This window comes from Streptomyces ferrugineus, assembly GCF_015160855.1.
Lineage (GTDB): Bacteria > Actinomycetota > Actinomycetes > Streptomycetales > Streptomycetaceae > Streptomyces > Streptomyces ferrugineus.
In genome coordinates, this window is the sequence record NZ_CP063373.1 from 3,125,423 (window position 1) to 3,356,108 (window position 230,686).

At 70.8% G+C, this 230,686-nt stretch carries 207 protein-coding genes, 7 tRNA genes and 2 pseudogenes (2 of these 216 cut by a window edge); 162 read left to right on the forward strand and 54 right to left on the reverse strand.

Annotated features, from left to right (window positions below; translation table 11 throughout):
* From metH to IM697_RS14300, 4 genes are all read left to right on the forward strand, one after another.
* Positions 1 to 3,082 carry the 3' portion of a methionine synthase gene (gene metH, locus IM697_RS14285; protein WP_194048065.1) on the forward strand. 434 nt of this gene lie to the left of the window's left edge, so only the last 3,082 of its 3,516 coding nucleotides appear in the window; its start codon lies off the left edge, out of view; the stop codon is at positions 3,080 to 3,082.
* A gap of 166 nt (positions 3,083 to 3,248) precedes the next feature.
* Complete coding sequence (locus tag IM697_RS14290; RefSeq protein ID WP_194048066.1) at positions 3,249 to 3,944, forward strand: HAD family hydrolase; 696 nt, start codon at positions 3,249 to 3,251, stop codon at positions 3,942 to 3,944.
* Positions 3,945 to 4,368: 424 nt separating this feature from the next.
* Positions 4,369 to 5,973 (forward strand): ABC transporter substrate-binding protein, encoded by a 1,605-nt coding sequence (locus tag IM697_RS14295; RefSeq protein WP_194048067.1) that lies wholly within the window; start codon positions 4,369 to 4,371, stop codon positions 5,971 to 5,973.
* Between the two features lie 99 nt (positions 5,974 to 6,072).
* Positions 6,073 to 7,653 (forward strand): ABC transporter substrate-binding protein, encoded by a 1,581-nt coding sequence (locus IM697_RS14300; RefSeq protein ID WP_194048068.1) that lies wholly within the window; start codon positions 6,073 to 6,075, stop codon positions 7,651 to 7,653.
* 87 nt (positions 7,654 to 7,740) lie between these two features.
* Here IM697_RS14300 and IM697_RS14305 read toward each other — a convergent pair whose 3' ends face one another.
* Positions 7,741 to 8,412 (reverse strand): response regulator, encoded by a 672-nt coding sequence (locus tag IM697_RS14305; protein WP_030946450.1) that lies wholly within the window; start codon positions 8,410 to 8,412, stop codon positions 7,741 to 7,743.
* A gap of 14 nt (positions 8,413 to 8,426) precedes the next feature.
* Positions 8,427 to 9,476, reverse strand: a complete 1,050-nt coding sequence (locus tag IM697_RS14310; protein WP_194048069.1) for a RecB family exonuclease — start codon at positions 9,474 to 9,476, stop codon at positions 8,427 to 8,429.
* A 175-nt stretch (positions 9,477 to 9,651) separates the two neighbouring features.
* Between IM697_RS14310 and IM697_RS14315 the strand changes: the two genes are divergently transcribed.
* The 3 genes from IM697_RS14315 to IM697_RS14325 all read left to right on the forward strand — a co-directional run bounded on the left by IM697_RS14315 (position 9,652) and on the right by IM697_RS14325 (position 12,984).
* Complete coding sequence (locus IM697_RS14315) at positions 9,652 to 11,193, forward strand: site-2 protease family protein (protein WP_194048070.1); 1,542 nt, start codon at positions 9,652 to 9,654, stop codon at positions 11,191 to 11,193.
* Between the two features lie 50 nt (positions 11,194 to 11,243).
* Positions 11,244 to 12,146: a tRNA (adenine-N1)-methyltransferase gene (locus IM697_RS14320; protein ID WP_194048071.1), complete on the forward strand. Its 903-nt coding sequence runs from the start codon at positions 11,244 to 11,246 to the stop codon at positions 12,144 to 12,146.
* Between the two features lie 259 nt (positions 12,147 to 12,405).
* Positions 12,406 to 12,984, forward strand: coding sequence for a hypothetical protein (locus tag IM697_RS14325; RefSeq protein ID WP_194048072.1), 579 nt, complete (start codon positions 12,406 to 12,408; stop codon positions 12,982 to 12,984).
* A 58-nt stretch (positions 12,985 to 13,042) separates the two neighbouring features.
* Here the strand turns inward: IM697_RS14325 and IM697_RS14330 are convergent, their stop codons facing one another.
* On the reverse strand, positions 13,043 to 13,348 hold the full coding sequence (locus tag IM697_RS14330) for a ferredoxin (protein ID WP_194048073.1): 306 nt from the start codon (positions 13,346 to 13,348) through the stop codon (positions 13,043 to 13,045).
* Positions 13,349 to 13,593: 245 nt separating this feature from the next.
* Between IM697_RS14330 and arc the strand changes: the two genes are divergently transcribed.
* The 6 genes from arc (at position 13,594) to prcA (ending at position 19,797) form a co-directional block, all read left to right on the forward strand.
* Positions 13,594 to 15,360, forward strand: coding sequence for a proteasome ATPase (arc, locus tag IM697_RS14335; RefSeq protein ID WP_194048074.1), 1,767 nt, complete (start codon positions 13,594 to 13,596; stop codon positions 15,358 to 15,360).
* Positions 15,361 to 15,596: 236 nt separating this feature from the next.
* Positions 15,597 to 17,108, forward strand: coding sequence for a depupylase/deamidase Dop (dop, locus tag IM697_RS14340; protein WP_407699628.1), 1,512 nt, complete (start codon positions 15,597 to 15,599; stop codon positions 17,106 to 17,108).
* A gap of 199 nt (positions 17,109 to 17,307) precedes the next feature.
* Entirely contained in the window at positions 17,308 to 17,526 is a 219-nt protein-coding gene (locus IM697_RS14345; protein WP_019757212.1) for a ubiquitin-like protein Pup, read from the forward strand.
* A 129-nt stretch (positions 17,527 to 17,655) separates the two neighbouring features.
* Positions 17,656 to 18,168: an endonuclease VII domain-containing protein gene (locus IM697_RS14350; protein ID WP_228044664.1), complete on the forward strand. Its 513-nt coding sequence runs from the start codon at positions 17,656 to 17,658 to the stop codon at positions 18,166 to 18,168.
* Complete coding sequence (prcB, locus tag IM697_RS14355; RefSeq protein ID WP_194048076.1) at positions 18,120 to 18,965, forward strand: proteasome subunit beta; 846 nt, start codon at positions 18,120 to 18,122, stop codon at positions 18,963 to 18,965. The genes IM697_RS14350 and prcB overlap by 49 nt, the downstream gene beginning before the upstream one ends.
* 61 nt (positions 18,966 to 19,026) lie before the next feature.
* Positions 19,027 to 19,797, forward strand: coding sequence for a proteasome subunit alpha (gene prcA / locus IM697_RS14360; RefSeq protein ID WP_194048077.1), 771 nt, complete (start codon positions 19,027 to 19,029; stop codon positions 19,795 to 19,797).
* A gap of 65 nt (positions 19,798 to 19,862) precedes the next feature.
* On the opposite strand, the gene IM697_RS14365 is transcribed toward prcA, so the two are convergent.
* Positions 19,863 to 20,879 carry a LacI family DNA-binding transcriptional regulator gene (locus IM697_RS14365; RefSeq protein ID WP_194048078.1) on the reverse strand — a complete coding sequence of 339 codons (1,017 nt, stop codon included), beginning with the start codon at positions 20,877 to 20,879 and terminating at the stop codon, positions 19,863 to 19,865.
* Between the two features lie 97 nt (positions 20,880 to 20,976).
* On the opposite strand from IM697_RS14365, the gene IM697_RS14370 reads away from it, so the two are divergent.
* From IM697_RS14370 to IM697_RS14420, 11 genes are all read left to right on the forward strand, one after another.
* Entirely contained in the window at positions 20,977 to 22,236 is a 1,260-nt protein-coding gene (locus tag IM697_RS14370) for an MFS transporter (protein WP_194048079.1), read from the forward strand.
* A gap of 9 nt (positions 22,237 to 22,245) precedes the next feature.
* On the forward strand, positions 22,246 to 23,607 hold the full coding sequence (gene pafA, locus IM697_RS14375; protein WP_194048080.1) for a Pup--protein ligase: 1,362 nt from the start codon (positions 22,246 to 22,248) through the stop codon (positions 23,605 to 23,607).
* Between the two features lie 109 nt (positions 23,608 to 23,716).
* The gene (locus IM697_RS14380) at positions 23,717 to 24,658 is read left to right on the forward strand and encodes an FKBP-type peptidyl-prolyl cis-trans isomerase (protein ID WP_194048081.1); all 942 of its coding nucleotides are present in this window, start codon (positions 23,717 to 23,719) and stop codon (positions 24,656 to 24,658) included.
* Positions 24,659 to 24,719: 61 nt separating this feature from the next.
* On the forward strand, positions 24,720 to 25,091 hold the full coding sequence (locus IM697_RS14385) for an FKBP-type peptidyl-prolyl cis-trans isomerase (protein WP_194048082.1): 372 nt from the start codon (positions 24,720 to 24,722) through the stop codon (positions 25,089 to 25,091).
* 158 nt (positions 25,092 to 25,249) lie between these two features.
* Entirely contained in the window at positions 25,250 to 26,203 is a 954-nt protein-coding gene (locus IM697_RS14390; RefSeq protein ID WP_194048083.1) for a helix-turn-helix transcriptional regulator, read from the forward strand.
* Positions 26,204 to 26,222: 19 nt separating this feature from the next.
* On the forward strand, positions 26,223 to 27,263 hold the full coding sequence (locus IM697_RS14395; protein WP_194048084.1) for a helix-turn-helix transcriptional regulator: 1,041 nt from the start codon (positions 26,223 to 26,225) through the stop codon (positions 27,261 to 27,263).
* Entirely contained in the window at positions 27,260 to 27,550 is a 291-nt protein-coding gene (locus IM697_RS14400; RefSeq protein WP_194048085.1) for a hypothetical protein, read from the forward strand. The genes IM697_RS14395 and IM697_RS14400 overlap by 4 nt, the downstream gene beginning before the upstream one ends.
* A gap of 20 nt (positions 27,551 to 27,570) precedes the next feature.
* Positions 27,571 to 27,765 carry a hypothetical protein gene (locus tag IM697_RS14405; RefSeq protein WP_194048086.1) on the forward strand — a complete coding sequence of 65 codons (195 nt, stop codon included), beginning with the start codon at positions 27,571 to 27,573 and terminating at the stop codon, positions 27,763 to 27,765.
* A 259-nt stretch (positions 27,766 to 28,024) separates the two neighbouring features.
* Positions 28,025 to 28,312, forward strand: coding sequence for a Sec-independent protein translocase subunit TatA (gene tatA / locus IM697_RS14410; RefSeq protein WP_194048087.1), 288 nt, complete (start codon positions 28,025 to 28,027; stop codon positions 28,310 to 28,312).
* Between the two features lie 47 nt (positions 28,313 to 28,359).
* Positions 28,360 to 29,295, forward strand: coding sequence for a twin-arginine translocase subunit TatC (tatC, locus tag IM697_RS14415; protein ID WP_228044666.1), 936 nt, complete (start codon positions 28,360 to 28,362; stop codon positions 29,293 to 29,295).
* 113 nt (positions 29,296 to 29,408) lie between these two features.
* Positions 29,409 to 32,261, forward strand: coding sequence for a DEAD/DEAH box helicase (locus IM697_RS14420; RefSeq protein ID WP_194048088.1), 2,853 nt, complete (start codon positions 29,409 to 29,411; stop codon positions 32,259 to 32,261).
* Positions 32,262 to 32,291: 30 nt separating this feature from the next.
* Here the strand turns inward: IM697_RS14420 and helR are convergent, their stop codons facing one another.
* Positions 32,292 to 34,475, reverse strand: a complete 2,184-nt coding sequence (gene helR, locus IM697_RS14425) for an RNA polymerase recycling motor ATPase HelR (RefSeq protein ID WP_194048089.1) — start codon at positions 34,473 to 34,475, stop codon at positions 32,292 to 32,294.
* Positions 34,476 to 34,697: 222 nt separating this feature from the next.
* Positions 34,698 to 34,781: pseudogene (locus IM697_RS45885) on the reverse strand (nucleotide disphospho-sugar-binding domain-containing protein); the annotation flags it as partial.
* Between the two features lie 590 nt (positions 34,782 to 35,371).
* Between IM697_RS45885 and IM697_RS14435 the strand changes: the two are divergent.
* The 5 genes from IM697_RS14435 (at position 35,372) to IM697_RS14455 (ending at position 39,903) form a co-directional block, all read left to right on the forward strand.
* On the forward strand, positions 35,372 to 36,964 hold the full coding sequence (locus IM697_RS14435) for a sensor histidine kinase (RefSeq protein WP_194048091.1): 1,593 nt from the start codon (positions 35,372 to 35,374) through the stop codon (positions 36,962 to 36,964).
* Positions 36,961 to 37,368 carry a roadblock/LC7 domain-containing protein gene (locus IM697_RS14440; RefSeq protein WP_062722698.1) on the forward strand — a complete coding sequence of 136 codons (408 nt, stop codon included), beginning with the start codon at positions 36,961 to 36,963 and terminating at the stop codon, positions 37,366 to 37,368. The genes IM697_RS14435 and IM697_RS14440 overlap by 4 nt, the downstream gene beginning before the upstream one ends.
* Complete coding sequence (locus IM697_RS14445; protein WP_194048092.1) at positions 37,365 to 37,766, forward strand: DUF742 domain-containing protein; 402 nt, start codon at positions 37,365 to 37,367, stop codon at positions 37,764 to 37,766. Before IM697_RS14440 ends, IM697_RS14445 begins: the two co-directional genes overlap by 4 nt.
* Positions 37,747 to 38,367 (forward strand): GTP-binding protein, encoded by a 621-nt coding sequence (locus IM697_RS14450; protein ID WP_194048093.1) that lies wholly within the window; start codon positions 37,747 to 37,749, stop codon positions 38,365 to 38,367. The genes IM697_RS14445 and IM697_RS14450 overlap by 20 nt, the downstream gene beginning before the upstream one ends.
* Positions 38,368 to 38,433: 66 nt before the next feature.
* On the forward strand, positions 38,434 to 39,903 hold the full coding sequence (locus IM697_RS14455) for a cytochrome P450 (RefSeq protein WP_194048094.1): 1,470 nt from the start codon (positions 38,434 to 38,436) through the stop codon (positions 39,901 to 39,903).
* Here the strand turns inward: IM697_RS14455 and IM697_RS14460 are convergent.
* Complete coding sequence (locus IM697_RS14460; protein WP_194048095.1) at positions 39,860 to 40,864, reverse strand: RluA family pseudouridine synthase; 1,005 nt, start codon at positions 40,862 to 40,864, stop codon at positions 39,860 to 39,862. The two genes, IM697_RS14455 and IM697_RS14460, sit on opposite strands and share 44 nt — an antisense overlap.
* A 741-nt stretch (positions 40,865 to 41,605) precedes the next feature.
* Between IM697_RS14460 and IM697_RS14465 the strand changes: the two genes are divergently transcribed.
* Together IM697_RS14465 and IM697_RS14470 are read left to right on the forward strand one after the other, a co-directional pair.
* The gene (locus IM697_RS14465) at positions 41,606 to 42,652 is read left to right on the forward strand and encodes a terpene synthase family protein (RefSeq protein WP_228044945.1); all 1,047 of its coding nucleotides are present in this window, start codon (positions 41,606 to 41,608) and stop codon (positions 42,650 to 42,652) included.
* A 44-nt stretch (positions 42,653 to 42,696) separates the two neighbouring features.
* Positions 42,697 to 44,040 carry a cytochrome P450 gene (locus IM697_RS14470; protein ID WP_194048097.1) on the forward strand — a complete coding sequence of 448 codons (1,344 nt, stop codon included), beginning with the start codon at positions 42,697 to 42,699 and terminating at the stop codon, positions 44,038 to 44,040.
* A gap of 114 nt (positions 44,041 to 44,154) precedes the next feature.
* On the opposite strand, the gene IM697_RS14475 is transcribed toward IM697_RS14470, so the two are convergent.
* A complete protein-coding gene (locus tag IM697_RS14475; RefSeq protein WP_194048098.1) occupies positions 44,155 to 45,000 on the reverse strand; it encodes a siderophore-interacting protein in 846 nt (281 codons plus the stop codon).
* A gap of 170 nt (positions 45,001 to 45,170) precedes the next feature.
* Positions 45,171 to 46,100 (reverse strand): 5'-3' exonuclease, encoded by a 930-nt coding sequence (locus IM697_RS14480; protein ID WP_228044948.1) that lies wholly within the window; start codon positions 46,098 to 46,100, stop codon positions 45,171 to 45,173.
* A gap of 187 nt (positions 46,101 to 46,287) precedes the next feature.
* Between IM697_RS14480 and IM697_RS14485 the strand changes: the two genes are divergently transcribed.
* The 4 genes from IM697_RS14485 (at position 46,288) to IM697_RS14500 (ending at position 50,997) form a co-directional block, all read left to right on the forward strand.
* Positions 46,288 to 47,364: a quaternary amine ABC transporter ATP-binding protein gene (locus tag IM697_RS14485; protein WP_194048100.1), complete on the forward strand. Its 1,077-nt coding sequence runs from the start codon at positions 46,288 to 46,290 to the stop codon at positions 47,362 to 47,364.
* Positions 47,357 to 49,180, forward strand: coding sequence for an ABC transporter permease/substrate binding protein (locus tag IM697_RS14490; protein ID WP_194048101.1), 1,824 nt, complete (start codon positions 47,357 to 47,359; stop codon positions 49,178 to 49,180). The genes IM697_RS14485 and IM697_RS14490 overlap by 8 nt, the downstream gene beginning before the upstream one ends.
* A gap of 528 nt (positions 49,181 to 49,708) precedes the next feature.
* Entirely contained in the window at positions 49,709 to 50,278 is a 570-nt protein-coding gene (locus tag IM697_RS14495; RefSeq protein ID WP_194048102.1) for a helix-turn-helix domain-containing protein, read from the forward strand.
* A complete protein-coding gene (locus IM697_RS14500; protein WP_194048103.1) occupies positions 50,278 to 50,997 on the forward strand; it encodes a helical backbone metal receptor in 720 nt (239 codons plus the stop codon). Before IM697_RS14495 ends, IM697_RS14500 begins: the two co-directional genes overlap by 1 nt.
* Here the strand turns inward: IM697_RS14500 and IM697_RS14505 are convergent.
* Positions 50,909 to 52,048, reverse strand: a complete 1,140-nt coding sequence (locus IM697_RS14505; protein ID WP_194048104.1) for a TDT family transporter — start codon at positions 52,046 to 52,048, stop codon at positions 50,909 to 50,911. The two genes, IM697_RS14500 and IM697_RS14505, sit on opposite strands and share 89 nt — an antisense overlap.
* 70 nt (positions 52,049 to 52,118) lie before the next feature.
* On the opposite strand from IM697_RS14505, the gene IM697_RS14510 reads away from it, so the two are divergent.
* On the forward strand, positions 52,119 to 53,042 hold the full coding sequence (locus IM697_RS14510) for a LysR family transcriptional regulator (RefSeq protein WP_194048105.1): 924 nt from the start codon (positions 52,119 to 52,121) through the stop codon (positions 53,040 to 53,042).
* Positions 53,043 to 53,275: 233 nt separating this feature from the next.
* Here the strand turns inward: IM697_RS14510 and IM697_RS14515 are convergent, their stop codons facing one another.
* The 3 genes from IM697_RS14515 to IM697_RS14525 all read right to left on the reverse strand — a co-directional run bounded on the left by IM697_RS14515 (position 53,276) and on the right by IM697_RS14525 (position 56,348).
* Complete coding sequence (locus IM697_RS14515; protein ID WP_194049706.1) at positions 53,276 to 53,950, reverse strand: gamma-glutamyl-gamma-aminobutyrate hydrolase family protein; 675 nt, start codon at positions 53,948 to 53,950, stop codon at positions 53,276 to 53,278.
* Between the two features lie 50 nt (positions 53,951 to 54,000).
* The gene (eat, locus tag IM697_RS14520) at positions 54,001 to 55,449 is read right to left on the reverse strand and encodes an ethanolamine permease (protein WP_194048106.1); all 1,449 of its coding nucleotides are present in this window, start codon (positions 55,447 to 55,449) and stop codon (positions 54,001 to 54,003) included.
* Between the two features lie 152 nt (positions 55,450 to 55,601).
* The gene (locus tag IM697_RS14525; RefSeq protein WP_194048107.1) at positions 55,602 to 56,348 is read right to left on the reverse strand and encodes a FadR/GntR family transcriptional regulator; all 747 of its coding nucleotides are present in this window, start codon (positions 56,346 to 56,348) and stop codon (positions 55,602 to 55,604) included.
* A gap of 85 nt (positions 56,349 to 56,433) precedes the next feature.
* On the opposite strand from IM697_RS14525, the gene IM697_RS14530 reads away from it, so the two are divergent.
* From IM697_RS14530 to IM697_RS14545, 4 genes are read left to right on the forward strand one after another with little or no spacing between them, the layout of a single operon-like run.
* The gene (locus tag IM697_RS14530; RefSeq protein ID WP_194048108.1) at positions 56,434 to 57,798 is read left to right on the forward strand and encodes a glutamine synthetase family protein; all 1,365 of its coding nucleotides are present in this window, start codon (positions 56,434 to 56,436) and stop codon (positions 57,796 to 57,798) included.
* Between the two features lie 8 nt (positions 57,799 to 57,806).
* Positions 57,807 to 59,180 (forward strand): aldehyde dehydrogenase family protein, encoded by a 1,374-nt coding sequence (locus IM697_RS14535; RefSeq protein WP_228044668.1) that lies wholly within the window; start codon positions 57,807 to 57,809, stop codon positions 59,178 to 59,180.
* The gene (locus tag IM697_RS14540; protein WP_194048110.1) at positions 59,177 to 59,959 is read left to right on the forward strand and encodes a 3-oxoacyl-ACP reductase; all 783 of its coding nucleotides are present in this window, start codon (positions 59,177 to 59,179) and stop codon (positions 59,957 to 59,959) included. The genes IM697_RS14535 and IM697_RS14540 overlap by 4 nt, the downstream gene beginning before the upstream one ends.
* A gap of 26 nt (positions 59,960 to 59,985) precedes the next feature.
* Positions 59,986 to 60,915 (forward strand): DUF2510 domain-containing protein, encoded by a 930-nt coding sequence (locus tag IM697_RS14545; protein ID WP_194049707.1) that lies wholly within the window; start codon positions 59,986 to 59,988, stop codon positions 60,913 to 60,915.
* Between the two features lies 1 nt (position 60,916).
* Here the strand turns inward: IM697_RS14545 and IM697_RS14550 are convergent, their stop codons facing one another.
* Positions 60,917 to 62,119 (reverse strand): amino acid deaminase/aldolase, encoded by a 1,203-nt coding sequence (locus IM697_RS14550; protein WP_194048111.1) that lies wholly within the window; start codon positions 62,117 to 62,119, stop codon positions 60,917 to 60,919.
* A gap of 1,528 nt (positions 62,120 to 63,647) precedes the next feature.
* Here IM697_RS14550 and IM697_RS14555 point away from each other — a divergent pair.
* Both IM697_RS14555 and mycP read left to right on the forward strand, forming a co-directional pair.
* Positions 63,648 to 64,490, forward strand: coding sequence for a hypothetical protein (locus tag IM697_RS14555; protein ID WP_228044670.1), 843 nt, complete (start codon positions 63,648 to 63,650; stop codon positions 64,488 to 64,490).
* Between the two features lie 80 nt (positions 64,491 to 64,570).
* Entirely contained in the window at positions 64,571 to 65,734 is a 1,164-nt protein-coding gene (mycP, locus tag IM697_RS14560; protein WP_228044950.1) for a type VII secretion-associated serine protease mycosin, read from the forward strand.
* Between the two features lie 12 nt (positions 65,735 to 65,746).
* On the opposite strand, the gene IM697_RS14565 is transcribed toward mycP, so the two are convergent.
* A complete protein-coding gene (locus IM697_RS14565; RefSeq protein WP_194048113.1) occupies positions 65,747 to 66,733 on the reverse strand; it encodes a serine hydrolase in 987 nt (328 codons plus the stop codon).
* A 149-nt stretch (positions 66,734 to 66,882) separates the two neighbouring features.
* Here IM697_RS14565 and IM697_RS14570 point away from each other — a divergent pair, with 149 nt between their 5' ends.
* The gene (locus IM697_RS14570) at positions 66,883 to 67,614 is read left to right on the forward strand and encodes an SseB family protein (protein WP_194048114.1); all 732 of its coding nucleotides are present in this window, start codon (positions 66,883 to 66,885) and stop codon (positions 67,612 to 67,614) included.
* A 92-nt stretch (positions 67,615 to 67,706) separates the two neighbouring features.
* Here IM697_RS14570 and IM697_RS14575 read toward each other — a convergent pair whose 3' ends face one another.
* A complete protein-coding gene (locus tag IM697_RS14575) occupies positions 67,707 to 68,072 on the reverse strand; it encodes a DUF1844 domain-containing protein (protein ID WP_194048115.1) in 366 nt (121 codons plus the stop codon).
* Between the two features lie 361 nt (positions 68,073 to 68,433).
* Here IM697_RS14575 and infC point away from each other — a divergent pair, with 361 nt between their 5' ends.
* The 10 genes from infC (at position 68,434) to IM697_RS14625 (ending at position 79,200) form a co-directional block, all read left to right on the forward strand.
* Positions 68,434 to 69,081, forward strand: coding sequence for a translation initiation factor IF-3 (infC, locus tag IM697_RS14580; RefSeq protein ID WP_194049709.1), 648 nt, complete (start codon positions 68,434 to 68,436; stop codon positions 69,079 to 69,081).
* A gap of 110 nt (positions 69,082 to 69,191) precedes the next feature.
* On the forward strand, positions 69,192 to 69,386 hold the full coding sequence (gene rpmI / locus IM697_RS14585; RefSeq protein WP_007829094.1) for a 50S ribosomal protein L35: 195 nt from the start codon (positions 69,192 to 69,194) through the stop codon (positions 69,384 to 69,386).
* A 101-nt stretch (positions 69,387 to 69,487) separates the two neighbouring features.
* Positions 69,488 to 69,871 (forward strand): 50S ribosomal protein L20, encoded by a 384-nt coding sequence (gene rplT / locus IM697_RS14590; protein ID WP_006141703.1) that lies wholly within the window; start codon positions 69,488 to 69,490, stop codon positions 69,869 to 69,871.
* Between the two features lie 104 nt (positions 69,872 to 69,975).
* Complete coding sequence (locus tag IM697_RS14595) at positions 69,976 to 70,824, forward strand: TrmH family RNA methyltransferase (protein ID WP_194048116.1); 849 nt, start codon at positions 69,976 to 69,978, stop codon at positions 70,822 to 70,824.
* Positions 70,825 to 70,877: 53 nt separating this feature from the next.
* Complete coding sequence (locus IM697_RS14600) at positions 70,878 to 72,014, forward strand: sensor histidine kinase (protein ID WP_194048117.1); 1,137 nt, start codon at positions 70,878 to 70,880, stop codon at positions 72,012 to 72,014.
* Between the two features lie 158 nt (positions 72,015 to 72,172).
* A complete protein-coding gene (gene pheS, locus IM697_RS14605; RefSeq protein ID WP_194048118.1) occupies positions 72,173 to 73,318 on the forward strand; it encodes a phenylalanine--tRNA ligase subunit alpha in 1,146 nt (381 codons plus the stop codon).
* Positions 73,318 to 75,831 (forward strand): phenylalanine--tRNA ligase subunit beta, encoded by a 2,514-nt coding sequence (pheT, locus tag IM697_RS14610; protein WP_194048119.1) that lies wholly within the window; start codon positions 73,318 to 73,320, stop codon positions 75,829 to 75,831. The genes pheS and pheT overlap by 1 nt, the downstream gene beginning before the upstream one ends.
* Positions 75,832 to 75,982: 151 nt before the next feature.
* A complete protein-coding gene (locus tag IM697_RS14615) occupies positions 75,983 to 77,026 on the forward strand; it encodes a PP2C family protein-serine/threonine phosphatase (RefSeq protein WP_194048120.1) in 1,044 nt (347 codons plus the stop codon).
* A gap of 202 nt (positions 77,027 to 77,228) precedes the next feature.
* Positions 77,229 to 78,569 (forward strand): NsdA family TPR-like regulatory protein, encoded by a 1,341-nt coding sequence (locus tag IM697_RS14620; protein ID WP_194048121.1) that lies wholly within the window; start codon positions 77,229 to 77,231, stop codon positions 78,567 to 78,569.
* Between the two features lie 85 nt (positions 78,570 to 78,654).
* Complete coding sequence (locus tag IM697_RS14625) at positions 78,655 to 79,200, forward strand: NUDIX hydrolase (RefSeq protein WP_194048122.1); 546 nt, start codon at positions 78,655 to 78,657, stop codon at positions 79,198 to 79,200.
* A 15-nt stretch (positions 79,201 to 79,215) separates the two neighbouring features.
* Here IM697_RS14625 and IM697_RS14630 read toward each other — a convergent pair whose 3' ends face one another.
* Positions 79,216 to 79,473: a hypothetical protein gene (locus IM697_RS14630; protein ID WP_194048123.1), complete on the reverse strand. Its 258-nt coding sequence runs from the start codon at positions 79,471 to 79,473 to the stop codon at positions 79,216 to 79,218.
* A gap of 211 nt (positions 79,474 to 79,684) precedes the next feature.
* Complete coding sequence (locus IM697_RS14635; RefSeq protein WP_322734555.1) at positions 79,685 to 80,554, reverse strand: 3-hydroxybutyryl-CoA dehydrogenase; 870 nt, start codon at positions 80,552 to 80,554, stop codon at positions 79,685 to 79,687.
* Positions 80,555 to 80,751: 197 nt separating this feature from the next.
* Here IM697_RS14635 and IM697_RS14640 point away from each other — a divergent pair, with 197 nt between their 5' ends.
* Positions 80,752 to 82,014 (forward strand): glycoside hydrolase family 10-like protein, encoded by a 1,263-nt coding sequence (locus IM697_RS14640; RefSeq protein WP_194048124.1) that lies wholly within the window; start codon positions 80,752 to 80,754, stop codon positions 82,012 to 82,014.
* Between the two features lie 12 nt (positions 82,015 to 82,026).
* Here the strand turns inward: IM697_RS14640 and IM697_RS14645 are convergent, their stop codons facing one another.
* Both IM697_RS14645 and IM697_RS14650 read right to left on the reverse strand, forming a co-directional pair.
* Positions 82,027 to 82,230 (reverse strand): DUF1918 domain-containing protein, encoded by a 204-nt coding sequence (locus tag IM697_RS14645; RefSeq protein WP_194048125.1) that lies wholly within the window; start codon positions 82,228 to 82,230, stop codon positions 82,027 to 82,029.
* Positions 82,231 to 82,325: 95 nt separating this feature from the next.
* A complete protein-coding gene (locus IM697_RS14650) occupies positions 82,326 to 83,240 on the reverse strand; it encodes a DMT family transporter (RefSeq protein WP_194048126.1) in 915 nt (304 codons plus the stop codon).
* On the opposite strand from IM697_RS14650, the gene IM697_RS14655 reads away from it, so the two are divergent.
* The 3 genes from IM697_RS14655 to IM697_RS14665 all read left to right on the forward strand — a co-directional run bounded on the left by IM697_RS14655 (position 83,239) and on the right by IM697_RS14665 (position 85,921).
* Positions 83,239 to 84,672, forward strand: coding sequence for an aminotransferase-like domain-containing protein (locus IM697_RS14655; RefSeq protein ID WP_194048127.1), 1,434 nt, complete (start codon positions 83,239 to 83,241; stop codon positions 84,670 to 84,672). The genes IM697_RS14650 and IM697_RS14655 overlap by 2 nt on opposite strands.
* 70 nt (positions 84,673 to 84,742) lie before the next feature.
* Positions 84,743 to 85,180: a GNAT family N-acetyltransferase gene (locus tag IM697_RS14660; RefSeq protein ID WP_194048128.1), complete on the forward strand. Its 438-nt coding sequence runs from the start codon at positions 84,743 to 84,745 to the stop codon at positions 85,178 to 85,180.
* A 147-nt stretch (positions 85,181 to 85,327) separates the two neighbouring features.
* Entirely contained in the window at positions 85,328 to 85,921 is a 594-nt protein-coding gene (locus tag IM697_RS14665) for a histidine phosphatase family protein (RefSeq protein ID WP_194048129.1), read from the forward strand.
* Here the strand turns inward: IM697_RS14665 and IM697_RS14670 are convergent.
* A pseudogene (locus IM697_RS14670) lies at positions 85,903 to 86,347 on the reverse strand (DUF6314 family protein). The gene IM697_RS14665 and the pseudogene IM697_RS14670 sit on opposite strands and share 19 nt — an antisense overlap.
* A 143-nt stretch (positions 86,348 to 86,490) precedes the next feature.
* On the opposite strand from IM697_RS14670, the gene IM697_RS14675 reads away from it, so the two are divergent.
* The 6 genes from IM697_RS14675 to IM697_RS14700 all read left to right on the forward strand — a co-directional run bounded on the left by IM697_RS14675 (position 86,491) and on the right by IM697_RS14700 (position 94,201).
* On the forward strand, positions 86,491 to 88,965 hold the full coding sequence (locus IM697_RS14675; RefSeq protein WP_194048130.1) for an alpha-L-arabinofuranosidase C-terminal domain-containing protein: 2,475 nt from the start codon (positions 86,491 to 86,493) through the stop codon (positions 88,963 to 88,965).
* A 402-nt stretch (positions 88,966 to 89,367) separates the two neighbouring features.
* Entirely contained in the window at positions 89,368 to 90,396 is a 1,029-nt protein-coding gene (gene argC / locus IM697_RS14680; protein WP_194048131.1) for an N-acetyl-gamma-glutamyl-phosphate reductase, read from the forward strand.
* The gene (gene argJ / locus IM697_RS14685) at positions 90,393 to 91,544 is read left to right on the forward strand and encodes a bifunctional glutamate N-acetyltransferase/amino-acid acetyltransferase ArgJ (RefSeq protein WP_194048132.1); all 1,152 of its coding nucleotides are present in this window, start codon (positions 90,393 to 90,395) and stop codon (positions 91,542 to 91,544) included. The genes argC and argJ overlap by 4 nt, the downstream gene beginning before the upstream one ends.
* On the forward strand, positions 91,541 to 92,452 hold the full coding sequence (argB, locus tag IM697_RS14690) for an acetylglutamate kinase (protein ID WP_194048133.1): 912 nt from the start codon (positions 91,541 to 91,543) through the stop codon (positions 92,450 to 92,452). The genes argJ and argB overlap by 4 nt, the downstream gene beginning before the upstream one ends.
* Positions 92,449 to 93,636 carry an acetylornithine transaminase gene (locus IM697_RS14695; RefSeq protein WP_194048134.1) on the forward strand — a complete coding sequence of 396 codons (1,188 nt, stop codon included), beginning with the start codon at positions 92,449 to 92,451 and terminating at the stop codon, positions 93,634 to 93,636. The genes argB and IM697_RS14695 overlap by 4 nt, the downstream gene beginning before the upstream one ends.
* A 19-nt stretch (positions 93,637 to 93,655) precedes the next feature.
* Positions 93,656 to 94,201: an arginine repressor gene (locus tag IM697_RS14700; protein WP_194048135.1), complete on the forward strand. Its 546-nt coding sequence runs from the start codon at positions 93,656 to 93,658 to the stop codon at positions 94,199 to 94,201.
* Between the two features lie 33 nt (positions 94,202 to 94,234).
* Here IM697_RS14700 and IM697_RS14705 read toward each other — a convergent pair whose 3' ends face one another.
* The 6 genes from IM697_RS14705 to IM697_RS14730 all read right to left on the reverse strand — a co-directional run bounded on the left by IM697_RS14705 (position 94,235) and on the right by IM697_RS14730 (position 99,675).
* Positions 94,235 to 95,038, reverse strand: a complete 804-nt coding sequence (locus IM697_RS14705; RefSeq protein ID WP_228044672.1) for an FAD:protein FMN transferase — start codon at positions 95,036 to 95,038, stop codon at positions 94,235 to 94,237.
* On the reverse strand, positions 95,031 to 95,828 hold the full coding sequence (locus IM697_RS14710; protein WP_194048136.1) for an FMN-binding protein: 798 nt from the start codon (positions 95,826 to 95,828) through the stop codon (positions 95,031 to 95,033). Before IM697_RS14710 ends, IM697_RS14705 begins: the two co-directional genes overlap by 8 nt.
* Before the next feature lie 37 nt (positions 95,829 to 95,865).
* Entirely contained in the window at positions 95,866 to 97,248 is a 1,383-nt protein-coding gene (locus tag IM697_RS14715) for a ferredoxin reductase family protein (protein WP_194048137.1), read from the reverse strand.
* 90 nt (positions 97,249 to 97,338) lie between these two features.
* Positions 97,339 to 98,040, reverse strand: coding sequence for a L,D-transpeptidase family protein (locus IM697_RS14720; RefSeq protein ID WP_194048138.1), 702 nt, complete (start codon positions 98,038 to 98,040; stop codon positions 97,339 to 97,341).
* 3 nt (positions 98,041 to 98,043) lie between these two features.
* The gene (locus IM697_RS14725; protein ID WP_194048139.1) at positions 98,044 to 98,631 is read right to left on the reverse strand and encodes a pyridoxamine 5'-phosphate oxidase family protein; all 588 of its coding nucleotides are present in this window, start codon (positions 98,629 to 98,631) and stop codon (positions 98,044 to 98,046) included.
* 117 nt (positions 98,632 to 98,748) lie between these two features.
* A complete protein-coding gene (locus IM697_RS14730; RefSeq protein ID WP_194048140.1) occupies positions 98,749 to 99,675 on the reverse strand; it encodes a hypothetical protein in 927 nt (308 codons plus the stop codon).
* Positions 99,676 to 99,937: 262 nt separating this feature from the next.
* On the opposite strand from IM697_RS14730, the gene argH reads away from it, so the two are divergent.
* From argH to IM697_RS14780, 10 genes are all read left to right on the forward strand, one after another.
* The gene (argH, locus tag IM697_RS14735) at positions 99,938 to 101,371 is read left to right on the forward strand and encodes an argininosuccinate lyase (protein ID WP_194048141.1); all 1,434 of its coding nucleotides are present in this window, start codon (positions 99,938 to 99,940) and stop codon (positions 101,369 to 101,371) included.
* Positions 101,372 to 101,459: 88 nt separating this feature from the next.
* The gene (locus IM697_RS14740; RefSeq protein ID WP_194048142.1) at positions 101,460 to 102,431 is read left to right on the forward strand and encodes an aldo/keto reductase; all 972 of its coding nucleotides are present in this window, start codon (positions 101,460 to 101,462) and stop codon (positions 102,429 to 102,431) included.
* An 80-nt stretch (positions 102,432 to 102,511) separates the two neighbouring features.
* Positions 102,512 to 103,063: a TetR/AcrR family transcriptional regulator gene (locus IM697_RS14745; protein ID WP_228044674.1), complete on the forward strand. Its 552-nt coding sequence runs from the start codon at positions 102,512 to 102,514 to the stop codon at positions 103,061 to 103,063.
* Positions 103,060 to 104,586 (forward strand): MFS transporter, encoded by a 1,527-nt coding sequence (locus IM697_RS14750; RefSeq protein WP_194048144.1) that lies wholly within the window; start codon positions 103,060 to 103,062, stop codon positions 104,584 to 104,586. Before IM697_RS14745 ends, IM697_RS14750 begins: the two co-directional genes overlap by 4 nt.
* A gap of 115 nt (positions 104,587 to 104,701) precedes the next feature.
* A complete protein-coding gene (locus IM697_RS14755) occupies positions 104,702 to 105,670 on the forward strand; it encodes an AAA family ATPase (protein WP_194048145.1) in 969 nt (322 codons plus the stop codon).
* Positions 105,667 to 106,575: a DUF58 domain-containing protein gene (locus IM697_RS14760; RefSeq protein WP_194048146.1), complete on the forward strand. Its 909-nt coding sequence runs from the start codon at positions 105,667 to 105,669 to the stop codon at positions 106,573 to 106,575. The genes IM697_RS14755 and IM697_RS14760 overlap by 4 nt, the downstream gene beginning before the upstream one ends.
* A gap of 28 nt (positions 106,576 to 106,603) precedes the next feature.
* Complete coding sequence (locus tag IM697_RS14765) at positions 106,604 to 107,554, forward strand: VWA domain-containing protein (RefSeq protein WP_194048147.1); 951 nt, start codon at positions 106,604 to 106,606, stop codon at positions 107,552 to 107,554.
* A gap of 46 nt (positions 107,555 to 107,600) precedes the next feature.
* Positions 107,601 to 108,860 carry a trypsin-like peptidase domain-containing protein gene (locus IM697_RS44610; RefSeq protein ID WP_228044676.1) on the forward strand — a complete coding sequence of 420 codons (1,260 nt, stop codon included), beginning with the start codon at positions 107,601 to 107,603 and terminating at the stop codon, positions 108,858 to 108,860.
* Positions 108,861 to 108,873: 13 nt separating this feature from the next.
* Positions 108,874 to 109,542 (forward strand): response regulator transcription factor, encoded by a 669-nt coding sequence (locus tag IM697_RS14775; RefSeq protein WP_194048148.1) that lies wholly within the window; start codon positions 108,874 to 108,876, stop codon positions 109,540 to 109,542.
* Positions 109,539 to 110,771 (forward strand): sensor histidine kinase, encoded by a 1,233-nt coding sequence (locus IM697_RS14780; protein ID WP_194048149.1) that lies wholly within the window; start codon positions 109,539 to 109,541, stop codon positions 110,769 to 110,771. Before IM697_RS14775 ends, IM697_RS14780 begins: the two co-directional genes overlap by 4 nt.
* 7 nt (positions 110,772 to 110,778) lie before the next feature.
* On the opposite strand, the gene IM697_RS14785 is transcribed toward IM697_RS14780, so the two are convergent.
* The gene (locus IM697_RS14785; protein ID WP_194048150.1) at positions 110,779 to 111,453 is read right to left on the reverse strand and encodes a lysophospholipid acyltransferase family protein; all 675 of its coding nucleotides are present in this window, start codon (positions 111,451 to 111,453) and stop codon (positions 110,779 to 110,781) included.
* A 323-nt stretch (positions 111,454 to 111,776) separates the two neighbouring features.
* On the opposite strand from IM697_RS14785, the gene IM697_RS14790 reads away from it, so the two are divergent.
* The 3 genes from IM697_RS14790 (at position 111,777) to IM697_RS14800 (ending at position 114,067) form a co-directional block, all read left to right on the forward strand.
* The gene (locus IM697_RS14790; protein ID WP_194048151.1) at positions 111,777 to 112,940 is read left to right on the forward strand and encodes a glycerophosphodiester phosphodiesterase; all 1,164 of its coding nucleotides are present in this window, start codon (positions 111,777 to 111,779) and stop codon (positions 112,938 to 112,940) included.
* 74 nt (positions 112,941 to 113,014) lie between these two features.
* Positions 113,015 to 113,524, forward strand: a complete 510-nt coding sequence (locus IM697_RS14795) for an RNA polymerase sigma factor (protein WP_194048152.1) — start codon at positions 113,015 to 113,017, stop codon at positions 113,522 to 113,524.
* Positions 113,525 to 113,569: 45 nt separating this feature from the next.
* On the forward strand, positions 113,570 to 114,067 hold the full coding sequence (locus tag IM697_RS14800; RefSeq protein WP_194048153.1) for a GNAT family N-acetyltransferase: 498 nt from the start codon (positions 113,570 to 113,572) through the stop codon (positions 114,065 to 114,067).
* Here IM697_RS14800 and IM697_RS14805 read toward each other — a convergent pair.
* Positions 114,057 to 114,494, reverse strand: a complete 438-nt coding sequence (locus IM697_RS14805; RefSeq protein ID WP_407699629.1) for a hypothetical protein — start codon at positions 114,492 to 114,494, stop codon at positions 114,057 to 114,059. The two genes, IM697_RS14800 and IM697_RS14805, sit on opposite strands and share 11 nt — an antisense overlap.
* Positions 114,475 to 114,834 (reverse strand): hypothetical protein, encoded by a 360-nt coding sequence (locus IM697_RS14810; protein WP_194048154.1) that lies wholly within the window; start codon positions 114,832 to 114,834, stop codon positions 114,475 to 114,477. The genes IM697_RS14805 and IM697_RS14810 overlap by 20 nt, the downstream gene beginning before the upstream one ends.
* 69 nt (positions 114,835 to 114,903) lie before the next feature.
* On the opposite strand from IM697_RS14810, the gene IM697_RS14815 reads away from it, so the two are divergent.
* From IM697_RS14815 to IM697_RS14860, 10 genes are all read left to right on the forward strand, one after another.
* Positions 114,904 to 115,551 carry an HAD family hydrolase gene (locus IM697_RS14815; RefSeq protein ID WP_194048155.1) on the forward strand — a complete coding sequence of 216 codons (648 nt, stop codon included), beginning with the start codon at positions 114,904 to 114,906 and terminating at the stop codon, positions 115,549 to 115,551.
* Positions 115,552 to 115,879: 328 nt separating this feature from the next.
* On the forward strand, positions 115,880 to 116,917 hold the full coding sequence (locus IM697_RS14820) for a methionine ABC transporter ATP-binding protein (RefSeq protein ID WP_194048156.1): 1,038 nt from the start codon (positions 115,880 to 115,882) through the stop codon (positions 116,915 to 116,917).
* A gap of 20 nt (positions 116,918 to 116,937) precedes the next feature.
* Positions 116,938 to 117,648 (forward strand): methionine ABC transporter permease, encoded by a 711-nt coding sequence (locus tag IM697_RS14825; protein ID WP_194049714.1) that lies wholly within the window; start codon positions 116,938 to 116,940, stop codon positions 117,646 to 117,648.
* 64 nt (positions 117,649 to 117,712) lie between these two features.
* Positions 117,713 to 118,549, forward strand: coding sequence for a MetQ/NlpA family ABC transporter substrate-binding protein (locus IM697_RS14830; RefSeq protein ID WP_194048157.1), 837 nt, complete (start codon positions 117,713 to 117,715; stop codon positions 118,547 to 118,549).
* Between the two features lie 159 nt (positions 118,550 to 118,708).
* Complete coding sequence (locus IM697_RS14835; protein ID WP_194048158.1) at positions 118,709 to 119,347, forward strand: GNAT family N-acetyltransferase; 639 nt, start codon at positions 118,709 to 118,711, stop codon at positions 119,345 to 119,347.
* Positions 119,348 to 119,461: 114 nt separating this feature from the next.
* Positions 119,462 to 120,673, forward strand: a complete 1,212-nt coding sequence (cbiE, locus tag IM697_RS14840) for a precorrin-6y C5,15-methyltransferase (decarboxylating) subunit CbiE (protein WP_194048159.1) — start codon at positions 119,462 to 119,464, stop codon at positions 120,671 to 120,673.
* A 367-nt stretch (positions 120,674 to 121,040) separates the two neighbouring features.
* Positions 121,041 to 125,108, forward strand: a complete 4,068-nt coding sequence (gene cobT / locus IM697_RS14845) for a nicotinate-nucleotide--dimethylbenzimidazole phosphoribosyltransferase (RefSeq protein ID WP_194048160.1) — start codon at positions 121,041 to 121,043, stop codon at positions 125,106 to 125,108.
* Positions 125,109 to 125,251: 143 nt separating this feature from the next.
* A complete protein-coding gene (gene cobA / locus IM697_RS14850) occupies positions 125,252 to 126,487 on the forward strand; it encodes a uroporphyrinogen-III C-methyltransferase (RefSeq protein ID WP_194048161.1) in 1,236 nt (411 codons plus the stop codon).
* Between the two features lie 84 nt (positions 126,488 to 126,571).
* Positions 126,572 to 127,405, forward strand: coding sequence for a TrmH family RNA methyltransferase (locus IM697_RS14855; RefSeq protein WP_194048162.1), 834 nt, complete (start codon positions 126,572 to 126,574; stop codon positions 127,403 to 127,405).
* On the forward strand, positions 127,402 to 127,794 hold the full coding sequence (locus IM697_RS14860) for an NUDIX domain-containing protein (protein ID WP_194048163.1): 393 nt from the start codon (positions 127,402 to 127,404) through the stop codon (positions 127,792 to 127,794). Before IM697_RS14855 ends, IM697_RS14860 begins: the two co-directional genes overlap by 4 nt.
* Positions 127,795 to 127,851: 57 nt before the next feature.
* Here IM697_RS14860 and IM697_RS14865 read toward each other — a convergent pair whose 3' ends face one another.
* Positions 127,852 to 129,288, reverse strand: a complete 1,437-nt coding sequence (locus IM697_RS14865; protein ID WP_194049715.1) for a serine/threonine-protein kinase — start codon at positions 129,286 to 129,288, stop codon at positions 127,852 to 127,854.
* Between the two features lie 196 nt (positions 129,289 to 129,484).
* Between IM697_RS14865 and IM697_RS14870 the strand changes: the two genes are divergently transcribed.
* The 4 genes from IM697_RS14870 to IM697_RS14885 all read left to right on the forward strand — a co-directional run bounded on the left by IM697_RS14870 (position 129,485) and on the right by IM697_RS14885 (position 132,021).
* Complete coding sequence (locus tag IM697_RS14870; RefSeq protein ID WP_194048164.1) at positions 129,485 to 129,739, forward strand: hypothetical protein; 255 nt, start codon at positions 129,485 to 129,487, stop codon at positions 129,737 to 129,739.
* 265 nt (positions 129,740 to 130,004) lie between these two features.
* Entirely contained in the window at positions 130,005 to 130,202 is a 198-nt protein-coding gene (locus tag IM697_RS14875) for a hypothetical protein (protein ID WP_194048165.1), read from the forward strand.
* Between the two features lie 503 nt (positions 130,203 to 130,705).
* A complete protein-coding gene (locus tag IM697_RS14880; RefSeq protein ID WP_194048166.1) occupies positions 130,706 to 131,647 on the forward strand; it encodes a phosphotransferase family protein in 942 nt (313 codons plus the stop codon).
* A gap of 80 nt (positions 131,648 to 131,727) precedes the next feature.
* Positions 131,728 to 132,021: a TFIIB-type zinc ribbon-containing protein gene (locus tag IM697_RS14885; RefSeq protein WP_194048167.1), complete on the forward strand. Its 294-nt coding sequence runs from the start codon at positions 131,728 to 131,730 to the stop codon at positions 132,019 to 132,021.
* A gap of 51 nt (positions 132,022 to 132,072) precedes the next feature.
* Here IM697_RS14885 and IM697_RS14890 read toward each other — a convergent pair.
* The 5 genes from IM697_RS14890 to IM697_RS14910 all read right to left on the reverse strand — a co-directional run bounded on the left by IM697_RS14890 (position 132,073) and on the right by IM697_RS14910 (position 132,536).
* Positions 132,073 to 132,144: transfer RNA gene (locus IM697_RS14890), tRNA-Val, on the reverse strand.
* A gap of 43 nt (positions 132,145 to 132,187) precedes the next feature.
* Positions 132,188 to 132,259 (reverse strand) — tRNA-Val (locus IM697_RS14895).
* A 19-nt stretch (positions 132,260 to 132,278) separates the two neighbouring features.
* Positions 132,279 to 132,350 (reverse strand) — tRNA-Val (locus tag IM697_RS14900).
* 1 nt (position 132,351) lies between these two features.
* Positions 132,352 to 132,425 (reverse strand) — tRNA-Cys (locus IM697_RS14905).
* Positions 132,426 to 132,463: 38 nt separating this feature from the next.
* Positions 132,464 to 132,536, reverse strand: a tRNA-Gly gene (locus IM697_RS14910).
* A 178-nt stretch (positions 132,537 to 132,714) separates the two neighbouring features.
* Here IM697_RS14910 and IM697_RS14915 point away from each other — a divergent pair.
* The 3 genes from IM697_RS14915 to IM697_RS14925 are packed head-to-tail and all read left to right on the forward strand — an operon-like array spanning position 132,715 to position 135,456.
* Positions 132,715 to 133,761: a chorismate-binding protein gene (locus tag IM697_RS14915; RefSeq protein WP_194048168.1), complete on the forward strand. Its 1,047-nt coding sequence runs from the start codon at positions 132,715 to 132,717 to the stop codon at positions 133,759 to 133,761.
* On the forward strand, positions 133,758 to 134,579 hold the full coding sequence (locus IM697_RS14920) for an aminotransferase class IV (RefSeq protein ID WP_194048169.1): 822 nt from the start codon (positions 133,758 to 133,760) through the stop codon (positions 134,577 to 134,579). The genes IM697_RS14915 and IM697_RS14920 overlap by 4 nt, the downstream gene beginning before the upstream one ends.
* A gap of 52 nt (positions 134,580 to 134,631) precedes the next feature.
* Positions 134,632 to 135,456 carry a GNAT family N-acetyltransferase gene (locus tag IM697_RS14925; RefSeq protein ID WP_194048170.1) on the forward strand — a complete coding sequence of 275 codons (825 nt, stop codon included), beginning with the start codon at positions 134,632 to 134,634 and terminating at the stop codon, positions 135,454 to 135,456.
* Positions 135,457 to 135,602: 146 nt separating this feature from the next.
* Here IM697_RS14925 and IM697_RS14930 read toward each other — a convergent pair whose 3' ends face one another.
* Positions 135,603 to 136,127 (reverse strand): DsbA family protein, encoded by a 525-nt coding sequence (locus tag IM697_RS14930; RefSeq protein WP_194048171.1) that lies wholly within the window; start codon positions 136,125 to 136,127, stop codon positions 135,603 to 135,605.
* A gap of 217 nt (positions 136,128 to 136,344) precedes the next feature.
* Here IM697_RS14930 and IM697_RS14935 point away from each other — a divergent pair, with 217 nt between their 5' ends.
* Both IM697_RS14935 and IM697_RS14940 read left to right on the forward strand, forming a co-directional pair.
* Positions 136,345 to 136,791: a hypothetical protein gene (locus IM697_RS14935; protein WP_194048172.1), complete on the forward strand. Its 447-nt coding sequence runs from the start codon at positions 136,345 to 136,347 to the stop codon at positions 136,789 to 136,791.
* A 167-nt stretch (positions 136,792 to 136,958) separates the two neighbouring features.
* On the forward strand, positions 136,959 to 137,111 hold the full coding sequence (locus tag IM697_RS14940) for a hypothetical protein (RefSeq protein WP_167366237.1): 153 nt from the start codon (positions 136,959 to 136,961) through the stop codon (positions 137,109 to 137,111).
* A gap of 127 nt (positions 137,112 to 137,238) precedes the next feature.
* Here the strand turns inward: IM697_RS14940 and IM697_RS14945 are convergent, their stop codons facing one another.
* Positions 137,239 to 137,799 (reverse strand): CGNR zinc finger domain-containing protein, encoded by a 561-nt coding sequence (locus IM697_RS14945; protein ID WP_194048173.1) that lies wholly within the window; start codon positions 137,797 to 137,799, stop codon positions 137,239 to 137,241.
* A gap of 332 nt (positions 137,800 to 138,131) precedes the next feature.
* Positions 138,132 to 138,545, reverse strand: coding sequence for an SsgA family sporulation/cell division regulator (locus tag IM697_RS14950; RefSeq protein WP_004002642.1), 414 nt, complete (start codon positions 138,543 to 138,545; stop codon positions 138,132 to 138,134).
* 191 nt (positions 138,546 to 138,736) lie between these two features.
* On the opposite strand from IM697_RS14950, the gene IM697_RS14955 reads away from it, so the two are divergent.
* From IM697_RS14955 to IM697_RS14985, 7 genes are all read left to right on the forward strand, one after another.
* The gene (locus tag IM697_RS14955; protein WP_194048174.1) at positions 138,737 to 139,192 is read left to right on the forward strand and encodes a TIGR02611 family protein; all 456 of its coding nucleotides are present in this window, start codon (positions 138,737 to 138,739) and stop codon (positions 139,190 to 139,192) included.
* Between the two features lie 87 nt (positions 139,193 to 139,279).
* A tRNA-Val gene (locus tag IM697_RS14960) sits at positions 139,280 to 139,351 on the forward strand.
* Positions 139,352 to 139,744: 393 nt separating this feature from the next.
* A complete protein-coding gene (locus IM697_RS14965; protein WP_194048175.1) occupies positions 139,745 to 141,034 on the forward strand; it encodes an ABC transporter substrate-binding protein in 1,290 nt (429 codons plus the stop codon).
* Positions 141,034 to 142,035 carry a carbohydrate ABC transporter permease gene (locus IM697_RS14970; protein ID WP_194048176.1) on the forward strand — a complete coding sequence of 334 codons (1,002 nt, stop codon included), beginning with the start codon at positions 141,034 to 141,036 and terminating at the stop codon, positions 142,033 to 142,035. Before IM697_RS14965 ends, IM697_RS14970 begins: the two co-directional genes overlap by 1 nt.
* On the forward strand, positions 142,032 to 142,910 hold the full coding sequence (locus IM697_RS14975) for a carbohydrate ABC transporter permease (protein ID WP_194048177.1): 879 nt from the start codon (positions 142,032 to 142,034) through the stop codon (positions 142,908 to 142,910). The genes IM697_RS14970 and IM697_RS14975 overlap by 4 nt, the downstream gene beginning before the upstream one ends.
* Before the next feature lie 12 nt (positions 142,911 to 142,922).
* Positions 142,923 to 143,531 (forward strand): hypothetical protein, encoded by a 609-nt coding sequence (locus tag IM697_RS14980; protein WP_194048178.1) that lies wholly within the window; start codon positions 142,923 to 142,925, stop codon positions 143,529 to 143,531.
* 128 nt (positions 143,532 to 143,659) lie between these two features.
* Positions 143,660 to 146,401, forward strand: a complete 2,742-nt coding sequence (locus IM697_RS14985) for an exo-rhamnogalacturonan lyase family protein (RefSeq protein WP_194048179.1) — start codon at positions 143,660 to 143,662, stop codon at positions 146,399 to 146,401.
* Between the two features lie 54 nt (positions 146,402 to 146,455).
* Here IM697_RS14985 and IM697_RS14990 read toward each other — a convergent pair whose 3' ends face one another.
* The gene (locus tag IM697_RS14990) at positions 146,456 to 148,909 is read right to left on the reverse strand and encodes an SCO7613 C-terminal domain-containing membrane protein (RefSeq protein ID WP_194048180.1); all 2,454 of its coding nucleotides are present in this window, start codon (positions 148,907 to 148,909) and stop codon (positions 146,456 to 146,458) included.
* 101 nt (positions 148,910 to 149,010) lie between these two features.
* On the opposite strand from IM697_RS14990, the gene IM697_RS14995 reads away from it, so the two are divergent.
* Positions 149,011 to 149,469, forward strand: coding sequence for an SRPBCC family protein (locus IM697_RS14995; protein ID WP_194048181.1), 459 nt, complete (start codon positions 149,011 to 149,013; stop codon positions 149,467 to 149,469).
* A 39-nt stretch (positions 149,470 to 149,508) separates the two neighbouring features.
* Positions 149,509 to 149,580 (forward strand) — tRNA-Val (locus tag IM697_RS15000).
* A gap of 64 nt (positions 149,581 to 149,644) precedes the next feature.
* Here the strand turns inward: IM697_RS15000 and IM697_RS15005 are convergent.
* Positions 149,645 to 150,370, reverse strand: coding sequence for a 3'-5' exonuclease (locus tag IM697_RS15005; RefSeq protein ID WP_194048182.1), 726 nt, complete (start codon positions 150,368 to 150,370; stop codon positions 149,645 to 149,647).
* 167 nt (positions 150,371 to 150,537) lie between these two features.
* Between IM697_RS15005 and IM697_RS15010 the strand changes: the two genes are divergently transcribed.
* The 3 genes from IM697_RS15010 (at position 150,538) to thrS (ending at position 154,421) form a co-directional block, all read left to right on the forward strand.
* The gene (locus tag IM697_RS15010) at positions 150,538 to 151,104 is read left to right on the forward strand and encodes a DUF4365 domain-containing protein (protein WP_194048183.1); all 567 of its coding nucleotides are present in this window, start codon (positions 150,538 to 150,540) and stop codon (positions 151,102 to 151,104) included.
* Positions 151,101 to 152,330: a hypothetical protein gene (locus IM697_RS15015; RefSeq protein WP_194048184.1), complete on the forward strand. Its 1,230-nt coding sequence runs from the start codon at positions 151,101 to 151,103 to the stop codon at positions 152,328 to 152,330. Before IM697_RS15010 ends, IM697_RS15015 begins: the two co-directional genes overlap by 4 nt.
* Before the next feature lie 114 nt (positions 152,331 to 152,444).
* A complete protein-coding gene (gene thrS, locus IM697_RS15020; protein WP_194048185.1) occupies positions 152,445 to 154,421 on the forward strand; it encodes a threonine--tRNA ligase in 1,977 nt (658 codons plus the stop codon).
* 29 nt (positions 154,422 to 154,450) lie between these two features.
* On the opposite strand, the gene IM697_RS15025 is transcribed toward thrS, so the two are convergent.
* Complete coding sequence (locus tag IM697_RS15025) at positions 154,451 to 155,110, reverse strand: potassium channel family protein (protein WP_194048186.1); 660 nt, start codon at positions 155,108 to 155,110, stop codon at positions 154,451 to 154,453.
* A 78-nt stretch (positions 155,111 to 155,188) separates the two neighbouring features.
* Here IM697_RS15025 and IM697_RS15030 point away from each other — a divergent pair, with 78 nt between their 5' ends.
* Positions 155,189 to 155,737, forward strand: a complete 549-nt coding sequence (locus IM697_RS15030) for an HIT family protein (RefSeq protein WP_194048187.1) — start codon at positions 155,189 to 155,191, stop codon at positions 155,735 to 155,737.
* Between the two features lie 135 nt (positions 155,738 to 155,872).
* Here IM697_RS15030 and IM697_RS15035 read toward each other — a convergent pair whose 3' ends face one another.
* Both IM697_RS15035 and IM697_RS15040 read right to left on the reverse strand, forming a co-directional pair.
* Entirely contained in the window at positions 155,873 to 157,534 is a 1,662-nt protein-coding gene (locus IM697_RS15035; RefSeq protein ID WP_194048188.1) for a hypothetical protein, read from the reverse strand.
* 203 nt (positions 157,535 to 157,737) lie between these two features.
* Positions 157,738 to 159,936 (reverse strand): elongation factor G-like protein EF-G2, encoded by a 2,199-nt coding sequence (locus IM697_RS15040; protein ID WP_194049716.1) that lies wholly within the window; start codon positions 159,934 to 159,936, stop codon positions 157,738 to 157,740.
* Between the two features lie 304 nt (positions 159,937 to 160,240).
* Here IM697_RS15040 and pgsA point away from each other — a divergent pair, with 304 nt between their 5' ends.
* The 15 genes from pgsA (at position 160,241) to IM697_RS15115 (ending at position 175,621) form a co-directional block, all read left to right on the forward strand.
* Complete coding sequence (pgsA, locus tag IM697_RS15045) at positions 160,241 to 160,930, forward strand: phosphatidylinositol phosphate synthase (protein WP_194048189.1); 690 nt, start codon at positions 160,241 to 160,243, stop codon at positions 160,928 to 160,930.
* On the forward strand, positions 160,927 to 161,835 hold the full coding sequence (locus tag IM697_RS15050) for a phosphatidylinositol mannoside acyltransferase (protein ID WP_194048190.1): 909 nt from the start codon (positions 160,927 to 160,929) through the stop codon (positions 161,833 to 161,835). Before pgsA ends, IM697_RS15050 begins: the two co-directional genes overlap by 4 nt.
* Positions 161,832 to 163,007 (forward strand): glycosyltransferase family 4 protein, encoded by a 1,176-nt coding sequence (locus IM697_RS15055; protein ID WP_194048191.1) that lies wholly within the window; start codon positions 161,832 to 161,834, stop codon positions 163,005 to 163,007. The genes IM697_RS15050 and IM697_RS15055 overlap by 4 nt, the downstream gene beginning before the upstream one ends.
* A 115-nt stretch (positions 163,008 to 163,122) precedes the next feature.
* On the forward strand, positions 163,123 to 163,665 hold the full coding sequence (locus IM697_RS15060) for a LemA family protein (protein WP_194048192.1): 543 nt from the start codon (positions 163,123 to 163,125) through the stop codon (positions 163,663 to 163,665).
* Between the two features lie 129 nt (positions 163,666 to 163,794).
* The gene (pdxS, locus tag IM697_RS15065) at positions 163,795 to 164,700 is read left to right on the forward strand and encodes a pyridoxal 5'-phosphate synthase lyase subunit PdxS (RefSeq protein WP_194048193.1); all 906 of its coding nucleotides are present in this window, start codon (positions 163,795 to 163,797) and stop codon (positions 164,698 to 164,700) included.
* Between the two features lie 13 nt (positions 164,701 to 164,713).
* Positions 164,714 to 165,322, forward strand: a complete 609-nt coding sequence (gene pdxT, locus IM697_RS15070) for a pyridoxal 5'-phosphate synthase glutaminase subunit PdxT (RefSeq protein ID WP_194048194.1) — start codon at positions 164,714 to 164,716, stop codon at positions 165,320 to 165,322.
* A 48-nt stretch (positions 165,323 to 165,370) separates the two neighbouring features.
* The gene (locus tag IM697_RS15075) at positions 165,371 to 166,123 is read left to right on the forward strand and encodes a YebC/PmpR family DNA-binding transcriptional regulator (protein ID WP_188286953.1); all 753 of its coding nucleotides are present in this window, start codon (positions 165,371 to 165,373) and stop codon (positions 166,121 to 166,123) included.
* 140 nt (positions 166,124 to 166,263) lie between these two features.
* A complete protein-coding gene (gene ruvC / locus IM697_RS15080) occupies positions 166,264 to 166,803 on the forward strand; it encodes a crossover junction endodeoxyribonuclease RuvC (protein ID WP_194048195.1) in 540 nt (179 codons plus the stop codon).
* On the forward strand, positions 166,800 to 167,405 hold the full coding sequence (ruvA, locus tag IM697_RS15085; protein WP_194048196.1) for a Holliday junction branch migration protein RuvA: 606 nt from the start codon (positions 166,800 to 166,802) through the stop codon (positions 167,403 to 167,405). The genes ruvC and ruvA overlap by 4 nt, the downstream gene beginning before the upstream one ends.
* 70 nt (positions 167,406 to 167,475) lie before the next feature.
* Entirely contained in the window at positions 167,476 to 168,543 is a 1,068-nt protein-coding gene (ruvB, locus tag IM697_RS15090) for a Holliday junction branch migration DNA helicase RuvB (protein ID WP_194048197.1), read from the forward strand.
* Between the two features lie 176 nt (positions 168,544 to 168,719).
* Positions 168,720 to 169,217, forward strand: coding sequence for a preprotein translocase subunit YajC (gene yajC / locus IM697_RS15095; protein ID WP_194048198.1), 498 nt, complete (start codon positions 168,720 to 168,722; stop codon positions 169,215 to 169,217).
* A gap of 133 nt (positions 169,218 to 169,350) precedes the next feature.
* Positions 169,351 to 171,102, forward strand: a complete 1,752-nt coding sequence (secD, locus tag IM697_RS15100) for a protein translocase subunit SecD (RefSeq protein ID WP_194048199.1) — start codon at positions 169,351 to 169,353, stop codon at positions 171,100 to 171,102.
* A 1-nt stretch (position 171,103) separates the two neighbouring features.
* The gene (gene secF, locus IM697_RS15105; protein WP_194048200.1) at positions 171,104 to 172,213 is read left to right on the forward strand and encodes a protein translocase subunit SecF; all 1,110 of its coding nucleotides are present in this window, start codon (positions 171,104 to 171,106) and stop codon (positions 172,211 to 172,213) included.
* Positions 172,210 to 172,749: an adenine phosphoribosyltransferase gene (locus IM697_RS15110; protein ID WP_194048201.1), complete on the forward strand. Its 540-nt coding sequence runs from the start codon at positions 172,210 to 172,212 to the stop codon at positions 172,747 to 172,749. Before secF ends, IM697_RS15110 begins: the two co-directional genes overlap by 4 nt.
* A 349-nt stretch (positions 172,750 to 173,098) precedes the next feature.
* Positions 173,099 to 175,621, forward strand: coding sequence for a RelA/SpoT family protein (locus IM697_RS15115; RefSeq protein ID WP_194048202.1), 2,523 nt, complete (start codon positions 173,099 to 173,101; stop codon positions 175,619 to 175,621).
* Positions 175,622 to 175,697: 76 nt separating this feature from the next.
* Here IM697_RS15115 and IM697_RS15120 read toward each other — a convergent pair whose 3' ends face one another.
* Together IM697_RS15120 and IM697_RS15125 are read right to left on the reverse strand one after the other, a co-directional pair.
* A complete protein-coding gene (locus tag IM697_RS15120) occupies positions 175,698 to 176,927 on the reverse strand; it encodes a DUF349 domain-containing protein (protein WP_194048203.1) in 1,230 nt (409 codons plus the stop codon).
* A 135-nt stretch (positions 176,928 to 177,062) separates the two neighbouring features.
* On the reverse strand, positions 177,063 to 177,887 hold the full coding sequence (locus IM697_RS15125) for a peptidylprolyl isomerase (RefSeq protein ID WP_194048204.1): 825 nt from the start codon (positions 177,885 to 177,887) through the stop codon (positions 177,063 to 177,065).
* Between the two features lie 180 nt (positions 177,888 to 178,067).
* Here IM697_RS15125 and IM697_RS15130 point away from each other — a divergent pair, with 180 nt between their 5' ends.
* The 5 genes from IM697_RS15130 (at position 178,068) to rpsD (ending at position 183,163) form a co-directional block, all read left to right on the forward strand.
* On the forward strand, positions 178,068 to 178,775 hold the full coding sequence (locus tag IM697_RS15130; protein ID WP_194048205.1) for an MBL fold metallo-hydrolase: 708 nt from the start codon (positions 178,068 to 178,070) through the stop codon (positions 178,773 to 178,775).
* Between the two features lie 10 nt (positions 178,776 to 178,785).
* Positions 178,786 to 180,048: a histidine--tRNA ligase gene (gene hisS, locus IM697_RS15135; protein ID WP_194048206.1), complete on the forward strand. Its 1,263-nt coding sequence runs from the start codon at positions 178,786 to 178,788 to the stop codon at positions 180,046 to 180,048.
* Between the two features lie 140 nt (positions 180,049 to 180,188).
* Complete coding sequence (locus IM697_RS15140; RefSeq protein ID WP_194048207.1) at positions 180,189 to 180,845, forward strand: vitamin K epoxide reductase family protein; 657 nt, start codon at positions 180,189 to 180,191, stop codon at positions 180,843 to 180,845.
* 45 nt (positions 180,846 to 180,890) lie between these two features.
* Positions 180,891 to 182,246, forward strand: a complete 1,356-nt coding sequence (locus tag IM697_RS15145) for a replication-associated recombination protein A (RefSeq protein WP_194048208.1) — start codon at positions 180,891 to 180,893, stop codon at positions 182,244 to 182,246.
* A gap of 302 nt (positions 182,247 to 182,548) precedes the next feature.
* A complete protein-coding gene (rpsD, locus tag IM697_RS15150; RefSeq protein WP_062674288.1) occupies positions 182,549 to 183,163 on the forward strand; it encodes a 30S ribosomal protein S4 in 615 nt (204 codons plus the stop codon).
* A 4-nt stretch (positions 183,164 to 183,167) separates the two neighbouring features.
* Here rpsD and IM697_RS15155 read toward each other — a convergent pair whose 3' ends face one another.
* Positions 183,168 to 185,276 (reverse strand): ATP-binding protein, encoded by a 2,109-nt coding sequence (locus IM697_RS15155; RefSeq protein ID WP_476755905.1) that lies wholly within the window; start codon positions 185,274 to 185,276, stop codon positions 183,168 to 183,170.
* Between the two features lie 163 nt (positions 185,277 to 185,439).
* Here IM697_RS15155 and IM697_RS15160 point away from each other — a divergent pair, with 163 nt between their 5' ends.
* The 14 genes from IM697_RS15160 (at position 185,440) to nusB (ending at position 198,884) form a co-directional block, all read left to right on the forward strand.
* On the forward strand, positions 185,440 to 185,874 hold the full coding sequence (locus tag IM697_RS15160) for a DUF948 domain-containing protein (RefSeq protein ID WP_194048209.1): 435 nt from the start codon (positions 185,440 to 185,442) through the stop codon (positions 185,872 to 185,874).
* A 16-nt stretch (positions 185,875 to 185,890) separates the two neighbouring features.
* Positions 185,891 to 186,238, forward strand: a complete 348-nt coding sequence (locus tag IM697_RS15165) for a hypothetical protein (protein WP_194048210.1) — start codon at positions 185,891 to 185,893, stop codon at positions 186,236 to 186,238.
* A complete protein-coding gene (alaS, locus tag IM697_RS15170; RefSeq protein WP_194048211.1) occupies positions 186,238 to 188,910 on the forward strand; it encodes an alanine--tRNA ligase in 2,673 nt (890 codons plus the stop codon). The genes IM697_RS15165 and alaS overlap by 1 nt, the downstream gene beginning before the upstream one ends.
* 35 nt (positions 188,911 to 188,945) lie before the next feature.
* A complete protein-coding gene (ruvX, locus tag IM697_RS15175) occupies positions 188,946 to 189,410 on the forward strand; it encodes a Holliday junction resolvase RuvX (RefSeq protein WP_194049717.1) in 465 nt (154 codons plus the stop codon).
* A gap of 124 nt (positions 189,411 to 189,534) precedes the next feature.
* The gene (mltG, locus tag IM697_RS15180; protein ID WP_194048212.1) at positions 189,535 to 191,226 is read left to right on the forward strand and encodes an endolytic transglycosylase MltG; all 1,692 of its coding nucleotides are present in this window, start codon (positions 189,535 to 189,537) and stop codon (positions 191,224 to 191,226) included.
* Complete coding sequence (locus tag IM697_RS15185) at positions 191,207 to 192,046, forward strand: shikimate dehydrogenase (protein ID WP_194048213.1); 840 nt, start codon at positions 191,207 to 191,209, stop codon at positions 192,044 to 192,046. The genes mltG and IM697_RS15185 overlap by 20 nt, the downstream gene beginning before the upstream one ends.
* A gap of 50 nt (positions 192,047 to 192,096) precedes the next feature.
* A complete protein-coding gene (locus IM697_RS15190) occupies positions 192,097 to 192,483 on the forward strand; it encodes a hypothetical protein (protein WP_194048214.1) in 387 nt (128 codons plus the stop codon).
* A gap of 184 nt (positions 192,484 to 192,667) precedes the next feature.
* Positions 192,668 to 193,852 (forward strand): chorismate synthase, encoded by a 1,185-nt coding sequence (gene aroC, locus IM697_RS15195; protein WP_194048215.1) that lies wholly within the window; start codon positions 192,668 to 192,670, stop codon positions 193,850 to 193,852.
* Positions 193,849 to 194,367 (forward strand): shikimate kinase, encoded by a 519-nt coding sequence (locus tag IM697_RS15200; protein ID WP_194048216.1) that lies wholly within the window; start codon positions 193,849 to 193,851, stop codon positions 194,365 to 194,367. The genes aroC and IM697_RS15200 overlap by 4 nt, the downstream gene beginning before the upstream one ends.
* Entirely contained in the window at positions 194,364 to 195,455 is a 1,092-nt protein-coding gene (gene aroB / locus IM697_RS15205) for a 3-dehydroquinate synthase (protein ID WP_194048217.1), read from the forward strand. The genes IM697_RS15200 and aroB overlap by 4 nt, the downstream gene beginning before the upstream one ends.
* Positions 195,456 to 195,622: 167 nt before the next feature.
* Positions 195,623 to 196,510 (forward strand): Pro-rich N-terminal domain-containing protein, encoded by an 888-nt coding sequence (locus IM697_RS15210; protein WP_194049718.1) that lies wholly within the window; start codon positions 195,623 to 195,625, stop codon positions 196,508 to 196,510.
* 213 nt (positions 196,511 to 196,723) lie between these two features.
* Positions 196,724 to 197,830, forward strand: a complete 1,107-nt coding sequence (locus tag IM697_RS15215; protein ID WP_194048218.1) for an aminopeptidase P family protein — start codon at positions 196,724 to 196,726, stop codon at positions 197,828 to 197,830.
* Between the two features lie 51 nt (positions 197,831 to 197,881).
* Entirely contained in the window at positions 197,882 to 198,448 is a 567-nt protein-coding gene (gene efp, locus IM697_RS15220; RefSeq protein ID WP_194048219.1) for an elongation factor P, read from the forward strand.
* A gap of 1 nt (position 198,449) precedes the next feature.
* Positions 198,450 to 198,884 (forward strand): transcription antitermination factor NusB, encoded by a 435-nt coding sequence (gene nusB / locus IM697_RS15225; RefSeq protein WP_194048220.1) that lies wholly within the window; start codon positions 198,450 to 198,452, stop codon positions 198,882 to 198,884.
* A gap of 164 nt (positions 198,885 to 199,048) precedes the next feature.
* Here nusB and bldD read toward each other — a convergent pair whose 3' ends face one another.
* On the reverse strand, positions 199,049 to 199,552 hold the full coding sequence (gene bldD / locus IM697_RS15230) for a transcriptional regulator BldD (protein ID WP_004002691.1): 504 nt from the start codon (positions 199,550 to 199,552) through the stop codon (positions 199,049 to 199,051).
* Positions 199,553 to 199,805: 253 nt separating this feature from the next.
* On the opposite strand from bldD, the gene pyrR reads away from it, so the two are divergent.
* The 13 genes from pyrR to metK all read left to right on the forward strand — a co-directional run bounded on the left by pyrR (position 199,806) and on the right by metK (position 214,131).
* On the forward strand, positions 199,806 to 200,375 hold the full coding sequence (pyrR, locus tag IM697_RS15235) for a bifunctional pyr operon transcriptional regulator/uracil phosphoribosyltransferase PyrR (RefSeq protein ID WP_194048221.1): 570 nt from the start codon (positions 199,806 to 199,808) through the stop codon (positions 200,373 to 200,375).
* An 87-nt stretch (positions 200,376 to 200,462) separates the two neighbouring features.
* Positions 200,463 to 201,440: an aspartate carbamoyltransferase catalytic subunit gene (locus IM697_RS15240; protein WP_194048222.1), complete on the forward strand. Its 978-nt coding sequence runs from the start codon at positions 200,463 to 200,465 to the stop codon at positions 201,438 to 201,440.
* A gap of 5 nt (positions 201,441 to 201,445) precedes the next feature.
* Positions 201,446 to 202,732, forward strand: coding sequence for a dihydroorotase (locus IM697_RS15245; RefSeq protein ID WP_194048223.1), 1,287 nt, complete (start codon positions 201,446 to 201,448; stop codon positions 202,730 to 202,732).
* Positions 202,729 to 203,298 carry a PH-like domain-containing protein gene (locus IM697_RS15250; protein WP_194048224.1) on the forward strand — a complete coding sequence of 190 codons (570 nt, stop codon included), beginning with the start codon at positions 202,729 to 202,731 and terminating at the stop codon, positions 203,296 to 203,298. The genes IM697_RS15245 and IM697_RS15250 overlap by 4 nt, the downstream gene beginning before the upstream one ends.
* Positions 203,295 to 204,452, forward strand: a complete 1,158-nt coding sequence (carA, locus tag IM697_RS15255; RefSeq protein ID WP_194048225.1) for a glutamine-hydrolyzing carbamoyl-phosphate synthase small subunit — start codon at positions 203,295 to 203,297, stop codon at positions 204,450 to 204,452. The genes IM697_RS15250 and carA overlap by 4 nt, the downstream gene beginning before the upstream one ends.
* Entirely contained in the window at positions 204,445 to 207,753 is a 3,309-nt protein-coding gene (gene carB / locus IM697_RS15260) for a carbamoyl-phosphate synthase large subunit (RefSeq protein ID WP_194048226.1), read from the forward strand. Before carA ends, carB begins: the two co-directional genes overlap by 8 nt.
* A 54-nt stretch (positions 207,754 to 207,807) precedes the next feature.
* Positions 207,808 to 208,914, forward strand: a complete 1,107-nt coding sequence (locus tag IM697_RS15265; RefSeq protein ID WP_194048227.1) for a quinone-dependent dihydroorotate dehydrogenase — start codon at positions 207,808 to 207,810, stop codon at positions 208,912 to 208,914.
* Positions 208,911 to 209,750 carry an orotidine-5'-phosphate decarboxylase gene (gene pyrF, locus IM697_RS15270; protein WP_194048228.1) on the forward strand — a complete coding sequence of 280 codons (840 nt, stop codon included), beginning with the start codon at positions 208,911 to 208,913 and terminating at the stop codon, positions 209,748 to 209,750. The genes IM697_RS15265 and pyrF overlap by 4 nt, the downstream gene beginning before the upstream one ends.
* Positions 209,751 to 210,038: 288 nt before the next feature.
* Positions 210,039 to 210,362: an integration host factor gene (locus tag IM697_RS15275; RefSeq protein WP_003977346.1), complete on the forward strand. Its 324-nt coding sequence runs from the start codon at positions 210,039 to 210,041 to the stop codon at positions 210,360 to 210,362.
* A gap of 59 nt (positions 210,363 to 210,421) precedes the next feature.
* Entirely contained in the window at positions 210,422 to 210,979 is a 558-nt protein-coding gene (gene gmk, locus IM697_RS15280) for a guanylate kinase (protein WP_194048229.1), read from the forward strand.
* A gap of 65 nt (positions 210,980 to 211,044) precedes the next feature.
* The gene (gene rpoZ / locus IM697_RS15285) at positions 211,045 to 211,317 is read left to right on the forward strand and encodes a DNA-directed RNA polymerase subunit omega (protein ID WP_003988945.1); all 273 of its coding nucleotides are present in this window, start codon (positions 211,045 to 211,047) and stop codon (positions 211,315 to 211,317) included.
* A 163-nt stretch (positions 211,318 to 211,480) separates the two neighbouring features.
* On the forward strand, positions 211,481 to 212,692 hold the full coding sequence (gene coaBC / locus IM697_RS15290) for a bifunctional phosphopantothenoylcysteine decarboxylase/phosphopantothenate--cysteine ligase CoaBC (RefSeq protein WP_194048230.1): 1,212 nt from the start codon (positions 211,481 to 211,483) through the stop codon (positions 212,690 to 212,692).
* Between the two features lie 230 nt (positions 212,693 to 212,922).
* The gene (gene metK, locus IM697_RS15295) at positions 212,923 to 214,131 is read left to right on the forward strand and encodes a methionine adenosyltransferase (RefSeq protein WP_194048231.1); all 1,209 of its coding nucleotides are present in this window, start codon (positions 212,923 to 212,925) and stop codon (positions 214,129 to 214,131) included.
* 62 nt (positions 214,132 to 214,193) lie between these two features.
* On the opposite strand, the gene IM697_RS15300 is transcribed toward metK, so the two are convergent.
* From IM697_RS15300 to IM697_RS15315, 4 genes are read right to left on the reverse strand one after another with little or no spacing between them, the layout of a single operon-like run.
* Positions 214,194 to 215,300, reverse strand: a complete 1,107-nt coding sequence (locus IM697_RS15300) for a hypothetical protein (protein ID WP_194048232.1) — start codon at positions 215,298 to 215,300, stop codon at positions 214,194 to 214,196.
* Positions 215,297 to 217,198 carry a hypothetical protein gene (locus IM697_RS15305; RefSeq protein WP_194048233.1) on the reverse strand — a complete coding sequence of 634 codons (1,902 nt, stop codon included), beginning with the start codon at positions 217,196 to 217,198 and terminating at the stop codon, positions 215,297 to 215,299. Before IM697_RS15305 ends, IM697_RS15300 begins: the two co-directional genes overlap by 4 nt.
* Complete coding sequence (locus IM697_RS15310; protein ID WP_194048234.1) at positions 217,195 to 217,905, reverse strand: toll/interleukin-1 receptor domain-containing protein; 711 nt, start codon at positions 217,903 to 217,905, stop codon at positions 217,195 to 217,197. The genes IM697_RS15305 and IM697_RS15310 overlap by 4 nt, the downstream gene beginning before the upstream one ends.
* Before the next feature lie 52 nt (positions 217,906 to 217,957).
* The gene (locus tag IM697_RS15315; RefSeq protein WP_228044678.1) at positions 217,958 to 219,298 is read right to left on the reverse strand and encodes a helix-turn-helix domain-containing protein; all 1,341 of its coding nucleotides are present in this window, start codon (positions 219,296 to 219,298) and stop codon (positions 217,958 to 217,960) included.
* Positions 219,299 to 219,693: 395 nt separating this feature from the next.
* On the opposite strand from IM697_RS15315, the gene IM697_RS15320 reads away from it, so the two are divergent.
* A complete protein-coding gene (locus tag IM697_RS15320) occupies positions 219,694 to 221,850 on the forward strand; it encodes a primosomal protein N' (RefSeq protein ID WP_194048235.1) in 2,157 nt (718 codons plus the stop codon).
* A gap of 79 nt (positions 221,851 to 221,929) precedes the next feature.
* On the opposite strand, the gene IM697_RS15325 is transcribed toward IM697_RS15320, so the two are convergent.
* The gene (locus IM697_RS15325) at positions 221,930 to 222,472 is read right to left on the reverse strand and encodes a hypothetical protein (RefSeq protein ID WP_194048236.1); all 543 of its coding nucleotides are present in this window, start codon (positions 222,470 to 222,472) and stop codon (positions 221,930 to 221,932) included.
* A gap of 333 nt (positions 222,473 to 222,805) precedes the next feature.
* Here IM697_RS15325 and fmt point away from each other — a divergent pair, with 333 nt between their 5' ends.
* A complete protein-coding gene (gene fmt / locus IM697_RS15330; RefSeq protein WP_194048237.1) occupies positions 222,806 to 223,738 on the forward strand; it encodes a methionyl-tRNA formyltransferase in 933 nt (310 codons plus the stop codon).
* A 74-nt stretch (positions 223,739 to 223,812) separates the two neighbouring features.
* On the forward strand, positions 223,813 to 225,231 hold the full coding sequence (locus IM697_RS15335) for an RsmB/NOP family class I SAM-dependent RNA methyltransferase (protein WP_194048238.1): 1,419 nt from the start codon (positions 223,813 to 223,815) through the stop codon (positions 225,229 to 225,231).
* Positions 225,232 to 225,300: 69 nt separating this feature from the next.
* On the opposite strand, the gene IM697_RS15340 is transcribed toward IM697_RS15335, so the two are convergent.
* On the reverse strand, positions 225,301 to 227,445 hold the full coding sequence (locus IM697_RS15340; RefSeq protein WP_194048239.1) for an MMPL family transporter: 2,145 nt from the start codon (positions 227,443 to 227,445) through the stop codon (positions 225,301 to 225,303).
* A 191-nt stretch (positions 227,446 to 227,636) separates the two neighbouring features.
* On the opposite strand from IM697_RS15340, the gene rpe reads away from it, so the two are divergent.
* The 4 genes from rpe to IM697_RS15360 form a co-directional block, all read left to right on the forward strand.
* A complete protein-coding gene (gene rpe, locus IM697_RS15345) occupies positions 227,637 to 228,323 on the forward strand; it encodes a ribulose-phosphate 3-epimerase (protein WP_194048240.1) in 687 nt (228 codons plus the stop codon).
* A gap of 78 nt (positions 228,324 to 228,401) precedes the next feature.
* Positions 228,402 to 229,445 carry a sugar-binding transcriptional regulator gene (locus IM697_RS15350; protein ID WP_194048241.1) on the forward strand — a complete coding sequence of 348 codons (1,044 nt, stop codon included), beginning with the start codon at positions 228,402 to 228,404 and terminating at the stop codon, positions 229,443 to 229,445.
* A gap of 84 nt (positions 229,446 to 229,529) precedes the next feature.
* Positions 229,530 to 229,835, forward strand: a complete 306-nt coding sequence (locus tag IM697_RS15355; RefSeq protein ID WP_194048242.1) for a barstar family protein — start codon at positions 229,530 to 229,532, stop codon at positions 229,833 to 229,835.
* Positions 229,836 to 229,922: 87 nt separating this feature from the next.
* A protein-coding gene (locus tag IM697_RS15360; RefSeq protein WP_194048243.1) for a tetratricopeptide repeat protein crosses the window boundary here: on the forward strand, positions 229,923 to 230,686 show its start. The gene runs 1,252 nt beyond the window's last position; 764 of the gene's 2,016 nt are visible here — the first part of the coding sequence; it begins with the start codon at positions 229,923 to 229,925; its stop codon lies off the right edge, out of view.

Sequence of the window (230,686 nt, forward strand, 5' to 3'; positions counted from 1 at the left end):
CGTCGGCTACACCACCATCCGCGACGGCTACCAGGCCAACGCCGAGGGCCTGCTCGCCGGCGGCGCCGACGCCCTGATCGTCGAGACCACCCAGGACCTGCTGCAGACCAAGGCCTCCGTCCTGGGCGCCCGCCGCGCCATGGAGGCGACCGGCACCGAGGTGCCGCTGCTGGTCTCCATGGCCTTCGAGACGACCGGCACCATGCTGCTCGGCTCCGAGATCGGCGCCGCGCTCACCGCGCTGGAGCCGCTCGGCATCGACATGATCGGCCTGAACTGCTCGACCGGCCCCGCCGAGATGAGCGAGCACCTGCGCTACCTGGCCCGGCACTCCCGCACCCCGCTGCTGTGCATGCCGAACGCCGGTCTGCCGATCCTCACCAAGGACGGCGCCCACTTCCCGCTCGACCCCGAGGGCCTGGCCGACGCCCAGGACACCTTCGTACGGGACTACGGGCTGAACCTCATCGGCGGCTGCTGCGGAACGACCCCCGAGCATCTGCGGCAGCTCGTGGAGCGGGTCCGCGACACCGCGCCCGTGGAGCGCCGCCCGCAGCCCGAGCCGGGCGCCGCCTCCCTCTACCAGACCGTCCCGTTCCGCCAGGACACCTCCTACCTCGCCATCGGCGAGCGCACCAACGCCAACGGCTCCAAGAAGTTCCGCGAGGCCATGCTTGAGGCCCGCTGGGACGACTGCGTGGAGATGGCGCGCGAGCAGATCCGCGAGGGCGCGCACATGCTCGACCTGTGCGTGGACTACGTCGGCCGCGACGGCGTCGCCGACATGGAGGAACTCGCCGGCCGCTTCGCCACCGCCTCCACCCTGCCGATCGTCCTGGACTCCACCGAGGTCGACGTCATCCAGGCCGGCCTGGAGAAGCTCGGCGGACGCGCGGTCATCAACTCCGTCAACTACGAGGACGGCGACGGCCCCGAGTCCCGCTTCGCGAAGGTCACCAAGCTCGCCCAGGAGCACGGCGCGGCCCTGATCGCGCTGACCATCGACGAAGAGGGCCAGGCCCGCACCCCCGAGAAGAAGGTCGAGATCGCCGAACGGCTGATCGAGGACCTGACGACGAACTGGGGCATCCTCGAGTCGGACATCCTCATCGACACCCTGACCTTCACCATCTGCACCGGTCAGGAGGAGTCCCGTAAGGACGGCATCGCCACCATCGAGGCGATCCGCGAGCTCAAGCGCCGCCACCCCGACGTCCAGACCACCCTCGGCCTGTCGAACATCTCCTTCGGCCTCAACCCGGCCGCCCGCATCCTGCTGAACTCCGTCTTCCTCGACGAGTGCGTCAAGGCGGGCCTGGACTCGGCGATCGTGCACGCCTCGAAGATCCTGCCGATCGCCCGCTTCGACGAGGAGCAGGTCACCACGGCCCTGGACCTCATCTACGACCGCCGCAGCGAGGGCTACGACCCGCTGCAGAAGCTCATGGCCCTGTTCGAGGGCGCCACCGCCAAATCGCTGAAGGCGGGCAAGGCCGAGGAACTCGCCGCCCTGCCACTGGAGGAGCGTCTCAAGCGCCGCATCATCGACGGCGAGCGCAACGGCCTGGAGGCCGACCTCGACGAGGCCCTCCAGGACACGCCCGCTCTCGACATCGTCAACAACACCCTGCTGGACGGCATGAAGGTCGTCGGCGAGCTGTTCGGCTCCGGCCAGATGCAGCTGCCGTTCGTCCTGCAGTCCGCCGAGGTGATGAAGGCCGCCGTCGCCTACCTCGAACCGCACATGGAGAAGACCGACGCCGACGGCAAGGGCACCATCGTGCTGGCGACCGTGCGCGGGGACGTGCACGACATCGGCAAGAACCTCGTGGACATCATCCTGTCCAACAACGGCTACAACGTGGTCAACCTGGGCATCAAGCAGCCCGTCTCCGCGATCCTGGAGGCCGCCGAGGAACACCGGGCCGATGTCATCGGCATGTCCGGGCTGCTGGTGAAGTCCACGGTGATCATGAAGGAGAACCTGGAGGAGCTCAACCAGCGCGGCCTCGCGGCGAACTACCCCGTCATCCTCGGCGGCGCCGCCCTCACCCGCGCCTACGTCGAGCAGGACCTGCACGAGCTGTACGAGGGCGAAGTGCGCTACGCCCGCGACGCGTTCGAGGGCCTGCGCCTGATGGACGCCCTCATCGGCGTCAAGCGCGGCGTACCCGGCGCCAAGCTGCCCGAGCTCAAGCAGCGCCGGGTGCGCGCCAGTGCCGTGACCATCGAGGACGAGCGCCCCGAAGAGGGCCACGTCCGCTCCGACGTCGCCACCGACAACCCCGTCCCCGCGCCGCCGTTCTGGGGCACCCGTGTCATCAAGGGCATCCAGCTCAAGGAGTACGCCTCCTGGCTGGACGAGGGCGCCCTCTTCAAGGGCCAGTGGGGCCTGAAGGAGGCCCGCACCGGTGAGGGGCCGTCGTACCAGGAGCTCGTCGAGACCGAGGGCCGACCGCGGCTGCGCGGACTGCTCGACAGGCTCCAGACGGAGAACCTCCTCGAAGCGGCCGTGGTCTACGGCTACTTCCCGTGTGTCTCCAAGGACGACGACCTGATCCTGCTGGACGAGCACGGCAACGAAAGCACCCGCTTCACCTTCCCGCGCCAGCGCCGCGGCCGCCGGCTGTGCCTCGCGGACTTCTTCCGCCCGCAGGAGTCCGGCGAGACCGACGTCGTGGGCCTCCAGGTCGTGACCGTGGGCTCGCGCATCGGCGAGGAGACCGCCCGGCTCTTCGAGTCGAACTCCTACCGTGACTACCTCGAACTGCACGGCCTTTCGGTGCAGTTGGCCGAGGCGCTCGCCGAGTACTGGCACGCGCGCGTGCGCTCCGAGCTGGGCTTCGCCGGTGAGGACCCGGCCGACATCGAGGACATGTTCGCGCTGCGCTACCGGGGAGCCCGCTTCTCGCTGGGCTACGGCGCCTGCCCCAACCTGGAGGACCGGTCCAAGATCGCCGACCTGCTCCAGCCCGAACGCATCGGCGTCCACCTGTCGGAGGAGTTCCAGCTGCACCCCGAGCAGTCCACGGACGCCATCGTCATCCACCACCCGGAGGCGAAGTACTTCAACGCCCGATAGGCGTCGACGCAGGTCGCAGCGACCCCCGGTGTCCTAGTGATGTGCCCCGAGGCACATCATCCAAACCAGGCGCTTCGCCACCGCACGTCGTACACTGGACGGTCCACCGCAGGCCGGTTCCCTTTGTGGGAGCCGGCCTGTCCGCCCCTCAAGGAGGTGCGCCAGGATGACCAGCACGGTCCCCGCGCCAGTAACCCGCACGGCCGACGGGTCGGCCCTTCAGGCCGTACTCCTCGACATGGACGGCACCCTGGTGGACACGGAGGGCTTCTGGTGGGACGTCGAGGTCGAGATCTTCGCCGGCCTCGGTCACACCCTCGACGACTCCTGGCGCCATGTGGTGGTCGGCGGCCCCATGAGCCGCAGCGCCGGCTTCCTGATCGAGGCCACCGGCGCCGACATCGCGCTCGCCGAGCTCACGGTGCTGCTCAACCAGGGCTTCGAGGACCGTATCGACCGGGCCCTGCCGCTGATGCCGGGCGCGGCCCGGCTGCTGGCCGAGCTCGCCGCGTACGAGATCCCCACGGCCCTGGTCTCCGCCTCGCACCGGCGCATCATCGACCGTGTGCTCACCTCGCTCGGCCCTCAGCACTTCGCGCTGACGGTCGCCGGCGACGAGGTGCCGCGCACCAAGCCGCACCCGGACCCGTACCTGCTCGCCGCGTCCGGACTGGGCGCTGACCCCGCCAGATGCGCGGTCGTCGAGGACACCGCGACCGGCGTCGCCGCCGCCGAGGCCGCGGGCTGCCAGGTGGTGGCCGTACCGTCCATCGCGTCCATCGCACCGGCCGCCCGGCGCACCGTGGTGAGCTCCCTCGAAGAGGTCGATCTGGCATTTCTGCGGGGGCTGATGGCCGCCTGACAACACAAATGCGGACCGTCGTTCACCCAGCGTGCAACATCGATAACGCGGGAATTCCGAAGGGAAATTCGAAGGTAGCGGATGGCCGAATTCCGGCGCTTCCGAAGACTGTTCAGTTTGTGATGTTCGCCACTCAATCGGGGGTCGACAAGCGTCCTCTTGAGTGCCGCACGCCCCCTGAAAAGGGCTTCGGGCGCACCCTTGTGTCCCGATTGATGGGATGGTGCACGAATCCTTCCGGCGTCAGCCTTTCTTTGCGTCCGCGCCCGGTTCCGCTCCGTGATGGGGTCTCAACTCCGGTCGCATCGAACCCTGCTGCGGGCGCGGACTAACCTCGTCGCGAGAACATCGCACTTACCCCGTGATCCGCCGCGACACCCCTGCATGCCGGGTACACGGAGTCGACAGCTGGAGAAACCCGAGCATGAACCGCAAGACTTTGGTGCTGCCGGCCGTCATCGGCCTGCTCGCGCCGGTTCTCGCCGCCTGCGGCGGAACCGACAGCGGCAGTGACAGCGGCGACGCGATCGTCGTCGGCACCACGGACGCGTTCACTGCCTCGAAGGACGCTCCCGCCCCGCTCGATCCCGCCTACGCCTACGACGTCGGCACCTGGAACATCCTGCGCCAGACCGTGCAGACCCTGATGATCCAGCCGCGCGGCGACGGCGACCCGGTGCCCGAGGCCGCCGAGAGCTGCAGCTTCACCGACAGCGGCAACGAGCGCTACGCCTGCAAGCTGCGCGAGGGCCTGAAGTTCGCAGGCGGCGACCCCCTCACCGCACAGGACGTCAAGTACTCCATCGACCGCGCCCGCTCCCTGAAGGCCGACAGCGGCGTCTTCGCGCTGCTGTCCACCATCGACACCGTCGAGACCCAGGGCGACCGCGAGGTCATCTTCCACCTCAAGACCGCCGACGCCACCTTCCCGTTCAAGCTGTCCACCCCGGTCGCCGGCATCGTCGACCCGGATGTCTACGACAAGGGCAAGCTGCGCGACGGCTTCGAGGTCGAGGGCTCCGGCCCGTACACCCTCAAGGCCGAGGTCGACGACGACGAGCTGGTCTCCGCCGTGTTCACCAAGAACCCCCACTACAAGGGGAGCCTGAAGGTGAACAACGACAAGGTCGAACTGCGCAACTTCGCGGACGCCGACGACATGGGCACCGCCCTCGACAAGGGCGAGATCGACCTGATGACCCGCACCATGTCGCCCGAGCAGATCCAGAAACTGTCCGCCGACACCGACGACAAGGTCGACCTCGTCGACATGGCCGGCCTGGAGATCCGCTACCTGGCCTTCAACACCAACGACCCGGCCGTCAAGAGCAAGGCCGTCCGCCAGGCGATGGCCCAGCTCATCGACCGCGGCGAACTCGTCTCCAAGGTCTACGGCTCCCAGGCCGAGCCGCTGTACTCGCTGGTCCCCGCCAGCGTCACCGGCCACTCCAACTCGTTCTTCAACAAGTACGGCGACCCGAGCGTCGGCAAGGCCAAGTCGCTGCTGGAGAAGGCCGGCGTCACCACCCCGGTGAAGCTGACGCTGCACTACACCACCGACCACTACGGCCCGGCCACGAAGAAGGAGTTCGAGCTGCTGCAGAAGCAGCTCAACGACAGCGACCTGTTCGACGTCGACATCAAGGGCACCCCCTGGGCGACCTTCCGCCCCGCCGAGCAGAAGGGCGAGTACGAGGTCTACGGCATGGGCTGGTTCCCCGACTTCCCCGACGCCGACAACTTCCTCGCCCCGTTCCTCGACCAGGACAACTTCCTCGGCTCGCCGTACGCCAACAGCGCTGTCCGCAACACCCTCATCCCGGAGTCGCGACGCGTCGCCGACCGGCTGTCCGCCACCGGCAGTCTGACGGAGATTCAGGACATCGTCGCCAACGATGTGCCGGTGCTGCCGCTGTGGCAGGGCAACCAGTTCGTCGCCGCCGGCGACGACGTCACGGGGACGGCGTACGCGCTCAACTCCTCCTCGACCCTTCAGCTGTGGGAGCTCGGCCGTGGCGTGAGCGGCTGACGTCTCTCCATGCCCGGCGCGCTCGACCAGGCGCCGGGCACGGCCCGGGATCCGGGACGCGACCCGGGTTCCTCACATTCGACGACAAGGCACTCGTAAGTGAACATACGCAACCAGTGGCCGGTCCTGCCCGTCGTGGCAGGACTGGCCTCCGGCCTGCTGACCGGCTGCGGCACGGAGACGGGGGACTCCGGGGAGACCGGCTCCTCGGTGGTCATGGGGATGTCGGACGACGTCCTGGCCACCGACCCCGCCTCCGGCTACGACCCCGGCTCCTGGCTGTTGTTCAACAACGTCTTCCAGTCACTGCTCAGCTTCCCCAAGGGCGCCACCGAACCCCAGCCCGAGGCCGCCCGGGAGTGCGGTTTCTCCGACACCAAGGCCACGGTCTACCAGTGCACGCTCAAGGACGGCCTGCAGTTCAGCAACGGTGACTCGCTCACCTCGAAGGACGTCAAGTTCTCCTTCGACCGCATGCTGAAGATCAACGACCCCGACGGCCCCGCCGTCATGTTCCCCACCCTCGACAAGGTCGAGACGCCGAACGACAAGACGGTCGTCTTCCGGCTCAACACCCCCGACGCCACCTTCCCCAGCAAGATCGCCTCCGGCGCCGGCTCCATCGTCAACGAGGACCAGTACGACGCCGACGGCCTGCGCAAGGACGGCCAGGCGATCGGCTCCGGCCCGTACAAGCTGGACAAGTTCGACGACGACGAAGCCGTCTTCTCGGTCAACGACAGCTACAAGGGCACCGCCGACGTCCAGAACTCCGGCGTCACCCTGAAGTTCTTCCACGGCGACCAGGAAGCCCTCAAGAAGGCACTGCTCGACAACGAGATCGACATCGCCTACCGAGGCCTCACCGCCGGCGACATAGCCGACGTCGAGAAGTCCGGCGGCGACTCCGGTGTCGAGGTCGTCGAGGGCGGCAGCGCCGAGGTCCAGCACCTGGTCTTCAACATGGACGACCCGGTCGCCGGAAAGCTCGGCGTCCGCAAGGCCATCGCCTACCTCATCGACCGCGACGCCCTCATCAAGGACGTCTACCAGGGCACGGCCACCCCGCTGTACTCGATCATCCCGGCCGGCATCAGCGGCCACAACACCGCCTTCTTCGACACCTACGGCGCCCGCCCCTCCAAGTCCAAGGCCGCCGACGCCCTTCAGGACGAGGGCATCAACGGCAAGGTCAAGCTGACCCTGTGGTCCACCCCGTCGCGCTACGGCCCCGCCACCGACGACGAGTTGAAGGCCATCGCCAAGCAGCTCAACGACAGCGGCCTGTTCGACGCCGACGTGCAGTCCGTCGCCTTCGACCAGTACGAGAAGGACATCGAGGCCGGCAAGTACGGCGTCTACGTCAAGGGCTGGATCCCGGACTACCCGGACGCCGACAACTTCACCGCCCCCTTCTTCGGCAAGGGCAACGTGCTCGGCAACAACTACAGCAACAACGCGATCACCGGCACCCTCATCCCGCGCACCGCGGCCGAGAGCGACCGCTCCGCGACGGACGACGACTTCGGCCAGCTCCAGGACATCGTGGCCAAGGAACTCCCCGTCCTGCCGGTCTGGCAGGCCAAGCAGTACGCGGTCGTCCGCGACAACGTCTACGGCCTCGAGTACTGCCTCGACGCCTCCACCGTGTTCCGCTTCTGGGAGCTGAGCAAGGGCTGACGGACGCCCGCCACCGGCGGCCGCATACACGAAGAGGGCGCCCCTTCACCGGAAGGGGCGCCCTCCTCGCCGTAGCGACCCGGACGCCTACTGCGCGCCGGGGCGCACCAGACCGCTCTCGTACGCGTACACCGCGGCCTGCACCCGGTCGCGCAGCCCCAGCTTCGTGAGCACATGACCCACATGCGTCTTCACGGTGGTCTCGCTGACGAACAGATCGGCGGCGATCTCGGCGTTGGACAGGCCCCGCGCCACCAGCTTCAGCACCTCCACCTCACGCTCGGTGAGCGTGTGCAGCGTGTCCGGAACCGGCTCGTCGCCCGACGGCAGATGCGTGGCGTACTTGTCCAGCAGCCGACGCGTGATACTCGGCGCCAGCATCGCCTCACCGGCGGCGACCACACGGATCGCCTGCACCAGCTCATTGGCCGGGGCGTCCTTCAGCAGGAAGCCGCTGGCCCCCGCCTTCAGCGCCTCCACCACATACTCGTCGAGATCGAAGGTGGTCAGCACCAGCACCTTCGCCGGGCCGTCCCGCCCGGGCCCGGTGATCTGCCGCGTCGCCTCCACCCCGTCCATCCGGGGCATACGGATGTCCATCAGGACCACGTCGGGCTGCAGGGCCCGCACCTGATCGAGGGCCTGCAAGCCGTCACCGGCCTCGCCCACGACCGCGATGTCCTGCTCCGCCTCCAGGATCATCCGGAATCCGGTACGCAGCAGGGGCTGGTCGTCGACCAGTAGGACGCGGATGGCCACGTGAGTCTCCTTCGCTAGTCCGGCCCCATTCTGCCCTGCGTGCCGCCGTCGGACTCGCCCGCCCTGACCGGCAGCGGATACGGCGGGGGAGTGCCGCCGAATTCCGGGCAATGGGCCTGGTGGTCGCACCAGCCGCACAGCTTCGTCGGCCGCGGCCGCCAGTCACCCGACTCCGTCGCCACCCGGATCGCCTCCCACAGCGCGAGCAGCTTGCGCTCGACCCGCTCCAGATCCGCCACGACCGGGTCGTACGTCAGCACATCACCACTGCCGAGATACACCAGCTGAAGCCGGCGCGGGACGACCTTCTTCAGCCGCCACACCACCAGCGCGTAGAACTTCATCTGGAACAGCGCGCCCTCGGCGTACTCCGGCCGCGGCGCCTTGCCCGTCTTGTAGTCGACGATCCGCACCTCACCCGTGGGCGCCACATCGACACGGTCGATGATCCCGCGCAGCCTGAGCCCCGAGTCCAGCTCGGCCTCCACGAACAGCTCCCGCTCGGCGGGCTCCAGCCGCGTCGGATCCTCCAGCCCGAACCACCGCTCGACGAGCTGCTCCGCCTCACCGAGCCAGGTCGCGAGCCGCTCGCCCTCGGGATCATCGGCGAACAGCTCCCCGACCTCCGGCCTGCTCTCCCGCAGCCGGTCCCACTGCCCGGGAATGAGCGACTTGGCCCGCGGAGCGGTCCGCTCGGCGGCCGGCGCGTCGAAGAGCCGCTCCAGCACCGCATGCACCAGCGTGCCCTTGGTCGCCGCCGCACTCGGCTTCTCGGGCAGCCGGTCGATCACCCGGAACCGGTAGAGCAGAGGGCACTGCATGAAGTCGCCGGCGCGGGACGGGGACAGGGAAGTGGGCGGTATGACGGGGCGGACGGGGGCGCCGGCCGGCGGGACCGCCTCCGGTGCCCCGGCGGTGTCGTCGGCCGGGGGCACGGCCTCATCCGCCCCGGCCGTCGCCGCCGTACTGTCCGCCCCCGCGGGGTACTCGTCCCGCACCGGCCCTGTCGCCGGCGCGACGTCACTGCCGCAGCCCGCCGCGGCACCCTCCGTGCTCGTCTCCATGACCACAGACCTTACGGCCCACCACTGACAGTGACCCACCCCGACCGGCACCGCCGGGACACCGGGGAAATCTCAGGGGGGTGCCGGGGCGAAACACGCCACGACGGCCGCATACCATCGACCCGAGACCCTTCCGCCCGGCAGGCGCGGAAGACGCTTCGAACGAGGGGAAACCGTGGACGAGAGCGGCGGGAGCGGGCAGCCGCGGTCCGGCACCGACGAGTCGACCGATCACCGGCCGGACCGTAAGACCCCGGCCACCGACCCCACACGCCCCGACCCCACCCCGTCCGACGAACGGCCCATGGACCACCGGCGGTTCGACGGCACCGGGGACGACGCCGCGCCCGAGACCTCCGAAGACCGTGCGCACGCCCCGGACGACTCCGCCGCGAGCGAGACGCCGGGGGAAGGACCCACGGACGGCACGCGTGCCGGCTCCGGAACCGAGCAGCACCCGGAACCGCCCCCCGGCACCGAAGCCCACCCCGCCCCGCACATCCCCACCGACGACCGCGCCTTCGCCCACTCCGACACCAAAGGCCGACCGCCGAAGCGCCCCAAGGACCCCCGAGGCGGCCTGCTCATGGGCCGCCCCTTCGGCGTGCCCGTCTACGTCGCCCCCAGCTGGTTCCTCGTCGCCGCGCTGATCACCTGGGTGTTCGGCGGCCAGCTCGACCGCGTCCTGCCCGAGCTCGGCGCCGCCCGCTACCTCGTCTCCCTCTTCTTCGCGGTCGCCTTCTACGCCTCCGTCCTCGTCCACGAACTCGCCCACACCGTCGCCGCCCTCCGCTTCAAGCTCCCCGTGCGCCGCATCCAGCTCCAGTTCTTCGGCGGCGTCTCCGAGATCGAGAAGGAAACCGAGACACCCGGCCGCGAATTCGTGCTCGCCTTCGTCGGCCCCCTGCTCTCCCTCGTCCTCGCCGGCGTCTTCTACGGCGCCATGCAGACCGTCGAACCCGGCACCGTCCCCGGCGTCCTCCTCGCCGGCCTGATGGTCTCCAACCTCATCGTCGCCGCCTTCAACCTGCTCCCCGGCCTGCCCCTCGACGGCGGCCGTATGCTCCGCGCCGTCGTCTGGAAGATCACCGGCAAGCCCATGGTCGGCACCATCGCCGCCGCCTGGGTCGGCCGCGCCCTCGCCGTCTCCGTCCTCGTCGGGCTCCCGCTGCTCACCCAGTCCGGCGCCCTCGGCTCCGACGCCGTCGACAACGTCGGCATGGACACCGTCATGGACGCCCTGCTCGCCGCCATCCTCGCCGCGATCATCTGGACCGGCGCCGGCAACAGCCTGCGCATGGCCCGGCTCCGCGAACACCTCCCGGAACTGCGCGCCCGCACCCTCACCCGCCGAGCCGTCCCCGTCGAGACCGACACCCCCCTCTCCGAGGCCCTGCGCCGCGCCAACTCCGCCGGCGCCCGCGCCCTCGTCGTCGTCGACGCCGACGGCAACCCCGTCTCCCTCGTCCGCGAGGCCGCCATCGTCGGCGTACCCGAACACCGCCGCCCCTGGGTCGCCGTCAGCGGCCTCGCCCAGGACCTCACCGACGGCATGCGCGTCTCCGCCGAGCTGGCCGGAGAGGAACTCCTCGACGCCCTGCGCGCCACCCCCGCCACCGAATACCTGGTCGTCGAGGAGACCGGCGAGATCTACGGCGTGCTGTCCGCAGCCGACGTCGAGCGCGCCTTCGTGAAGGCCATGGCCCGCCCCTCCTAGCGCCGCACTCCGTGGTCGGCGGCCCCCGCAAACCCCGGTAGGCTGTTCACATGTCCGAACCGACCGGTGCCGCCCGCCGTCGCGGGCCCTTCAAGGTCGGGGACCAGGTACAGCTGACCGACCCCAAGGGCCGCCACTACACGTTCACGCTCGAAGCCGGGAAGAACTTCCACACCCACAAGGGTTCCTTCCCGCACGACGAACTGATCGGCGCACCCGAGGGCAGCGTTGTCCGCACCACCGGGAACGTCGCCTACCTCGCGCTGCGCCCCCTGCTCCCCGACTACGTCCTGTCCATGCCCCGCGGCGCCGCCGTGGTCTACCCCAAGGACGCGGGGCAGATCCTCGCCTTCGCCGACATCTTCCCCGGCGCCCGCGTCGTCGAGGCCGGCGTCGGCTCCGGCTCGCTCACCAGCTTCCTGCTGCGCGCCATCGGCGACCAGGGCATGCTGCACAGCTACGAGCGCCGCGAGGACTTCGCCGACATCGCCAAGCAGAACGTGGAGCGCTACTTCGGCGGCCCCCACCCCGCCTGGCAGCTCACCGTCGGTGACCTCCAGGACAACCTGAGCGACACCGACGTCGACCGCGTCATCCTAGACATGCTCGCCCCCTGGGAATGCCTCGAGGCCGTCTCCAAGGCACTCGTCCCCGGCGGCATCCTCTGCTGCTACGTCGCCACCACCACCCAGCTCGCCCGGACCGTCGAGTCGATCCGCGAGATCGGCTGCTTCAACGAGCCGACCGCCTGGGAGACGATGATCCGCAACTGGCACATCGAGGGCCTCGCCGTCCGGCCCGACCACCGGATGATCGGCCACACCGGCTTCCTGCTCACCGCCCGCCGCCTCGCCGACGGAGTCGAGCCGCCCATGCGCCGACGCCGCCCCGCCAAGGGCGCCTACGGCGAGGACTACGAAGGCCCCAACGCCGACGGCGGCAGCGGCCGCTGAGGCAGCCTCCCACCGCGTTCAACGTACAAGCGCTGTGGTCGAGTTCCGGGGAGGAGCCCGGAACTCGACCACAGCGCCTTTTCGTTGACACGCCGACAGCAACCGACAACTCGGAGTGCCGCAGACCCCGTCCACCGCACCGACCACGCGACATCCGGCACCGGAACTCCACACCCCTGCCGTTCCCCCGCACTGTGACGTGTGGCACGATGCTGGCCACCCACCCCCACCGGCACAGCCCTCACAGGAGACACTCCTAGTGCAGCAATCCGCCGTCCCGGAACTGGCACACACCCACACCCGGCCCATCCACTGGCTCGCCACCGCCACAGCGGTCGCCGGTGTCGTGGCGTTCTCCTCGGTCCTGCAGCCCAACCCGGCGACAGCGGCCCAGCCGGCCGGCCCGGAACCACGGCACGCCCCCGCGGCCGCCGCGGCCCCCGACCCCGCACGCGTCGACTTCCCCCTCGAATGCGGCCCGGTGAAAGCGATCGTGGTGAAGAAGGCCACCGGAGACCTCGACGGCGACGGCAGCCCCGAAACCGTGGCCGTCGTGCACTGCGACTCACCCATGGGCACCCCGCCCGACGGCGTCTACGTCCTCACCCGCGCCAAGGACACCGCCGCGGCCCGCCTCGTCGCGACCCTCGTCGACCCGAAGGACAGCAACACCGTCAGTGACATCACCGTCCGTGACGGAGCCGTCGAGGCCGACCTGCTCGGCTACTCGTCCGACGACGTACCGCGCTGCTGCCCCGACGTGAAGGACAACGCGAAATGGCAGTGGAAGAACGGCGCGTTCGCCCGCTCGACACCCTCCGGTGCCCGCAGCGTCTGATCTCCGCCACCGACCGCTGTGAGAAATCAGACAGTCGTAACACCCCGTACGGGACCGGTCACTCGGCGTCCGGGCCGAACATCTCGACCTTGTCCGAAACCCGACGCACATGGATGCACTCGCCCGGGCACTCCCGCGCCGAGTCCACCACATCGGTGAGAAGCGGCAGCGGCACGGGCGTTGTAGCCCCGCTGGCCTGCAAAAGCTCGTCTCCGGCGCCCTTCACATAGGCCAGACCGTCGATGTCCAGCTCGAACACCTCGGGCGCGTACTGGGCGCAGATCCCGTCCCCGGTGCAGAGATCCTGATCGATCCAGACCTCCAGCGCCTCACCCTCGACCCCGGCCGTCCGCTCCACGCTCATCTCTCCTGCCGCTTCCTGCGTCGAGCCGAACGGGAATCCGGCCAGCTCTGACGGGTGTTGAACGCTTCGACCCTACCTTCGACTGGGTTCCAATCATGTGCGGTGGGTATTCCCCTGGCGTGAGGGAGAGCGCAAGGGTGAAGATCGGACACACCCCGACCGTCTTTGTGATCTAGGGGTTTCAATCGACACCCACCCAGGTAGGGTCTGGAAGCGTCCAGCTCCCCTTGGAGGAGGTGAGGACCGTGGCAGCCCACGACGACGACATGAACCGCGGCATCCGCCCGGGACGGGGGTCCGAAGACCCGGCCGGGCAGATCGCCTACCTTGAGCAGGAGATCGCCGTCCTGCGACGCAAGCTCGCCGACTCTCCGCGACACACGAGGATTCTCGAAGAGCGGATCGTCGAGTTGCAGACCAACCTGGCCGGCGTGTCCGCACAGAACGAGCGACTCGCCAACACGCTCCGTGAGGCCCGCGACCAGATCGTGGCCCTCAAGGAGGAAGTCGACCGGCTCGCACAGCCACCGGCCGGCTTCGGCGTCTTCCTCGCCGCGAACGAGGACGGCACCGCCGACATCTTCACCGGAGGCCGCAAACTCCGCGTGAACGTCAGCCCGAGCGTCGAACTCGACGACCTCCGGCGCGGCCAGGAACTGATGCTCAACGAAGCGCTCAACGTGGTCGAAGCCATGGAATTCGAGCGCGTCGGGGACATCGTCACCCTCAAGGAGATCCTCGAGGACGGCGAACGCGCCCTGGTGCTCGGGCACACCGACGAGGAACGGGTGGTACGGCTCGCCGAGCCGCTGCTGGGCGTCACCATCCGACCCGGCGACGCCCTCCTGCTCGAACCCCGCTCCGGCTACGTCTACGAGATCGTCCCCAAGAGCGAGGTCGAGGAACTCGTCCTCGAAGAAGTACCGGACATCGGCTACGAATCCATCGGCGGCCTCGGCAACCAGATCGAAATGATCCGCGACGCCGTCGAGCTCCCGTACCTCTACCCCGACCTGTTCAAGGAGCACGAACTGCGGCCGCCCAAGGGCGTCCTCCTGTACGGGCCCCCCGGATGCGGCAAGACACTCATCGCCAAGGCCGTGGCCAACTCGCTGGCCAAAAAGGTCGCCGAGGTCACCGGCCAGGCCGCCGGCAAGAGCTTCTTCCTCAACATCAAGGGCCCCGAGCTCCTCAACAAGTACGTCGGCGAGACCGAGCGGCAGATCCGCCTCGTCTTCCAGCGCGCCCGTGAGAAGGCCAGCGAGGGCACACCCGTCATCGTCTTCTTCGACGAGATGGAATCCCTCTTCCGCACCCGCGGCTCCGGCGTCAGCTCGGACGTGGAGAACACCATCGTCCCCCAGCTGCTCGCCGAGATCGACGGCGTCGAGGGCCTGCAGAACGTGGTCGTGATCGGCGCCTCCAACCGCGAGGACATGATCGACCCCGCCATCCTGCGCCCCGGCCGCCTGGACGTGAAGATCAAGATCGAGCGTCCCGACGCCGAGGCCGCCAAGGACATCTTCGGCAAGTACCTCACCGAACGCCTCCCGCTGCACTCCGAGGACCTCGGCGAACACAGCGGCAGCAAGGCGTCCACGGTCCAGAGCATGATCCAGACCGCGGTCGAGCAGATGTACGCCGAGTCCGAGGAGAACCGCTTCCTGGAGGTCACCTACGCCAACGGCGACAAGGAAGTCCTCTACTTCAAGGACTTCAACTCCGGCGCCATGATCGAGAACATCGTGGGCCGCGCCAAGAAGATGGCGATCAAGGACTTCCTCGAGCACAACCAGAAGGGTCTGCGCGTCTCCCACCTCCTCCAGGCCTGCGTGGACGAGTTCAAGGAGAACGAAGACCTGCCCAACACCACCAACCCGGACGACTGGGCCCGAATCTCCGGAAAGAAGGGCGAACGGATCGTCTACATCCGCACCCTCATCACCGGAAAGCAGGGCGCGGACACCGGACGCTCCATCGACACGGTGGCCAACACCGGTCAGTACCTGTAAAAGACAGGGCGGCTGCGGGTGCCCTCACCGGGTACCCGCAGCCCACTGTTTTTCAGGCGGAGGCTCGCAGGCGAGGCAATGACGCAAATGATCTCCCCACCAGGGCAAAGGCGCTCTAGGCTCTTCCGTACCGCCGAGTCGCGCAGTGCGGGGACGGGCACCGCACACGCAACCGAGCGCCAGCGGTACTTGTGCGGCGCCCACGACCGAGGGTGCCGCCGGGCAAGGAGGGCCGCATGACCGTACGGCGAGTAATGGGCATCGAGACGGAGTACGGGATCTCCGTCCCCGGCCACCCCAACGCCAATGCCATGCTCACCTCATCCCAGATCGTCAACGCCTACGCGGCGGCGATGCACCGGGCCCGCCGGGCCCGCTGGGACTTCGAGGAGGAGAACCCGCTGCGGGATGCGCGAGGCTTCGACCTCGCCCGCGAGGCCGCCGACGCCAGCCAGCTCACCGACGAGGACATCGGTCTCGCCAACGTGATCCTCACCAACGGCGCACGGCTCTACGTCGACCACGCACACCCCGAATACAGCGCCCCCGAGGTCACCAACCCGCGCGACGCCGTCCTCTGGGACAAAGCCGGCGAGCGCATCATGGCCGAGGCCGCCGAACGCGCCGCCCAGCTGCCCGGCGCCCAGCCCATCCACCTCTACAAGAACAACACCGACAACAAGGGCGCCTCCTACGGCACGCACGAGAACTACCTGATGAAGCGGGAGACCCCCTTCTCCGACATCGTGCGCCACCTCACCCCCTTCTTCGTCTCCCGCCAGGTCTTCGCCGGAGCCGGCCGCGTCGGCATCGGCCAGGACGGCCACGAACACGGCTTCCAGCTCAGCCAGCGCGCCGACTACTTCGAAGTGGAGGTCGGCCTGGAGACCACCCTGAAGCGCCCGATCATCAACACCCGCGACGAGCCCCACGCCGACGCCGAAAAGTACCGCCGCCTCCACGTGATCATCGGCGACGCGAACCTCTCGGAGATCTCGACGTACCTGAAGCTGGGCACCACGGCGCTGGTCCTGTCGATGATCGAAGACGGCTTCATCGCGGTGGACCTGGCCGTCGACCAGCCGGTTCGCACGCTGCACCAGGTCTCGCACGACCCGTCCCTGAAGCGGCTCATCACCCTCCGTAGCGGCCGCACACTCACCGCCGTCCAGCTCCAGATGGAGTACTACGAGCTCTCCCGCAAGTACGTCGAGGAGCGCTACGGCGCGGACGCCGACGACCAGACCAAGGACATCCTGTCCCGGTGGGAGGACACCCTCAACCGCCTCGAGCGCGACCCCATGAGCCTCGCCGGCGAACTGGACTGGGTCGCCAAACGGGAGCTCATGGAGGGCTACCGCCGCCGCGACAACCTCGACTGGGACGCCGCCAAGCTCCACCTCCTCGACCTCCAGTACGCCGACGTGCGCCCCGAGAAGGGCCTCTACAACCGTCTGGCGGCCCGCGGCCGCATGAAGCGCCTCATGGACGAGGAGACCGTCGAACGGGCGAAGGCGAAGCCGCCGGAGGACACACGCGCGTACTTCCGAGGCCGCTGCCTGGAGCAGTACGCCGACGACGTCGCCGCCGCCTCCTGGGACTCCGTGATCTTCGACCTGCCCGGCCGGGACTCCCTCCAGCGCGTTCCAACCCTCGAACCACTTCGCGGAACGCGAAATCACGTCAAGGAACTCCTGGACCGCTGCCGCACAGCAGAAGACCTGGTCAGGGTCCTGTCAGGCGGCTGAGCGGCTGGCGGGCCATATCGGCCGGACATCGGCTGAGCGGGGTGGAAAACCCGGCGTCCGGGAATCATCGAGGTGGTCCCCGTACGTTGGAGAAACTGCGGGGCCGATGTCAGACCCGGCTTGTAGGGTCTGATCATCACCGATCGGCAGGAAAGCCGACCTGTCGACCATGTCGGGCGAACTGAGCGGGGTGAGGGATATGGCAACCAAGGACACCGGCGGCGGACAGCAGAAGGCCACGCGTTCCACTGAGGAGGTCGAGGAGCAGGCGGCTGAGACGCAGGCTTCTGAGGACCTCAAGGAGCGGCAGGAGAAGCTGAGCGATGACGTCGACTCGGTTCTGGACGAAATCGATGATGTGCTCGAGGAGAACGCAGAGGATTTCGTTCGCTCATTTGTGCAAAAAGGTGGGCAGTAGGCCGCTTTTCCCTTCGAATCGAAGGTCTGCGGCTGACGGGGGCATCGAGTGCAAGAAGAGCAAGGTGTGAAGCGCTGTCCGCGGTGCGAGGAGGATAAGCCGCGGACAGCCTTCGCAAGGAACAAGGCGATGCGTGATGGGCTGCAGGTCTACTGCCGGGAGTGCGCGTCGGCGTACCACCAGGCGCGGCAGGTGGCCAAGGGGCGCAACGTGCGGCCGCGAGTGGACGTACCCGCAGGCCACAAGTACTGCCGCACGTGCGGCAAGATCAAACCGCACAGTGAGTGGACGCGGAATCGCAGCGCTTCGGACGGCTTCGCGACGCTCTGCAAGTCATGCAAGGCGATTAAGGGGCGGGCTGGCCACCTCAAGCGTCACTACGGCATCACCGAAGCCGAACGCGACGAGATGATCGCCTCTCAAATGGGGCTCTGCGTGATCTGCCTGAAAGCTCCGGCCGTACATGTGGATCACTGCCACGAGACGGGTAGGGTCCGTGGCGTACTGTGCTTCAACTGCAATTCGGCCATCGGCAAGTTGGGAGACGATCCCGACGCCGTCCGCCGGGCCGCCGCTTACTTGGAAGGAATCGCGTGGAAGCCAACACTCGTAGCACCGGGCGTCTACCAGCTGCCTTCCTGACGCCTGGGTCGTCCTCGTTCATGGACTTTCTCTCCGAGCATCAGCCGGAGATGTTGCCCGGTAAGCGTCAACTGCCGCCCACACAGGGTGTGATCGAGGCGCCGCACGGCACCACGATCGTGGCCACGACCTTCCCTGGAGGCGTTGTCCTCGCTGGTGACCGGCGCGCCACCATGGGCAATGTCATCGCCCAGCGTGACATCGAGAAGGTGTTCCCGGCGGACGAGTACTCGGCCGTCGGTATCGCCGGCACCGCCGGTCTGGCTGTCGAGATGGTCAAGCTCTTCCAGTTGGAGCTGGAGCACTTCGAGAAGGTCGAGGGCGCTCAGCTCTCGCTGGAGGGCAAGGCGAACCGGCTGTCGACCATGATCCGGTCCAACCTGGGCATGGCCATGCAAGGGCTGGCTGTGGTGCCGCTCTTCGCGGGGTTCGACGTCGACCGGGAGAAGGGGCGGATTTTCTCCTACGACGTGACCGGTGGTCGTTCGGAGGAGCAGGGTTTCGCCGCCACCGGCTCGGGTTCGATCTTCGCGCGTGGCGCCATGAAGAAGCTCTTCCGTGATGACCTCACCGAGGCCGAGGCCACGACACTCGTCGTGCAGGCCCTGTACGACGCGGCTGACGACGACTCGGCGACCGGTGGTCCCGATGTCGCCCGCCGGATCTACCCGATCGTCACCGTGATCACCGAGGACGGTTTCCGTCGGCTCGGCGATGACGAGTCCTCCGAGATCGCGCGTTCCATTCTGGAGCGGCGCCTGGAGCAGCCCGACGGCCCGCGGGCCGCGCTGCTGTAGGCGGCGGGTTCGGTCTTATCAAGGTGATCCTGTGACTTCGACAGAAAGGGACGGATAACCGGTGTCGACGCCGTTCTATGTCTCACCCCAGCAGGCCATGGCCGACCGGGCGGAGTACGCCCGCAAGGGCATCGCCCGTGGTCGCAGCCTGGTTGTGCTGCAGTATGCCGATGGCATCGTGTTCGTCGGCGAGAACCCGTCCCGTGCGCTGCACAAGTTCAGCGAGATCTATGACCGGATCGGTTTCGCGGCCGCCGGCAAGTACAACGAGTACGAGAATCTGCGGATCGGTGGCGTCCGCTACGCCGATCTTCGTGGTTACACCTATGACCGTGATGACGTGACGGCTCGGGGTCTGGCGAACGTGTACGCGCAGACGCTGGGCACGATTTTCTCGTCCGCGGCCGAGAAGCCGTATGAGGTGGAGCTGGTCGTCGCCGAGGTGGGGGAGACCCCTGAGGGTGATCAGATCTATCGGCTGCCTCATGACGGGTCGATCGTGGATGAGCACGGTTCGGTGGCGGTCGGCGGCAATGCCGAGTTGATCAGTAATTATCTGGATCAGCGTCATCAGGACGGTATGAGTCTTGCCGAGGCGCTGAAGCTGGCGGTGCAGGCGTTGTCCCGTGAGTCGAACGGTACGCAGCGGGAGATCCCGGCCGAGCGTCTCGAGGTCGCGGTGCTGGACCGTACGCGTCCGCAGTCGCGGAAGTTCAAGCGCATCGTGGGTCGTCAGCTGGGTCGCTTGCTGGAGGCCGGCGGTGCGGCGACCGAGGCCGAGAGTTCCGAGAACGGTGAGGACTCGGAGGAGTCCGGCGCCTCCGAGGAGTAGTTCCGCTTCGCCCGTACTGTGCCCTGGCCGCCCGCTCGGCCGGGGCACAGGGCGTTCAGGGGGTGTCAGGGCACGCTGGGCGGGGCTGTGGAGCCTCGGACGACGAGCTGGACCGGAATGTCGCCCTCCTCGGGTTCGCGGCCTTCCAGGACGGCCAGGAGGGCTTGCATGCCCCGTTCCCCGAAGAGTTCGGCGTCGAGTCGGACGGTGGTGAGTTCGGGGTCGATGGCGGTGGCGAGGGCGAGGTCATCGAGGCCGGTGACGGAGATGTCGTCGGGGATGCGCAGGCCGAGGCGTCGTGCGGCCTTGTAGGCGCCGGCGGCGAGTTTGTCGTCGTCGCAGATGATCGCCGTGGGGCGGGGGCCTTTGGCGGAGAGGGCGGTGCCGGCGGCGGCCAGGGCGCCTTCGATGGCGATGGGTGCCTGGACGGTGAGCAGTGAGGTGCCGGGTACGTGGCCGATGCGTGTGGCGAGCTCGCGTGCGCGTACGTCGAAGGTCCAGGAGGCCACGTCGGCCGCGAGGTGCAGGAAACGGCGGTGGCCGAGGCCGAGCAGGTGTTCGGCGACCTGTCGGACGCCGTCGGTGATGTCGAGGTTCACGGTCGCGGCGCCGAGGCTGCCCTCGGGGTCGCTGTCGAGCATGACGAGGGGGAGCTGGTCGCCGCGGATGGCGGTGAGGGCGTCGGCGGCCATGGAGGAGGCGATGACGCCGTCGAGGGCGGCCTGTGCGGAGGCGAAGGGGTCGCGGGCCGGGCCGATGCCTTCGGGGGAGGGGTAGAGGACGACGCCGAAGCCGTGCTGGGCGGCGATGCGGGCGGCGCCGGTGTAGACGCCCGCGAAGAATTCGGTGGTGAGGGCGGGGACCACCAGGAGCACGGTGCGGGTGCGGCCGAGGCGCAGGTTGCGGGCGGCGAGGTTGGGGCGGTAGCCGAGTTCGCGGGCTGCCTGGCGGACGCGTTCGGCCGTGGTCTCGGAGACGCGGCCGCGCCATTTGTCGCCGAGGACGAGGGAGACCGCGGCCTGGGAGACGCCCGCTGCCTGGGCGACGTCTCGGCTGGTGGGGCGGGTGCTGCCGGGTGCCACCGTCCGCCTGCTCCTTCGTCTGGACTCGTGAACAGGGCTCATGGTACGTATGACGCAGGGCGTTATACGTAAAACTTGGTGGAGGGCGGCGCGGCTGATGACCGGCGCATATGTGGAGATCCTCAGGGCGAGGCACGCCGCCCGGCTGCTCGTCGGCACGCTCATAGGGAGGTTGCCGAACGCGGTGGCCGCGCTCGCGATCGTGCTGTTCGTGCGTGCGGAGGGCGGTTCGTACAGTCTGGCCGGGGCGCTGGCGGCGGTGTACGGGGTCGCCAACGCGGTGGGTCAGCCCTTGCTGGGGCGGCTGGTGGACCTGTACGGGCAGCCGAGGGTGCAGCTGCCCGCGGCGGTCGCCTCGGCGCTGGCGATGGCCGTGTTCGCCTTCGCGGGCATCGGCGCGCTGACGACGGCCTACGTCGCGGTGGCGGCCGCCGGGCTGTTCACGCCGCCGCTGGAGGGCGGTCTGCGGGCGCTGTGGTCGTCGGTCCTGCACAAGGAGGGCCAGGTGCACACGGCGTATGCGATGGACGCGGTGGCGCAGGAAGTCATGTTCACGGTGGGTCCGTTGCTGCTGACGCTGTGCGCGTCGCTGTGGTCGGCGCAGGCGGCGCTGCTGGTGCTGAACGTGATCGGGGTGCTCGGCGCGCTGTCGGTGGTGGTGTCGCCGCCTTCGCGCGCGTGGCGCTCGGCGCCGCGTGAGGCGCACTGGCTGGGGGCGCTGCGTTCGGCGGGGCTGCTGGTGCTGCTGGCCGCGTTCCTGTTCGTCGGGGTGGCGATGGGGTCGATCGCGGTGGCGGCGGTGTCGTACGCGGACGACAACGGCGGCGATGTGGTGTACGGCTGGCTGATGGCGGGCCTGGGGCTGGGCGCGCTGGTCGGTGGCACGGTGTACGGGGCGCGGCAGTGGGGCGGGGAGCCGGCGCGGCGACTACGGGTGCTGGTAGCGCTTCTGGCGGTGTGTTACCTGCCGCTGATGCTGATGCCGGGCGCGGTGGCCATGACCCTGTTGGCGGTGCTCGCGGGGGTGTTCCTGGCGCCGTGCATCGCGTGTGCGTTCGTACTGGTGGACCATCATGCGCCGCGGGGGACGGTCACCGAGGCGTTCTCCTGGCTGGTGACGACGTTCACGGTGGGCGCGTCGGTCGGTACGGGCCTTGCGGGGCCGGTGGTCGAGGCGGGCGGGGCCTTCTGGGGGTTCGCCGTGCCGGGGGCCGCGGGGGCGGTGTCGTTGCTGGTCCTGCTGGCCACGGGGCGGGTCCTCGCAGCTCCCGCCAGGGGTGCGGTCGTTGCGGCTTCATCGGAAAATGATCCAAACCGTGCTGCCGAACCCCGTTTCAGCTCAGGGGATCGGGCGTAATGTTCAGTCATGGACCGCCGCATTTTCGGGCTGGAGAACGAGTACGGCGTCACGTGCACGTTCAGGGGACAGCGCCGCCTGTCGCCTGACGAGGTGGCGCGGTACCTCTTCCGCCGTGTCGTGTCATGGGGCCGCAGCAGCAATGTCTTTCTGCGGAACGGCGCCCGCCTCTATCTCGACGTGGGATCGCATCCGGAATACGCGACACCCGAGTGTGACAACGTGACCGAGCTGGTCACCCACGACAAGGCCGGCGAACGCATTCTGGAAGGACTCCTGGTAGACGCGGAACGACGCCTGCACGAGGAGGGAATCGCGGGCGACGTCTACCTCTTCAAGAACAACACCGACTCGGCGGGCAACTCCTACGGTTGCCACGAGAACTACCTCGTGGCGCGGCACGGGGAGTTCTCCCGGCTCGCGGACATCCTCATTCCGTTCCTCGTCACGCGTCAGCTTCTGTGTGGTGCCGGCAAGGTGCTGCAGACGCCGCGCGGCGCGGTCTACTGCGTCAGCCAGCGGGCCGAGCACATCTGGGAGGGCGTCTCCTCGGCGACGACCCGCTCCCGGCCCATCATCAACACCCGCGACGAGCCCCACGCGGACGCCGAGCGCTACCGGCGGCTGCATGTCATCGTGGGCGACTCCAACATGTCCGAGACGACCATGCTGCTCAAGGTCGGCGCCACCGACCTGGTGCTGCGCATGATCGAGGCGGGCACGGTGATGCGCGATCTGACCCTGGAGAACCCGATCCGGGCGATCCGCGAGGTCAGCCACGACATCACGGGCCGGCGCAAGGTGCGGCTGGCCAGTGGCCGGGAGGCCTCGGCGCTGGAGGTGCAGCGCGAGTACTACGAGAAGGCCGTGGACTTCTGCGAGCGCCGCGGGATCCGTACGGGCACGGTCGAGCAGGTCCTGGAGCTGTGGGGCCGCACCCTGGACGCGATCGAGACCGAGGACCTCGACCGTATCGGCACCGAGATCGACTGGGTGATGAAGTACAAGCTCATCGAGCGGTACCGGGCCAAGCACAACATGACCATGTCGCATCCGCGGGTCGCGCAGATAGACCTCGCCTACCACGACATCCACCGGCGTCGTGGCCTGTACTACCTGCTGGAGAAGAAGGGGCAGGCGGCGCGGATCTGCAACGACTTGAAGATCTTCGAGGGCAAGTCCGTTCCGCCGCAGACCACCAGGGCCCGGCTGCGCGGCGATTTCATCCGCAGGGCCCAGGAACAGCGCCGCGACTTCACCGTGGACTGGGTCCATCTCAAGCTCAATGACCAGGCGCAGCGCACGGTGTTGTGCAAGGACCCGTTCCGTTCGGTGGACGACCGGGTGGAGAAACTGATCGCCGGAATGTGACCCCGGGATTGAGGAAACGTGCCACGGGCCCCGTACGTTCTCGTACGGGGCCCGTCGCGCAGCCTAGAGTGGCGGGCGACCACAGTGCTGTCTGAGATCTGAGGAACACGTGCGCCGAATTGCAGGCCTTCTTGTCGTGCCGCTGCTGCTGCTCTCAGCGTCGGCGTGCGGCAGCGACGACAAGGGCTCCGACTCCAGCTCGACCCAGAACGGAGTGCCCGCGATCACCAAGGGCGCCGAGTTCGGGCAGAAGCCGACCCTGGCCAAGGGGGAGGGCGATCCGCCGAAGGAGCTGAAGGTCGAGGTCATCAAGGAGGGGGACGGCGCCGAGCTCAAGAAGGGCGATGCGGCCGAGGTGAACTACCTCGGCCAGGAGTACGACGAGTCGAAGCCGTTCGACAACAGCTTCGACCGCGGCCAGCCGTTCTCGCTCACCCTGGGTGCGGGCGGTGTCATCAAGGGCTGGGACAGCGGCCTGCAGGGGCAGAAGGTCGGCAGCCGGGTCGAGCTGGTCATCCCACCGGACCAGGGCTACGGCCCGCAGGGCCAGGGCGAGATCAAGGGCAACGCGACGCTCGTGTTCGTCGTGGATATCGTGAAGGGCACGTCCATCCCCGCCTCGGCCAAGGGCACGGAGGTCGCCCAGGACAGCACCGATCTGCCGAAGGTCGGTACGAACACGGACGGCAAGGCGCCTGAGGTGACCATGCCGAAGGACACCGACCCGCCGAAGAAGCTGGTCTCCAACTACGTCCTGGAGAGCGACGGCGCCGTCGTCAAGGGCACCGACTCCGTGGTGGTGAACTATGTCGCGCTGCTGTGGGAGGGCGGCAAGAAGTTCGACAGCACGTACCAGAGGGGGAAGACGGAGACGTTCGCGCTGGACCAGATGGCGATCAAGGGTCTGAAGAACGGTCTCGCGGGCAAGAAGGCCGGCAGTCGGGTGCTGCTGGTCCTGCCGCCGGACCAGGCCTTCGGTGACCAGGAGCAGCAGGGCATCCCGAAGAACTCCACGCTGGTCTTCGCCGTCGACATCCTCGCCGTGATGTAAGACTGGGCAGGTTGCCCATAGTCATCGCGTATGACGTACGCACCACAGAGGAGTCACTGCAGTGAGCATGGAGAAGCCCGAGATCGACTTCCCCGGCGGCGAGCCCCCGGCGGACCTCGAGATCAAGGACATCTGGGAGGGCGACGGCGAGGTCGCGCAGGCGGGCCAGACCGTCACCGTGCACTACGTGGGCGTGTCCTTCAGCACGGGTGAGGAGTTCGACGCCAGCTGGAACCGCGGTACGCCGTTCCGCTTCCCGCTGGGCGGCGGCCGCGTCATCAAGGGCTGGGACCTGGGCGTGCAGGGCATGAAGGTCGGCGGCCGCCGCCAGCTGACCATCCCGGCGCACCTCGCCTACGGCAACCAGAGCCCCACCCCGGCGATCAAGCCCGGTGAGACCCTGATCTTCGTGGTCGACCTGCTCGGTGTCTGATCCTCGCGACCGATCGGCGAACGACTGATCGGCGCGCGACCGGACCCGACTGCCTGGGGCCCATGCCTGTGCGGGCATGGGCCCTCGGCTTTTGCCCCGCCACTTCGGGGCGGTACGGTCATCGTCCGTAAGCACCATAGGGAAGGCGAAGGGCGTCGATGGCCATTGCCAAGGCCGAGCGGCTCATGAACCTGGCGCTGTGTCTGCTCGGGACGCGGCGGCCGCTGAGCAAGCGCGAGCTGCGTGAGTCCATCGAGGCCTATCTGGAAGCCGGCTCCGACGACTCCTTCAACCGGATGTTCGAGCGCGACAAGGACGATCTGCGCGAGCTCGGCCTGGTCATCGAGACCGTCGAGAACCTCGACGGCGAGGTCGGCTATCTGGCCCGCCGCGACAGCAACCGGCTGCCGCCCATCACCCTCGACGCCGAGGAGGCCGCCGCCCTGGGCCTGGCCGCCAAGGTGTGGCAGCAGGCCCGGCTCGCGGGCGCGGCCAGCGGTGCCCTGCAGAAGCTGCGCGCGGCCGGGCTGCCGGAGGACGTCGACCCGTACGAGGCGCATGGCGCGCTCGAGCCCCGTATCCCGGTGCACGAGGCCGCGTTCGAGCCGCTGATGCTGGCCTGCCGGGACCGTCGCCCGGTCGTCTTCGACTACCGCAAGGCCACCGCCGCCCGCCCCGAGCCGCGGCATGTGGAGCCGTGGGCGCTGGAGTGCTGGCGCGGCCACTGGTATCTGGCGGGCTGGGACCGCGACCGCGGCGCCGAGCGGGTGTTCCGGCTGTCGAGGATCACCGGCAGGGTGCGCAGCCGCAGTGGCCGCTTCACCGCCGAGGTCCCCGATGTCGTCACCGTGCGGGAGACGGTCGCGAGTTGGGCGGGGGAGACCGCCGACCGCTCCGCGCTGATCCGGCTGCGGACGGACGCCGGGTACCCCCTTCGGGCGAAGGCCACCGCGGTGCGGGAACTCGGGGACGGCTGGGACGAGTTGGAGATTCCGTACGGTCATGGCCTGGATGCCTGGCTGGTGGAGTTCGGGCCGGACGTGGTGGTCCTGGAGCCCGCCGAGTTGCGGGCCGACGTGATGGACCGGCTGCGTGCCGTGGCCAAGGGCTGAGGGGGAGCGGAGCGAGACAGTGGCAGGCAAACCGGTCAGGCCCGTCAACGCCATCGACCAGACCCGGCGGATGCTGTCCCTGGTGACGTATCTGAAGGAGCGCCCCGGTGCCCGCGTCGAGGACGTGGCGCGCGCCTTCGGGGTCTCCGAGGACGAGCTGGTCTCCGACCTCGACGTGCTGCCCATGTGCGGCACCAGCTTCCGCGGCGGCGATCTGCTCGACATCGACACCGACGGCGAGCGCATCTGGTGGCACAACCCCGACGACGTCGCCGAGCCGCTGCGGATCGCCGCCGACGAGGCGACCGCGCTGCTGGTGGCCGCCCGAGCCGTGGCGACCCTGCCCGGGCTGCGCGAGAGCGACCGGCAGGCGCTGCTGCGGGCGACCGCCAAGGTGGAGGCGGCGTCGGGGGAGGCGGCCGGCGCCAGCGCCCGGCTGTCGGTGACCTTCGAGTCCGAGGGCGGTGTCTTCGCCGACGTGGACCGGGCGATCTCCGAGCGGCGCCGGCTGTGGATCCGCTACTACTCGCCGGCCCGCGACGAGGTCACCGAGCGCGAGATCGACCCCATCCGCCTGGTCAGCGTCGGCCACACCTATGTCGAGGCGTGGTGCCGGCGCTCCGAGGCGCGCCGCACCTTCCGGCTCGACCGGGTCGCCGAGATCAAGATCCTCGACGAGCTGTCCGCGCCGCCCGAGGTCGAGCTCAGGGACCTGTCCGAGGGGCTGGTGCAGCCCGCGGCGGAGGACCCGGAGGTCGTCGTCGAGGTCGGCCCGGGCGGACGCTGGGTCGCCGAGTACTACCCGCACGACAGCGCGGATGAGCTTGCGGACGGCGGGCTGCGTATCACCTTGCGCACCCCTGACCCGGCGTCGCTGCGGCGCCTGGCCCTGCGGCTGGGCCGTGACGGGCGGATCGTGTCGCCGCCCGAGCTGGCCGACAGCGCCCGGCGGGCGGCCCGCGAGGCCCTGGCGGCGTACGACGGGGTCGAGGTGCAGGAGTCCCACGGGACCCGTGTGGTTCAGGAGCGGCAGGACGACAGGCAGGAGCGAGGGCTTTGAGCGAGTCGGCTACGTCCGGGGTGCGGGAGATGACGGTGGCGTCGGCGTTCGCCGGGATGAGAAGCGTGACGCCGGTGGTGTTCAAGGCGGGCTGCCCGGACTGCCGGGGCCGTTTCGAACTCGCCGCGGGCGCCCTGCGGCTCGCCATCGGCGCCAGCAGCCGTACGACGTTCTACTCGTTCACCTGCCCCGAGTGCGGCGTCTCGGTGCGCAAGCCGGCCGGCGAGCGGATCGTGGAGCTGCTGACCGGCGGCGGGGTCAGCACCCTGCGGCTGCACACCCCGTAGGACGGTCTAGGCTCGGCGTCATGTTCTGGCCGATGTTCGCGGTAGCTGTGGGTTTCGTGGGTCTCGCCGTCCTCGGTGTGCTCGCCGTGCGGGTGTTCCTGGAGGCACAGCGCCTGGGCCGGCAGGTCACGGACTCGGCGCGACGTATCAGCAGGGCGGCCGAGGACCTGGAGCGGGCCAGCGTGAGCGCGGCACGGGCTGTGGACTCGCTCTAGGTCCCTCAAGGATTCGGTGTGAGTCGCACGTCGCGTGCGTTTTGGGCCACTTCGCCCTGTCACCTTCGCGCCGCTGCCAGGTACGCTGCAGAATTGCGGCCCCGAGAGCGAGGCGCGGGCTCGCGGATTGGGAGTACGCACAGGGATTGTCCCGTGTTCACCCCTGAGCGTTACGATCGCTGACAGCACGGTGGTCGGACGAATGTCCGACTCGCCGGGTAATCGGACCATGTCGCCTCGGTGAAGAAGGTAAACAGCTATGGGTAGGCTCGGCCCCACCGAGATCATTCTGATCCTCGTTGTCATCATCCTGCTGTTCGGTGCCAAGAAGCTTCCGGACATGGCCCGTTCCCTCGGCAAGTCGGCCCGCATCCTCAAGAGCGAGGCCAAGGCGATGAAGGACGAGGACAAGTCCGCCGCTCCCGCCGATCCGCCGAACGACAACGGCGACCAGCAGCCCCAGGCTCAGCGCATCATCCAGGCCGCCCCCGGCGACGTGACCAGCTCGCGCCCGGTCAACGAGCCGACGGACACCACCAAGCGCTGACGCAGGGCCGGTGACCTCCGGCCCGCCGCACGAGATGGGAACGTGGGTTGCTGAAGCCTGCCCGCAACAAGGAGAAGGATCCCGAGGGGCGGATGCCCCTCGCCGATCACCTTCGTGAGCTCCGCAACCGGCTCGCGAAGGGAATGCTGGCGATCACGATCGTCACCATCGTGGCCGCCTTCTACAACCAGCAGCTGATGGAGTTCCTCTCCGACCCGGTGCCGCGCTGCACCAAGGGGCTCGGCGAGACGACCGGCGGTGCCTGTGCGGTCGTCGCCTACACCGACCTCCTGTCTCCCTTCACCACCACGGTGAAGGTGAGCCTCATGGCGGGCATAGTCGTCTCCAGCCCGGTCTGGCTGTACCAGCTGTGGGCCTTCGTGGCCCCGGGACTGCACAAGCACGAGCGGAAGTACACCTACTACTTCGTCGCCGCCGCGGTCCCGCTGTTCCTGGGTGGCGCCTGGCTCGCCTACACGGTCATGCCGATCAGCATGCGCGTCCTGCTCGGCATCACACCGGACGGCTCGGCGAACATCCTGCCGATGGACAAGATCCTGGACTTCAGCGTCCGGATGGTGCTGGTCTTCGGCGCCGCCTTCGAGCTGCCCCTGCTGCTGGTCATGCTGAACCTGACGGGCGTGGTGACCGGGCGCCGGATGCTCGGCTGGTGGCGTGGCGTCGTGATGGGTGTCTTCGTCTTCGGCGCGGTGGCGACCCCCACCACCGACCCGGTCGGAATGATGGCCCTCGCCGGTCCGATCGTGGTGCTGTACTTCATCGCGGTCGGCGTCTCCCTGCTGAACGACCGACGGCGCCGTCGCAACGACCCCGACGCCGAGCTCGGCGACGACGAGGCCTCCGACCTGGACCTGACCCCCGAGGCGATCGGGGACGTCGAGGCCGTCTCCGCCAGCCGGGCACTGCCCGAGCAGGCGCGCAACGACCGTGACCGGGTGAACGGCTACGACGACGTCACCTGAGGGACACCTCTCGGCGGACAGCGGCCGGGGCGCCTACGGGGCGCACCCGGCCGCTTCCGCCTCGCGGTCGTGAGCTGCGCGGATCCGGGGTTCGCGCGGGGCCGATCCGGATAATGATCGTCCTGTTGTCAGTGGGGCCCGGTACGCTCGAAAGCACGATGACAGAGGACCTCTCACCGGCCGAGCGGTACGCGGCAGCACGCAGGCGCGCTGTCGAGCAGGCCACCGCGCTCGCCTCCTTCCGCGAGATGTACGACTTCGGCCTCGACCCCTTCCAGATCGAGGCGTGCCAGGCGCTCGAGGCGGGGAAGGGCGTGCTGGTGGCCGCGCCCACCGGCTCCGGCAAGACGATCGTCGGCGAGTTCGCCGTCCACCTCGCCCTGATGCAGGGCAAGAAGTGCTTCTACACCACGCCCATCAAGGCGCTGTCCAACCAGAAGTACGCCGACCTGTGCCGCCGTTACGGCAACGGCATGGTGGGTCTGCTCACCGGCGACAACAGTGTCAACCCCGACGCCGCGGTGGTCGTGATGACCACCGAGGTACTGCGGAACATGCTGTACGCGGGGTCGCAGACCCTCCTGGGCCTGGGCTATGTGGTCATGGACGAGGTGCACTACCTCTCCGACCGCTTCCGCGGCGCCGTATGGGAGGAAGTGATCATCCACCTCCCCGAGTCGGTCACCCTCGTCTCACTGTCGGCGACCGTGTCCAACGCCGAGGAGTTCGGTGACTGGCTCGACACCGTCCGCGGTGACACCGAGGTGATCGTCTCCGAGCACCGGCCCGTGCCGCTGTTCCAGCATGTGCTCGCCGGGCGGCGGATGTATGACCTGTTCGAGGAGGGCGAGGGCCACAAGAAGGCCGTCAACCCCGACCTCACACGGCTGGCCCGCATGGAGGCGAGCCGGCCGTCGTACCAGGACCGCAGACGCGGGCGAGCGATGCGGGAGGCCGACCGCGAGCGGGAGCGCAGACAGCGGTCCCGGGTGTGGACCCCCGGACGGCCCGAGGTCATCGAACGCCTCGACGCCGAGGGCCTGCTGCCCGCCATCACCTTCATCTTCAGCCGCGCCGCCTGCGAGGCCGCCGTCCAGCAGTGCCTGTACGCGGGCCTCAGGCTGAACGACGACGAGGCACGGGAACGGGTCCGGGCCCTCGTCGAGGAGCGCACCGCGTCCATCCCGACCGAAGACCTGCACGTCCTGGGCTACTACGAGTGGCTGGAGGGCCTGGAGCGAGGCATAGCCGCCCACCACGCGGGCATGCTGCCGACCTTCAAGGAGGTCGTCGAGGAGCTGTTCGTGCGCGGTCTGGTGAAGGCCGTGTTCGCCACCGAGACGCTGGCGCTGGGCATCAACATGCCCGCCCGGTCGGTGGTGTTGGAGAAGCTCGTCAAGTGGAACGGCGAGCAGCACGCCGACATCACACCGGGCGAGTACACACAGCTGACGGGGCGTGCGGGGCGGCGCGGCATCGACGTCGAGGGCCATGCGGTGGTGCTGTGGCAGCGCGGGATGAGTCCCGAGCACCTGGCCGGGCTCGCGGGCACGCGTACGTATCCGCTGCGCTCCAGCTTCAAGCCGTCGTACAACATGGCGGTCAACCTCGTCGAGCAGTTCGGCCGGCACCGCTCGCGCGAACTCCTCGAGACCTCCTTCGCACAGTTCCAGGCCGACAAGTCGGTCGTCGGGATCTCACGGCAGGTGCAGCGCAACGAGGAGGGGCTCGCCGGTTACCAGGAGTCCATGACCTGTCATCTCGGGGACTTCGAGGAGTACGCGCGACTGCGCCGCGAACTCAAGGACCGCGAGAACGAGTTGGCCCGGCAGGGGGCGGCGCAGCGGCGTGCGGAGGCCGCGGTCGCGCTGGAGAAGCTCAAGCCGGGCGACGTCATCCACGTGCCGACGGGCAAGTACGCCGGTCTCGCGCTGGTGCTGGACCCGGGGCTGCCGGCCGGCCGGTCCAACGGCCACCGCGGCTTCGAGTACCACGACGGGCCGCGTCCGCTGGTCCTGACCGCCGAGCGGCAGGTCAAGCGGCTGGCGTCCATGGACTTCCCGGTGCCCGTCGAGGCGCTGGAGCGGATGCGGATCCCCAAGTCCTTCAATCCGCGCTCCCCGCAGTCCCGTCGGGACCTCGCCTCCGCGCTGCGCTCCAAGGCCGGGCACATCCCGCCCGAGCGGCACCGCAAGGGGCGCTCCCAGGCGGCGGACGACCGGGAGATCGACCGGCTGCGCAAGGCGCTGCGCGCGCACCCCTGCCATGGCTGCAACGACCGTGAGGACCACGCCCGTTGGGCCGAGCGCTACCACCGGCTGCTGCGCGACACCTCGCAGCTGGAGCGCCGTATCGAAGGCCGCACGAACACCATCGCGCGCACCTTCGACCGCATCGTCGCGCTGCTCACCGAGCTGGACTATCTGCGCGGCGACGAGGTCACCGAGCACGGCAAGCGGCTCGCGCGGCTGTACGGCGAACTCGACCTGCTCGCCAGCGAGTGCCTGCGCGAGCGGGTGTGGGAAGGCCTCGGCCCCGCCGAACTGGCCGCCTGCGTCTCGGCGTTGGTGTACGAGGCACGCGTCGGGGACGATGCGATGGCGCCCAAGCTGCCGTCGGGCAGGGCCAAGGCCGCGCTGGGGGAGATGGTGCGGATCTGGGGTCGGCTGGATGCGCTGGAGGAGGAGTTCCGGATCACGCAGACCGAGGGCGTCGGGCAGCGTGAGCCCGATCTGGGCTTCGCCTGGGCCGCGTACATGTGGGCCAGTGGCAAGGGGCTGGACGAGGTGCTTCGGGAGGCGGAGATGCCGGCCGGGGACTTCGTGCGGTGGTGCAAGCAGGTGATCGATGTGCTGGGGCAGATCTCCGCGGCATCTCCTGTCGAGGGCTCGACCGTGGCGAAGAGTGCGCGTAAGGCTGTTGAGGGGCTGCTGCGGGGGGTTGTGGCCTACTCGTCGGTGGGGTGAGGCCGGCCCCGCGCCCCTGGAGGCGTGCAATCACCGCAGGATGACCAGTTGCCGGGTCGCCCGCGTCATCGCCACATAGCGGTCCACCGCCCCCTCGACTCCCTCGCCGAACCTCTCCGGGTGCACGAGGACGACCAGGTCGAACTCCAGGCCCTTCGACAGCTCCGGGGTCAGTGACCGGACGCGGTCCGTCGAGCGGAACGTGGGGGCGCCGATGACACATGCGGTGCCCTCGGCGTGCGCGGCGAGCCAGGTGTCGAGGACCGGGTCGAGGTCCGAGACGGGGCCGTGCACGACGGGCGCCCCGCCGCTGCGGATCGACGTCGGCACGTTGGCGTCGGGGAGCGCGGCGCGGATGACCGGCTCGGCCTCCGTCATGATCTCCTCCGGTGTGCGGTAGTTGATGTTCAGGGAGGCCAGGTCGATCCGGTCGAAGCCGACCCGCTCGAGGCGTTCGCGCCATGACTCCGTGAAGCCGTGCCGGGCCTGGGCGCGGTCCCCGACGATGGTGAAGCTCCGGGACGGGCAGCGCAGCAGCAGCATCTGCCACTCGGCGTCGGTCAGCTCCTGGGCCTCGTCGACGACGATGTGCGCGAACGGCCCGGCCAGCCGGTCCGGGGCGGCGTCGGTCAGTTCGGCCTCGTCGACCAGGCTGACCTGGGCGTCCTGGCCCCGCAACATCGTCACCAGGCCCTCGCCGTCGTCGGTGTCGGCGCCCGAGTTCGACGCGGCCTCGATCAGGTTGTCCACGACCTGCGTCATGCGCTCACGCTGGGCGGCGAGGATGCCCTCGTGCCGGCGCCTGCGCCCGGCCGCCTGCGGATCGCCCAGCCGCTGCCGTGCCGCGTCCAGGAGCGGCAGGTCGGACACCGTCCAGGCCTGGGCGTCCGGGCGCTGGAGCCGCCGGACCTCGTCGCGGCCGAGCCAGGGAGCGCACATCCGCAGATACGCCGGGACCGACCACAGGTCCGAGACGAGGTCGGCCGCCTCGAGCAGCGGCCAGGCACGGTTGAAGGCCGTCAGCAGCTCCCGGTTGCGCGTGAGCGACCTGCGCAGCGGCTCGGCGGGGATCTCGCCGTCGTCCCCCGAGGCGTCCTCCTCGTGCTTGTCGACCAGGATCGTGAGCAGTTCCTCCCAGACCTGGTCGCGGGCCTCGTTGTGCGGGGTGCCGGGCTCGGCCGCATCGAAGGCCACGGCCCAGTCGTCGGCGCTCAGCCAGACGTCGGACCAGGGGGTCGTCACCGTCATGCCCTCGGTGGGCGGCTCCTCGTAGAACGCGACGGCCTTCTCGATCGCCCCGACCAGGTCCGCGGACGACTTCAGCCGGGCCACCTCCGGGTCGGCCTCGACCGCGGCCCCGGCTCCTTCGGGGACGAGGTCCCGCAGGACGCAGGTCTGCACGCCCTCCTCGCCGAGGCTGGGCAGGACGTCGGAGACGTACGCCAGATACGGCCGGTGCGGGCCGACGAACAGCACGCCGCCCCGGCGGTGGTCGACGCGCGGGTCGGAGTGGAGCAGATAGGCGGAGCGGTGCAGGGCGACGACGGTCTTGCCCGTGCCGGGGCCGCCGTCGACGACGAGTGCGCCCCGCGATCCCGCGCGGATGACGGTGTCCTGGTCGGCCTGGATGGTGGCGAGCACGTCCCGCATCCGCGGCGAGCGATTGCCGCCCAGGCTCGCGATGAACGCGGACTGGTCGTCGAGCGCGGCGTGCCCGGCGAACGCGTCCGGGGTGAACACTTCGTCCCAGTAGTCGCCGATCCGGCCGCCGGTCCACCGGTACCTGCGGCGGCTGGCCAGGCCCATCGGGTTGGCGTGGGTGGCGCCGAAGAAGGGCTCGGCGGCGGGGGAGCGCCAGTCGATCAGCAGTCGGCGGCCCGTGCTGTCGGTCAGGCCGAGCCGTCCGACGTACACGGGCTCGGGGCTGTCCGCGGCGACCATGCGGCCCAGGCAGAGGTCCAGGCCGAAGCGGCGCAGGGTGCGCAGCCGGGCGGTGAGCCGGTGGATCTCGTTGTCCCGGTCCATCGCCTCCCGGCCCAGGCCGCCGGGCGCCCTGCGGGCGGCGGCGAGGCGGTCGGTCAGCTCGGCGACGGTCTGCTCCAGGCACTCCGCGATGGCCGCGAAGTGCCGCTCGTCGGCGGCGATCAGGGACGACTCGGCCTTGGGGGAGAGGCGCTCGGGAAGGTCGAACACACTGGCGGTGAGGGAAGGCACGGCGTGGCTCCGAAGGTCGTTTCGAGTAAGGCCATGGGGTGCGGCTGTGGGTCGGGGACGGACCCGGCGCGGTTCACACGGTCGCTGGCGGTCTGGGCCGGCCGACCTCGCCGAGCAGGAGCCGCGCGGCCGCCTCCGCACCGACGGGGACGCGACGGTCGGCGTCGGACCGTCGCGTGCCACGCCGACGCCCGCCTCGGCGACCCGCGCCGCCCAGAAGGTCTGGTCCACGATCTGCGGGACCACCACCTGGGGTACGCCGGCCAGGGCCGCCTTCGTCGTGGTGCCCGCGCCTCCGTGATGCATCACGGAGGCCACCCGGCGGCTTCGCGGACTTCTCGTCGGGCGGCGACATCAACAGCACACGCACTTCTACGACCCCGTTTCCGCAGCTCCTCGGCCCAGGCCGGAGATTCTGCGGCACGACGGGGGCCTTGCCGCAAGCCCCCCGGTGCGCTATAAGTTGAGAGTGGCAAGGAGTAGGTGACTCCTTGCCGTTGTTTTTTGTCGCGCGCTTCTCGCGTTTCTCGTCCGCGGTGGTCGGACTTCTCCCGCTGGATTTCTCGCTCGAGGTTTCTCCCCGAACGGGCCCGGAACCAGATCTTCACCCGTCACGGTGAGTAGTTTTCGCACGCCCGTACGTCGTAACGAGCAGTGTTCGAACAGATACCCTACGTGCAAATGGAGTCGAGCGTACTCCTGTCGCCCACCCCATTTCAGGTGCTTGCTGAATATGACACAGCGATGATCCGGTCGGACTAAGCTCGCCCGCGGCGCACCGAGTTGAGGCGTATTCGTGCGCTTGTTCCCAAACGTGCAGAAGATTCCGACATACCCATGACGTACCCCGCTGCTAGCTCCCCCTACACCCACCCGATTCGTTTCAGAGGGCCCACATGGTGAGCGTTCAATCCCCGCCCAGTCGCCGTGAACTGCCGTACGCGCGCGTGCTGTTGCTGCCGGCCATAGTGATGGCCGCGGCGACCGGAGCCGCCGTCGCCGTGGTGGCGGAACCGGCCCGGACGGCCGTCGGTGTGTGCGGTGCCGTGGCCATGCTGCTGGTACTGGCGTCCGCGGCCGAGGCGGTGCGCCGCGGCCGCGCCCTGCGGGCCCAGCGGGCCGAGCACGCCCGTCACACCGCGTATCTGGAAGGGCGCGTCGCCGCCCATGACGAGGCCATGGTCCGCCTCGCCACGGAGATCACGCCCGCCGCCATCCACCGGCTGCAGTGCGGCGGTTCCATCTATGAGGTGATGCGCGACCTCCGCAACCTCGACTCGTCCCACGGGCCGCTCTCCCGGGCGGAACTGTCGCTGGTCGAGTCGATGCTCGACATCGTCGACCACCAGGAAGCACTCCGCGACTCCGCCCAGCGCTCCTTCGTCAACATCGCCCGCCGCGTCCAGTCGATCGTCCACCAACAGGCCGTGGAACTCCGGGAGATGGAGGAGGACCACGGCCGTAACCCCGAGGTCTTCGACGACCTGCTGCGCATCGACCACGGCACCATGCTGATCGGCCGCCTGGCCGACTCCATCTCCGTGCTCGGCGGCGGCCGACCCGGCCGCCAGTGGCCCGAACCCGTCCCGCTGTACAGCGTGCTGCGCGGCGCCATGTCCCGGATCCTGGAGTACCGCCGGATCAGCCTGGACTCCATCGCCCAGGTCAACATCGCCGGCATCTCCGTCGAGCCGATCATCCACGCCGCGGCCGAACTCCTCGACAACGCCACGCGCTACTCACCGCCGCAGACCAAGGTGCACGTCACCGCCACCGAGGTGCAGACCGGAATCGCGATCGAGATCGAGGACTCCGGCGTCAGCCTCAGCGAGGAGGCCCGCGCCAGGGTCGAGGGCATGCTCGAGCGCGCCAAGCAGGGCACCGACCTCCAGGACATCGGCGAGGCCCCGCGCCTGGGCCTGGCCGTCGTCGGCCGTCTCTGCACGGCGTTCAACATGCAGGTCTCGCTGCGGTCCTCCGCATACGGCGGCGTGCGCGCCATCCTCGTGGTGCCGCGCGAGATGATGACCAACGAGCCCGCTCCCGGGCTCGCCCACGGCATCGGGGCCGCATCGGCGCCCAAGGCCGGCGCCGATGCGCTGGAAGGCCCCAAGCGCGCCCCCAAGAAGCGGCGTCCCACCAGCCCGAAGATCCCCGCCACGGTCTCCATGGAGGACGACGTCCCCGTGGTCACCGAGTGGACCGCGGGCGGGCTGCCCCAGCGCCGCAGCCGGGTCAAGACCCCGCTCAGCAAGCGCATCGCCGAGCAGGCCGCCATCGAGCAGGCCGAGCGGGAAGGCCGGCCGACCATCTGGTCGACGCGCAAACCCGAGCCCGAGCCCGAGCCGGAGAAGGACGACGAGCCCGCCCCCGGAGCGTGGGTCGAGGCCTTCTGGAACGGCCTCAAGGACAAGCCCGACCCTTACACACTCCAGCCGCGAACCCAACCGGCCCGCCCCGAGGCCGACCACGAGGGGGACACCAAGTGATCCAGCAGCGCGCCAACTTCGACTGGATGCTCAAGGAGCTCCACGACGGCGTACCGGGCATCGAGATGATCGTGGTGCTCTCCGCCGACGGTCTGCGCATCGCCCGCTACGGCGGCGACCCGGACACCGCCGACCGCGTCGCCGCGGCGTGCGCGGGGCTGCAGAGCCTGGCGAGCGCCGTCGCCACGGAGATCCCGAACAGCGACGGCAAGATGAAGATGGTCCTCATCGAGATCAACGGCGGCTACTTCTATCTGATGGCCGCCGGCGCCAACGCCTATCTCGCCGTGCTCTCCGACACGTTCGCCGAACCCGGACGGATGAGCAACCGCATGTCCGACCTCGTCGCCCGCATCGGCGCCCATCTCACCAGTCCGCCCAGGCGCAACGGGCAGACCGTATGACTCCTCCGCAACGCCAGCGGCGACACCCCAAGGAACAACCGCCCGCACCGCCCCCCGAGCCCGGCAAGCAGAAGCACCCGGAGCGGCTCTTCGTGGTCGCCGGACCGGACGGTGGCGAGCGCGACGGCGACCTCGACCTCGTCACGTTAATCGTGGCGCGCGCCGACCCCCCGCCCTCCGCCACGCCGGAGCAGTCGGCGCTGCTCCGGCTCTGTTCCACCCCCTTGTCCGTGGCCGAGCTGTCGGCCTATCTCAACCTGCCGTTCAGCATGATGACGGTGCTGCTCACCGACATGCTGACGGCCGGACTGGTGACGGCCCGCAACCCGATCGTGCGCCAGACCGTCGCCGACCGTTCAATCCTCGAAGCGGTGATGCATGGACTTCAAAGGCTCTGACACCGTCCCCGGTCCGCGGACCGAGGACCAGTTGCCGCACACGGCCGAAGCCGCGGTCAAGATCGTGATCGTGGGCGGCTTCGGCGTCGGAAAGACGACCATGGTCGGCTCGGTCAGCGAGATCAGGCCGCTGACCACCGAAGAGACCATGACGCAGGCGGGCATCGGCGTCGACGACAACTTCGGCTCGGACACCAAGACGGCGACCACCGTCGCCATGGACTTCGGCCGCATCAGCATCACCGAGCAGCTCGTGCTGTATCTGTTCGGCACCCCCGGCCAGGAGCGCTTCTGGTTTCTGTGGAACGGGCTGTTCGACGGCGCGCTGGGCGCGGTGGTGCTGATCGACACCCGCCGCCTCGAGGTCAGCTTCGACGTCATGGGGCGGCTCGAGGAGCGCGGCGTGCCCTTCGTGGTGGCCGTCAACACCTTCCCGGACGCGCCCCGTTACCCCGTCGACGAACTCCGCACGGCGCTCGACCTGCCCGAGGAGATCCCCATCGTCGAGTGCGACGTACGTCGCCGGGCCTCCAGCCGGGACGTCCTGATGACGCTGATGCACTTCCTGCACGCGCTGGCGATGGCGAAGGCCCCCGCCTGAGACGCGTGATCACAACCCCCCTCACCTCCTGTACACCGGATTCACCTCAGCTTCGGAGCGACCATCGTGACGCCTGAATCCTTCTCCCCGACCGGTACGCACGACCCCACGGCCGCCCCGCCACCCGGCTGCCCCGCGCACGGCATCGGCCCCGGCGGGCTGCGCCGGCTGTACGGCCCCGACGCGGAGGACCTGGGAGCCGTGTACGAGGAACTGCGCGCCGAGTACGGTGCCGTTGCTCCCGCGTTGCTGCACGAGGACGTGCCGATCTGGGTTGTGCTCGGCCACACCGAGAACATGCACGTGGTGCGCACTCCCTCGCAGTACACCCGGGACACCCGGCTGTGGAGCGCTCTGCAGGACGGCACGATCAAGCCCGATCACCCGCTGATGCCGATCGTCGCCTGGCAGCCCATCTGCTGCCACGCCGAGGGCGACGAGCACCTGCGGCTGCGCGGCGCGGTCACGGGCGCCATGTCGACCATCGACCACCGGGGTATCCGCCGCTACATCAACCGGGCGACCCAGCACCTCGTCAACAAGTTCTGCGAGGAGGGCGGCGCCGACCTGGTCGCCCAGTTCGCCGAGCACCTGCCGATGGCGGTGATGTGCGAGATCCTCGGGATGCCCGAGGAGTACAACGACCGCATCGTGCAGGCCGCCCGCGACATGCTCAAGGGCAGCGAGACCGCCATCGCCAGCAACGAATACATCATGGAAGTCCTGATGCGGCTGACCGTACGCCGCCGGACCGACCCCAAGGAGGACTTCACCAGCCACCTGATCAACCACCCGGCGAGGCTCACCGACGAGGAGGTCGCCCAGCACCTGCGGGTCGTCCTGATCGTCTCGTACGAGGCCACCGCCAATCTGCTGGCCAACGTACTGCGCGTGGTACTCACCGACCCGCGGTTCCGCGCCCAGCTCAAGGGCGGCCAGATGACGGTGCCGGAGGCGGTCGAGCAGTCCCTGTGGGACGAGCCACCGTTCAGCACCATCCTTCCCTATGTCGCCAAAGCGGAGACCGAGCTGGGCGGCCAGCGCATCGGTCAGGGAGACGCCCTCATCTTCGGCATCGCGCCGGGCAACGTGGACCCGCGGGTCCGCCCCGGCCCCAAGGCCAACATGCAGGGCAACCGCTCCCACCTCGCCTTCGGCGGCGGCCCCCACGAGTGCCCGGGCCAGGACATCGGACGCTCCATCGCCGACGTCGGCGTCGACGCCCTGCTGACCCGCCTCCCGGACGTCCAACTCAGCTGCCCGGAGCACGAACTGCGCTGGCGGTCGTCCATCTCGAACCAGCACCTGGTGGAACTGCCGGTGAAGTTCGCGCCGAAGCCCCAGCAGGACGTCATGCAGCGGCCCTCCATCAATCCCGTGCCGCCGCAGAGCCCGAACAACTGGCAGGTCAGCTCGCGGCAGCCGGAGCCCGCGGCTGCGCAGCCCGCCGCCGTGCCGACCCCGGTGGCGGCGCCCGAACAGGCCCGTCGGCTCAGTGTGTTCCGGCGTCTTCTGCGCTGGTGGCGCGGGGACTGAGCCGACCGGAGCGCCCCGTCCACCCGGCCCAGTTCTCGTACGACGACCAGGCCGTCAGCACACGCGAGCTGACGAACCGGTGCTCGCGCCCCGTGATCGGATCGGTGAACTCCAGGACCCGCGCCAGCAGTTGGAGCGGGCGCCGGAAATCACCGTCCGCCACGGGGCCGGTCACCTCGGGATAGAGGGGATCGCCGAGGATCGGCACACCCAACGCGCTCATGTGCACCCGCAGTTGGTGTGTCTGCCCGGTACGCGGTACGAGCCGGTACCGGGCACGCCCGTTCCGGTGATCGAGCAGCTCGACCCGGCTGACGGCGTTGGGCTCGCCCTCGACCTCGCGGGCGGCCAGCACCCCGCGCTCCTTGACGATCCGGCTCCGCACGGTGCGCGGCAGGTCCAGTGCGGGATCGTACGGGGCCACCGCCTCGTACTCCTTGCCCACCCGCCTGTCGCGGAACAATGTCTGGTACGCGCCGCGCTCCTCGGGCCGCACGGTGAACAGCACCAGCCCCGCCGTCAGCCGGTCCAGCCGGTGCGCTGCGCCCAGCGTCGGGAGGCCCAGCTCCCGCCGCAGCCGTGCCAGGGCCGTCTCGGTGACATGGCTGCCGCGTGGCGTGGTGGCCAGGAAGTGCGGCTTGTCAGCCACTACGAGGTGTTCGTCCCGGTACACGACCTCGACTGCGAACGGCACCCGCTCCTCGGCCGGCAGCTCGCGGTGGAACCACACGAACATCCCCGGCACGTATGCCATGTCCCGCGGTACCGGGCGCCCGGTGACGTCGACTACCCGTCCCTCGTCCAGCATGGTGTCGATCACCTCGGCCCCGGCCGCCAGTCGCGCCACGAGATGGTCCCGCACGGTCGTCCACGCGTCGCCGGCCGGCAACCGCACCCGCACCGGGTCCACCCCGTCGCGCTGCGGCAGGGGGGAGGGCGGTGCTGGGGTGCGGCGTCTCATCAGGGTCAAGCGTACGAGGAGCGGCGAGGGCGGGGCGAGGCGATGCCGACCGACGCGAGCCTCTCCGTGCAACTGCGCTCCGGCTGGGTGCCGCTCGCTCCGGCGCATCAGCGCGTTCAGCGATGCATGTCCTAAAACGACTGTCCAGCGTGATTGCGTGATTGTCTTTGTACCCCCATGCGCCCCCATTCGATCACTTGTCGCCGTGCGGCGGTCCTGCGTCTACTGGTAGTCGTCCGCGGAGCTCCATTGCCTTGCGCATACCGTCGTCCCGGTGACGTGAACCTCGTGGGAGCCGCCATGACCACTGTTCAGCGGCCAGTCTCCGCTTGCCTGCACGTACCCGGCCGTCCCCCCTCGGTCATCCGCCGCTCAGTTCCCTGACCGCGGAAGGGGAGCGCGTCCTGAGCCGGCGGTTGCTCAGCCTTGCGAGCGAAGCATTCACGACAGAATCAAAGGCGTCCACTTCCGGTCTGGACTGAACTGCGATGTGATTAAAAGGCGTACAGCCGAAGGCGGCGCCCGTGCTCGCGCCCTCATGGAAGGGGAAGTCCGTGCCACCGCTCGTCCTGTCGCTGCCCACCAAGGCCGCTCCTGGCCGGGACACTCCGCAGCGCGCCCGTGAGACATCGATCGCTCACCGACTCCTCGGCTTCTCGCCGCGAGAGCAGGCAACCTGACGACACCTCACTCGCCTCGGCCAACTCCGACGCCCCAGACATGGAGGACTCAGTGCTCGCCATGATCCCGACGTTCGCGGAGCCCACACCGCCGACCGTAAGTCCATACGCCCCGAGGATCGAGGAGTACGTCCGCTCTCTCGGAGAGAGCCTCGGGTTGACAGAGACACAAGACGGCCGGGAGCGGCTGGAGGCAGGCTACGGGCACTTTGTCGCCTGGACCTATCCGGAAGCCTCGTTCCGCGATCTCTGCCTCTGCGCGGAATGGCTCTTCTTCACCTTCATCCTGGACGATTTGCACACTCTGAAGGTCTATGACACTCCGGAAGCCTGGGATCCGGTTCACCGGCGTCTGATGGACATCATCAACACCGGAAAAGACCTTGCTCCCGCACAGGAGCAGACTCGGTTCACCACGGCGCTGGCGGATCTGTCGATTCGTACGGGCGAAAGGCTTTCGCCGACGCTTCATGCGCGGTTGAACCATCATCTGGATTTATTCTTCCAAGGATTCGCCGAGGAATCCATGAATCGGTTCCGCGGTACCCCCCCGGGGATCGACAGCTTCACCCAGACCAGGCGACTTTCCGTGGGAATGGAGTTCGGCTTCGACCTGGTTGAGCTCAGCCTGGGCGTGGAGGTACCCGAGGACATATACGAGACGGGTCTGTTCCGGGAGATCGTTGAAGCCGCGAGCGACGTGGTTGCCTGGCAGAACGACCTGCATTCAATTCACCTGGACGACAAGCGGGGAGATTTCCATAACGTCGTCATCGTCATGCAGCATGCCGCCGGAATCTCGCTGCAGGAGGCCATCGACGCGGCCGTCGCAAGGGTTCAGGAGCGAGTCGCCGACTTTCTGGCCGCCGAAAAGCAGCTCTTGCCCTTCCTGACGAGCCGTGGTGTGCCGCCCCGCATCCGCGAAGAAGTCCTGAGGGTCACTGCCGGAATGCGGCAGTGGACCAATGGGTGCCTGCAGTGGTACGGGAACACCACCCGCTACGCGATCCCCACCACCTCGGGCCAGGCCGAACAGCAGCATGCACACCTCGGAGCCCTGTTCCCGAGTCAGGATGACGCGTCCCGGACTGTTGCGGTTGACCACTGAGCGGCTCGCCGACCACCTGGATCGACAGAGAAGGGCCACGCGCCATGGCAACGGACCATGAAGGCATCACACAGGCTCCCGGGGCACTCCCGATCGTCGGGCATCTGTTTCCACTGCTCAGAGACCCGCTGGGTTTTCTGAAAACCCTCCCGTCCTATGGTGACTTGGTGCAGATTCGGCTGGGCCCGCAAACAGCCGTCGTGGTCTGCCGGCCCGAACTCGTTCAGGAAGTCCTCCTGCACGACCGAATATTCGACAAGGGCGGACCCATCATCGAACGGGTCGGAAATGCGCTGGGGGACGGAATCGCCTCGTGCCCGCACAGCGCCCACCGGCGACAGCGCCGCGAGTTGCAGCCCGCCTTCTCTCGCACCTGCCTGCGTGAGTACGCCGCCATCATGACCGAGCAAATAGACACGCTCACCGCCGGCTGGCACGACGGGCCGACCATCGATGTGGGCTCACAGATGTACGCTCTGGCGAGCGGCACCATTGCGCGGACATTGTTCACGGCCGAAGCCGCGCGACCCGCTGTGGAGGCCGTCACGGAGAACCTGCCGGACATCTTCCGAGGCATCTACCAGCAGGCTCTCCTCCCACCCTCGCTGCGCCGTCTGCCGCTCCCTTCGAACCTGCGCTACGAGCGGGCCCGCAACCGAGCGTGGGGCGAGGTCAGCAAGGCCATCAGCTGGTACCGGCAGGACGGCGAGGGCCACAGCGATGTGCTGTCGATGCTCCTCGCGACCCATGACGACGCGGGAGAAGCCCTCGGGGACGCCGAGGTCCACGCCCAGATCATGACTCTGCTCGTCGCCGGCATCGACACCACCGCGGTGGCCCTCACCTGGGCCGTCCATCTCCTGTGCCAACACCCCGATGTGCAGGAGCGGTTGCACGTCGAGGCAGCCAAGGTTCTCGGCACCCGAGCGGCCACCTGGGAGGATCTCCCACAGCTGGAGCTGGCCGGCAGGGTCATCACCGAGACACTGCGGCTCTACCCTCCCGGGTGGATCTTCACGCGCATGACCACCACGGAGGCCCGGCTGGCGAACGCCGTGATCCCCCCCGACACCACCCTGGTCTACAGCCCGTACCTCATGCACCACGACGCACGGTTCAATCGGCGCCCCGACTCCTTCGATCCCGACCGGTGGCTTCCGGAGCATGAGCATGTGCGCGGCGCTTTCATCCCGTTCGGCGGAGGTGCGCGCAAGTGCATCGGTGACGCCTATGCGATGAACCTGGCGACACTGGCCCTGTCCACGATCGTGGCCCGATGGCGACTCTCGCACGGTGACGTTCGACGACCGCGCATCGAACCCCGGATGACCCTGTCCCCCAACAAGGTTCGGGTACGAGTCGCATGTGTGGAGCGAGCGCCGGTGTGACAGGAGCTCTTCCCGTCCGTGCCGGGCTCTTCCCGTCCGTGCCGGGTCGGCCGAGTTCATGCCGAAGGGGCGGCACCCGCGAGAGTGCCGCCCCGTTTCGGCGTCCACGAAGGCCTACGCCGCCGGCGCCGACCCCTCCTGCTCCGCCTCGATCCGCGCGTTCCAGTCCCGCTTGGAGGCCTGCCAGCCGTCCTCGTCGTGACCGAGCCGCCAGTAACCGGAGATCGACAGGTCCTCGCGGGGCACGGCACGCTCGACCCGCAGCAGATGGCGCAGCTCCTTCACGAAATGCGCCTCGCCGTGCACGAACGCGTGCACCCGCCCTTCGGGGAACTCCAGCGCGCGTACGGCCTCGACCAGCATCTCGCCGACGGGACGCGAGCCGCGGTGCAGCCAGATCACCTCCACATCGGAGTCGATCTTCTGCTCCTCCTCCGGACCGGCGATCTCCACGAACGCGTACGCCACGGCACCGTCGGGCAGCGACTCCAGGGCGCGGGCGATGGCGGGCAGCGCGCTCTCGTCACCCACCAGCAGATGCCAGTCGGCATCCGGGTCGGGGGCGTAGGCACCGCCGGGACCCATGAACCGCACGGTCTCGCCCGGCCGGGCGCGCAGCGCCCACGGGCCGGCCAGGCCCTCGTCACCGTGCAGCACGAAGTCCAGGGTCAGCTCGCGATGCTCCGGATCCCAGGCCCGCACGGTGTACGTCCGCGTCACCGGCCACTGCTCGCGCGGCAGCTCCTCGCGGATGCGCTCCAGGTCGAAGGGCTCGGGGTAGCTCACACCCGGAGGGGAGAACAGCATCTTCACGTAATGATCCGTGCAGGTGTCCGCCGCGAACTCGGCGAGCCCCTCACCGCCCAGCACCACACGCTGCATGTGCGGGGTCAGCCGTTCGGTACGGATGACCTGCGCGGAGTGGGGCTTCCGCGGCTTGCGGGCAGGGCGTAGCGCCATCACTGGCCTCCCTCGTTCCAAGCTTAGGTTTACCTAAGTTAGCACCTCCGTCCGGCGAATGCCGCTATGAACGTTCATGAAAAGGGGCATGTCGCGCACGCACGGAACGAATTCCCCACGTCACGAGCCCCATGCACGCGATCGTGACGCGGTTCACGCCCCCGGCGATCTCACGCCCCCAGCGTCACGAGCAGCCGCTGCAGCGACCCGCCCAGCCCCCAGCGCATCGCCAGTTCGTCCAGCCCCGCCGCATCCCGGGGTGTGTGCGGCAGCGTGGTGTCCACGTCGGGCAGTGGAACGTCGTGCGCCACCCGCACGACCCTCGGCGCGACGGCGACGTACGGCCGCGACTCGTCCAGCCGCTTGCGCTGCGAGGGCGTGAGCTTCGCCTTGGGGTCGTCGACCGCCGCCATGATCCCGGCCAGGTCGCCGAACTCGGCCAGCAGCTTCGCGGCCGTCTTCTCCCCGATCCCGGGCACGCCCGGCAGACCGTCGCTCGGGTCGCCCCGCAGCAGCGCCAGATCCGCGTACCCCCGGCCGTCGACGCCGTACTTCTCGCGCAGCCACGCCTCGTCGGTGAGCTGGAGGGTGCCGACGCCCTTGAGCGGGTAGAGCACCCGCACCCCGCGCTCGTCGTCCACGAGCTGGTACAGGTCGCGGTCCCCGGTGACGATGTCGACCGGGCCCTTCGCGCGCGCCGTGAACGTGCCGATCACGTCGTCCGCCTCGTACCCCTCGACGCCCACGCGCGCGATGCCGAGCGCGTCCAGGACGGACTCGATGACCGGCACCTGCGGCGACAGCGTGTCGGGCACCTCCTCCTCGTCCGGACCCGCCGCGTGCTCCTCGGCGACCCGGTGCGCCTTGTAGGAGGGGATCAGCTCGACCCGCCACTGGGGCCGCCAGTCGGCGTCCATGCAGGCCACCAGCGCGTCCGGCCGGTGGTCCCTGACCAGGCGGTCGATGAAGTCGAGGAGCCCGCGCACGGCGTTCACCGGCGTGCCGTCCGGGGCCTTCACGGAGTCCGGGACGCCGAAATAGGCGCGGAAGTACAGCGAGGCGGTGTCGAGGAGCATCAGTCGTCCGGTCACGCCACGCATCATGCCGTACCGCACTGACAGCGGCCCTGGGTGAGCCTCCCGTCGCGGTGCGTGGCGGGCCTGTGGCCTGGACCACTTGTGCGTTTGTGTACAGGGAAGCAGGGCAGGCGGGCCTGCGGAGTGGCGCCCCCTGCGCAACTGTTGCGTCAGTCGCTCCCATCATTTGCCGTCGAGACAAGAGGTACCCGTGTCATCCAGGCTTGAGGCCGACCATCTGTACAAGGTGTTCGGCAGACGACCGGACGAGGCCGTCGAGCGGCTCCGTCACGGAGCCGACCGTGAGGAGCTGCGCGCCGACGGCACCACCGCCGCCGTGATCGACGCCTCCTTCACCGTCGAACCCGGTCAGATCTTCGTCGTCATGGGCCTGTCCGGATCCGGCAAGTCCACGCTGCTGCGCATGCTCAACGGGCTCCTGGAGCCGACCGCGGGTCACGTCCGCTTCGACGGCCAGGACCTGACCGCCATCGGCGACCGCGAGCTGCGCGAGGTCCGGGCGAGGAAGATCAGCATGGTCTTCCAGCACTTCGCGCTGTTCCCGCACCGCAGCGTCCTGGAGAACGCCGCCTACGGCCTCGCCGTCCAGGGCGTGCCGCGCGCCGAGCGCGAGAAGCGTGCCGCCGAGGCCCTGGAGCTGTGCGGCCTGGGCGGCTGGGAGAAGTCCTGGCCCGACGAGCTGTCCGGCGGCATGCAGCAGCGCGTGGGCCTCGCCCGCGCCCTCGCCACCGACGCCGACCTGCTGCTGATGGACGAGTCCTTCAGTGCGCTCGACCCGCTGATCCGCCGTGACATGCAGGACCAGCTGCTCCAGCTGCAGCAGACCCTGAAGAAGACGATCGTCTTCATCACCCACGACCTGAACGAGGCCATGCGCCTGGGCGACCGCATCGCCGTCATGCGCGACGGCCGCATCGTGCAGACCGGCACCGCCGAGGACATCCTCCTGCGCCCGGCCGACGACTACGTGGCCTCCTTCATCCAGGACGTCGACCGCTCCCGCGTGCTGACCGCGGGCGCCCTGATGGACACCTCGGTCACCGCCGACGCCCCGCTGTGCACCTGTGAGACCGCGACCAGCGAGACGCCGTTCGTGGAACTGTGCGCGATCAGCGCCCGGCTGTCGCACCGCGTCTCGGTCGTGGACGACGACCACAAGGTCATCGGCGTCGTGCCGCGGCAGCGCCTGATCGGCTTCCTCGGCGACGAGGCTGCCGAGCCGGCGCCCTGCGACCACCCGGAGGACAGGGTGATCGCCCGTGCCTAGGCTGCGTCTCGGCGACTGGGTCGACTCCGGAGTGGACTGGCTGGTCGCCCACATGGGCTGGCTCTTCGACGCGATCAAGGCGGTCGTGGAGGGCATGTACGACGGCGTCAACGCCGTCCTGACGGCCCCCGAGCCGCTGCTCCTCGCGGGCATCCTCGCCGTGCTCGCCTGGTGGCTGCGCGGCCTGGTCGCGGGCGTCCTCGCCTTCGGCGGCTTCGCGCTGATCGACTCACTCGACCTGTGGGACCGGGCCATGTCGACGCTGGCCCTCGTGCTCGTCGCCACCCTCATCGCGCTGGTGCTCTCGATCCCGCTCGGCATCTGGGCGGCCCGCTCCAAGGCGGTCAGCGCGGCCGTACGGCCCGTCCTGGACCTGCTCCAGACGATGCCGTCGATGGTGCTGCTGATCCCGGCCATCCTCTTCTTCGGCCTTGGCACCGCCGCCGGCGTGATCGCCACCCTGATCTTCGCGCTCGCCCCCGGCGTCCGCATGACCGAGCTCGGCATCCGCCAGGTCGACGCCGAACTGGTCGAGGCGGCGGAGGCCTTCGGCACCGCGCCCCGGGACACCCTGCTGCGGGTCCAGCTGCCGCTCGCGCTGCCCACGATCATGGCCGGCATCAACCAGGTGATCATGCTGAGCCTGTCGATGGTCGTCATCGCCGGCATGGTCGGCACCGGCGGCCTCGGCGGCGCGGTCAACGAGGCCATCGGCCAGCTCGACATCGGCTTCGGCTTCGAGGCGGGCGTCGGCATCGTGGTCCTCGCCATCTACCTGGACCGCATCACCGGCGCGCTCGGCGCCCAGATCTCCCCGCTCGGCCGTCGTGCCGCCGCCAAGGCCCGCGCCGCGGGCGGCGTCAAGGTCTGGAACTACCGTCCCCGCCCCGTCGTCGCGGTCGCCGGCGTGGCCGCCCTGGCCCTCGTCGCGGGCGGCCTGGGCGTCTTCGGCCCCTCCGCCGGCACCGCCGAGGCCTCCGCCACGAACGTCGGCAAGGGCAAGGAGATCAAGATCGGCTACATCCCGTGGGACGAGGGCATCGCCTCGACGTACCTCTGGAAGGAGCTGCTGGAGCGGCGCGGCTTCAAGGTCACGACCACCCAGTACGCCGCGGGCCCCCTCTACACCGGCGTCGCCACCGGCCAGCTCGACTTCCAGACGGACGCCTGGCTGCCCACCACCCACGCCGAGTACTGGAAGAAGTACGGGAACCGGCTCGACGACCTCGGCTCCTGGTACGGCCCGACCTCGCTGGAGCTCACCGTCCCCTCGTACATGAAGGACGTGAACTCCCTGGAGGACCTCAAGAACAAGTCCGCCGAGTTCAAGGGCAAGATCGTCGGCATCGAGCCGAGCGCCGGAATGATGGGCCTGCTCAAGGACAAGGTGCTCAAGGAGTACGGCCTCGAGGACTCGTACGAGGTCGTGGACGGCTCGACACCCGCGATGCTGGCCGAGCTCAAGCGCGCGTACGCCAAGAAGCAGCCCATCGTCGTCACGCTGTGGTCGCCGCACTGGGCGTACAGCGACTACGACCTGAAGAAGCTCGAGGACCCCAAGGGCGCCTGGGGCAAGGGCGACGGCGTGCACACCCTGGCCCGCAAGGGCTTCGCCGACGACAACCCCCAGGTCGGCAAGTGGCTGAAGGACTTCTCCATGACCGAGAAGCAGCTCACCGGCCTGGAGTCCCAGATCACCAAGGCCGGCAAGGGCAAGGAACAGGACGCCGTGCGCACCTGGCTGAAGCGGAACCCGGGTCTGCTGGACAAGTGGGCTCCGGTCCCCGGATCGGACAAGAGCCAGGCGGCCGGGTGACCTGACAGTCCCGGGCCGTCACCCGAGGGGTGGGTCACGCCGTACGTTTTTCCCCTCCGTACGGCGGACCCACCCCTCGCGGCATGTCCGCATAGTCACCCGGCATGCCTACGAAAAGGATCCGGCCAACCACGCAGCGCTATCCCACCACCCGAGCCGGGGTGCGCGAACTCCCCACGGCCGGACTCGACTTCCGGACCGGGTACTCGGTTCTCCGGGACCCTCCGACCAGGCCCGCCGGTCGCGGCGGACGCGGGAACACGGGGGAGTGCCGGAGCATTGAACAGAACAGGGGTGTTCGCGTACTGAGCGGTGGTCAGGGCGTCGCGGGGGCGCCGGGCGGATCCCGGGAGCCGATCCGCTGGCGCGAACCGATGGGTCGAAGTCCCCCCGATGTGTCGTCGATGTGACGGGCGCATGAAACGGTTTGCCGAACATGCGTAGGGTGCAGAGAACTCAACAGAAGGTGTGCGCCGAACGGTGGGCGCGAGGACAGTGGACCGACGAGCGAAGGAGGGAGCCGGAGCGATGGGCGACCACAAAGAACAGCCCCTTCGGGTGGGCGCCGCCGTGCGACGGCGACGCCGCGCACTGGACCTCACCCTCGCCGTCGTGGCCGAACGCAGCGGCCTGTCGGTGCCCTTCCTGAGCCAGGTCGAGAACGACCGGGCACGCCCCAGCCGAAGCTCCCTGGAGAAGGTCGCCGACGCGCTGCGCACGACCGCCGTCGAACTCCTCGCCGCCGCCGACCCGGCGTGCAGCGTCGACGTCGTGCGGGCCGACACCACCGAACTGGCGCCGGAGCCGCGGGCGCGGTCCCTGGTGCGCGGTCACCATCAGATGCACGCCTCGGAGTTCACCGGCGACCATGACGCGGGCCGCGAATTCCAGTACCGCAACGACCAGTTGATGTACGTCGCCGACGGCGGTGTGGAGATCGAGGCGGAGGGCCGCGCCTATCGCCTGGGCCGCGGCGACACCCTGTACCTCACCGGCGGGGTCCGCCACCGCTGGCGGGCGACCGTGCCGGACACGCGCGTGGTCGTCGTCGCGGTGGCGGAGCACATCGAGGCGGTCCGGGACCGGCCGGGGCGCTGATGCGCGTCGTCTCCCTGGTGCCGTCCCTGACGGAGGCCGTGGCCGTCTCGGCCCCCGGCGCCCTGGTGGGCGCCACCGACTGGTGCGACCACCCTGCAGGCCTGGACGTCACCCGCGTCGGCGGCACCAAGAACCCCAAGGTCGAGAGGATTCTCGCGCTCGCGCCCGACCTGGTGATCGCCAACGAGGAGGAGAACCGCGAGATGGACCTCACCGCCCTGCGCGCGGCCGGCGTCGAGGTCCTGGTGACGGAGGTACGGGACGTACCGCAGGCCTTCGCCGAGCTGGCCCGGGTGCTGGGCGCCTGCGGGGTGACGGCACGCCCGCGGTGGCTGGACGAGGCGGAGGAGACGTGGTCGTCGCCGCCGGTCCCGGAGCACCGTACGACGGCCGTGGTCCCGATCTGGCGGCGCCCCTGGATGGTGCTGGGCCGCGACACCTTCGCGGGCGACGTCCTGGCCCGCCTCGGCGTGGACCACCTGTACACCACGCACGAGGACCGCTACCCCCGCATCCCTCTGGAGGACCTGCGGGCGGCGGCCCCGGACGTCGTGGTCCTCCCCGACGAGCCGTACCGCTTCACCGCGGACGACGGCCCGGAGGCGTTCCCGGGCCTGCCCTGCGCACTGGTCAGCGGACGGCACCTGACGTGGTACGGCCCGTCACTGGCCGAGGCGCCACGGGTGCTGACGCGGGCCCTGCGAGCAGCGCGCCGCTGAACAGCCCGCGGCTGGTGTGGACGGCCACGACGGCCCAGGCGCCGACGAGCACGGCGTACAGCCCGACGGCGAGCCCGTCGTACACGACGAGCCCGGTGTGCCGGGCCAGCGCCTCGGCGCCGGTGACACAGGTGCCGACCGGGAAGGTGAACGCCCACCAGGTCATCGCGAACCGCATGCCGTGCCGTCGGGCCCGCAGCACATGGGCGGTGGCGAGCCCGAACCACAGCAGCGCGAACCCCATGACGGGCACGCCGTACAGCACCGCGAGAATCCCGAACCCCCCGCCGTACGGTGCCCCAACCACCCCCGGGGCGACGTCCGCGAACGTGCCGACGGCGGTGGTGGACTGCCCGAGCGGCCCCAGCACGAGAAACAGCGACGGGGTGAGGACGAGGGGCAGCGGTCCGCCGGTGATCAGCCGGGCGAAGACCAGCGGCAGCATCAGCAGCGTGGCGAGCAGACTGAGCCCGAACATCGCGACACAGGCGAGCAGCAGCGTCTCCCGGGCCTGCCCGGGCGGCAGCTGCGGCACCAGCAGCGGGCCGAGCGCGGCGGACACCATGGGCGCGACGAGCGGCAGCAGCCATACGGGCGTGGCCTGCGAGGGCTCGATGCGATGGCGTACGGCCATGAGGTACGGCACGGCCAGGGCGGCCGCCAGCCCGATGGCCGTACCGGCGGTGAACAGCACGGCGTCGAGTGCGACCGCCGCTCGGGCCCCGATCCAGTCCTCGCCGACGGTGACGGCACCGCCGCCGACGGCCAGCAGCGCCATGGACAGACAGCCGTAGAAGGGCGCCATGGCCGGGTCGAGGAGGTGGGCGCGGGCCTGTGCGCGATGGTGGGTCCAGTGCCGGGCGCGGGCGGCGAGCAAGGCGACGAGCAGGACGAGGGAGAGGGCCCACACGGTGGTGCAGGCGGTGCGCAGGCCGGGGAGGCGGAGCGGCAGTCCGGCTCCGGCGGTGGCGACGGCGGCGGTGCCCATGACGGCGGCGTACCAGTTGGGTCCGAGGTGACGGACGCCGAGGCGGCGGGTGGCGGTGACCATGTGCTGAGGGTCGCTGCGGGGTTCGGCTCCCACCAGGGAGTTTGCCTCTATGACGACATAAACTGCACTTATGGCAGAGGCGGCGGAGGGGCAGTTTCGCGCGGGTTCCCTGGCACATCGCGTCCCGGATCTCGGCGCGCTGGAGCTGCTGCTGGCGGTGGCGCGGCTCGGGAGTCTCGGTGGGGCGGCGCGTGAGCTGGGGATCACCCAGCCGGCGGCGAGCAGTCGGATCCGGTCGATGGAACGGCAGCTCGGGGTGGCGCTGGTGGACCGGTCACCGCGGGGCTCGCGGCTGACGGACGCCGGGGCGCTGGTGACGGACTGGGCGCGGCGGATCGTGGAGGCGGCGGAGGCGTTCGACGCGGGGGCGCAGGCGCTCAGGGACCGGCGGGACTCGCGGTTGCGGGTGGCGGCGAGCATGACGATCGCGGAGTATCTGCTGCCGGGGTGGCTGCTCGCGCTGCGGGCACAGCGGCCGGACACGGCGGTGTCGCTGCTGGCGGGGAACTCGGCGGCGGTCGCCGAGCGGCTGCTCGCGGACGAGGCGGACCTGGGGTTCGTGGAGGGGCTGACGGTGCCGACGGGGCTGGACTCGGTCGTCATCGCCCACGACAACCTGATCGTGGTGACCGCGCCGGCGCATCTGTGGTCCCGTCGCCGTCGTCCGCTGGAGGCGTCGGAACTGGCGGCGACGCCGCTGATCCTCCGGGAGACGGGCTCGGGGACGCGGCAGGTCCTGGACGCGGCGCTGGGCGGCCTGGCCCGCCCGCTGATCGAACTGTCGTCGACCACGGCGGTGAAGGCGGCGGCGGTGAGCGGGGCGGGGCCGGCGGTGCTGAGCGAACTGGCTGTCGGTGAGGAACTGGCGATGCGGCGGCTGGTGAGCGTGCCGGTGGCGGGCGTGTCGCTGGCGCGGGACCTGCGGGCGGTGTGGCCGACGGGCCATCGCCCGGTGGGCCCGGCACGAGACCTGCTGTCGCTGACGCGGGGGTAGTTACCTCGCCCCCGCCGCCCCTACCCATTCCCGTCCCCTGGGGGCTGCCGCCCCCAGACCCCCGCTTCGGCCCTGAACGGGCCTTGTCCTCAAACGCCGGACGGGCTGAAAATCCAGCCCCTCCGGCGTTTGAGGAGCGGGGGTCCAGGGGGCGGAGCCCCCTGGCGGGGTCGAAGGGGCGGAGCCCCTGGGGGACGGGAATGGGTAGGGGCGGCGGGGGCGCGATCCTGCCGTCAGCCGCCGGCGGCGACCCGCACCAGCCCCCGCACCACCCGCACATCCTCCCCCATCTCCGGATGCCACTGCACCCCCAACACCCACCCCCCGGACGGCAGTTCCAGCGCCTCCACCGTTCCGTCCGCCGCGTACGCCGACGCCACAAGACCCTCGCCCAAACGGTCCACGGCCTGGTGGTGATACGTCGGCACGGACGTCTCCTCCGGCACCAGCTCGCCGTACAGACTCCCCGGCACCGGCTTCACGGCATGGCTGCCGAAGACGCCCACCACCTCCGCGTGCCCGTCGATGTGCTGCACGAGCGTGCCGCCGAGGGCGACGTTCAACAGCTGCATGCCCCGGCAGATGCCCAGCAGGGGCACCCCCGCCGCCAGCGCCGCGTCGATCAGGGCCAGCTCCCACGCGTCCCGCTCCCGCGCCGGCGGCCCGGTGCGGGGCTCGCGCTCCGCGCCGTAGCGCACCGGCTCCACATCGGGTCCCCCCGCGATGACCAGCCCGTCCAACCGGGCCACGGCCGCCGCCGCGTACTCCGGGTCGTCCGGTGGAAGCATCGCCGCGAGGCCGCCCGCCCGCTGCACCAGCCGTGGATAGCCGACCGGCAGCAACGCCGCCTCCAGCTCCCACACGCCCCAGCGCGCACCGGACTCCAGATAGGTGCTGATCCCGATCAGCGGCCTGGTCACAGCGACTCCCTCACTCTCCGCGCCGCACTGTCGACGCCTCAGTCCCGTGCCAACTCTGCCTCGGCCGCCGCCAGCGCCGCGAACTCCTCCTCCGGAGCCTTCGCCACCAGACGCTTACGGCTGTACAGGCCGAAGTACCCGATCGCCACGACGTACACCACCAGCGCGATCAGCGCCGCCGTCACGTCCACCAGGAACGTCGCCACCAGCGCCGCACAGGCCAGCACCAGCGCGACCGACGACGTCAGCACCCCGCCCGGCGTACGGTACGGCCGCGCCAGCTCCGGCTCGCGGCGGCGCAGCACGATGTGCGACAGGGACATCAGGGCGTACGAGATCGTCGCGCCGAAGACCGCGATGTTCAGCATCCGCGCCCCGTTGCCCGACACCGCCGCCAGCAGGAAGCCGATCGTGCCGGGCACCAGCAGGCCCAGGTACGGCGCCTTGCGGCGGCTGGTCAGGGAGAGGAAGCGGGGCAGGTAGCCCGCGCGGGAGAGGGCGAAGAGCTGGCGTGAGCCCGCGTAGATCAGGGAGAAGAAGGAGGCCACGAGGCCCGCGAGGCCCGCGTAGTTCACGATGCGGCTCAGCGTCGTAGCCTTCCCGTCCGGCTGCAGCGCCTCCACCAGCGGGTTGCCCGCCTCCTGGATCGCCGCCGAGCCGCGTGCGCCGGCCGCCGCGAAGAAGGTCACCACGGCCAGCACCACGAGGATGCCCATCGACCAGCGGATCGCCTTCGGCAGCGTACGGGCCGGCTCCTTGGTCTCCTCGGCGGCCAGCGGCACCCCTTCGACGCCCAGGAAGAACCACATCCCGAAGGGGAACGCCGCCCAGATGCCGAGCAGGCCGAAGGGCAGCCAAGAGCTCGATCCCGCCGCCGAGGTGTCGACCGGGATGTCGTCCAGGGCCGAGAACGAGAAGTCCGGCAGCGCCGTCAGCGCGAACACGATCAGGGCCGCCACCGCGATGCCGGTGACCACGAAGCTGAAGCGCAGCGCCTCGCCCACGCCCCAGAGGTGGATGCCGAGGAAGATCGCGAAGCAGACCAGGTACATCGGCCAGCCGGACTCCAGGCCGAACAGGCCCAGCGACTCGACGTAGTCCCCGATGAAGATGACGATCGCGGCGGGGGCGAGGACGTACTCGATGAGGATCGCCGTGCCGGTGAGGAAGCCGCCCCACGGGCCGAGGGCCCTGCGGGCGAAGCCGTAGCCGCCGCCGGCCGTGGGCAGGATCGCGGACAGCTCGGCGAGGGCGAAGACCATGCAGCAGTACATGGCGCCCATCAGCACCATGGCGATCGCCAGGCCACCGAAGCCGCCCTCGGCGAGGCCGAAGTTCCAGCCGGAGAAGTCGCCGGAGACGACGTAGGCGACGCCGAGACCGGTCAGCAGCACCCAGCCGGCGCTGCCGCGGCGCAGCGCTCTGCGCTCCAGATAGGCGTCCGCCTCTGAGGCGGAGGTGGGTGTACTGGTGGATTCCAGGGACATGGGCACGACTCCCCACGGGGCGGCGGACACGGATCTGTATTCCGGGCGCGGTGGGGTCCACCGAGCCCCGGTTCAAAGGAATGGATCCATACCTTTGCGGTGTCGGCGCCGGGAAGGCAATACCCGTGCGTTAAGCGTCCGTAAATCCACACTCATCCGAGGAACCCGCGCAGCAGTGCCGCCGTACCTCCGCAGTGCTCGCGCATGACCTCGCGCGCGCACTCGGCGTTGCCCTCGATCACGGCCTCCACCAGCGCGGTGTGCTGGCGCTGGGAGTGCTCCAGGTTGCGCACGAGCAGCGGGATGCAGTCGAGCAGGTCGTTCACGGTCGCCCGTACGGCCGCGTACTGCGCGGTGAGGGTCGGGGAGCCGGAGAGCTCGGCCAGCGTCAGGTGCAGCAGCGTGTCCAGACGGCGGTACTCGGCGAGCGGGGCGTCGTGGGTGCGGGCCAGCGCCTCGCGCAGCCGGTCCGCCTGCTCCTCGTCCAGCCCGTGCGTGGCGCACAGCCCGGCCGCGCCCACCTCCAGCACCTCGCGGAAGCGCAGCGCGTCCTCCACGTCGATGCCCTTCAGTCGGCGGCGCAGCTCCTCCTCGCCGGGCGTCTCGGAGCGCGGCAGCACGAACGTGCCGCCGTAGCGACCGCGCCGGGACTCCACCAGCCCCTGGTCCTGGAGCACCTTCAGCACCTCGCGCAGCGTCACCCGGCTGATCCCCAGCCGGTCCGCCAGCTCGCGCTCGGCGGGCAGCCGCTCGCCGCCCGGCACCAGGCCGAGCCGCACCACCTGGAGGATCTGTTCCAGGGCCTCCTCGAAACCATTGCCGGCCCGCACCGGCCGCAGCACCGAGGTCAGCCGGTCGTCGGCCTCGGGCGCCCCGTGCTCCGTGCCCGTCTGCGACATGTGGTCGGACCCCCTTCCCAATCAATGGTCCTGCGCAATACCTTATGGCTTCCGGCTGACCGAAGTAGCCCAAGGAGGCTCTCCCGTGGCAGACCGCACACCCCCGCTGAGCGTCGAGGAGCTGCACGCCCTCGTCGCCGGCGGTGAGATCGACACTGTCGTCCTGGCCTTCCCCGATATGCAAGGGCGACTGCAGGGCAAGCGGTTCGCCGCCCGTTTCTTCCTCGACGAGGTCCTCCACCACGGCACCGAGGGCTGCAACTACCTGCTCGCCGTCGACACCGAGATGAACACCGTCGACGGCTACGCCATGTCCTCCTGGGACCGCGGCTACGGCGACTTCGCCATGCACCCCGACCTGGCCACGCTGCGCCGCGTGCCCTGGAACGCCGGCACGGCCATGCTCGTCGCCGACCTCGCCTGGAGCGACGGCTCGCCCGTGGTCGCCGCGCCCCGCCAGATCCTGCGCCGCCAGCTCGAGCGCCTCGCCGAACTCGGATACACCGCGAACGTCGGCACCGAGCTGGAGTTCATCGTCTTCAAGGACACCTACGAGCAGGCCTGGGACGCGGGCTACCGAGGGCTCACACCGGCGAACCAGTACAACATCGACTACTCGGTGCTCGGGACCGGGCGGATCGAGCCCCTGCTGCGCCGTATCCGCAACGAGATGGCGGGCGCCGGGCTCACCGTCGAGTCCGCCAAGGGCGAGTGCAACCCCGGGCAGCACGAGATCGCCTTCAAGTACGACGAGGCCCTGGTCACCTGCGACCAGCACGCCATCTACAAGACCGGCGCCAAGGAGATCGCCGCCCAGGAGGGCTGCTCGATCACCTTCATGGCCAAGTACAACGAGCGGGAGGGCAACTCCTGCCACATCCACCTCTCGCTCGCGGACGCGGCGGGCGACAACGCCATGGCCGGGGATGGCGAGGGCGGCATGTCGGACGTCATGCGCCACTTCCTCGCCGGGCAGCTCGCCGCGCTGCGGGACTTCTCGCTGCTGTACGCCCCCCACATCAACTCCTACAAGCGGTTCCAGCCGGGCTCCTTCGCCCCGACCGCCGTCGCCTGGGGCCACGACAACCGCACCTGCGCGCTGCGCGTCGTCGGCCACGGCCGCTCGATGCGCTTCGAGAACCGGCTCCCCGGCGGCGACGTCAACCCGCACCTCGCCGTCGCCGGACTCGTCGCCGCCGGCCTGTACGGCATCGAGCAGAAGCTGGAGCTGCCCGAGCCCTGCCCCGGCAACGCCTACACCGCCGGCTTCGAGCACGTCCCCACGACCCTGCGCGAGGCCGCCGAACTCTGGGAGAACAGCCCGATCGCCAAGGCCGCCTTCGGCGACGAGGTCGTCGCCCACTACCGCAACATGGCGCGCGTCGAGCTGGACGCCTTCGACGCCGCGGTGACCGACTGGGAGCTGCGCCGCTCCTTCGAACGCATGTGAGGCCCTTCTTGTCCGACCAGCTCCAGGTACTGAACCCGGCCACCGAAGAGATCGTCGCCACCGTCCCGGCCGCCACCGCGGCCGACGTGGACGCCGCCGTCGTACGCGCCACGAAGGCCCAGTCGGCGTGGGCCGCCCTCGCCCCCGGCGAACGCGCCCGGCTGCTGCGCCGGTTCGCCGTCGCCGTCGACGACCACCTCGAAGAACTCGCCCGGTTGGAAGTGCGCGAGGCCGGGCACACCGTCGGCAACGCCCGCTGGGAGGCGGGCAACGTCCGCGATCTGCTCGACTACGCCGCCGGGGGAGTGGAACGGCTCACCGGCCGTCAGATCCCGGTCCCCGGCGGCCTGAACGTCACCGTCCTCGAACCGCTCGGCGTCGTCGCCGTCATCGCGCCCTGGAACTTCCCGATGCCGATCGCGGCCTGGGGCACGGCCCCGGCGCTCGCGGCCGGCAACGCCGTCCTCCTCAAGCCCGCCGAGACGACCCCGCTGACGGCCCTGCGGCTGGCGGAACTGGCGTTGGAGGCGGGGCTTCCCGAAGGCCTGTTCCAGGTCCTGCCCGGCCACGGCCCCGTCGCCGGCAACGCCCTCGTCGAGCACCCGGGTGTCGCGAAGATCGTCTTCACCGGGTCGACGGCCGTGGGCAAACAGGTGCTGGCCAAGGGGTCGGCGCTGCTCAAGCGCGTCACCCTCGAACTCGGCGGCAAGAGCCCCAACATCGTCTTCGCCGACGCCGACCTGGAAGCGGCCGCGGCCGCCGCGCCCATGTCCTTCCTCGACAACTCCGGCCAGGACTGCTGCGCCCGCACCCGCATCCTCGTCCAGCGCTCCGCCCACGACCGCTTCATGGAACTGCTCGGCCCCGCCATAGAGGCGGTGACCGTCGGCGACCCCGCCGACGCGAAGACCGACATGGGCCCGCTCATCTCCAAGGCCCAGCTGGACCGGGTCCGTTCCTACGTCACCGACGACCTCGACGGCATCCGCGGCAAGGCCCCCGAGGGCCCCGGCTTCTGGTTCCCGCCCACCGTCCTCACCGGCGTCGACGCACACGCGCGCGTGGCCGTCGAGGAGGTCTTCGGCCCCGTCGCCGTCGTCCTCCCCTTCGAGGACGAGGCGGAGGCCGTCGCCCTCGCCAACGCCACCGACTACGGCCTCTCCGGCTCCATCTGGACCCGGGACGTCGGCCGCGCCCTGCGCGTCTCCCAGTCCGTCCGCGCGGGCAACCTGTCCGTCAACTCCCACTCCAGCGTCCGCTACTGGACCCCCTTCGGGGGCTTCAAGCAGTCCGGCATCGGCCGCGAGCTCGGCCCGGACGCCCTGACCGCCTTCACCGAGACAAAGAACGTCTTCATCAGCACGGAGGGTCCCGCACAGTGACCGAAGCAATTGTGTGCCGTCGACTCGTCGGCCGTACGGCCGTCATCACCGGAGCAGGCAGCGGCATCGGCCTCGCCGCCGCCCGCCGGCTCGCCTCCGAGGGCGCGCACATCGTCTGCGGCGACGTCGACGAACAGCGCGGCAAGACCACGGCCGAGGAGGTCGGCGGGATCTTCGTGAAGGTCGACGTCACCGACCCGGAGCAGGTCGAGGCGCTGTTCAGGACCGCGTACGACACCTACGGCAGCGTCGACATCGCCTTCAACAACGCCGGCATCTCGCCGCCCGACGACGACTCCATCCTGGAGACCGGCCTGGAGGCCTGGAAGCGCGTCCAGGAGGTCAACCTCACCTCCGTCTACCTGTGCTGCAAGGCCGCCATCCCCTACATGCGCCGGCAGGGCAAGGGCTCCATCATCAACACGGCGTCCTTCGTGGCGAGGATGGGCGCCGCCACGTCCCAGATCTCGTACACCGCCTCCAAGGGCGGCGTGCTGGCCATGTCCCGTGAACTGGGCGTGCAGTTCGCCCGCGACGGCATCCGGGTCAACGCCCTGTGCCCGGGACCGGTCAACACCCCGCTGCTGCAGGAGCTGTTCGCCAAGGACCCGGAGCGCGCCGCACGCCGGCTCGTGCACATCCCGGTCGGCCGCTTCGCCGAGGCCGAGGAGATCGCCGCCGCCGTCGCCTTCCTGGCCAGCGACGACTCCTCCTTCGTGAACGCCACCGACTTCCTGGTCGACGGCGGAATCGCGGGGGCGTACGTCACGCCGCTGTAGGCCGCTCTACAGTTTCCGGAATGAGCATGACGCCCCCGCCCGGCTGGTACCGCGACCCCTCCGCCCCACACCTGGAGCGCTGGTGGGACGGCACGGCCTGGACCGAGCACCGGCGCGCCCCCGAGGACGCGGCACAGCCGGCACCGACGCCCGGCCCGCAGGCCTACGGGCCGCCGGCGACCGCGCCGACGACGCCCGGACCGCCGGCCGCCGGCCCTGCCTCCGGGCGGACGCCCAAGGTCGTCGCCCTGATCGCCGCGGGGGCCGTCCTGCTCACGGCGATCGTCACGGGCGTGATCGTCCTGCGCGAGGACGACGGGGGCGCGGACGTGGACACCGCGCCCACGCTCGCGACCTCGGAGCCCGCGCAGCGCGAGTCGGCCTCCGAGACCCCCACCCCGACCGAGACCGCCTCCGAGCCCTCCGCCGACGACCCGCTCGTCGTCACGGACGAGCTCAACGGGTTCACCCTGCCGCTGCTCAACGGCTGGGTCAGACCGCGCAACCTCGCCGAGGCCAACGTCCTCGTGACCACCGACGGCACCTACGAGTGCCCCGCCGACTTCGGCTACTGCCGGCGCGGCAAGGTCATCTCGCGCACGGCGTCCGCGGACGACGGGACGTCCCCCGAGGCGATCGCCAAGGCGGACATCCAGGACGCGGCCGACGACGCCTACGACCGCGACCTCGTCGGCCGCAGCCCCTTCGGGGGCATCAAGTCCCACAAGGTCGTCGGGTCCGGCCCGGTCTCGGTGGCGGGCCGCTCCGGCTACTTCGTGCGCTGGCGGGTCACGACGGCCGAGGGACCGGGCGGCTACGTCCAGTCCCTCGCGTTCCGCTCCAGCGTCGGCACCGAGTCGCCGGTCGTCGTCCGCTACGTCTTCGACGCGGGCGAGGACGGGCCGCCGCTGGCCGACATGGACCGCTTCACCAAGGGGATCCGGCCGGCCCGCTGAGCTACAGGAACGTGTGGCCCTCGCCGCGATACGTCGGCACCGTCGCCGTCACCGAGTCGCCCTCGACGAGATGCAGCGCGTCGAACCGCTCGCACAGCTCACCGGCCTTCGCGTGCCGGAACCACACCTTGTCGCCGATCAGCAGATCGTCGGCGGGGGAGCCGAGCAGCGGCGTCTGCACCTCGCCGGGCCCCTCCTGGGGGTCGTACCGAAGCCCCTCGGGCAGATACGGCACCGGCAGCCGGTCGGGCCCCGCCGCACCCGAGGCCGGATACCCGCCGCCGAGGACGGTCACCGCCCCGACGCCGGGCCTGCGCACCACCGGCTGGGCGAACAGGGCGGCCGGACGCCCGCTGAAGGACGTGTAGTTGTCGAACAGCCGGGGGACGTACAGCCCCGACCCGGCGCCGATCTCCGTCACGGCGTCCTCGGCGGCCGTGAACTGCACACTGCCGGTCCCACCGCCGTTGACGAACTCCAGCCCCGGCACCACCGCCCGCACGGCCCGCACCACCTCGGCCCGCCGCTCGGCGAGTTCGCGGCGCGCGGCAGCCTGCATCAGCCGTACGGCCCGCGACCGCACCGGCCGCCCGGCCACCGCGTCCCCGACCCCGGCGATGTGCCCCTCGTACGCCATGATCCCGACGACCTCGAACCCAGGCCGCCGGGCGACGGCACGGGCCATGTCGGCGACCTGGGCGGGGGAGTGCAGCGGCGAACGCCGGGCGCCGACCCGCACCCGTCCCCCCAGCAGCTTCAGCGAGGTGTCCAACTCCAGGCAGACCCGGACCACTTCCCGGCCGCCGTTGCGTGACCCGTCGATCAGCCGCAGCTGTGCCGGGTCGTCGATCATCACGGTGACGGCGGAGGCCAGCTTGGGGTCGCCGGTCAGCTCGGCGAACGCGGCGCGGTCGGCCGACGGATAGGCGAGCAGGACGTCGTCGAACCCGGAGCGCGCCAGCCACAGCGATTCGGCCAGGGTGAAGGACATGACGCCCGCGAAGCCGTCCTTCGCGAGCACGCGTTCCAGCAGTGCCCGGCAGCGTACGGACTTGCTGGCGACGCGGATCGGTTTCCCGCCGGCCCGGCGGACGAGATCGTCCGCGTTGGCGTCGAAGGCGTGCAGGTCAACGATCGCGAGAGGGGCGTCGAGATGGGCGGTGGCCCGGTCGTAACGGGCCCGGTCAGCGGCGCGCGCAGTCATGAACGCAGCCTGCCAGACGGGATTACCGCAGGGTAGGGGGACGTTCCGGGCAGATGTGCACGGGGTCGTGGACTGGTTCCCGTTCGCGCAGGTTCAACCCGTAGAGTGACGCGCACGCATGTGGGGACGTCCTCGGCCGCGCCGTCGCGCCGGGATGACGCGCCCCCGGTGCGGGTATGCGTGCCTGGTCGGAGGAGTCCGTGCCGGGCGGGGCAGACGGAAAAACGGGACGGCGGCCCGCGCACGAGGACGGGCCCGGGCACAGGGAAACGGGGGGTGCATGAGCACGGAAGCGCGGCGCGCCCCCATCCCACCACGCCCCACCACGCCCCCTCCGCCATCCGCTCCGCCCCGCCCGACGACACCGCCGACCGTCGGCGACGGACGGGACGAGGACACGGCCGGCGAGGCCGCGCGAACGGAGGGCACGGTGCCTGGCGGCGTCGGCACGAGGCCGGACCCCATGGACGGCTCGCCGGAGGGACGGACGACCGCGCCGCGCGGCACCCGGCCGCACCCGAGCGCACGCATCCCGTCCCCCGGAGCCGACGCCCCGCCCCCGCCCCGAGCCTCGGCCCGCTTCCCGGACACACCGCCCGTGGCAGGGCGCACGGACGCCGGCGACTCGCCGCGCCCCGAGGCCGCCGGCACACCGCCCCGCCCGACCGGCCGAGTGAGCGCCCCCGCCGAGACCGCCGCGGAGTCGACGTTCCGCCTCCGCCCGATCCCCGCGAACCCGTCACCCGACACCGGCAACCGGCCGACCGGCGCGCAGGGTTCGCCCAGTGGGCCGCGCACCACGTCCGGCCCCGCCGGTACACCGCCCCAGCGCGCCTCTGCGGACATGCCTCCACAGCGCACCGCCGCTACCAGGCACCCCTCTGCGAGCCCACCACCTCGCCCGGGAAACGCCCCCGCGCAGGGTTCCGCGGGTGCGCCACCTCGTCCGGGAAACCCCCCCGCCCAGGGTTCTGTGGGTACGTCTTCCCGGTCGGGCCCGGTTTCCGGGTCGGGTTCTGCGGGTGTGCCGCCTCGGTCGGGCAGTGCCTCGGCGCAGGGTTCCGTCGGTACGTCTTCCCGGTCGGGCCCGGTCTCTGGGTCGGGTTCCGGGGGTGTGCCGCCTCGTCCGGGAAACGCCCCCGCCCAGGGTTCTGTGGGTACGTCTTCCCGGTCGGGCCCGGTCTCTGGGCCGGGTTCCGGGGGTGTGCCGCCCCGGTCGGGCAGTGCCCCCGCGCAGGGTTCCGTCGGTACGCCGCCCCAGCCGGGCACCGCCACCGGACCGGGTCCCGCCGGCACGCCTCCCCGCCCGAGCACCGCCCCCGCCGACCGCGCGCACCGAGTCCGTTCCGCACCCCTGCCCCCGATGCGCCCCCCGCAGGCGCCACCCTCGGGTGGAGACGGGTACGGGGCGGCTGTGCCCCCGGCCGGAGACGTGTACGGGGCATCGGCACCCGCCGGCTCCTCCCGGGACCTGTCGCACTCGGCTGCCGCGTTCTCTCCCGACCCGTCCCTCTCCTGGAGCGCCCCGATGGCGCCGCCGGGTTCCGGGCGGCCCGTCGTGTCGTTCGGGGAGCCCGAGGGGTACGACCAGCAGGCGAGGCCGCGGCCCCTCGGGGTGCGGATCCGGCCCCGGATCGCCGCGGCCGCCGCGTGTGTCGTGCTCGGCATCGGGCTCATCGGCGGGGCCGTGACCGGGAGTTGGCTGCTCGGCGAGCCCGGTGACGGCGGCTCGCAGGACACCTTCGCCACGGCCGGCACGCTGTGGCACAGCGTCCCCGTCGACGGGCTGTTCCCGCCCACCGTGATCGGCAAGGGGGCTGGTCCCGGCGGCGCCGACCGCATCTGGACGCGGATCGCCGTCGCGCCGGACACCGGCTGCGCGGACGCCTTCGACCCGCTGCTGCGCGAGGCCCTCGCCCCGGTCGGCTGTGAGCGCCTCCTGCGCGCCACCTACACCGACGCCACCCAGAGCTATGTCACCACCGTCGGCCTGCTCTTCACCAAGGCCGACGCCGCCGCGATGCGCTCACTCGACTCCCGGTTCGCCAAGGAGGGCCTCGACCGCCGTACGGACCTGATGCCGCGGCCGTACGCCGCGAAGGGCACCCTGGCCGCCGGATTCGGCGACGAGCAGCGCGCCTCCTGGACCCTCTCCGTGCTCACCGACGCCCCCGTCGTGGTCTACTCCGTCTCCGGCTGGGCCGACGACCGCACGGTCGACGACCCCCAGCCCGCCAAGGAGGCCATGGAGTCCGGCGCCACCACGGCCGTGGCCCAGGCCGGCCTCGGCCACGAGGCACAGGGCCTCGCCGACCGCGTCGAACGCGCCCTGCGCAAGAACGTCGGCCCGTCCCCGGAGCAGTCGTCATGAACACCGGCACGAACCGCGCCACGAGCACAGCCGTGAACAGCGCGGCGACCCGCTCCGTGACCAGGGGCGTGAAGAGCCTCATGACCCGCCGCACCGGCCCCCTCGCCGTCCTCCTCGGCGCCTGCCTCGCCCTCCTGCCCCCCACCGTCGCGCACGCCGACTCCATCCGCGCCCAGCAGTGGGCCCTGGAGGCGATGAACACCCAGGAGGCCTGGCAGACCACCAAGGGCGAGGGCGTCACCGTCGCCGTCCTGGACACCGGCGTCGAGGACGACCACCCCGACCTCGCCGGCAACGTCCTCGAAGGCAAGGACATGGTCGGCTTCGGCGCCGAGCGCGGCGACCGCGCCTGGGCCCGGCACGGCACCGCGATGGCCGGCATCATCGCCGGTCACGGACACGGCCCGGGCAACGGCGACGGCGTCATGGGCATCGCCCCCGAGGCCAAGATCCTCCCCGTCCGCGTCATCCTGGAGGACGGCGACCCGGCCCGCGCCAGGGCCCGCAGCACCCGCGGCAACGCCCTCGCCGAAGGCATCCGCTGGGCCGCCGACCACGGCGCCGACGTCATCAACCTCTCCCTCGGCGACGACTCCAAGTCCGCCCACCCCGAGGCCGGCGAGGACGAGGCCGTCCAGTACGCCCTGAAGAAGGGCGCCGTCGTCGTCGCCTCGGCCGGCAACGGCGGCGAGAAGGGCGACCACATCTCCTACCCGGCCGCCTACCCGGGCGTCATCGCCGCGACCGCCGTCGACCGCTACGGCACCCGCGCCTCCTTCTCCACCCGCCGCTGGTACGCCACGGTCAGCGCCCCCGGCGTCAACGTCGTCATCGCGGACCCCGACCACAAGTACTACGAAGGCTGGGGCACCAGCGCCGCGGCCGCCTTCGTCTCCGGCGCGGTGGCCCTGGTCAAGGCCGCCCACCCCGACCTGACCCCGGCGCAGATCAAGAAGCTCCTTCAGGACACGGCCCGCAACGCCCCCGCCGACGGCCGCGACGACTCCCGCGGCTACGGCTTCATCGACCCGGCCGCCGCCATCAAGAAGGCCTCCGGCATGCGGCCGACGGACCTGAAGGCAGCGGCGTACGGCGAGGAGTACTTCGGCCCGGGCCCCGACGCCGCCGCGTCCGAGGACGACGGGACGAGCTGGACCGCGTGGGTCGCGGGCAGCGCCGGCGGCCTGCTGCTGGTGTCGGCGGTCGTGGTCTTGCGGGGCCGCCGCGGCCGCTTCGGCTTCTAGCCGCCCGGTCCGCTACGAGGCGGCGGATGCCGCGGCGGCCGCAGAACCGGACACGGCCTCCCCGGTGACCACCGACACCGCCGCTCGTGCGGCCGCCTCGACCAGCGCGACGCCCTTCGTCCTGGTGGAGTTGCCGTCGGAGAGCACGGCCACCAGACAGTCGTGGCCGTCCACCGTCACCCGCCCGATGCTGTTGATGTCCCACAGCCCGGTGGCGGTGCGCGGCAGCCAGCCGTTCTTCAACGCCCATGCGGAGCCGTCGGCCGCGGCGGACACCCCCCACCGCTGGTCGACCGCGATCCGCCCCATCAACCCCTGGAGATACGCGCGCGAGCCTGCGCTCAGCGCCGAGTCATCTCCGAACACCTGCCCCAACAAGGTGAGTTGATCAGCGGCGGTGGCCTGTGTCAGCCCCCAGTACATGCCGTCGCCGCCCTCGGTGTCGGTGAGCCCGAGGCGCTCGTTCGCCTCGTCGAGCCCGTCCGCCTTCCCGATCGCCCGCCACAGGGCCGACGCGGCGGTGTTGTCGCTGGTGCCGATCATCTCGGCGGCGTACGACTCTTCCACCGCGGTGAGCTCACGCCCCGCATCCTGAGCCTGGAGCAGCAGCGCGGCCAGGATGTCGACCTTGACGATGCTCGCGGTGTCGAAGCTGCCGTCCCCGTAGCCGGCCCTCGCACCGGACTCCAGATCCAGCGCCGCCACCGACATCCTGGCGCCGTCCTCGACGGTCACCGACTCCACGGCCCCGGCCAGCAGCGCGTCGCGGTCCACCGTCGGCTCTGCCACCGGTTCCACCGAAGCCTCCCCACCCGCGCGGACCGAAACCGACGCCGAGGCCGACGGCGTCGCCGCCGACGATACGGCGTCGCCGCCCGGGTGCGCCTGAGCCTGCACGTAAACGGTCCCCGTGGCCGCGGCGCCGACGATGACGACGAAGGCGAGCGCGGCGTACGACGGCACCAGCCGACGGCGGCGGAGGGCTGCGGAGGACTCCATGCCCGCGATCGTCGGGGCGCTGTCTGTGCGTGCCGTTAGACGGACGTTAGATGTGTGTCAGAGAAGTCGGGATCCCGGGGGCGGGTGTCACGGCCCGGTTTCCGGGGCCGCACAAGCCCAGCAGCATCCCCCCGATAGGGTCGGTGACCGTGGCGAACAAGAACATTCCCGACTCCCCCTTCTCCGACGACGACGGCTCCGCCGACCCCCGGCTGAGCGCCGCGCTCGCGGCCTGGGCCGAGGACCGCACCGCCGAGGGCCCGGTCCTTCAGGCCCTCAAGGGCGCCCGGCTGCTCGTCCCGGTCGTCGCCGTGCTCGGCGAGGTCGAGGAGGACGAGAACGGGCTGCGCCGCGAGAAGACCAGCGACATGGCCGTCCCCACCCTCAAGGCCGGCGATCGCACCGCCCTGCCCGCCTTCACCTCCACCGACTCCCTGGCCCGCTGGGACCCGGCGGCCCGCCCCGTCGCCGTACCCCTGCACCAGGCCCTCCAGGCCGCGGCGCACGAGAAGGCGGACACGGTCGTACTGGACATGGCCGGGCCGGTGCCGTACGAGCTGACGGGACGCGCCCTGCTCGCGCTCGCCGAGGGGCGTACGACGACCGACCCGCTGGCCGACCCGGCCGTGCGGGAGGCGGTACGGGCCGCGGTGGCCGCCGAGCCCGCCGTGCTGCGCGCCCACCTCGGGCCCGGACAGGCCGACGGCATCCTCGCCCTCGTACTGGAGGAGTCCGCCGCCCCCGCCGAGGCCGCCCGCGCCGTCGCCGACCGTCTCGCCGCCGACCAGACACTCAGGGCCCGCCTGGTGCGCGGCCTCGACCTGGCACTTCTGCCGGCCGGGACGACGCCACCGGGCGAGCCCCTGTACGTACGCGGATGACCTAGGGGGTGGTTTGAAAGTCCCGCACAGCACCCGTGGCGCCCGGCACGCACCGAACACCACGGGCACCGCACTGGACTTTCAAACCACCCCTAGCCGTAGATCGCGCCGGTGTACTTCTCACCCGGCCCCTGGCCCGGCTCGTCCGGGACGATCGATGCCTCGCGGAAGGCGAGCTGCAGCGACTTCAGGCCGTCGCGCAGCGGCGCCGCGTGGAAGGAGCTGATCTCGGTGGCGCTGGCGTCGAGCAGTCCGGCGAGGGCGTGCACCAGCTTGCGGGCCTCGTCCAGGTCCTTGTGCTTGTCGCCCTCCTCGGTCAGACCGAGCTTCACGGCGGCGGCGCTCATCAGGTTGACGGCGACCGTCACGATCACCTCGACCGCCGGGACCTCGGCGATGTCGCGGGTCATGGCGTCGAAGTCGGGGGAACCAGCGGACTCAGGAGGGGTGTCACTCATGCCTCACACGATAGGCCCCGGTGCACGCCGGTTCGCGCCGCCCCCGGCCAGCTGCTAGCCTTGTGGAACGACCGGCTGGACATGTATGTGCTCAGCCCACAAGTGGAGGCTCCGATCTCCCACCTGGCTGTCCCTGGGGACGGCGGGTCACCCGGTCAGGCGGCCACCATCGTTCCGTACGGACGATGGAGTCGCCCGAAAGCGCGCCCCGCGATCATCGCGGCGGTGCTCCGGAAGTGTTTGGAGCCCCGCCTGTGATCGTCCGGGGCATTTTTTCTGCTTCGGCGCGGTTAGGTCTATCGAAAAGAGACATACGCGGCTGTCCGCCAGACCGTCGCGTGGTGCTAACCGAGGAGGATCCATCAGCGCCGAGCCCCGCATCAACGACCGGATTCGCGTTCCCGAGGTGCGACTTGTCGGTCCCAGTGGCGAGCAGGTGGGCATTGTCCCGCTGGCCAAGGCACTGGAGCTTGCCCAGGAGTACGACCTCGATCTCGTCGAGGTAGCGGCGAACGCCCGTCCGCCCGTGTGCAAGCTCATGGACTACGGGAAGTTCAAGTACGAGTCGGCCATGAAGGCCCGTGAGGCGCGCAAGAACCAGGCGCACACGGTCATCAAGGAGATGAAGCTCCGGCCGAAGATCGACCCGCACGACTATGACACCAAGAAGGGTCACGTCGTCCGGTTCCTCAAGCAGGGCGACAAGGTCAAGATCACGATCATGTTCCGTGGTCGCGAGCAGTCCCGTCCCGAACTGGGCTACCGACTGCTGCAGCGTCTCGCGGAGGACGTCCAGGACCTCGGGTTCGTCGAGTCGAACCCGAAGCAGGACGGCCGGAACATGATCATGGTTCTCGGTCCGCACAAGAAGAAGACCGAGGCGATGGCCGAGGCCCGCCAGGCGCAGGAGGCCCGCAAGGCCGAAGCGAAGGCCAACCCCGGCCGCTCGCAGAACGCCGCGGACGCCGAGAGCGCCGCGGCCCCTGCCGAGGCTTCCGCCGAGGCGTGATCCCGGGGGACACCAGTCCCCAGGACGTAACCGATACAAGAGCGACGCTCCACCGTGCCCGGTTTCACGACCGGGCATCGGAGCGCCACTGACGAGGAGAGAACGGCGCTATGCCGAAGAACAAGTCGCACAGCGGTGCCAGCAAGCGCTTCAAGGTCACCGGCTCCGGCAAGGTGCTCCGTGAGCGCGCCGGCAAGCGCCACCTGCTCGAGCACAAGTCGTCCCGTCTGACGCGTCGCCTGACCGGCAACGCCGAGATGGCCCCGGGCGACGCCAAGAAGATCAAGAAGCTTCTCGGCAAGTGACGTGAGCGGCGCCCCCAGTGAGCGCCGTACGTCTGGACCGGGACCCAATCGATACCGGGCCGTGTGAGTCCAACCGCGGCCCCGCTACAAGGAGTTAACAAGTGGCACGCGTCAAGCGGGCAGTCAACGCCCACAAGAAGCGCCGGGCGATCCTCGAGCAGGCCTCCGGCTACCGCGGTCAGCGCTCGCGCCTGTACCGCAAGGCCAAGGAGCAGGTCACCCACTCGCTGGTCTACAACTACAACGACCGCAAGAAGCGCAAGGGCGACTTCCGTCAGCTGTGGATCCAGCGCATCAACGCCGCTGCCCGCGCCAACGGCATCACGTACAACCGCTTCATCCAGGGTCTGAAGGCCGCGAACGTCGAGGTCGACCGCAAGATCCTGGCCGAGCTGGCCGTCAACGACGCGAACGCGTTCGCCGCGCTCGTCGAGGTCGCCCAGAAGGCGCTGCCGAGCGACGTCAACGCCCCCAAGGCTGCGTGAGCGCTGCGCTTGGCCTGAGCCGACGTGACTGAACGGACCCGTGGGATCTGCCCGCGGGTCCGTTGTCGTCGGGCAGTGGAAAGTAGCTATCGAAAGTGAAGAGCATGCCCTCCGCCACCCCCGAGCTCATCTCCCCCCGTTCCCCCCGCGTCTCCGCCGCCCGGCGGCTCGCCAAGCGGAACTTCCGGGGCAAGGAGCGGCTGTTCCTCGCCGAGGGGCCGCAGGCCGTGCGGGAGGCGGCCGGGTACGGGTCGACGCTCGTCGAGCTGTTCACGACCGTCGAGGCCGCGGAGCGGTACGCCGACATCGTCGGGGAGGCCCGGGACGCGGGCGCGCGCGTGCACCTCGCCGAGGAGCAGGTGATCGCCGACATCTCGACCACCGTCACGCCGCAGGGGCTCGTCGGGATCTGCCGGTTCATCGACACCCCCTTCGAGGAGATCCTCGCCGCCCGGCCCAGACTCGTCGCCGTCCTCGCGCATGTGCGCGACCCCGGGAACGCCGGGACGGTGCTGCGGTGCGCCGACGCCGCCGGGGCCGAGGCCGTCGTCCTCACCGACGCGTCGGTGGATCTCTACAACCCGAAAGCCGTACGGGCCTCCGTCGGCTCCCTCTTCCATCTGCCGGTCGCCGTCGGCGTGCCCGTCGAGCGGGCCGTGGCGGGGCTCAAGGACGCCGGGGTGCGGATTCTCGCCGCCGACGGCGCCGGGACCGACGATCTGGACGACGAGCTCGACAAGGGCACCATGGGCGGGCCCACGGCCTGGGTGTTCGGCAACGAGGCGTGGGGGCTTCCGGAGGAGACCCGCGCGCTGGCCGACGCCGTCGTGCGCGTCCCGATCCACGGAAAGGCCGAGAGCCTGAACCTCGCCACCGCCGCCGCCGTATGTCTCTACGCGTCGGCCCGTGCACAGCGCGCCTCCGCAGGGTGCCGCAGCGTCACCGAGAACTAGTAGGGTGACCAGCTCGGGGGCCCCTCAGCCGTGGTGAGAGGTGGGGTACGGGGATGAGTGTCGGCACGAGCGGCGCACCGGGAGCACGTCAGGTGCCGCGGCCGTCCACGTCCCGGCCCGGTGATCGTGCCGAGCCCGGATTCGATCCCGACGACCTGCCCGACGGCCTCGTCGTCGCCGACGAGCAGGGGCACGTCATCTGCTTCAACGCCGCCGCCGAGCGGATCACCGCCGTCCGCGCCACCGACGCCCTCGGGCAGCGGCTGGAGAAGGCCCTGCCGTTAGAGGACCTGGACGGACGGCGCTGGTGGCAGCTCACCGACCCCTACGGCGGACTGGCCATCAGGCGTCGGCAGCCCGAGCGCAACCTCCTCCTCCCCGGCGGCCGTGAGGTGCTCGTCTGCGCACGCTACGTCCGCACCGAGCCGACCGGGCCCGTGCACCGCGTCGTCGTCTCCCTGCGCGACACCGAGGCCCGCCGCCGCACCGAGCGCAGCCACGCCGAGCTGATCGCGACCGTGGCCCACGAGCTGCGCTCCCCGCTCACCTCCGTCAAGGGCTTCACCGCCACCCTGCTCGCCAAGTGGGAACGCTTCACCGACGACCAGAAGCGGCTGATGCTGGAGACCGTCGACGCCGACGCCGACCGCGTCACCCGGCTCATCGCCGAGCTGCTCGACATCTCGCGGATCGACAGCGGGCGGCTGGAGGTGCGGCGCCAGCCCGTCGACATCGGGGCGGCCGTGGGGCGGCACATCCAGGCGTACGTCGCCGCCGGACAGCCCGCCGACCGGTTCCTGCTGCGCCTGGAGCAACCCCTGCCCGCCCTGTGGGCCGACCCCGACAAGATCGACCAGGTGCTCAGCAACCTCATCGAAAATGCCGTGCGGCACGGCGACGGAACGGTCACCATTGACATCACGGCCACGGCGTCCCCCCGCGAAGGCGAGGACACCGGCACGTCGGTCACGGTGAGCGACGAGGGGCCCGGCATCCCGGAGGAGTCCATGAACCGCGTCTTCACCCGCTTCTGGCGGGGCAGCAAGCGCGGCGGCACGGGCCTCGGGCTCTACATCGTCAAGGGCATCGTCGAGGCCCACGGCGGCACCATCACGGTCGGCCGCGCCCCCGGCGGCGGCGCACAGTTCCGATTTACGTTGCCCGTGGCGGCACCGGCCTTCATGGCCTGAGGCACCACGGGCGCATTCGCGTTCCTCAACCCCGTTAGACTCGGCCTTTGGCACCTTTGTGTCCCAAAAACCAGGACGCTGTGTCCCAAAAACGCTGACGCACTGTCCACGAGTCGGTACGGGGACCATCCGCCAGCCAATCGGAAGCACGGGAAGAGATGTCGGCACCCAATAAGTCGTACGACCCTGTCGAGGTCGAGGCACTGAAACCGGAAGAGATCGAGCGCATGCGGGACGAGGCGCTCGCCGCCTTCGCCGCCGCGGACTCCCTCGACGCGCTCCAGGAGGCCAAGGTCGCCCACACCGGCGGCACCTCCCCGCTGGCGCTGGCCAACCGCGAGATCGGCGCCCTGCCCCCGCACGCCAAGGCCGAGGCCGGCAAGCGCGTCGGCCAGGCCCGGGGCGCCGTCAACAAGGCCCTCGCCGCCCGCCAGGCCGAACTGGAGGCCGAGCGCGACCAGCGGGTGCTGGTCGAGGAGGCCGTGGACGTCACGCTGCCCTACGACCGCGTACCGGCCGGCGCCCGCCACCCGCTCACCACGCTCTCCGAGCGCATCGAGGACATCTTCGTGGCCATGGGCTACGAGGTCGCCGAGGGCCCGCAGGTCGAGGCCGAGTGGTTCAACTTCGACGCCCTCAACATCGGCCCGGACCACCCCGCGCGCGGTGAGGCGGACACCTTCTTCGTCGAGACCGCATCCAACAGCGGCTCCGCCGCGGGGTCCGGCTCCGGCGACTCCGGCATCGTGCTGCGCACCCACACCTCGCCCGTGCAGATCCGCTCCCTGCTCGACCGCGAACTGCCGGTCTACGTGATCTGCCCCGGCCGCGTGTACCGCACCGACCAGCTGGACGCCACGCACACCCCGGTCTTCCACCAGGTCGAGCTGCTCGCCGTGGACGAGGGCCTGACCATGGCCGACCTCAAGGGCACCCTGGACCACATGGTCCAGTCGCTGTTCGGCGAGGGCATGAAGACCCGGCTGCGGCCGAACTTCTTCCCGTTCACCGAGCCGTCCGCCGAGATGGACATGGTGTGCTACGTCTGCCGCGGCGAGTCCGTCGGCAACCCCGACCGGCCCTGCCGCACCTGCTCCTCCGAGGGCTGGATCGAGCTCGGCGGCTGCGGCATGGTCCACCCGCGGGTGCTCACGGCCTGCGGTGTCGACCCGGAGAAGTACAGCGGCTTCGCCTTCGGGTTCGGCATCGAGCGGATGCTGATGTTCCGCCACAACGTCGAAGACATGCGAGACATGGTCGAGGGTGACGTCCGGTTCACCCGGCCGTTCGGGATGGAGATCTGATGCGGGTCCCGCTTTCTTGGCTGCGGGAGTACGTCGACCTGCCGGCGACGGAAACCGGCCGCGACGTCCAGGAGAAGCTGGTCTCGGCCGGTCTTGAGGTCGAGACCGTCGAGCATCTCGGCGCCGACCTCAAGGGCCCGCTCGTGGTCGGCCAGGTGCTGACGATCGAGGAGCTGACGGAGTTCAAGAAGCCGATCCGCTTCTGCACCGTCGACGTCGGCCGGGCCAACGGCACCGGCGAGCCCCAGGAACTCATCTGCGGCGCCCGTAACTTCGAGGTCGGCGACAAGGTCGTCGTGGTCCTCCCGGGCGCCGTGCTGCCCGGCGGCTTCGCGATCGCCGCCCGCAAGACCTACGGCCGTGTCTCGCACGGCATGATCTGCTCCAGCGGCGAGCTGGGCATGGGCGACGACGGCACCCACGGCATCATCGTGCTGCCGCCGGAGACCGAGGTCGGCAAGGACGCCATCGAGCTGCTCGAACTGGTCGACGACGTCCTGGACATCGCCGTCACCGCCAACCGCGGCGACTGTCTGTCCATCCGCGGCGTCGCCCGCGAGGCCGCCATCGCCTACGGCCTCCCGCTGCGCGACCCCGCGCTGCTGGACGTTCCCGGCCCGAACGCCTTCGGCTACCCGGTGCAGGTCTCGGACCCGATCGGCTGCGACCGCTTCACCGCCCGCACGGTGACCGGCCTCAGCCCCGACGCCCGTTCCCCGATCTGGCTGCAGCGCCGGCTGCAGAAGGTCGGCATGCGCCCGATCTCGCTCGCCGTCGACATCACCAACTACGTGATGATGGAGCTCGGCCAGCCGCTGCACGCCTACGACCGCAACCTGGTCCAGGGCACCATCGGCGTGCGCCGGGCCGAGGAGGGCGAGAAGCTCGTCACCCTCGACGGCGTCGAGCGCAAGCTGCACGCCGAGGACCTCGTCATCACCGACGAGCGTGGGCCCATCGGCCTCGCGGGTGTCATGGGCGGCGCCGACACGGAGATCGCCGACCACGACGACCTGGAGAACGCCACGACCGGCGTCGTCATCGAGGCCGCGCACTTCGACCAGGTGTCGATCGCGCGTACGGCCCGCCGCCACAAGCTGTCCTCCGAGGCGTCCCGCCGCTTCGAGCGCGGTGTCGACCCGGCGGCGGCCGCCGCGGCGGCCCAGCGGACGGTGGACCTGCTGGTGCTGCTGGCCGGCGGCACGGCCGAAGGCGGCGTCACCGAGGTCATCACGCCGTCGGCACCGCACAGCGTCACCACCCCGGCCGACCACCCGGACAAGGTCGCGGGCGTCCGGTACGGCCGCGAGACCGTCGTACGGCGACTGCAGGAGATCGGCTGCGACGTGTACGGGCAGGACGAGCTGATCGTCACCGTGCCGTCCTGGCGGCCCGACCTCCTCGAGCCGAACGACCTGGCCGAAGAGGTCATTCGCCTGGAGGGCTACGAGAACCTGCCCTCCACGCTGCCCAAGCCGCCGTCCGGCCGCGGTCTGACCCACCGGCAGCGACTGCACCGCCGGGTCGGCCGCGCGCTGGCCGGGGCCGGCTTCGTCGAGGCGCCGAACTACCCGTTCGTCAGCGAGCAGGTCTTCGACCAGCTCGGCCTGGCCGCCGACGATCCGGCCCGCCGTGTCGTCAAGCTGGTCAACCCGCTCAACGACGAGGAGCCCGCGCTGCGTACGTCGCTGCTGCCGGGGCTGCTCGGCGCCCTGCGGCGCAATGACGGGCGGGGTTCGCACGATCTGGCCCTGTTCGAGACGGGCCTGGTCTTCCAGCCGCGTGCGGAGCGCAGCGCCGCCGGGCACCTGCCGGTGGACCGCCGCCCGACCGACGAGGAGATCGCCGCGCTCAACGCCGTGCTGCCGGAGCAGCCGCGGCACGTCGCCGCCGTCCTCGCCGGCGCGCGCGAGCAGGCCGGCTGGTGGGGCAGGGGCCGTGCCGGTGACTGGGCCGACGCGATCGAGGCGGCGCGGGTCGTGGCCCGTGAGGCCGGGGCCGAGCTGACCGTGCGGAGCGGTCAGTACGGGCCGTGGCACCCGGGCCGGTGCGCCGCGCTGGCGATCACCGTGGACGGCGCCGAGCAGGTCGTCGGCCATGCCGGTGAGCTGCACCCGCGGGTGCTGAAGGCGCTGGGCCTGCCCGCGCGCACCTGTGCGATGGAGCTCAACCTGGACGCCCTGGAGCAGGTCGGCGACGGCACGCCGCAGGCGCCGAGCATCTCCACGTTCCCCGTGGCCACGCAGGATGTCGCCCTCGTGGTGGACAAGCCGGTGCCGGCCGCGGAGGTCGAGGCCGCGCTGCGTGCGGGCGCGGGTGAACTCCTCGAGGACATCCGGCTGTTCGACGTGTACGTCAACGACGAGCAGCTCGGTGACGGGAAGAAGTCGCTGGCGTACGCCCTGCGCTTCCGCGCGGGGGACCGGACGCTGACCGTCGATGAGGCCTCGGCGGCCAGGGACGCCGCGATCGCCCTCGCGGGTGAGCGTACGGGCGCGGTGCTGAGGGGCTAGCGGCCTTGTCAGGGCGTTGCGGTCACCTCACTCGATAGGGTGACTTCTCGGGGTGATCTGGTACTTCCGGACTATCTCTCGACAGAATCGGACCGGCCTTTCGAGGCCGGTCCGATTCTGCGTTGTCAGGGCCTATTGGGGGGCCATCGGCATGTTCCGCATCAAGGCTCGGGTTCCCCGCAAGGTGATCGCGATGGGGCTGCCCACCGCCTGGGGTGCGATGGCGATCACGTACAAGTTGGCCTGTCCGCTGGCCCAGCAGGACAGCCTCGGCGCCCGGGTCGTCACGAGCGCCGTCTTCTTCGCCGTGGGAACCGGCCTGATCCTGCACGTCCGGCAGGCCCTGGTGCGGGAGCTCCGACAGGTCCGCGAGGTCGCCGGCGCCGCGCAGAGCGCGCTGCTGCGGCCGCTGCCGCCGCGCATCGACGGGCTGAACGTCGCCGCCGCCCAGCACTCCGCGGATCGCGGCGCCCGTGTCGGCGGTGACCTGTACGAGGTCGTCGCCACCGAGCACGGCGTACGGGCGGTCATGGGCGACGTACGCGGCCACGGCATCGCCGCCATCGGCACGGTCGCCGCCGTCCTCGGCAGCTTCCGGGAGGCCGTCCATGACGAACCCGACCTGGGCCGGGTGCTGCGCAGACTGGACCGGGCCCTGGACCGGCAGCTGCGCGAGCGGACGTGCGACGACCCGGTCTCCGAGGAGTTCGTCACCGTACTGCTCCTGGAGATCGGCCGGGACGGCGAGATCACCGCCCTCAACTGCGGTCACCCCTGGCCGTACCTGCTGACCGGCACGACCGTACGACCCCTCGCCCGCACCGACCCCCTCCCACCCCTCGGCCCGTTCCCCCTCCCGACCGACCTGACCCCGCTGCCCTGCGGCACCCTGCTCCCCGGCGACTCCCTGGTGCTGTACACGGACGGCGTCGAGGACGCGAGGGACGCGAGGGGCCGGTTCTTCGCCCTGCAGGCGGCGCTCGCCGGAGCCGTACGAAACGAACCGATCACGCCTCAGGCGATCGTTCGCACCCTCTTCGCGGCGCTCGTTCGCCACACAAGGGGGAAGCAGGCGGACGACATAGCCCTACTGGTCCTACGGAACGATCGAACGAGGCTTCACTGCGATGCCCCAGGGGCGCGGGGAACTGCGCGAGCAACCACACACAACCCGCAGCCGACCAACCACCTCTGACGCAACGGCGATGAGCGCGCCGGGCCGCCGCTGTACGAGGGGGAGCCGGCGGCCCGGCCGGCCTCTTGCGAGGTATTCCAGTCAAGCGGCCCGAAACTCTCCGCAACAGCGCGCGCACGCTACGGATTCGGGCACTCCGTTCACACCCCGTGTGAAGCGGTTCGCACTACTCTGACGGCACCGAGCCACCCGGGGGGCATACATGCAGCCCAACACACTGCTCGACGCGATCCTGGACGAGGCCGGGATCTCGCACGCGGGGCTGGCGGCCCACGTGAACCAGGCGGGGCGGGCGCGCGGGCTCGCCCTGCGCTACGAACACACCGCCGTCGCACGGTGGTTGAAGGGGCAGCGGCCACGCGGTCAGGTGCCCGACCTGATCTGCGAGGTGCTGGCGGTCCGGCTGCACCGTACCGTCACGCTCGACGACATCGGTCTCGGCGTACCCGGCGAACCCTCCTCCACGCACACCACCTCGCTGTCCGGCTTCGTCGAGCGGGCCACCGCCCTGTGGCGCTCCGACGAGCAGCAACGCCCGCACATCCTGGGCGCACCCGCGGTCACGGGCACGCCGGCCGTGATGCCGGTGTGGGAGTGGGAGAACCCGCCCGAGGACGTCGATGTCTCGCGCGGCGGCCGGCACCGGGTCACCCCGGCCGACATCGAGATGCTGCGGGCCGCCCGCACCCACTACGAGCAGATGTACCGCAAGGCGGGCGGCATAGCGACCCGCACCCGGATCGTGGGGTTCCTGAACGCCGAGGCCGCCCCGCTGCTGCGCGGCAGCTACACCGACGCCACGGGGCGTCAACTGCACCGGGCCACGGGCGGGTTGGTGGCGGTCGCGGGGATCTGCGCGTACGACTCCGACGCACACGGGCTCGCCCAGCGGTACTTCCATCAGGCGCTGCGGCTGGCGAAGGCCAGTGGGGATCGAGGGCTGGGCGCGTATGTGATCGCCCTGCTCGTCAACCAGGCCCTGTTCATGCGGGAGTTCCGGCAGGCCGTCGCCTTCGCGGAGGCCGCGCTGCGGGCCGCCGGCAAGCACATCACCCCGGCGCTCGCCTCCGATCTGTACGCGATGCAGGCGAAGGCGTACGCCCATCTCGGCGACGGCACGAGCGCGCTGTCCTGCATCCGGCGTGCCGAGCAGGCCGCCGAACGCATCCACCGCGGATACGAACCCGACGAGACCGGCTATGTCCAGCCCGGGCTCGTCAACGTCCAGGTGGCGGAGGCACTGCTGAGTCTCGGGGAGCTGGCGGCCGCGGGGGAGCACGCCGCGGCCGCCGTCGACAATCCGGCGCACGACCGGGGCCGGGTGCACCGGCTGGGCATGCTCAGCACCATCGAGCTGCGCCAGGGCAACGCCGACAAGGCGGTGGCCACCGCGGTGCAGATGGCCGAGCAGGCGCGGGGAATGGAGTCCCAGCGCCTGCGCGACAGACTCCGGGCGGTGCGCGAGCACCTGGTGCGCAGCGGCAGCGCGGGCACCGCCGAGGCCGCCGAACTCATCGACGGGGCGCTGCGCGTACCGCTGTAGACCGGTGCGGGCGGGTACTCGAACACCGACACCTCATAGTCACTGCTGCGATATTGCCACTTACTCGACGGAAGGTGGCAGAACCGTGCAGTGGACGAAACAGAACGAACAAACTGTGTATGAAAACCGCTGGTTCACCGTCAACCTGGCAGACGTGGAGCTGCCCGACGGCCGGCATCTGGACCACTTCCTGATCCGGTTGCGGCCGGTCGCCGTGGCCACCGTGGTCAACGAGGCCAACGAGGTCCTCCTCCTGTGGCGCCACCGCTTCATCACCGACAGCTGGGGGTGGGAACTCGCGGCTGGCGTCGTCGAGGACGGCGAGGACATAGCCCGCGCGGCCGCCAGGGAGCTCGAGGAGGAGACCGGCTGGCGGCCGGGACCCCTGCACCACCTCATGAGCGTGGAGCCCTCCAACGGGCTCACCGACGCCCGGCACCACATCTACTGGTCCGACGAGGGCGAGTTCATCGGTCACCCCGTGGACGACTTCGAGTCGGACCGCCGGGAGTGGGTCCCGCTCAAGCTCGTCCCCGACATGGTCGCCCGTGGGGAGGTCCCGGCCGCCAACATGGCGGCCGCGTTACTGATGCTGCACCACCTCAGGCTCGGGCAGGACGTCTTGCCCTGATGCGTCGTCCCTCGGCTAGTGGCCCACCGCCTGCCAGATCGCCACGACGAGGGCACCCACGGCGGTGAGGGCGGCGACCGCGGGCAGCGGCCAGCGCGCGTGTTCGAGTGTGTTGATCCGGGTGTTCAGCTCGTCGAGTTCCTTGGCGGTCTCCTCGGTGCGGTGCGTGAGCAGAGCCAGCCCGCCCTCCACGCGGGCGTAGGCGACGTCGAGGCGGCGTCGTAACTCTGCGAGTTCTCCGTTCACGACGGGATGCTCGGGATCGGCGGTCACTTGTCCGCTCCTTTCCGTAGTCGTCTCGAATCCCTGGCATGCGCAGGGAAAGTGAACTCGCCTGGTGGACGCATGGGGAGAGTGTGCGAGGGGCATATGCGAGCCCGGCGTGCACACGGTGTGTGAATGACGCGGGCCCGGCACCTTTCCGGTGCCGGGCCCGTGTACTTGGCCGGAATCTGACCGTCTGTAATCAGCCGTACAGGAGTGATCAGTACGTGTAGAAGCCGGAGCCGGTCTTACGGCCCAGCCGGCCGGCGTCGACCATGCGCTGCAGCAGCGGGGGAGCGGCGTACAGCGGCTCCTTGAACTCGTCGTACATGCTCTGCGCCACCGAGGCCACGGTGTCCAGGCCGATCAGGTCGGACAGCTTCAGCGGGCCCATCGGGTGGGCGCAGCCGAGCTCCATGCCGTTGTCGATGTCCTCGCGGCTGGCGATGCCCGACTCGAACATCCGGATCGCGGAGAGGAGGTAGGGGATCAGCAGCGCGTTCACCACGAAGCCGGACCGGTCCTGGGCGCGGATCGCGTGCTTGCCCAGCAGCTTCTCGGCGAAGCCCTCGGCGCGGGCGATGGTGCCCTCGGAGGTGGTGAGCGCGGGGATCAGCTCGACCAGCTTCTGCACCGGGGCCGGGTTGAAGAAGTGGATGCCGATGACCTGGTCGGGGCGTGAGGTGGCGACCGCCAGCCGCACCAGCGGGATCGAGGAGGTGTTGGAGGCCAGGATCGCGTCCGGCCGGGTCACGACGTGGTCGAGGACCTGGAAGATCTCGGTCTTGACCTGCTCGTTCTCGACGACGGCCTCGATCACCAGATCGCGGTCGGCGAACTCGCCGAGGTCGGTGGTGAAGGACAGCCGCGCCTGCGTCTCGTCCCGCTCCTCCTCGCTGATCTTGCCGCGCTCGGCGGCCTTGGCCAGGGAGTTGTACAGCCGGGTGCGGCCGATCTCCAGGGCCTCGCCGGTGGTCTCGGCGACCTTCACGTCCAGCCCGGCGCGGGCGCACACCTCGGCGATGCCCGCCCCCATCTGGCCGCAGCCCACCACACCGACGCGTGCAATATCTCCGGAGATGCCGGTCACATCGTCCCCTTCGCTGATCCACGACTGCGGCAGGAACGCCGTGGTCCGGCGCCTGCTCCAAACCTGCACGTTACCTTCGGCGAAGCTTGATCGATCGTTCGGGTACCGCATGAAAGGCTGACGCCGGGCCGGTCCGGAACGCTCGGATCTGTCCCGGGGTGGGGCCCTTGACCACGGCACACGGAGGTACGAGAAAGATGCTTCACCGGAAGTCACGGCTGTCACGGCGGGCGTTCACGGCCACCGCCCTGTCGGCACTCGTGGCGTCAGGCGGCGCGATGGCGGCCGGTTCCGCCAGGGCGAGCGGATCGGACCGCGATCAGCGGCGGGCGACCCGGGAGATGCGCGGCGTATGGGTGGCGACCGTCGCCAACCGGGACTGGCCGTCCCGGCAGGGTCTGACCGCCGACGAGCAGCGCGCCGAGCTGATCGCCCACCTCGACAACGCCGCGAAGTGCAATCTGAACACGGTGATCCTCCAGGTGCGGCCCACCGCCGACGCCCTGTGGCCCTCGCCGTACGAGCCCTGGTCGCAGGTGCTGAGCGGCACCCAGGGCCAGGACCCCGGCTGGGACCCGCTCGGCACGGCCGTCGAGGAGGCACACGCCCGCGGCCTTCAGCTGCACGCCTGGTGCAACCCGTACCGCGTCGCCAACCACACCGACCTCGACAAGCTGGCCGAGACCCACCCCGCCCGGGTGCGCCCCGAATGGGTGGTGGCGTACGGCGGCAAGCTCTACTACAACCCGGGGCTGCCCGAGGTCCGCGGCTTCGTGCAGCAGGCGATGCTCGACGCGGTGGAGCGGTACCCCGTCGACGCGGTCCACTTCGACGACTACTTCTACCCGTACCCGGTGGCGGGCCAGAACTTCGACGACGACGCGGCCTACGAGGCCCACGGCACCGACTTCGCGGACCGGGCCGACTGGCGGCGGGACAACATCGACCGGCTGATCCAGGAGATGGCGGCCGGCATCAGGCGGATCAGGCCCACCACCCAGTTCGGCATCAGCCCGTTCGGCGTGTGGCGCAACGCCGCCACCGACCCGCTCGGCTCCGACACCCGGGGCGGCGTCCAGACGTACGACGACCTGTACGCGGACACCCGCAAGTGGGTCCGCGAGGGCTGGATCGACTACATCTGCCCGCAGCTGTACTGGAACATCGGCTTCGCCGTGGCCGACTACGCCAAGCTGCTGCCGTGGTGGGCGGAGGTGGCGCAGGGCAGCAGGACGCAGCTCTACCTCGGCGAGGCCCTGTACAAGGCCGGCGACCCGGCGCAGCCCGCCGCCTGGCAGGACCAGGCCGAGCTGTCCCGGCATCTGGCGCTGGCCAAGGACCAGCCGGGGGCGTGCGGGCACGTCTTCTTCGCCGCGCGGGACATGGCGGAGGACCGGATCGGCGCCATGGCGCGGGTGGTCGCCGACCACTACGGGCAGCCGGCGATTACCCCGCGCTGATCGGAGTCCGGGTCACCGCCCGGACGCGTGAGTGTCCTTGTGGCGGATCTCGGTGTCGGGGCCGGGGGAGCACAGGCCCTCGTGCCCGTCCTCGAAACGGACGCGGTACGGGGGATTGCCCTCCTGGCCCAGGACTTCGACGATCTCGCCGACCTTGTCGTGTTGCCCGACCACCCTGCCGTGCTGGACAAGTTGGTCGCCCACGGTTGCACGCATCTGTTTGGGCCTCCTCACCAGGTGCGGGAGCAACGGTCCGTGGCCTTGAGTCTACGGCGTGGAGCGGTGGTTGGAAGTGGGTCGTCAGGGCCCGCTCAGCCACGTGCCCGCTGGGTCACGGCGATGCACACCAGCACCGCCGCGGCCGTCAGCGGGGCGGCCACTGTCAGGTGCTCGCCCAGCAGCAGCACCGACCACACCAGTGTGAGCAGGGGCTGGGCCAACTGCAACTGGCTGGCCTTCGGGATGCCGATGGCCGCCATGCCCCGGTACCAGACGACCAGACCGAGGAACTGCGACCCCGCCGCCACCCACACCAGTCCCGTCACCCCGTGCCAGGTCAGATGCACGGGCTCGTACGACAGCGCCACCGCGGCGGCCGGCACGCCGATCGGCAGGCACAGCACCAGCGCCCAGCCGATCACCTGCCAGCCCGGCATGACCCGGGCCAGCCGGCCGCCCTCGGTGTAACCGGCGGCGCACACCACGAGCGCCGCGAACAGAAAGAGGTCGGCGCTGGTCAGGGCGCCGCCGCTCTGCTGCACGGTGAAGGCGACCACCGCGGCGGCGCCGACCAGGGCCGCGATCCAGAAGGTGCGCGAGGGGCGGGTGCCGACCCGCAGCGCGGAGAACAGAGCGGTCGTCAGCGGGAGCAGGCCGACCACGACGGCCGCGTGCGCGGTGGTGGACGTCTGCAGGGCGAGCGTCGTGAGCAGCGGGAAGCCGAGGACCACTCCGGCGGCGACCACCGCGAGGCCCGCCCAGTGGCGCCGGGAAGGCAGCGGAACCCGCAGCGCGAGCAGACAGCCGCCCGCGACGAGGGCGGCGAGCACACTGCGCGCGGCGACCAGCGACCAGGGGCCGAAGCTCTCCAGCCCCCAGGCGGTGGCGGGGAAGGTGAGGGAGAAGGCCGCGACACCGAGGGCGGCCTGCAGGGTGCCGATCGAGCTGCCGGGCCGACTGCTGACCGCTATCCCGCTGGAGGCGATAGCGCTACTCTGTGTTCTCATGCAAGAGCGTAGCAGCGTGGCTGATCTGGCGGAACAGCTACGAGGGGAGCTCAACCGCTACTCGCCAGGTGGAAAGCTCCCGTCGAGCCGGGCCCTCGTCGAACGGTTCCGGGTCAGCCCGGTGACCGTCTCGCGGGCCCTGGCACAGCTCGCCGCCGAGGGGCTGGTGGTCACCCGCCCCGGCGCCGGGGCGTTCCGGGCGCGGCCGCGGACGGCCACTGCCCCCGTCGGTGACACCTCCTGGCAGGAAGTCGCCCTCAGCGCGGACGGCGCCGCCGACCTCGTACCGCGCTCGGTGGACGCCTCCGGGGTCCTCGTCTCGCTCGCCGCTCCACCGCCCGGGGTGATCGAGTTCAGCGGCGGCTATCTGCACCCCTCGCTCCAGCCCGAGCGGGCGATGGCGGCGGCCCTCTCCCGCGCGGGCCGCCGCCCCGGCGCCTGGGGACGACCGCCCACCGACGGACTGCCGGAGCTGCGCGAGTGGTTCGCCCGGGGCATCGGCGGCGCCATCACCGCCGCCGAGGTCCTGATCACCGCGGGCGGCCAGTCCGCGCTGACCATCGCGCTGCGCGCGCTCGCCCCGCCGGGCGCGCCCGTCCTCGTCGAGTCGCCCACCTATCCCGGCATGCTGGCGATCGCCCGCGCGGCCGGCCTGCGGCCGGTGCCGGTGCCGGTGGACGCGGAGGGGGTGAGGCCCGCGCTGCTCGCCGACGCGTTCCGGGCGAGCGGTGCGCGGGTCTTCGTCTGCCAGCCGCTGATGCAGAACCCCACGGGCGCCGTGCTCCGCTCCGGGCGCCGGGAGGAGGTGCTGCGCATCGTGCGGGAGGCCGGCGCGTTCGTGGTGGAGGACGACTTCGTACGCCGGCTCGTGCACGAGGACGCGGGGCCGCTGCCGCGCCCGCTGGCCGCCGACGACCCCGACGGTGTCGTCGTCCACGTCTGCTCGCTGACCAAGGCGACCTCACCCAGCTTCCGGGTGAGCGCGCTCGCCGCTCGGGGTCCGGCGCTGGAGCGGCTGCGCGCCATCCAGGTCGTCGACACCTTCTTCGTGCCCCGGCCCCTTCAGGAGGCCGCCCTCGAACTTGTCGGCTCGCCCGCCTGGCCGCGCCATCTGCGCACCGTGGCGACGGCGTTGAGGACCCGCCGCGACGCCATGACCTCCGCCCTGCGCCTGCACCTGCCCGAACTCGCCCTCCCGCACATCCCGTCCGGCGGCTACCACCTCTGGCTGCGGCTGCCCGACGGGGCCGACGAGTCCGCCCTGGTGTCCGCCGCCCTGCGCGCGGGCGTCGCGATCACACCCGGCCGCCCCTACTTCAGCGCGGAACCTCCGGCCGGGCACCTGCGGTTGAGCTTCGCGGCCGTGGCGGGGGAGGGGGAGATCACCGAAGGGGTATGGCGGCTGCGGGCGGCCTGTGACGAGGTGCTGTGAGGCGGGCTGGCGCTCGCTCACGGACGAAAACCGTTCGACGCCCGCGCCTTCGCCCTGCGAGTCTCGCCGCATGACCGACACCCCGCCCCTCGCCGAGGGCTACGAGATCTCCACCGACCCCGACCGCGTCGACCGCGAGCGGGTGCACCGGTGGCTGTCCAGCGACGCGTACTGGGCGATCGGGCGGGCGCGGGACAAGCAGGACCGGGCGATCGACGGGTCGCTGAACTTCGGGGTGTACGAGACGGTTTCGGGGGATCAGGTCGCCTACGCCCGGGTCGTCACCGACCGGGCGACCTTCGCGTGGCTGTGCGATGTGTACGTCGATCCGTCGGTGCGCGGCAAGGGGATCGGGACGGCGCTGGTCGGGGCCGTACGCGAGTGGCTGCGGCCGCACGGGGTCAAGCGGGTTCTGCTCGCCACCCACGATGCGCACGGGGTCTACGAGAAGCTCGGGTTCGCGCCGCTGGAGAAGCCGGAGCAGTGGATGGCGCTCTACTTCCAGTAGCGCCCGCGGTTGTACTTGAATGTCCAACAGCCGTTTTCCAGTGACTTGTCCGCCTGGTCCTGACCCCGCAGTAAGGCTAGGTGAACCCTCGGTCACGCCTGCACAACGCCTCTTGACCTGCCCACTTTCACGTCACACCATCACCGCATGTCGCTTCGGGTCACGTTCGTCGCAGCCGCGCGCAGCTCCCCGCTGCTCGCGGAGCGCTTCGAGGACGACCGGCCGCTGGACCAGGCCGGCTGGGGTGAGGTGCAGCGCGTCGCGCACGACCTGGTGTCACTGGCCGCGGCCGAGCTGCGCTACTGCTCGCCGACCCCGCGCAGCCGCGCGACCGGCGACGCCCTGGGCTACGCCCCGCTGGTCCAACTCGCGCTGCGCGACTGCGACATGGGCCGCTGGCGTGGGCTGACCCTCGGCGAGGCGATGGCCCGGGAGCCGGAGGCCGTGGACGCCTGGCTGGCCGATCCGCGCGGCACCCCGCACGGCGGCGAGTCGCTGCTCGCGTTCATCTCCCGCGTCGGCGGCTGGCTCGACACCCGGCCGGTGGAGGACGGCGGCCGTATCGTCGCCGTGGCCGAGCCGTCCGTGATCCGCGCGGCGCTGGTGTACGCGCTGAAGGCGCCGCCGTCGACGTACTGGAACCTCGATGTACGTCCGCTGTCGACGACCACGGTCACCGGCCGCGCGGGCCGCTGGAACCTCCGTTTCGAGGGGGCGTCGGCTCAGCCCTCACGCGCGTAGTGGGTGGTGAGGACCAGGTCCTTGGCCGGTCCGCGCACCCGCCACACCGTCCGCCAGTGGTCCTCGTCCAGGACGGTGAACTCGCCCCGGTAGAGGTCCGCCGAGCAGGGGTGGTCGGCGACGTGCCGGCCGGACGTCAGATCCAGGTCGTGGAACGGGCGGCCGTCGGCGAAGCACACCTCCACCGCCCCCGGTGCGGCCCCCGGCAGAAACCGCAGCGTCCGCTCGGCGGGGCGCGAGATGCCCTGCCAGACGAACCTGCCGGACTCGTGGTGCAGCAGCCCCCCCGCTCTCCAGGGGGCCGAAAACCGTCGTACCGGAGAACTGCCCTTCCAGGCCACTCGCGAGATCCCGCACGGACCGTTCGGCCCGCCAGGCGCCGGCGAGATACGTCAGCGCGTCCGGTACTGGCCAGAACTCGCCCATCCGATCCACTTCTTCCGACACTTTCGCTTCCGCACGACCCGTTGACGGCCCCAAATCCCCCTCCCTATCTTGCCGTTCGACGTACTGATCGCTGTCCGATATTTCGAACGCCGATATTGTGAACACCGAGCCGCGGAGTATCCATGTCACGCACCCGCTGGAGATACGGCACAGCCGCCACCGCCATCCTGGTGGCGGCGAGCCTCATCCCCACCACCGCCCACGCCGAGGACGTCACCGACTACTCGATCACCGTCGACCCGACCGCGCAGGGCGCGAAGATCGACGACACGATGTACGGCGTCTTCTTCGAGGACATCAACCGGGCCGCGGACGGCGGACTGTACGCCGAGCTGGTGCAGAACCGGTCCTTCGAGTACTCGACCGCCGACAACGGCTCCTACACCCCGCTCACCGCCTGGACGGTCGGCGGCACGGCCAAGGTCGTCAACGACTCCGGCAGGCTCAACGACCGCAACCGCAACTACCTCTCCCTGGGCGCCGGTTCCTCCGTCACCAACGGCGGCTACAACACCGGCATCCGCGTCGAGCAGGGCAAGCGGTACGACTTCTCGGTGTGGGCCCGCGCGGAGAGCGGCACCGCCCTGACCGTCACCCTCAAGGACGCCGCCGGCGCGCTGGGGACCGCGCGCCAGGTGGCCGTCAAGGGCGGCTGGGCCAAGTACGAGGCCACGTTCACCGCGACCCGCACCAGCAACCGCGGCCGCCTCACCGTCGCCGCCACCGACGCGGCGGCCCTCGACATGGTGTCGCTGTTCCCGCGCGACACCTACAAGAACCAGCCGAACGGCCTGCGCAAGGACCTCGCCGAGAAGATCGCCGCCCTGCAACCTGGCTTCGTGCGCTTCCCCGGCGGCTGCCTGGTCAACACCGGCTCCATGGAGGACTACAGCGAGGCCTCCGGCTGGCAGCGCAAGCGCTCCTACCAGTGGAAGGACACCGTCGGCCCCGTCGAGGAGCGCGCCACCAACGCCAACTTCTGGGGCTACAACCAGAGTTACGGCCTCGGCTACTACGAGTACTTCCGCTTCTCCGAGGACATCGGCGCCATGCCGCTGCCCGTCGTCCCGGCCCTGGTGACCGGCTGCGGCCAGAACAAGGCCACCGACGACGAGGCGCTGCTCAAGCGGCACATCCAGGACACCCTGGACCTGATCGAGTTCGCCAACGGCCCGGTGACCTCCAAGTGGGGCAAACTGCGCGCCCGGATGGGCCACCCCAAGCCCTTCCACCTCACCCACCTCGGGGTCGGCAACGAGGAGAACCTGCCCAACGAGTTCTTCGCCCGCTTCCAGCGGTTCCGCGCCGCGATCGAGGCGAAGTACCCCGACATCACGGTCGTCTCCAACTCCGGCCCGGACGACTCCGGCACGACTTTCGACACCGCCTGGAAGCTGAACCGCGAGGCGAAGGTCGACATGGTCGACGAGCACTACTACAACAGCCCGAACTGGTTCCTGCAGAACAACGACCGCTACGACTCCTACGACCGCAGCGGCCCGAAGGTCTTCCTCGGCGAGTACGCCTCCCAGGGCAACGCCTGGAAGAACGGCCTCTCCGAAGCCGCGTTCATGACCGGCCTGGAGCGCAACGCGGACGTCGTCAAGCTCGCCTCGTACGCCCCGCTGCTCGCCAACGAGGACTACGTGCAGTGGCGCCCGGACCTGATCTGGTTCAACAACCGCGCCTCCTGGAACTCGACGAACTACGAGGTCCAGAAGCTGTTCATGAACAACGTCGGCGACCGTGTCGTCCCCTCGAAGGCGACCACCACGCCGAACGTCAGCGGCCCGATCACCGGTGCCGTCGGCCTGTCGACGTGGGCGACCAGCGCCGCGTACGACGACGTGAAGGTCACGGCCGCCGACGGCTCGACGCTGCTGAGCGACGACTTCTCCGGTGACGCCTCGAAGTGGACGCACACGGGGGCCGGCAGCTGGAGCGTCCAGGACGGCCAGTACGTGCAGACGGACGCCGCCGCGGAGAACACCATGGTCCAGGCCGGCGACCCGTCCTGGCACGACTACGACCTGCATGTGAAGGCCACCAAGAAGTCCGGCAAGGAGGGCTTCCTCGTCGCCTTCGGGGTCAAGGACACCGGCAACTACTACTGGTGGAACCTCGGCGGCTGGAACAACACCCAGTCCGCCGTCGAGCAGGCCGTGGACGGCGGCAAGGGCACCCTGCTCACCAAGCCCGGGTCCATCGAGACGGGCCGCGCCTACGACATCGACATCAAGGTGCGCGGCCGCCAGGTCACCCTGTACCTGGACGGCCAGGAGTGGGGCACCTTCACCGACGACAAGCCGGCCGAGCCGTTCCGCCAGGTCGTCACCGAGGACGCCAGGACCGGTGACCTGATCGTCAAGGTCGTCAACGCCCAGGCCTCCGAGGCCCGCACCGCGATCGACCTGGGCGGCGCCAAGGTCGCCTCCAGGGCCCGGGTCACCACCCTGGCCGCCGACCAGGACGCCGTGAACACCGAGACGGACACCCCGGTCGCACCGGCGGCCTCGACCTTCTCCGGGGTCGGCGAGAAGTTCACCTACACCTTCCCGGCGAACTCCGTGACCTTCCTGAGGATCAAGCAGAGGTAGTTCCCGAGGAGATCGGACTCGGGAGGTTTCGGCGGTGGGCCGCCGCTGTGCGGGCAGCGGCCCACCGCCGCGTGCTGTGATCGGCGATAGCCCTGGGCGTCACTGCCACCGGCCCGGCTGGTGACATCACCAGCCGGGCCGCCGCCTCCTCGTGCTGTTCTTCGTCCTCGGTCACGAGGTGGAGGTCCTCATCGGGGTCCCGCGGATCTGGTCGTCGTTCCAGGCAGCAGTACGAGGAAGTCCGGAGTGTGCTACACCCCACTCATGCCGTCAGTGAAGTCCAGTACCACTTCCTGCGAACAGCTCAAGAACTCGGTCTCAGCCGGCCCCCGGCGGGTGATCGCATCCGATTGCATAAAACTGCAGCGTTACGTATAGTCATGCCGTCTAGAGGAGGATTCCATGGCGGTACGTGCGGCAGTGGCCGGAGCGAGCGGATACGCGGGCGGGGAACTGCTGCGTCTGCTCCTGGCGCACCCTGAGATCGAGACAGGCGCCCTGACCGGCAACTCGAACGCCGGGCAGCGGCTCGGGGCGCTCCAGCCGCACCTGCTGCCCCTCGCCGACCGGGTGCTGCAGGAGACCACGCCGGAGGTGCTGGCAGGGCACGACGTCGTCTTCCTCGCGCTGCCGCACGGACAGTCCGCCGCCGTCGCCGAGCGGCTCGGCCCGGACGTGCTGGTCGTCGACATGGGCGCCGACTTCCGGCTGAAGGACGCCGGCGACTGGGAGCGGTTCTACGGCTCCCCGCACGCCGGCACCTGGCCGTACGGCCTCCCCGAACTTCCGGGCGCCCGCGCCGCGCTGGAGGGGTCCAAGCGCATCGCGGTGCCCGGTTGCTACCCGACCGCCGTCTCGCTGGCCCTCTTCCCGGCCTACGCAGCCTCCCTCGCCGAGCCCGAGGCCGTGATCGTCGCCGCCTCCGGCACGTCCGGCGCGGGCAAGGCGCCCAAGCCGCATCTGCTGGGCAGCGAGGTCATGGGCTCCATGACGCCGTACGGCGTCGGCGGCGGCCACCGGCACACCCCCGAGATGATCCAGAACCTCAGCGCCGCCGCGGGGGAGACCGTGAACGTCTCTTTCACGCCGACCCTCGCCCCGATGCCCCGCGGCATCCTGGCCACGTGCTCCGCGAAGGCCAAGGAGGGCGTGACCGCCGAGTCCCTCCGCGCCGCCTACGAGAAGGCCTTCGCCGACGAACCCTTCGTCCACCTCCTCCCGGAGGGGCAGTGGCCGGCCACGGCGTCCGTCTACGGTTCGAACGCCGTTCAGGTGCAGGTCGCGTTCGACGCCGCCGCGCACCGCATCATCGCGATCAGCGCCATCGACAACCTGACCAAGGGCACGGCCGGCGGCGCCGTCCAGAGCATGAACATCGCCCTCGGGTTTCACGAGAACACCGGGCTTTCCACGATCGGAGTCGCACCGTGAGCGTCACGGCAGCAAAGGGGTTCCGGGCGGCGGGCATCGCCGCCGGGATCAAGGAGAACGGCAACCCGGACCTGGCCCTCGTGGTCAACGACGGGCCCCGCCGCGCCGCCGCGGGCGTCTTCACCTCCAACCGCGTCAAGGCCGCACCGGTCCTGTGGTCCGAGCAGGTCCTCAAGGGCGGCCAGGTCTCCACGGTCGTCCTCAACTCCGGTGGCGCCAACGCCTGTACGGGGCCGAAGGGCTTCCAGGACACGCACGCCACCGCCGAGAAGGTGGCCGAGGTGCTCGACCGGGGCGCCATCGAGGTCGCCGTCTGCTCCACCGGACTGATCGGCGTCCTGCTCCCCATGGACAAGCTGCTCCCGGGCGTCGAGACCGCCGCGGCCCAGCTCTCCGCGCACGGCGGCGAGAAGGCCGCCATCGCCATCAAGACCACCGACACCGTCCACAAGACGTCCGTCGTGACCAAGGAAGGCTGGACCGTCGGCGGCATGGCCAAGGGCGCGGGCATGCTCGCACCGGGCCTGGCCACCATGCTGGTCGTCCTCACCACCGACGCCGCCGTCGACAGCGACGTACTGGACAAGGCCCTGCGCGCCGCCACCAAGGTCACCTTCGACCGCGTCGACTCCGACGGCTGCATGTCCACCAACGACACCGTGCTGCTGCTCGCCTCCGGCTCCTCCGGGACCACCCCGGGCTACGAGGAGTTCGCCGAAGCCGTACGGACCGTCTGCGACGACCTCGGTCAGCAGCTCATCCGGGACGCCGAGGGCGCCAGCAAGGACATCAAGGTCGAGGTGGTCAACGCCGCGAGTGAGGACGACGCCGTCGAGGTGGGCCGCTCCATCGCCCGCAACAACCTCCTCAAGTGCGCCATCCACGGCGAGGACCCCAACTGGGGCCGCGTCCTGTCCGCGATCGGCACCACGTCCGCCGCCTTCGAGCCGGACCGGCTCAACGTCGCCATCAACGGTGTCTGGGTCTGCAAGAACGGCGGCGTCGGCGAGGACCGCGAGAAGGTCGACATGCGCTACCGCGAGGTGCACATCGTCGCCGACCTCGCCGCGGGCGCGGAGACCGCCACCATCTGGACCAACGACCTGACCGCCGACTACGTCCACGAGAACAGCGCCTACTCCTCATGAGCAACCCGACGCGGAAGCACACCGCTCTCCCCAAGGCCCAGATCCTCATCGAGGCGCTGCCCTGGCTGGTCCGGCACAACGGCAAGACCGTCGTCATCAAGTTCGGCGGCAACGCCATGATCGACGAGGAGCTCAAGGCCGCCTTCGCCCAGGACGTCGTCTTCCTGCACCACGCCGGGCTCAAGCCCGTCGTCGTGCACGGCGGCGGCCCGCAGATCAGCGCCGCCCTCGACAAGCACGGCATCGTCAGCGAGTTCAAGGCGGGCCTGCGCGTCACCACCGAGGACGCCATGGACGTCGTACGGATGGTGCTGGCCGGGCAGGTCCAGCGCGAGCTGGTCAACCTGCTCAACGAACACGGCCCGCTCGCCGTCGGCCTCACCGGCGAGGACGCGCACACCATCACCGCCACCAAGCACCAGCCCGAGATCGACGGCGAGCTGGTCGACATCGGGCGGGTGGGCGAGATCACCGACATCGACACGGGCGCGATCGAGGCCCTGCTCGCCGACGGCCGGATCCCGGTCGTCTCGTCGATCGCCCGGAGCCAGGACGACGGACATGTCTACAACGTCAATGCTGATACGGCGGCTGCGGCACTCGCTGCTGCGCTGGGCGCCGAAACCCTCATGGTCCTCACGGACGTCGAGGGCCTCTACGAGGACTGGCCCCACTCCGACGAGGTGATCAGCCGCCTCACCGCTTCCCAACTGGAGAAGCTGCTGCCGGAGTTGAGCTCCGGCATGGTGCCGAAGATGGAGGGCTGTCTGCACGCCGTCCGCAACGGCGTCACCACCGCCCGGGTCATCGACGGCCGGGTCCAGCACTCGATCCTGCTGGAGATCTTCACGGATGAAGGGATCGGCACGATGGTCGTGCCGGACGCGCCGGAGGGGGACGCGCAATGACCGCCAACCAGGAGTACGCCCAGCGGTGGCAGGGCTCGCTGATGAACAACTACGGCACCCCGCGGCTCCCTCTCGTGCGCGGTGCGGGGCTCAAGGTCTGGGACGCCGAGGACCGGCAGTACTACGACTGGGTCGGCGGCATCGCGACCAACGCGCTCGGCCACGCCCATCCGGCGATCATCGAGGCCGTTTCGCGGCAGATCGGTTCCCTCGGCCACATCTCCAACTTCTTCATGGCCGAGCCGACCGTCGCCCTCGCCGAACGGCTGCTCCAGCTCTTCGGCCGGGACGGCAAGGTCTTCTTCTGCAACTCCGGCGCCGAGGCCAACGAGGCCGCGTTCAAGATCGGCCGGCTGACCGGGCGGACCCACATGGTCGCCACCGACGGCGGCTTCCACGGCCGCACGATGGGCGCCCTCGCCCTCACCGGGCAGCCCGGCAAGCGGGAGCCGTTCCTGCCGCTGCCCGGCGACGTCACGCATGTGCCGTACGGCGACGCGCAGGCGCTGGCCGCCGCCGTCACCGAGCAGACGGCGCTGGTGATCATCGAGCCGATCCAGGGCGAGAACGGCGTCGTGGTCCCGCCCGCCGGCTACCTCAAGGCGGCGCGGGCGATCACCGCCGCCACCGGCGCCCTGCTGGTCCTGGACGAGGTGCAGACCGGCGTCGGCCGCACCGGGCACTGGTTCGCCTATCAGGCCAGCGAGGGCGTCCTGCCGGACGTCGTCACCCTGGCCAAGCAGCTCGGCGGCGGGCTGCCGCTCGGCGCGACGGTCGCCTTCGGGCGGGCCGCGGAGCTGCTCCAGCCCGGCCATCACGGGACGACCTTCGGCGGGAACCCGGTCGCGTGCGCCGCGGGAATGGCCGTGCTGGACACCATCGCGAACGACGGGTTGCTGGAGAACGTCAAGCGGCAGAGCGAGAAGCTGCGCGACGGGATCGAGGCCCTGGGCCACCCGCTGATCGACCATGTCCGGGGCGGCGGCCTGCTCCTGGGTATCGTGCTCACCGAACCGCTCGCCGCCAAGGTGCAGCAGGCGGCTCAGGACGCCGGTTTCCTGGTGAACGCGCCCGCCCCCGATGTCGTACGGCTCATGCCGCCGCTGAACCTCGGTGACGACGAAGTGGAGGCGCTTCTTCAGGGGCTTCCCGGCATCCTTGACGTGGCCGACGGGGACGGATGATCCGGGGAATGAGACGACGATGAGTCAGGCGCAGGACCACGAGCACAACGGGGCCGCGGGGCCTGCCGTGCCGCAGACCCGCACCGCGCGCCACCGCCGGATCGTGGACATCCTCAACCGGCAGCCGGTGCGGTCGCAGAGCCAGCTCGCGAAGCTGCTTGCCGACGACGGGCTGAGTGTCACGCAGGCGACGCTCTCCCGGGATCTGGACGAGCTGAACGCGGTGAAGATCCGCAACAACGACGGTGACCTCATCTACGCGGTGCCGAGCGAGGGCGGGTTCCGCACACCGCGCGCTCCGCTGGGGGAGTCGGCGAAGGAGGAGCGGATGCGGCGGTTGTCGCAGGAGCTGCTGATCTCCGCGGAGGCTTCCGCGAACCTCGTGGTCCTGCGTACTCCTCCGGGGGCGGCGCAGTTTCTGGCGTCGGCGATCGACCAGGCCGAGCTGCAGGACATTCTGGGGACGATCGCCGGTGACGACACGTTGTTGCTGATCAGCCGGAATCCTACGGGCGGTCAGGCTTTGGCCGATCACTTGTTGCGGTTGGCTCAGAACGGCCACTGAGTGGGGTGGTGACGGGGGTGGGCGCTTCAGTGCTCAACCGAGCCGCGCCGCCAGTCCTCCCGTGCACCGCACTTCATCCCCCGCCGTGATCAGCAGGGCCTCCACCCCTGGCAGGGCCTCCAGCCACCGCAGCCCCTGCCGCGAACCCATCGCGAAGGCCGCCGTCGCCCAGCAGTCCGCCCAGGTCAGCTCGGGGGCCACCACCGTCACGGCCACCAGGTCCGTCACCGCGGAGCGGCCCGTGCGGGGGTCGACGATATGGGTGCCGCGTTCCGCCGTGCCGGAGGTGGCCACCGCCAGTTCGGTCAGGCCGGCAGCGGAGATGACCGCCGCCAGGCCGCCGGGGCGCAAGGGGTCGGAGATGCCGACCCGCCAAGGGCGCTGCGGACCCGGCACGCCCAGGAGCTGCACGTCGCCGCCGCCGTTCACGCTCACGCCCGTCACACCGGCGACGTCCGCCAGACGGCGGGCCGCTCGTTCCACCGACCAGCCCTTGACGATGCCGGTCGGGTCGAGGCGGCCCTCGTACGTCGTACTGAACCAGCCCTCGCTGAGCCGCTCCGCCTCGGCGCCCAGGTCGAGGACCTCGGCGACCTCCGGGGCACAGTCGTCGACCGTCAGCTCGCCGCACGCCAGCCGGGAGATCTGGCTGTCGTCGCGGTACGTGCTGAACACCTCGTCGACCCGGCGCAGCCCGGCGACCGCCTCTTCCAGCGCCGACCGCACGGCACCGGGGTCCCCGCCGCGGACGTCAAAGGAGAAGACCGTCCCCATGACCTCCTCCGCATGACGTACCGCGGCGGGAGCTTGTGTCGGTTCCGCCACCGTGTCAGCCACCGGCCTGGTCCAGTGCGGCCTGGAGCGATTCCTTGTAGCCGGCGCTGGTGTAGGTGGCGCCGGAGACCGCGTCGATGTCGGCGCTGCCGGCGGCCACGGCCGCCTGGTTGAGCTTGGGTACGGCGTTGGCGGTGATCTGGTCGCTCCGGCCGCCCTTGGGGGCCTGGATCGTCTCGGCCTTGGTGATCTTCCCGCCGCTGACGATGATCCGGACCTGGACCGGCCCGTACTGGGTCTGCGCGACGCTGCCGTTGACGGTGGTGGCCTGGGCGCCGCCGGAATCCTGCGAACCGGACCCCTGCGAACCGGACTCCTGCGAACCGGACCCCTGCGAGGAGCCGGAGCTCGCCTTCGCCTTGTCGATCGCCGACTGGAGGGACTCCTTGTAGCCGGCGCTGGTGTAGGTGGCGCCGGAGACCGCGTCGATGTCGGCGCTGGCGGCGGCCACGGCCGCCTGGTTGAGCTTGGGCACGGCGTTGGCGGTGATCTGGTCGCTCCGGCCGCCCTTGGGGGCCTGGACGGCCTCCGCCTGGGTGATCTTGCCGTTGCTCATGGTCAGCCGCACCTGCACGGCCCCGTACTGGGTCTGCGCCGCGTCACCGGTGACCGTGCCGGACCCGGCCGCCTGGGCGCCGCCCTGGGGCGAGGCCGCCGCCGGGGGTGCCGCGCCGCCCGCCGCCTGCGCGGACCCCGGGTCGGACGCCGGCTTCAGCGACAGCAGCAGCACGATCCCGGACACGGTGGCGGCACCCGCCAGCACAACCCGCCGGATGGGGTGACTCTTCCTCATGGCTTCTACAGCTCCTGAAGTCTTTAAGTCCCGTCGCTCACATCTCGAACGACTCGTGATGGATGCGGCGGGCAGGCACACCCGCGCCGCGCAGTGCTTCGTAGACGGACTGTGCGAAGCCGGCCGGCCCGCACATGAACACGTCGTGCTTGTCGATGTCCGGCAGCTTCTGCCGCAGCCGGTCCGCCGAGATGTCCGGCCGCTCGCCGTCCGGGCTGTTGACCGCGTACATCAGCCGGGCGCCGCGCTCGTCGGCGATCGCCGCGAGCTCGTCCCACAGCGCCAGGTCCTGGGTGCTGTTGGCCCGGTAGAGCAGGGTGATGTCGCCGGCCGCCCCCGGCAGCGTCTCGAACAGGGCCCGCATCGGCGTGATGCCGACCCCGCCCGCCACCAGCAGCACCTTGCCCCGGCTGCGGCGCTGGGCGGTCATGGCGCCGTACGGGCCCTCGGCCCACACCTTGGTGCCGGGCCTGAGGTCGCGCAGCCGGGAGGTGTGGTCGCCGATCGCCTTGACCGTGATCCGCAGCATGTCGGGGCGGGGCGCCGCCGACAGCGAGTACGGATGCGAGCTGAACCGCATGCCCGGCGCCTTGAACCGCCACCGGAAGAACTGGCCCGCCTGCGCCCCCATGCGGTGCAGCTTGCGCCCGCCGATCAGCACCGACACGATGCCCGGCGTCTCCTCGATGACCGCCTCGACGTACATCCGGTGCCGCAGGTTGAGGCGGATCGGGGTGAGCACCCGGTACCAGAGCACCGCCGCGGTCACGGCCCCGTACAGCCCGTACCAGAAGGTCTTCGCGGCGGGCTGGACGGCGAACTCGTTGCCGGTGGTGATCTGGTGCCAGAACGTCAGGTACACCGCCGCGTACGTCAGCAGGTGCACGTGGTACCAGGAGTCGTACGGGATCCGGCGGCGGATGCCCCCGATCGAGATGAACGCGATGAGGAACAGCAGGCCGGTGCCGATGGCCGCCTTGCCCATGTCGGGCAGGGTGTTGACCGAGTCGATCGTCTGCTGGACGACGTCGCCGAGCGTCTTGCCGGCCTGGAGCGCGTACCCCCACATGGTGAGGAAGACATGCGCGATGACCAGGCAGACCGTGTAGCGGCCGCTCATCGCGTGCCAGCGTGCGACCCGGTCCGAGCCGACCCGCCGCTCCAGCGCGGGCACCCGCGCCATCTGGAGCACCACGAGCGCCATCAGATAGCCGGCGAGCAGACCGGTGATCCGGCCCGCGGCGAGGATCTTGGCCGTGTTGTCCGCGAGGGACGGCGTGTTGTCCCACCACAGCCACAGCACCGCCGCCGCGCCCGCCCATAGGGCGACGACCAGCGGAACGGCCGGGGAGCGGCGCGGTCGGATGCGGCGCAGCGTCTGGCGTCGAGCGGCACGGCCGCCCGCGAGCGTGGTGGTCACGGTTCCTCCGGGAACGGGAGCAAGGGGGGTGGCGTGGTCCCTTGGCCCAGAGATACGTGCGAGGAGGGCGGTGTGTTCAGTGGTGCGCGCTCAGTACCTGGTGATCGCCGTCGGCCCGTTCGCCGTCCCGATCGCGATGTGCGGTCTGCGCCGCGGATCGGCCCATGTGAGGATCCGCCGCATGGCGTCCCGCGACACCGACACACACCCGGCCGTCGCCCCGCGTCCCTTCACATGGAGGAAGATCCCGGCCCCGCGCCCCTTCACCGGGCGGTCGTAGTTGAAGCCGATGACGAGGGCGTGCGCGTACAGCGCGCCGTAGGAGACGAGGTGCTCGGACTCGGCGGCCCGGCAGTCGCGGGCCCGCGGTTCGCTCCACCGGTTGTACGCGCGGGAGTCGTTGTCCTGGCACCACCAGGAGTTCCTGTGGACACGGCGGTACTTGTACGTCGTCCCGCGCGGCGCCGTCTCGATGCCGAAGGCGTACGGCAGCCCGTACAGCCCCGTCGGCGTCGTGTTCGTGCCCTGCTTGCGCCGGCCGCCCTCGGCGAGCCCCTTCGCGCCGAAGCGGGCCCGCGCCGAACCGGTCTTCACCCAGCGCCCGTCGGCCCGGTCCCACCACGTGACCGTCCCCGAGGTCGAGCCGGCCTTCGGCGCGACCGCGGTGATCAGCTGGGTGCCGCCCCCGGTGTCGGCCATCCTCGCGGGCAGCGGCTTCGGCGGCGCACCGCCGGGCGCGGCGCCGAGGGCGAGGAGGGATGCGGACGCGAGGGCGACGACACCGGGGCGCATGCCTCAGACGCTAGACGGCGGCAGCGGCAACGGCAGCCCGGGTAGGCCATCCAGGCTGGTCGCGATGTACTCCTTCTTGGCGAAGTACGCGCTGAGCGAGTCGTCGTCCTCCCGGGCGAACCGCTTGCCGTGCAGGTCGCGGTCCTCGTCGTACGTCATCAGGGGCACCGCGTACCCGCAGGAGTCGCGAATGACTTCGGCCCGCACCACGATGATCGCGCGCAGGCCGTGCCGGGAGGTGTCGATGTCGGGGAAATGGCCGAGCAGCTCCTGGAACCGCGGGTCGTCCCGGAAGACGGCCTCGCCGCGGCCGTGCACCCGGACGATGTTGGGCGGGCCCTGGAAGGCGCACCACATCAGGGTGATCCGGCCGTTCTCCCGCAGATGCGCGACCGTCTCGGCGTTGGAGCCGGCGAAGTCGAGGTAGGCCAGGGTGAGTTCGTCGAGGACGGCGAACGAACCCCGCAGCCCCTTGGGGGAGAGGTTGACCGTGCCGTCGGCGGCCAGGGGAGCGGTCGCGGTGAAGAAGAGCGGCTGCTCTTCGATGAACGTGCGGAGCCTGCCGTCTATGCGTTCGTAAGTCTTTCCCACGTCTACCGAGTATGGACGCGGGTCGTTCGTTTGTCTAAGGAATTACCGGGTGTCCTTCGGGTGACCAGGGCCGCCCCGGCCGGCGTGCCAACAGGGCGGCCCTGGATACCTGTCACGTCACTGGGTGAGCGTGCAGGCGGCGAACGCCTCCAGTCCCTCGGGCTTCTCGGCCGCGCGGCCGATGGCGGTCTCGATGCGGTTGAGGGCGGCGACGCGCTTGTCCTCCAGGGGGCCGAGGATGGCGTTCTGGACGAAGTTGGGTCCGCCCTGGCCGACGGTGTCGACGAGGCGCTGGTTGGCCTCGTCGATCTGGGTCTGGAGCTGGGCGAGGTTGCGGTCGACCTCGGCCTGCGCGGACGCCGGTACGGCGGGCAGCTGGCCGGTGACGTCCGGGCAGGCGATCGAGCCGACACCGGCGTTCCCCGCGTTGCCCCCGCCGTTTCCGGCGTTCCCCGCGTCGTTCCCGCTCTCCTCGCCCGCGGCGCCGCCCGCCTCGTCCTCGGCCGCCTCGGTCGGCGTGGCCTCGGCCTCGCCCGCACCGGCCCCCGCCTCCTCGCCGGCCCCGGCCTCCTCGCCCGCGCCCGCCGCCGCGCCGCCGTCGGCGTTGAGGCTGCAGGCGGCGAACGCCTCCAGGCCCTCGGGCTTCTCGGCCGCGCGGCCGATGGCGGTCTCGATGCGGTTGAGGGCGGCGACGCGCTTGTCCTCCAGGGGGCCGAGGATGGCGTTCTGGACGAAGTTGGGTCCGCCCTGGCCGACGGTGTCGACGAGGCGCTGGTTGGCCTCGTCGATCTGGGTCTGGAGCTGGGCGAGGTTGCGGTCGACCTCGGCCTGCGCGGACGCCGGGACCGCCGGCAGCTGGCCGGTGACGTCCGGGCACGAGATGGTGCCGGGACCGGCCAGGGTGCGGGCGTTCGTGTCGCTGCTCCGGGACGTCTCCCCGGCGAGCGCGAAGCCCGCGATCACCGTGCCGGACAGCGCCACCGCGGCGGCGCCGCCGATGAACGCGACGCGACGCTTGTTGTACTTCGGAAGAGCCCTGGACATGCGGATGCCTCACTCGGGTTCGGGTGTCGTCGTTTACGAACGCGGCGCCTGCGTTCGGCGAGAGGTACGGGTAAGCGGTTTCCCGCGTTCAAAGAGTGCTCGGATTTCCGTCACCGCGAGCCCGGATTGACGAATCATGCAGAACTCTGCATACTCATGCACGTCGACAGTGGTGAGTGCGTGCACTGGCCTGACGACCGCCTCCCCGTTCACGCCACGGGGAGGCGGTGCCACACCCGGACCCTCCCGAGGAGCACAGCGAGTGAGCAGCAACAGCGGTGACGTACGGCTCTGGGGCGGCCGTTTCGCCGACGGTCCCGCCGAGGCCCTGGCGAAGCTGTCGGCCTCCGTCCACTTCGACTGGCGGCTGGCGCCGTACGACATCGCCGGCTCCCGCGCCCACGCGCGCGTGCTGCACAAGGCGGGACTCCTCACCGCGGACGAGCTGCAGCGCATGATCGCCGGGCTCGACCGGCTCGAAGCCGACGTGGCCTCGGGCGACTTCGTCGGCACGATCGCCGACGAGGACGTCCACACCGCGCTGGAGCGGGGCCTGCTGGAGCGCCTCGGCCCGGACCTCGGCGGCAAGCTGCGCGCGGGCCGCTCCCGCAACGACCAGGTCGCCACCCTCTTCCGGATGTACCTGCGCGACCACGCCCGCGTCATCGGCGGTCTGATCGCCGACCTCCAGGACGCGCTGATCGGCCTCGCGGAGGCCCATCCGGACGTGGCCATGCCCGGCCGCACCCACCTCCAGCACGCCCAGCCGGTGCTCTTCGCCCACCACGTCCTGGCGCACGTCCAGTCCCTGTCCCGGGACGCCGAGCGGCTGCGCCAGTGGGACGAGCGCACGGCGGTCTCCCCGTACGGCTCGGGCGCCCTGGCAGGTTCCTCCCTCGGCCTGGACCCGGAGGCGGTGGCCAAGGACCTCGGCTTCGAGCACGGGTCGGCCGGCAACTCGATCGACGGCACGGCGTCGCGTGACTTCGTCGCCGAGTTCGCCTTCATCACCGCGATGATCGGGGTGAACCTCTCCCGGATCGCCGAGGAGGTCATCATCTGGAACACGAAGGAGTTCTCCTTCGTGACCCTGCACGACGCGTTCTCCACGGGCTCGTCGATCATGCCGCAGAAGAAGAACCCGGACATCGCGGAGCTGGCCCGCGGCAAGTCGGGGCGCCTGATCGGCAATCTGACCGGGCTCCTGGCCACGCTCAAGGCGCTGCCCCTCGCCTACAACCGCGACCTCCAGGAGGACAAGGAGCCGGTCTTCGACTCCTGTGACCAACTGGAGATCCTGCTCCCCGCCTTCACCGGCATGATGGCCACCCTCACCGTCAACCGCGAGCGCATGGAGGAACTGGCCCCCGCCGGCTTCTCCCTGGCCACCGACATCGCCGAGTGGCTGGTCAAGCAGGGCGTCCCCTTCCGTGTCGCGCACGAGGTCGCCGGCGAGTGCGTGAAGGTCGCCGAAGCCGAGGGCAAGGAGCTGGACGACCTGACGGACGAGCAGTTCGCGAAGATCTCGGCCCACTTGACGCCGGACGTGCGGACGGTCCTCAACGTGCCGGGGGCGCTGGCGTCGCGGAACGGCCGGGGAGGTACGGCCCCGAGCGCGGTCGCGATCCAGCTGGCCGAGGTGAAGCGGGACGTGGCGGCTCAGCACGAGTGGGCCGACGCCAAGAAGCAGGGCTGACAGGCACCGCCCTCAAGCCCTCGGGCGAAGGTCATCACGGGTTACGTTGGTCGCAAGCCGTACCGGAACCGACCGAACGGAGCCCGCGATGCCCTTCGCCCGACTGGCAACAGCGACGACACCCACCTGCCACATCGGCCTCGGCCTCGCCGCGATCGGTCGCCCCGGCTACATCAACCTCGGCCGGGACCAGGACCTCGGGGACAACCGCGGCGTCGAGACGCTGCGCACCCGCACCCACGAACTCCTCGACGCCGCCTACGCCCAGGGCGTCCGCTACTTCGACGCGGCCCGCTCCTACGGCCGCTCCGAGGAGTTCCTCGCCGACTGGCTGAGCACCCGCCCCGATCTCGACGACGTGGTCATCGGCAGCAAATGGGGCTACACCTACACCGCCGGCTGGACCACCGACGCCGAGAAGCACGAGGTCAAGGACCACAGCCTGCAGGCGTACGAGCGTCAGCGCGCCGAGTCCGACGCCCTGCTCGGCGACCGGCTCGACCTCTACCAGATCCACTCGGTGACCCCGGACAGCCCCGCCCTCACCGACAAGGACCTGCACGCGAGGCTCGCCGAAGCCGCCGCCCAGGGCCTCACCGTCGGCTTCTCCACCAGCGGCCCCGCCCAGGCCGACGCCATCCGCGCCGCCCTCGCCGTGACCGTCGACGGCGAGCCGCTCTTCCGCACCGTGCAGTCGACGTACAACGCCCTGGAGACCTCGGCCGCCCCCGCCCTCGCCGAGGCCCACGAGGCCGGGCTCACGGTGATCGTCAAGGAGGGCATGGCCAACGGCCGCCTCGCGGACCCGTACGCGCCGGACGCGCTGAAGTCGGTGGCCGAGGAGACGTCCCTGGGCTGTGACGCCGTGGCCCTCGCGCTGATCCTGCGCCAGCCCTGGGCCGGTGTGGTCCTGTCCGGCGCCGCGACGACCGTACAGCTCGCGTCCAACCTGCACGCCGCCGTCGTCGACCTCGACGAGGAGCAGGTGGAGCGGCTCGCGTCGCTCGTGGAGGAACCGGGCGCGTACTGGGAGCGGCGCGGGCAACTGCCCTGGCACTGAGACACCTCCCGTGGAAGGGGTTGTGAGCTCTGTACGCCTTGAATGAGACATGAATGTCTCACATGGGCTATGGTTGTCTCATGGCCGTCGGCCGTGACCACGTACTGCGCACCGCCGCAGCCCTGCTGACCCGCAAATCCACCGCGACCATGGACGAGGTCGCCAAGGCGGCCGGGATCAGCCGGGCCACGCTGCACCGGCAGTTCGCCGGGCGGGACGCTCTCGTCCGGGCGCTGGAGACGCTCGGCATCGCCGAATGCGAGGCGGCGGTGGAGGCGGCGCGGCTGGACGAGGGGCCGGCACGTGACGCCGTACGACGTCTCGTCCGCGAGATCGAGTCCGCCGCCGGTCTGCTCGCCTTCCTCTACACCGAGAACCAGCTGTTCGAGGGCGAGGAACAGAACGAGGGCTGGTCGAGGATCGACGGTCGTATCGCCGCGCTGTTCCGGCGCGGCCAGGAGAACGGCGAGTTCCGGATCGATCTCACGCCCGTGTGGCTGACCGAGGCCCTGTTCGGGCTGCTCGCCTCCGGCGCCTGGGTCGTGCAGAGCGGCAAGGTCGCCCCCAACGACTTCCACTACATGACCGTCGAGCTGCTGCTCGGCGGCGCGCTCAGAAGAGAGGAATCATGACCAGCACCCTGCAGCCCGCGACCACGACCGAGGCGGTGACCAAGCGCCCCGGCCGTTGGCTGGCGCTGTCCGTCCTCGTGCTCGCCGTGCTGCTGGTGGCCGTCGACGCGACCGTCCTCGGTCTCGCGACCCCCTATATCAGCGAGGACCTGAAGCCCTCCGGCACCCAGCTCCTGTGGATCGGCGACGTCTACTCCTTCGTGATCGCCGGACTGCTCGTGTCCATGGGCAGCCTCGGCGACCGCATCGGCCGCAAGCGGATCCTGCTCGTCGGCGCCACGGCGTTCGGCGCGATATCCGTCCTCAACGCCTATGCGACGACACCGGAGACGATGATCGTCGCCCGGGCCCTGCTCGGTGTCGCGGGCGCGACCCTGATGCCCGCGACCCTCGCCCTGATCCGCAACCTCTTCCACGACCCGCGCGAACGCAGCCTCGCCGTCGGCATCTGGGGCGCCACCGCCTCCGCCGGTACGGCCGTCGGCCCCATCGTCGGCGGCTTCCTGCTCGAGCACTTCTGGTGGGGCTCGGTCTTCCTGATCAACCTGCCGGTGATGGCGGTCCTGGTCCTCGTCGGCAGCAAGCTGCTCCCCGAGTCGCGCAACCCCGACCCCGGCCCCTGGGACATGATCAGCGTCGCCCTGTCGCTCGTCGGCATGATCGGCGTCGTCTACGCGGTCAAGGAAGCGGCCGCACACGGCTTCACCTGGACCACCCTCACCGCCGGCCTGCTGGGTGCGGCCGCGCTGTACGGCTTCGTCCGCCGCCAGCTCACGCTGCCGACCCCGCTGCTGGACATGCGGCTGTTCCGCAGCCGTGGCTTCAGCGGCGCGGTGCTGGCCGACCTGCTGACCATCCTGGGCCTGTCCGGCCTGGTGTTCTTCCTCTCCCAGTTCCTGCAACTCGTGCAGGGCAGGGGCCCGTTGGAGGCGGGCCTGGCCGAACTGCCCGCCGCGATCGGTGCGGTGGCGGCCGGCCTGATCGCCGGCCGCGCGGCCCGCCGCTTCTCGGTACGGGCCGTGGTCTCCGGCGGCCTCGCGGCGATCGGCCTCGCCCTGGCGGTGCTGACGGTGATCGACCGCTCGACGGGGTACCCCGTGCTGGGTGCGGCCCTGCTGGTGGTCGGCGTCGGCGCGGGCTTCTCGTTCACGGTGACCTCGGACGTGATCCTGTCCTCGGTTCCGAAGGAACAGGCGGGCGCGGCGTCGGCGGCGTCGGAGACGGCGTACGAGCTGGGCGCGGCGCTCGGCATCGCCGTACTGGGTTCCATCGTGACGGGCGTGTACCGCGACTTCACGGGCCCGGCGGGCACTCCGGCCGAGGCCCACGAATCGCTGGGCGGCGCGGTGGAGGCGGCGGCGGGGATGCCGGCGCAGCCGGCGGGGGCGATGCTGGAGGCGGCGCGGAGTTCCTTCGTGGACGGCCTGGCACTCGCGTCGGGCGTCGGAGCCGCGGTGTTGCTCGCTGCGGCACTGGCAGCATGGTTCCTCCTCCGCGACCAACGGCTCGACAACGCCGTGTAGGGGCGCGGGGAACTGCGCGACCAGCCACGGATGACCCGCAGCCGCCGTCGCACAGAAACCGCCCCCCACCATGGGCTTTAAGCCCCTTTTCGCCCCCACCTGATGCCCTTGGGCCATGACCAAACAACTCGAAGAAGCCCTCTTCGAAGTCAAGCGAGTCATAGTCGGCCAGGACCGCATGGTGGAGCGCATGTTCACCGCGGTCCTGGCCAGAGGCCACTGCCTCCTGGAGGGCGTGCCGGGCGTCGCCAAGACGCTCGCCGCGAAGACCCTCGCGAAGGTCGCCGGCGGCCGTTTCGCCCGGCTCCAGTTCACTCCGGACCTCGTCCCTTCCGACATCACCGGCACCCGGATCTACCGCCCCTCCCAGGAGGCGTTCGACATCGAGCCGGGCCCGGTGATCGCCAACGTCGTCCTCGCCGACGAGATCAACCGCGCCCCGGCCAAGGTGCAGTCCGCACTGCTGGAGGTGATGGGCGAGCACCAGGTCTCCATCGGCGGCACGACCCTCCCCGTCCCCGAGCCCTTCCTCGTCCTGGCCACCCAGAACCCGATCGAGTCCGAGGGCGTCTACCGCCTGCCCGAGGCCCAGCGCGACCGCTTCCTGCTCAAGGTGGAGGTCCCCGCCCCCACCGAACTGGAGGAGCTGGCCATCCTCTACCGGATGAGCGTCGACCCGCCCAGCCCGCGCCGGATCCTCACCCCCGAGCGGCTGGTCGCGCTCCAGCGCCGCGCGGACGAGGTGTTCGTCCACCACGCCGTCGCCGAGTACGCCGTACGGCTGGTCATCGCGAGCCGTGAACTCGCCGGTCCGGAAAGCCGGTTGGCGCACGGCGCCGGGCCGCGCGCGACGCTCGGCCTGGTCGCCGCCGCCCGTGCGCTGGCGCTGCTGCGCGGCCGGGGCTACGTCCTTCCCGAGGACGTGGGCGACCTGGCGCACGAGGTCATCGCGCACCGCCTGGTGCTCTCCTTCGACGCGCTCGCCGACGGCGTCGCCCCCGGCGAGATCGTCGACGAGGTGCTGGCCGCCGTGCAGCGGCCCCGGATCAGCCCGCGCCAGGCCGCCGAGGAGGCCGTCGCATGACCCCCACCCTGAGCCAACTCACCCCCGAACAGGCGTTGAAGCACCTGGAGTTGCTCTTCTCCCGGCATCCGCACGGCCTCCTCCAGGGCGACCACTCCTCCCTGCTGCCCGGCGCCGGCAGCGAGGTCTCGGAGACCCGGCCGTACGTCATCGGCGACGACGTCCGCCGGATGGACTGGAACGCCACCGCCCGCACCACCGTCCCGCACGTCCGCCTCACCCTCGCCGACCGGGAACTCACCACCTGGATCGTGCTGGACGCCTCCGCGAGCATGGACTTCGGCACCGCCCGGATGGAGAAGCGGGACCTCGCGGTGGGCGCGGCGTCGGCCGTCGCGTTCCTCACCGAGCGGGCCGGCAACCGGCTGGGCGCGCAGCTCACGGGGCCGTATGGCATCCGGCGCATCCCGCCCCGCACCGGGCGTCGGCATCTGCTGACGATCCTGCGCGCCGCCCTCGACCGGCCGCGCGTCGCACCCGGCGTCCCCGAGCACACCCTCGCCGACGCCCTGCGCGCCCTGCGGGTGCTGCCCGCGCCCGGCCTCGTCGCGGTCGTCTCCGACTTCCTGGAGACCGGCTGGGAACGGCCCCTGCGCACCGTGGCCCAGCGCCACCAGGTCCTCGCCGTCGAGACCGTCGACCCGCGGGAGCTGGAGCTGCCCGACGTCGGGATGCTCACCGTCGTCGACCCGGAGACCGGACGCCGGCGCGAGGTCCCCACCCACGCCCGGCGGCTGCGCGAGCGCTACGCCGCAGCCGCGCTGGAGCAGCGGGCCCTGATCAAGCGGTCCATCCGCCGCGCGGGCGCCGCGCACCTCAGGCTGCGGACCGACCGGGACTGGGTGCGGGACGTCGTGCGGTACGTCGAGGACCAGCGGCGCCGGGCGGGCGGCGGTGCCGCGTGATGCCCACCCGGGCGGGAGAGGAGGGGCCATGAACCTGCGTTCGCCGGGTTGGCTGCTGCTTCTGATACCCCTCGCCGTGCTGATCGCGGCCTATGTGCTGACGCAGCGCAGGCGGGGCCGCTACGCCGTCCGCTTCACCAACCTCGACCTGCTGGACAAGGTGGCCCCCACCCGGCCCGGCTGGCGCAAGCACCTGCCCGCCGGGGCCTTCTGCGCCACCCTCGCCCTGCTGGTGGTCGGCTTCGCCCGGCCCACCGCCGACGTCCAGGTGCCGCGCGAGCGGGCCACCATCATGGTCGCCTTCGACGTCTCCGGTTCCATGGAGGCCACCGACGTCGAACCCACCCGCATGGCGGCCGCCCAGCGCGCCGCCCTGAGGTTCGTCGACCGGCTGCCCGAGCGGTTCAACGTCGGGCTCGTGCCGTTCAGCGGCACCACCACGGTCGCCGTCCCGCCGACCACCGACCGCGAGGTGCTGCGCCGGGCCATCGAGATGCTCACCCCCGGCCAGGCCACGGCCATCGGCGACGCGGTCATCGCCTCGCGCGACGCGATCCGGCGCCTCGACCGGCAGGCCGAGACCGATCCGCCGCCCGCCCATGTCGTCCTGCTCTCCGACGGAGCCAACACCGCCGGCCGCTCGGTGGAGTCGGCGGCCGAGGAGATCGCCGCCGACCGCATCCCGGTCTCCACCATCGCCTACGGCACCGAGGACGGGATCGTCGAGCTGCCGGGCGGCAACGTCCTGCGGGTCCCCGTCGACGGCCCCGCCCTGGAGGACCTGGCCGACCGCACCGGCGGCGACTACCACGAGGCCGCCTCCGGAGAGGAGCTGGAGGCCGTGTACGAGGACATCGGCAGCTCCGTCGGCCATCGCACCGAGGAACGCGAGATCTGGCAGTGGTTCGTGGCCGGCGGGCTCGTCACCGCGCTGCTGGCGGCCGCGATGTCGCTGCTGTGGTTCTCGCGGCTGCCGTGAGCCCACTGACCGACGCACCGACCTGACCGACCGAGGAGCAAGGACAGTGACCGACGCACAGCATCCCGGCTCGCCCACGCCCCCGGCCTCGGCCGACCCGACCCACCCGCGCGGCCGTGCGGAACCGACGAGCCCGAGCCCTCTGGGCGACTCGCCCGGCCCGGACGCGGCCGACCCGACCCACCCGCGCGGCCGTGCGGAACCGACGAGCCCGAGCCCTCTGGGCGACTCGCCCGGCCCGGACGCGGCCGACCCGACCCACCCGCGCGGCCGTGCGGAACCGACGAGCCCGAGCCCTCTGGGCGACTCGCCCGGCCCGGACGCGGCCGACCCGACCCACCCGCGCGGCCGTGCGGAACCGACGAGCCCGAGTCCCCTGGGCGACTCGCCCGGCCCGGACGCGGCCGCCCCACCGGCCCACACCGCCGCGGGCCACCATGGCCTCGGGAAACCCCGTGGTCCCTCCTTCCTGCCCGGCCGGCGCCCCGACCCCCTCGTCCCGCCACCCGCGACACGCGCCGCACCCTCCCCGCCCGCCGCTCACATCGCCCCGCAGCCTGCGGGGCCTCGCCCACCACGCGCCAACCGCACCGGCCGCCCCCTGATCACCATGATTCTGGCCGCCGTCCTCGCCGGCGGAGCCGCCGGATACGCGGCCGGCGCTCTCGGCGACGACGACCCCACCGCCCCGGCCGCCTCCCGCGCCCCCGGCGATCTGGAGACCGTGGCCGCGCAGGTCCTGCCCAGCGTGGTCTCCGTCCGGACCGGCGAGGGGCAGGGCTCCGGGTTCGTCTTCGACGAGCGGGGCAGAATCCTCACCAACGCCCATGTCGTGGCCGGGAGTTCGCAGGTGTCCGTGGAACTGCAGGACGGTCGCCGGCTGAGCGCGCAGGTGATCGGCGACGACCCCGCGCACGACGTGGCCGTACTGGAACCCGAGACCTCGCGCGGGCTGCGGGCCGCCGAACTCGCCACCGGCGCCCGGCCCGCCGTCGGCGACACCGTCCTCGCCATCGGCTCCCCGCTCGGCCTCAGCGGCACCGTCACCTCGGGCATCGTCAGCGCCCTCGACCGCTCCGTGCGCCTCGGCGACGACGGCGGCCGGCGTCCCGCCCTGCAGACCGACGCCTCGATCAACCCCGGCAACTCCGGCGGACCGCTGGTCGACGACGAGGGACGGGTCATCGGCATCAACACGGCCATCGCGACGTTGGACCAGCAGAGGGCCGGCTCCATCGGCATCGGCTTCGCCATCCCCGTGGCCGACGCGGCGGCCGCCGCCCGCACCATCATCGACGGAGGATGACAGGGGGCAGATCATGCGACTGCTCGTGGTCGAGGACGAGGAGGACCTGGTCGTCGCGCTCCGGGTCGGGCTGGTCAGGGGCGGCTACGCGGTCGACGTCGCCCCGGACGTCGACACCGCCACCGAGAAGCTCGCCGTCAACGACTACGACCTCGTGCTGCTGGACCTGAACCTCCCCGACGGCGACGGCTTCCAGATCTGCCGCGCCATCCGCGCCACCCCCGGCGGCCCCCGCATCCTGATGCTGACCGCCCGCGACCGCCTCGCCGACCGGGTCCGCGGCCTCGACGAGGGCGCCGACGACTACCTCGTCAAACCCTTCGCCCTGCCCGAACTCCTCGCCCGCATCCGCGCGCTGCTGCGCCGCGAGGACGGCGGCACGGCGGTCGTGGAGGTCGGCGAACTCCGGCTGGACACCGCCCGCTTCGAGGCCCACCGCGGCGCCCGCCGGCTCCCGCTCACCCCCAAGGAGTTCGCCGTCCTGCACTACCTGATGACCCGCCCGGGCCGTGTCGTCCCCGCCGAGGAACTCCTCGAGCACGTCTGGGACGAGCACGCCGACCCGTTCACCAACACCGTGCGCGTCACGGTCGGCTCCCTGCGCCGCAAGGTCACCGGGGAGGAGGAGCCGCTGATCGAGACGGTGATACGGCAGGGCTACCGGCTGAAGGAGACGCCATGAAGCCGCCCTCGCCGAAGCCGCTGAAGCGGATCCGGTTCCCCGCCTTCACCCACACCATCCGCTTCCGCCTCACCGTCCTGTACTCGGGTCTGCTGTTCGTCCTGACCGCCCTGGTCCTCGGCGGCACCTACCTCGCCGTGGAACGCAGCAGCGAAGCGCATCCCGTCACCAAGCAGTTCTCCGTGACGAAGATCGTGAACGGACAGGAGGTGGGCGAGTTCGACGCGGTCAAGGTCGCCGAGGTCGAGGCCGCCGTCAACTACGAGACCCTCGCCAACCTGCGCCGCTTCTCCTTCGCCGTCCTCGGCGGTGTCGCGGCCGCCAGCCTCGCCCTGGGCTGGATCCTCTCCGGCCGCGCCCTGCGCCCCGTGCGCGAGATCTCCCGCACGGCCGCCGAGATCCAGGCCACCGACCTCTCCCAGCGCATCCGGCTGCGGGGCCCGAAGGACGAGCTGCGCGACCTCGCCGACACCGTCGACTCCATGCTCGACCGGCTCGACGAGGCCTTCCACGCCCAGCGCCAGCTCATCGACGACGCCTCGCACGAACTGCGCAGTCCGCTCGCCATCATCCGCGCCAACCTGGACGCCGTACTGACCGCCGAGGACTCCGACGAGGAGGAGCGCCGCACGGCGGCCCGCAGCGTCGACCGTGCGACCACCCGGATGACCCGGCTCGTCGAGGACCTCCTCGCCACCGCCCGCCGCAACGCGCCCGCCCTCGCCGACACCGACGTCGACCTGGCCGCCGCGGCCGACGAGGCGTGCGAGGAGTTCACGCCGCTCGCCACCGGCCGACGGCTCACCCTGCGCCGCCGCCTCTCACCCGGCCTCACCGTCATCGGCGACCACGACGCCCTGCGCCGGGCCGTCGGCAACCTGCTCTCCAACGCCGTACGCCTCGCCCCGCCCGGCACGGTGATCACGGTCGCCGCGGGCCGCTCCGGCTCCTGGCTCTGGGTGTCCGTACAGGACGAGGGCCCGGGCATCCTCGACGACGACCAGTCCCGCGTCTTCGACCGGTTCTGGCGAGCGAAGGCGAACGGCGGCCACCGCGACCGGCACGCGGGCCTTGGCCTGGCGATCGTCCGCCAGATCGTGGAGTCGCACGGCGGTCAGGTGCGGCTGTTCTCGAAGGTGGGGGAGGGCTCGACGTTCGTCCTGTGGCTGCCGGCCCCGGGCGCGGAACACACGAACGGCGGGCCACCCGATGGGCGACCCGCCGGGTGAGCCGGTGCTACGCCGCTTCCTTGGCCTTGCTCGCGTACATGTCCACGTACTCCTGCCCCGACAGCTGCATGACCTCGGCCATCACCGAGTCGGTCACCGCCCGCAGCACGTAGCGGTCCCGGTCCATCCCCTCGTACCGGGAGAACTCCATCGCCTCACCGAACCGCACCGTCACCTTGCGCGGCCGCGGCATGCCCGCCCCGCCCGGCTGGATCTTGTCCGTGCCGATCATGGCGAAGGGCACGACCGGCGCCCCGGTCATCAGCGTCAGACGAGCGATGCCGGTACGGCCCCGGTACAGCCGTCCGTCGGGGGAGCGGGTGCCCTCGGGGTAGATGCCGAAGACCTTGCCCTCCTCCAGGATCCGGCGCCCGGTCATCAGCGCCGCCACCCCGCCCCGGCCGCCGTCCCGGTCCACCGGGATCATGCCGACGCCCGTGAAGAACCAGGCCATCGCACGGCCCTTGAAGCCCTTGCCGGTGACGTACTCGTCCTTGCCGATGAAGAAGACCTGCCGGTCGCAGACCAGCGGCAGGATCATCGAGTCGATGAACGTGAGGTGGTTGCCGGCCAGGATGACCGGGCCGTCGCCCGGGATGTGCTCAGCGCCCTCCACCTGCGGGCGGAACATCAGGCGCATGATCGGTCCGAGCACTGCCTTGATGAGCGCGAAGCGGGACAACGGGCCCTCCGGTGTCAAGGGATTCGTATAAGTCTGTGCAGGTGAGGACGATACTCGCGGTCCCCGGGGTCCCGCACATCGGGTGCGCCGACTTCACCGAGGTCTTACTCGCTGTTGACGCACGTTTACCTGCGGTGACGCGCTGTGGGGTGCCCGTAACGCGGTGGCAACGATGTGACGGACATCGCTCGGACATCGCTCGCGCGCCCTCTCCCATACGACATCAGGTGTCACCCGCGAGTTCCGCACCAGGTCTCCCTTCTGTCATGCACCCGCACCTACGATCGGCCCGCATCGATGAGGAGAAGGCAGGAAGGGCGTTCATGGGAACCCAGGAGAACGAGCAGACGGCCGGAACCGGACGGCGGATGCTTCTCGGCGCGGCGGTGCTCGGGGCGGGCAGCGCGGTCCTCGGGCTGTCCGGCACGGCGCGGGCAGCGGAGACCCGGCACGGAGGCGGTGGCATGAAGAGCCTGCCCAAGCCGACGATCATCGGCCATCGCGGCGCCAGCGGCTACCGCCCCGAGCACACCCTCGGCTCCTACCAGCTGGCCCTCGACATGGGCGCCGACATCGTCGAGGCGGGCGACCTGGTGCCCACCAAGGACGGCCACCTGGTGTGCCGGCACGAGCCGGAGATCGGCGGCACCACGGACGTCGCGGACCACCCCGAGTTCGCCGACCGCAAGACGACGAAGGTCCTCGACGGCGTCTCCGTCACCGGCTGGTTCACCGAGGACTTCACGCTCGCCGAGCTGAAGACCCTGCGCGCGGTCGAGCGCATCCCGGCCAACCGCCCGCACAACACCCTCTACGACGGCCGCTGGGAGATCCCCACCTTCGAGGAGGTCCTGCGCTGGCAGGACGAGCAGACCCGCAGGTGCGGCAGGCAGGTCTGGATCTACCCCGAGCTCAAGCACCCCACCTACTTCCGCAAGCAGGGCCTCGCCCTGGAGGAGCGGATCGCCAAGGTGCTGCACAAGCACGGCAAGGACCGGCGCAACGCTCCGGTCATCATCCAGTCCTTCGAGCCGACCAGCATCCAGCGCCTGAACAAGCTGGTCGACAACCCGCTGGTGGTGCTGCTCTCCGGCGCGACCTCCCGCCCCTGGGACTTCGTCGAGACGGGTGACCCGCGCACCGTCGCCGACCTGATCAAGCCGGCCGGCCTGCGTGAGATCGCCTCCTACGCCCAGGGCATCGGCTGCACCCTGGACCTGATCATCCCGAAGGACGCGGACGGCAACCTCACCACGCCCACCACGCTGGTGGCCGACGCGCACAAGGTCGGCCTGATCCTGCACCCCTGGACGCTGCGCAACGAGAACCCCTTCCTCCCCGCGAACTTCCGCAAGGGCACCGACGAGGACGCCTACGGCAACGTCTTCGGCGCCTACCAGGCGTACTTCGCGACCGGGATCGACGGCGTCTTCACCGACCAGCCCGACACGGGCGTGCTGGCCCGCGAGGACTTCGTCAACGGCTGAGACCCGCGCCCCGGTTGGGGTGACCGTCGGCCGCCCGGGCAACCTCGCGCCCGGGCGGCCGCGTCGTGCCGCATATGACGCACGACCTGGTTGCCGCCCTGCGCCCGCTGCTCGTCGCGGAGGCCGCCGCCGAGGCCCCCGCCTCCGGAGCGGAGCCGGGCGACCTGGAACAGGCGGTCTGGCTGCGCCTCCTCGAACGCCTCCAGTCCGACGGCCCGCCCGTGGACCCACAGCGCTGGCTGCGCGGCGCCGTCCGCTCCGAGGCCCGCCGAAGCCGCCGTACGACGCGCCGCGAACGGCCGTACGACAGCGAGCCCGCCGCCGACACCGACCGCCACGACCCGGAACTCCTCGCCCTCGCCGCCGCCCGCCGGCACGCCCTGCGCGAAGCGGTGCGCCGCCTGCCCGGGCGCTGCCCGCGTCTCGTGGCGGCCCTGCTCTCCCCGGAGGACCTGACATACCGGGAAATCGCGGGGGAGTTGGGTATCTCACAGGGCAGTCTCGGCCCGGAACGTTCCAGATGCCTGGGATGTCTGCGCCGATTGCTCACACCGGAGGTTGCGGCACGCAGTGCGCGGGGATAGGAGTGAGGGACAACAGGCGATCAGGTGAGCGGGAGGCGTGCGCACATGGGCATGAGCGTGACCATCTCGGCGGCGACCGAGCAGGACGCGGAGCAGATCTTCAGGCTTCAGTACCTGTGCTTCCAGAGCGAAGCGGCGCTGTACGGCAATTACCGCATCGACCCGCTGGTCCAAACCCTGGACTCGGTCCGCGCGGAGGTCGCCGCGGACTGCGTCTTCGTGGCCCGGCTGGGCGAGGAGGTGGTCGGCTCCGTGCGCGGCAGCATCACCGACGACGGCTCGGCCGCCATCGGCAAGCTCTGCGTCCACCCCCGCCTCCAGGGCCACGGCATCGGCGCCCGCCTCCTGCGCGCCGCCGAGTCGGCCCTCACCGAACAGCGCGGCGCCACCAGGTTCCGCCTGGAGGCGGGCCACCGCAGCGAGGGCAACCTGCGCCTCTACCGCAAGGTGGGCTACGAGGCGGTGGGCACGTCGAAGGGCGCGGACGGGGTGCCGATGGTCGTCCTGGAGAAGACGGCGGGGACGTACGCCACTACGGCGTGACGGTTCGTGCCCTGCGCAGCCAGTACAGGGCCGACAGCGGCAGCAGTACGGGGATGAACAGGTACCCCATGCCGTAGTCGGACCACACGGTCGCGTCGGGGAACGCCGAGGGCTCCACCAGGGTCCAGGTGCCGACGACCAGAACGCCCGCGAGTTCGGCGGCGCAGCACACCAGCGCCGCCTTGCGGGCTCTTTCGCCACCCCTGACAAGGGTGTACGTGATGAACCCGTAGACCAGACCCGCGACCGCCGACAGCGAATAGGCGAGCGGCGCCCGGTCGAACTCCGTGGCGATCTGGTACGCCGAGCGCGACACGGCACCGACGACCATCACGCCGTACAGCCAGACGAGCAGCATCCCCGGCCCGCTGATCAGCCGCGTCGGCTTCTGCCGGGTCGCCGCCACCTCAGCCTCCCCAGATGTCATAGAGCCGCACCTCCAGCACGGCCAGCACCACACCGCCGGCGGCGACCGTCACCGAACCCCACTTGGACCGCTCGGCCAGCGACATGAAGCCCGCGGCCGGGACGCACGCGAACGCGCCCAGCAGGTACGCCACGAAGATCGTTGTGCCCTGCTCCGGCTTCTCGCCCCGCGCCAGCAGCACGATCCCGGCCACCAACTGCACCAGGGCCAGCACCGTCACCACGGCCATCCCGATGAAGTGCCAGTCCTTCGTCGGCTGGTCACGGTACGCCGCCCAGCCGCACCACGCGGCGAGCAGCAGCGCGGCGACCCCGGTCACCAGCGTCAGGGCATCAAACATGCGGCGAGCCTATTACGGCCCAAAAGGCCTGATGCGGCCGCCCCCGGAGCGCCCCGTAGGGTCGGGGCCATGAAGATCCGTGCACAAGCCCTCCTGTTCGACAACGACGGCACCCTCGTCTCCTCCCTCGACTCCGTGGACCGCTGCTGGGCGCGCTGGGCCGAGGAGTACGGCATCACGGAGGAGTACGCCAGGGTCGAGCTGCACGGTCGCCCGGCCGTCGACATAGTCGCCGAGCTGCTGCCCGCCGACGTCGTGCCGGAGGCCCTCGCCCGGATCGAGACCCTGGAGGTCGAGGACGTACCCAACGGCGGCGTGCACCTGCTGCCCGGCACCAAGGCGTTCCTCGACCCGCTGCCCGCCGACCGCTGGGCCGTCGTCACCTCGGCCACCCGCCGCCTCGCCGAGGCCCGGCTCGACGCCGTCGGCATCCTCCCCAAGACGATGGTCACCGCCGACGACATCACCCGCGGCAAGCCCGACCCCGAGCCCTACCTCCTCGCCGCCCGCGAACTCGGCGTCGACCCGGCCCACTGTGTGGTCTTCGAGGACGCCCCCGCCGGTCTCACGGCCGGCCGTGCCGCCGGAATGACCACCGTGGCGTTGACCACAACCCACCAGGCCCGCGAGCTGGACGCCGACCTCGTCGTCAAGGACCTGTCGGCCCTGTCCGCGCTGGTCATGGACGGGGGCGTGGAGATCTCCGTCCGCGACTGAGGGCCGTCCGCCGCCTGTCCACCGCTGTCCAGCATGCGGACAGCGGCGGCAGGTAAGGACCGTACGTCTGGTTTACTGATCGCATGACCACGACGAGCTGCCGCACCTTTGCGACCGAGGCGACCATGACGCCCGGTGCTCGTCGTATGTGTCGAATGTGCGCCTTCTAGAGGGCCCCTGCACCACTTTTGAGCCTCGCGCCCCGAAGCGAGCCGCCGTGGGCTGTCCGTACGCCGTTTCGCGTACGTGACCACGCCGCCCCGCGCACATCTTTCTCCCGTACCAGGGCACACCCACGCCCGCGTACTCGACAGTGACGGAAACCCCAGTGATCACCACATCGGGCCTGACCAAGATCTACCGCTCACGCGGCCGCCAGGTCACCGCCCTCGACGGCGTCGATCTGCACGTCCGCGAAGGCGAGGTGTACGGCGTCATCGGCCAGTCCGGCGCCGGCAAGTCCTCGCTCATCCGCTGCGTCAACCTGCTGGAGCGCCCCACCTCCGGGACGGTCACCGTCGCCGGACAGGACCTCACCGCCCTGGCCGGCCGCGGACCCCGGGCCGGCAAGGAGCTGCGCCGGGCGCGCAGCCGTATCGGCATGGTCTTCCAGCACTTCAACCTGCTGTCCTCCCGCACGGTCCAGGACAACGTCGAGCTCCCGCTGGAGATCCTCGGCAAGTCGGGCAAGGAGCGGTCGGGCAAGGCGCTCGAACTGCTCGACCTCGTCGGACTCGCCGACAAGGCCAAGGCCTACCCCGCCCAGCTCTCCGGCGGCCAGAAGCAGCGCGTCGGCATCGCCCGCGCGCTGGCCGGCGACCCCAAGGTGCTGCTCTCCGACGAGGCCACCAGCGCCCTCGACCCGGAGACCACCCGCTCCATCCTCCAACTGCTGCGCGACCTCAACCGGCAGCTCGGCCTGACCGTCCTGCTCATCACCCACGAGATGGACGTCGTGAAGTCGATCTGCGACTCGGCCGCGCTCATGGAGCAGGGCCGCATCGTCGAGTCCGGCACGGTCAGCGAACTGCTCGCGACCCCCGGCTCCCAACTGGCCTCCGCGCTCTTCCCCGTGAGCGGCGAGACCTCCGGCGCCGACCGCACCGTCGTCGACGTCACCTTCCACGGCGAGACCGCCACCCAGCCGGTCGTCTCCCAGCTCTCGCGCACCTACAACATCGACATATCGATCCTCGGTGCCGCCATCGACACCGTCGGCGGCCTCCAGGTCGGCCGCATGCGCATCGAACTGCCCGGCCGCTACGAGGACAACGTCGTGCCGATCGGCTTCCTGCGCGAACAGGGCCTGCAGATCGACGTACTGGGCCAGGAGCCCGTTCTGCTGAAGGAAGGTGCCCGGCTGTGACCCGGACTGACTGGTCTGCGATGCGGCCCCTGCTGGAGCAGGCGTGTTGGGACACCCTCTACATGGTCGGATGGTCCACCGTCATCGCCGTCGTCGGCGGTCTCCCGCTCGGTATCCTCCTCGTCCTCACCGACAAGGGCGGCCTGCTCCAGAACGTCCTCGCCAACAAGGTCATCGGGCAGATCGTGAACGTCGCCCGGTCGATGCCGTTCATCATCCTGATGGTCGCGCTGATGAGCTTCACGCGCTGGGTCACCGGCACGACCATCGGCCGTGAGGCCGCCATCGTGCCGCTCGCCATCGGCGCGATCCCGTTCTTCGCCCGCCTCGTCGAGACGGCTGTCCGCGAAGTGGACGCCGGGCTCGTCGAGGCCGTGCAGTCGATGGGCGGCAACACCTGGACCGTCGTGCGCAAGGTCCTCGTACCCGAGTCGCTGCCGTCCCTCATCGCCGGCACCACGACCACGATCGTCGCCCTCATCGGCTACTCGGCCATGGCCGGCACGGTCGGCGCCGGCGGCCTCGGCGACATCGCCATCCGCTACGGCTACCAGCGCTTCGACACCGAGCTGATGTGGCTCACCGTCGCGATCCTCGCCGTCGTCATCTCCCTCATCCAGTTCGCCGGCGACTACGCGGCCCGCTCCCTGCACCGCCGCGGCGGACGCTCGGGCCCGGCGCCGAAGCTGCGACTGCTGAAGGCGTCGACGGCCACCGGCAAGACCGCCTAGGTCCCTCTGAACTCCCCGAACACCCATGTCGGGGTCGCACCACCCCTTAGGAAAGGCACTTTTCGTGCGTAACACCGCCAAGATCACCACTGCCGCCCTCGCCGTCGGAGCCCTCACCCTCGGGCTCACCGCGTGCGGCGCGGACCAGGACTCCGGCTCCTCCGGCGCGAGCGCCCCGCTGACGGTCGCCGCGACGCCCACCCCGCAGGGCGAGATCCTCACCTACATCAAGGACGAGCTCGCGAAGAAGGCCGGCCTCGACCTCGAGGTCAAGGAGTTCACCGACTACGTGACGCCGAACACGGCCGTCCAGCAGGGTGAGGTCGACGCCAACTACTTCCAGCACCAGCCCTACCTGGACGACTTCAACAAGAAGAACGGCACCGACATCGTCGCCGTGCCGAACGCCACCGTGCACCTGGAGCCGCTCGGCGTGTACTCCCAGGGCGTCAAGAAGCTCACGGACCTGGCCAAGGGCGCCACGGTCGCCCTGCCGAACGACACCACCAACGAGGCCCGCGCGCTGAAGCTGCTCGAATCCAACGGTGTGATCGAGCTCAAGGCGGGCGTCGGCTACGACGCGACCCCCAAGGACATCGCCTCCAACCCCAAGAACCTCCAGTTCAAGGAGCTTGAGGCGGCCCAGCTGCCGCGCTCCCTCGGCGACGTCGACGCCGCCGTCATCAACGGCAACTACGCCCTGGAGGCCGACCTCAGCCCCGCGGAGAACGCCATCGCCGCCGAGTCGCCCAAGGACAACCCGTACGGCAACTTCCTCGCCGTGAAGAAGGGCGACGAGGACGACCCGCGCGTCCAGAAGCTCGCCGGGCTGCTGACCTCGCCCGAGGTGAAGAAGTTCATCGAGGACACGTACGACGGCGCGGTCGTCGCGGCGTTCTGACCCGTCATCCTCATCCGACGGTGCGTATACCGCGTATCGCCACGCACGGGGTCCACTCGCTCACTTGGTGTGGACCCCGTGGTGCGGTTCAGTGCTTTCATGCTGCATGCTGGGCAGTTCAGCAGGCCCTGAAGGTTTCCGAAGGTTACGGAGCGGCGCATGACTAGCACCTTCCCCAACATCTCCATCAGCACGGAGCGGTTGGTGCTGCGCCCCCTCGACGAGGACGACGTGCCCGCACTGGCCGAGATGATGAACGACGAGCAGGTCGGCGCCTGGACCGACGTCCCCCAGCCCTTCACCGAGGACGGCGCCCGCACCTGGATCACCGAGTACGCCCCCACCGAGCGGCAGGCGGGCCGCGGGCTCGACCTCGCCGTCACCGAGTTCCTCACCCAGCGCCTCGTCGGCGTCGTCCAGCTCGCCAAGACGAACTGGCACGTGCGGTCGACGGAGCTGTCGTACATCGTCGCCCCCTGGGCCCGCGGCGAGGGCTACGCCTCCGAGGCCGCCCTGGCCACCGCCCAATGGCTGTTCAGCGACCAGAAGTTCGAACGCATCGAGCTGCGCACGGCCGCCGACAACACCGCCTCGCAGCAGGTCGCCCAGAAGATCGGCTGTATCAGCGAGGGCGTCCTGCGCAACGCGTGCATAGCGCACGTCCGCACCGAGGACGGCACCTGGACCGACCTGCGCACCGACTTCATCGTCTGGAGCCTCCTCCCGGAGGACCTCGACGGCGCCGGGGAGCAACTCGCCGACACCGGCGGCTTCACCTCGTTCGGCGAATGGAACTGACGGGAGTCGAACCCCCGGGCACCGCCGGTGCCGAAACGGCGACCGGGTACCCTCACGGAGCCTGCCCTTCGGGCTGCCCATGACGACCTGCGCAGACTCTGGAGACTGACGACGATGGCCGACCGCGTCACGGTGATCGGCTGGGACGGCTCGCCGCTGACCGCCGCGGCGCGCTCCGCCCTCGGCGCCGCCACGCTCGTGGCCGGTGCCGCCCACCACCTGGCGCTGGCCGAGGTGCCGCCCGCCGCCGAACGCATCCGGCTCGGCAGCGTCGCCCTCGCCGCCCGCCGGATCGCCGCCCACCGGGGCAGCGCGGTCGTGCTCGCCGACGGCGACCCCGGTTTCTTCGGCGTCGTACGGACCCTGCGCGCACCCGAGTTCGGCCTGGAGGTCGAGGTCGTCCCCGCCGTCTCCTCGGTCGCCGCCGCCTTCGCCCGAGCGGGCATGCCCTGGGACGACGCACAGGTGGTCGTCGCACACCGCCGCACCCTGCGACGCGCGGTGAATGTGTGCCGGGCCCACACCAAGGTCGCCGTCCTCACCTCACCCGGCGCCGGCCCCGCCGAACTCGGCCTGCTGCTGGAGGGCGTCCACCGCACCTTCGTGATCTGCGAGGAGCTGGGCACCGAACGCGAGCAGGTCACCGTCGTCACCTCGGACAAGGCCGCCGACCACTCCTGGCGCGACCCGAACGTCGTCATCGTCATCGGCGGCTCCGCCGGCGCGACGGGGTCCGGCGGCTGGCTCGCCGGACGCGACCCGAGTGCCGGCCCGCGCGGCTGGACACTGCCCGCCGAGGCCTACGGCGGCCTCATGGGCGAGAGCGAACTGGAACCGCTGCGCGCCGCCCAACTCGCCCGGCTCGGCCCGCGCGTCGGCGACCTGGTGTGGGACATCGGCTGCGCCAGCGGCGCCTTCGCCACCGAGGCCGCCCGGGCCGGTGCCGCCGTCATCGCCGTCGACCGCGACCCGCAGGCCTGCGCCCGCACCGAGGCCAACGCGCGCGCCTTCGGCGTCCAGCTCCAGATCGTCCACGGCACCGCCCCGCACATCCTGGAGAACCTCCCCGAACCGGACGTCGTACGCGTCGGCGGCGGGGGAGCGGCCGTCGTCTCCGCCGTCGCCGACCGGCGCCCGCAGCGCATCGTCACGCACGCCGCGACCCGCGACGCCGCCGAACTCATCGGCCGCGACCTCACGTCGCACGGATACGACGTCGAGTGCGCCCTCCTGCAGTCCGTCGAACTCGACACGCGGGCCTGGACGGAGCGCGAGCGCAGTGTCGCGTTCCTGCTCAGCGCGGTACTGCCCGACCGCGGTGCGTGACCGTGGAGGCGTCCCCGTGATCCTGTTGTCGTACCGCGCGCGGTAGGCTGGCCGATCGTTGTACCGCACGCGGTCGTCCGGCACTTCGTCGGTCAATGTCCGGAAAAACACGCCCCGTTTGGGGTGGGTGTGGTACGGCGGAACCGGAGGACGCGCAACGTGGCGCAGTCCACAGCGGCCTGTCGCGGATCAACCTGTCGCGACGGTCGAACGGCCACGACAATGCCACTCAATGGCTTTGTCGCCTTTTTGGGGCGAGTCGTTCGTGCCGCTGGGCAGGCACGCTCGTTCTTCACTGCGGGGGCGGTCGGTGCGCCGTCCCGGTGAGCTGGTCGTACAAGCACTAACCGATGGGCGAGGGGTACGCATGACCGACACCGGCCAGGTCCCGGGCGAGGGACTGCCGGAGAGCGCAGGCACGGCGGAGCAGCCGGGCGTCCCCGCGGCGCACGGTGCGTACCCCTACCTCTCCGAGACCACCGCCGAGGACGAGGACCTGCTGATGCCCGGAACTCAGGGAGCCTGGGGCAACGAGGTCCCGCCGCCCGCGCCGGAGCCGCTCGTGGAGGCCGTGCACGAGCCGGGCCCGCACGAGATCTCCGGCCGCGACAGCGGCTCGGTCGACCTCAGCGACGTCCGCCTCCCCGGTCCCTCGGCGCCCACGGCCCCCACGACGCCGATCCCGCCGATCACCCCCCGGCGCCCCCTGCACCTGGGCCCGCCCATCCCCGACGCCTCCGCCAGCCCGGTCCGCTCCCTCGCCGACCGTGGCGCCGTCGGCGCGCCGGTCCCGCAGCCGGCGACGCCCTGGCCGTCCGCCCCGGTGCCGGTCGGTTCCGAGGCGCAGGCTGCGGAAACGGTTGTTCCGGCGGAGCAGCCCATGGCCGCGGCGCAGGTGGTCGCGTCCCGGGCCGCCACCGAGGCGAGCGCGGTGCCCGCACCGCAGGAGGCCTCGTACGGCGGACAGGAACCGTCGGCCGTTGACGCGGGGGGCGTCGGCGGTGGCGTGCCTGAGCCGGGCGCTGTTCCGGGGGCGGACGGAGGTGCGGGGGCTCCGGCGGGTGTGGCCGCTCCCGGGGCCGAGCAGGTTGCCGGGGAGATGCCGGTGAGCGAGGGCGGGGCAAGTGCCGGGCCGGTTCCCGGTGGTGAAGGCGGCCAGGATGCGGGGCCGGCCGCGGCTGCCGGTGAGGTTCCGGCGGGCGGCCAGGGCGCCGAGGGCGGGCAGGTGCCCGCCGGCGTTGAGGCCGCCGAGGCGGTGGCGCCCGTTGCTGAGCCTGCGCGGGTCGCCGAGGTGCCCGTTGCTGAGCCTGCGCAGGCCGCCGAGGTGCCCGCTGCTGAGGAGGCTCAGGTTGCCGAGGCGCCCACCGCTGACGCAGGCCAGGTCCTTGAGGATGCCGTACCCGAGGCCGTTCAGATCGTCGACGGCGCGGCTCCCGAGGGCGAGCCGCTTCCCGAGGCGCCTGCCTCAAAGGCCGCGCAGGAGCCGGGCACGCCCGCTCCGGATGCCGTCCAGGTCCCCGAGGCTGCTGCGCCCGAGGTTGTCGCGCAGACGCAGGCACAGGCGCAGGCACCGGAGTCCGTCGCCCCGCAGGCGGCCCCTGCCCCCGAGGTTGCCCAGGCCCCCGAGGCCGCTCAACCTCACGCGGACCCGACCCCGGTTCACGCCCAGGTGACCCCGGAGACGGCCCCGGAGGCGGCGCCCACCCCGGACGCCCCCCAGCCCACCGATGCCGAGCAGCCCGTACCGGCCCCGCAGCCCGACGCCGCCGCCACCGCTCCCGCCGACGCCGCCACAGCCGTAGCCGCCGAAGAGCCCCCGCAGCCCACGGGCACCGCCCCGGCCACCCAGCCGCAGGTCGTCGAGCCCTCCGCCTCCATCGAGCAGCCCGGACCGGACCCGCAGCAGGCGCAGGCCCCCGAGGCCGTCCCGGACCCGAACCTCGCGCAGGCACCGCAGCCGACGCCGGTGAACGCTCCGACGGACGGCGACGCGGAAGCCCCCCTGGCGGACCCCGCAGCACAGCCCCCGTACGCAGTCGCCGTGTCGGCCGAGGCCCAGCCAGTCGCCGCAGCGGCAGCCGCTGCCTCCGATGTCGCCGACCCGCAGCCGGTCCCGGCAGCGGCCGGACCCGCGGAAGCCCCCGTGGCGCAGGCTCCGGACGCAGCCGCCGCACCGGCCGAGGCCCAGCCAGTCGCCGCAGCGGCAGCCGCTGCCTCCGATGACGCCGACCCGCAACCGGCCCCGGCGGAGACCACCCCCGCGGAGGCCGTACCGGCAGACACCCCCGAGCCCTTCGTCGCCGAACCTGCCGGTCCTCAGCTCCGGGCCCAGGCGCCGCCACAGCCCGCGCAGGTCGCGGAGGACCCGGCCCAACCGCCCGTCGAGCCCACGCAGGCCGGTGAGGGCGAGGCCACGGTCGTCCTCCCGACCGGCGTCCTTCCGGAGCCCGATGCCTCGCTCGGCCAGTTCGTGCAGGTCGAGGGCTCGGTGCCGACCACCCCGCACCTCGCCCCGACCCCGGCCCGGCCGACCGTGCTGCCGGTCGAGGAGGGCCCGGGCCCCGTCCCCACGGTCCCCGCGCCCCGCGAGGGCGACCCCGAAGTCGTACAGCAGGCGGACGACCTGGACACCCGGGCCGCCGATCAGGAAGACCAGGCGGAAGAGAGCGCGGCCGTGGCCGAAGAGGCACGCCAGTCCACCGGCCCGGCGGCGCCCGGCTACGACGACGCCGAGCGCGAGGCCGTGCTCAAGGTCATGCGCGAGCGCCGTGACATCCGCAACGGCTTCCGCAGCGACCCCATCCCGCACGAGGTGCTGCTGCGGGTCCTGGAGGCCGCCCACACCGCGCCCTCCGTCGGCCACTCCCAGCCCTGGGACTTCGTCGTCATCCGCTCCTCGGACACCCGGCGCACCATGCACGAGCTGGCCATGCGCCAGCGCGAGGCGTACGCCAAGTCGCTGCCCAAGGGCCGGGCGAAGCAGTTCAAGGAACTGAAGATCGAGGCCATCCTCGACACCCCGGTGAACATCGTCGTCACCGCCGACCCGACCCGCGGCGGCCGCCACACCCTCGGCCGGCACACCCAGCCGCAGATGGCCCCGTACTCCGCCGCGCTCGCCGTCGAGAACCTCTGGCTCGCCGCCCGCGCCGAGGGCCTCGGCGTCGGCTGGGTCAGCTTCTTCGACGAGCGCGAGATGGTCCGCGCCCTCGGCCTGCCCGAGCACCTGGAGGTCATCGCCTACCTGTGCGTCGGATACGTCGACGAGTTCCCGGAGGAGCCCGAGCTGATGCAGGCGGGCTGGTCCAAGCGGCGGCCGCTGTCGTGGGTCGTGCACGAGGAGACGTACGGCCGTCGCGCCCTGCCCGGCGAGGAGCCGCACGACCTGCTCGCCGAGACCGTCGCCCAGATCCGCCCGCTGGACGCCAAGGCGCTCGGCGAGGCCTGGGAGCGGCAGAAGCGGATGACCAAGCCGGCCGGCGCGCTCGGCATGCTGGAGATCATCTCCGCGCAGCTGTCCGGGCTCTCGCGACAGTGCCCGCCGCCGATTCCGGAGCCCGCCGCCGTCGCGATCTTCGCCGGTGACCACGGAGTGCACGCCCAGGGCGTCACGCCCTGGCCGCAGGAGGTGACGGCCCAGATGGTCGCCAACTTCCTCGGCGGCGGCGCGGTCTGCAACGCCTTCGCCGGCCAGGTGGGCGCGGAGGTCTGCGTGGTGGACGTCGGCGTGGCCGCGGACCTCCCGGCGACGCCGGGCCTGCTGCCCCGCAAGGTCCGCGCGGGCACCTCCGACATGACGACCGGGCCCGCGATGACCCGCGAGGAGGCCAAGCAGGCCATCGAGGTCGGCATCGAGACGGCCCGCGACCTGGTGGCGGCCGGCAACAAGGCCCTGCTCACGGGCGAGATGGGCATCGCCAACACGACCGCCTCGGCGGCCCTGATCTCGGTGTTCACGGGTGCCGACCCGGCGGAGGTCACCGGCCGTGGCACCGGCATCAACGACGAGACCCTCGCCCGCAAGACGGAGATCGTCCGCCGCGCCATCGAACTCCACCAGCCCGACCCGGCCGACCCCATCGGCGTCCTCGCGGCGATCGGCGGCTTCGAACACGCCGCGCTGGTCGGCCTGCTGCTGGGCGGTGCGTCGCTGCGTACGCCGGTGATCCTGGACGGCGTCAGCGCCGGCGCCGCGGCCCTGGTCGCCCGCGCCATCGCCCCCGAGGTGCTGGCCGCCTGCATCGCGGGCCACCGCAGCGCCGAACCCGGCCATGTGGCGGCCCTGAACAAGCTCGGCCTGCGCCCCCTGGTCGACCTCGACCTCCGCCTCGGCGAGGGCACGGGCGCGCTGCTGGCCCTGCCGCTGGTGCAGAGCACGGCGCGGGCGATGCACGAGGTGGCGACGTTCGACTCCGCGGGCGTCACGGAGAAGTAGTCCTGGACCGGGGTGGGGTGGGTACGCGTACCGTCGCGCCCACCCCACCCCCGCCTTACGCTGAACGCAATCTAAAATCCGCACGTCAGGGCCGCTCCAGAGCCGCAGCGCCCACCGCACGCCTGTCCGAGGAGCCGCACCTCATGGCCGAACACCCCGCCTACCCCGTGGGCCTCCGTCTCGCCGGTCGCCGCGTCGTCGTACTCGGTGGTGGCCAGGTGGCCCAGCGCCGCCTCCCGGCCCTGATCGCGGCGGGCGCGGACGTCCTGCTCGTGTCCCCCGAGGCCACCCCTTCCGTGGAGGCGATGGCGGACGCGGGCGAGATCACCTGGGAGAAGCGGACGTACGACGAAGGCGACCTCGCGGACGCCTGGTACGCCCTGATCGCCACCGGCGACAAGGAGGCGAACACCCGCGCCTCGGCCGAAGCGGAGCGCCACCGCGTCTGGTGTGTCCGCTCCGACGACGCGGATCGGGCGACGGCCTGGACCCCCGCGACCGGCCACAGCGAGGGCGTCACCATCGCCGTCCTCACCACCGAGGCCCGCGGCCGCGACCCCCGCCACACCGCCGCCATCCGCGACGCGGTCGTCGAGGGACTGCGCGACGGCACCCTCGTCGCCCCGCACCACCGCACCCGCACCCCCGGTGTCGCCCTGGTCGGCGGCGGCCCCGGCGACCCGGACCTGATCACTGTGCGCGGCCGCCGTCTGCTCGCCGAGGCCGACGTGGTCATCACCGACCACCTGGGTCCGCGCGACCTGCTCGCGGAGCTGCCGCCGAGCGTCGAGGTGATCGACGCGGCGAAGCTGCCGTACGGCAGGTTCATGGCCCAGGAGGCCATCAACAACGCCCTGATCGAGCACGCCAAGCAGGGCAAGTCGGTGGTACGCCTCAAGGGCGGCGACCCCTTCGTCTACGGCCGTGGCATGGAGGAGGTCCAGGCGCTGGCCGAGGCCGGCGTCCCGTGCACCGTCGTTCCCGGCATCTCCAGCTCGATCTCGGTCCCGGGCGCCGCCGGCATCCCGGTCACCCACCGGGGCGTCGCCCATGAGTTCACCGTGGTCAGCGGCCACATCGCCCCCGACGACGAGCGTTCCCTGGTCGACTGGCCGTCCCTCGCCAAGCTCACCGGCACGCTGGTGATCCTCATGGGCGTCGGCACCATCGGGAAGGTCGCCGAGACGCTCATCGCCCACGGCAAGTCCCCGGACACGCCCGTCGCCCTGGTCCAGGAGGGCACCACGGCCGCCCAGCGCCGGGTGGACGCGACCCTCGCGACGGCCGGTGCGGCGGTGGTCGACCACGAGGTGAAGCCGCCGGCGGTCATCGTCATCGGCGAGGTCGTGAAGGTGGGGCCGACCCCTTCCGAGTCGTAGGACCGAGCACCTCCGAGTAACCGCGGGTAACACAACCCGTCCCGAACCGTTGGCACCACACCCAGGACAAGGCAGTATCACCCTGTGGCCGATCTCATCACCGTCGATGACCCCACCGACCCCCGCCTGCGCGACTACACGGGCCTGACCGACGTCGAACTGCGCCGCAAGCGCGAACCGGCCGAGGGCCTGTTCATCGCCGAGGGCGAGAAGGTCATCAGACGCGCGAAGGAAGCCGGCTACGAGATGCGGTCGATGCTGCTCTCGGCCAAGTGGGTCGACGTCATGCGCGACGTCATCGACGAGCTCCCGGCCCCGGTCTACGCGGTCAGCCCGGACCTCGCCGAGCAGGTCACCGGCTATCACGTACACCGCGGCGCGCTCGCGTCGATGCAGCGCAAGCCGCTGCCGACGGCGACCGAGCTGCTGCACAGCGCCCGGCGCGTGGTGGTCATGGAGTCGGTCAACGACCACACCAACATCGGCGCCATCTTCCGCTCCGCGGCCGCCCTCGGCATGGACGCCGTCCTCCTCTCGCCGGACTGCGCGGACCCCCTGTACCGCCGCAGCGTCAAGGTCTCCATGGGCGCGGTCTTCTCGGTGCCGTACGCCCGCCTGGACTCCTGGCCCAAGGGCCTGGAGTCGGTCCGCGAGGCCGGCTTCACCCTCCTCGCCCTCACCCCGGACGAGAAGGCCAAGACCCTCGACGAGGCAGCCCCGCACCGGATGGACCGGGTCGCGCTGATGCTCGGCGCCGAGGGCGACGGGCTGTCCACCCAGGCCCTGGTGGCCGCCGACGAATGGGTCCGCATCCCGATGGCCCACGGCGTCGACTCCCTCAACGTCGGCGCGGCGGCCGCGGTCGCCTTCTACGCGGTGGCCACGGGCCGCCCGCGGATCCAGGAGTTCCGCGGGTGAGCCGGGGTGAGGCGATCGTCGCGGTCCTGCTGCGCGCGGACCGCCTCCTCGCCATCCGGCGCGGTCCGGCCGTCGCGCGCCCCGGCTACTGGCAACCCCTCAGCGGCAGGATCGAGCCGGGGGAGACCGAGCGGGAGGCCGTCGTCCGGGAGGTCCGCGAGGAGGTCGGCCTGACCGTCGTCCCCCTGGCCAAGGTCTGGGAGTCGGAGACGGACGACGGCCGCTTCCGCCTCCACTGGTGGACGGCACGCGCCGACACCGGCGAGGTGGTCCCCGACCCGGACGAGGTCGGCGAGGCCCGCTGGGTCACACCGGAGGAGTTCCTGGCCCTGGACCCGGTGTTCGAAGGCGACCGGGAGTTCTTCGAACGGATCCTGCCGCACCTGTGAGGGCCCGGCCGCTCAAGGCCGTCGCCCGCTCGCCTCCTCGCTTACGCGCCTGCTCGCCTACTCGCCGCGGTCCTCGAACGTCGACCCGTACCGCTCGGACACCGTGTCCCCGTCCATGCCCCCGTCCATCGGCGCGTAACCCGGATCCACCTGACCCTGGCCCGGTGGCACCACACCCTTGTCGTCGCCGAGCCCGCGGTCCGGGCCCTGGCAGCCCTGCGCCGCCGCGATGCCCAGCGCCACGAGCAGGGTCACCACGACGAACACGAACAGCCGCTGCCGAAGGAGCTGGGGGTTGGCGGGCCGTCGTCCCGTCCCCGTGTTCCGGGGGGCCGGACGTCCGTTGCCGCCCCGCGGCGCGGGCCGCCCGCCGTTGCCCGGGCGAGGGATGTTGCGGGCGGCGGGCGTGGGCCGGGCCCCGGACCGGGAGGCCGCCGTACCGCCGTGCGGCACGCCGCCGCCCCTCGACGGGGCCGCGTCACGGGCGGGGCCCGGCACGCGAGGGGTGCCGTTGCCACCGCGCGACACACCCGTGCCGCGCGGCGGGGGAGCGCCCTGGGCGCGGCGCTGGGCACGCTGCTGCTCGGCATAGGTGTCGGCGAGCCGCCCGGTGGGCCGGTCCGCCTCTCCGGAACGCGGCGCGGGCGGGCGTACGTCCGCGAATCCCTGCGCCTCCCGGGCCGCGATCTCCTTCAGACGCAGCGACAGCTGGAGCGTGCTGGGCCGGTCCTCCGGGTCCTTGGCCAGACAGGCCCGCACGAGCGGGGCCAGAGCGTCCGGTACGCCGTGCAGCTGGGGCTCCTCGTGCACCACGCGGTACAGCATCACCTCCGAACTGCCGTGTCCGAAGGGCGAGTCACCCATCGACGCGTACGCCAGCGTGGCACCGAGGGAGAACACGTCCGTGGCCGGGGTGACGGCGGCGCCGCGCACCTGTTCGGGCGCCAGGAAGCCGGGGGAGCCGACCGCCGTGCCGACGTGGGTGAGGGTGGAGGCCCCTGTCGCCCAGGCGATCCCGAAGTCGATGATCCGCGGGCCCTTGGGCGACAGCAGGATGTTGGAGGGCTTGAGATCCCGGTGGACGACACCCGCCTCGTGCACCGCGACGAGCCCCTCGGACAGCGCGGCCCCGACGGCGGCGACCTCCGCGGCACCGAGCGCGCCCTCGTCGACGACCTTGTCGTGCAGGGAGGGACCGGGCACGTACTGGGTGGCGAACCAGGGGCGGTCCGCCTCCAGGTCGGCGGCCACGAGCCGTGCCGTGCACCCGCCGCGAATCCGCCGGGCCGCCGAGACCTCACGCGCGAAGCGCGAGCGGAACTCCTGATCCTCCGCCAGGTCGGGCCGGATCACCTTGAGCGCCACCCGCTGCCCCTTCTTGTCGGAGCCCAGGTAGACGACGCCCATTCCGCCCGCGCCCAGCCGTCTGTGAAGCCTGAACGAGCCGACGACGCGCGGGTCCTCGCGCCTCAGGCGCATCATCGCCATGTTCATCCCCGCTGCCCGGTCCGTGTGACGAGCCACAGCTTACGTTTCCGTGGGCCGCCGTGCGCAGAGGCCGCGCCCTCTCGGGCCGATGGATTGTCAGTGGTGGGTGGGAGACTTGAAGGGTGGTCAGAGGGTGGGTGAGCAGGGCGACTTCGGCGTGGCCCGGCCCCCAACCAACCGTCACAGAAGGGGGATTGGGCCCGTGAAGGGTGATCGCGTGGAGATAGTGGTGGACGCGGGTGACACGACGCGCACGTATGAGGTGGTGGCGAGCAGGGCGGGCCGCCGGGTGGAGACGGCGGTGCGTCGAGGTGTCGTGGAAGTGAGCGAAGTCACCCGCAGCGGGTCGGTGGTCCGTACCGCCCGTTTCATGGCGAACCGGGTCCTGGCGCTGGTCGAGCAGCCGGTGCCGAGGGAGGACGGCTCGGAGAAGATCACGGAGAACAGCACGCAGTAGAGCACGCAGAGAGCCCGCAGAAAGCAGGGCACACCGGGCGCCCCCTCGGGGAAGACCCCGAGACCTAGGTCCTCGTCTCCACCCAGGGGAGTACTCCGCAGGTCATGGCTCATCCTCCGGGAGGCCCGGCAATCGGTACGAGGGCATGACGTGCCGGAGGGGCCGCGCGCCTAGATTTGAGGTCAAGCGGCGGGTGCAGCACTCGTCCCCCGAGGTCAGACACCCGCCGCTGCCAACGACAACTGACACAGGTCAGGAGAGGACCATGGCCCAGACGGCACCGCGGACACTGGTCCGCATGCAGGAGCGCACAGTGCTGCGCCCCCGCCGTCAGGGCCGCCGTCACCCCCTGGTGGCGACGCTCATGGCCCTGCCCCTGGCGGCCCTTCTCCTCCTCGTCTTCGACGGCTGGGAGACAGTGGCCACACAAGCGTCGTCCGTGGGTGTGATGCTGGGGCGCTGAGCGGCGACCTCAGGCCCGGAAGAGCGGTCCGGGCGGGGACATCCACCCATGAAACCCCGTGGGGACGGGGGTGCGGCGGACGGCACAAATGCCGGCGCAGCTGGGGAGCTGCGCCGGCATTGCTTTTGCGTGGTGCCTCCGGCGGTTGGGCCGGGGGTGCCTGCGGCGCCGCTGCGGGTTCGGTGGGGGTGCGCGTAGCGCCTGCGGGTGGGGGGTGAGTCGGGGCCGTGGCGGGGGTGTCCGTCCTCGGACCGGCGGCTGGCCTTGGGCAGGGTGCTGAGCGTTTCTTGACGCCGGCCACTGCGGGCGGACACCCCCCGCCACGTCCCCTTACCGCCGTACGCGACTGCGGGTCCGCTCCGCTCCCCTTCAGCTGCGGGCATGCGTGCCGCCTGGGGCGGCTCCCGACCCACAGAAGGCGGCACCCCGTTGCGCCGGGCCGCGCGACCCACCCCCGCCCCACGTACCCTCGGCCCCAAAGCATCCGCACCCAAGGGACCCCAGTGACCCCGAACCCCCTCCTGCCCGACCTCAGCGCACGAGCCGAAGCCGCGGCTCACTCCCGCACATCCGCCTGTCCCTGCGGAGCAGCCGTCACACTCGCCGACCGCCCCGACGCCACCGTCGTCCGCCACGCCGACACCGTCGCCAAGGCCCACGCCCCCGACATCGCCCCGGACGACCTGGCACCCCGGCTGGCCGCAGCCACCCGCCTCCCCGGGCTCCTCCTGCCGCCGCTCGGCGCCACACCTCTCGAGCTGCACGGCCGACTCGTGACCCTCTGGCCGTACGGCAGCCCGGTGGACGCGGACGATCCCGACGCGGCCCCCTGGGAAGCGGCGGCCACCCTGCTCGCCCGCCTGCACCGCACCCCCGCCCCCGTTCCGCTGCCCGCCATGCGCGGCCCCGCCAAAGCCGCGCACGCCGTCGCCCGCCTCCGGAGCGCCGGCCACGGCAGCCTCGCCGCCGGCACCGTCCTGCGCGCCTGGGACACCCTCCCCGCCTGGGCCCGCGCCGACGCCCCCCAGCCCGACACCGCCACCCTCTGCCACGGTGACCTCCACCTCGGCCAGCTCGTGCGTCACCCGGCCCCGGACGGCCCGTGGCTGCTCATCGACGTCGACGACCTCGGCGTGGGCGTGCCCGGCTGGGATCTCGGCCGACCGGCCGCCTGGTTCGCCTGTGGGCTGCTTCCGGCCGACGAGTGGACCCGTTTCCTGGACGCGTACCGCGCCGCCGGCGGCCCGGCCGTCCCCGCCGACGGCGACCCCTGGCCCGCCCTGGACGTCCCCGCCCGCGCCCTCACCGTGCAGAGCGCCGCCCGCGCGGTCACCAAGGCCCTGGCCGGACGGCGCCCCCTGGACGAGGTCGAGCAGGCTCTCGTCGACGCCTGTGACCGAATGGCCTCCGTCCCCTCGCAGTTGGTCCACGAACACGCAAAGTAGGGTGCAACCGACCGCAGCCGGACAGAGTCTGTCCTGGCGATACGCGAAGCAGGACCGACCGGCGAGGAGTTGAGCCGACCATGCAGTGTCCGAAGTGCCATGCGCCGATGCACACCTACAACCGCAACGGTGTTCAGATCGAGCAGTGCAGTGGCTGCCGCGGGATATTTCTCGACTACGGCGAGCTGGAGGCGCTGACCCGCCTGGAGTCCCAGTGGTCCCAGCCCGCCCCGCCGCCCCCGGCCGCTCCGCAGTCCTACCCGGCCGCCGCCCCGCAGGCCCCCGCCTGGGGCGCCCCGCACGGCGGTCACCACGGCGGTCACTACGGCCGCCGTCGCCACAAGAGCTTCGGCCACATGCTGTTCTCCAGCTGAGCCGAACCAGAACGACGAAGCCCCCGGTCGACGACCGGGGGCTTCGATGTGTGGACGATACTGGGATTGAACCAGTGACCTCTTCCGTGTCAGGGAAGCGCTCTCCCGCTGAGCTAATCGTCCTCGGGACCACGATCACTCCGTGGAGTGGATCATGGGCACTGCGTGCGCGATACTGGGATTGAACCAGTGACCTCTTCCGTGTCAGGGAAGCGCTCTCCCGCTGAGCTAATCGCGCGGAGGATCCGAAGATCCAGTGGACGATACTGGGATTGAACCAGTGACCTCTTCCGTGTCAGGGAAGCGCTCTCCCGCTGAGCTAATCGTCCTTGGAGGTGGAGACGGGATTTGAACCCGTGTAGACGGCTTTGCAGGCCGTTGCCTCGCCTCTCGGCCACTCCACCAGGAGTGTAGGGGTTCGGGAAGATCCCCTGTTCCTTCGAGCGGACGACGAGGCTCGAACTCGCGACCTCAACCTTGGCAAGGTTGCGCTCTACCAACTGAGCTACGTCCGCTTGTCGTTTCGTTCCGCTCCCGCGGCCCGGCGACGAGTTGAACTCTAGCGGATTCCGGGGCCAGTACAAAAACGCGTTTGTGCAGCGTGCTGCGCTGCGCCTGCTCAGCGACCCGGGGACGCCCACCGAAGGGACACGGCCAGGTCACCCGCGAGACACCCACCATAGACTCGACTGCGTGCCCGACCTCGCTCCCCTCGCCCGCTTCGGCGGCCGCGTCGCCACCGGCCTCCTCGACGTCACCAGCGATCCCGCCGCCCTGGACTCCAGTGGTTTCTGGGCCGTCTGCGCCGACTTCGAGGGCGGTCTGACCTGCGCCCGCTTCCGGGACGTACGAGAAGAGCCCGTGCCCGCCCCGGTGCCGGGGGAGTGGACCGGCCCGGCGGCCGGTGACTGGACGTCCTCCCTCGACCGCGCAGCGTACACGGCGGGTGTGCGGCGCATCCGTGAGCACATAGCGGCCGGCGAGGTGTATCAGGCCAACCTGTGCCGGGTGCTGAGCGCGCCGATCGGGCCGGACGCCGACGTGGACGCGCTGACCGCGCTGCTGGCCCGCGGCAACCCGGCGCCGTATGCGGGAACGATTCGGCTCCCGGAGCACGGGGTGGAGACGGCCACCGCGTCCCCCGAGCTCTTCCTGCGGCGCGACGGGCGTGTGGTCGAGTCCGGGCCGATCAAGGGCACCGGGCGCACCGAGGCGGATCTGCTGGAGAAGGACTTCGCCGAGAACGTGATGATCGTGGACCTGGTGCGCAACGACATCGGGCGGGTGTGTGCCACCGGGACGGTGACCGTGCCCGATCTGTGCGCCGTGGAGAAGCATCCGGGGCTCGTTCATCTGGTGTCCACCGTGCGCGGCGAGCTGCGTCCCGGTGCCGGCTGGCCCGAGCTGCTCGACGCCGCCTTCCCGCCCGGCTCGGTCACCGGCGCGCCCAAGTCCAGTGCGCTGCGGATCATCGACGCGCTGGAGACGGCGCCCCGCGGGCCGTACTGCGGTGGCATCGGGTGGGTCGACGCCGACCGGGGCACCGGCGAGCTGGCCGTCGGGATCCGTACCTTCTGGATCGACCGCCGGGCGGGGGCGCTGCGGTTCGGGACCGGGGCCGGGATCACCTGGGGGTCGGACCCGGAAGGGGAGTGGCGGGAGACCGAGCTCAAGGCGTCGCGGCTGCTCGCGGTAGCGTCGGGGGCGTACGAGGTGAGTGGAGAGGGACTGCAATCGTGAAGATCTGGCTCGACGGCGGGCTGCAGGACATCGAGTCCGCCCGCGTCTCCGTCTTCGACCACGGGCTGACCGTGGGCGACGGCATCTTCGAGACGGTGAAGGCGGTGGACGGCCGTCCGTTCGCGCTGACCCGGCACCTCGACCGGCTGACCCGCTCGGCAGTCGGCCTCGGCCTGCCCGAGCCCGACCACGACGAGGTCCGCCGCGCCTGCGCCGCCGTCGTGGCGGCCAACCCGATGCCGCTCGGCCGGCTGCGCATCACCTACACCGGCGGCCACGGCCCCCTCGGCTCCGACCGCGGCGAGCACGGCCCGACCCTCGTCGTCGCCCTCGGCGAGACCACCCGCCGACCCGACTCCACGGCCGTGATCACGGTGCCCTGGACCCGCAACGAGCGCGGCGCCCTCACCGGCCTGAAGACCACCTCGTACGCCGAGAACGTCGTCGCCCTCGCCCGCGCCCACCAACACGGCGCGACGGAAGCCCTGTTCGCGAACACCGTCGGCCGGCTCTGCGAGGGCACGGGCTCGAACGTGTTCGTCGTGCTGGACGGCGAGATCCACACCCCGCCGGTCGCCTCGGGCTGCCTCGCGGGCATCACGCGCGCCCTCACGGTCGAGTGGACCGGCGCCAAGGAGACCGATCTGCCGCTGGACGCGCTGGAGCGGGCCGAGGAGGTCTTCCTCACCTCCACCCTGCGGGACGTCCAGGCCGTGCACCGCGTCGACGACCGCGAACTGCCCGGCGCACCGGGCCCGGTGACCGCCAAGGCCATGCGGATCTTCGAGGAGCGGTCCGGCGACGACCTGGATCCGTAAGGGCAGGGAAAATGGGCTGCCCCGGGCCGTCGCGGTGGGTAGAACACCCCTGATGACCACGACCCTGCGGCCCACCGAGCCGCTTCAGCACAACGCGGACGGCACGCGCTCACGCCGCTACCAGGTGTGTGTGAACAGCCGTCCCGTCGGCGGAGTACGCCTCGCCACGCACGCCGAGTACGGCCCGACCGTGGCCTGTGCCACAGAGCTGCACATCGAGGAGCCCGACCGCAGGCGGGGTCGCGGCACCGTGGCCGTGCTGGCCGCCGAGGAGGTCCTGCGCGGCTGGGGCTGCAAGCGCGTCGAGGTGTCCGTGCCGGGCGACGCCGAGGGCGCGCTGCGGCTCGCACAGGCCCTCGGCTACGTCCTGCGCGGCCGCAACATGACCAAGCGGCTGGACGGCACCCCGCCCGACCTCCCCGCCGGCAGGGTGCCCCGGCCCATGACCGAGGCGGAGTACGGGCCCTGGCTGGCTCATGAGCGCGAGGGGTTCGCCCGCGACCTGATCGAGCGCGGCATCCCCGCCGACGAGGCCTACCGGAGGGCCGACGACGGACACGCGAAGTACCTGCCGGACGGCCTGGCCACCGAGAACACGCTGATCAGCGTGCTGGAACACGAGGGCAACCCGGTCGGCTGGCTGTGGCTGGGGCTGTGGCCCGAGACGGCCTACGTCCTGGACGTCGAGACCGACGAGGAGTTCCGCGGCCGTGGTCACGGGCGCGCCCTGATGCTGCTGGCCGAGGCCCAGGCGATCGCGGGCGGCAGGAACCGCATCGGCCTGCACGTCTTCGCCGACAACCCTCCGGCCGAGCGCCTCTACGAGTCACTCGGCTACGAGACCACCACCTACAACCTGGGCAAGGACCTGCTCTAGGGGATGTCTTCCTGAAGGGGCGCGGGGCTGTGTCGACATGCGGCTGCCGCCGCGCGGGCGCGATCAGCCACGGCGAGTCCGCAGACGACGGACGGCGCATCGCGGCCCCGCGGCGGAGCCGCTGATCGACACAGATTGCGGAGCGCTCAGGCCCCGGCACCCTCGCCCAGCAGCCGGTCCGCGATCTGCTCGATGCGCTCGCGCAGCCCCTCCTGGCTCTTGCCGCCGTCGAGCCGCTCGCCGCCGATCACATACGTCGGAGTGCCGGTCACGCCGATCGCCTTGCCCTCGGCCTGGTCGGCGTCGACGATCAGGATGTGCCGGCCGTCGATCAGCGCGGTGTCGAACTCCTCCGCGTCCAGGCCGAGTTCCCGGGCCACCTCGACCAGGAAGGGTTCTCCCTTACGGTCCAGCTCCTCGACCCGCCCCAGCACGGCCTCGACGTACGGCCAGCCCTGCCCCTGCTCCAGGGCCTCCTCGGCGGCCTGCGCGGCGGCGAAGGCGTGCTTGTGCTTCTCCAGCGGGAAGTGCCGCAGCCGCAGCTCCAGCCGGTCGCCGTAGCGGGCGCGCAGGGTTCGGAGATCGTCCAGGGCGCTGCGGCAGTCGGGGCACTGGAGCTCGCACCAGACGTCGAGGACGGGGGCGGCGGGACGGTCGGGGGAGTCGCTCATGGGCCCAGTCTCCCAGCCCCGGAGCACACGACCCAATCCGACCTGGGGCTTCGCCCGGGGCTGGTCCGAGGGGGTGCGCCGGTGACCGGGACCTGCGGAGGAGACGACCCGGAGATGTCCCTGATGTCGGGCCGAGGCATGGCCGGGCGAGGGTGCCACGGTGCAGGATGGAAGGGACGAAGTGTCCTGACTCGACCCAGCATGCCTGGAGGCCCGGATGATTGCCGAGACCGTCTGTTCAGCCGTCGCCGCGGCCGGCCTGGGCATCGCGGCGGTCACGGCGTACCGCAAGCGTTTCCTCGCGGCCACCCGCATCGCCGCGTACTCCCTGGTGCCCCTCGGCCTGGTGATGACCGGGGTCGTCGACTGGCTGGCGGACACCGCGTTCAGCCCGACGGCCTGGGCGGGCTTCGGAGTGCTCGGCCTGTCCTGGGCGCTGTTCGCGACCACCCGCGCGGTCGAGCGTCGCCGCGGCGGCACCCGCAAGGAGCGCAAGGAGGCCCGCGCCGCCGCGCAGCGCGAGGCAGTGGCCCCGGCGGCCTCGGCGCCCTCGCTGGGCACGGCCTCCAAACGGGAGTCGACCCGGCCCGCGAAGGCACCCCGGGCGGAGGCCGCGGACGACTTCAGCGACATCGAGGCCATCCTCAAGAAGCACGGCATATGACCTCATACGCGTGACCCCGCACGCGGGACTGAAACGACACAGGGGATCGCCGGCCGGCCGTAATTGATCACGACTCGGACCGGACATCACGGATTCCGACGAACTGCCGCTCATTCCGGGCGTGTTGATCGCGCGGTGCGCTGCGATTGCGTCATCATCGCCGCGAGATGCTGGACACGACACAGAGCGAGGCCGCGCCAGCTCAGGACGAGCCTCGCGGGTGCCTCTTCGCCCTTTCCCAGCCACCGCTGATGATCTTCCTAGCGGTGATCGGGTGTCTGCTGCTCATGGCTGCGCTGCACGATCTGCTGCTGCTCTGAGCCGTACCCGCGGCCCCCGGCGCCACCCGCCGGGGTCCGCGTCGACACACGGGCCGAGTCGGGCCGTACGGCGCTCGTGCCGGTCGGCGGAGCCGTCCTCGCCGCTCAGCCGGCCGCTACCCGCCGCTCAGCCGGCCGCTTCCTTGCGGCGGGCCCGGTAGGCGGCCACGTGGAGACGGTTTCCGCAGGTGCGGCTGTCGCAGTAGCGCCGCGAGCGGTTTCGGGAGAGATCCACGAAGGCATGCCGGCAGTCCGGCGCCTCACAGCGCCGCAGCCGATCCTGCTCCCCGGCCACCACGAAGAAGGCCAGCGCCATGCCGCAGTCCGCCGCCAGATGGTCGGCGATGGAGGCACCGGGGGCGAAGTAGTGGACATGCCAGTCGTAGCCGTCATGGTCCGTGAGGCGCGGGGTGGTGCCCGCGGCGGCGACCAGCTCGTTGATCAGCCCCGCGGAGACCCGCGCGTCCGAAGCCGTGAAGATCGCGGCGAACCGCCCGCGCACCTTGCGCACCGCCGACAGATCGAACTCGGACAGCACCCCGACATCGCTGATTTCGTGCTTTCGTACGAAATCCTCTAGCGTCGCGACGTCCGGCAGCCCGTCCGGCGTCCCGTCGTCCTCCGGCGCGGTGTTCACCAGATCCACCACGGCATCGAGCGCACACCGGGTGTCATGGGTGATCAGCACGTTTCGCTCCCTGGCCTGGGGTCGGGCGGGGTGCCCGCCGATGCTGGCCGATGGTAGTGGCTCACGGGGCCCGCACACGGGCCGCGCTCGCACACTGTTGCGATGACAACGCCACAGCGGCGCCGACGGTTCCCGACCGGGCCGGTTCCGCCGACTGTCCGCGTCCCGCCCCTCCCTGCGGCCCCTGCCGCACCACGGGCTCCGTCACCCACACGCACACCAACGCCGCCCCCGCGGAGCGGAGACGGCGCTGCTGTGTGCCGTATGCGGTTGTCTTGGCCCGAGCCGTCTCCCCGAGTCGACGGCGCCGGGCGGCTTCGTGGGACCTCGCCCTAACTTTCCGCCAGGATGTGAGAGAGCTCCTGATCGAGATCGAAATGCCGATGCTCCGTGCCGGGGGGCACGGCGGCATCCGTCCGCTTCAGGAACGACTCCAGAGCCCGTGCGGGCGCCTCGAGCAGCGCCTCGCCCTCCGGGGAGCTCAGGGCGATGCAGACGACGCCCTGACCATGACTGCGCGACGGCCAGACGCGGACGTCGCCGGTGCCGGTGGGCCGGTGCAGGCCCTCCGCGAGGAGGTCGCGGGCGAACACCCACTCGACGGTCTCCTCGGCTCCGGTGTGGAAGGTGGCGTGCACGGCGTAGGGGTCGGCCGTGTCGTACCGCAGGCCTGCGGGGACAGGCAGGGATGACTCGCTCGACACAACGAGGCGCAGGTGCAGCTCGCAGCTGACCGTGGTGTTCATAAGCGCCAGGGCCTTTCGCTCAGTGTGCGCTCGGGGATTCGCACGTCGGCGAAATCGACATGCCACCTACGGTGCCGTTGTAAACCCCTCTGAGTGTTTTGCGTGGCTTTACGTAACTCTTCCGGCCGAGAACCCGTTCGCGAGATACGACCATTCCGGTGACTGGTTTCCCTCCGGTAGGGTTTGGCCGTATGAATACGGGGAGTAACGAGCCGGGCGGGGTTGCCGTGGCGACTGACGAGACCGAAGTGGACGGTGTGGACCGCGACGAGCAGGGCCTGGGCTCGAGAGCGCCGGAGTTCATCAAGGCGCGCAGGGTGCTGCACCTGAGCTGGCAGGTGGGCGTCTTCATCATCGGCCTGGCGATAGTGATCGCCGGCGTCATCATGCTGCCGCTGCCCGGGCCCGGCTGGGTCGTGATCTTCGGTGGCATGGCCGTCTGGGCGACCGAGTTCGTCTGGGCCCAGCTCGTGCTGCGCTGGACCAAGCGCAAGGTCACCGAGGCGGCCCAGAAGGCGCTCGATCCGAACGTGCGGCGCCGCAACATCATCCTGACGTCGATCGGGCTCGTGATCGTCGGCGTGCTCGTCGGGATCTATCTGTGGAAGTTCGGCATCGTCATGCCCTGGAAGATCAAGGACCAGTGATCCGCGCGGGGGTGCGGACGTCGGCCGGTGCGGGTTCGCGCTGGTCACACGCACCCCCTGACATGGGGTAATCTTCTTCCTGCGCCCGGGCGATTAGCTCAGCGGGAGAGCGCTTCGTTCACACCGAAGAGGTCACTGGTTCGAACCCGGTATCGCCCACCCGGATCCGGCGGCCCGTCTGCGACAGTGCGGACGGGCCGTCGGCGTTTCCGCGTCCGGTGTCTCGGGCCGCGGTGCCCCGTGCGGGCCCGGCCGGTTCGGGCTCACGTCCCGTCAGCTCATCTGCCGTCGGGCGGTTTTCGGTCGACCGATATCCGCGCAGGCACGCCCGCTCGCCGTTCGATCCACCGGCTGGACGCCCCTCACCTGCGACATCGCGCCGCCGACCCGGCCGGTCCGCCCTGATGCGCCGTCAACTCGCCGCGCAGGCCCACAAGAAATTCCTGTCCGAATCATTGACGCACCCCGAGGCCCTCCGTAACTTGTGCCAGCAAGCGCTTACTTGAAACGATTCATGCAGGCGGCATCGACGCTGCGGGGAGGGGCCCGACTGTGGGGACCAACAGGAATGTCGACAGGCGCACGATCCTGAAGGCGGCCGGCGCCACGGCCGCCACACTCGGCCTGGCCTCGACCACGGCGTGCGGGGGTGACGGGGGTACCTCCGCCGACGGGACGGTGACGATCCGTTACGCATGGTGGGGCGCCGAGGACCGCGCCCAGCGGATCAACAAGACCATCGAGCTCTTCCACAAGAAGTACCCGAAGATCAAGGTCAAGACGGACTTTCAGCCGTACACGGACTTCTGGAAGAAGTTCAACACGCAGGCCTCCGGGGGGAATCCGCCGGATGTCTTCCAGAATGCCATCGGATTCCTGCGCAAATACGACGCGAAGAATGTGCTGCTCGATCTCAGCGAGCAGGTCAAGGCCGGCAACCTCTCCATGGACGGCTTCCGCGCGGGCCTGGAGAAGTTCGGCGAGATCGACGGAAAGCTCCTCGGCGTCCCGGTCGGCTCCAACTCCATGGCCCTCGTCATCGACAAGCCCGTCTACACCAAGGCGGGTGTGAAGCCGGAGCAGGGCTGGACCTGGGACGACTACCACGCGGCGATGCAGAAGATCCGCGACAAGGCGGGACGCGCCGGCGACACCGGCCCCTACAACGTCATGTACCTCTACGACCTCTATCTGCGCCAGAACGGCAAGGCGTTCTTCACCGAGGACGGACTCGGCTTCTCCGAGGCGGATCTGACGGACTGGTGGACGAAGGCCAGGAAGAGCGTGGAGGAGGGGCTCTACGCCGACGTCAAGAAGGTCGCCCAGATCAAGCCCAAGTCGGCCGTCACCGGGGAGCTGTCCGGCGGCGAGTTCACCTGGGACAACTTCACCATCCGCTACACCTCCGAGGGCAAGAGCGAGTACGGTCTCGCGCCGATCCCCACCACGGACGGCAAGAAGACCGGCCAGTACCTCGGCTCCCTGATGCTCAGCGCCTCCAAGCGCACCGAGCACCCCAAGGAGGTCGCCCAGTTCATCGACTTCATGGTGCACGACCCGGAGGTCGCCAAGATCATGGGCTACGACCGCGGGGTGCCCGCCACGCAGGCCCAGTTCGACGCGTTCGAGCCGACGGACGAGGTCAACAAGGCGATCGCCGCCTACGAGACGTCCCTCGTCGAGGCCGGGGTCCTCGAACCGATCACCCCGCACCCGGCCGGCGCGGACATCTGCGAGGCCGCGTTCCTGCGCATCGGTGAGGAGCTGGGCCTGGGCAAGCGCTCGGTCGGCGACGCCGTCAAGCAGTTCTTCACCGAGTCGAAGACGGCTCTCGCGAGCTGATGGGAACCCCCGTGACACACGCCCCTGCGATGGAGAGCCTGACCCAGGACTCCGAGCCGCGGCACGGTCCGGTGGGGCCCGAGCGACCCGCCGCCCTCAAGCGGCGGGTCCGCCGGGAGAACCTGGCCGGCTATCTCTTCATGTCCCCCTGGATCGCCGGGTTCCTGCTGCTCACCGCGGGCCCGATGGCCGCCTCGCTCTACTTCGCCTTCACCGACTACAACCTCTTCGACGCGCCCAAGTGGATCGGCCTCGACAACTTCTCCGAGATGTTCGGCGACCCGCGCTGGCGCCACTCGGTGCAGGTGACGCTCTGGTACGTCGTCGTCGGCACGCCGCTCAAGCTGCTCGCGGCGCTCGGCGTGGCGTTGCTCCTGGCCCAGAAGCGGCGCGGGCAGGCCTTCTACCGGGCCGCCTTCTACGCCCCGTCGCTGATCGGTGCGAGCGTCTCCGTCGCGATCGTGTGGAAGGCGATCTTCTCGGACGACGCGATCGTCGACCGTACCCAGAAGATCTTCGGGATCGACGTCGGCGGCTGGACCGGTGACCCGGACCTGATCATCTACAGCCTGGTGGCGCTCACCGTCTGGCAGTTCGGCGCCCCGATGGTCATCTTCCTCGCCGGTCTCAAGCAGGTCCCGCGCGAGCTCTACGAGGCGGCCGAGGTCGACGGGGCGGGCACGCTGCGACGGTTCTGGAACATCACCCTGCCGATGATCTCCCCCGTCCTCTTCTTCAACGTCCTGCTGGAGACCATCCACTCCTTCCAGATCTTCAGCTCGGCGTACATCGTCGGCGGCGGCGCCGGAGGCAACGCCTGCGGTCCGGCCGACGGATCGATGGTCTACACCTGCTATCTGTACGTCCAGGGCTTCGAGAACAGCCGCATGGGCCTGGCCTCCGCCATGGCCTGGATGCTGCTCGTCGCGGTCGCCCTGGTGACGGCGGTGCTGTTCTGGTCCCAGAAGCGCTGGGTGCACTACGAGGAGGGCGCCCGATGAGCACCCCCAGTCTCTCGACCACGCGCGCCGGGGCACTGCGCCGCAGGCTGCCCGGCTCCCTCGCCTGGCACATCGGGTCGCTGCTGATCCTCGCGGTGATCCTCTACCCGGTGATCTGGGTCCTCGGCGGCTCCTTCAAGAACAGTGAGGACATCGTCGGCAGCCTGGACCTGTTCCCGGGCGACCCGATCCTCTCCAACTACACCAGCCTCGCCGACGGCATCGCCGACATCTCCATCTCCACCTTCTTCTTCAACTCGCTCTTCCTCGCGGTCGGCTCGGTGATCGGGATCGTGGTGTCCTGCTCGCTGACCGCCTACGCCTTCGCGAGGATCAGGTTCGCGGGCCGGAACCTGCTGTTCACGCTGATGATCGGCACCCTCCTGCTGCCGTACCACGTCCTGCTGATCCCGCAGTACGTGCTGTTCCGCAACATGGAGATGATCAACACCTACACTCCGCTGCTGCTGGGGAAGTACCTGGCCACGGAGGCGTTCTTCGTCTTCCTGATGGTGCAGTTCATGCGGAACCTGCCCAAGGAGCTCGACGAGGCGGCCCGGCTCGACGGCTGCGGGCACTTGCGGATCTACTGGTCGATCATGCTGCCTCTGTGCCGGCCCGCCCTGATCACCAGCGCGATCTTCACCTTCATCAACTCCTGGAACGACTTCATGGGCCCGCTGATCTACCTCAACGAGCCCGACAAGTACACCGTCTCCCTCGGCCTGAAGATGTTCGTCGACCAGGAGGGCCTGGCGAACTACGGCGGCATGATCGCCATGTCGCTCGTCGCCCTGCTGCCGGTCCTCGCCTTCTTCATGGCCTTCCAGCGGTATCTGATCGACGGTATGGCGACGTCCGGACTGAAGGGCTGAGGGGCGGTCACGATGGCCCAAGCGCGGATGAAGGCTCGCACGGCTCGTACGGCTCGTGGGGAATCGGTGTTCGCCGAGCGGTTCGGTGTCTTCGCCGAGTGCCTGCTCACCGGGGTGTGGATCGCGGTGGCCTCGCTGGGGGTGGTCACCGGTCCGGCCGCCTGCGCCGCCGGGGCCCGGCACCTGCGGCGCCGTATCGCCCATGAGGGCGGGGGCTGGCGGGAGTTCGTCGCCGACTTCCGGGTCGCCGTGCGCGGCGGGTGGGCCGTCGGGCTCGCCGCGTGGGCCGTGGCCGCCGCGGTCTGGGTGGACGTCCAGGCCGTGCGGGCCGGGATTCCCGGTGGGCCGCTCGTCGGGGCGGTCGGGCTGTTCGCGCTGATCGGGGCCGTCGTGGCGCTGCTGCGGGCGGCGGCCTCCTGGACGCCGGACGCCGGCTGGTGGGCGCTGCTCGCGGGTGCCGGGCGGCGTACCGTGCTGGACCCCGCCGGGTCCTTCCTGATCGTCGGAGGACTGGCCGTCGTGGCCGCCTCCGCCTGGTTCTCCGCGCCGCTGGCGGTGCCCGTTCTCGGGGCCGTCGTGGCGGCGGCCGTCGCCGTGGAGGAACGCTACCGGCACCGCTGAGCGGCGGTGCCCGCGCACAAGGTCGGCGCCCCGGGCGTCGTACCTCTCTCTGTCATGCCCCTGTCCAGCTGCACGGAACTGCTTCCCGCACGAAAGCTCCCGTACGGATAAGGAAAGGCTGCATCTCTATGTCTCCCATCCCCCGCAGGTCCCTCATCAAGGCGGCCGCGGTCGCCGGCGCCGCCGCACAGTTCAGCTGGGCGCTAGGAACACAGGACGCGCAAGCGGCCCCCAGAGCCGCCGAGGCCGACGCCGACCCCGTGACCCTGGACTGGCTGGAGGACGGCGGCCTGGGCGCAGCACCCGGCTCCACCGTGGGTGTGCCGTGGCCGAAGGGCGCGTACGAGGCGGACCAGACGTTCGCACTGACGGACGCGGACGGCAAGGCCGTGCCCGTGCAGTCCTGGCCGATCGCCTACTGGCCGGACGGCTCGCTGAAGTGGACGGCCCACGCGGTGGGTTCGGGCAACGGCAGGCTCACCCTCGCCGCCGGTGCGGCCGCCGCCCCCGCCAAGAAGGTCACCGTCGACAAGAGCGGCGGCACCGTCGACGTCTCGACCGGCGTCATCACCGCGAGCATCGGCAAGTCCGGCGCGACGCTGATCAAGTCCGTCACCCGCGGCTCCACAGAGATCGCCAGGAACGGCCGGCTCGTGCTGATCCGCCAGCCCGAGATCGAGGACGAGGACCAGGGCGCGGTCAAGACCGAGCGCTTCGAGGGGGCCATCGCGAAGGTCGAGGTCGAGCAGGAGGGCCCCGTCCGCGCGGTGGTCCGTATCGACGGCAAGCACCGCAAGGGCAGCCGGAGCTGGCTCCCCTTCTCCATCCGCCTCTACTTCTACGCGGGCGCCGACTCCTTCCGCATGGTGCACACCATCACCTACGACGGAAAGCAGGAGCCGGGCAAGGCCAGCGGCGACTTCATCCGCGGCCTCGGCATCCGCTTCACCGTGCCGATGCGCGACGAGTCCTACGACCGCCACATCCGCATCGGCGGCGAGGGCACCGGCCTGCTCCGCGAGGCCGTCAAGGGCATCACCGGACTGCGCCGCGACCCGGGCGCGGCCGTGCAGGCGGCCCAGTTCAAGGGGGAGAAGCTGCCGGATCCGGCCACCTGGGACCAGCGGGTGACGACCCGCCTGCAGTACATCCCCGAATGGGGCGACTACACCCTCTCCCAGCTCTCCGCCGACGGCTTCACCCTGCGCAAGCGCACCAAGAAGGGCTACGGCTGGGTCGGCGCCGGCGGTGGCAGGCGCGCCTCCGGCTTCGGGTACGTCGGCGGCGCGAGCGGCGGGTTCTCCTTCGGCCTGCGCGACTTCTGGGAGAAGTTCCCCGCCCAGCTCGACATCCGCGACGCCCACACCGCCGAGGCCGAGGTCACCATGTGGCTCTGGTCGCCCGAGGCGCAGCCCATGGACCTGCGCTTCTACCACGACGGCATGGGCCAGGACACCTACCCCGAGCAGCTCGAAGGCCTCAACATCACCTACGAGGACTACGAGCCCGGCTTCGGCACCCCCTACGGCATCGCCCGCACCTCCGAACTCCTCTTCTGGGCCAACGACTCGACCCCGAGCGCGAAGAAGCTCGCCGAACAGGTCGAGGCCGTACGCACCCCGCCGCAGCTCGCCGCCCCGCCCGAGCAGCTCATCAAGGCGGGCGTCTTCGGCGGGCTGTTCTCCGAGCCCGACCGCTCCACGGACGCCAAGGCGAAGATCGAGGACCACCTCGACTTCCTCTTCACCTATTACAAGGACCAGGTGGAGATGCGCCGCTGGTACGGCTTCTGGGACTACGGCGACATCATGCACTCCTACGACGAGGCCCGGCACCAGTGGCGCTACGACGTCGGCGGCTACGCCTGGGACAACTCCGAACTCTCGCCCGACCTGTGGCTGTGGTTCGCCTATCTGCGCTCCGGCCGCGCCGACATCTTCCGCTTCGCCGAGGCCATGACCCGGCACACCGGCGAGGTCGACGTCTACCACCTGGGGAAGTGGGCCGGACTCGGTACCCGGCACGGCGTCCAGCACTACGCCGACAGCGCCAAGCAGCAGCGCATCGCCAACACCACGTACCGGCGCTACTACTACTTCCTCACCGCCGACGAACGCGTCGGCGACCTCATGCACGCCAACGTCGACTCCGACGAGACGTTCCTCGTCCTCGACCCCATCCGCAAGATCCGCACCGAGCCGTACGAGCCGGACAGGAACGCCCTCTCGATCGGCTTCGGCACCGACTGGAGCGGCCTGGTCTCCGCCTGGCTCACCGAGTGGGAACGGCGCGGACCCAAGTGGGAGAAGGCCAAGGCCCGGGTCCTGTCCACCATGGAGACCATCGCCGCCCAGCCCAACGGCTTCGTCCAGGGCAGTGCCCTGTACGACCTGGACACCGGAAAGTTCGCCATCGACAAGGAGCCCAAGGTCGGCGTCTCGCACCTGTCGGCGATGTTCGGCCTGGTCGAGCTGTGCGCCGAGCTGATCGACCAGGTCGACATGCCGAAGTTCAAGGAGGCCTGGCTCGACTACTGCCGCTACTACAACGCCAGCAAGGCCGAACAGGCCGCACGCTACGGCTCCAACTTCGGCACGCTGCTGCTCTTCCAGGGCCACTCGCGCCAGGACGCCTACGCCGCAGTGCAGTTGGGCGACGACGCGCTGGCCGCGCGGGCGTGGCAGCAGTTCTACAACAGCCGGGACACCTGGGACTACAAGGAGTCCACGGACTGGTCCACGAAGAAGATCGAGGGGCCGACCGCGCTGGTCCCCGGCAGCGAGGCGTCGTGGGTGTCCACGAACGCCACCGCGCTGTACGGGCTGGCCGCGATTCAGAACCTGGCACTGGTCGGCGACAAGATGCCGTGACGCTCCGCTGGAGGGGCCGCAGATCGATGCGGCCCCGCGCCCCTGTGGGACGCGTCAGCCCATCCTTCCCAGCATGTCCCGCATCCGCCGGACGTCCCGCAGGCGCTGCTCGTACGTCGCCCCCAGTGCGAGCAGCAGCAGTCCAGCCAGGGCGGGCGGCACCCAGCGGGGGAGGGCGTCGGTCACCTGGGCGATGTACGGGGCGAGCTCGTGCAGAGCGTCCAGGGCCAGGACCGCGCCGCCCAGCAGGAGCGGTGCCTGGAGGTGGTGCCGGGCGCCCAGCAGGGTGACCGCCAGGGCGGCGAGGCCCAGCAGCAGGGGGCGCGTCCAGTGCACGTCGCCCCAGGCCGCGAGGAGGCTCGGCACGAGGGTGGCGGCGAGTCCGGGGCCGTACGCCGTCCAGGACGAGATCTGCGGGTCGCGGCGCCTGCGCAGGGCGCCGACGAGCAGCGCCGGGACGGTGACCGGCAAGGTGTACGCCTCGGGCGTTGCGACGTCCCAGGCCGCCAGGCGTACCCACGTGGCCAGGACGAAGAGCGCGGCGGAGGCGTGGCCGACGGGTCGGCGGTCCGGGCGGATCGCCGTACCGGCGGTGATCACCCCGCACAGCGCCAGGACCAGCGCGAGCATCGGCAGGTCGGCCGTGGCCGCGGCCAGCACGACGGCGAGCAGTGCCGCGACCGCGCCCGCCACCTCGACGGGCACCGTCGCCCGCGTGTCACCGAGCCGTGCCGCCAGCAGGGCCGCCGCCACCGGGACCGCCAGGACCAGCACGGCGGTGTACTGCGGTGCCCAGCCGGCCGCGGCACCGGTCGCGCAGGCGAGCGCGGTGGCGTACCCGAGCGCGGCCGGGGCCGTGAACGGGGTGAGGTGCTCCTTCCAGGAGGCCAGCGCGAAGAGCGCCGTGAGAGCGGAGAGCACGGCGAGGGTCGCGGGCTCGGTGGACAGGGAGAGGAAGGCGAGGGGGAGGGAGGTGAGGAGGGCGAGGACCGTGGCGGTCGGGCGCGGGTCGGGGAAGCCGACAGTGGCGGAGGGCTCTTCCCCGGCAGCCGAGGGCTCCTCCGTCGCCGCATCCGTCCCCGGGCGCTCGGACTGCGGCAGCCACGCGGCCGCCGCCAGCGCCCCGGCCGTCGTCACCCCGAGGGCCACCAGCCCCACGGCATACGGGACTTCGAGCACCGCCGGAAGGACCAGCGCCGTCGCCCACGCCGGCAGCAGCGCACCGGTCAGCGCCCGGGGCCGCCACACCGCGTCGCGCACCGCGACGAGCAGGACGCCGGCGACGATCGCCAGGACGACCGGCACCGTCTCCGCGTGCGCGGGCCACGGTGCGTCGACCGTCACCGCCCGCCGCAGGTCGCCCGGCGCCCCCGACCACACCCGCTCGGCCCACGCGACCGGACCCAGCAGGGCGATCCCCACCAGCGGCAGCGTCCACAGCACGGCAAGCCCCTGTACGGCGACGGAGGCCCGGGCCAGCCCGCCCCGTACCGCCTCCGGCAGCCGGTCCACCCGCGCCGCCGCGAGCAGCGCGACCCCGCACACCAGATACGCCGGAACCGTCCACGCCCCCGGCAGCACGGAGCGGACCGTGCCGCCGAGCGCGGCGACCGCGAGCAGGCCGGCGGTGACGGCGAGGCCGCCCGCCTGCTGCTCGGCGACCCGCTGCCGGGCCGCCGTCAGCGCGACGGCCGCCGCGAAGAGGAGGAGCGCCGCCGCACGGGCGGCGGCGCTCGGGCCGGTGGCCGTCCATGACAGCCAACCGGCGGCCCATACGCCCCAGGCGCCCATGCCGTGCGCACCGATCGCTGCGGTGATCCGTACGGACCTGGAAGGCACCCGGAGCGCCACACCCGTGTCGACCCCGGCCGTCACGAGCACGGCGGCCGTGATCCCGAACAGGCCGGCGTCGGCCGCCACCGCCCAGAGCGTGAGCGGGAGTTGGGCGGCGACCAGCGCGGCGGGCAGGGGCAGACGCAGCTCCGAGACGCGCGGCAGCAGACCGTACGCCGTCCACAGGGCCGCCAGTGCCGCCGCGGCGGTGGCGACGTAGCCGACGGCGTCCACGTCGGACAGACCGACCTCGTGCAGCGCGTACGCGTCGAGCACGGTCAGCGCCAGCCCGAGCCCGGCCACCGACTCGGCCGTCGACCGCAGCCCGTGCTTCAGCAGCGGCACCGGCGCGGCCAGCACCGCCACGGTGACCCCGCCGAGCACCACAGCCCGCCCGGCGATGCCCAGGTGCCCCCAGCTGACCAGCGTGAACGCCATCGCGGCGATGGTGAGCAGAACACCGCCGAGCGCCAGCAGGACGTTCTGCACCCGGGGCGCCGAGGCCTCGGGGCGCCGCGGTGCGACGGGGGCCGGGGCCGACGGGGGCGTCGCCGCTTGCAGCGCGGTGACCAGCCAGGCCCGGCGGTGCAGCAACTGGGCGCGGCGGGCGTCCAGTTGGCGCAGCTCGAAGTCGAGGAGCCGCAGCTCCTCGGCCGGTGGCGGAATGTGCGTCATGGCAGGAGTGTGGTCCGCGTCACGTCGTACGGCATGAGTGCGCGTACTCAGAACGTACTCAGATGCGGGGGAAACCCGCCGCACGCGGGCAGACTCGGCGCATGGACTGGAGCCACTACCGCTTCCGCACCCGGTGGGCCCTGCCCGCACCGCCCACCGCCGTGTACGACGTGCTGGAACAGGCCGAGGACTACCCCCGCTGGTGGCCCCAGGTGCGCGAGGTGAACCGGATCGACGACACCAGCGGCGTGATCACGATCCGCTCCGCCCTGCCGTACGACATGGTCTTCGTCGCGCGTGAGGTGCGGCGGGACCGGGAGGGCGGAGTGCTGGAGATCGCCATGTCCGGGGACTTCGACGGCTGGGCACGCTGGACCATCACCCCGCGCGGTCCCGGCAGCCTCGCCCGCTACGAGCAGGAGGTCGATGTGAACAAGCCGCTGCTGCGGCGGTTCGCGGTGCCGGGGAGGCCGGTGTTCCGGGCCAACCACTGGCTGATGATGCGCGCCGGACGGCGGGGACTGCTGGCCCACCTGGCCGGTGGTCATCAAGCGGTTTGAAGGAAACGCGCGGGGACCTGTATTGTTCGGTGCGTTCCCGGGCGATTAGCTCAGTGGGAGAGCGCTTCGTTCACACCGAAGAGGTCACTGGTTCGAACCCAGTATCGCCCACCGGGAGAAAGCCGGTCCGTCTGATGCGGACCGGCTTTTTTCGTTGCTCGGACTTCTTCGTCGCTCACGCCGCCGCCGGCAGATCCGGACGCAGCGGCCACGCCGGGTCCACCGCCTCCTCGCTGCCGCTGCGCGCGAACCACGCCTGCAGACCGCGCGCCTGTGCCGCGTGCCACACCGCCTGCAGCGTGTGCAGCTCGGCGGGGGACAGCCGCTCCAGACGGGCCGCGAAACGGCGCCCCACCGCCCGTACGACCTCCAGCGAGGCCAGCGCGTCGGCCGCCGCGTCATGCGCGCCGTCCAGCGTGACGCCGTAGTGCGCGCACAGGTCCGTCAGGGTGCGGCGGCCCTTGCGGTAGCGGTCCAGATGCTTGTCGAGGACGCGCGGGTCCAGCACCAGCAGCGGCGCCCGCTCGAACCAGTGGTCCAGGGACGAGGCGCGATGCCGGCGCAACTCGCGGTCCAGCAGCGTCAGATCGAACGGTGCGTTCATCACCACTATGGGCCGGCCCGCCGCGGCCTGCCCCGACAACTCCTCCGCCATCTCCTGCATCACCGGCGCCGGCCAGCGGCCGTTGCGCTGGAGATGATCCTCCGTCAGTCCGTGCACCGCCGTCGCGGCCTCCGGCACCGGAACGCCCGGGTTCACCAGCCACCGGGTCACCCGCGGCCGGGTGCCCGGGGCGTCCTGGACGACGACGGCCGCCGAAACGATCCGGTCGGTCTCGACGTCCACGCCTGTCGTCTCCGTGTCGAATGCCGCCAGCGGGCCCTCATACCAGCACGCCATACCTACACAACCCCTCGTTCACCCACGGCAGCTGACGTACCGTCTTCTGCCCGTTTGGTGATACCCGGGCCGTTTGCGGCGTACGCCGGAAGGACACAACAGGAGTGCGGGTCCTTGCAGTTCAGCGACCCGGACGGGGATTCACTTGGCGTGGAAGGCTGTTCGTCATGGCGATAGCGCAGCCCGAGCGGGGCGGGCTGCTGCCCGAACGCACGGGCCCCCATCGCGGTTCACTCGCCACCACCGCCTGCATGGAGACACTGCAGGTGGGCTATCTGCACGCCGTCGCCGCGGCGGCCGGCTGCTCGCTGTCGCAGCCGTTCCCGGACAACGGCATCGACTGGCACGTCAGCCACAGCGCGCCCGGCCACACGGTCGACGACGAGGTCACCATCAAGGTGCAGCTCAAGGCCACGTACCAGATCCCGCCGAAGCCGCCGGGCCGCTTCTTCTCCTTCACGCTGGACAACGACCACCTGGCGAAGCTCGCCCGCACCCCGGTCTCGGTGCACAAGATCCTGGTCGTGATGCTCGTCCCGCGCACCCAGGACGACTGGCTGCGCGCCAGTCACGACCGGCTCGATCTGCGGCACTGCTGCTACTGGGTCAATCTGGCCGGACACCGAATCACCGGACGGCGCCGCACCACCGTGCGGATACCGACCTCACGCATCTTCGACGACCGGGCGCTCTGCGAGATCATGACGCGGGTCGGGACGGGAGGCAGACCATGACGCATCGCCCCCTCCAGGAGCCGGCACGACCGGTGCGGCCGCACCCGGTCGACGCGTCCTGGGACCGTCCCCCCGAGCCCGGCGACGTCGACCCCGCCGTGCTCGGCGCCCTGCTGCACCGGCACGGCTGGCAGCGGCGCGGGGGAGCGGCCGGCCGCTACGGCCGCTGGACCCCGCCCGGACCGGGCGGCAACGGCACCAGCCTGCTCGTCCCCGAGTCCCGCGCCTTCCCCGACAGCGACGACCTGCTCGGCGAGGCGCTTCTCGCCCTGTCCCGCAGCGGCATGCCCTCCGCGCGCGAGGTGCTGGTCGGGCTCGCCGTGCCCAGCGACGAGATCCGCTGGTGGCGGGACGCACCGAGCGGACCGGCCGGGGCCGCGCCCTGGACCGCCGAGGAGGAGCTGCGCACCGGTGCCCGCCAGATGCTCCTCGCCGCGGCACTCGCCACACGCGCGCGTGCCGGCTACTACGGCGCCCGGCACCGCCGCTCGGCCGCGGCGATGCTGGAGAACGTCCTGGTCGGTTCGGGCGCCGGCGGCCACCACCTCGCCGCCTTCGTGCCCGTCGGCACGGGCCGCCCGCTCGCCGTACGCCTCCACCAGGCGCTGTACGCCGCCCGCGAGGCCATCGACTACCAGCGCGCCACCGGCGGCATGGACGCCTTCGACGGCGCCGTCGAGGCGGGCGTCAGCCGCGAGCTCACCGAGGCGCTGGTGGCGTTGGTGCGCGGCACCGAGGGCGCGCGCATCGCCGTCGAGTGGGCGCCCGCGGCCGGGGTGCCCGAGGACTGCGCGGCCGGTGTCGAGCCCGTCGAGTTCTCGCCGGGCGACCTGCCGGTGCTGCGCGAGGCCGCGGCCCGCTATCTGCGCGAGGAGCCGTCCGTGCCGGTCAGGATCACCGGCGCGGTCGTCCGGATGCGCAGGTCCGGGCCGCGCGGCGAGGGCACCGTACGGCTGAGGGTCATCGCGGGGGCCGAGGTGCCGCACGTCCGGCTGACGCTGGACGAGGAGTCGTACCGGATCGCCGGGCACGCCCACCTCGTCGGGCTGCCGGTGCGGGTGCACGGGCGGCTGGAGAGCCGGGGCGGCTTCCGCAAGATCACCGGGGCCTCCGGGGTCGTACCGGTACAGGTGGACGAGGCCGAGCGGGACCGGCTGATGAAGTCGCTCCAGGAGGACCTGGACTTCTTCGAGGAGGCTTGCGGCGGGGAGGACGCCGGGGACTGACGGGGTGGGTGTCCCGGTGACCGTTTCGCGGTCGGCCGTCCGGGGTCGGTACGATCGCGTAATGCGCGCGCTCCTGGTATGGCGCCGCACCCCACCTTCAGTCAGGAGAGACCGGTGTCAGACGTCCGTGTGATCATCCAACGCGATTCCGAGCGGGAAGAGCGCGTGGTGACGACGGGCACTACGGCCGCCGACCTCTTCGCCGGCCAGCGCTCCATCATCGCCGCGCGCGTGGGCGGCGAGCTCAAGGACCTGTCGTACGTGCTCGCGGACGGCGAGGAGGTCGAGGGCGTCGAGATCTCCTCCGAGGACGGGCTGGGCATCCTGCGCCACTCCACCGCGCATGTGATGGCGCAGGCCGTGCAGGAGCTCTTCCCCGAGGCCAAGCTGGGCATCGGCCCGCCCGTCAAGGACGGCTTCTACTACGACTTCGACGTCGAGAAGCCGTTCACGCCCGAGGATCTCAAGGCCATCGAGAAGAAGATGCAGGAGATCCAGAAGCGGGGGCAGCGCTTCGCCCGCCGTGTGGTGACCGACGAGGCCGCCCGTGAGGAGCTCGCCGCCGAGCCCTACAAGCTGGAGCTGATCGGCCTCAAGGGCTCCGCCTCGTCCGACGACGGCGCGGACGTCGAGGTCGGCGCCGGCGAGCTGACGATCTACGACAACCTGGACGCCAAGACCGGCGACCTGTGCTGGAAGGACCTCTGCCGCGGTCCGCACCTGCCGTCGACCCGCGCGATCCCGGCGTTCAAGCTGATGCGCAACGCGGCCGCCTACTGGCGCGGCAGCGAGAAGAACCCGATGCTCCAGCGCATCTACGGCACCGCCTGGCCGTCCAAGGACGAGCTGAAGGCGTACCTGGACTTCCTCGCCGAGGCCGAGAAGCGCGACCACCGCAAGCTGGGCAACGAGCTCGACCTGTTCTCCATCCCGGAGCAGATCGGCTCCGGCCTCGCCGTCTTCCACCCCAAGGGCGGCGTCGTCCGCCGCGTGATGGAGGACTACTCGCGCCGCCGGCACGAGGAGGAGGGCTACGAGTTCGTCTACACCCCGCACGCGACGAAGGGGAAGCTCTTCGAGACGTCGGGCCACCTGGACTGGTACGCCGAGGGCATGTACCCGCCCATGCAGCTCGACGAGGGCGTGGACTACTACCTCAAGCCCATGAACTGCCCGATGCACAACCTGATCTTCGACGCGCGCGGGCGTTCCTACCGTGAACTGCCGCTGCGCCTCTTCGAGTTCGGGACCGTGTACCGGTACGAGAAGTCGGGCGTCGTGCACGGCCTCACGCGCGCGCGTGGCTTCACGCAGGACGACGCGCACATCTACTGCACCCGCGAGCAGATGTCGGAGGAGCTCGACAAGACGCTCACCTTCGTCCTCGGCCTGCTGCGCGACTACGGCCTGACCGACTTCTACCTGGAGCTGTCGACCAAGGACCCGGAGAAGTTCGTCGGCTCCGACGAGGTCTGGGAGGAGGCGACCGAGACGCTGCGCCAGGTCGCCGAGAAGCAGGGCCTGCCGCTGGTGCCGGACCCGGGCGGCGCCGCCTTCTACGGGCCGAAGATCTCCGTCCAGACCAAGGACGCCATCGGCCGTACCTGGCAGATGTCGACGATCCAGCTCGACTTCAACCTGCCGGAGCGCTTCGACCTGGAGTACACCTCCGCGGACGGCTCCAAGCAGCGCCCGGTCATGATCCACCGGGCCCTGTTCGGCTCCATCGAGCGGTTCTTCGCGGTGCTCCTGGAGCACTACGCGGGCGCCTTCCCGGCGTGGCTGGCCCCGGTCCAGGCGATCGGCATCCCGATCGGCGACGGGCACGTGGACTACCTGGAGAAGTTCGCCGCGGCCGCCAGGAAGAAGGGCCTGCGCGTCGAGGTCGACTCGTCCTCGGACCGTATGCAGAAGAAGATCCGCAACGCCCAGAAGCAGAAGGTGCCCTTCATGGTCATCGCGGGCGACGAGGACATGGCCAACAACGCGGTCTCCTTCCGCTACCGCGACGGCTCGCAGGAGAACGGCATCCCGTTCGACGAGGCCATCGCGAAGATCGCGAAGGTGGTCGAGGAGCGGACGCAGGTCTGATCGGGCCGTGACCGAGGCCCCCGGAAGGCTCAGCCCTCCGGGGGCCTCCTGTCGCTCTCGCGGGAGAAGATCTGCAGGAGCCAGGAGGAGAACGACCCCGTCACCGCGCCGAGCAGGGCCAGCCCGCCGGCCATCATCCCCATCGCGATCGCCCGGCCGCCCGCGGTCACCGGTGTGATGTCGCCGTAGCCGACCGTGCTGATGGTCGCGGCGGCCCACCACACCGCGTCCCCGAACGTGCGCATGGTGGTGTCGGGCGCCCCACGCTCCTGCTGGAAGACCGCGAGGGCGCCGGCGAAGCCGAGGAGCAGGGTCGACAGGCTCGCGTAGGCGATCACCCGCGCGTGCAGGGAGAGCCGGGGCGCACCCTGCCGGTGCTGGATGGCGTCGTACAGCGGCACGATCCGCAGCGGCCGCAGCAGCGGCAGGACGACCACGACCGTGTGCAGGAAGTGGGTCCTGGCGAAGCGCGGGAAGCGCAGCCCGCTGAGGATCCAGCGGACCAGGTAGTCCGTGGCGAACAGCAGCCAGAGCACGAGCAGCGTGAACCAGCACAAGCTCCGCCAGCCGGGGGGCATGCTCACGGCAAGGACGCGGGCGGCATAGGTGGCCAGGAAGAGCAGCGAGGCGAGGAACAGCGGGATCTCGGTGCGCTGCTCCCAGCGGGTGTAAAGGCTGTCGTCGTCCACCGGCCAAGCTTGGCCGGTGCCCGCGCCCCCGCCGCCCCGGCGACACGCCGCGAACGGACGAAGCCATATGCTGCACGCATGACGAGTGAGCCGGAGCAGCAGTGGGGAGTGGGGATCCAGGACGCCTTCCAGCGTCTGTGGACGCCCCATCGGATGGCCTACATCCAGGGTGAGAACAAGCCGACCGGTCCCGGTGCCGACGACGGCTGCCCCTTCTGCTCGATCCCGGCCAAGTCCGACGAGGACGGGCTGATCGTCAGGCGCGGTGAGCAGGTGTACGCGGTCCTCAATCTCTACCCGTACAACGGCGGCCACCTGATGGTCGTGCCCTACCGTCACGTCGCCGACTACACCGACCTCACCGACCCGGAGACCATCGAGCTGGCCGCGCTGACGAAGCAGGCGATGACCGCCCTGCGCACCGCCTCCGGCGCCCACGGCTTCAACATCGGCATGAACCAGGGCACGGTCGCCGGCGCGGGCATCGCGGCCCACCTCCACCAGCACATCGTCCCGCGCTGGGGCGGCGACACGAACTTCATGCCGGTGGTGGGGCACACACGGGTGCTGCCGCAGCTCCTCGCCGACACGCGGAAGATGCTGGCGGAGGCGTGGCCGACGGTGTGATCGGTCGGCTGACGGTGACACGCATCAGCCCGTCCGGCGTTTGAGGAAGAGGCCGTTCAGGCCGACGGGGGTCCGGGGCGCAGCCCCCAGGGCCGGCAACCCGGGCCCACCCCACCCGGCTCGTCCGCCGGAGGCCTACGCGTCGTACACGTCGGCCTTCTTGGGCGTCGGATCCTGCACAGCCGTGCTCAGGAACGAAGACCGGGCGCCGAACTTCTCGGTGTCCACCCCGTTCTCGGCCAGCACCTTGATCGACGCCGCGTGCACCACCCGCAGCACCGGCGTGGCGGCGCGCAGCGCGTCGTCGGCCATGAAGCGGTGCCGCCACGGCTGATCCGCCCACGCGTGCCGCAGCCCGAACGGCTCGGGCAGCCCGATCGTCCCGCCGAGCCAGTTGAGCAGCGGCGGATACCAGGAGATCGGGGCCCGGACCGCGAGCCGTACCACCTCGTCGGTGTTGACCAGCGGAAGCTTGATCGTGCGGGTCTCCCACGGCTTGAACGACTTGGTGACCTCCTTGGTCGGCGCCGCGGGCTTGTCGTGGAACAGCCCGTTCACCGGGCCCAGGGCGTGCCCGGTCACCTCGATGCGCAGCGTCTCGTGCAGCACGGTCACCGTGATCAGCATCGTGATGATCAACTGCCCGTCCCACAGCGTCCACTGCACGCCCAGGTAGTGGCGGTCGCCGCTGCCGAACTGCTGCTTGTTGCAGATGTCCTGGATCGCGTGCGACTTCACCTGGTACGCCTCGACGTCCGTGCCCTCCGGCCGGGACACCGCCTTGGCGCCCTCGGCGATCGGCGTGACCACCCAGTGCCGTATCGAGGGCTTCGGGAAGCCGCCGGTGTTCAGTGGGCCGCGCTCCAGCATCCGTAGCTGGTCGTGGATGGAGCGGATCACGTCCCAGCTGCGGAAGGGGTGGATCTCCCGGGTGGGGTCGGCGGGCACCAGGTCCTCGGCCAGTTGCCAGCTGCCCCAGCGCGTGCCCATGCCGAGTATCCCCTTGGGCCCGGCGTAGAACACGGAGTTGGACTGCTGCTCGGCGCTGAGCTTGGCCAGGGACTGGCGCAGTTGCTCGGCCTGCGTCTCGGTCGGGCTGGTCGGCACGGCCTCCGGCACCTTCGCGCCGACGCTGCTGCCGGCCAGCAGGCTGTCCCACCGCTCCCGCAGGTCCTTCGCGGTGCGCTCGCAGACCTGCTTGGCCCAGAACCAGCCGAGGACGGGCATGATCACCGAGGCACGCGCGTACCAGGCCCAGAATCCGGTGAACGGCATGCGGATGAGGAAGATCACGGCGAGCGCGCCCGCGGCGACGAGCAGCACCGAGGCGAGCGCGCCGCCCCGCTTCTGGTCCCGCTTGACGATGGTGGTGCGCAGCTGGAAGACCAGCAGCCACAGCAGCAGTCCGGGCAGGAACAGCACGCCGCAGACCACCATGATGGCGCTCAGCAGCCGGTCGCGGTCCTTGCGGATGTTGTTGGCGGCCAGGCAGTGCTCGACGACGACCTGCGGCTCGGTGCCGAAGGACTGGATCAGGGGCTTGCGGCCGCTGCCGAGCATGCGGTCGACCACGGCCCGCGAGAAGGCCTCACCCAGGTTGGGCCGGAAGATCTTCGCCCACTTGCGGCCTTCCTTGACATCGGTCTGATGCCATTCGTTGTCGGCCTTCTTGATGTCCTGGTACGGGTTGTCGCGATAGGCCGCCGAGGCCAGCGCGAACGTCGCCGTCTGGCCCTCGCCCGCCGTGCGAGGCACCTGCGGACCGAAGATGTCCGCGTAACCGCTCTCAACGGTCATTCCCGCCCCCGATCGCCGCACTGTCGCTTCTGCGGCCTTCCCGACTTCCGTACTGCGCACACCTGTTGATCAATGATCAGAGTATCCCCAGCCACCGACAACCGTCGGCGGACGGCCGAAGCCGCCCGCCGACGCGGAGGGGAGCGTCGCGTAAACCGCTCGATGGTGCGCGGCCAGGGCCATTTGGCGGCGCCCGGCGCCAACTACGAGGCGTTGCGCGCCTCTGCACGAATCCTTTCCGCGATCTGCGGCGGCATCGGCTCGTGCCGCGCGTACGAACGGTTGAAGCGCGCGGTGCCGTGCGACAGCGACCGCAGATCGACGGCGTACCGGCCGATCTCGATCTCGGGCACCTCGGCCTTGATGAGGGTGCGGCCGCCGCTGGTCTGCTCCGTGCCGAGGACGCGGCCGCGCCGCCCGGACAGATCGCTCATCACGGCGCCGACGTAGTCGTCGCCCACCAGCACGGACACCTCGGCCACCGGCTCCAGCAGATGGATCTTCGCGTCGGCCGCCGCCTCCCGCAGCGCGAGGGCGCCCGCCGTCTGGAACGCGGCGTCGGAGGAGTCCACCGAGTGCGCCTTGCCGTCGAGCAGCGTGACCCGGATGTCGACGAGCGGATGACCGGCCGCGACACCCCTGGCCGCCTGGGCCCTGACGCCCTTCTCCACCGACGGGATGAACTGCCGGGGCACGGCGCCGCCGACCACCTTGTCCACGAACTCGATGCCCGAGCCGCCCGGCAGCGGCTCGACCTCGATCTCGCAGATCGCGTACTGCCCGTGGCCGCCGGACTGCTTCACATGCCGCCCGCGGCCCGCCGACCTGTCCGCGAACGTCTCCCGCAGCGAGACCTTGTGCGGCACGACGTCGACCTGGACGCCGTAGCGGCTGCGCAGCCTCTCCAGGGCGACGTCCGCGTGCGCCTCGCCCAGCGCCCACAGCACGACCTGGTGGGTGGACTGGTTCTGCTCCAGCCGCATCGTCGGATCCTCGGCGACCAGCCGGGCGAGGCCCTGCGACAGCTTGTCCTCGTCCGGCTTGCTGTGCGCCTGGATGGCCAGCGGCAGCAGCGGATCGGGCATCTGCCAGGGCTCCATCAGCAGCGGATCGTCCTTGGCCGAGAGCGTGTCGCCGGTCTCCGCGCGGCTCAGCTTCGCCACACACGCGAGGTCACCGGCGATGCAGTGACTGAGCGTGCGCTGCTGCTTGCCGAAGGGCGCCGAGAGCGCGCCGATCCGCTCGTCGACGTCGTGGTCCTCGTGCCCGCGGTCCTCCAGACCGTGCCCGGAGACGTGCACCGTCTCGTCGGGGCGCAGGGTGCCGGAGAAGACGCGCACCAGCGAGACCCGGCCGACGTAGGGGTCGGACGCGGTCTTCACGACCTCCGCGACCAGCGGTCCGTTCGGATCGCACAGCTTCAGCTCGCGCGGTTTGCCGTCGACCGTGGTGACCGTCGGCGCCCGGCGCTCCAGCGGGGTCGGGAAGCCCCGTGTGATCAGCTCCAGCACCTCGACCGTGCCGAGGCCCTGCCGGGCTCCGTCGGTGGCGGGTGCCGCGGCCACGACGGGGAAGAACGTGCCGCGCGCGACGGCTCGCTCCAGGTCCTCGATCAGCGTCTTGACGTCGACCTGCTCGCCGCCGAGATAGCGGTCCATGAGGGTCTCGTCCTCGCTCTCGGCGATGATCCCCTCGATCAGCCGGTTGCGGGCCTCCTCGATCCCGGGCAGCTGGTCCTCGCTCGGCTCGGACTCCTTGCGCTCCCCGGTCGCGTACTCGAACAGCTTCTGCGACAGCAGCCCGATCAGACCGGTCACGGGCGCGTGCCCGTCCGCGCCCTGCGGGCCGTGCAGCGGCAGATACAGCGGGAGCACGGCGTCGGGGTCGTCCCCGCCGAACGCCTCCGCGCAGATCCGCGTCATCTCCTCGTAGTCGGCCCGCGCGGACTCCAGGTGCGTGACGACGATCGCGCGCGGCATGCCGACCGCCGCGCACTCCTCCCACACCATGCGGGTGGAGCCGTCCACGCCGTCGGAGGCGGAGACGACGAAAAGGGCCGCGTCCGCCGCTCGCAGACCGGCCCTCAGCTCCCCGACGAAGTCGGCGTATCCGGGAGTGTCCAGAAGGTTGACCTTGATGCCGTCCCATTCGACCGGCACCAGTGAGAGCTGCACCGAGCGTTGCTGCCGGTGCTCGATCTCGTCGTAGTCGGAGACCGTGCCGCCGTCCTCCACGCGGCCCGCCCGATTCACTGCCCCCGCGGTGAGCGCGAGAGCTTCCACCAACGTGGTCTTGCCCGATCCGGAGTGGCCGACCAGCACCACATTCCGTACGGACGCGGGGTGGTCGGCCGCTGTAGCCCTGCCGGCGGCTCCAGGGTGTGCGTTCGCCTTGTCGCCCATGATCCTGCCTCCCGTGCACGGTGAGGTCACTGTGGGCGCGGACATGCGGATCCTCCCCCAGGCTTCGCCTGGGAGGTGCCCCCAGCGATGGCGGCTCCGGTGACGCCCGCGGTCCTTCGAGCTTTCCACTCCCGTCACGGTGCGTCCATACGGCGGACGCGATCGCGCCGTCCGACCCTGGCGGACCGGCCCGCCGATCCCCGGTACGAGTGCCCGGCGGTCGCACTGACGCGCGCGTGGCTACGATGGGCCAGCCGGTGGCCAGCAGGGGCCGCACGGTGCCACACCGACCCTCGGGAAGGCCATGCTGAACAAGTACGCGCGTGCATTCTTCACGCGTGTCCTCACGCCGTTCGCCACATTTCTGATCAGAAGGGGCGTCAGCCCTGACACGGTCACCCTGATCGGCACCGCCGGTGTGGTCGCGGGCGCCCTGGTCTTCTACCCCATGGGCGAGTTCTTCTGGGGCACGGTCGTGATCACGCTCTTCGTGTTCTCCGACCTCGTCGACGGGAACATGGCCCGCCAGCTCGGCCGCTCCAGCCGCTGGGGCGCCTTCCTGGACTCCACGCTCGACCGGGTCGCCGACGGCGCGATCTTCGGCGGCTTCATCCTCTGGTACGCCGGTGACGGCGACGACCTCGTGCTGTGCGCCGTGTCGATCTTCTGCCTGGCCAGCGGCCAGGTGGTGTCGTACACCAAGGCCCGCGGCGAGTCGATCGGTCTGCCGGTCGCCGTCAACGGCCTCGTCGAGCGCGCCGAGCGCCTGGTGATCTCGCTGGTCGCGGCCGGATTCGCGGGCCTGCACAAGTTCGGGGTACCCGGCATCCAGTACCTGCTGCCCGTCGCCCTGTGGATCGTCGCCGTCGGCAGCCTCGTCACGCTGATCCAGCGGGTCGTCACGGTCCGCCGCGAGTCGGCCGAGGTGGAGGCCGCCGAGGGCGCGCAGGAGAAGCCGCAGAACGCCTCTCAAGGGAGCGAGGCAGCCAAGTGAGTGCCCAGGAGCGGCTCACGGACGCGCTGTACGGGCTCGGCTGGGGCACCGTCAAGAAGCTCCCCGAGCCGGTCGCCGTACGGCTCGGACGCACCATCGCCGACATCGCCTGGAAGCAGCGCGGCAAGGGCGTCCGGCGTCTGGAGAGCAACTACGCGCGCGTGGTGCCCGACGCCGGCCCGGAGCGCCTCGCCGAGCTCTCGCGCGCGGGCATGCGCTCGTACCTGCGCTACTGGATGGAGTCCTTCCGGCTGCCCGCCTGGAGCCCCGAGCGCATAAGGAACGGCTTCGACCCCAAGGACGTCCACCACCTCACCGACGGCCTGGCCTCGGACCAGGGCGTCATCCTCGCCCTGCCGCACCTGGCCAACTGGGACCTGGCGGGCGCCTGGGTCACCACCGAGCTCGAGACACCGTTCGCGACGGTCGCCGAGCGCCTCAAGCCCGAGACGCTCTACGACCGCTTCGTCGCCTACCGCGAGGGCCTCGGCATGGAGGTCCTGCCGCACAGCGGCGGCACCGCCTTCGGCACCCTGGCCCGCAGGCTGCGCGACGGCGGTCTGGTCTGCCTGGTCGCCGACCGCGACCTGTCCGCCTCCGGCGTCGAGGTGGACTTCTTCGGCGCCACGGCCCGGATGCCGGCCGGACCGGCGCTGCTCGCCCAGCAGACCGGGGCGCTGCTGCTTCCCGTCACGCTCTGGTACGACGACTCCCCGGTCATGCGGGGCAGGGTCCACCCCCCGGTTGAGGTGCCCGAGTCAGGTACCCGGGCCGAGAAGACGTCTGTCATGACACAGGCGCTGGCCGACACCTTCGCCTCGGGGATCGCCGAACATCCGGAGGACTGGCACATGCTCCAGCGCTTGTGGCTCGATGACCTCGACCCCACGAAGGGGCCCTCGTGAGGATCGGCATTGTCTGCCCCTACTCCTGGGACGTCCCGGGTGGCGTCCAGTTCCACATCCGCGACCTCGCCGAGTACTTCATCCGGCTCGGCCACGAGGTGTCCGTCCTCGCCCCCGCCGACGACGACACCCCGCTCCCGCCGTACGTCGTCTCGGCGGGCCGCGCGGTGCCCGTGCCGTACAACGGCTCCGTCGCCCGCCTGAACTTCGGCTTCCTCTCGGCGGCCCGGGTGCGCCGCTGGCTGCACGACGGCCGGTTCGACGTCATCCACATCCACGAGCCGACGTCACCGTCGCTGGGCCTGCTGACGTGCTGGGCGGCCCAGGGACCCATCGTCGCCACCTTCCACACGTCCAACCCCCGCTCCCGGGCGATGATCGCCGCGTACGCCATCCTCCAGGCCGCCCTGGAGAAGATCAGCGCCCGGATCGCGGTGAGCGAGTACGCCCGCCGCACGCTCGTGGAGCACCTGGGCGGCGACGCGGTGGTCATCCCCAACGGCGTCGACGTCGACTTCTTCGCCAAGGCCGAGCCCAACCCGGACTGGCAGGGAGACACGATCGGCTTCATCGGCCGCATCGACGAGCCCCGCAAGGGCCTGCCGGTCCTGATGAAGGCCCTGCCGAAGATCCTCGCCGCCCGCCCGCAGACCAGGCTCCTCGTGGCGGGCCGCGGCGACGAGGAGGAGGCGGTGGAGAGACTCCCCGCCGAGCTGCGCCCCCGCGTCGAGTTCCTCGGCATGATCAGCGACGAGGACAAGGCCCGGTTCCTGCGCAGCGTCGACCTGTACGTCGCCCCCAACACCGGCGGCGAGAGCTTCGGGATCATCCTGGTCGAGGCGATGTCGGCCGGCGCCCCCGTCCTCGCCTCCGACCTGGACGCCTTCGCCCAGGTCCTCGACCAGGGCGCGGCCGGCGAACTCTTCGCCAACGAGGACGCGGAAGCCCTCGCCGAGGCGGCCGTACGCCTGCTGGAGGACCCGGCGCGCAGGGCGGAACTGCGGGAGCGGGGCAGCGCGCACGTACGCCGCTTCGACTGGTCGACCGTCGGCGCGGACATCCTGTCGGTGTACGAGACGGTGACGGCGGGCGCGGCGGCGGTGGCGGCGGACGAGCGGGCCGGGGGCGGCGGGAGCGGGTTGCGGGCCCGGCTGGGGCTGGCGCGGGACTGAGGCGGACGGGACGGGCCCCGCAAGGGCCGAACAGGGAGCCCGAAGCGGCAGCATCCGGCACGGACACACACGCCCCGCACAACCCCGGCTGACCCCACGGAGCTAATCTGCGCCCGTGACCGCAACCCTCATCTGGATCCTCGTCGCCCTCGTCGTCATCGGCCTCTACCTGAGTTGGACCGCGGGCCGCCTCGACCGGCTGCACGCCAGGATCGACGCGGCGCGCGCCGCGCTCGACGCGCAGTTGCTGCGCCGCGCCTCGGTGGCCCAGGAGCTGGCCACCTCCGGCGTACTGGATCCGGCCGCGTCGATCGTCCTGTACGAGTCCGCCCACGCCGCCCGCCAGGCCGAGGAGGAGCTGCGGGAGGTCGCCGAGAGCGACCTCAGCCAGGCGCTGCGGGCCGTGTTCTCCGTGCCCCAGCAGGTGGAGGCCGTACGGGAGGCACCCGGGGGCGAGGAAGCGGCCCGTGAACTCACCGAAGCGGTCCGCCGGGTGCCGATGGCCCGGCGCTTCCACAACGACGCCGTACGGGCCGCCCGGGCGCTGCGCAGGCACCGCAAGGTCCGCTGGTTCCGGCTGGCCGGCCACGCGCCGTTCCCCATGGCCTTCGAGATGGACGACGAGCCACCGGCGGCCCTCGTCGACCGGGCCGCCTGACCGGCGCGCTCGCGCCACCGGGCAGGAAAAGGATCCACCGGCTGCTCATTGGCCCTTGCTGTGGCCTGGTCCGCTCCCGTTTCCTCGGTGCTTGCAGTAACCCTCTTTTTCCACCGAGTGAGGTCACCCGTGTCCATCTCCGAAATCCAGACCCCCGAGACCGGTACCGCCCGCGTGAAGCGCGGCATGGCCGAGCAGCTCAAGGGTGGCGTGATCATGGACGTCGTCACGCCGGAGCAGGCGAAGATCGCCGAGGACGCGGGCGCCGTCGCCGTCATGGCCCTGGAGCGGGTCCCCGCGGACATCCGCAAGGACGGCGGCGTGGCCCGCATGTCCGACCCGGACATGATCGAGGGCATCATCAGCGCCGTCTCCATCCCGGTCATGGCCAAGTCCCGCATCGGCCACTTCGTCGAGGCCCAGGTCCTGCAGTCCCTCGGCGTCGACTACATCGACGAGTCCGAGGTCCTCACCCCGGCCGACGAGGTCAACCACTCCGACAAGTGGGCCTTCACGACCCCCTTCGTCTGCGGCGCCACCAACCTGGGCGAGGCCCTGCGCCGGATCGCCGAGGGCGCGGCCATGATCCGCTCCAAGGGCGAGGCCGGCACCGGCAACGTCGTCGAGGCCGTGCGCCACCTGCGCCAGATCAAGAACGAGATCGCCAAGCTGCGCGGCTTCGACAACCACGAGCTGTACGCCGCCGCCAAGGAGCTGCGCGCCCCCTACGAGCTGGTCAAGGAAGTCTCCGAGCTCGGCAAGCTCCCGGTCGTGCTGTTCTCCGCCGGTGGCGTCGCCACCCCGGCCGACGCCGCCCTGATGCGCCAGCTCGGCGCCGAGGGTGTCTTCGTCGGCTCCGGCATCTTCAAGTCAGGCGACCCGGCCAAGCGCGCCGCCGCCATCGTCAAGGCGACCACGTTCTACGACGACCCGAAGATCATCGCGGACGCGTCCCGCAACCTGGGCGAGGCCATGGTCGGCATCAACTGCGACACCCTCCCCGAGGCCGAGCGCTACGCCAACCGCGGCTGGTAAGGCACCGGATTCCATGAGCGACACCCCCGTCATAGGCGTCCTGGCCCTCCAGGGCGACGTACGGGAGCACCTCATCGCCCTGGCCGCGGCCGACGCCGCGGCCAGGCCGGTGCGGCGCCCCGAGGAACTCGCCGAGGTCGACGGTCTCGTCATCCCCGGCGGCGAGTCCACGACCATCTCCAAGCTGGCCATCCTCTTCGGCGTGATGGAGCCGCTCCGCGCGCGCGTGCGCGGCGGCATGCCGGTCTACGGCACCTGCGCCGGCATGATCATGCTCGCCGACAAGATCCTCGACCCGCGCTCGGGCCAGGAGACGATCGGCGGCATCGACATGATCGTGCGCCGCAACGCCTTCGGACGGCAGAACGAGTCCTTCGAGGCGGCGGTCGACATCAAGGGCGTGCCGGGCGATCCTGTGGAGGGCGTCTTCATCCGCGCCCCCTGGGTCGAGTCCGTCGGCGCCGAGGCCGAGGTCCTCGCCGAGCACGACGGCCACATCGTCGCGGTCCGCCAGGGCAACGCGCTGGCCACGTCGTTCCATCCGGAACTGACCGGCGACCACCGCGTGCACGGCCTGTTCGTCGACATGGTGCGCGCGAACCGGACAGCCGAGTCCTTGTAGGATCTCTGGCGTTCGTTCATAGATGGGTTACGCGAAGGAGACAGGCAGATGTCCGGCCACTCTAAATGGGCCACGACGAAGCACAAGAAGGCCGTCATCGATGCCAAGCGTGGCAAGCTCTTCGCGAAGCTGATCAAGAACATCGAGGTCGCGGCGCGCATGGGCGGCGTCGACCTCGACGGCAACCCGACGCTCTACGACGCCGTCCAGAAGGCCAAGAAGCAGTCGGTGCCGAACAAGAACATCGACTCCGCGATCAAGCGCGGTGGCGGTCTCGAGGCCGGCGGTGCCGACTACGAGACGATCATGTACGAGGGCTACGGCCCGAACGGCGTCGCGGTGCTCATCGAGTGCCTCACCGACAACCGCAACCGCGCCGCCTCCGACGTCCGCGTCGCCATGACCCGCAACGGCGGCTCCATGGCCGACCCGGGCTCGGTGTCGTACATGTTCAGCCGCAAGGGCGTCGTCATCGTCCCCAAGGGCGAGCTGACCGAGGACGACGTCCTGACGGCCGTCCTGGACGCGGGCGCCGAGGAGGTCAACGACCTCGGCGAGTCCTTCGAGGTCATCAGCGAGGCCACCGACCTGGTCGCGGTCCGCACCGCCCTCCAGGAGGCCGGCATCGACTACGACTCCGCCGACTCCAGCTTCGTGCCGTCCGTCCAGGTCGAGCTGGACGAGGAGGGCGCCAAGAAGATCTTCAAGCTGATCGACGCGCTCGAGGACAGCGACGACGTGCAGAACGTCTTCGCCAACTTCGACGTCAGCGACGAGATCATGGAGAAGGTCGACGCGTAACGCCGCCGGGAGCTGCACGGGCTCAACGGGCCGACGGGACATCCCCGTCGGCCCGTCGCGTTGCCGGGCGTTGTTGCCCGGCGTTGTCGGTGGCACCCGATAGCCTGCACAAACAGGCGATCGAACGGAGGGGGCGCGGGGTGCGCGTACTGGGGGTGGACCCGGGGCTGACGCGATGCGGTGTCGGCGTGGTCGAGGGCGTCGCCGGACGCCCGCTCACCATGGTCGGCGTCGGCGTCGTCCGTACGCCCGCGGACGCCGAGTTGGGACACCGCCTCGTCGCCATCGAGCAGGGCATAGAGCAGTGGCTGGACGAGCACCGGCCCGAATTCGTCGCCGTGGAGCGGGTGTTCAGCCAGCACAACGTCCGTACGGTGATGGGCACGGCCCAGGCCAGCGCCGTCGCCATCCTGTGCGCCACCCGCCGCGGCATCCCCGTCGCGCTGCACACCCCGAGCGAGGTCAAGGCAGCCGTCACCGGATCGGGCCGGGCCGACAAGGCCCAGGTCGGCGCCATGGTCACCCGGCTGCTGCGGCTCAGCGCCCCGCCCAGGCCCGCCGACGCCGCCGACGCTCTCGCGCTCGCCATCTGCCACATCTGGCGCGCCCCCGCGCAGAACCGACTCCAGCAGGCCGTCGCCCTGCACACCGCCAATGCACCGAAAGGCCGTACGGCATGATCGCCTTCGTCAGCGGCACTGTGGCCGCACTCGCTCCGGACGCCGCCGTGGTCGAGGTGGGCGGGGTCGGCATGGCCGTCCAGTGCACCCCGAACACGCTGTCCACGCTGCGCCTCGGCCAGCCCGCCAAGCTGCACACCTCGCTGGTGGTCCGCGAGGACTCCCTCACGCTGTACGGCTTCGCGGACGACGACGAACGGCAGACGTTCGAGCTGCTCCAGACCGCGAGCGGCGTCGGCCCGCGCCTGGCCCAGGCGATGCTGGCGGTGCACTCGCCCGACGCCCTGCGCAGAGCCGTCGCCACCGCCGACGAGAAGTCGCTCACCGCCGTCCCCGGCATCGGCAAGAAGGGCGCCCAGAAGCTGCTCCTGGAGCTGAAGGACCGCCTGGGCGAACCGATCGGCGCGCCCGCCGTCGGCGCCCCGGTCACCCAGGGCTGGCGCGACCAGCTGCACGCCGCCCTGATCGGCCTCGGCTACGCGACCCGCGAGGCCGACGAGGCGGTCGCCGCCGTGACCCCGCAGGCCGAGGCCACCGAGGGCACGCCGCAGGTGGGCCAGCTGCTGAAGGCGGCGCTTCAGAGCCTCAACAGAGCACGCTGATCGACAGACCCGACGAGACCGGCGTACGACACCCTCGTACGACAACCACCGCGACCCGCGAGGCACACGCATGAACTGGGACGACACCACCGACACCCCCGCCCCCGAGCGGCTCGTCGGTGCGTCCGCCGACCGTGAGGACCAGGCCGTCGAGGCCGCCCTGCGCCCGAAGGACCTGGGCGAGTTCATCGGCCAGGAGAAGGTGCGCGAGCAGCTCGACCTCGTCCTGCGCGCCGCACGCGCGCGTGGCGCCACCGCCGATCACGTCCTGCTGTCGGGCGCCCCCGGCCTCGGCAAGACGACCCTCTCGATGATCATCGCGGCCGAGATGGGCGCCCCCATCCGCATCACATCCGGCCCCGCCATCCAGCACGCAGGCGACCTCGCCGCGATCCTCTCCTCCCTCCAGGAGGGCGAGGTCCTCTTCCTCGACGAGATCCACCGCATGTCCCGGCCCGCCGAGGAGATGCTGTACATGGCCATGGAGGACTACCGCGTCGACGTGATCGTCGGCAAGGGCCCGGGCGCCACCGCCATCCCCCTCGAACTGCCCCCGTTCACCCTGGTCGGCGCCACCACGCGCGCGGGCCTGCTGCCGCCCCCGCTGCGCGACCGCTTCGGCTTCACCGCGCACATGGAGTTCTACGAGCCCGTCGAGCTGGAGCGGGTCATCCACCGCTCGGCCAACCTGCTCGACGTCGAGATCGAGGCCGACGGCGCCGCCGAGATCGCGGGCCGCTCCCGCGGGACCCCCCGGATCGCCAACCGCCTGCTGCGCCGCGTACGCGACTACGCCCAGGTCAAGGCGGACGGGATCATCACCCGGGACATCGCCGGGGCCGCCCTCGCCGTGTACGAGGTCGACGCGCGCGGCCTCGACCGGCTCGACCGCGCCGTCCTCGAGGCCCTGCTCAAGCTGTTCGGCGGCGGTCCCGTCGGCCTGTCCACGCTGGCGGTCGCGGTGGGGGAGGAGCGCGAGACCGTCGAGGAGGTGGCCGAACCCTTCCTGGTGCGGGAGGGACTGCTCGCCCGCACTCCCCGTGGCCGGGTCGCCACGCCCGCCGCATGGGCGCATCTCGGCCTCACCCCGCCCCGCCCATCTGCGGGAAACGGACAACAGGACCTGTTCGGGGCGTGATGGATCTGTGACGGCGAGCTCTGTGGCCGGACAAGGAACCCCGGTGCCATGCTGAGCGTTGTTCCATGCGCGGAGACTCGCTTAGACTCCGCCGATGCCGCCTTTGTCGGCGGCACACAAATCCCCCAACCATCAGGCCGCTCACCATCGCGGTCGTGTGAAGGAAGTTCCGACCCGTGAGTCTCGTGACCCTCCTCCCGTTCATCGTGCTCATCGGGGCCATGTTCCTGATGACCCGGTCGGCCAAGAAGAAGCAGCAACAGGCCGCCGACATGCGGAACCAGATGCAGCCCGGATCCGGTGTCCGCACCATCGGGGGCATGTACGCCACCGTCAAGGAGGTCAGTGACGACACCGTCCTCCTCGACGCCGGCCCGGGCGTGGAGCTTCTCTTCGCCAAGAACGCGATCGGTGCCGTCCTCTCCGACGACGAGTACAACCGCATCGTGCACGGCATCGAGCACGACCTGAAGTCCGACGTCGTCCCGGACGACGCCTCCTCCCTCACCGAGACCGACGAGCCCGCCGCTGCCGCCGCTTCCGACGAGAAGTCCGTCGACCTCGGTAAGAAGGACGAGACGGAAGAGGCGGACGAGCCGTCCGACGCCGTGACCGCCGACGCGAAGGCGGACGACGAGCCGAAGAAGACCGACGGCGACTCCGACGCGAAGTAGCCATGTTCCGGGGCGCGCGGGCCATGCCTGCGCGCCCCCGGGCATGCCGACTTCGCACGGGATCCCGACACCATGTCATGGCCGCCCGTTCCCCTGACCCGGGGCGAGACGGCCCGAGAGGGAGTACGAGAAGGTGGCAGCACCTAAGAGGGGCCGGAACGCGAGCGCCCCGAGCAAGCCAGGGCGCTCGCTGGTCCTCATCCTGATCGCCATCGCGGCGCTCACCGGGGGAATGTTCGCCTCGGGGCACACCACTCCGCGACTCGGCATCGACCTGGCCGGCGGTACGAGCATCACGCTTCGCGCGGTAGCCGAGCCCGGTCAGGAATCCGCGATCAACAAGACCAACATGGACACCGCGGTCAGCATCATGGAGCGCCGTGTCAATGGTCTGGGTGTCTCGGAGGCCGAGGTACAGACCCAGGGCGACAAGAACATCATCGTCAACATCCCCAAGGGCACCAACTCCAAGGAGGCCCGGGCACAGGTCGGCACCACCGCCAAGCTCTACTTCCGCCCGGTCCTCGCCACCGAGGTCTCCGGCGGCGGCGCGACTCCCACGCCCACGCCCAGCCCCTCCGGCAGCGCCTCGGGCGACTCCGGCGACAAGGCGACGGACAAGGCGACCGACAAGTCGACCCCCTCCGGCTCGGCCAGCCCGTCGGCGAGCTCCACCACCCAGGGCCGCGCGGTCACCGACGCCCTGAAGGCCGACCCCACGCCGTCCGGCAGCGCCTCCCCCTCCCCGAGCGGCAGCCCCACGGGTGACGCGGCGAGCGGCAAGCTCGAAGCGCAGTACGCCGCCCTGGACTGCACCAAGGAGTCGGTCCGCGCCAAGGCCGGCGACGGCGCCAAGCCCTCCGACACCACCGTCGCCTGCGGTCAGAACTCGCAGGGCCAGTGGCAGAAGTACATCCTCGGCCCCGCCGCGGTCGACGGCACCGACGTCGACGACGCCCAGGCCGTCTTCAACACCCAGACCGGCGCCGGCTGGACCGTGACGATGAAGTTCACGGGCAGCGGAGCCAAGAAGTTCGCCGACATCACCGGCAAGCTGGCCCAGAACCAGTCCCCGCAGAATCAGTTCGCCATCGTCCTGGACGGCGAGGTCGTCTCCGACCCGTTCGTCCGCGAGGCCCTGACGGGCGGCAATGCCGAGATCTCCGGCAACTTCAACCAGGAGTCGGCCCAGAGCCTCGCCAACATGCTGTCGTACGGCGCCCTGCCGCTGTCCTTCCAGGAGGACAGCGTCACCACGGTGACCGCCGCCCTCGGTGGTGAGCAGCTCAAGGCGGGTCTGATCGCCGGCGCGATCGGCCTCGCCCTGGTCGTCATCTACCTGCTGGTCTACTACCGCGGCCTGTCGCTCATCGCGATTTTCTCGCTGCTGGTCTCCGCGGCCCTGACCTACTCGATCATGTCGCTGCTCGGCCCGGCCATCGGCTTCGCACTGAACCTGCCGGCCGTCTGCGGCGCCATCGTCGCCATCGGCATCACAGCGGACTCGTTCATCGTGTACTTCGAACGCGTCCGAGACGAGATCCGCGAGGGCCGCTCGCTGCGCCCCGCCGTCGAGCGGGCCTGGCCGCGCGCCCGGCGCACCATCCTGGTCTCCGACTTCGTGTCGTTCCTCGCCGCCGCGGTGCTCTTCATCGTCTCCGTCGGCAAGGTCCAGGGCTTCGCGTTCACGCTCGGCCTGACCACCCTGCTCGACGTGGTCGTCGTGTTCCTGTTCACCAAGCCGCTGCTGACGATCCTGGCCCGCAGCAAGTTCTTCGCGAGCGGTCACAGCTGGTCCGGCCTCGATCCCAAGCGACTGGGGGCCAAGCCCCCGCTGCGCCGCACCCGCCGTCCCTCCGCCCCCGTCGAGACGAAGGAGGCGTGAGATGTCGAAGCTCGGCAACCTCGGCGCCCGACTGCACCGTGGCGAGGTCGGCTACGACTTCGTCGGCAACCGCAAGATCTGGTACGGCCTCTCGATCCTGATCACCATCGTGGCCATCGCCGGCCTGGCGGTGCGCGGTCTGAACATGGGCATCGAGTTCCAGGGCGGCGCGGTCTTCAACACGCCCAAGACCACCGTCTCGGTCTCCCAGGCGCAGGAGTACGCGGAAGAGGCCTCCGGCCACGACGCGATCGTCCAGAAGCTCGGCAGCGGCGACAAGGCCACGCTGCGCATCCAGGTCGCGGGCATCGACACGGACCAGGCCGACAAGGTCTCGGCGCAGCTCGCCAAGGACCTCGGCGTCGCGGAGAAGGACGTCACCGGCGAACTCGTCGGCCCCAGCTGGGGTGAACAGATCGCCAACAAGGCCTGGCAGGGTCTCGGGATCTTCCTGGTCCTCGTGGTGATCTATCTGGCGATCGCGTTCGAATGGCGGATGGCACTGGCCGCCTTCGTCGCCCTGATCCACGACATCACGATCACGGTCGGCGTCTACGCCCTCGTCGGCTTCGAGGTCACACCCGGCACGGTGATCGGTCTGCTCACGATCCTCGGTTACTCGCTCTATGACACGGTCGTCGTCTTCGACAGCCTCAAGGAGCAGACGAAGGACATCACCAAGCAGACCCGCTGGACCTACAGCGACATCGCCAACCGCTCGATCAACAGCACCCTGGTCCGCTCCGTCAACACCACCGTGGTCGCGCTGCTGCCGGTGGCGGGCCTGCTGTTCATCGGCGGCGGCTTCCTCGGCGCCGGCATGCTCAACGACATCTCGCTGTCGCTGTTCGTCGGTCTGGCCGCCGGTGCGTACTCCTCGATCTTCATCGCCACGCCGCTCGTCGCCGACCTCAAGGAGCTCGAGCCGCAGATGAAGGCCCTGAAGAAGCGCGTGCTCGCCAAGCGCGCCCAGGCCACGGCCCACGGCCCGGCCACCGACGAGCCGCCGGGCGACGAGCCGGAGGACGCCGCCCCGGCGGTCGTCGGCCCGCGCAACCAGCCCGCGTCCCGTGGGCGGGGCCGCGGCCGACCTTCGGGGAAGCGCCGATGACCGGCATCAAGGAACTCCTGCTCAGCCGTATCCGCGATGTGGCGGACTACCCGGAGCCGGGCGTGATGTTCAAGGACATCACCCCGCTCCTGGCGGACCCGGCCGCCTTCACGGCGCTCACCGACGCGCTGGCGGAGATCGTCGGGAACACCGGTGCCACGAAGATCGTCGGCCTGGAGGCGCGCGGCTTCATCCTCGGAGCCCCGGTCGCCGTCCGCGCGGGCGTCGGCTTCATCCCCGTGCGCAAGGCGGGCAAGCTCCCCGGAGCGACCCTCAGCCAGGCGTACGACCTGGAGTACGGCTCGGCGGAGATCGAGGTCCACGCCGAGGACCTGAGCTCCGGCGACCGCGTCCTGGTCATCGACGACGTCCTGGCGACGGGCGGCACCGCGGAGGCCTCGATCCAGCTGATCCGCCGGGCCGGCGCCCAGGTGGCCGGCCTGGCCGTGCTGATGGAACTGGGCTTCCTCGGCGGCCGAACCCGCCTGGAACCGGCCCTGGCCGGGGCCCCGCTGGAGTCGCTGCTCACGGTCTGACCCGAGCCGCACCCACCGCAGCACCGGATGCCGCGCACCTGCACGCCAGGCGCGCGGCATCCGTGCGCCGGGGCACGCCACACGGCACAGCGCGCCCTCCGATGGCGAGAAACCGTCGGTTCACCCAGGTGCGGTGGCCCGTGCGCCCACCGCGCGACAGCCACAGGAAACGCACACGCCACCCCCAGGACACGGCAAGGACGGCTCGACGGAATCCCGCGGCAGCCCCTCGTGTTTCTCCGGTAGACGGCCCTCACATCGGGCTGCGGGCGATCCTGGGGCGCAGGATCGCTACCATGGGGTCTCCGGAGCCTGACCGGGGGACCCGGATCGCGCACGAGGAGTCCTCTTGCCAGACGAGGCCCAGCACCTGACCGCCGCCAAGCCCGAGTCCGCCTCGGCCCCTGCGGCGAAGCCCGCGCCGAACGCGCCACACGCGAAGAACGACTCGCGCGGGACGGTCGAGCATGCCCAGTCCGCGCCCGTCGACAAGCCGGCCGAACCGCCCCGCCCCAAGCCCACGCCGTCGGCGCCCGCGGTCCGCCCGAACACCGGCCAGCCCGCCCGCACCGGCTCCTCCAACCGCGTCCGCGCCCGCCTCGCCCGCCTCGGCGTCCAGCGCTCCAACCCGTACAACCCGGTCCTTGAGCCGTTGCTGCGCATAGTCCGCAGCAACGACCCCAAGATCGAGACCGCCACCCTGCGCCAGATCGAGAAGGCCTACCAGGTCGCCGAGCGCTGGCACCGCGGCCAGAAGCGCAAGAGCGGCGACCCGTACATCACCCACCCCCTCGCCGTCACCACGATCCTCGCCGAGCTGGGCATGGATCCGGCCACCCTGATGGCGGGCCTGCTGCACGACACCGTCGAGGACACCGAGTACGGCCTCGACCAGCTCCGCCGCGACTTCGGCGACTCCGTCGCCCTGCTCGTCGACGGCGTCACCAAGCTGGACAAGGTCAAGTTCGGCGAGGCCGCGCAGGCCGAGACCGTGCGCAAGATGGTCGTCGCCATGGCCAAGGACCCGCGCGTCCTGGTCATCAAGCTCGCCGACCGCCTGCACAACATGCGCACCATGCGCTACCTCAAGCGCGAGAAGCAGGAGAAGAAGGCGCGCGAGACCCTCGAGATCTACGCGCCGCTCGCCCACCGCCTCGGCATGAACACCATCAAGTGGGAGCTGGAGGACCTCGCCTTCGCGATCCTCTACCCCAAGATGTACGACGAGATCGTACGGCTGGTGGCCGAGCGGGCACCGAAGCGTGACGAGTACCTGGCCATAGTGACCGACGAGGTGCAGCAGGACCTGCGCGCGGCCCGCATCAAGGCCACCGTCACCGGCCGCCCGAAGCACTACTACAGCGTCTACCAGAAGATGATCGTCCGCGGCCGTGACTTCGCGGAGATCTACGACCTGGTGGGCATCCGCGTCCTCGTCGACACGGTCCGCGACTGCTACGCCGCCCTCGGCACCGTGCACGCGCGATGGAACCCGGTCCCCGGCCGGTTCAAGGACTACATCGCGATGCCCAAGTTCAACATGTACCAGTCGCTGCACACGACGGTCATCGGCCCCAACGGCAAGCCGGTCGAACTCCAGATCCGCACGTTCGACATGCACCGCCGCGCCGAGTACGGCATCGCCGCGCACTGGAAGTACAAGCAGGAGGCCGTCGCCGGCACGTCCAAGGTGCGCACCGACGTGCCCAAGGCCGGCAAGGGCAAGGACGACCACCTCAACGACATGGCGTGGCTGCGCCAGCTGCTTGACTGGCAGAAGGAGACCGAGGACCCGGGCGAGTTCCTGGAGTCCCTGCGCTTCGACCTGTCCCGCAACGAGGTCTTCGTCTTCACCCCCAAGGGCGACGTCATAGCGCTCCCGGCGGGCGCCACCCCCGTCGACTTCGCGTACGCCGTCCACACTGAGGTCGGTCATCGCACCATAGGAGCGCGGGTCAACGGCCGTCTCGTACCGCTCGAATCCACCCTGGACAACGGCGACCTGGTGGAGGTCTTCACCTCCAAGGCACCCGGCGCGGGCCCCTCCCGCGACTGGCTCGGCTTCGTGAAGTCGCCGCGCGCCCGCAACAAGATCCGGGCCTGGTTCTCCAAGGAGCGCCGGGACGAGGCGATCGAGCAGGGCAAGGACGCCATCGTCCGCGCGATGCGCAAGCAGAACCTGCCGATCCAGCGCATCCTCACCGGCGACTCGCTGGTCACCCTCGCCCACGAGATGCGCTACGCCGACATCTCCGCGCTGTACGCGGCGATCGGCGAGGGCCATGTCTCCGCGCAGAACATCGTGCAGAAACTCGTCCAGGCCCTCGGCGGCGAGGAAGCGGCCACGGAGGAGATCGACGAGTCGGTCCCGCCGACCCGCAGCCGCAGCCGCAAGCGCCGCTCCAGCGCCGACCCGGGCGTCATCGTCAAGGGCGTCGAGGACGTGTGGGTCAAGCTGGCCCGCTGCTGTACGCCCGTACCCGGCGACCCGATCATCGGCTTCGTCACGCGCGGTAGCGGCGTATCGGTTCACCGCAGCGACTGCGTGAACGTGGAGTCACTGTCCCGCGAGCCCGAGCGCATCCTCGAGGTCGAGTGGGCGCCGACCCAGTCCTCGGTCTTCCTGGTCGCCATCCAGGTCGAGGCCCTGGACCGCTCCCGCCTCCTGTCGGACGTCACCCGCGTCCTGTCCGACCAGCACGTCAACATCCTCTCCGCGGCCGTCCAGACCTCCCGCGACCGCGTCGCCACCTCCCGTTTCACCTTCGAGATGGGCGACCCGAAGCACCTGGGGCACGTCCTGAAGGCGGTCAGGGGAGTGGAGGGCGTCTACGACGTGTACCGCGTGACATCGGCGCGCAGCCGGTCGTAAGGCATACGAAAGGGGCCCACGAAGGAGGGCTCCCGTACGTCACGTACGGGAGCCCTCTTCTCGTGACCCTGTGGCGTCAGCCGCCGAACTCCTGCAGACCCTTCAGCGCCTGGTCCAGCAGCGCCTGACGGCCCTCCAGCTCACGCTCCAGCTTGTCGGCCTTCGCGTTGTTGCCCTGGGCGCGCGCCTGCTCGATCTGGCCCTTGAGCTTGTCCACGGCGGCCTGGAGCTGACCGGTCAGCCCCTCGGCACGCGCGCGTGCCTCCGGGTTGGTCCGGCGCCACTCGGCCTCCTCGGCCTCCTGGATGGCCCGCTCCACGGCGTGCATCCGGCCCTCGACCTTCGGCCGGGCGTCCCGCGGCACATGGCCGATGGCCTCCCAGCGCTCGTTGATCGAGCGGAAGGCGGCACGCGCGCCCTTCAGGTCGCCGATCGGCAGGAGCTTCTCGGCCTCACCGGCCAGCTCCTCCTTCAGCTTCAGGTTCTCGGCCTGCTCCGCGTCGCGCTCGGCGAACACCGAGCTGCGGGCGGCGAAGAAGATGTCCTGGGCGCCGCGGAAGCGGTTCCACAGGTCGTCCTCGTGCTCGCGCTGAGCGCGGCCCGCGGCCTTCCACTCCGACATCAGCTCCCGGTAGCGCGCCGCCGTCGGACCCCAGTCGGTCGAACCCGACATCGACTCGGCCTCGGCGACCAGCCGCTCCTTGGTCCGGCGGGCCTCCTCGCGCTGCGCGTCCAGCTGCGCGAAGTGCGCCTTGCGCCGCTTGGAGAACGCCGACCGGGCGTGCGAGAAGCGGTGCCACAGCTCGTCGTCGGACTTGCGGTCCAGCCGCGGCAGGCCCTTCCAGGTGTCCACCAGGGCCCGCAGCCGCTCGCCGGCCGCCCGCCACTGGTCGGACTGCGCCAGCTCCTCGGCCTCCGTGACCAGCGCCTCCTTGGCGTGGCGCGCCTCGTCGGACTGCCTCGCCCGCTGTGCCTTGCGCTCCTCACGGCGCTTGGCGACCGTCTCGACGAGCTTGTCGAGCCGCGTGCGCAGGGCATCCAGATCACCGACCGCGTGGTGCGCGTCGACCTGCTCCCGCAGATGGTCGATGGCGGTCTGGGCGTCCTTCGCCGACAGGTCGGTGGTCTTCACTCGCTTTTCGAGGAGGCCGATCTCGACAACCAGGCCCTCGTACTTGCGCTCGAAATAGGCCAGCGCCTCTTCGGGGGTGCCGGCCTGCCAGGAACCGACGACCTGCTCGCCATCGGCCGTACGCACGTACACGGTCCCCGTCTCGTCGACGCGGCCCCACGGGTCGCTGCTCACAGCGCCTCCTCCACATGATGCCTGCGAAGGGCTTGTGCTCCCCCGGGCATCGTCCACAGTTTCGTCACGGCCAACATAGGCGACCGGCGGGTTGCCTGTCCGCATCCCGCGCGACCGAAATTTCGCAGTTGGCGGTCAGGATTTCGTGACCGTCGCCTTGTTGATCACGACCGTCGCGTTCGGCGCCCCGTCGCCCTGGCCAGTGCTCTCACCGGCCTCGGCAATCTTCTTGAGTACCTTCATGCCGGATTCGGAAACGGTACCGAACGGTGTGTAGCTGGGCGGAAGCTGACTGTCCTGGTACACGAGGAAGAACTGGCTGCCGCCGGAGTTCTTCTGCCCGGTGTTCGCCATCGCCACCGTGCCCGCCGGATAGATGTTGTCCTTCAGGCTTTTGTCCTTCAGGTTCTCGTCCGGAATCGTGTAGCCGGGACCGCCCGTGCCGGTGCCCGTCGGGTCGCCGCACTGCAGCACGTAGATGCCGTTGGTGGTGAGCCGGTGGCACTTGGAGTGGTCGAAGTAGCCCTTGCCGGCCAGGAAGTCGAACGAGTTGACCGTGTGCGGCGCGGCCGACGCCTTCAGGTCGATGTCTATGTCGCCGCACGTCGTCGCGAGCTTCATCGTGTACTTCGCCGACTTGTCGACGGTCAGCTCCGGCTCCTTCTTCCAGGTCGCCGTCTTGACCTTGCCCTCGGCGGGCTTCTCGCACGGGTCCGGGGCCTTGCTGGTCGGGCTCGCGCTGGGCGTGACCTCCGCGCCCGCGTTCTCGTTCTTGGTGCCGTCGTCCTTGAGTACCCCGGTCGTGTACAGCGCGAGACTGCCGATGATCACGACGCCGAGCACCGACGCGATCACCGAGTTGCGCATACGCGCCTTGCGTCGCGCGGACGTACGCCGCTCCTGCTGCCGCAAGAACTTCTCCCGGGCGAGCTGACGCCGCCGCTGTTCCTGGCTGACCACCGGGTTCTCTCCTCATGCGTCGTATGTGTCGACCGGTACGCGTGTGTTCAGCGAGTCGACCGCCTGCGTGTGCCCCGTACCGTATATGGGTTCGCTGAGGAATCGGCAGCGCCGGTAGGCTCTGACGACAGGCGGAGTCCGCCGACAAACCACTCGTGTCGACACAAACGAAGGACGATCGTGCTCATTGCCGGGTTCCCCGCCGGGGCCTGGGGGACGAACTGTTATCTCGTCGCCCCCGCCGCCGGTGAGGAGTGCGTGATCATCGACCCGGGCCACGAGGCCGCCCCCGGAGTCGAGGAAGCGCTGAAGAAGCATCGGCTCAAGCCCGTCGCCGTCGTCCTCACCCACGGCCACCTCGACCATGTGGCCTCGGTCGTCCCGGTGTGCGGTGCGCACGACGTACCGGCCTGGATCCACCCCGAGGACCGGTACATGATGAGCGACCCCGAGAAGGCGCTCGGCCGCTCCATCGGCATGCAGTTGATGGGCGAGCTGACCATCGGGGAGCCGGACGACGTCAAGGAGCTGACCGACGGCTCGAAGCTGGAGCTGGCGGGCCTGGAGCTGACCGTCGCGCACGCGCCGGGCCATACCAAGGGGTCGGTGACCTTCGGCCTGCCCGAGGCGGCGGACATCCCGCCGATCCTCTTCTCGGGCGACCTGCTGTTCGCCGGCTCCATCGGACGCACCGACCTGCCCGGCGGTGACATGGCCGAGATCCTCGACTCGCTGGCCCGCGTGTGCCTGCCGCTCGACGACTCGACCGTGGTGCTGTCCGGCCACGGCCCCCAGACGACCATCGGCCAGGAGCGCGCCACCAACCCCTATCTGCGGCAGGTGGCCGCCGGCCTGGGAGCCCAGGAAGCTCCCCGACGAGGAATGTGACGAGACTTCCGTGAGCACCTTCAAGGCCCCCAAGGGCACGTACGACCTGATCCCGCCGGACTCCGCCAAGTACCTGGCGGTCCGCGAGGCGATCGCGGCTCCCCTGCGCAACTCCGGCTACGGCTACATCGAGACGCCCGGCTTCGAGAGCGTCGAGCTGTTCGCGCGCGGCGTCGGCGAGTCCACCGACATCGTCACGAAGGAGATGTACGCCTTCGAGACCAAGGGCGGCGACAAGCTCGCCCTGCGCCCCGAGGGCACGGCCTCGGTCCTGCGCGCGGCCCTGGAGGCCAACCTGCACAAGGCGGGCAACCTCCCGGTCAAGCTCTGGTACTCGGGCTCCTACTACCGCTACGAGCGCCCCCAGAAGGGCCGCTACCGGCACTTCTCCCAGGTCGGCGCCGAGGCGATCGGTGCCGAGGACCCGGCGCTGGACGCCGAGTTGATCATCCTGGCCGACCAGGCGTACCGCTCGCTGGGCCTGAGCGACTTCCGGATCCTGCTCAACAGCCTGGGCGACAAGGAGTGCCGCCCGGTCTACCGGGCCGCGCTGGTGGACTTCCTGCGCGGCCTGGACCTGGACGAGGACACGCGCCGCCGGGTCGACATCAACCCGCTGCGCGTCCTTGACGACAAGCGCGAGTCGGTCCAGAAGCAGCTCACCGGCGCCCCGCTCCTGCGCGACTACCTCTGCGACGCCTGCAAGGCGTACCACGAGGAGGTCCGCGAGCTGATCACGGCGGCCGGCGTCTCCTTCGAGGACGACCCGAAGCTGGTGCGCGGCCTGGACTACTACACGCGTACGACCTTCGAGTTCGTCCACGACGGTCTCGGCTCCCAGTCCGCGGTGGGCGGCGGCGGCCGCTACGACGGGCTGTCCGAGATGATCGGCGGCCCCGCCCTGCCGTCCGTCGGCTGGGCGCTGGGCGTCGACCGCACGGTGCTCGCCCTGGAGGCGGAGGGCGTGGAGCTCCAACTCCCGGCGTCCACCAGCGTGTTCGCGGTGCCGCTCGGCGAGGAGGCCCGCCGGGTGCTGTTCGCCAAGGTCACCGAGTTGCGCAAGGTCGGCATCGCGGCGGACTTCTCCTACGGCGGCAAGGGCCTCAAGGGCGCTATGAAGAGCGCCAACCGCAGCGGCGCCCGCTACACGATCGTGGCCGGAGAGCGCGACCTCGCCGAGGGCGTCGTACAGCTCAAGGACATGGACTCCGGCGAGCAGTCGGCCATCGGCGTCAACGAGATCGTCGCGGAACTGGAAGCCCGATTGGGCTGATTCTGCAGGGCGGGGACCTTTGCGTCCCCGCCCTGTCGGCCGTCTTGCTTATGTCCAGCGAACGGTGGGCAAGGGCGGGTGTACGGCACAATGTGCCGTGTCCGGAGAAACTCCAAGTCTCAAGTGACGGAATCGGCGTGATGAGCAAGACGACAGTCAAAGACGTCTCCACCGAACCCGAGCCGGAACGAGCCGGGGCGCCGCCGCAGTTGCTGGGCAGCAGCCGTGCGTTCGCTCTGATGCTGGTGATCACCGGCGCAGCCGGACTGCTCGCCGCTTGGGTCATCACGATCGACAAGTTCAAGATTCTCGAGGCCAAGGTCGAGGGGAAGACCTTCACACCCGGCTGCAGCCTCAACCCGATCGTCTCCTGCGGCAGCATCATGGAGAGCGAGCAGGCGTCCGTCTTCGGGTTCCCGAACCCCATGCTCGGCCTCTTGGCCTACGGCATCGTCATCTGCGTCGGTATCAGCCTGCTCAGCCGCGCCCGCTTCCCGCGCTGGTACTGGCTGACCTTCAACTTCGGCACGCTCTTCGGCGTCGTCTTCTGCACCTGGCTGATGTTCCAGTCGCTCTACCGCATCGGCGCGCTGTGCCTGTGGTGTTCGCTCGCCTGGGCCGCGACGATCACCATGTTCTGGTACCTGACCTCCTTCAACATCCGCAGCGGGTTCCTGCCGGCCCCGCGCCCGCTGAAGAACTTCCTCGCCGAGTTCACCTGGGTGCTCCCGGTGACGCACTGCGGCATCATCGTCATGCTGATCCTGACCCGCTGGGGCAGCCAGCTCTGGGCCTGACCCGCTCCGGCCTCGATGTCAGTGCGGTGATTTAGGGTTTCCAGCGTGGAGCCCGACCTGTTCACCGCCGCCGCAGAAGAACGCCAGGAGAAGGACCCCGCGGGGAGCCCCCTGGCGGTGCGCATGCGCCCGCGCACCCTCGACGAGGTCGTGGGCCAGCAGCATCTGCTGAAACCGGGATCGCCGCTGCGCAGGCTCGTCGGCGAGTCCGGCGGCGGCCCCGCCGGACCGTCCTCGGTGATCCTCTGGGGCCCGCCCGGCACCGGCAAGACCACCCTGGCCTACGTCGTCTCCAAGGCCACCAACAAGCGCTTCGTCGAGCTGTCCGCCATCACCGCCGGGGTGAAGGAGGTGCGCGCGGTCATCGACGGCGCCCGCCGCGCCACCGGCGGCTTCGGCAAGGAGACCGTCCTCTTCCTCGACGAGATCCACCGCTTCAGCAAGGCCCAGCAGGACTCCCTCCTCCCGGCCGTCGAGAACCGCTGGGTGACCCTGATCGCGGCGACCACCGAGAACCCGTACTTCTCGGTCATCTCCCCCCTGCTGTCCCGCTCCCTCCTGCTCACCCTCGACCCCCTCACCGACGACGACATCCGCGGCCTGCTCAGGCGCGCGCTGAGCGACGAACGCGGACTGAAGGACTCCGTCGGCCTCCCCGAGGACACCGAGGAGCACCTGCTGAGGATCGCCGGCGGCGACGCCCGCCGCGCCCTGACCGCCCTGGAGGCCGCCGCCGGGGCCGCGCTGGACCAGGGCGAGACCGACGTCAGCCTCCAGACGCTGGAGCAGACCGTCGACCGCGCGGCGGTGAAGTACGACCGCGACGGCGACCAGCACTACGACGTCGCCAGCGCCCTCATCAAGTCCATCCGCGGCTCCGACGTCGACGCCGCCCTGCACTACCTGGCCCGGATGATCGAGGCCGGCGAGGACCCCCGCTTCATCGCCCGCCGCCTGATGATCTCCGCCAGCGAGGACATCGGCCTCGCCGATCCGAACGCCCTGCCGATCGCGGTCGCCGCAGCCCAGGCCGTCGCCATGATCGGCTTCCCCGAGGCCGCCCTCACCCTCAGCCACGCCACCATCGCCCTCGCGCTGGCCCCCAAGTCCAACTCCGCGACCACCGCGATCGGCGCCGCCATGGACGACGTACGCAAGGGCATGGCGGGGCCCGTCCCGCCCCACCTGCGCGACGGGCACTACAAGGGCGCCGCCAAGCTCGGGCACGCGCAGGGGTACGTGTATCCGCACGACCTGGCCGAGGGCATCGCCGAGCAGCAGTACGCCCCGGACGCCCTCAAGGACCGCGAGTACTACAGCCCGACCCGGCACGGCGCCGAGGCGAGGTACGCGGACGCCGTGGAGTGGACCCGCAAGCACCTCGGTCGCAAGCGGTCCTGAGCACCCTGTAAACTTTCCCGAAGTGCTGTGTCCTGTGCTGTCAGAACGGGACGGTCAGCCGGAGCCCCGATCCTCGGATCGGCTCCAGGAGCGTCGCGCACCGTCGAACGGTGTCGCGGGCAGCCCACCACCACTCGTCGCAGGACGGGACCGGTCGGTGGGCCACTCGCGTGCTGCACGTATGTGCCCAGACCAGGGGAGCGGCTGCCCACCGAAGTCCGTCAGGACGAGGCGGGTTTCCCCGGCTGCGGATGCGACCTCCCTCAACCCTGACAAGCCGAAAACCAGGAAATGAGAAACAAGTGGCGAACCAGTCCCGCCCCAAGGTCAAGAAGTCGCGTGCCCTCGGCATCGCGCTGACCCCGAAGGCCGTCAAGTACTTCGAGGCCCGTCCCTACCCGCCGGGTGAGCACGGCCGTGGCCGCAAGCAGAACTCGGACTACAAGGTCCGTCTGCTGGAGAAGCAGCGTCTGCGCGCGCAGTACGACGTGTCCGAGCGCCAGCTCGTCCGCGCCTACGAGCGTGCCTCCAAGGTTCAGGGCAAGACCGGTGAGGCCCTGATCATCGAGCTCGAGCGTCGTCTCGACGCCCTGGTGCTGCGTTCGGGCATCGCCCGCACCATCTACCAGGCCCGTCAGATGGTCGTGCACGGCCACATCGAGGTCAACGGCCAGAAGGTCGACAAGCCGTCCTTCCGCGTCAAGCCCGACGACGTCGTGATGGTCCGCGAGCGCAGCCGCGAGAAGACCCTCTTCTCCATCGCCCGTGAGGGCGGCTTCGCCCCCGAGGGCGAGACCCCGCGCTACCTCCAGGTGAACCTCAAGGCCCTGGCGTTCCGCCTGGACCGCGAGCCGAACCGCAAGGAGATCCCGGTGATCTGCGACGAGCAGCTCGTCGTCGAGTACTACGCCCGTTGATCCTTCAGCGGTCGTAGGACACCTGCGCCTCAGCCCGTCGTCTCCCCGCCCTTGCGGGTGGGGGAGGCGGCGGGCTCTCGCATGCCCGGCGCACCGCCGCCTCCCGGCCGAGCGCGGCACCCTGCCGTACGCACTCCTCGTACCGCTCGTCGCCGAGCCGTTCCCGCGCCGCCGACTCGCACAGCTCGTGCGGGGCGTTGAAGCAGGCCGAGCCGAACAGCGGCAGCCCCACCGACGGCCACATCCCGGCCGCCGCGCCCTGCAGCACCGCGGCCTCCGCGGCATCGCCCTGTGCACCCGTGACCAGGGCCAGCAGCTCCAGGGCCAGCACCGAGCCGAGCAGGTCGTGGAAGGCGTGGGCGCTCGTCAGGCAGTCGGTCAGCAGGGCGCGGGCGCCGGGCAGGTCACCGTCGGCCCAGGCGGCGTACGCCAGGACGTACAGCGCGTAGGAGCGCGCCCAGCGCTCGCCGTGGTCCTCGCACACCCGGCGCACGTCCTCGCACAACCGCACCGCGTCCGGCAGATCGCCCTGGAACGCCCGTGTCATCGCCAACTCGACCCGGCCCATCAGCACATTGCTGTTGAGCTCGCCGATCTCCTGGTAGCGGCCGAGCGCCGAGCCGAGCAGTGTCTCGGCGCGCTCCATGTCGTCCGAGAGCAGGGCCAGACAGCCCATGCGGTGCTCGGCGTACGCCACCGCGGTGGCGTCGCCGGCACGCTCCGCCTCCTCCCGGCACTCGTGCAGCACCCCGAGCGCGGGCACGGAGTCGCCCTGCAGGATCGCGACATAGCCGAGCACCCACAGCGCCTTCAGCCGCGACCGCTCATGGCCGGAGTCCAGCGCCACCGCCTGCTCCAGCCAGTGCCGCCCCTCCTTGAGCCGGCCGCAGCCGACCCAGTAGAACCACAGGGAGCCCGCGAGACAGTGGCCCAGATGCGCCTCGTCCGGCTCGCTCAGGCAGTACTCCAGCGCGCAGCGCAGATTCGGCAGCTCCGCCTCGATGCGCGCGGCCACCTCGTCCTGCCGCGGTGAGAACCACTCCAGCTCGCACCAGGTCGTCAGGCCCAGATACCAGTCGCGGTGCCGGCGCCGCAGCCGGTCCGCGTCCCCGGCCGCCGCCAGCCAGTCGGCGCCGTACGCCCGGATCGTGTCCAGCATGCGGTAGCGCACACCGGCCTCGGTCTCCTCGCGCGCGACCACGGACTGGGCGAGCAGCTCCGCGAGCACGTCGAGGACGTCGTCGGCGTGCAGACCCTGGCCGCCGCACACGTACTCGGCCGCCTCCAGGTCGAACCGGCCCGCGAACACCGACAGCCGTGCCCACAGCAACCGCTCCTCGGGCGTGCACAGTTCATGGCTCCAGCCGACGGCCGTGCGCAGCGTCCGGTGACGCGGCGGAGCGTCCGGGCCGCCCCCGGTCAGCAGCCGGAACCGGTCGTCGAGCCGCTCCAGCAACTGCCCCGGCGACAGCATCCGCAGCCGCCCCGCGGCCAGTTCGATCGCGAGCGGGATCCCGTCCAGGCGCCGGCACACCTCCCGTACGTCCGCGTCGTCCCGCACAGCCACCCCGTGCTGTGCCGCCCGCGCCACGAACAGCTCCACGGCCTCGTCCTCGCCCAGCGGCGCCAGCGGTAGCAGCCGCTCGCCCGCGACGCCCATCGGCCTGCGTCCCACGCCGAGCACCGTCAGCCCCGGCACCCGGCGCAGCAGCTCCGTCACCAGCTCCGCACAGGCCTCCACCAGGTGTTCGAAGCCGTCCAGGATCAGCAGGAGTTCACGCCCGGCGAGATGAGCGAGCAGGGTCTCGTGGGGCAGCCGGGTCGTGTGGTCCGTCAGCCCCAGCGCCTCCACGACCGCGTAGCCGACGAACTCCGGATCGCGCACCGGCTCCAACTCCACGTGCCACACCCCGTCGCGCGGCGCGCACCGCGCGGCCGCGTGTGCCGCCAGCCGCGACTTGCCCACACCACCGGGTCCCGTCACCGTCACCAGCCGCCCGGCGCCGAGCGCCCCCGCCAGTTCGGCGAGTTCGGCCGAGCGGCCCACGAACGTGCTGAGGTCCAGGGGCAGATTGCCGGTGTCGGGGGAGTGGGGGCGCCGTTGATCCCGCATGGAATACGGAGCGTACTGAAGCGTGTTCGGTCCGTACAATCGCTTCTCGTGACCCGGCCGCGCGCGGGCGGTAATCCGGTGCGGAGCGCCGTCCCCGGCGCGATAGGCTCGGTGCACGACTTTTTCGATGTAGACCGATGTAGAGGCACGTTTCAGGGAGCGGGTGCACACAGTGTCCGGTGGAGAGGTTGCCGGGATCCTGGTGGCCGTCTTCTGGGCGATCCTGGTCTCCTTCCTCGCCGTCGCGCTGGCGAGGCTGGCCCAGACGCTCAAGGCGACCACCAAGCTCGTCGCGGACGTGACCGACCAGGCCGTCCCGCTCCTGGCCGAGGCGTCCACGGCGGTGCGCTCCGCGCAGACCCAGATCGACCGGGTCGACTCGATCGCCTCCGACGTCCAGGAGGTCACGTCGAACGCCTCCGCGCTGTCGACGACCGTCGCCTCCACCTTCGGCGGGCCCCTGGTGAAGGTCGCGGCCTTCGGCTACGGCGTGCGCCGGGCGCTCGGCGGCCGCAAGGACGACGTGCCCGCCAAGGCGCCCCGACGTACCGTGATCGTGGGCCGCACGGTCCCCGCCGCACGACGCAAGCGGAAGTAAGGACTGAGACCGAGCGATGTTCCGTCGTACGTTCTGGTTCAGCACGGGCGTCGCCGCCGGTGTGTGGGCCACCACCAAGGTCAACCGCAAACTGAGGCAGCTGACCCCGGAGAGCCTTGCCGCGACCGCGGCGAACAAGGCCCTGGAGACCGGTCAGCGGCTCAAGGACCGTGCGGTGGGCTTCGCGCTCGACGTCCGCGAGAACATGGCCCAGCGGGAGGCCGAGCTGGAGGACGCGCTCGGCATCCAGGACAGCCCCGAACTCCCCGTGCCCCGGCGGTACGCCGCCATCGAGAACAACCGCAGCAACCCGAAGTACGTCGAGAACCCGACGTACTCGTACAACCGGAATGAGGACCACTGATGGAGTCGGCCGAGATTCGCCGCCGCTGGCTGAGCTTCTTCGAGGAGCGCGGGCACACCGTCGTCCCTTCGGCGTCGCTCATCGCGGACGACCCGACTCTGCTCCTCGTCCCGGCCGGCATGGTGCCCTTCAAGCCCTACTTCCTGGGTGAGGTCAAGCCGCCCTTCGACCGCGCCACCAGCGTCCAGAAGTGCGTCCGTACTCCGGACATCGAAGAGGTCGGCAAGACCACCCGGCACGGCACGTTCTTCCAGATGTGCGGCAACTTCTCCTTCGGCGACTACTTCAAGGAAGGCGCCATCAAGCTCGCCTGGGAGCTGCTCACCAGCCCCCAGGACAAGGGCGGTTACGGCCTGGAGCCGGAGAAGCTCTGGATCACCGTCTACAAGGACGACGACGAGGCCGAGCGCATCTGGCACGAGGTCGTCGGCGTGCCGAAGGAGCGCATCCAGCGCCTCGGCATGAAGGACAACTACTGGTCCATGGGCGTCCCCGGACCCTGCGGCCCCTGCTCCGAGATCAACTACGACCGCGGCCCCGAGTTCGGCGTCGAGGGCGGCCCCGCCGTCAACGACGAGCGGTACGTGGAGATCTGGAACCTCGTCTTCATGCAGTACGAGCGCGGCGAGGGCACCGGCAAGGACAACTTCGAGATCCTCGGCGAGCTGCCGAGCAAGAACATCGACACCGGCCTCGGCCTGGAGCGTCTCGCCATGATTCTGCAGGGCGTGCAGAACATGTACGAGATCGACACCTCCATGGCCGTCATCAAGAAGGCCACCGAGCTGACCGGTGTCGCCTACGGCGACGCCCACACCTCGGACGTCTCCCTGCGCGTGGTCACCGACCACATGCGTACGGCCACCATGCTCATCGGCGACGGCGTCACCCCCGGCAACGAGGGCCGCGGCTACGTCCTGCGCCGCATCATGCGCCGCGCCATCCGCAACATGCGCCTGCTGGGGGCCACCGGCCCGGTCGTCAAGGACCTCATCGACGTCGTGATCGGCATGATGGGCCAGCAGTACCCGGAGCTGATCACCGACCGCGAGCGCATCGAGAAGGTCGCCCTCGCCGAGGAGAACGCCTTCCTCAAGACGCTGAAGGCCGGCACCAACATCCTCGACACGGCCGTCACCGACACCAAGGCCGCCGGCTCCACCGTGCTGCCCGGCGACAAGGCGTTCCTGCTCCACGACACCTGGGGCTTCCCGATCGACCTCACCCTGGAGATGGCCGCCGAGCAGGGCCTCTCCGTGGACGAGGACGGCTTCCGCCGCCTGATGAAGCAGCAGCGCGAGCGCGCCAAGGCCGACGCCCAGGCCAAGAAGACCGGCCACGCCGGCGCCGGCGCCTACCGGGAGATCGCCGACAAGGTCGGCGCGACCGACTTCATCGGCTACAGCGACACCGAGGGCGAGTCCACCGTCGTCGGCATCCTCGTCGACGGCGCCTCCTCCCCGGCCGCCACCGAGGGCGACGAGGTCGAGATCGTCCTCGACCGCACCCCGTTCTACGCCGAAGGCGGCGGCCAGATCGGCGACACCGGCAAGATCAAGGTCGACTCCGGTGCCGTCATCGAGATCCGCGACTGCCAGAAGCCGGTGCCCGGCGTGTACGTCCACAAGGGCGTCGTCCAGGTCGGCGAGGTGACGGTCGGTGCCAAGGCCCATGCCTCCATCGACAACCGCCGCCGCAAGGCCATCGCCCGCGCCCACTCGGCCACCCACCTCACCCACCAGGCCCTGCGCGACGCCCTCGGCCCGACGGCCGCCCAGGCCGGTTCCGAGAACCAGCCCGGCCGCTTCCGCTTCGACTTCGGCTCGCCGTCCGCCGTGCCCACGGCCGTGATGACCGACGTCGAGCAGAAGATCAACGAGGTGCTCGCCCGCGACCTCGACGTGAACGCCGAGATCATGGGCATCGACGAGGCCAAGAAGCAGGGCGCCATCGCCGAGTTCGGCGAGAAGTACGGCGAGCGGGTCCGGGTCGTGACCATCGGCGACTTCTCCAAGGAGCTGTGCGGCGGCACTCACGTGCACAACACCGCCCAGCTCGGCCTGGTGAAGCTGCTCGGCGAGTCGTCCATCGGCTCCGGGGTGCGCCGTATCGAGGCCCTGGTCGGCGTGGACGCCTACAACTTCCTGGCCCGTGAACACACGGTCGTCGCCCAGCTCCAGGAGCTGATCAAGGGCCGCCCGGAGGAGCTCCCGGAGAAGGTCTCCGCCATGCTCGGCAAGCTGAAGGACGCCGAGAAGGAGATCGAGAAGTTCCGCGCCGAGAAGGTCCTCCAGGCCGCCGCCGGTCTCGCCGAGTCCGCCAAGGACGTGCGCGGCATCGCCGTCGTCACCGGCCAGGTCCCCGACGGCACGACCCCGGACGACCTGCGCAAGCTGGTCCTCGACGTGCGCGGCCGTATCCGGGGCGGACGCGCCGCCGTGGTCGCCCTGTTCACCGTCAACAACGGCAAGCCGCTGACGGTCATCGCCACCAACGAGGCCGCCCGCGAGCGCGGTCTCAAGGCCGGCGACCTGGTCCGTACGGCCGCCAAGACCCTCGGCGGCGGCGGTGGCGGCAAGCCGGACGTCGCCCAGGGCGGCGGCCAGAACCCGGCCGCCATCGGTGACGCCGTCGACGCCGTCGAACGGCTCGTGACGGAAACGGCCAAGTGAGCGACGACACACCCGCAGGGGGCGACGGCCGGGGCATGCGCCGCGGCCGTCGTCTCGCGATCGACGTAGGCGACGCCCGTATCGGCGTCGCCTCGTGCGACCCCGACGGGATCCTCGCCACCCCGGTGGAGACGGTCCCGGGCCGGGACATCCCCGCAGCCCACCGCCGTCTCAGGCAACTCGTCGAGGAGTACGAGCCGATCGAGGTGGTCGTCGGCCTGCCCCGCTCCCTCAAGGGCGGCGAGGGACCGGCCGCGGTCAAGGTCCGGGGCTTCGCCCAGGAACTCGCCCGCATGATCGCGCCCGTACCGGTCAGGCTCGTGGACGAGCGGATGACGACCGTGACGGCCAGTCAGGGGCTGCGCGCCTCGGGCGTGAAGTCGAAGAAGGGCCGGTCGGTGATCGATCAGGCGGCCGCTGTGATTATCTTGCAGCAGGCGCTGGAATCCGAACGGGTGTCAGGTAAAGCCCCCGGAGAGAGCGTCGAAGTGGTTATCTGATCGCGATACGGTAACGTTCCGCGCGATGTGCCGGTGTTCGAACAACCGGTGCACAGAGAGAGGCGGGACGGTAACCGGATCTTCAGCAGCCGCGTGACCGCCGCCTCGCGGCTCTAGGGGATCGATGACTGAGTATGGCCGGAGCCCAGGCTCCGAACCGTGGCATCCGGAGGACCCGTTGTACGGGGACGGCGGATGGGAAGGGCAGCAGGCCCACACGGGCCAGCAGGCTGCCTACGGCGGCCAGCCGCAGCACTATCCGCAGCAGCCGCAGCACTACGGCGACTGGGGCAACGGCCAGCAGGCCGCATACGGTCAGGCGCAGCAGTACCCGCAGCAGGGGCAGCACGAGCAGTACCCGCAGCCGTACGACCAGCAGCAGTACGACCAGCAGCAGTACGCCGGCCAGGGGCAGCAGTCGTACGACACCAACGGCTGGGGCACCGGCACCCACGCGCACGCCCAGTACCCCGACCCGGGCGACCCCTACGGGCAGCGGGCCGCCTCCTACGGCGGTGAGCAGGCCGACTACTACGACACGCCCGACGCCTACCCGCCGCCGGAGCCGCCGAGCCGACGTCACACCGAGCCGGAGCCGCCGCAGACCGACTGGGATCCGGGCCCCGACCAGGGTGAACACGCGTTCTTCGCCGGTGGCGACGATGACGACGACTCCGACGACGGCGAGGGCGGCCGGGGCCGCGGCGACCGCCGGGGCCGAGGCGACAAGCCCAAGAAACGCCGCAGCGGATGCGCCTGTCTGGTGGTCGCGCTGGTGTTCGCCGGAGGCGTGGGCGGAGTCGGATATTTCGGCTATCAGTTTTACCAGGATCGTTTCGGCGCGGCGCCGGACTTCGCCGGGGACGGTACGAGCGAGTCGGTGACCGTCGAGATCCCCAAGGGTGCCTTCGGATCCGAGATCGGCCAACGGCTCAAGGCGGCCGGGGTGGTGAAGAGCGTCGACGCGTTCGTCGCCGCCCAGCAGAAGAATCCCGACGGGGACAAGATCCAGGCGGGCGCCTATCTGCTGAAGAAGCAGATGTCCGCCGCCAGCGCCGTCGAGATGATGCTCAGCCCCGAAAGTCAGAACAACGTCCTGGTCAGGCCTGGCGAACGCAATGCGCAGGTCTACAAGGCGATCGACGAAAAGCTCGAATTGTCGTCCGGCACCACCAAGAAGGTCGCCGGGGAGAAATACAAGAGCCTCGGACTTCCGAGCTGGGCGAACAGCGACAGCGACATCAAGGATCCGCTGGAGGGCTTCCTCTACCCGGGCACCTACCCTGCCGCCAAGGGCATGAAGCCCGAGGTCGTCCTGAAGGAAATGGTCACCCGGGCCGCGAACAAGTACGAGGCGCTGGACCTTCAGGACAAGGCCAAGGCCCTCAAGCTGGAGAACCCGCTGCAGGTCATCACGGTCGCGAGCCTCGTCCAGGCCGAGGGCAAGACCGACGACGACTACCGCAAGATGGCGGAAGTGGTCTACAACCGCCTCGACCTCGCGAATCCCGAGACCTACGGTGCCCTGCAGTTCGACTCGACCTTCAATTACCTGAAGGGTCAGAGCAACATCGACATCAGCGAGTCGGAGATCAAGAGCAACCAGGACCCGTACAACACGTACACGCAGAAGGGTCTGCCGCCCGGTCCCATCGACAACCCGGGCGAGGGTGCGCTGAAGGGGACGCTGAATCCGACAGACCAGGGTTGGTACTACTTCGTGGCGACCGACGGCGTGAACAAGACAGAATTCGCCAAGACCCACGATGATTTCCTGAAGCTCAAGGACAAGTTCAATGAGAGCAGGGGCAACTGACGCCCGCCGGGCCGCCGTCCTAGGTTCGCCCATCGCCCACTCCCTCTCCCCGGTGCTGCACCGCGCCGCCTACGAGGAACTGGGACTCACGGGCTGGTCGTACGACCGGTTCGAGATCGACGAGGCCGCCCTGCCCGGGTTCATCGCGGAACTCGGGCCGGAGTGGGCCGGGTTGTCGCTGACCATGCCGCTCAAGCGCGCCGTCATCCCGCTGCTCGACGAGATCAGCGAGACGGCGGCCTCCGTCGAGGCGGTCAACACCGTCGTCCTGACCGAGGACGGCCGCCGCACCGGCGACAACACCGACATCCCCGGCATGGTCGCCGCGCTGCGGGAACGCGGCATCGAACAGGTCGACTCGGCCGCGGTCCTCGGCGCCGGCGCCACGGCGTCCTCCGCGCTGGCCGCGCTCGCGCGCATCTGCACCGGTGAGGTCGTGGCGTACGTACGCAGCCAGGCGCGCGCCGCAGAGATGCGCCAGTGGGGCGAGCGGCTCGACGTCGAGGTCCGTACGGCGGACTGGGCGGACGCGGCCCGGGCGCTCGACGCGCCGCTGGTGATCGCGACCACCCCGGCCGGTACGACGGACGCCCTCGCCGCCGCCGTACCGGAGCGCCCCGCCACCCTGTTCGACGTGCTCTACGACCCCTGGCCCACCGCCCTCGCGGCGCGCTGGTCCATGTACGGCGGAGCCGTCGTCAGCGGACTGGACCTGCTGGTGCACCAGGCGGTGCTGCAGGTGGAGCAGATGACCGGCCGGGTCCCGGCGCCCATGGAGGCCATGCGAAAAGCGGGCGAGCGCGCTCTCGCGAACCGCTAGGATCCGCTGAGTTCCGCAGGGGGCGGAGCGGGTCGAGGGGGAGTACGAGCGTGTCCACTGGTGTGCCGCTGGCGTCCGGCAAGAGCGAGATATTCGAGGTCATCCTGCAGTTCATGCCGGACTGGATCCAGATCCCCGTGCTGGTCCTGATCGTGCTCCTCGTCGTCGGTTCGTGGATCTTCAAGCTGAAGCGCAAGATCGACCGGCGGCGCGCCGCCCGCCGGGGCGGGCCCGTTCAGATGGCCCCCCAGCACGGGCAGGGTCAGGGCGCCGACCACCTGGGCCCCTACGCTCCCCAGCAGCAGGCCCCGCAGCCGAGCGGCGCCGACTTCCTCGGCGCCTACGCCCCTCAGCAGGCGCAGAACCCGCAGGGCAGCGGAGCCGACCACCTCGGTGCGTACGCGCCCCGGCAGCCCCAGGGCAACGGCCCCGCGTGATCCCCGCCGCTGCCCGGCGCCGTCCGTTCTCAGTCCGCCTGGTGGACCGACGGCCGGGTACCGGGGCCGGACGTGGGAGGATCGAAGGTGGCGGGCCGGGGCCGCGCACCTGGTCGCGCCGTCGACGTACGCGAGGACGTGCGTACGCAGGGCAGTACCAGGGCGCGAGCACTGAGGAGCACCGTTGAGCAGGTTGCGCTGGCTGACCGCGGGGGAGTCCCACGGTCCCGCACTCGTCGCGACGCTGGAGGGCCTTCCCGCCGGCGTGCCGATCACCACGGAGATGGTGGCGGACCACCTGGCCCGGCGCCGGCTCGGCTATGGACGCGGTGCGCGCATGAAGTTCGAGCGCGACGAGGTCACCTTCATCGGCGGCGTCCGGCACGGCCTCACCCTCGGCTCCCCGGTCGCGATCATGGTGGGCAACACCGAGTGGCCCAAGTGGGAGCAGGTCATGGCGGCCGACCCCGTCGACCCGGAGATCCTCGCCGGCCTCGCCCGCAACGCGCCGCTGACCCGGCCCCGTCCCGGCCACGCCGACCTGGCCGGCATGCAGAAGTACGGCTTCGACGAGGCCCGGCCGATCCTGGAGCGCGCCTCCGCCCGGGAGACCGCCGCCCGGGTGGCGCTGGGCGCTGTGGCACGGTCGTACCTCAAGGAGACGGCCGATATCGAGATCGTCAGCCATGTCGTGGAGCTGGCCGCGGCGAAGGCGCCGCAGGGCGTGTACCCGACGCCGGCCGACGTCGAGAAGCTGGACGCCGACCCGGTGCGCTGCCTGGACGCCGACGCGTCGAAGGCGATGGTCGCCGAGATCGACCAGGCCCACAAGGACGGCGACACCCTCGGCGGTGTGGTCGAGGTCCTGGCCTACGGCGTCCCCGTCGGCCTCGGCTCGCACGTCCACTGGGACCGCAAGCTGGACGCCCGGCTCGCCGGCGCGCTCATGGGCATCCAGGCCATCAAGGGCGTCGAGATCGGCGACGGCTTCGAGCTGGCCCGGGTGCCCGGCTCCAAGGCGCACGACGAGATCGTGGGCACCCCCGAGGGCATCCGCCGCGTCTCCGGCCGCTCCGGCGGCACCGAGGGCGGCCTGACCACCGGCGAGCTGCTGCGGGTGCGCGCCGCGATGAAGCCGATCGCGACCGTGCCGCGGGCCCTGCGGACGGTGGACGTGACCACGGGCGAGGAGGCCCAGGCCCACCACCAGCGCTCCGACGTCTCCGCGGTCCCGGCCGCCGGCATCGTCGCCGAGGCCATGGTGGCCCTCGTCCTCGCCGACGCGGTGGCGGAGAAGTTCGGCGGCGACTCGGTGACCGAGACCCGCCGCAATGTCCGGTCCTACCTCGACAACCTGGCCATCCGATGAGCGCAGTGCCTGCGGTGGTGCTGGTCGGGCCGATGGGCGTGGGCAAGTCCACGGTCGGGCAGCTCCTCGCCGAGCGGCTCGGCGTCGGCTACCGGGACACCGACGACGACATCGTGACCGAGCAGGGCCGCACCATCGCCGAGATCTTCGTCGACGAGGGCGAGCCGGCCTTCAGGGCGCTGGAGAAGGCGGCCGTGCGGCGGGCGCTCGCCGAGCACGACGGCGTCCTGGCGCTGGGCGGCGGGGCGGTCCTGGACGCGGACACCCGCGCGCTGCTCGCCGGGCAGCGGGTGGTCTACCTCTCGATGGACGTCGAGGAGGCGGTCAAGCGCACCGGCCTGAACGCCGCCCGCCCGCTGCTCGCGGTCAACCCGCGAAAGCAGTGGCGGGAGCTGATGGAGGCCCGCCGCCATCTGTACGAAGAGGTCGCCGCGGCGGTCGTGGCCACGGACGGCCGTACCCCCGAAGAAGTGACCCAAGCCGCCCTGGACGCACTGGAGTTGAAGGACGCATGACCGAAGCAGTGACGCGGATTCAGGTCGGCGGCACCGCTGGCAGTGACCCGTACGAGGTCCTGGTGGGCCGTCAGCTCCTCGGCGAGCTCGGCGGATTGATCGGCGACAAGGCCAAGCGGGTCGCCGTCATCCACCCCGAGGCGCTGGCCGATACCGGCGAGGCGCTGCGGGCCGACCTGGCCGGGCAGGGCTACGAGGCCGTCGCGATCCAGGTGCCGAACGCGGAGGAGGCCAAGACCGCCGAGGTGGCCGCCTACTGCTGGAAGGCGCTCGGCCAGTCCGGCTTCACCCGCTCCGACGTGATCGTCGGCGTCGGCGGCGGCGCCACCACCGACCTGGCCGGGTTCGTCGCCGCGAGCTGGCTGCGCGGGGTGCGCTGGATCGCCGTACCCACCACCGTGCTGGCCATGGTGGACGCGGCCGTCGGCGGCAAGACCGGCATCAACACCGCCGAGGGCAAGAACCTCGTCGGCGCCTTCCACCCGCCGGCCGGCGTGCTGTGCGACCTGGCCGCGCTGGAGTCACTGCCGGTCAACGACTATGTGTCCGGTCTCGCGGAGATCATCAAGGCCGGTTTCATCGCCGACCCCGCCATCCTGGAGCTGATCGAGGCCGACCCCGAGGCCGCGCGCACCCCGGCCGGCCCGCACACCGCGGAGCTGATCGAGCGCTCGATCCGGGTCAAGGCCGAGGTCGTCTCGTCGGACCTGAAGGAGTCGGGCCTCAGGGAGATCCTCAACTACGGCCACACGCTGGGCCACGCGATCGAGAAGAACGAGCGCTACAAGTGGCGGCACGGCGCGGCGGTGGCCGTCGGCATGCACTTCGCCGCCGAACTCGGCCGTCTCGCCGGGCGGTTGGACGACGCGACGGCGGACCGGCACCGCGCGATCCTCGAATCGGTGGGCTTGCCCCTGCACTACCGCTACGACCAGTGGCCCAAGCTGCTCCAGACGATGAAGGTCGACAAGAAGTCCCGCGGTGACCTGCTGCGCTTCATCGTCCTGGACGGCCTGGCCAAGCCCACCGTCCTGGAGGGACCGGACCCGGCCGTCCTGCTCGCCGCGTACGGCGAAGTCGGCCAGTAAGTCCGGCGAACCACCCTTCCGTCCGATTCGCCTGTGGCGATGGGCACTTCAGACCGCCACCGGCCGTTCACCAAACGACGGCCGGGGGCGGTACCGTTCGGTAGCGAGCGGGGTCATGCCCGCTGCCAGCGTCAATGGCCATGGAAGACGAGACGGAGTGGCACCGGATGCAGCACGCAGTGGGTTCTCCGCTGCCGCCGCCCCATCAGTCGGGGCACGGTTGGTCACCGGCCGGACACCACCCGGGCGGGCACCAGGGCCCCGCCCCGCAGCAAGGCCCCGCCCCGCACCAGGGCCCCGCCCAGCGCCAGGGATCAGCTCCCGTACCTCCGCCTCCTCCGGCCCCGGGCTTCACGCCCCCCGCACCGGTCGCGCACACGCCGCCGCAGGCCCACGTCCCCCCGACGCCCGAGACCACGGGCCATGTGCCGCTGCCGCCCGGCGGCCCCGTCGGCATGCCGAGCGCCCCGCCCGCCGCCGCGACACCGGACCCGGCGACCACCACCATCGCGGTACTGCTCATCGGCCCGGCCGGGGCCGGCAAGACCAGCGTCGCCAAGTACTGGGCGGACCACCGACGGGTCCCCACGGCCCACATCAGCCTCGACGACGTACGCGAATGGGTCCGCTCGGGCTTCGCCGACCCCCAGTCCGGCTGGAACGACCACTCCGAGGCCCAGTACCGCCTGGCCCGCCGCACCTGCGGATTCGCCGCGCGCAACTTCCTGGCCAACGGCATCTCCTGCATCCTCGACGACGCGGTCTTCCCCGACCGCCCCGTCGTCGGGCTCGGCGGCTGGAAGCGCCACGTCGGCCCCGGCCTGCTGCCGGTCGTCCTGCTCCCCGGACTGGAGATCGTCCTGGAGCGCAACGCCGAACGCTCGGGCAACCGCCGTCTCACCGACGAGGAGGTCGCCCGCATCCACGGCCGCATGGCGGGCTGGTACGGCTCGGGCCTGCCGATCATCGACAACTCCCAGCTCGACGTACCGCAGACGGCGCGGGTCCTGGACGACGTACTGGCACGCTCGATCGCGAGCCCGCCGAACTGGTAGCCAAGGTGAGTGGATGCCCCAAGGGGCGCGGGGCTGTGTCGATATGCGGCTCCGCCGCGCGGGCGCGATCAACCCCCACGACCCGCGGACGGCACACAACCCCGCGTGGCACCCGTCCCCCGAACGGCATCCCCCCAACCCGAGCAATCCGGACACCGCCCACTTAGACGCCCCCAACCGGCGCCCACCCGGCAAAGCTCCTACGCTCGTGTCATGTCCGAGGTGTACGCCACCCGTCGCTCCCGCGTGAGGGAACGCTGCCAAGCCAGCGGCAGCGCCACCGCGCTGATCTCCCGTCCAGCAAACGTCCGCTACCTCGCCGGCGCCGCCCCGCAGGGTGCCGTGCTGCTCCTCGGCAAGACCGAAGACCTGCTCGTGCGCACCGGCCCGCCCGACGACCGCCCCACCGACGGCCGCCCCGACGAGGCACTGCGGATCCACACTCTCCCCGGTGCCGGAGGCGACGCCGCCGTCGCGGCGGCCGATCTCTCGGCGGCACAGGGCGGGGAGTGTCTCGCCGTGGAGGAGCATCACCTCACCGTGGCCCGGCACAGAGCCATCCGCTCCGTCGTGCCGCGCCTGCGCCTGGCGGACCTCGGCAGCGCCGTCGAGCAGCTCCGCGTCGTCAAGGACGAGGAGGAGATCTCCTGTCTGCGCATCGGGGCCGAGATCGCCGACCAGGCCCTGGGCGAACTCCTCGAATCCATCCTCGTCGGCCGCACCGAACGTCATCTCGCCCTCGAACTGGAGCGGCGCCTCGTCGATCACGGCGCCGACGGCCCCGCCTTCCCCACCGCCGTCGCCACCGGCCCGAACGCCGGCCGACGTGCCCACCGGCCCACCGACCGCCGCGTCGAGGAGGGCGACTTCCTCTCCGTCTGCCTCGGGGCGACGTACCGCGGCTACCGCTGCGAGATCGGCCGTACCTTTGTCATCGGCACGTCCCCCGCCGACTGGCAGATCGAGCTGTACGACCTGGTCTTCGCAGCCCAGCGCGCCGGACGGGAGAGCCTGGCGCCCGGCGCCGCCTACCGCGACGTGGACCGTGCCGCGCGTCAGGTACTGGATTCCGCGGGGCACACGGAGGGCCTTCCGTCGCTGATGGGGCATGGCGTGGGACTCGAAATCGACGAGGACCCGCAGTTGGCTCCCGCGGCCATGGGTAAACTGGACGCTTGCGTGCCGGTCACCGTCGAACCGGGGGTCCACCTCCCGGGCCGGGGCGGTGTCCGGATCGATGACACGCTCGTCGTTCGCCCCGAGGCGGACGGCGGACCCGAGCTACTCACCATCACGACCAAGGAGCTGCTCGCCCTGTAGGCAGTGGCGTGCGCCGGGGTCGTCCACGTCAGTCCAGGAGATTCCGCAACCGTGGCTTCCACGAACGACCTCAAGAACGGCATGGTGCTCAAGCTCGAAGGCGGCCAGCTGTGGTCCGTCGTCGAGTTCCAGCACGTCAAGCCCGGCAAGGGCCCGGCCTTCGTGCGCACCAAGCTCAAGAACGTGCTCTCCGGGAAGGTCGTCGACAAGACCTTCAACGCCGGCGTGAAGGTCGAGACGGCCACCGTCGACAAGCGCGACATGCAGTTCTCGTACATGGACGGCGAGTACTTCGTCTTCATGGACATGGAGACCTACGACCAGCTCATGGTCGACCGGAAGGCCGTCGGCGACGCCGCGAACTTCCTCGTCGAGGGCTTCATGGCCACCGTCGCGCAGCACGAGGGCGAGGTGCTCTTCGTCGAGCTCCCGGCCGCCGTCGAGCTCACCATCCAGGAGACCGAGCCGGGCGTCCAGGGTGACCGCTCCACCGGCGGCACCAAGCCCGCCACCCTGGAGACCGGCCACCAGATCCAGGTCCCGCTCTTCATCACCACCGGTGAGAAGATCAAGGTCGACACCCGCACGAGCGACTACCTCGGCCGGGTGAACAGCTAAATTGGCCGCCCGCAACACGGCCCGCAAGCGCGCCTTCCAGATCCTCTTCGAGGGCGACCAGCGCGGCGCCGACGTCCTGACGGTCCTCGCGGACTGGATCCGGCTCTCCCGGACCGACACCCGGCAGCCGCCGGTGAGCGAGTACACGATGCAGCTCGTCGAGGGCTACGCGGCGCACGCGAAGCGCATCGACGAGCTGATCGCGCAGTACTCCGTCGGCTGGACGCTCGACCGGATGCCGGTCGTGGACCGCAACATCCTGCGCCTCGGCGCATACGAGCTGATCTGGGTCGACGAGACGCCGGACGCCGTCGTCCTGGACGAGATGGTGCAGCTGGCGAAGGAGTTCTCCACGGACGAGTCGCCCTCGTTCGTCAACGGCCTGCTCGGCCGCCTCAAGGACCTGAAGCCCTCGCTGCGCCGGGACGAGGCGTAGGGGTCTTCCGAAGACGCGGGAGGGGCCGCAGCAACCGCTGCGGCCCCTCCCGCGTCTTTCTGTACCTCTGGGGTCTCCTCAGGCGGCGGAACGCCGCCGGGGTGGCCGCAACCTCATGGGTTCCGGCCACCCCGGCGGTACGTTTCTGCTCAGCCGTGGAGCGGTCAGCTCTCCTCGGCGTGGGAGACCGCACGGCGCGCGTCCGCGTCCAGCACGCCCCAGCTGATCAGCTGCTCGGTGAGGACCGAGGGGGACTGGTCATAGATGACGGCGAGTGTGCGCAGGTCGTCCTGGCGGATCGAGAGCACCTTGCCGTTGTAGTCACCGCGCTGCGACTGGATGGTCGCGGCATAGCGCTGCAGGGGACCCGCCTTCTCGGCCGGGACGTGGGCCAGCCGCTCCAGGTCCAGGACCAGCTTCGGCGGCGGCTCGGCGGCCCCGCCCGGCGTGGTGCCCGGCAGCAGCTCCTGTACCGGCACGCCGTAGAAATCCGCCAACTCGGCGAGGCGCTGCACGGTCACGGCACGGTCGCCGCGCTCGTACGAACCGACCACGACGGCCTTCCAGCGTCCCTGGGACTTCTCCTCGACACCGTGGAGGGAAAGGCCCTGCTGGGTGCGGATGGCCCGGAGCTTGGCCCCGAGCTGTTTGGCGTATTCGCTGGACATATAGCTCCCCGGACACTGTGTCGACGCGACTCGCTGGGTTCCGTGCCGCGCGGTTGGTAACTCACTGTGAGGTTACGCAGCGTTACTCTGGCGCGTCAAGCCGAATGGTCCACACCGACGCTTCCGTGCTATCGGTGGCTGATTGGGCCATGGGGGTGATGAGGCGCGCCTCGGCGGCCTGATACGGTGGATGGCGCAAACCAGACGTCCTTTAAGGTCCGTCCCGTGAGGCGGAGAAGGAGGTCCCTTTCGTATGGACAGGCAGCAGGACACTCAAGCGTCCGAAGCCAGGCCTGTGCTCGAAGGCCCTGACATCGCGCGGGTGTTGACCCGCATCGCCCACGAGATCGTCGAACGCGCCAAGGGCGCCGACGACGTGGTGCTCCTCGGCATTCCCACCCGAGGCGTCTTCCTCGCCCAGCGGCTCGCCGCCAAGCTCGAGCAGATCACCGAGCGCAAGATTCCGGTCGGCTCGCTCGACATCACCATGTACCGCGACGACCTGCGCATGCACCCGCCGCGTGCGCTGGCCCGCACCGAGATCCCCGGTGACGGCATCGACGGCCGGCTCGTCGTCCTCGTCGACGACGTCCTCTTCTCCGGCCGCACCATCCGAGCCGCCCTGGACGCCCTGAACGACATCGGGCGCCCGCGCGCGGTCCAGCTCGCGGTCCTCGTCGACCGCGGCCACCGCGAGCTGCCCATCCGCGCCGACTACGTCGGCAAGAACATCCCCACGTCGCTGCGGGAGACGGTCAAGGTCCAGCTCGCCGAGGAGGACGGTCGCGACACCGTGCTGCTCGGCGCGAAGCAGACCCCCTAGCAGACAGTCGGCGTACACCCCTGTGGGTACGCCACGCCTCGCCTGCCCGAATTCTCCCGACCTGAACTGCCTTACGGAGCCTGACAGATGCAGCGTCATCTCATCTCGGCCGCCGACCTCACCCGCGACGACGCCGTCCTGATCCTCGACACCGCCGAGGAGATGGCCCGGGTCGCCGACCGGCCGATCAAGAAGTTGCCGACCCTGCGCGGCCGCACCGTCGTGAACCTCTTCTTCGAGGACTCCACGCGTACCCGCATCTCCTTCGAGGCCGCCGAGAAGCGGCTGTCCGCGGACGTCATCAACTTCACCGCCAAGGGGTCGAGCGTGTCCAAGGGCGAGTCCCTGAAGGACACCGCCCAGACCCTGGAGGCCATGGGCGTCGACGCCGTGGTCATCCGGCACGGCGCCTCCGGAGCGCCGTACCGCCTCGCCAACTCCGGCTGGATCGACGCGGCCGTCATCAACGCCGGCGACGGCACCCACCAGCACCCCACCCAGGCCCTGTTGGACGCCTTCACCATGCGGCGGCGGCTGGTCGGGCGGGACGCCGGGATAGGGCAGGACCTGGCCGGCCGGCGCATCACGATCGTCGGCGACGTCCTGCACAGCCGGGTCGCCCGCTCCAACGTCGACCTGCTGCACACCCTCGGTGCCGAGGTCACCCTCGTCGCCCCGCCGACCCTGCTGCCGGTCGGCATCGAGACCTGGCCCTGCGAGGTGTCGTACGACCTCGACGCCACGCTGTCCAAGTCCGACGCGGTGATGATGCTGCGCGTGCAGCGCGAGCGCATGAACGCCGCGTTCTTCCCGACCGAGCGCGAGTACTCGCGGCGCTACGGCCTCGACGGCGACCGCATGGCGCGGATGCCCGAGCACGCCATCGTGATGCACCCCGGCCCGATGGTCCGCGGCATGGAGATCACCGCCGAGGTCGCCGACTCGGAGCGCTGCACCGCCATCGAGCAGGTCGCAAACGGAGTCTCCATCCGGATGGCCGTTCTGTATCTGCTGCTGGGCGGAAACGAACCCGCCGCCACCCACACCCGTACCGAGGAGAAGTAAGACAGATGAGCAAGATCCTGATCCGTGGTGCGAAGGTGCTCGGCGGCGAGCCGCAGGACGTGCTGATCGACGGCGGGGCCATCGCCGAGGTCGGCACCGCTCTGAGCGCCGAGGGCGCCCAGGTCGTCGAGGCGGACGGCAAGGTGCTGCTGCCGGGCCTGGTCGACCTGCACACGCATCTGCGCGAGCCCGGGCGCGAGGACTCCGAGACCGTGCTGACCGGCACGCGCGCGGCGGCCTCCGGCGGCTACACGGCCGTGTTCGCCATGGCCAACACCTTCCCCGTCGCCGACACCGCCGGTGTCGTCGAGCAGGTCTGGCGACTGGGCCGGGAGCACGGCTACTGCGACGTGCAGCCCATCGGCGCCGTCACCGTCGGCCTGGAGGGCAAGAAGCTCGCCGAGCTGGGCGCCATGCACGAGTCGGCGGCCGGCGTCACCGTCTTCTCCGACGACGGCAAGTGCGTGGACGACGCCGTGATCATGCGACGCGCGCTGGAGTACGTGAAGGCCTTCGGAGGTGTCGTCGCCCAGCACGCGCAGGAGCCGCGGCTGACCGAGGGCGCCCAGATGAACGAGGGCGTCGTCTCCGCCGAGCTGGGCCTGGGCGGCTGGCCCGCGGTGGCCGAAGAATCGATCATCGCCCGGGATGTCCTGCTCGCCGAGCACGTCGGCTCCCGCGTCCACATCTGCCACCTGTCGACCGCCGGCTCCGTCGAGATCGTGCGCTGGGCCAAGTCCCGCGGCATCGACGTCACCGCCGAGGTCACCCCGCACCACCTGCTCCTCACCGACGAGCTGGTGCGCACCTACAACCCGGTCTACAAGGTGAACCCGCCGCTGCGCACCGAGCGTGACGTGCTGGCGCTGCGCGAGGCCCTCGCGGACGGCACGATCGACATCGTCGCCACCGACCACGCCCCGCACCCGCACGAGGACAAGGACTGCGAGTGGGCCGCGGCCGCCATGGGGATGGTCGGCCTGGAGACCGCGTTGTCAGTGGTGCAGGAGACCATGGTGGACACCGGGCTCCTCACCTGGGCCGGGGTCGCCGAGCGCATGTCCTTCAAGCCCGCCGAGATCGGGCGGGCGAAGGGCCACGGCCGTCCCGTCTCGGCTGGTGAGCCCGCCAACCTCATGCTCGTCGACACGGAATACCGTGGGTCCGTGGACCCCGCGGGCTTCGCCTCGCGCAGCCGCAACACTCCGTACGAGGGGCGTGAGCTGCCGGGCCGTGTCACGCACACGTGGCTCCGGGGCAAGGCCACGCTCGTCGACGGGAAGCTCACGTGACACCTGTAATCCTGCTGGCCGCCGAGAAGGAATCGGCCGAGGTCACCGACTGGGCCGCCCGCATCGGCTGGGTCGTCGGACTCGCCCTCTTCATCGCGCTCGTCTACTGGCTGATGCGCGAGGGCTGGAAATGGCGCGGCACGCTCCAGGGCGATCTGCCCGAGCTGCCCGGCGCGCCGGACGACCCCGGCCCGGCCAGACTGAGCATGAGCGGCCGCTACCACGGCTCCACCACCGCCGGTCAGTGGCTGGACCGCATCGTGGCGCACGGCCTGGGCACCCGCAGCCGGGTCGAGCTCACCCTGACGGACGCGGGACTGGACGTCGTACGCCCCGGTGCGAGCGATTTCTTCGTCCCGGCCGCGCGACTGCGCGAGGCCCGGCTCGACAAGGGCATCGCCGGCAAGGTCCTCACCGAGGGCGGACTGCTCGTGGTGACCTGGGCACACGGCGACCGGCTGATCGACTCCGGGTTCCGCTCGGACCACGCGGCGGAGCACAACGAGTGGGTCGACGTCATTAACTCCATGATCAAGAACAACAGCACGGAAGGCGCCGAACGATGACGACCTCCATCCAGGGGACCGCCTCCCAGAGGCACAAGGCGGCTCCCGCCGTACTCGTCCTGGAGGACGGCCGGACCTTCCGCGGCCGCGCCTACGGGGCCGTGGGGGTGACCTTCGGCGAGGCCGTGTTCTCCACCGGCATGACCGGCTACCAGGAGACCCTCACCGACCCCTCCTACCACCGCCAGGTCGTCGTGATGACCGCCCCGCACGTCGGCAACACCGGCGTCAACGACGAGGACCCGGAGAGCAAGCGGATCTGGGTCGCCGGCTACGTCGTGCGCGACCCCGCGCGCGTGCCGTCCAACTGGCGCTCCCGGCGCTCGCTGGACGACGAGCTGCGCCACCAGGGCGTCGTCGGCATCTCCGGCATCGACACGCGCGCGCTGACCCGCCATCTGCGCGAGCGCGGCGCCATGCGCGTCGGCATCTTCTCCGGCAACGCGCTGCCCGACGAGGGCACCATGCTCGCCGAGGTCCGCCAGGCCCCCGAGATGAAGGGCGCCGACCTCTCCGCCGAGGTCGCCACCAAGGAGACGTACGTCGTCCCGGCGATCGGCGAGAAGAAGTTCACCGTCGCCGCCGTCGACCTCGGCATCAAGGGCATGACCCCGCACCGCATGGCCGAGCGCGGCATCGAGGTCCATGTGCTGCCGGCCACGGCGACCGCCGAGGACGTGTACGCCGTCAACCCCGACGGCGTGTTCTTCTCCAACGGCCCGGGCGACCCGGCCACCGCCGACCACCCGGTCTCCGTCATGCGGGCCGTCCTGGAGCGCGGCACCCCGCTCTTCGGCATCTGCTTCGGCAACCAGATCCTGGGCCGCGCCCTCGGCTTCGGCACCTACAAGCTGAAGTACGGCCACCGCGGCATCAACCAGCCCGTGCAGGACCGTACGACCGGCAAGGTCGAGGTCACCGCGCACAACCACGGCTTCGCCGTGGACGCCCCGACCGACAAGGTCTCCGACACCCCCTACGGCCGCGCCGAGGTCTCCCACGTCTGCCTCAACGACAACGTGGTGGAGGGCCTTCACCTCCTCGACAAGCCGGCCTTCAGCGTCCAGTACCACCCCGAAGCGGCAGCGGGCCCGCACGACGCCGCCTACCTGTTCGACCGCTTCGTATCCCTGATGGAGGGCCAGCGTGCCTAAGCGCACCGATATCCAGTCCGTCCTGGTCATCGGCTCCGGCCCGATCGTCATCGGCCAGGCCGCCGAGTTCGACTACTCCGGCACCCAGGCGTGCCGCGTCCTGAAGTCCGAGGGCCTGCGCGTCGTCCTCGTGAACTCCAACCCGGCGACGATCATGACCGACCCGGAGATCGCCGACGCCACCTACGTCGAGCCGATCACCCCCGAGTTCGTCGAGAAGATCATCGCCAAGGAGCGGCCGGACGCGCTGCTGCCCACCCTGGGCGGCCAGACGGCCCTCAACACGGCGATCTCGCTGCACGAGAACGGCGTGCTGGCGAAGTACGGCGTCGAGCTGATCGGCGCCAACGTCGAGGCGATCCACAAGGGCGAGGACCGCGACCAGTTCAAGCTGGTCGTCGACACGGTCAACGCCAAGATCGGCCACGGCGAGTCGGCCCGCTCGGTCATCTGCCACTCCATGGACGACGTCCTCAAGGGCGTCGAGACCCTCGGCGGCTACCCGGTCGTCGTCCGCCCGTCCTTCACCATGGGCGGCGCCGGCTCCGGCTTCGCCCACGACGAGGAGGAGCTGCGCCGCATCGCCGGCCAGGGTCTGACCCTGTCTCCCACCACCGAGGTGCTCCTGGAGGAGTCCATCCTCGGCTGGAAGGAGTACGAGCTGGAGCTGATGCGCGACAAGCACGACAACGTCGTGGTCGTCTGCTCCATCGAGAACTTCGACCCGATGGGCGTGCACACCGGTGACTCGATCACCGTGGCGCCCGCGATGACGCTCACCGACCGCGAGTACCAGATCCTGCGCGACATCGGCATCGCCGTCATCCGCGAGGTCGGCGTCGACACCGGTGGCTGCAACATCCAGTTCGCGGTGAACCCGGACGACGGCCGTGTCATCGTCATCGAGATGAACCCGCGCGTGTCGCGTTCGTCGGCCCTCGCCTCCAAGGCGACCGGCTTCCCGATCGCCAAGATCGCCGCCAAGCTGGCCGTCGGCTACACCCTCGACGAGATCCCGAACGACATCACCCAGGAGACCCCGGCCTCCTTCGAGCCGACGCTCGACTACGTGGTGGTGAAGGCGCCCCGCTTCGCCTTCGAGAAGTTCCCGCAGGCGGACTCCACGCTGACGACGACCATGAAGTCGGTCGGCGAGGCCATGGCCATCGGCCGCAACTTCACCGAGGCCTTCCAGAAGGCGCTGCGCTCACTGGAGAAGAAGGGCAGCCAGTTCACCTTCGTCGGCGAGCCCGGCGACAAGGCACTCCTCCTCGAAGAGGCGGTCCGCCCGACCGACGGCCGTATCAACGCCGTCATGCAGGCCATCCGCGCGGGCGCCACGCCGGAGGAGGTCTTCGAGGCCACGAAGATCGACCCCTGGTTCGTCGACCAGCTCTTCCTCATCAAGGAGATCGCCGACGAGCTCGCCGAGGCGCCGGAGCTCACCCCCGAACTGCTCGCCGAGGCCAAGCGGCACGGCTTCTCCGACCAGCAGATCGGCGAGATCCGCGGGCTGCGCGAGGACGTCGTGCGCGAGGTGCGGCACGCGCTCGGCATCCGCCCGGTCTACAAGACGGTCGACACCTGCGCCGCCGAGTTCGCCGCGAAGACGCCGTACTTCTACTCCTCCTACGACGAGGAGACCGAGGTCGCCCCGCGCGAGAAGCCGGCCGTCATCATCCTGGGCTCCGGCCCCAACCGCATCGGCCAGGGCATCGAGTTCGACTACTCCTGCGTCCACGCCTCCTTCGCGCTGAGCGACGCCGGGTACGAGACCGTGATGGTCAACTGCAACCCGGAGACCGTCTCCACGGACTACGACACCTCCGACCGCCTGTACTTCGAGCCGCTGACGCTGGAGGACGTGCTGGAGATCGTCCACGCGGAGCAGCAGGCCGGCCCGGTGGCGGGTGTCGTCGTGCAGCTCGGCGGCCAGACCCCGCTGGGCCTGTCGCAGGCCCTGAAGGACAGCGGTGTGCCGATCGTCGGTACGTCCCCGGAGGCCATCCACGCCGCCGAGGACCGCGGCGCCTTCGGCCAGGTCCTGAAGGAGGCCGGCCTCCCGGCCCCCAAGCACGGCACCGCCACCACCTTCGCCGAGGCCAAGGCCATCGCCGACGAGATCGGCTACCCGGTCCTGGTGCGGCCGTCGTACGTCCTCGGCGGGCGCGGCATGGAGATCGTGTACGACGAGACCCGGCTGGAGTCCTACATCGCCGAGTCGACCGAGATCAGCCCCTCGCGGCCGGTCCTCGTCGACCGGTTCCTGGACGACGCGATCGAGATCGACGTGGACGCCCTCTACGACGGCACCGAGCTCTACCTCGGCGGCGTCATGGAGCACATCGAGGAGGCCGGTATCCACTCCGGCGACTCGGCGTGCGCCCTGCCCCCGATCACGCTCGGCGGCTTCGACATCAAGCGTCTGCGGGCCTCGACCGAGGCCATCGCCAAGGGCGTCGGCGTGCGCGGCCTGATCAACATCCAGTTCGCGATGGCCGGCGACATCCTCTACGTCCTGGAGGCCAACCCGCGCGCGTCCCGCACGGTTCCCTTCACCTCGAAGGCGACCGCGGTGCCGCTGGCGAAGGCCGCCGCCCGGATCTCGCTGGGCGCGACCATCGCCGAACTGCGAGCCGAGGGCCTGCTGCCGGCGAACGGCGACGGCGGCGAGCTGCCGCTCGACGCGCCGATCTCCGTCAAGGAGGCCGTCATGCCGTGGTCGCGCTTCCGCGACATCCACGGCCGCGGCGTCGACACCGTCCTCGGCCCGGAGATGCGCTCCACCGGCGAGGTCATGGGCATCGACTCCGTCTTCGGCACGGCGTACGCCAAGTCGCAGGCGGGCGCCTACGGCCCGCTGCCCACCAAGGGCCGCGCCTTCATCTCGGTCGCCAACCGCGACAAGCGCTCGATGATCTTCCCCGCGCGCGAACTCGTCGCGCACGGCTTCGAGCTGCTCGCCACGTCCGGCACGGCCGAGGTGCTCAAGCGCAACGGCATCAACGCCACCGTCGTGCGCAAGCAGTCCGAGGGCACCGGCCCGAACGGCGAGCGGACCATCGTCCAGCTCATCCACGACGGCGAGGTCGACCTCATCGTCAACACCCCGTACGGCACCGGCGGCCGCCTCGACGGCTACGACATCCGTACGGCGGCCGTGGCGCGCTCCGTGCCCTGTCTGACGACGGTCCAGGCCCTCGCCGCCGCCGTCCAGGGCATCGACGCCCTCAACCACGGTGATGTGGGCGTGCGTTCACTGCAGGAACACGCCGAGCATCTGACCGCGGCCCGCGACTAGCAGCCCTGAGGGGGACACCGGAAACGGTGTCCCCCTCTTCGTGAGGACACTTACATGTACAAGCTTTTCTTCCGTCTGGTCTTCCAACGGATGGACCCCGAGCAGGCCCACCACCTGGCCTTCCGCTGGATCCGACTCGCCGTCGGGATCCCCGTGCTGCGCACCTTCGTCGCCGCCGCCCTCGCACCCCGCTACAAGGAGCTGCGCACCGAGGCCTTCGGGCTGCGCATGCACGGCCCCTTCGGGCTCGCCGCCGGCTTCGACAAGAACGCGGTCGCGATCGACGGGATGTCGATGCTGGGCTTCGACCACGTCGAGATCGGCACGGTGACCGGCGAGGCGCAGCCGGGCAACCCCAAGCGGCGGCTGTTCCGGCTCGTGAAGGACCGGGCGCTGATCAACCGCATGGGCTTCAACAACGAGGGCTCGCTGGCCGTGGCGGCCCGCCTGGCGTCCCGTGAGCCGGTCTTCAGGACCGTCGTGGGCGTCAACATCGGCAAGACCAAGGTCGTCCCGGAGGCGGAGGCCGTCGGCGACTACGTGAAGTCGACCGAGCGGCTCGCGCCGTACGCCGACTACCTGGTCGTGAACGTCTCCTCGCCCAACACGCCCGGCCTGCGCGACCTCCAGGCCACCGAGGCCCTGCGGCCGCTGCTGAGCGCCGTCCGCGAGGCGGCCGACCGCACGGTCACCAGCCGTCGCGTCCCGCTCCTCGTGAAGATCGCGCCGGACCTCGCCGACGAGGACGTCGACGCCGTCGCGGACCTGGCCGTCGAACTCGGCCTGGACGGGATCATCGCCACCAACACCACCATCGCGCGCGAGGGGCTCGGTCTGAAGTCCGAACCCTCGCTTGTGAAGGAGACCGGCGGACTCTCCGGCGCCCCCCTGAAGGCCCGCTCCCTGGAGGTGCTGCGGCGCCTCTACGCGCGCGTGGGCGACCGCATCACCCTCGTGGGCGTCGGCGGCATCGAGAACGCCGAGGACGCCTGGCAGCGCATCCTCGCCGGTGCCACGCTCGTGCAGGGATACAGCGCGTTCATCTACCAGGGGCCCTTCTGGGGCCGTGCCATCCACAAGGGCCTCGCCGCGCGCCTGCGCACGAGCCCGTACGCCACCCTCGCCGACGCGGTCGGCGCCGACGTGAGGAAGACGGCATGACCGAGCCCTTCGGCGCACGACTGCGCCACGCCATGGACGAGCGCGGCCCGCTGTGCGTCGGCATCGACCCGCACGCCTCCCTGCTCGCCGAATGGGGCCTGAACGACGATGTGGCCGGCCTTGAGCGCTTCAGCCGTACCGTCGTCGAGGCGATGGCCGACCGGGTCGCCGTACTCAAGCCGCAGAGCGCGTTCTTCGAGCGCTTCGGGTCGCGCGGTATCGCCGTCCTGGAGAAGTCGGTCGAGGAGGCGCGGGCGGCCGGTGCGCTGGTGGTGATGGACGCCAAGCGCGGCGACATCGGCTCGACCATGGCCGCGTACGCCGAGTCCTTCCTGAGCAAGGACTCCCCGCTGTTCTCCGACGCGCTGACCGTCTCGCCGTACCTCGGCTACGGATCGCTCTCGCCGGCCGTCGTGCTGGCCCGGCAGAGCGGCGCAGGCCTGTTCGTGCTCGCGCTGACCTCGAACCCCGAGGGCGGCGAGGTGCAGCACGCGGTCCGCGCCGACGGCCGCACCGTCGGCGCGACGATGCTGGCGCACCTGGCGGCCGAGAACGAGGGGGAGGAGCCCCTGGGCTCCTTCGGGGCGGTCGTCGGCGCGACGCTCGGCGACCTGTCGACGTACGACCTGTCCATCAACGGTCCGCTCCTCGCCCCCGGCATCGGGGCCCAGGGTGCTACGCCGGCGGATCTTCCGCGGGTCTTCGGCGCCGCGGTGCGCAATGTCGTCCCGAACGTCAGCCGGGGTGTGCTGCGGCACGGACCGGACGTCGTCGCGCTGCGTGAGGCCGCGTCACGCTTCGCCGACGAGATCGTCAGCGCTGTGTCGGGTGCGTGACCGCCGTCAGGGGCGTTCGAGCCGGTCGCGGGAGTCCTCCGATGAGTGGCCCGCGGTCGGCTTGAGTCTGAATACATCCTCAAATCCGGGGCATTATGTCCTAAATGTCCGACCTGACAGAGGCTGACCAGGACTTTTCCGCTGTTCTCGCTGACTCTGGCGGACTTGCCCGCTAGTCTCCGACGAGAGTCAACGGGCAAGCGTGTTGCTCGTGGCTCCCCAGGTGTGGGGCGACTAGGTTCCTCACCGGTCCGTATCCGACAGTTCGACATCCGAGGTGACGTAGGCGTGGCTCTTCCGCCCCTTACCCCTGAACAGCGCGCAGCCGCGCTCGAAAAGGCCGCCGCGGCTCGCCGGGAGCGGGCCGAGGTCAAGAATCGACTCAAGCACTCCGGCGCCTCCCTTCACGAGGTCATCAAGCAGGGCCAGGAGAACGACGTCATCGGCAAGATGAAGGTCTCCGCACTGCTCGAGTCCCTGCCGGGCGTGGGCAAGGTCCGCGCCAAGCAGATCATGGAGCGACTCGGCATCTCCGAGAGCCGCCGCGTGCGTGGCCTCGGCTCCAACCAGATCGCCTCCCTGGAGCGTGAGTTCGGCAGCACCGGCTCCTGAGTCCCGGCTCTTGGGACAGGGAGTCCCGGGCACTCCGGGATTGCTGGAATAATCGCTGCATGAGTGAACGTCCGCGGCTGACCGTGCTCTCCGGCCCCTCCGGGGTCGGCAAGAGCACGGTCGTCGCCCATATGCGCAAGGAACACCCCGAGGTCTGGCTCTCGGTGTCGGCGACGACCCGCAAGCCCCGCCCCGGCGAGCGGCATGGAGTCCACTACTTCTTCGTCACCGACGACGAGATGGACAAGCTGATCGCCAACGGCGAGCTGCTGGAGTGGGCCGAGTTCGCCGGCAACCGCTACGGCACGCCGCGTGCGGCCGTGCTGGAGCGGCTGGAGGCGGGTGAGCCCGTCCTGCTGGAGATCGACCTCCAGGGCGCGCGGCAGGTCCGCGAGTCCATGGCCGAGTCTCACCTGGTGTTCCTGGCTCCTCCCTCCTGGGAGGAGCTCGTGCGCAGACTCACCGGACGGGGCACCGAGCCGCCCGAGGTGATCGAGCGTCGGCTGGACGCGGCGAAGGTCGAGCTGGCGGCCGAGCCGGAGTTCGACGTGACCTTGGTCAACACCTCCGTCGAGGACGTGGCGCGCGAGCTGCTAGCCTTGATGGACGTTGTGTGATCGTGCCTGACCCTTCAGGCTTGATCATTCACACTGAATCTTTCCCATCCATCGGAAGGTAGAGCGTGTCCTCTTCCATCTCCGCGCCCGAGGGCATCATCAACCCGCCGATCGACGAGCTTCTCGAGGCCACCGACTCGAAGTACAGCCTCGTGATCTACGCGGCCAAGCGGGCCCGCCAGATCAACGCGTACTACTCGCAGCTCGGCGAGGGCCTCCTCGAGTACGTCGGTCCGCTCGTCGACACCCACGTCCACGAGAAGCCGCTCTCGATCGCCCTGCGCGAGATCAACGCGGGTCTGCTGACGTCCGAGGCCGTCGAGGGCCCGGCGCAGTAAGTAGTATTTTCAGCTTTGAGCTGGCTTTTCCACAGGCCCGGCAGCCCGACTGCCGGGCCTGTGGTCTGCTCGGGGGTGCGGGGGTGCGGGGGTGCGGGGGTGCGGGGGTCGTCCCCCGCTGTGATGCAGCATGGAGTCGTCGGTTCAACGAGTGGGAGTCCCGGTGGACAAGCCGAAGGTCGTTCTGGGGGTCAGCGGCGGCATCGCCGCGTACAAGGCGTGTGAGCTGCTGCGCAGACTCACGGAGTCCGGCCATGACGTCCGGGTCGTGCCGACCGCCTCCGCACTGCACTTCGTCGGCGCCGCCACCTGGTCCGCCCTGTCCGGCAACCCCGTCTCGACCGAGGTCTGGGACGACGTCCACGAGGTCCCGCACGTCCGCATCGGCCAGCACGCCGACCTGGTCATCGTCGCCCCGGCCACGGCCGACACCCTCGCCAGAGCCGCGCACGGCCTCGCCGACGACCTGCTCACCAACACCCTGCTCACGGCCCGCTGCCCGGTGGTCTTCGCCCCCGCCATGCACACCGAGATGTGGGAGCATCCGGCCACTCAGGAGAACGTGGCGACGCTGCGCCGGCGCGGCGCGGTCGTCATCGAGCCCGCCGTCGGCCGCCTCACCGGCGTCGACACCGGGAAGGGCCGACTGCCCGAGCCGGCCGAGATCTTCGAGGTCTGCCGCCGGGTGCTGGCCCGGGGCGTCACCGAGCCGGACCTCGAGGGCCGCCATGTCGTCATCAGCGCCGGCGGCACGCGCGAGCCCCTCGACCCCGTCCGCTTCCTCGGCAACCGCTCCTCCGGCAAGCAGGGCTACGCCCTCGCCCGCACCGCCGCCGCCCGGGGCGCCCGGGTCACGCTGATCTCCGCCAACGCCGCGCTGCCCGACCCGGCGGGCGTGGACGTCGTGCCGGTCGGCACCGCCGTGCAGCTGCGGGAGGCGGTCCTCAAGGCGGCGTCGGACGCCGACGCGGTGGTGATGGCGGCCGCGGTCGCCGACTTCCGCCCGGCGACGTACGCGGCCGGGAAGATCAAGAAGAAGGACGACCAGGAGCCGGAGCCCATCGTCCTGGTGCGGAATCCGGACATCCTCGCGGAGATCTCGACCGACCGCGCCCGCCCCGGTCAGGTGATCGTCGGCTTCGCGGCCGAGACGGACGACGTCCTGGCCAACGGCCGCAAGAAGCTGGAGCGCAAGGGGTGTGACCTGCTCGTGGTGAACGAGGTGGGGGAGCGCAAGACCTTCGGCTCCGAGGAGAACGAGGCGGTGGTCCTGGGCGCCGACGGCAGCGAGACTCCGGTACCGCACGGGCCCAAGGAGGCCCTGGCCGAAACTGTGTGGGACCTGGTGGCGCGACGGCTGGGGGGAAATGTTTGATGCGCTCGGGCCGCACCGGAGGCTTCCTCGATTCCGGTGTGGCGTCCCTGGTCAAGGGCAGGTGACATTGGGCAGAATGCCCGTGCCGCAGGTCACAGCCCTCCCGAGAGGCGAGACAGGGGGTCCGTGACCGGGCGCGACAGATAAACTGTCCTCGGACGACGTCGGGCGCAGCCCCCGTCCCGTCCGCCAATGATCAGCCAGCAGCCGCTGCAACCACAGGGAGCGTTGTGTCCCGTCGCCTGTTCACCTCGGAGTCCGTGACCGAGGGTCACCCCGACAAGATCGCTGACCAGATCAGCGACACCATTCTCGACGCGCTTCTGCGCGAGGACCCGACGTCCCGGGTCGCCGTCGAGACCCTGATCACGACCGGCCTGGTACACGTGGCCGGAGAGGTTACGACCAAGACGTACGCGGACATCGCGACGCTGGTCCGCAACAAGATCCTCGAGATCGGCTACGACTCCTCCAAGAAGGGCTTCGACGGCGCCTCCTGCGGCGTGTCGGTGTCGATCGGCGCGCAGTCCCCCGACATCGCGCAGGGCGTGGACACGGCGTACGAGTCCCGGGTCGAGGGCGACGAGGACGAGCTGGACCGTCAGGGCGCCGGTGACCAGGGCCTGATGTTCGGCTACGCGACGGACGAGACGCCCACGCTGATGCCGCTGCCGATCTTCCTGGCGCACCGCCTGTCCAAGCGCCTGTCCGAGGTCCGCAAGAACGGCACCATCCCCTACCTGCGCCCGGACGGCAAGACGCAGGTCACCATCGAGTACGACGGCGACAAGGCGGTCCGTCTGGACACGGTGGTCGTCTCCTCGCAGCACGCCTCCGACATCGACCTGGACTCGCTGCTGGCTCCCGACATCCGGGAGTTCGTGGTCGAGCCGGAGCTGAAGGCGCTCCTCGACGACGGCATCAAGCTGGACACCGAGAACTACCGCCTCCTGGTCAACCCCACCGGCCGCTTCGAGATCGGCGGTCCGATGGGCGACGCGGGCCTGACCGGCCGGAAGATCATCATCGACACCTACGGCGGCATGGCCCGCCACGGCGGCGGCGCCTTCTCCGGCAAGGACCCGTCCAAGGTGGACCGCTCGGCGGCGTACGCGATGCGCTGGGTCGCCAAGAACGTCGTCGCGGCCGGCCTGGCCTCGCGCTGCGAGGCGCAGGTGGCGTACGCGATCGGCAAGGCCGAGCCGGTCGGCTTGTTCGTCGAGACCTTCGGCACCGCCAAGATCGACACCGAGAAGATCGAGAAGGCCATCGACGAGGTCTTCGACCTCCGCCCGGCGGCCATCATCCGCGACCTGGACCTGCTCCGCCCGATCTACGCCCAGACGGCCGCCTACGGCCACTTCGGCCGCGAGCTGCCGGAGTTCACCTGGGAGCGCACGGACCGGGTGGAGGCGCTGCGGAAGGCGGCGGGGCTGTAGGGCCCGGCGCCACGAGGTCGTAGGAGGCCCGGTTCCCTTCGGGGGCCGGGCCTCGGCGTTTGTCAGGTGTCGTGCGGCCGGTCGAAGTCGGTGTCGACATCCGCCGGCGCCGGTCCGGCACCGTTCGTGTGCGGAGGAGCCTGCGCGCCGCCGAAGCGGCGGCGTATCTCGTCGGCGGTCACCGCGTCCCGGGAGGCGATCGCCATCGCCACCTGATCGGCGACGAGCGCGGCCTCGTCCTCCCCGGGACGGAATCCGACCTTGCGGAAGAAGTCCGAGAACAGATCCGCCGGGGTGGCAAGGTGCTCGAACGGAGTCTCTCCCGGGTCGGGGGCCGCCATGATCCGGTCGTGCTCCGGGCCGGGCGGGTACGCCTCCGGGACCAGGTACCGGAAGGGTTCGTCGACCTCCCGGTCGTTTGCCGCTGAGGAGAGCCGGGCGAGGAGTCCGATGTCCTTGACGGTCTTCTCGACGTGGTCGTCGTTCTTCGCCAGCCACCACACGACCGCGCTGCCCGTGCTCGTGAGGACGTCGTCGCCCAGGTACTCGCGTTTGTTCTGCTCGTACTTGCGCTGGTGCTCCCACACGGCCTCGTCCTTGCGGATCGCCGCCAACCGGTCCAGCCGTTCCTGGTCCTGCTCCGTGAGGGTGAGCTCGACTTCCAACGCCATCGCGTGCAGATGACCGTCGTGGTCCGCCTCCATGACTCCCAGCGCGGCATTGAGCTGATGCTGGACGAGAGAGCTTCTGAAGGGATGCATGGTGGCGGTGATCCGGCCGGCGCGGGCGAGTACGGCCTGCACGGCCAGCGCTCCGGGGTTGATCAACTGGTCGCTCGCCGCAGGGTCGGTCGGGGTCCAGCGCACCCTGGCCGAGAACAGGAAGTCGTAGTCGGCCTCCCTGCTGGGCAGCGGGACCCGGCTCACGTACTGCTCCCGGCGTTCCACGGGTGGGGGAGCCGGTTGCTCGATCAGGGATCCCGGCGGGAACGGATCGCTCCTGCGCGCGCGGATGGCCGAGTACGTCGCGAGGGACCAGGCGGCGAGGAGCACCGCGATCGCGCTCAGCCAGATCCACAGGGGCCAGTGCAGTGTCAGCCCGAGGATGAGGACGAGCAGCGCGCTGATCAGGCTCAGGAACGCCGAGACGGTCTTCTGGCCGGAACTCATGACGGGGACTCCTCCAGGTCGGGCGCGCGATGGGTGAAGCGGGCACGCTGCGCGGTGTTGATCGATTGCAGGAGGTGCGAGGCCAGGTCGGGCGAAACGGTCCGGCGGGCGTCCGCGTAGATGCGGCTGAGCACCGGATAACGCATGTCGGAGGCGTCCACCAGGATGCTCAGCGCCGCCTCGACGAGAGCCTCGCCCTTGGTCCGGTCCGCGGTGACCAGCCAGCGTGTGGTGCAGCGCGCCCAGCGATTCGGGGTGAGCAGATCGAAAGCCATGCGCCAGCAGGAGGTGAGCCACTCCCGTGGCGGTGCGGTGAGGAGGAAGCCGTCGGGCAACCCCGTCAAGTCCAGGAACAGATCCGCGTCGGCGCGGTGATGACGTTCGGCCTGCGCGGTGGCCAGCCTGGCGAGCAGCCGCCGCTGCAGCCGGACGTCCTGGCTGACGTGGTCGAGCAGAGCCCGGCGGGCCACCACGCTCGGGTGCGACTCGTTGCGGGCCAGGTGGTGAAGCCGTACCAGTGCGGGTTCGGGGTGGTGGACCGACATCACCTTCGCGCAGACCTCGACCAGCACGTCGCGCAGATGCTTCGACGGGCGGCCCGTGCTCCAGGCGTAGATCCTCGATCGGAACTCGCCACCGGACCGCTCGTTCTCGAGGCCCCGTTTGAGGAGGTGAGCGGCTGCCCGTACCTCGGTCGCGCGGTGCGCCGAGTCCCGCGTCCACCGTTCGACGAGTTTGGTGAGGCGTTCGGTGTCATCTGTGCTCACACACAGGTCGGTGAATCGCGCCACCAGTTCGGCCAAGTCGGACTCGTCGAGTCCTCGCAGCCTCAAGGCTTTGACCAGCCAGTTGTTGAGCGGCTCCCGAACGTCGGGCAGGTCGGTCCAGAAGCGGTGGCGTGCCGCTTCCGCGACGCCTGGTTCGGTGAAGTGCACCCGTGCGTCCGAGTCGAGTTCGGCTCCCACGGTCTCCAGCCGCAGGGAGAGTCCCTTGTGTTCCAGGAGCGGGCGGTCGTCATGGGTGGAACCCGCCTCATCGACGAGGAGGTTCGTGGCGCGGTGCACCGCCTCGGCGGGTGCGCCTTCCAGCATGGCCGCCGTGAGGAACAGGGCGCGCTGTCTGCCCTTGCGCAGGCCCTGGATGGCCTCGGCGACATCGCGGGTGCGGTCCTTCTGAGCCGCCAGGGCGGCCTCGCACCAGGAGGCGAAGTCGCCCGGCCCACGGGCGGCGACGCCGATTCGTTCCGCCAGCCGGCCCACGTCCCGCAGCGGAGGCCCACTGTCCAAATAGGTGCGCAAGGCGGGAGGTGCCAGATCCCGGACGCTCTCATGGACCCCGGCGAGCCACAGATGCCGGTTGACGGCTTCCCAGGCGTCGGGACGGCCGATCTTCCTGCGGAACTGCGTGAACTGCGGCCCGAGCTGCTCCTCGAACGGGCGCGGCAGGACCAGGGCGAGAAAGGCGCCCTGAGCCAGGACCTCATGCCGGAACCCGGACAGCTCGTCGTGCACCTTGCGCCAGGTCCGCTCGTCCACCGACGTCAGGTCGAGGAGCATACGGTCCTGTTCGCCGACGAGGTCGAGGGAGAGCCACTGCCCGGAGGGCACCTCGGGTTCCTCCGGCGTGAGTTCGTGATAGGTGCCCCTGCCCTGCGGGAGTTCGCACAGCAGGACGCGGGCCGCCGAGCTGCGTCCGCTGCCGGCTTCCCCGTGAAGGATGACCGTGTGCTCGCCCGCCAGGACGTCGTACGCCGCACCCATACCGTCGGGCCGCGCGAACTGTTGCTGCAGTCGAGCGAGTTGATCGTCGGCGACGCGGCGTGGCGTCGACGGGGGAGTCCGCAGGAGCGGCTCGGTTCCGACGTAGACGTTGTAGGTGTCCCCGTTTCGATCGCTCACCGCTCGTCGTCCTCCTCAGGACGCGAGCGGTCGAAGTTCTGCCGGAATCCGCCTTCGACGCCACCCTGAAAGTAGTTGCCGCCGTCGCCCATGCGCACGTTGCTGGGTCCGATGTGGACGGGGCCATGGGCCTCTCGTACGGTGCTGACGTCTCCGTTGACCGTGCCCTGCACGCCAGTTCCGTACGTGTCACCCGCGGTGTTGTGGTGCGTGGCGGAGGGCGGCAGCTCGGTGTGGGCCTCACGGTCGACAGCGGCGAGCTCCGGCACGAGCCTGGCCAGCGTGTCCCCGATCTGCTTCAGGTCGTATTCCTTGTTCTGGTGGTCGTAGCGCAGGCTCTGACAGTCCGTGAGCTTCCTCAGCGGGACGGGCAACTCGTCCTTGGCGGGGCGTTCGGTCCGACGGCCGACCAGGACCGGGATGACACGGATGTCGCACAGGAACGCCTCCTGGATCTCCCTGCGCACCCAGTCGCCGTCGCTCCGCAGTGCGGCGTGCCCTGTCCAGCCGGGGCCTATCAGGGCCAGGAGCACCCCACTGCGGCGCACCCCGTGGATCAGATGGCCGTCGAAGGGCGTGCCGGGCGGGATCGACTTGCTGGCGAAGTAGATCCGATCCTTCCCGAACCGCGCGGACAGGGCTTCCTCGATGGTGGCGGCTGCCTGCTCTCCGTCGCCGGTGCGGTAGTTGATGAAGACGTCGGGCATGACAGAACGACCTCTCTGTAGGAAGGACGAGACGGGAACGTGAGTTCCGCCGCTAGGGCGTGAGGGCGAGGGCGGCCGTGAGACGCGGGGCGATCGCCAGGTACGACCGGCTGCGGGAATGGCGGGACAAAGTGCGCGACAGACGGCGCAGGTCCGTGGCGATGGTCGCGGAGGACACGTTCACGGCGAGTGGGAGCAGTCGCTCGGTGAGCCGGCAGGCGTGGTCGATCTCTCCGGCGCGCGCGTGCGCGAGGGCACGGCGGACGCCGTAGCGGACCTGGGTGCGCCAGGCGTCCGTGGGAAGTCGCGCGCACTCACGGTCGAGGATTTCGGAGGCCGCGCGTGGTCTGCCGAGGTCGACCAGGCACCAGCCCGTGATCATGGACACCGGGTCATCGAGGTGGGTCGTGCCCAGGACCGGTGCCGCGGGGGGCGAGCCCGGATCCGCGGTGAGCAGCTCGCGCGCTCGGTCCAGGCCGCGCATGCAGGCGTCGTGATCACCCGCGAGCGCATGTCCCTGTGCCTCGCGCTGGGCGGCCAGGCCCCGGATGCGCGGAGGCAGCCGGTCGGAGAGCGCGCCTTCGGCCAGGCCGATGGTGTCGTCGGCCTCGCCTCGGTAGTACGTGATCAGTGCTCGGCGCACCAGGGCGTACGACGCGAGATCTCGGTCACCGGAGGCGTCAGCCAGGTCCACGGCATGTGCGGTCCACCGCAACGCGGCGCTCTCGTCGCTCGCCTCTTGCGCCAGCCAGCCCGTGAACTCGGCGAAACGTGCGGCCAGGGCGAGCAGTTCACGGCCGGACCGGGAACCCGTCCGCTCCGCGAGTGCGCGCAGCGCGCGTGTCTGCTCGGCGAGCACGGGGAGGAGGGCGCTCGGAGGCGACATCTGGCCGAGGCGACGGTACTGAGCCAGCAGGGTGCGGTATGTGTCCAGCAACGGCTCGCCCGGGGCCGTGGGGCTGATCGCCGGTCTGTTGGCGGATGCGGATCGGGCGCCGGCGGTCGTCACCTCGTCGCCGGGCCCGACCGACAGGACGGCCGCGGCTCCTACGGCGATCACCTGGCGACGTGAGGGTGGAGTCGGCGATCTCGGGCTGTCCACGTGGGGCACGGCTCCTGCAGTCCCGGAGGCGACCGGATCGCAGTCCAGGGCCTGGACGGCGGAGTCCCTCGGCGGCCGGGCGGGGACCAGGGCGGCGAGCGTGCCGTGTGCGTCGAGCGCGGCGTCGCACAGACGTGCCAGTTCGGGGGACGGGCGCTTGTGGCCGGTCTCGATCTTGCTGAGTTGTCCCTTGCTGTAATGCACCGACGACGCGAGCTGTGTCAGCGTGAGTCCGGCCGCGATGCGCAGACGGCGTAACTCGGCGCCGAACACAGGTGGCTGCTCCAGCACCTGACTCCCCCCTTGGGCCGACGCCCCTGGTCTCCCGGGCCGTCCGATGCCATCAGCGTCAGCCGCGTGAGCGGCTCGAGCAAGACAGGCGGCGGAGTTTCCCGTTTCCAGTTCTGATACCGGGACGGAGGGCATCGGAAAGCGCGGCTCGAACCCGGCGGCCGAAACGGGCACGGAATTGGCTGGAGAGTCGGGCTTGTGGATTCGTATGGTGGTGATCTTCCGGTGCGAAGGGGACGGGTACTTCGGGGCTGTGGCCCCCGCGGGTTCGAATCCCGCCGTCGGCCGGGTGGTCCCGGTGGCGTGGGCGAGTGGTCCAAGGCAGGGGGCGGTCCGTCGCCGTTGGGGAACTCGGGCGCCGTCGGTTGTCAGTGGCGTTTGGTAAGAATGCAAGCGTGAGCAGCGAGAACGGGCAGTCGGGTGGTGGGGCCGAGGGGGCGCCGCCGCCCGAGCAGCTTGCGCTCATTCGGGAGAGTGTGCGCAAGGCCGGTGTGCCCAGGGCCAAGCCGCGGACCTGGCGGGGTGCCGCGCTGGCCAAGGAACTGCCCGTGGCGCGGGTGCTGGTCGACAAGGGTGTGCTGCACCTCGACCGGTACTTCGACTATGCCGTGCCGGAGGAGCTGGACGCGGACGCGCAGCCCGGGGTGCGGGTGCGGGTGCGGTTCGGCGCCGGGCGGCATCGGGTGCGTGAGGGGCGGCGCGAGGGCGGGGGGCTCATCGACGGGTTCCTCATCGAGCGGGTTGCCGAGTCGGACTACTCCGGGCCGCTGGCGGCGCTTGCGCAGGTCGTTTCGCCCGAGCGGGTGTTGAGCGAGGAGTTGCTGGGGCTCGCGCGGGCCGTTGCCGATCGGTACGCCGGAGGGCTGGCCGATGTGCTGCAGCTCGCCGTGCCGCCGCGCAGTGCCCGGGCCGAGCAGCGGCCCTCGCCGGAGCCGCTTCCCGTGCCTGGTCGGCCCGAGGCGGGGTCCTGGGAGCGGTACGAGCGGGGGGCCGGATTTCTGGAGGCGCTCGCCTCCGGGGGTGCGCCGCGGGCCGTGTGGAACGCGTTGCCCGGGCCCGCGTGGAGTGAGGAGATCGCCCGGGCCGTCGTCGCCACGCTGGCCTCGGGGCGTGGGGCGCTGGTCGTGCTGCCGGACGGGCGGGCGGTCGCTCGGGTCGACGCCGCCCTGACTTCGCTGATGGGCAAGGGGCGGCATGCGGTGCTGACCGCCGATGCCGGGCCCGAGAAGCGGTACCGGGAGTGGCTCGCGGTGCGGCGGGGGAGCGTGCGGGCGGTCGTGGGGACACGGGCCGCGATGTTCGCCCCGGTGCGGGATCTCGGGCTGGTCGCCCTCTGGGACGACGGCGACGACAGCCACAGCGAGCAGCATGCCCCGCAGCCCCATGCGAGGGAAGTGCTCTTGCTGCGGGCCGCGCAGGACAAGTGCGGCTTTCTGCTGGGGAGTTGGAGCTGCACCGTCGAGGCGGCCCAGCTCGTGGAGAGTGGCTGGGCCCGGCCCTTGGTCGCCGCGCGCGAGCAGGTGCGGGGCGCGGCTCCGCTCGTACGGACCGTGGGGGACGGGGATCTCGCGCGGGACGAGGCCGCGCGGGCCGCCCGGTTGCCCACCCTCGCCTGGCAGGCGGTGCGGGAGGGGCTGCGGCACGGGCCGGTGCTGGTGCAGGTGCCTCGGCGTGGATATGTGCCGCGGATGGCCTGCGCCAACTGCCGCGTCCCCGCTCGGTGCCGGCACTGCTCCGGGCCGCTGGAGGCGCGGGGCTCCGGGGCCGAGCTGCGATGCGGGTGGTGCGGGCGCGAGGAGGGCTCCTGGCACTGTCAGGAGTGCGGTGGGTTCCGGCTGCGGGCTCAGGTGGTGGGTGCGCGGCGGACCGCCGAGGAGCTGGGGCGGGCGTTTCCCGCCGTTCCGGTGCGGACCTCCGGGCGTGAGCAGGTGCTGGACACCGTGCCGGGCACGCCCTCGCTGGTGGTGAGCACGCCGGGGGCCGAGCCCGTCGCCGAGGGCGGGTATGCGGCCGCGTTGCTGCTGGACGGCTGGGCGATGCTCGGGCGGCCCGATCTGCGGGCGGGCGAGGACGCGCTGCGGCGGTGGATCGGGGCCGCCTCGCTGGTACGGCCGCAGAGTGCCGGGGGGACGGTGGTCGTCCTCGCCGAGCCCACGCTGCGGCCCGTGCAGGCGCTGGTGCGGTGGGACCCCGTCGGGCATGCGGTGCGCGAGCTCGCCGAGCGGGCCGAGCTGGGGTTTCCGCCGGTGTCCCGGATGGCTTCCGTGGCCGGGCCGGGGGAGGCGGTCGAAGAGTTTCTCCGTACGGCCGAACTGCCGCCGGAGGCCGAGGTGTTGGGGCCCGTGCCGCTGCCCGTCACCGCGGTGGGTCGGCCTCGGCGGGTGGGGGCGCCGCCGGCCGGGGAGCAGTGGGACCGGGCGTTGGTCCGGGTTCCGCCAGGGAGCGGGGCCGCGTTGGCCGCCGCGCTGAAGACCGCGCAGGCCGCCCGGATGGCACGCGGGGCGGGGGAGGTCGCGGTGTGGGTCCGGGTTGATCCGCCCGGCATCGGGTGAGGGCGTCGGGGCTGGTGGTGAGGGCTGGGTAGGGCTCTGCCCTCCCGCGTGCGCTTCGGGAGGGCAGAGTACGGGGGCATCAGCCGTTGCGAGGGCCGGGGAACGCCGTGGGCCTGGCCTCGTCGCGCAGGCCGGGGCTGCCTGCCGTCGGCTGCGTCGGCATGGAGCGGGCCGCGGGGACCGTCGGAACCGTGGGGATGGCGGTGGAGACGTTGACCGTCCGGGTGCCCGAGGGCTCGGCCGTGCGCTCCGCCTCGGCCGCGGCCTGGGTGGCGGCGCGGCGTGCGCCGTAACGACGGTGTACCGCCTGCTTGGTGACGCCGAGGGCGGAACCCACCGCGTCCCAGGAGAAGCCGAGTGAGCGGTCGAAGTCCACGGCTGCCGTGACCAGGGTTTCGACACTGTCCCGCAGCTCCTGGGCGAGACGGACCGTCGGGGCGGGGGCGCGTCCGTAGACGACGAAGCCCGTGGAGGGGCCGGAGCGGCGCGGGCGGTAGACGTTGCCCAGTTGCGCGGTGAGTGTGCGCAGTGCGTCCACCTGCCGGCGGACCCGCTCGATGTCCCGCACCAGCAAGTGCAGGCTGGCCCGAGCCTGGGCGTCGTGGGTTGCGTGGTCGGCCATGAACAAGCCTCTCGAACCGGCGTTGAAGGAAAGGGGCCGCGAGTACGGCGGGTGCGGCCCGTTGTGGTCAACTCTTTCTTGACCAACGCGGGAGCGCTCCGCGGGTCACGCAATGGGGGCGTGTGGGCATATGCCTACGCTCCCTTCGGGGGTGCGCGCCTTGGCCGAAGGGCCGGGTCCACCTGGGGGGATTGCTCGTCGTCGCGGCTGATCCGTCCGTGCGGGGGAATCGGGTGCACGCCTTCCGCTGCCGCCGGGGTGAGCCCCCGCGCACAGCGCACATAGACTTGAGCGCTGCCCAGCCAACCCCGCCCGAGAGGCCCGTGCCCACCCATGAAGCTCGTCTTCGCCGGTACCCCCGAGGTCGCCGTTCCCGCTCTGGACGCCCTGATCGCCTCCGGGCGGCACGACGTGGCCGCCGTTGTCACGCGGCCCGACGCGCCGGCCGGGCGCGGGCGCAGGCTGGTGGCGAGCCCGGTGGCCGAGCGGGCGGAGGAGGCAGGGATCGAGGTGCTCAAGCCCGCCAAGCCCCGTGATCCCGAGTTCCTCGAACGGCTCAGGGAGATCGCGCCCGACTGCTGCCCCGTCGTCGCCTACGGCGCCCTGCTGCCCCGCGTCGCCCTCGACGTGCCGGCCCACGGCTGGGTCAACCTGCACTTCTCGCTGCTGCCCGCCTGGCGTGGGGCCGCGCCCGTGCAGCACTCCATCATGGCGGGCGACGAGATCACCGGAGCCTCCACCTTCCTCATCGAGGAAGGGCTCGACTCCGGGCCCGTCTACGGCACCGTCACCGAGGAGATCCGGCCCACCGACACCAGCGGCGACCTGCTGACCCGGCTCGCCCTCGCCGGCGCCGGGCTGCTCGCCGCGACCATGGACGGGATCGAGGACGGCACGGTGAAGGCCGTACCGCAGCCCTCCGAAGGCGTCACCCTCGCCCCCAAGGTCAACGTCGAGGACGCCCGCGTCGACTGGCACGCCCCCTCCCTGCGCGTCGACCGCGTCGTGCGCGGATGCACCCCCGCGCCGGGTGCCTGGACCGTCTTCCGCGGTGAACGGCTCAAGCTCATCCAGGTGCGGCCGGTGCCGGGGCGGGACGACCTCGCGCCCGGCGAGCTCTCCGTCGGGAAGAACAACGTGTACGTGGGGACCGGCTCGTACGCCGTTGAGCTGCTGTGGGTGCAGGCACAGGGGAAGAAGCCGATGCGCGCCGCGGACTGGGCGCGGGGCGTACGGATCGGTGACGGGGAGAGCCTCGGGGCGTGACCGGCCGTACGCCGGGGTGACCGTGCGACGTAGGCTGGTCGTACATCTCGTCCAGTATTCCGGAGCACCTTTTCGTGAGCGACACCTCCCGTCGGCCCCGCAGAACCGGCAAGCCCTACCGACGGCCCAAGAAGGACCCCGTCCGCATGCTCGCCTTCGACGCGCTGCGTGCCGTGGACGAGCGGGACGCGTACGCCAACCTCGTGCTGCCGCCGCTGCTGCGCAAGGCGCGGGAGAAGGGCGACTTCGACGGGCGGGACGCCGCGCTCGCGACCGAGCTGGTGTACGGGACGCTGCGGTGGCAGGGGACGTACGACGCGGTCATAGCCGCGTGTGTGGACCGGCCGTTGCGGGAAGTCGACCCGCCGGTGCTCGACGTGCTCAGCCTGGGTGCGCATCAGCTGCTGGGGACGCGGATTCCCACGCATGCCGCGGTGTCGGCGTCCGTCGAGCTCGCCCGGGTCGTGCTCGGGGACGGGCGGGCGAAGTTCGTCAACGCGGTGCTGCGCAAGGTCGCGCAGGACGATCTCGACGGGTGGATCCAGCGGGTCGCGCCGCCGTACGACGAGGATCCCGAGGACCATCTCGCCGTGGTGCACTCGCATCCGCGGTGGGTCGTCTCCGCGCTGTGGGACTCGCTCGGTGGCGGACGGGCCGGCATCGAGCGGTTGCTGGCGGCCGACAACGAGCGGCCCGAGGTGACACTGGTCGCGCGGCCGGGGCGGGCCACGACCGAGGAACTGCTCGGCGAGGAGGCCGCGGTGGCGGGGCGCTGGTCGCCGTACGCCGTGCGGTTGGCCGAGGGCGGGGAGCCCGGGGCCATCGAGGCCGTGCGGGACGGGCGTGCGGGCGTGCAGGACGAGGGGAGTCAGCTGGTCGCCCTCGCTCTGGCCAACGCTCCGGTCGACGGGCCCGACGAGAGGTGGCTCGACGGGTGTGCCGGGCCCGGCGGGAAGGCCGCGCTGCTCGGTGCGATCGCCGCCGAGCGGGGGGCCGTGTTGCTGGCCTCCGAGAAGCAGCCGCACCGGGCGGGGCTGGTGGCCCGGGCGCTGGCGGGCAATCCGGGGCCGTACCAGGTCATCGCCGCCGATGGGACACGGCCTCCGTGGCGCGGCGGGAGCTTCGACCGGGTGCTGATGGACGTGCCGTGCACCGGGCTCGGGGCGCTGCGGCGGCGACCCGAGGCGCGGTGGCGGCGACGGCCGGAGGATCTGGAGGGGTTCGCGCCGCTGCAGCGGGCGCTGTTGCGTTCGGCTCTCGACTCCGTGCGGGTGGGGGGTGTGGTCGGGTACGCCACGTGCTCGCCGCATCTCGCCGAGACGCGGGCCGTCGTGGACGACGTGCTCAAGGAGCGGGGTGGGGCCGAGCTGATCGACGCGCGTCCGTTGCTGCCCGGGGTACCGGAGTTGGGGGAGGGGCCCGATGTGCAGTTGTGGCCCCATCTGCACGGGACGGATGCGATGTATTTGGCGTTGCTGCGACGGGTGGGGTGAGCCGGCTGATCAATCACCGGAGGGGCTGATCAATCACCGGAGGGGCTGATCAATCACCGGAGGGGCTGATCAATCGCCGGACGGGCTGATTTCCTCCCGCGCCAGCCTGTGCGGCCACCACACCTTCGGGCCCACGTCCAGGAACAACGACGTCACCAGCACCGACCGCACGATGAACGTGTCCAGCAGCACCCCCAGCGCCACCGCGAAGCCGATCTCGGCGAAGGCGACCATGGGCAGGGTGCCGAGGGCGGCGAAGGTGCCGGCCAGGACCAGACCGGCTGAAGTGATGACCGCGCCGGTGGCGGCGAGGCCCGTGAGGACGCCCCGACGGGTGCCCTGGTGGGTGGCCTCCTCGCGGATGCGGGTGGTCAGGAAGATGTTGTAGTCGATGCCCAGGGCCACCAGGAAGACGAAGACGAACAGCGGGAAGTCGGTCGTCTCGCCCGCGTAGTCGAAGAGGTGGCGGAAGGCCAGGGCGCTGATGCCGAGCGCCGCCGCGAAGGACAGGATCACCGTTCCGACCAGCAGCAGCGGGGCCGTCAGGGCGCGCAGCAGTACGGCGAGGATCAGCATCACCACCGCCAGCACCAGCGGGATGATCAGGATGTTGTCGTGGGTCGTCGCCCGGTCCATGTCCAGGAGGGCCGCCGTACCGCCGCCCACCTGGGCGTCGGCGTCCGGGACCGCGTGCACGGCGTCCCGTACGCGCTCGACGGTCTGCTTCGCGGCCTCGCTGTCCGCCGGGGCGGTCATCGTCGCCTCGAAGAGCACCTTGCCGTCGTAGAGCGGTTTCGTGCCCGGCGGCAGGCCCAGGGACTCGGGGACCACGCCCGGTGTGCCGGCGACCGCGCGGCCCACCTGCTGTGCCTGCGCCTGGTCGCTGACGATGACCAGGGGGTCGCCGCTGCCGGCCGGGAAGTAGCGCGCGGAGACCTCCTGGCCGGTGATCGAGTCCGGCTTGTCGGTGAACGCGTCGGCGTTGCTCAGGCCCTCCGCGCGCAACTGGATCAGGCCCAGGGAGCAGATCGCGAGGACCACGGCGGTGATCGCCCACGTCATACGGGGGCGGCGGGCTATGCCGCGGCCCATGCGCGCCCAGACGCCGCGCTCCTCCGGGTTGTCCGTACCGACGTGCGGGATCACCGGCCAGAAGATCCAGCGGCCGACGATGACGAGGAGCGCGGGGAACAGGGTCACCATGGCCAGCAGGCCCACCGCCACGCCGATCGCCGCCACCGGGCCCAGGCCCCTCGTCGAGTTCATCTCCGCCGCCAGCAGCACCAGCATGCTCAGCACGACGGTCGCGCCGGAGGCCAGCACCGCCGGGCCCGCGCGGTGCAGAGCCAGGGCCATCGCGTCGTGGCGGTCCTCGTGACGGCGCAGTTCCTCTCGGTAGCGGGCCACCAGCAGCAGGGCGTAGTCCGTCCCCGCGCCGAAGACCAGGACCGTGAGGATGCCCGCGCTCTGGCCGTTGACCGTCAGGCCCGCGTGTTCCGCCAGCAGATAGATGAAGGCCTGTGCCGTGAACAGGGCGACGATCACGGAGATCAGGGGGACCAGGAGCAGGGTCGGGCTGCGGTAGGTGAGCAGGAGCATCACGATGACGACCGACATCGCCGCGAACAGCAGGGTGGAGTCGATGCCCTCGAACGCCTCGGCGAAGTCCGCCGAGGTGCCGCCCGGGCCCGTGATGTGCACGGCCAGTCCGGCGCCGCCCGCGCCGACGATGTCCCGGATGGAGTCCGCGGCCGGGCCGATGCGCTCCCAGCCCTGCTCGTCCATCGTGATCGGGACCTGGACCTGGGCCGCCCGCGGGTCGGCCTCCCGGTCGAAGACCGGGCCCCGGGTCTCGGCGCCGCGGATGCCGTGGTCGGTGAGCTGTTTGAGCCGGGCCAGGTCCTCGGTGATCGCGGCCCGGTCCTGCGCCGTGAGGCCGCCGTCGCGGGCGTAGACGACGATCGCCGGGATCTGCTGCGGCCGGAAGTTCTCGGAGATCTCGAGGACTTGGGTGGACTCCGCGGACCCCGGCAGCCAGGAGGCCGCGTCGTTGTCCTGCGCGTCGGTCAGCTTCTGGGCGAGCGGTGCCGTCACCAGCAGCACCACCAGCCACAGGACGAGCACGACCCACTTGGAGCGCCGTCCGCAGACCAGCTGCGCGACGCCCCGCCGCGCCGCCTCCGGCTGCTGCTTCTTCTCCTGGATCCCGGTCATGGCCACCCCCGTAGCCCGGTGGCCGCCCAGCATGGCACGGGCGACCGCGCCCCGTAAGGGGCGCGGGACGGTGACACCTGCGGCTCCGCCGCGCGGGCGCGGCCGGCCACCAGCGGCCCGCGGCGAACATACGGCCGTTTCCAGCCGGGACCGATGCTGCTCACCCCCGGAGGGCATGGCAGTCTTGGGGCATGGCCGTGCAGATCAACCCCAGCATCCTGTCCGCCGACTTCGCCCGCCTCGCGGACGAGGCGAAGGCGGTCGAAGGAGCCGACTGGCTCCACGTCGACGTCATGGACAACCATTTCGTCCCGAACCTCACACTCGGTGTGCCGGTCGTAGAGTCCCTGGCCCGCGCGACGGACACCCCGCTGGACTGCCATCTGATGATCGAGGCCCCCGATCGGTGGGCGCCCCAGTACGTGGAAGCGGGGGCCTCCTCCGTCACCTTCCATGTCGAGGCCGCCGCGGCCCCGGTGCGGCTGGCCCGGGAGATCAGGGCCAAGGGCGCCCGGGCCGCCATGGCGCTCAAGCCCGCCACGCCCATCGAGCCGTACGAGGATCTGCTCCCCGAACTCGACATGCTGCTGATCATGACGGTCGAGCCGGGCTTCGGTGGTCAGGCGTTTCTCGACATCATGCTTCCGAAGATTCGCCGCACCCGCGAGTTGATCAGCAAGCACGGCCTCGACCTGTGGCTCCAGGTCGACGGCGGTGTCGCGGACTCGACGATCGAGCGGTGCGCGGAGGCGGGCGCGGACGTCTTCGTCGCCGGTTCGGCCGTGTACGGGGCGCAGGACCCGGCCGCAGCGGTCCGCGCGTTGCGCGCTCAGGCGGAGGACGTGACAAAGTCCGCCGCCTGGGCATGCGACCACTGAGCCAAGGGAACGTGAACGGCGCCCATCAGGGCGGATCAAGAGCGCCGGATCTGCAAGGATGAACGGCGAATCCAGAGTGTGAACAGCAGTGAGGAGATCGCCGTGTCGGGTATGTCGGCGGGCCGGTCAGCCATGCGGATGGGACCCGCTGAGCTGGTGCAGGCGGCGGCCATGGCCCGCCGCTTCTACCTCGAGGGCAAGTCCAAGATCCAGATCGCCGAGGAGTTCGGCGTCAGCCGCTTCAAGGTGGCCCGGGTCCTGGAGACCGCTCTCGAACGGGATCTGGTGCGCATCGAGATCCGGGTGCCGGCCGAGCTGGACGCCGAGCGCTCGGACGCGCTGCGCGCCCGCTACGGCCTCAGGCACGCCGTGGTCGTCGAGGCCCCGGCCGAGATCGAGGAGTCTCCCGACCCGGAGAACCTCGGAGAAGTGGCCGCCGACCTGCTCGGCGAGCTGGTGAACGAAGGGGATGTGCTGGGCCTGGCCTGGGGCCGCTCCACCATCCACATGGCCGCGGCCCTGGACCGGCTGCCGCCGTGCACGGTGGTGCAGCTGACGGGCGTGTACGACGCCGGGACCGCCGAGCGCGGCTCCGTCGAGGCGGTACGCCGGGCGGCGCAGGTCTCGGGCGGCGACGCGCACCCCATCTACGCGCCGATGCTGCTGCCGGACGCGGCCACCGCTCAGGCGCTGCGCCACCAGACCGGGATCGCCCGCGCCTTCGAGTACTTCGACAAGGTCACGGTCGCCTGTGTCTCCATCGGCTCCTGGGAGCCGGGCATCTCGACGGTGCACGACATGCTCAGCGACGAGGAGCGGGCCCACTACGCCTCGCTCGGCGTCGCCGCCGAGATGTCCGCGCACCTCTTCGACGCCGAGGGGCGCCGGGTCGGGCGGGACCTGGGGGAGCGGTGCATCACGGTCAAGGCCGACCAGCTCCGCCGTATCCCGGAGGTCGTCGCGATCGCGGGCGGACAGCGCAAGGCGGCGGCGATCGACGCCGTGCTGCGCTCCGGGCTCGTCACCAGCCTGGTGACGGACACCTCGGCGGCGGACTATCTGATGACGGCCGGGCCGACGCCCAAGAACGCGCTCAACCGGGCCGATCCGGACGGAAGCTGACAGTACGTCAGTTGCAGGGGGCGGTCGAGCGGGCCGTCCCCTCGTGCGTTTCGACGATTCCCCTACGACCTGGGCGGTACCGACATGACGGAGCACGTGGTCACGCTGGACCTCGACGGGGTCATGGACAAGGCGGGCCTGATGGACCGGTGCGCCCGTGACCTGGAGCTGCCCGACTGGTTCGGCCGCAACTGGGACGCGCTCGCCGACTCCCTCTCCGATCGCACCGTCTGGCCCGCGGGCGCCGTCGAGCGGGGGCTGGTGGTCGTCGTACGCAACTGGCAACCGTATGCGAAGGCGCGGCCCGAGGAGTGGGTGACCGCGCAGGACGTGTTCGCCGACGCGGTCGCCCGCGCCTCCTCACTGACCGTGGCGCTCGCCCTCGGCTGACGCCGTGCGGTGGCCTGACGGCTCATCAACTCCCGTCACCGGATAGGTTCGTGTCCGGCACAGGCAGCGGACGGGAGTCAGCGACGGATGGTGTACCAGATTCCGCCGGAACCGGCGCACTTCGTGGACCGGGACGGGCCGCAGGACCGGGTGCTCCGGCTCGTCGCGGAGCGGCAGGGGGCGGGGACGCGGTCCGCCGCACGGCCGTTGTGCGTGGCGGTGAGCGGATACGGCGGTACGGGCAAGACCGAGCTGTCCTTCCGGCTGGCCCGCCGGGTCGCGGAGCACTATCCCGACGGCGTCCTGTACGTCGACCTCGACGACCTGCGCCGGGGCGGCGCCGTGGAGGTCGCCGACGTCCTGGGCGACCTGCTGCGCTCCCTGGGCGCCGACTGGATCGCCCCCGTCTTCGGGGAGCGGTCACGGCAGTACTGGTCGCTGACGCACGGCAAGCGGCTGGTGGTCGTCATCGACAACGCCCGGAGCGGAACCCTGGAGGTCGAACCGCTGCTGCCCGCCTCGGGCGCGAGCCTGGTGATCGTGACCAGCCATGGTCCGTTGTACGACCTCCAGGCCGGGGCCGCCGTGGAGCTCCCGTTGGCTCCCCTGACCGAGGCGGACGCGCTGGACCTGCTGGAGAAGGTGGCCTGCGACGCGCGGCTGGCCGCCGAGCCGGACGTGACGCGTGAGCTGCTCGAGCTGTGCGGCGGACTGCCCGCCGCGCTGCACGTCGCCGGCCGCTGGCTGCGCCGCCATCCGGGACGGCCGCTGCCCCGGCTGCTGAGCAGGCTCACGGCCGAGCTGAACGACCAGGGCATCCCGATGGTGGAGCGGGTCTGGGACGCGGCCTA

Coding starts and splice junctions, on each gene's coding strand:
- pafA (WP_194048080.1), top strand. CDS start 22,246: ATGGACCGCCGCATTTTCGGGCTGGAGAACGAGTACGGCGTCACGTGC.
- IM697_RS15340 (WP_194048239.1), bottom strand. CDS start 227,445: ATGACCGGGATCCAGGAGAAGAAGCAGCAGCCGGAGGCGGCGCGGCGG.
- IM697_RS14655 (WP_194048127.1), top strand. CDS start 83,239: ATGCAAGAGCGTAGCAGCGTGGCTGATCTGGCGGAACAGCTACGAGGG.
- IM697_RS15015 (WP_194048184.1), top strand. CDS start 151,101: ATGACGCATCGCCCCCTCCAGGAGCCGGCACGACCGGTGCGGCCGCAC.
- IM697_RS14950 (WP_004002642.1), bottom strand. CDS start 138,545: ATGAACACCACGGTCAGCTGCGAGCTGCACCTGCGCCTCGTTGTGTCG.
- IM697_RS15355 (WP_194048242.1), top strand. CDS start 229,530: ATGACGGAGCACGTGGTCACGCTGGACCTCGACGGGGTCATGGACAAG.
- IM697_RS14815 (WP_194048155.1), top strand. CDS start 114,904: ATGAAGATCCGTGCACAAGCCCTCCTGTTCGACAACGACGGCACCCTC.
- IM697_RS14925 (WP_194048170.1), top strand. CDS start 134,632: ATGACCACGACCCTGCGGCCCACCGAGCCGCTTCAGCACAACGCGGAC.
- IM697_RS14665 (WP_194048129.1), top strand. CDS start 85,328: ATGTCGCTTCGGGTCACGTTCGTCGCAGCCGCGCGCAGCTCCCCGCTG.
- IM697_RS14555 (WP_228044670.1), top strand. CDS start 63,648: ATGGCGCCGCCGGGTTCCGGGCGGCCCGTCGTGTCGTTCGGGGAGCCC.
- IM697_RS14975 (WP_194048177.1), top strand. CDS start 142,032: ATGAGCACCCCCAGTCTCTCGACCACGCGCGCCGGGGCACTGCGCCGC.
- IM697_RS14470 (WP_194048097.1), top strand. CDS start 42,697: ATGGCAACGGACCATGAAGGCATCACACAGGCTCCCGGGGCACTCCCG.
- IM697_RS15030 (WP_194048187.1), top strand. CDS start 155,189: ATGACGAGTGAGCCGGAGCAGCAGTGGGGAGTGGGGATCCAGGACGCC.
- IM697_RS14390 (WP_194048083.1), top strand. CDS start 25,250: ATGGCCATTGCCAAGGCCGAGCGGCTCATGAACCTGGCGCTGTGTCTG.
- IM697_RS14765 (WP_194048147.1), top strand. CDS start 106,604: ATGAACCTGCGTTCGCCGGGTTGGCTGCTGCTTCTGATACCCCTCGCC.
- IM697_RS14505 (WP_194048104.1), bottom strand. CDS start 52,048: ATGGTCACCGCCACCCGCCGCCTCGGCGTCCGTCACCTCGGACCCAAC.
- IM697_RS15200 (WP_194048216.1), top strand. CDS start 193,849: ATGAGCGCAGTGCCTGCGGTGGTGCTGGTCGGGCCGATGGGCGTGGGC.
- IM697_RS14645 (WP_194048125.1), bottom strand. CDS start 82,230: ATGCGTGCAACCGTGGGCGACCAACTTGTCCAGCACGGCAGGGTGGTC.
- mycP (WP_228044950.1), top strand. CDS start 64,571: ATGACCCGCCGCACCGGCCCCCTCGCCGTCCTCCTCGGCGCCTGCCTC.
- IM697_RS15215 (WP_194048218.1), top strand. CDS start 196,724: ATGTCCGAGGTGTACGCCACCCGTCGCTCCCGCGTGAGGGAACGCTGC.
- IM697_RS14650 (WP_194048126.1), bottom strand. CDS start 83,240: ATGAGAACACAGAGTAGCGCTATCGCCTCCAGCGGGATAGCGGTCAGC.
- IM697_RS14350 (WP_228044664.1), top strand. CDS start 17,656: ATGCGTGATGGGCTGCAGGTCTACTGCCGGGAGTGCGCGTCGGCGTAC.
- ruvB (WP_194048197.1), top strand. CDS start 167,476: ATGAACTGGGACGACACCACCGACACCCCCGCCCCCGAGCGGCTCGTC.
- carA (WP_194048225.1), top strand. CDS start 203,295: ATGACGACCTCCATCCAGGGGACCGCCTCCCAGAGGCACAAGGCGGCT.
- IM697_RS14775 (WP_194048148.1), top strand. CDS start 108,874: ATGCGACTGCTCGTGGTCGAGGACGAGGAGGACCTGGTCGTCGCGCTC.
- IM697_RS14710 (WP_194048136.1), bottom strand. CDS start 95,828: ATGAGGAAGAGTCACCCCATCCGGCGGGTTGTGCTGGCGGGTGCCGCC.
- IM697_RS14675 (WP_194048130.1), top strand. CDS start 86,491: ATGTCACGCACCCGCTGGAGATACGGCACAGCCGCCACCGCCATCCTG.
- IM697_RS15245 (WP_194048223.1), top strand. CDS start 201,446: ATGAGCAAGATCCTGATCCGTGGTGCGAAGGTGCTCGGCGGCGAGCCG.
- IM697_RS14700 (WP_194048135.1), top strand. CDS start 93,656: ATGAGTCAGGCGCAGGACCACGAGCACAACGGGGCCGCGGGGCCTGCC.
- IM697_RS14875 (WP_194048165.1), top strand. CDS start 130,005: ATGGCCCAGACGGCACCGCGGACACTGGTCCGCATGCAGGAGCGCACA.
- IM697_RS14935 (WP_194048172.1), top strand. CDS start 136,345: ATGATTGCCGAGACCGTCTGTTCAGCCGTCGCCGCGGCCGGCCTGGGC.
- rpe (WP_194048240.1), top strand. CDS start 227,637: ATGGCCGTGCAGATCAACCCCAGCATCCTGTCCGCCGACTTCGCCCGC.
- fmt (WP_194048237.1), top strand. CDS start 222,806: ATGAAGCTCGTCTTCGCCGGTACCCCCGAGGTCGCCGTTCCCGCTCTG.
- rpmI (WP_007829094.1), top strand. CDS start 69,192: ATGCCGAAGAACAAGTCGCACAGCGGTGCCAGCAAGCGCTTCAAGGTC.
- IM697_RS14990 (WP_194048180.1), bottom strand. CDS start 148,909: ATGACGCACATTCCGCCACCGGCCGAGGAGCTGCGGCTCCTCGACTTC.
- IM697_RS14730 (WP_194048140.1), bottom strand. CDS start 99,675: ATGTCCAGGGCTCTTCCGAAGTACAACAAGCGTCGCGTCGCGTTCATC.
- IM697_RS14575 (WP_194048115.1), bottom strand. CDS start 68,072: ATGAGTGACACCCCTCCTGAGTCCGCTGGTTCCCCCGACTTCGACGCC.
- IM697_RS14345 (WP_019757212.1), top strand. CDS start 17,308: ATGGCAACCAAGGACACCGGCGGCGGACAGCAGAAGGCCACGCGTTCC.
- IM697_RS14475 (WP_194048098.1), bottom strand. CDS start 45,000: ATGGCGCTACGCCCTGCCCGCAAGCCGCGGAAGCCCCACTCCGCGCAG.
- IM697_RS14595 (WP_194048116.1), top strand. CDS start 69,976: ATGCCCTCCGCCACCCCCGAGCTCATCTCCCCCCGTTCCCCCCGCGTC.
- eat (WP_194048106.1), bottom strand. CDS start 55,449: ATGTCCCTGGAATCCACCAGTACACCCACCTCCGCCTCAGAGGCGGAC.
- aroB (WP_194048217.1), top strand. CDS start 194,364: ATGACCGAAGCAGTGACGCGGATTCAGGTCGGCGGCACCGCTGGCAGT.
- IM697_RS14985 (WP_194048179.1), top strand. CDS start 143,660: ATGTCTCCCATCCCCCGCAGGTCCCTCATCAAGGCGGCCGCGGTCGCC.
- IM697_RS14445 (WP_194048092.1), top strand. CDS start 37,365: ATGACTCCTCCGCAACGCCAGCGGCGACACCCCAAGGAACAACCGCCC.
- IM697_RS14295 (WP_194048067.1), top strand. CDS start 4,369: ATGAACCGCAAGACTTTGGTGCTGCCGGCCGTCATCGGCCTGCTCGCG.
- secF (WP_194048200.1), top strand. CDS start 171,104: ATGTCGAAGCTCGGCAACCTCGGCGCCCGACTGCACCGTGGCGAGGTC.
- IM697_RS14825 (WP_194049714.1), top strand. CDS start 116,938: ATGCGGCCCCTGCTGGAGCAGGCGTGTTGGGACACCCTCTACATGGTC.
- IM697_RS14320 (WP_194048071.1), top strand. CDS start 11,244: ATGTCCGAACCGACCGGTGCCGCCCGCCGTCGCGGGCCCTTCAAGGTC.
- pheT (WP_194048119.1), top strand. CDS start 73,318: ATGCGGGTCCCGCTTTCTTGGCTGCGGGAGTACGTCGACCTGCCGGCG.
- IM697_RS14800 (WP_194048153.1), top strand. CDS start 113,570: ATGGGCATGAGCGTGACCATCTCGGCGGCGACCGAGCAGGACGCGGAG.
- IM697_RS14805 (WP_407699629.1), bottom strand. CDS start 114,494: ATGACATCTGGGGAGGCTGAGGTGGCGGCGACCCGGCAGAAGCCGACG.
- IM697_RS14955 (WP_194048174.1), top strand. CDS start 138,737: ATGAATACGGGGAGTAACGAGCCGGGCGGGGTTGCCGTGGCGACTGAC.
- cbiE (WP_194048159.1), top strand. CDS start 119,462: ATGGCCGACCGCGTCACGGTGATCGGCTGGGACGGCTCGCCGCTGACC.
- alaS (WP_194048211.1), top strand. CDS start 186,238: ATGGAGTCGGCCGAGATTCGCCGCCGCTGGCTGAGCTTCTTCGAGGAG.
- IM697_RS15210 (WP_194049718.1), top strand. CDS start 195,623: ATGCAGCACGCAGTGGGTTCTCCGCTGCCGCCGCCCCATCAGTCGGGG.
- mltG (WP_194048212.1), top strand. CDS start 189,535: ATGACTGAGTATGGCCGGAGCCCAGGCTCCGAACCGTGGCATCCGGAG.
- IM697_RS15165 (WP_194048210.1), top strand. CDS start 185,891: ATGTTCCGTCGTACGTTCTGGTTCAGCACGGGCGTCGCCGCCGGTGTG.
- IM697_RS14480 (WP_228044948.1), bottom strand. CDS start 46,100: ATGCGTGGCGTGACCGGACGACTGATGCTCCTCGACACCGCCTCGCTG.
- pheS (WP_194048118.1), top strand. CDS start 72,173: ATGTCGGCACCCAATAAGTCGTACGACCCTGTCGAGGTCGAGGCACTG.
- IM697_RS14330 (WP_194048073.1), bottom strand. CDS start 13,348: ATGAGCGTGGAGCGGACGGCCGGGGTCGAGGGTGAGGCGCTGGAGGTC.
- argB (WP_194048133.1), top strand. CDS start 91,541: ATGAGCAACCCGACGCGGAAGCACACCGCTCTCCCCAAGGCCCAGATC.
- IM697_RS15110 (WP_194048201.1), top strand. CDS start 172,210: ATGACCGGCATCAAGGAACTCCTGCTCAGCCGTATCCGCGATGTGGCG.
- IM697_RS15325 (WP_194048236.1), bottom strand. CDS start 222,472: ATGGCCGACCACGCAACCCACGACGCCCAGGCTCGGGCCAGCCTGCAC.
- IM697_RS14565 (WP_194048113.1), bottom strand. CDS start 66,733: ATGGAGTCCTCCGCAGCCCTCCGCCGCCGTCGGCTGGTGCCGTCGTAC.
- IM697_RS14510 (WP_194048105.1), top strand. CDS start 52,119: ATGGCAGAGGCGGCGGAGGGGCAGTTTCGCGCGGGTTCCCTGGCACAT.
- IM697_RS14745 (WP_228044674.1), top strand. CDS start 102,512: ATGGCCGTCGGCCGTGACCACGTACTGCGCACCGCCGCAGCCCTGCTG.
- IM697_RS14290 (WP_194048066.1), top strand. CDS start 3,249: ATGACCAGCACGGTCCCCGCGCCAGTAACCCGCACGGCCGACGGGTCG.
- argC (WP_194048131.1), top strand. CDS start 89,368: ATGGCGGTACGTGCGGCAGTGGCCGGAGCGAGCGGATACGCGGGCGGG.
- IM697_RS15240 (WP_194048222.1), top strand. CDS start 200,463: ATGCAGCGTCATCTCATCTCGGCCGCCGACCTCACCCGCGACGACGCC.
- IM697_RS14545 (WP_194049707.1), top strand. CDS start 59,986: ATGACGCCCCCGCCCGGCTGGTACCGCGACCCCTCCGCCCCACACCTG.
- IM697_RS14420 (WP_194048088.1), top strand. CDS start 29,409: ATGATCGTCCTGTTGTCAGTGGGGCCCGGTACGCTCGAAAGCACGATG.
- IM697_RS14810 (WP_194048154.1), bottom strand. CDS start 114,834: ATGTTTGATGCCCTGACGCTGGTGACCGGGGTCGCCGCGCTGCTGCTC.
- IM697_RS15140 (WP_194048207.1), top strand. CDS start 180,189: ATGAGCAAGACGACAGTCAAAGACGTCTCCACCGAACCCGAGCCGGAA.
- IM697_RS14790 (WP_194048151.1), top strand. CDS start 111,777: ATGGGAACCCAGGAGAACGAGCAGACGGCCGGAACCGGACGGCGGATG.
- IM697_RS14720 (WP_194048138.1), bottom strand. CDS start 98,040: ATGCGCCCCGGTGTCGTCGCCCTCGCGTCCGCATCCCTCCTCGCCCTC.
- IM697_RS14885 (WP_194048167.1), top strand. CDS start 131,728: ATGCAGTGTCCGAAGTGCCATGCGCCGATGCACACCTACAACCGCAAC.
- IM697_RS15035 (WP_194048188.1), bottom strand. CDS start 157,534: ATGACCGTTGAGAGCGGTTACGCGGACATCTTCGGTCCGCAGGTGCCT.
- IM697_RS14695 (WP_194048134.1), top strand. CDS start 92,449: ATGACCGCCAACCAGGAGTACGCCCAGCGGTGGCAGGGCTCGCTGATG.
- IM697_RS14500 (WP_194048103.1), top strand. CDS start 50,278: ATGCGCGTCGTCTCCCTGGTGCCGTCCCTGACGGAGGCCGTGGCCGTC.
- IM697_RS14370 (WP_194048079.1), top strand. CDS start 20,977: ATGACCGGCGCATATGTGGAGATCCTCAGGGCGAGGCACGCCGCCCGG.
- IM697_RS14750 (WP_194048144.1), top strand. CDS start 103,060: ATGACCAGCACCCTGCAGCCCGCGACCACGACCGAGGCGGTGACCAAG.
- IM697_RS14755 (WP_194048145.1), top strand. CDS start 104,702: ATGACCAAACAACTCGAAGAAGCCCTCTTCGAAGTCAAGCGAGTCATA.
- IM697_RS14640 (WP_194048124.1), top strand. CDS start 80,752: ATGCTTCACCGGAAGTCACGGCTGTCACGGCGGGCGTTCACGGCCACC.
- dop (WP_407699628.1), top strand. CDS start 15,597: ATGACCGTACGGCGAGTAATGGGCATCGAGACGGAGTACGGGATCTCC.
- IM697_RS15010 (WP_194048183.1), top strand. CDS start 150,538: ATGGCGATAGCGCAGCCCGAGCGGGGCGGGCTGCTGCCCGAACGCACG.
- gmk (WP_194048229.1), top strand. CDS start 210,422: ATGAGTGAACGTCCGCGGCTGACCGTGCTCTCCGGCCCCTCCGGGGTC.
- IM697_RS14930 (WP_194048171.1), bottom strand. CDS start 136,127: ATGAGCGACTCCCCCGACCGTCCCGCCGCCCCCGTCCTCGACGTCTGG.
- IM697_RS14450 (WP_194048093.1), top strand. CDS start 37,747: ATGGACTTCAAAGGCTCTGACACCGTCCCCGGTCCGCGGACCGAGGAC.
- IM697_RS14600 (WP_194048117.1), top strand. CDS start 70,878: ATGAGTGTCGGCACGAGCGGCGCACCGGGAGCACGTCAGGTGCCGCGG.
- IM697_RS14980 (WP_194048178.1), top strand. CDS start 142,923: ATGGCCCAAGCGCGGATGAAGGCTCGCACGGCTCGTACGGCTCGTGGG.
- IM697_RS14615 (WP_194048120.1), top strand. CDS start 75,983: ATGTTCCGCATCAAGGCTCGGGTTCCCCGCAAGGTGATCGCGATGGGG.
- IM697_RS15310 (WP_194048234.1), bottom strand. CDS start 217,905: ATGCCCGACGTCTTCATCAACTACCGCACCGGCGACGGAGAGCAGGCA.
- IM697_RS15075 (WP_188286953.1), top strand. CDS start 165,371: ATGTCCGGCCACTCTAAATGGGCCACGACGAAGCACAAGAAGGCCGTC.
- IM697_RS14760 (WP_194048146.1), top strand. CDS start 105,667: ATGACCCCCACCCTGAGCCAACTCACCCCCGAACAGGCGTTGAAGCAC.
- IM697_RS14525 (WP_194048107.1), bottom strand. CDS start 56,348: ATGTCGCAGACGGGCACGGAGCACGGGGCGCCCGAGGCCGACGACCGG.
- IM697_RS14795 (WP_194048152.1), top strand. CDS start 113,015: ATGACGCACGACCTGGTTGCCGCCCTGCGCCCGCTGCTCGTCGCGGAG.
- pdxT (WP_194048194.1), top strand. CDS start 164,714: ATGAGCGACACCCCCGTCATAGGCGTCCTGGCCCTCCAGGGCGACGTA.
- ruvX (WP_194049717.1), top strand. CDS start 188,946: ATGCGCCGCGGCCGTCGTCTCGCGATCGACGTAGGCGACGCCCGTATC.
- IM697_RS14740 (WP_194048142.1), top strand. CDS start 101,460: ATGCCCTTCGCCCGACTGGCAACAGCGACGACACCCACCTGCCACATC.
- IM697_RS14780 (WP_194048149.1), top strand. CDS start 109,539: ATGAAGCCGCCCTCGCCGAAGCCGCTGAAGCGGATCCGGTTCCCCGCC.
- cobA (WP_194048161.1), top strand. CDS start 125,252: ATGGCCGAACACCCCGCCTACCCCGTGGGCCTCCGTCTCGCCGGTCGC.
- IM697_RS14970 (WP_194048176.1), top strand. CDS start 141,034: ATGGGAACCCCCGTGACACACGCCCCTGCGATGGAGAGCCTGACCCAG.
- IM697_RS14460 (WP_194048095.1), bottom strand. CDS start 40,864: ATGAGACGCCGCACCCCAGCACCGCCCTCCCCCCTGCCGCAGCGCGAC.
- pyrR (WP_194048221.1), top strand. CDS start 199,806: ATGGACAGGCAGCAGGACACTCAAGCGTCCGAAGCCAGGCCTGTGCTC.
- IM697_RS15040 (WP_194049716.1), bottom strand. CDS start 159,936: ATGGGCGACAAGGCGAACGCACACCCTGGAGCCGCCGGCAGGGCTACA.
- IM697_RS14865 (WP_194049715.1), bottom strand. CDS start 129,288: ATGAACATGGCGATGATGCGCCTGAGGCGCGAGGACCCGCGCGTCGTC.
- pyrF (WP_194048228.1), top strand. CDS start 208,911: ATGACCGAGCCCTTCGGCGCACGACTGCGCCACGCCATGGACGAGCGC.
- IM697_RS14465 (WP_228044945.1), top strand. CDS start 41,606: ATGATCCCGACGTTCGCGGAGCCCACACCGCCGACCGTAAGTCCATAC.
- IM697_RS14495 (WP_194048102.1), top strand. CDS start 49,709: ATGGGCGACCACAAAGAACAGCCCCTTCGGGTGGGCGCCGCCGTGCGA.
- pgsA (WP_194048189.1), top strand. CDS start 160,241: ATGCTGAACAAGTACGCGCGTGCATTCTTCACGCGTGTCCTCACGCCG.
- tatA (WP_194048087.1), top strand. CDS start 28,025: ATGGGTAGGCTCGGCCCCACCGAGATCATTCTGATCCTCGTTGTCATC.
- IM697_RS14550 (WP_194048111.1), bottom strand. CDS start 62,119: ATGACTGCGCGCGCCGCTGACCGGGCCCGTTACGACCGGGCCACCGCC.
- cobT (WP_194048160.1), top strand. CDS start 121,041: ATGACCGACACCGGCCAGGTCCCGGGCGAGGGACTGCCGGAGAGCGCA.
- IM697_RS15265 (WP_194048227.1), top strand. CDS start 207,808: ATGTACAAGCTTTTCTTCCGTCTGGTCTTCCAACGGATGGACCCCGAG.
- IM697_RS14940 (WP_167366237.1), top strand. CDS start 136,959: ATGCTGGACACGACACAGAGCGAGGCCGCGCCAGCTCAGGACGAGCCT.
- IM697_RS14405 (WP_194048086.1), top strand. CDS start 27,571: ATGTTCTGGCCGATGTTCGCGGTAGCTGTGGGTTTCGTGGGTCTCGCC.
- ruvA (WP_194048196.1), top strand. CDS start 166,800: ATGATCGCCTTCGTCAGCGGCACTGTGGCCGCACTCGCTCCGGACGCC.
- IM697_RS15005 (WP_194048182.1), bottom strand. CDS start 150,370: ATGGCGTGCTGGTATGAGGGCCCGCTGGCGGCATTCGACACGGAGACG.
- IM697_RS14835 (WP_194048158.1), top strand. CDS start 118,709: ATGACTAGCACCTTCCCCAACATCTCCATCAGCACGGAGCGGTTGGTG.
- IM697_RS14660 (WP_194048128.1), top strand. CDS start 84,743: ATGACCGACACCCCGCCCCTCGCCGAGGGCTACGAGATCTCCACCGAC.
- IM697_RS15300 (WP_194048232.1), bottom strand. CDS start 215,300: ATGAGTTCCGGCCAGAAGACCGTCTCGGCGTTCCTGAGCCTGATCAGC.
- IM697_RS14995 (WP_194048181.1), top strand. CDS start 149,011: ATGGACTGGAGCCACTACCGCTTCCGCACCCGGTGGGCCCTGCCCGCA.
- IM697_RS14435 (WP_194048091.1), top strand. CDS start 35,372: ATGGTGAGCGTTCAATCCCCGCCCAGTCGCCGTGAACTGCCGTACGCG.
- IM697_RS15185 (WP_194048213.1), top strand. CDS start 191,207: ATGAGAGCAGGGGCAACTGACGCCCGCCGGGCCGCCGTCCTAGGTTCG.
- IM697_RS14310 (WP_194048069.1), bottom strand. CDS start 9,476: ATGGAGACGAGCACGGAGGGTGCCGCGGCGGGCTGCGGCAGTGACGTC.
- IM697_RS15155 (WP_476755905.1), bottom strand. CDS start 185,276: ATGCGGGATCAACGGCGCCCCCACTCCCCCGACACCGGCAATCTGCCC.
- bldD (WP_004002691.1), bottom strand. CDS start 199,552: ATGTCCAGCGAATACGCCAAACAGCTCGGGGCCAAGCTCCGGGCCATC.
- IM697_RS14620 (WP_194048121.1), top strand. CDS start 77,229: ATGCAGCCCAACACACTGCTCGACGCGATCCTGGACGAGGCCGGGATC.